This is a genomic window from Bacillus infantis (genome assembly GCF_008180445.1).
Taxonomy (GTDB): Bacteria; Bacillota; Bacilli; order Bacillales; family Cytobacillaceae; genus Bacillus_AB; species Bacillus_AB infantis_B.
Genome location: NZ_VTER01000010.1, coordinates 1 through 190,248 on the forward strand (window position 1 = coordinate 1; position 190,248 = coordinate 190,248).

Below are 190,248 nucleotides of genomic sequence, written 5' to 3' on the forward strand. Positions count from 1 at the left end.
TAGGGTTGTCAGGAGATGTCAAGACCTGGTAAGGTTCTTCGCGTTGCTTCGAATTAAACCACATGCTCCACCGCTTGTGCGGGCCCCGTCAATTCCTTTGAGTTTCAGCCTTGCGGCCGTACTCCCCAGGCGGAGTGCTTAATGCGTTTGCTGCAGCACTAAAGGGCGGAAACCCTCTAACACTTAGCACTCATCGTTTACGGCGTGGACTACCAGGGTATCTAATCCTGTTTGCTCCCCACGCTTTCGCGCCTCAGCGTCAGTTACAGACCAGAAAGTCGCCTTCGCCACTGGTGTTCCTCCACATCTCTACGCATTTCACCGCTACACGTGGAATTCCACTTTCCTCTTCTGCACTCAAGTCCCCCAGTTTCCAATGACCCTCCACGGTTGAGCCGTGGGCTTTCACATCAGACTTAAGAGACCGCCTGCGCGCGCTTTACGCCCAATAATTCCGGACAACGCTTGCCACCTACGTATTACCGCGGCTGCTGGCACGTAGTTAGCCGTGGCTTTCTGGTCAGGTACCGTCAAGGTGCCGGCAGTTACTCCGGCACTTGTTCTTCCCTGACAACAGAGTTTTACGATCCGAAAACCTTCATCACTCACGCGGCGTTGCTCCGTCAGACTTTCGTCCATTGCGGAAGATTCCCTACTGCTGCCTCCCGTAGGAGTCTGGGCCGTGTCTCAGTCCCAGTGTGGCCGATCACCCTCTCAGGTCGGCTACGCATCGTTGCCTTGGTGAGCCGTTACCTCACCAACTAGCTAATGCGCCGCGGGCCCATCTGTAAGTGATAGCCGAAACCATCTTTCAGCATATCCCCATGAGGGGATATGCATTATCCGGTATTAGCTCCGGTTTCCCGAAGTTATCCCAGTCTTACAGGCAGGTTGCCCACGTGTTACTCACCCGTCCGCCGCTGACTTCAGGGAGCAAGCTCCCATCCGTCCGCTCGACTTGCATGTATTAGGCACGCCGCCAGCGTTCGTCCTGAGCCAGGATCAAACTCTCCATATAAGAGTAAGATTTAGCTCTGATAAAAAATTAAGATTAACGTTGACGTTTTTGTTCGTTCAGTTTTCAAAGAACAATCTCTGCCGCCCTGAAGCGACTTAACTATAATAACATTTTATTCGATCACCGTCAACACTTTTTTTGAAGTGTATTTTCAGGCTGTCATCAAATGTGATTTGCTGACTTGATTGATTATAGCAGGATATCAGGTGCTTTACAAGGACTTTTTTATATTCCTATCAATCTTTATTTTTCTCAGTTCCATTCATTCAATCCCCAGGTCAGTCATCCATCTTCACCTAAAAACAAAGCCGGCATCTGCCGGCTGCTATAAAACTTCCTCGATATATAGATGTCTGCTGCTTTCCAGGCGGAGGATTTCATCTGTTGCGATGATTTTAATCATCGGCCGCGTCGGATGCTGTTCTTCAATAAAGAGTATTTCAGCTCTTCTTCCGTCTGATAGAATGACCCTGCTTCCGATAGAGAAGGTGATGAGTCCTGACCCCAGTGCCTGGATGGCCTGGAGATCATATTTCCCGAAATCATCCTGCATCATCATCTCAAGCACTTTAAATGGGGAACGCTTGAGGCGGTACTGCCTTTCTGAGGTCATGGCATGGAAGGTGTCTGCAACTGCTATAATTTTGGCGATATGATGGATCTTATCTGATTCCCCGAATGGATATCCGCTGCCATCCAGCCTTTCATGATGCTGGAACACGGCAACCTTGGTGCTTTCCCTTAAGAGCGGCAGGTTTTGGATCATTTTATAGCTGTAGGCGCAGTGGTTTTTGATTTCATTGAATTCACTTTGGGTCAATGAAGTCTTTTTATTGATGATAGCTGGGCTTATTTTTGCCATCCCGCAGTCAGCAAGACAGCCGGCCAATGCAATCTGGACAATGTCCCCCTTGCTGTAGTTGAGTTTTTTCCCGATAAAGGCACTCAAAAGCCCTACTGCAATCGGATGCTGATAAAGGTAGTCGGCTTTTGTGGAAAAGTGATAGAGCGAAAACAGTTCTGCCGGATTGGCTTCCGTAGCTTCGATCAGCGGAATCAGGATGCTTCTGATTTTCGAGATATCTATCTGCATGCCTGACTGCCAGGCAGTGAATTCCTTCTTAAAGCCCTGAACAGACCTCAGGAACAAGTCAGCACCCTTGAGGGAGGTATTCACCTGGCTGGATGGGCTGCTGTCCTTTTCTTCATCTGCCCCCATTCCATACGGATAAAACGGCATGCCATCAGAGAGAGTCTTCTCCACTGCGGCATCATCGATGAAGAATGCCTTCATCACTTCAAGCAATTCTGCTGTCAGGACTGTTTTCTTTTTGATGATTGGACGGTTTGTCAGGCTGAAGATATCTTCAGCCAGTATGCATCCTTCTTGCAGGTCATTTAGATTTACACGCACAAGCTGCACCCCAATTAAGTCTTTTTTACTATTTTACTTTATTTTGCCAAAAAAGAGGAACACAAAATTTGTGTTCCCCTCAATTCTTGCTTATTCAGTTTCATCTTCGGATGGAGCCTCTGCAGTTTCTTCTGCAGTTTCTTCAGGAGTTTCAGCGTCCATAATTTCTTCTTCTTCAGCCAGGGCCTCTTCAAGCTTTTCTTCTTCTTTTTCGACCTTGGCTACGGTTGCGACATATTCACCTTCACTGTCGTTTATGCGGATCAGCCTGACACCTTGTGTGTTCCGGCCCATCGTAGATATATCTCCGACTGCCATGCGGATAAGCACTCCGCCTGTTGTGATCAGCATGATGTCTTCTTCTCCTGTGACCACTTTGACAGCCACAATTGTTCCGTTCTTATCCGTGATATTGCCTGTCTTGATTCCTTTTCCGCCTCTGCCCTGGACGCGGTATTCCATCTCAGGGGTCCTTTTTCCATAGCCTTTCTTTGTGACCATGAGGATCTCTGAGTTTTCCTCGAGCACTTCCATTCCGACCACTTCGTCATCGCTGTCCAGGGTGATCCCTTTGACGCCGGTGGCTGTACGGCCCATGGATCTGACATCTGTTTCAGGGAAACGGATCAGCTGCCCGTTTTTCGTGCCGATGATGATTTCCTTGCTGCCGTCTGTGAGACGGACGGAAATCAGTTCATCGCCTTCGCGCAGGTTCAATGCGATCAGGCCGTTGTTGCGGATATTTCCGAATGAAGTAAGCGGGGAACGCTTTGAGATCCCTTCTTTCGTTGTGAAGAACAGGAACCATTCGTCCACAAACTCTTCGACCGGAATGACGGCATTTACCCACTCATCTTTATTGATGCCAAGCAGGTTGATGATCGGGATCCCTTTGGCCGTACGGCTGAATTCAGGGATCTCGTATCCTTTGGCACGGTACACCTTCCCTTTGTTCGTGAAGAAAAGGAGGGTATTATGGGTGGATGTTGTGATCAGGTGCTCAACAAAATCGTCCTCATTGGTTCCCATGCCCTGGATTCCGCGGCCTCCGCGCTTCTGGGCCCGGTAGGTCGATACAGGAAGGCGCTTGACATACCCGTTATGCGTGAGTGTGATGACGATGTTTTCACGCGGGATCAGGTCTTCATCCTCTATCTGTTCAATGCCGCCTGATACGATTTCGGTGCGGCGCTCATCATTGAAGCGCTCTTTGATTTCTGTAAGCTCTTCTCGGATGATTTCAAGCACCTTTTCCTCGTCTGCAAGGATCGCCTCCAGCTCGGCAATCAATTTCATAAGGCTTTGATACTCATCTTCGATCTTCTCGCGTTCCAGGCCTGTCAGGCGCTGCAGCCGCATATCGAGGATGGCCTGTGCCTGCTTATCGGATAATTCAAATTGAGTCATGAGCCCTTCTCTGGCAATCTCAGTTGTCTGAGAGCTGCGGATCAGGCTGATGACTTCATCCAGATGGTCAAGCGCGATGCGAAGGCCTTCAAGGATATGAGCCCTTGCCTGGGCTTTCCTCAGCTCGAATTCCGTCCTGCGGCGGATGACTACCTGCTGATGGTCCAGATAATATTTCAGGCATTGCTTCAGGTTCAGAACCTTCGGCTGGCCGTCGACAAGTGCGAGCATATTGATGCCGAAGCTTGTCTGGAGGGCCGTCTGCTTATATAAATTGTTAAGGATGACACTTGCGTTGGCATCCTTCCGGACCTCGATGACAATCCTCATCCCGTTCCGGTCGGACTCATCCCTTAAGTCAGTGATGCCGTCGACCTTTTTGTCGCGGACAAGCTCGGCGATTTTTTCGATGAGCCTTGCTTTATTGACCTGGTAAGGGAGTTCATGGACGATGATCGTCTCTTTGCCGTTTGATTTTGTCTCGATATCCACCCTTGCCCGAAGCGTGATGGAGCCGCGCCCTGTTTCGTAAGCCTTGCGGATTCCGCTGCGGCCAAGGATCATGCCGGCTGTCGGGAAGTCGGGGCCAGGGATGATTTCCATCAGCTCCTGGATGGTGATATCAGGCTCCTGGCTTATTGCAAGTACGCCGTCAATGATTTCCCCAAGCTGGTGCGGAGGGATATTGGTTGCCATCCCTACGGCAATCCCGGTGGTTCCGTTCACAAGCAGGTTAGGAAACCTGGCAGGCAGGACAACCGGCTCTCTTTCTTCGCCGTCATAGTTATCCTGATAATCTATCGTATCTTTATTAATGTCACGGAGAAGCTCCATGGATATTTTGGACATACGGGATTCTGTATAACGCATGGCTGCTGCAGCGTCGCCATCGACAGAACCGAAGTTGCCGTGTCCATCGACGAGCATATAGCGGTAGTTAAAATCCTGCGCCATCCGGACCATTGTTTCATAAACGGCAGAGTCGCCATGCGGATGGTATTTACCTATAACATCGCCGACAATCCTGGCAGATTTTTTATAAGGCTTGTCTGAGTGCATGCCAAGGTCATGCATCGCGTATAAAATACGGCGGTGCACCGGCTTTAATCCATCACGGACATCCGGCAGCGCCCTTGAGACGATTACACTCATGGCATAGTCAAGAAACGAAGACCTCATTTCCTGGCTTATATTTATTTCTGTTACACGGGAACTAGGCGTTTCAGCCATAGAAGGTACCTCCTTATAGGAACATCGCAGGGGCGTTTCAGCTCGATAGAGCCGCTGGCGCCTGGTGCCATAACATTTATCGAAGTTCATATGCCGCCGCAGATCCCTAAGGAGGACTGGGCTGCATTTTTGGAAAAAGGGACTCCCCGGCAGATATCATAATCTGCAGGAAAAAGAGCCATGATATAAAAAGCAGGATAGAGGGCGTCATTCTATCCTGTCCTGAAAATTAGATGTCGAGGTTTTTAACGTATACCGCGTTATCCTCGATGAACTGCCTGCGCGGCTCAACTTTGTCGCCCATAAGGATTTCGAATGTTTCATCGGCTTCGATCGCATCTTCAAGGCTGACCTGAAGGAGCGTCCTGGTGGCTGGGTCCATCGTTGTTTCCCACAGCTGCTCAGGATTCATTTCCCCAAGACCTTTGTATCGCTGGATATTCGGTTTCGGAGCCTTCGGAAGCTCTTCGAAGATCTTATCAAGCTGCTTGTCATTATAGGCATATTCCACACGCTTGCCCTGCTGGACCTTATAGAGCGGCGGCTGAGCGATATAAATATAGCCAGCTTCGATGATCTGCCTCATATAGCGGTAGAAGAACGTCAAGAGCAGTGTTCGGATATGGGCACCATCGACGTCTGCATCGGTCATGATGACAATTTTATGATAGCGTGCCTTGGAAATTTCGAAGTCATCGCCAATACCTGTACCGGCAGCCGTTATGATGGCCCGGACCTCGTTATTGGAGAGGATCTTATCCAGGCGGGCTTTTTCAACATTGAGGATTTTACCCCTTAAAGGAAGGATCGCCTGGAAATGGCGGTCACGGCCCTGCTTGGCGGATCCGCCGGCAGAGTCACCCTCAACGATATACAGTTCGCTGATGGAAGGATCTTTGGAAGAGCAGTCTGCCAATTTACCCGGCAGGCTCGATACCTCAAGGGCACTCTTTCTCCTTGTCAGCTCGCGGGCTTTTTTCGCAGCAAGCCTCGCCCTTGCAGCCATCAGTCCCTTTTCTACAACCTTCCGGGCAACCTGGGGGTTTTCCATCAGGAATTTTTCGAAATGGTCTGAGAAGAACGTGTCAGTGACTGTCCTTACTTCAGAGTTGCCAAGCTTCGTTTTTGTCTGCCCCTCGAACTGGGGGTCCGGATGCTTGATCGAGACAATAGCGGTAAGTCCTTCGCGGACATCCTCGCCTGACAGATTAGCATCGCTGTCTTTGAAAACGCCATTTTTTCTGGCATAGTCATTGATCACCCTGGTCAGGGCTGTTTTGAAGCCGGACTCGTGGGTACCGCCTTCGTATGTGTGGATGTTGTTGGCGTAAGAATAGATATTGCCGGTAAAGCCGTCATTATACTGGATGGCAACCTCGACGGTGATGCCTTCCTTTTCACCTTCGATATAGATCGGCTCTTCATGGAGGACTTCCTTTGTCCTGTTGAGATGCTCAACATAGGACTTGATGCCGCCCTCATAGAAATACTCGCCCTTTTTATTCTCAACGCGCTTGTCTTCAATTGTGATCTTCAGGCCGCGGTTCAGGAAAGCAAGCTCCCGGATCCGGTTTGCCAGTATCTCATATTCATATTCAAGCGTTTCGGTGAAGATTTCAGGATCCGGCTTGAAGTGGATGGTCGTACCCGTTTCCTCCGCTTCTCCGATTACCTTCAGATCCGCGGCGGGAACGCCCCGTTCAAACTTCTGGTAATGGAGTTTCCCGTCACGGCGGACAAATACTTCAAGCTCTGTCGACAGGGCATTCACGACAGAGGCGCCAACGCCGTGCAGACCGCCGGAAACTTTGTATCCGCCGCCGCCGAATTTCCCGCCGGCGTGAAGGACGGTCATGATGACCTCGACTGCCGGACGGCCCATCTTCTCATGGATGCCGACCGGGATTCCGCGTCCGTCATCCACTACCGTGATGCTGTTATCTTTTTCAATGATGACATTGATTTCTGAACAATATCCGGCCAGGGCTTCATCTATACTGTTATCAACGATTTCCCAGACTAGATGGTGCAACCCTTTGCCGCTTGTTGAACCGATATACATCCCCGGACGCTTCCGGACTGCTTCGAGCCCTTCCAGAACCTGTATCTGATTCTCATCATACGATTGCTCCTGAATAGCCTTTTCATCCATTGACACATCGATCACCTACACTTTCCATTTGCATTACTCGCTTTATTGCACAGTGAAAATCTATAAGAAAACCTGAAATAGCTGCCAGGCACAGTGCCCCGCTTCCAAGTTGATATTTTTAAAATTCCTGAACAGTCAATTTATAAGAGCGTTTCTTCAATGTTCCGGAGGCTAGGGGGGAATAATAGACTTTATCGCCAGTGACTACGATAGACTTGAAGGATCCTTTGGAGAGGTTGACGACCTGGTCGTGCTGCTGAAGGAACTCTTCAATGTATTTGGATGAGCTGACGCTTTGTTTGTCAATGATGGCGATAATATCCCTTGTTCTGACAAGAATGTCTTCTCCTATGTGGACGTACACACGATCACCTCACTGGATTTTTTTCAGCGTACCTGCCTCCACCTCGAATGCTGCTGCCTCTTTCAGGGTCTGATGGTCGATCCCATCGACGCTTGTTGTCGTCACAAAGGTCTGCACCTTGCCCTGGATCGTGTTCAGCAGATGGGACTGCCTGTAATCATCCAGCTCTGACAGTACATCATCAAGCAGAAGAATAGGGTATTCGCCGATTTCAGAGTGGATCAGCTCGATTTCCGCCAATTTCAGAGAAAGGGCGGTTGTCCGCTGCTGGCCCTGGGAGCCGAATGTCTGAACATCCCTGCCATTTACATAAAAAGCTAGATCATCCCGGTGGGGGCCAAACATGGTGACTCCCCGATCGATTTCCCGGCCTCTGACTTTTTCAAATTTTTCCTGGTATACCTCTATCATTTTCGACAATTCCTGGCCATCTGATACATCGGCAGACGGCTTATACTCAATCTTCAGGGTCTCAAGGCCCCTGGAGATGCCTTCATGGATCGGCGTTGCCCATTTTTGGAGGAGCTTAAGGAAATCGAAGCGCTTGGCCACAATCCTTGCCGCCATCTCAATGAACTGCTCCGTCAGGATTTCCAGCATCGCCTGATCAGTCTGCTTCCTTGTCTGCAGAAGCTTCAGATAGTGGTTCCGCTGCTGGAGGATTTTATTGTATTGGCCGACATCGTGCAAATAAACCGGCGATACCTGGCCGATTTCCATATCAATAAAGCGGCGTCTGACCTGGGGGCTCCCTTTGACAAGGTGGAGATCCTCAGGGGCAAACATCACTACATTCATATTCCCGACATATTGGCTCAATCTCTGCTGCTCAATATGGTTGCACTTCGCCTTTTTTCCCTTTTTGGAAATGACGAGCTGCATCGGCAAAGGCCCATGATTTTTGCGGACCCTTCCTTCTATTTTAGCATAATCCTCATCCCACCGTATAAGTTCTTTATCATTTGACGTCCGGTGGGACTTCGCCATTGCCAGCACATAGATGGATTCCATGACATTCGTCTTGCCCTGGGCATTCTGGCCGATTATGACATTCACTTTATCTTCAAACTGAACCTCAAGCGATTCATAGTTCCGGTAATTCCTTAAGAGCAACTGCTCAATAAACATAGGCCATACATCCTTTTAGCATCTGCTACTCTGTCACCCGGAAGGCGCCGATGCCCGGTATTTCCACCTTGTCGCCGGAACGGAGCTTCCTTCCCCGCCTTTGATCCTGTTCATCATTAACAAACACTTCGTATTCACCCAGGAACCATTTCGCCATTCCGCCGGTCTGGATAAGATCGGCCACCTGGAGGAACTGGCCCAGTGTGATATATTCCGTTGAGATTTGGATATCCGTCATTTGATCCACTCTTTCATTTTCCAGCCATGCTCTGATTGAGGGCCGGAAATTATTTTAAAGCGTGATCCCGGACATATAGTTCCGGAGAATTCTGAAGGGAAGAATTCCAGTCTGTCCGATTCTTTCCCAATACTTTATTTTACTAAAAAATCGCACCATTTACAAAGAAAAGAGGAAATTTTTATGTGCCAGTTACTGGTGCCCGATTCTCCGTTAAAGCAAAAAAACCGCCGTCAGGCAGTTTTTTCGCAATAGTATGCAGGAAGCGACGGATTAATAGGTCCTTACCGGCAGAATCAGCTGGAGGATTGATTCATCATTCATCGGGCGGATGACGAACGGTCTCATCGCTCCTGTGAAGCTGACTTTGATTTCAGTTCCTTCGAGGGCCTTCAAGGCATCCATCATATATTTTGCACTGAAGGAAATTTTCAAGTCTTCTCCCTCTATGAACTGGCTTTGCACTTCCTCCACTACTTTTCCGATTTCCGGTGTATTGGAGGAGATTTCAACCACACCATCCTCGATGGTAGAGAATTTCACGACATTGTTTCTCCCTTCCCTTGCCAGCAGGGAAGCACGGTCGATCGCCTGCAGGAATTCCTTCGTCTGCACGCCAATCTCCGTTTTGCTTTCACTCGGGATCAGTCTTGTGGTATCAGGATAGTTCCCTTCCAGCAGCCTTGAGAAGAATAAAAGATTTTCAGCTTTGAAAAGCACCTGATTTTCTGTAATGACGATATCGATCAGGTCATTATTGTCATCGAGGATTTTGCTCAGTTCGCTCAGGCTTTTTCCTGGGATGACTACATTATAGGATTCGTTTGCTTCTGTTTCGACCTTTGCTTTCCTTAGCGCAAGCCTGTGGCTGTCTGTTGCAATACAGGTCAGCTCGGCATCTTCCACCTTCCAGTTTACACCTGTCAAGATAGGGCGTGTTTCTGAGGTGGACACTGCAAAGACTGTCTGGCGGACCATTGCCTTCAAGAGGTCGGTCGGGATGCGGAAGATCTTTTCTTCTGACAGCTGCGGCAGATGCGGATATTCTTCAGCATCCAGGCCGTTCAGGTTAAATTCGGATTTGCCCGAGCGGATTACGGTCTGCAGGTGGTTTTGCACATCGATCTCGACTTTGTCTGTAGGCAGCTTTTTTACGATTTCACTGAAAAACTTTGCCTGCAGTACGATGGAGCCGGTTCTTGAGATTTCAACAATTTCATTGCCATCGGATTCTTTCGGGATGAAAGATTCAATGGAAATATCGGAGTCGCTGCCTGTTAAGGTAACCCCTTCCTCTGATGCGACAATTTTTATTCCTGTTAGGATCGGGATCGTCGTTCTGCTTGTCACGGCTTTCATGACATCCTGGACACTTTGGACTAATGAATCGCGCTGAATTTGAAATTTCATTTTTATCCTCCGGATTGGCATATTTTTTTACTGGCTGAATATATATATATTTTGTTTTAAAAGATAGTAATAGTACTAGTAGGGCCTGTTAGTATGTGGATAACTCCATTTTTGAAAGGAAACACAGCCTATCCACATGTGGACAGACTGTGTGCAAAGTATAAAAAGTTATTCACATTTCTTCTAAACTTTCAACAGCTCATTCAATTCCTTCAGCTGCTTCTGGAGCTGCGGATCTGTCTGGAGCAGCTTTGAAATCTTCTCATGGGCATGAATCACGGTTGTATGGTCGCGCCCGCCGAATTCCTCGCCAATTTTAGGCAGGGAGAAATCAGTCAGTTCTCTGGAGAGATACATCGCAATCTGCCGCGGGAAAGCAACAGACTTTGTCCTCTTCTTTGCCTTGAAATCCTCGAGCTTTACACTGTAATGCTCCCCGACCGTTTTCTGGATCTCATGGATCGTGATGACCTTCGGTTTGGAGCTTGGGATGATGTCCCTTAATGCTTCTGCTGCCAGATCGGCATTAATATCCTTATTGATTAAAGAAGAATAAGCTACTACGCGTATAAGTGCACCTTCGAGTTCCCGGATATTCGAATCGATCTGATTGGCAATATAAAGCATAACTTCGTTCGGGATATCAAGCCCTTCAGCTTTTGCTTTCTTTCGCAGGATGGCAATCCTTGTTTCCAGATCCGGCGGTGTGATATCGGTGATGAGCCCCCACTCAAACCGGGAGCGGAGACGGTCTTCCAGCGTCGGGATCTCTTTTGGAGGCCGGTCGCTGGAAATGACAATCTGCTTGCTTTCTTCATGAAGTGTATTGAATGTATGGAAAAATTCTTCCTGGGTCTGTTCTTTTCCGGCCAGGAACTGAATATCGTCAATTAAGAGAACATCGACATTTCGATATTTATTGCGGAAATCGACAGCTTTATTGTCGCGGATGCTGTTGATGAACTCATTCGTGAATTTCTCGGAAGACAAATAAACCACTTTAGCAGCTGGATTATGATCTTGTACATAATGGCCGATTGCATGCATAAGGTGGGTTTTTCCCAGTCCGACTCCCCCGTAGATGAACAGCGGATTATAAGCTTTGGCGGGCGCTTCTGCTACTGCCAGTGAAGCGGCGTGGGCAAAGCGGTTGCCGGAGCCGATGACAAAGGTATCAAAGGTGTATTTGGGATTGAGCATATTCAAGGGAAGTTCAGGCTGGTCATCATCCTTTTTCCCTTTTTTCGGCGGGACCGGAAGATCAACCTCTTCTTCGCCCTGGTTCTGCGGAATAATGAATTTAACCCCCAGTTCCTCTCCTGTTATATCGTAGAGGATTCCGGAAATCAGCTGCGAATAGCGTTCTTCCAGCCAATCGCGCGCAAACTCATTCGGTGCCGTGATGATGAGCAGGTCTCCCTGGAGAGAATGTGCCTTGGTCGATTTCAGCCATGTGTCAAAGCTTGGCTTGCTGATTTTTTTTTCGATATTGGCCAGAGCATTATTCCAAAGATCCGCAATGTTTTCCAACATGTATCCCTCCTTTTCTGTTAGTTTCGTCCAGCAGAACGATGGGTTATACACGTTGTACAACCCTTATGTGATCTATATACGAAACTGTTTGTGTGGATAAATATATAATAAGGAAACAATTCGGGATTTCGACATTTTCCCCGGTTTGTGGACAAAGTTCATCAAAGCCCCTGAATAACCTGTCCACATGTTATCCACAATCTGTGGATAAGGAAGTTATGCACAATAATTATTAAGTGTGAAAACACAACTATAATATCAAATAATAGTAAGCCATGCAATGGTTTTTAATGCTTTATCCACAAAGCCGGATTCCTGTGCATATTAATTGTCCACAAGCAGTTAGTCTGTTAAAAACTTGTCAGATCCCCTGTGGATAGTGAAAATCTTGTCGAAAATTTATCCACAAAAGCCGTTTGAGCAGGAAGCAGGAAAATTTAACAGCAGCTAATTTAAAAAAGGGTCGTGACATTCAGGCGGAAAAAAGGTAAAATTTCAAAGGTAGCAAAAAGGACGTCCGGATCTTCTGGACGGACAATCAAACAGACGATATGCAGACTTAATGATATAAATGATGCCGGAAGGCTTTTTCGATCATGGAAAACGGAATGAAGAGTTGACAATTATTCGGGTATCTTTGTATAATCAATAAGACTGTCTTTTACTGTTATCCTCAGGGAGGTGTAATATAATGAAAAGAACGTTCCAACCGAACAAAAGAAAAAGAAGCAAAGTTCATGGTTTCCGCTCTCGTATGAGCAGTGCAAACGGACGCAAGGTTTTAGCGCGCCGCCGTCAAAAGGGAAGAAAAGTATTATCTGCTTAGGCCACTGAAACGTCAGTGGTCTTTTTTCCTTTTTGAAAAGATAATAGAGCCGGTTTCTTATAGAAGGGGCCGGTTCTGGTTATAAAGGTAAAGGGATCCTTTTTTGGATTGCGGCAGGCCGCCGGCGGCTGCCTGCCCGCTCCTTTCCCTGAAGGATGAATGACAGAGCTTTCTAAGATTGAGGAGTAAATGGCATGAAAAAAGAGTTCAGAGTCAAAAAGAATAAAGAATTTCAGGAAGCCTTTAAAAAAGGAAAGTCATTTGCTAACCGTCAATTTGTTATATATGCATTGAAGAAAACGGGGCAGGAGCACTTCCGCATCGGCCTTTCCGTCAGCAAAAAGATCGGCAATGCAGTGGTCCGGAACCAAATCAAAAGATATGTCCGCCAGGCATTCCATGAGCTGGATGCTACCATACATAATGAGTATGACTATGTCATCATCGCCAGGAAGCCAGTGGCCGATATGGGATTCCATGAAATCAAGAACAGTCTCACCCACGTCCTGAAAGTCGGCAAGGTCCTTCGGGGGCCAGGGCACCATCGGGACCGGCAAAAGCCTGAATAAAGTTCATGAATTTTAAAGCGCTTGCGCCTGAAAAATGGTAGAATATCACCGTAGCGCCTATATTGTCCTGCAGCCGGGACGGACAGGCCTATGAAAAGAAGCATACAGGCAGCCAGGGTTTGGATCTGCCGACTAAGGCCGGGAGTTGCACCTGGTTTTTCTTATAATAAATATGAAAAGCAGCAAGGGAGGATAAACGTTGAAGAAGCGAATATTTCTTGTATTCGGATTGATTTTCCTAATGGCTCTTTTGACGGGATGTACTGAAGTCAATAAGCCGATTACCTCTGAAAGTGAAGGCTTTTGGAATGAGTATATTGTTTACCCGCTTTCTATGTTCATCGTAAAAGTAGCTGAAACGCTCGGCGGCAGCTATGGGCTTGCCATCATCGTGGTGACCCTGATCATCCGCCTTTTGATTCTGCCTCTGATGATCAAACAGACAAAAAGCTCGAAGGCCATGCAGGCCCTCCAGCCTGAAATGCAGAAGCTGAGAGAGAAATACAGCAGTAAAGACCAGAAGACACAGCAAAAGCTGCAGCAGGAAACCATGGCGCTTTTCCAGCAGCATGGCGTCAATCCGCTGGCAGGCTGTTTCCCGCTCATCGTTCAGATGCCGATCCTGATAGGTTTCTATCATGCCATTTCCCGTACGCGCGAAATTGCGAACCATGACTTCCTTTGGTTTGATCTCGGTTCTCCGGATCCGATTTACCTTCTGCCGCTGATTGCCGGCGCAACGACTTTCATCCAGCAGAAGATCATGATGGCGGGGACTGCCAACCAGAATCCGCAGATGGCCATGATGCTCTGGATCATGCCTGTCATGATCATCGTGTTTGCGATCAATTTCCCTGCAGCCCTGTCATTATACTGGGTTGTCGGTAACATCTTTATGATTGTCCAGACGTATTTCATCAAAGGTCCGGATCTGAAAAAAGCAGCTGCCGGAAATGCGGGAGGAGCAAAGAAGTGAAAGAAGTGACTGCTACAGGACAATCCGTCGAAGCAGCAGTAGAATCCGCTTTAGCTCAATTGCAGACAACAAGAGACCGCACGGAAATCAGTATTCTTGAAGAAGGGAAGAAAGGCTTTTTCGGGATTTTTGGTTCAAAGCCTGCCGTTGTAAAGGCAGTCCTGAAGCCGGATCCGATTGAAGAAGCCGTCCAGTTTCTAAAAGATATCGGAGACAAAATGGAAGCGCCCGTTGAAGTGGAAGTACGCAGGGACGGGAAAGAGATAGAGCTTGTCCTGTCCGGCGAAAAAATTGCCCTTTTCATCGGAAAAAGGGGCCAGACCCTGAATTCGCTCCAGTATTTGACCCAGCTTGTGGTCAATAAGTCTTCAGATTCTTTTCTGAATGTGGTCCTTGATGCTGAGGACTACCGGAAGCGCCGGAATGATACGCTCATCCAGCTTGCCCGGCGGCTTGCCCAAAAGGCAGTCAAAACCGGCAAGGATGTGGCGCTTGAACCGATGCCTTCCTATGAAAGAAAAATCATTCATGCGGCACTGGCCGGTACGCGGAAAGTTAAAACGTACTCAAGCGGAGCTGATCCCAACCGCCATATTGTCATATCACCGGTGAAATAGCCGAAAGAGCCTTATCCGAATGGATAGGGCTCTTTTTTATGGAAATAAACGATGGGCAAAGTAATGTGATCGATGATTCCGGTGGAGAAATCAGCCCTGAATATTTTGTGCGGGCGAGAGGTTCTTTAATAGGAACGGCTTCTTCAGCTTTTCTGTCCAGCGGCCGGAATACCGATTCATAACTCATTCCTGGATGACAGCCAATGATCGGGCAGCCCTCTTCAGCCTTTCATGCTGTGGATAACATATACGGCGATATTTGCGTCTGGTTTTATTGTTATTCACATGTGGATAAGTTAGAATAGAGCATAATAATGTATAGAGAATCGGGGAGCTTGTGGATAAGCGGGACAGGCTTGAGCAAATAATCTTTTTAATCAAAGGCTCTTGTGCTATTCTAGTTATTTGGGGCTTAAAATATACCGTTTAAATTATATAGATAGAAAACAGGAAATGAGGTGGCAGCAGGGTGGAGCTAGATACAATTGCAGCGATATCCACTCCGATGGGGGAAGGCGCAATCGCCATTGTCCGGCTGAGCGGCGATGAGGCATTCTCCATTGCAGACAAGCTATACAGGGGAGTTGGAGGAAAACGCATAAGTGATGCCGCTTCCCATACGATCCATTACGGCCATATCATCGATCCGAAAACCGGCCAGGTGGCAGAGGAAGTGATGGTATCGGTGATGAAGGGGCCAAAAACCTTCACAAAGGAAGATGTGGTAGAGATCAACTGCCATGGCGGGATTGTGTCAGTCAACCGGGTGCTGCAGCTCGTGCTGAATCATGGCGCCCGCCTCGCCGAGCCTGGTGAATTCACAAAGAGGGCGTTCCTGAACGGACGGATCGACCTTTCCCAGGCTGAAGCGGTGATGGATTTGATCCGGGCCAAAACAGACCGGGCGATGAATGTGGCATTGGGCCAGATGGAAGGGCGACTTTCCAAGCTCGTAAAAAGGCTGCGTCAGGAGATCCTCGAAACATTGGCCCATATCGAGGTCAATATCGACTATCCGGAGTATGATGATGTCGAAGAAATGACCCATCAGCTTCTGCTTGAGAAGGCCGGCTTCGTCAAAGGAGAGATTGAGAAGCTCTTGAAGACTTCCGAGCAGGGGAAAATTCTCCGTGAAGGACTGTCGACAGTGATTGTCGGGAGGCCGAATGTCGGGAAATCGTCCCTGCTCAACAGCCTTGTGCATGAAAACAAGGCAATCGTAACGGATATACCAGGTACGACCCGTGATGTAATAGAAGAGTATGTAAACGTCAGGGGAGTTCCTTTGAGGCTCCTTGATACAGCCGGCATCCGGGAGACAGAGGATATTGTCGAGCGGATCGGTGTGGAAAGGTCGCGACAGGTGCTGAAGGAGGCCGATTTGATTCTGCTTGTCGTCAACTATTCAGATGAGCTGACACAGGAAGATGAAAATCTCTTCAAAGTGGTGGAGGACATGGATGTTATCGTCATCGTCAATAAGACCGATCTTCCGCAAAAAATCGATATGGAGCGGGTGAGGGAGCTTTCGGCCGGGCATAGGCTTGTAACGACATCCCTCCTTGAGGATCAGGGTGTCGATGAACTGGAGGAAAGCATTTCTTCGCTGTTCTTCGCCGGAGGCATTGAAGCGGGCGATATGACTTATGTGTCCAACACACGCCATATCGCTTTGCTCAACCAGTCCCTGAACAGCATTGAGGAAGCGCTGAACGGAGTAGATTTTGGAACGCCAATTGATATTATTCAGATAGATTTGACCAGAACTTGGGAGCTTTTGGGCGAGATTATCGGAGAAAGCGTCCATGAAAGCTTGATTGACCAGCTTTTCTCCCAGTTTTGCCTTGGGAAATAATCCGGCAGGCGGGAAAACAGCCTGGAAAGAAGGAGGCAGCAGGAAACATGCAGTATGATGCAGGCAATTATGATGTCATTGTTATCGGGGCAGGACATGCAGGAGTCGAGGCCGGCCTGGCTGCGGGGCGGCTCGGCGCCAAGACACTTATGGTGACCATCAATCTTGATATGGTTGCTTTTATGCCGTGCAACCCTTCAGTCGGAGGTCCGGCAAAAGGGATCGTCGTCAGGGAAATAGATGCCCTCGGCGGTGAAATGGGCAAAAATATCGATAAAACCCATATCCAGATGAGGATGCTGAATACAGGAAAAGGGCCGGCTGTACGTGCGCTCAGGGCGCAGGCCGATAAATTCACCTATCAGCATGAAATGAAGAAAACGATTGAAAACGAACCGAATATCACACTGCTGCAGGGCATGGTTGAAAAACTGATCGTGGAAGACGGCGTCTGCAAGGGTGTCGTAACGATGACCGGCGCGGCATACAGCGCGAAGACGGTCGTCATTACCACCGGGACATTCCTGCGCGGGGAAATCATTCTCGGCGAATTGAAATATTCCAGCGGCCCGAATAATCAGCAGCCTTCCATTAAGCTTTCTGAGCATCTGCAGGAGCTTGGCTTCGATATGGTCCGGTTCAAGACCGGTACGCCTCCGCGCGTGAACAGCCATACGATCGATTACAGCAAGACAGAGATCCAGCCAGGCGATGATGTGCCGCGGGCGTTCTCATATGAAACGACTAAATATATCACAGACCAGCTGCCATGCTGGCTTACCTATACAAATGAAACAACGCATAAGCTGATCGACGATAATCTGCACCGTTCGCCGATGTATTCAGGCATGATAAAAGGGACAGGGCCCCGCTATTGCCCATCCATTGAAGATAAGGTGGTCCGCTTCAATGATAAGCCGCGCCATCAGATCTTCCTTGAGCCTGAAGGCCGGAATACACAGGAAGTGTATGTGCAGGGGCTTTCCACAAGCCTTCCGGAGGATGTGCAGCAGAAGATCCTCCGCACAATCCCAGGCCTTGAAAATGTCCAGATGATGCGTGCCGGCTATGCGATTGAGTATGACAGCATCGTTCCGACCCAGCTATGGCCGACATTGGAAACGAAGAAGGTCAAGAATCTTTATACCGCCGGACAGATTAATGGAACCTCCGGATATGAGGAAGCAGCGGGACAGGGGCTTATGGCAGGAATCAATGCCGGCCTGAACGCGCTTGGCAAGGAAGAGCTTATCCTCAGCCGCTCTGATGCCTATATCGGTGTGCTGATCGATGATCTTGTCACAAAAGGGACGAATGAGCCTTACCGCCTCCTTACTTCCCGTGCGGAATACAGGCTGCTTCTCCGCCATGATAATGCCGATCTGCGCCTGACGGATGTGGGCCATAAGATCGGCCTGATCAGCGGCGAAAGATACGGACGCTTCACAGAGAAAAAACAGGCGATCGAAGCGGAAAAAGAAAGGCTCCGCTCCATCATCATCAAGCCATCTGCCGAAGTGCAGGAAATGATCAAAAACCAGGGCGGAAGCGAGCTGAAGGACGGAATCCGTGCGTCAGACCTGCTCAAGCGCCCGGAAATGTCGTATGAGCATATCAAGCTTGCGGCGCCTGCCGACGCAGATTTGGACTTTGATGTGACAGAACAGGTCGAAATCCAGCTGAAGTATGAAGGTTATATCGAAAAATCCCTGCAGCAGGTCGAGCGCCTGAAGAAGATGGAAAACAAAAAGGTGCCGGAAAATATCGATTATGATGCGATCAATGGACTCGCTTCAGAGGCCCGCCAAAAGCTGAAGGAAGTACGCCCGCTGTCCATTGCACAGGCTTCCCGGATTTCCGGCGTCAATCCTGCCGATATCTCCATCCTGCTTGTATATCTTGAGCAAGGAAGGGTCGCCAGGGTTTCCAACAACTAATTACAGCTGCAGGAAAGGAATGGGCAATGAATACTGAACAATTCATCAAGATGCTGGAGGAGAAAGGGATTTCCCTTTCTCCAAGGCAGATTGATCAATACAATATCTATTATGAAACATTGGTTGAGTGGAATGAAAAAATGAACCTGACAGCCATAACAGACAAGCCGGAAGTCTATCTGAAGCACTTCTATGACTCTGTTTCCGCTGCCTTTTATTTTGATTTCTCCAAGCCCTTACATATTTGCGATGTAGGTGCAGGAGCGGGTTTCCCGAGCCTTCCGATCAAAATTGCATTCCCGGAAATCAGCGTGACGATCGTTGATTCATTGAATAAACGGATCAATTTCCTGGAGCATCTTGCAGGAAAGCTTGGCCTTGAAAACGTCCGTTTCATCCATGACCGGGCGGAAACCTTTGGACAGAACAAGGAATACAGGGAAGCATTTGATGTTGTGACAGCCAGGGCTGTCGCCAGAATGTCGGTGTTGACTGAGTTTTGCCTTCCCCTTGCCAAGGTTGGCGGCCATTTTGTGGCCATGAAAGGGGCCAGCGCCCAGGATGAACTGGCTGCAGGCAAGAAAGCGATTACGATGCTTGGCGGCAAATTGGAGGATTCCTACTCCTTCCTTTTACCGGAAGAAGAAAGCGAACGGAATATCTTTGTGATCCGGAAAGAAAAGCCGGCACCAAAGAAATTTCCAAGAAAACCGGGCACCCCTAATAAGAGCCCAATTGAATAATTAGTTACTTTTGTCCCGGATTTATGGCATAATTTTTAATAGCAGCTGTTGTTATATATCCATATTCTCATGGATGAAAACGCGTCTTCTGTCGGAAGATTGTTTATCTGAGGTGCAGGAGTTCCCGTTTTTCAGGAGAATATGTAATAGGGAGTTTCGTAAAGGTGGTGCAGGGTGATGAAGCATTCTTTCTCACGCTTTTTTGGCCTAGGCGAAAAGGAAGAACAAGAAATCGAAAAAGCTGATGAACAGTTAAATATAGAAGAAGAAGAACCAACCAACAGGGAAGAAGTCAGGAAAATTCCGATCGGACAGATTGTGCCGAACCGTTTTCAGCCGAGAACGGTATTTGATGACGAGAAAATCGAAGAATTGTCCCGTACGATCCATACGCACGGGATCATCCAGCCGATTGTTGTCAGGGAATTCGATGATGGCAAATTCGAGATCATTGCCGGCGAACGCAGATGGCGGGCAATGAATAAACTGGGCTGGGACGAGGTGCCTGCGATTGTCAAGAATCTCAGCGACACTGAGACCGCCTCTGTTGCCCTGATTGAAAATCTCCAGCGCGAGGAGCTTTCGCCGATCGAGGAAGCGGTTGCTTACGGAAAGCTGCTTGAGCTCCATAATCTGACCCAGGAGGCCCTGGCGCAGCGTCTTGGCAAAGGACAGTCCACTGTAGCGAACAAGCTCAGGCTCCTCAAGCTTCCGGAACAGGTCCAGGAAGCATTATTGGGCAAGCAGATCACAGAGCGCCATGCCCGCTCCCTCATTCCGCTGAAGAATCCGGAAAAGCAGGTCAAGCTTCTGGAAGAAATCATTGAGAAAAGCCTCAATGTCAAACAGACGGAAGAACGTGTCGTCAAACTGCTCGAGCAGAGCGAAAACAAGCCTAAGCCGAAACGGAAGGCTTTCAGCAAGGACATGCGGATAGCGGTCAATACCATCCGCCAGTCCCTCAATATGGTTTCAGACAGCGGCATCAATCTTGATTCCGAAGAAGAAGAATTTGAGGAATTCTACCAGTTCACGATCAAGATTCCTAAAAAGAAATGATAGATTGTGAGACACACTAAATATGTAGACAAAACGCACTGTATTTCACACCGGAATCCGCAGTGCGTTTTTCATTATTATCACAACACTATGTTGAGGAGGAAAAAAGCATGAACAAGGACCTGTCTTCAGAAAAAAGGGAAGAACTGCTGGGCACATTGAAGGATCGTTTTGAGAAAAATATGGAGCGCCATCATAATCTTGATTGGACTCAAGTGGAGGCAAAACTGGCTGATCATACTGATAAGCTCTGGGCGCTCAATGAAATGGAATTGACCGGCGGGGAGCCGGATGTTGTTGCTTATGATGAAAAAAATGGTGAATACATATTCTGTGATTGTTCAGCAGAAAGCCCTAAAGGCCGCCGCAGCGTCTGCTACGACCGTGAGGCGCTGGAGTCCAGGAAAAAGCATAAGCCTGAAACCAGTGCAATGGACCTGGCTGCCGATATGGGCATTGAGCTTTTATCAGAAGAGCAGTACCGGGAGCTTCAGAAGCTCGGAAGCTTTGATTTGAAAACATCCTCCTGGGTGCAGACTCCTGCTGAAGTCAGGGAGCTTGGCGGCGCCCTTTTCTGCGACCGGCGATATAACCAGGTATTCGTCTATCATAATGGCGCCGATTCTTACTATGCTGCGAGAGGCTTCCGGGGCAGGCTGAAAGTCTGAGCCTGCAGCAGGCAAAATATTCATTTCTCTTCAATCTGTGGGAATTTTAAGAAAAAACCTAACATCATATTCCATTCATGATAAAATAGAAGTCGTGACTCTAGTAAGTTTTTTTCTGATTGAATAGAAGATGAATAGAATAGATATCATTGTTTAGAGGAATAAGGTAGGTGGCACCGTGGGGAAAATTATTGCGATTGCGAATCAAAAAGGAGGAGTCGGAAAGACGACGACCTCTGTGAATTTGGGAGCCTGCTTGGCATACATAGGCAAGAAAGTGCTGCTGGTCGATATTGATCCGCAGGGCAATGCGACAAGCGGGATCGGTATAGAAAAAGCGGATGTGGATCAGTGCATTTACGATGTTCTCGTCGATGATGTTGAAGCGCTGAAAGTGATCAAGCCGACGGCCGTCGAGAATTTATATGCCATTCCTGCGACCATTCAGCTTGCGGGGGCGGAAATTGAGCTGGTTCCGACTATTTCCCGGGAAGTGAGACTCAAAAGGGCCCTTGAAGAAGTGAAAAAGGACTTCGATTATATCATCATTGACTGCCCTCCTTCCCTCGGCCTTCTGACGATCAATTCCCTGACGGCTTCCGATGCCGTCCTGATACCGGTCCAGTGTGAGTATTATGCACTCGAAGGGCTCAGCCAGCTTTTGAATACGGTCCGCCTTGTCCAGAAGCATCTGAACCATGACCTGAAAATCGAAGGTGTGCTTCTCACGATGCTTGATGCCAGGACCAATCTGGGTATACAGGTGATTGAAGAGGTAAAGAAATACTTCCAGGATAAAGTCTATAAAACGATCATTCCGCGCAATGTCCGTTTAAGTGAAGCACCGAGCCACGGGGAACCGATCATCATCTATGATGCGAAATCCCGGGGAGCTGAAGTGTATCTAGATTTGGCAAAGGAAGTGATTTCGAATGGCTAAAGGTCTGGGAAAAGGGCTGAATGCTTTCTTCTCGAACGCCGAGGCAGATTCTGAAGAAACAATCCAGGAGATCAGGCTCTCGGAAATCCGTCCGAATCCTTATCAGCCCAGAAAAATATTTGACGAAGCAGCAATTGAAGAGCTGAAGCAGTCGATCCGGGAGCATGGCATCCTTCAGCCGGTCATCCTGAGAAAAAGCATCAAAGGCTTTGAAATCGTTGCAGGTGAACGCCGCTGCCGGGCTGCCAGGGAAGCCGGCCTGGAAAAAGTGCCATCGGTCATCAGGGAATTGACCGAAAAGCAGATGATGGAGCTGGCCATACTTGAGAACCTGCAGCGCGAGGACCTCACTCCGATGGAAGAAGCGGCTGCCTATCAGCAGCTGATCGAGAAGCTGAAGATGACACAGGAAGAGCTTGCGAAAAGATTGGGGAAAAGCAGGCCTCATATTGCCAATCATATCAGGCTATTGTCCCTCCCTCCGAAAATCCAGGAGCTGATTTCAAGCGGCAAGATCACGATGGGCCATGGCCGTGCACTTCTGGGCCTCAGACAGAAGGAAAAAGTTCAGGCAACAGCTGACCGCGCGATAAAGGAAGGGCTCAATGTCCGCCAGCTTGAACAGCTGATCCATCACCTGAATGAGCTTGTTCCACGTGAAACAAAAAAAGTGAAGCAGCCGAAGGATATCTTCATTAAAGCTCAGGAAACATCATTGCGGGAGCGGTTCGGAACCCCGGTCAGCATCAAGCAGAATAAGAACCAGAACAAAGGCAAAATTGAGATCGAATTTTTTTCAAAAGATGATTTGGACCGGATTTTACAAATATTGGACCAGGAACGTTCGTAAGCCATCATGGATGGCTTTTTCTTCTTTTTTCATAAACTACTATACAGATAAAGGTGAAATGCAATGTTTTTATTAGGCACTTTAGTGAATGGGCTGCTGATTGTCATCGGCACGCTTCTCGGCAAGCTGCTCCACCGCATCCCGGAAAGCATGAAAGGCACTGTCATGTATGCGATTGGGCTGGCAGTCATCGTCCTTGGACTGCAGATGGGCTTCAAAAGTGAAAATTTCCTGATTGTCATCCTGAGTCTTGTGCTTGGGGCTGTGCTCGGCGAGTGGCTTGGGCTTGAGGATAAACTCAATGCAGTCGGCAATTGGCTGGAGAGAAAGATTGGGTCAAATGGACAGGGCAGCATTTCGCAGGGCTTTGTGACAGCAACCCTCATTTTTGTGATCGGAGCGATGGCCATCATCGGGGCATTGGACAGCGGCATCCGCGGCGACCATGATGTTCTGTATACCAAATCGATCATCGACGGCTTTACGGCGCTGATTTTGACCACTACCCTTGGGATCGGCGTCATCTTTTCAGCTATCCCAGTCGTCCTTTATGAAGGGCTGATTGCCCTCTTTGCGACCCAGATCGACCGGTTTGTCCCTCAGGCACTGATGGACCAGTTCATTCTTGAAATGACAGCGGCAGGCGGGGTGATGATCTTTGCAATCGGGCTTAACCTGACAGGGTTGACGAAGATCAGGGTGGCCAATCTCCTGCCCGGCATCCTTGTGACGGCCGTTATCGTCACATCGATCTATTTTTACCAGCAGCTTGTTTGACAGAGGGTGGATGGCATTTGTCGGTCCATCCCTTCCCTACTGATTCAGCTTTGCCTGTTCAGCTGTTCCCAGATCCCAGCTGATGCGCGGCCATGCATGCTTAAATCTTGCATTCAGGCTCGCTTCGTGGATTCCGGCAGCAATCGTCTTTGCCATCCTCAGCACAAGATTCAGCCTCGTATTCTGCAGAACGAAGAATTCCATAAATCCGCTCACATTTACAATTCCGGTGATATGCATATCGCCTACCTCAGGCAGCTCTTTGTTCACGCCCGCTCCCGGCTTGACCGGACCGGATCCGACCTGGATGACACCCACGCTCTTCAGGCGGCCAAGGCATGCGTCAATTCCGATGATATAGGGGCGCACATGCGATTCTTTGATTTCCTTCAGTTTTTCTTCGAGATTAACGGCATGGATGGGATCATCCAGCGTTCCGTATACATGAAAGGGAGCCACGGCCTTTTCTTCCAGAAGTGTGCCGACGAGCGGGCCCAATGAATCTCCGGTTGAGCGGTCAGTGCCGATGCAGACAAAAACGACAGGGCGTACACCGATGCCTGGGGGCATGAAATTTAAGAGTTCTGCGGCCAGCTTATTTGCAGCATCCTGTTCATCATGGGCAACGCGTGCACTGCCGGCCTTTTTTTCAAATAAATTCGTTCTTAAGTTCATTGGTTCCACTCCCTCATTATGGTAGTAACAGTATACGGAAAAATTTTGTAATCTATACATACCTGCATCAGTAAAAAGATAAACAGAGAATCATATCTTGGTATGCTTGCTGACTGTCCGTTCGATCCTTTAATGGGTTAAAGGCACTTGTGCAGGCGGGGAAGGTTTTATAGGAAAAGAATTTCAGGGAAGGCAATCATATGTCAGACTGTAAAAAATTCTTGCAAATTGTTAAAATGGATTTAATTTTATAAGATAAGAAAGTATTATTTTGAATTTCGGCTGCTCGCTTGCAGCTTCGCCTATGGCCTTGAGGTACAGGCTTGAGGCGGAATCCTGCAGACGTTTTTGCACGCCGCGGCATACTTATTCCGAGTCCTTTATTAAGGCGCTGGCGATTTTCTTATATAATTCACTAAAAGTAAGCGGGTGAAACCATGACTTCTACAGAAAAAATGCTTCAGGGAATCAAGGATCAGCTGTCCGATGAAAATATGTGGAGTGCCATTGGCCTTGGATTTTTGAAGATCATTGCCATTCTGATTGTATCTAGCCTCATCATCAGGATCGGCCGGGCGGCCATCCGCCAGGTCTTTGCCGTGCGGAGCCATTCGCCGCTCCGGATCAGCCACCGCCGGGAGGCAACGCTGGTCAAACTGCTTGAGAATGTCCTGACATATGTGGTGTCGTTCATCATGATCATGATGATTCTCTCGACCTTGACGATTGATGTGGGAGCTCTCCTTGCCGGTGCCGGGATTGTGGGGCTTGCAGTCGGCTTCGGCGCCCAGAACCTTGTGAAGGATATCATCACCGGCTTTTTCATCATTTTTGAAGACCAATTTTCGGTCGGAGATTATATCAGGGTGGACCAATTCGAAGGAACCGTAGAGGAAATCGGCCTCCGGACAACTAAAATTAAGAGCTGGACAGGTGAGCTTCACATCCTGCCGAACGGGAGCATCGTCCAGGTGACCAATTTCTCCCTTCATAACAGTGTCGCGTTTGTGGATGTGAGCATTGCGTATGAAGGAGATATCCAGAAGGCTGAGCAGGTGCTTAAGGACCTCCTGGAAACACTGCCTGAAAAATATGAAGATATGGTCAAGACGCCTGAAATATTGGGCATCCAGAACCTGGCCGCATCAGATGTGGTTATCCGGGTGACGGCAGAGACAATGCCGATGAAGCATTTCTTTATCGCCCGGCAGCTGAGGAAGGAAATCAAGATGGCCCTCGATGCACATGGCATCGAAATTCCTTTCCCCCGCCTGGTCATGTATTCGCGCCAGGAAGAAAAGCCTGAAAAAAGCACGGGAAAAGCATAGGAGGAAAATAGCATGGAACCTAAAGAATATGGCCTGAATGATGTAGTAGAGATGAAAAAAGCCCATCCGTGCGGGGCCAACCGCTGGAAAATCATCCGCCTCGGCATGGATATCCGCATCAAATGCGAGGGCTGCTCGCACAGCGTCATGATCCCGCGAAAAGAATTCAGCCGGAAATTGAAAAAAATCCTTGTGAAGCATGAAGAATAGTCATGCTTCTTTTTTCTGGAAAGTGATGGACTTGTCTTTTGCCCGGCAAATCTCTATAATTGTGGGAGGCTTGTCCAATTTTATGAAAACGAGAAACAGCCTTATAAAAATAGATTTCACCGTTTTTGAAATAGATGCTGAAATAAAAGTTGAGGAGTGACTGGCATGGCATTAACAGCTGGGATTGTAGGCTTGCCGAACGTTGGTAAATCTACATTATTTAATGCAATAACACAGGCAGGTGCGGAGTCTGCCAACTATCCGTTTTGTACGATTGACCCGAATGTGGGAATTGTTGAGGTTCCTGACCACCGGCTGAACAAGCTGACAGAGCTTGTTCAGCCGAAGAAAACTGTACCGACAACATTCGAATTCACCGATATCGCCGGAATCGTAAAAGGCGCCAGCAAAGGGGAAGGCCTCGGGAATAAATTCCTTTCACATATCCGTGAAGTGGATGCAATCTGCCAGGTTGTCCGCTGCTTTGCTGATGATAATATCACGCACGTATCCGGGAAGGTCGATCCGATTTCCGATATCGAAACCATCAATCTTGAGCTGATCCTTGCTGACCTGGAATCTGTTGAGAAGCGCATTGCCCGCGTCGGCAAAATGGCGAAGCAGAAGGACAAGGAAGCTGTCGCAGAACTTGAAGTCCTTGAATTGCTGAAGGATGCGTTCGAATCAGACAAGCCTGCCCGCACTGTGGAGTTCACAGAAGAGCAGCATAAAATCGCCAAGAACCTCCACCTCCTGACAATCAAGCCTGTCCTGTATGTAGCCAATGTCGGGGAAGATGATGTAGCAGATCCATCTTCAAATGAATACGTCCAGAGCGTCAGGGATTTTGCAGAGAAAGACAATGCAGAAGTGATTGTCGTCTGTGCGAAAATCGAATCTGAAATCGCCGAGCTTGAAGGCGAAGAAAAGCAAATGTTCCTTGAAGAGCTTGGCATCGAGGAATCAGGCCTTGACCAGCTGATCCGCTCAGCTTACCATCTGCTTGACCTTGCCACTTATTTCACGGCAGGTGTGCAGGAAGTCCGTGCCTGGACGTTCCGCAAGGGCATGAAGGCGCCTCAGTGTGCCGGCATCATCCATACAGACTTTGAAAGAGGCTTCATCAGGGCAGAAACCGTCCACTATGATGACCTGCTGGAAGCCAAGACCATGGCCGCTGCGAAAGAAGCAGGAAAGGTCCGTCTTGAAGGTAAGGACTATATTGTTAAAGACGGAGATATCATCCATTTCCGCTTTAATGTTTAATAAGTATGATGAGAGGCTCCCGCTTTTGGGGGCTTTTTTTGTTGGGCTGGGGGGTGCAGGGGGGCGTTGGATTTTGAGGCGCTCTGTGAGGGGTGGAGGTGTGCCAGAGTGCTTCATGCTGAAGTTTTGAGGAACTCTGCGAGGGGTGGAGGGGTGTCAGAGTGCTTCATGTTGGGATTATGAGGAACTCTGTGAGGGGTTAAGGAGTATCAGAGTGCTTCATGTTGGGATTATGAGGCACTCTGTAGGGGGTGAAGGAGTGTCAGAATACCCCATGAGAGAATCTTGAGATACTCTGACACACTCAAATGTGAAATAGAGTGTCTCACACCATGCCGTGGCTGAACACCCCATCCGCCTTTCAATGGTTCAGCTCCGTGGGGCTAGCCCCTCGAGTGTCGGGGCTGAGCAAGCGCCCTCCGCCTTTCAATTGGTCCAGCTCCGGGCGCTAGCCCCTCGAGTCATAAGCCACTTTGGACCTGAAGGCAAAGAACGCCTTCAATTCCAAAGCGTCTTATGCTTGTCGGGGCTGAGCAAGCGCCCTCCGCCTTTCAAGGCTGATTAACAATAAATTTACATGAGATTCAAACGGCTGTTACACATTCTTTTTACAATGAAAAAGAAGAACGTGCTAAAGGAGGATTTGTGATGAGCCGTGCAAGAGCCTGGATCCGAAGGCAGGATGAACTGTGGTTTCATTATTGCAACAGCAGATCAGAGGCAGCTTTTGTCCGTTTTTTTCAAATGCTGACCCATTTGGGCGGTGCGCGGTTTACGGTCGTCCTGCAGCTGGTTCTTATGCTGGCGGGCCCCCCTTCCCTTTTCCGGCCGGCAGCAGCTGCATCGCTTTCCCTTGGAGCAAGCCATCTTGCCGCAGTCCTGATCAAGCGGGCCGTTAAGCGGATCCGCCCCTTTCAGGTGCTTACCGGCGTCCGTGTGCATGGATTTCGTTTCAAAGATCATTCTTTTCCGTCAGGGCATTCAACAGCCGCCTTTTCCCTGGCAGTTCCCTACAGCATTCTTTTCCCTCCATTCGCTCCCGCTTTATTGGCAGCTGCCGGTCTTGTCGCCCTTTCAAGGGTTGTGCTTGGCGTCCATTATCCTACCGATATTGCAGCAGGATCTCTGCTTGGCACAGGTGCAGGCATCTTTTTCGCAGCCATAGCCCAGTCATTTTAATATTGAGGAGGAATGAGAGTGAAGGTGGCGATTTTTTCTGATACCTTTTATCCCCAGATCAATGGGGTGGCTAACACGCTGAAGCGGCTCACAGACCATCTTGAGAAGCGGAATATAGAGTATATGCTTTTTATACCGGGACCCGCTGAGGGAATATCCTATCCGAACGCAGCTGAGTTTCTGAGTATTCCTTTCTTTTTCTATCCTGAGTGCAGAACAGCTGTGGCCAATCCCCGCAAAATAACGGAAAGGCTGCAGAAGTTTTCTCCCGACATCGTTCATATAGCCACTCCGCTGACCATGGGGCTTTATGGGATCCATGCGGCCAAAAAGCTGGGCATCCCGATCACCGGCTCCTATCACACCCATTTTGACCAATACTTAAAGCTTTATAAATGCCAATGGCTCTCCCCCCTATTCTGGAAATATATGAAATGGTTCCACCGTTCCTTCCAGCGCATATTCGTGCCGTCAAAAGATACGAAAACGATCCTTGAAGCTCAGGGGCTGCATCCTGTATCCCTTTGGACGCGCGGTGTTGACAGCCGGCTGTTTCATCCTGATAGGGATAAGGAAGCAGCCAGGATGAAATTTGGGATAAAGGAGCCCCATATCCTCCTTTATGCAGGCAGGCTTGCACCGGAAAAGGATCTTGGAACCCTGCTGAAGACAATGGGAAGCCTCCCGGAAGAAATCCGGGAGCGGGTGCATTGGCTGATCGTCGGCGACGGACCTGAGTTCCATCCATTCGCAAAGGAATCTGCCGGCAGGGGCAATGTGACAATGACCGGATATGTCACAGGCGAAGAGCTGGCCGGCCTATACGCAGCAGCCGATTTGCTCGTCTTTCCCTCCCCTACTGAAACATTCGGAAACGTGGTCCTTGAAGCCCTCTCATCTGGCACTCCTGCCATTGTGGCAGACAAAGGCGGCCCGGCGGAAATCATCTCGGATGGAAGGACCGGCCGGATCTGCCCGGCAGGCAGCAGCGGGGCATTTGCGGATGCGATACAAGAGCTGCTTGGAGACCCCGCCAAGCTCGCCAGCATGTCCCGGAAAGCGAGGAAATATGCCGAACGGCAGTCATGGGATAAAATCATGGACCAGCTGCTGGCAGAATATAAAGAGATTGCATTTGAGGGCGAATACGGCTTCCGGAATTTGGGATAAAAGAATGGAAATTGTCCAATAAAATATGATATGATGAATATACCTCGGAATGAGGTTTTTTCTTTTTGGAAGGGATAATTGCTTTCCTTCCGGATATATGCTATAATTTCAACTTGTGAGTAATGAATAGTTACTCCTTGCCCGAATGGGCCGCTTAGACCAAAAGGAGGTGTAATGAGATGAGAAAGTACGAAATCATGTACGTCATCCGTCCAAACATTGAAGATGAGGCTAAAAAGGCTCTTGTTGAGCGTTTTAACTCTATCCTGACTGATAATGGTGCGGAACTGACTGAATCAAAAGACTGGGGCAAACGCCGCCTGGCTTACGAAATCAACGATTTCCGTGATGGCTACTACCAGTTGATCCACCTGAATGCGGAAGCTGCTGCAGTGGACGAGTTCACTCGCCTTGCAAAAATCAGCGAAGATATCATCCGCCACATGGTTGTTAAAGACGAAAAGTAAGACTTGAAATAGACTAGTTTTAAATAAGGAAGGAGTTGATTCTGATGATGAACCGTGTTGTTCTTGTCGGACGTTTAACGAAAGATCCTGAGTTAAGGTACACGCCAAATGGAGTGCCCGTTGCTTCCTTCACACTTGCTGTTAACCGTACTTTTACGAATCAGCAGGGAGAAAGGGAAGCTGACTTCATCAACTGTGTGATCTGGCGCCGTCCAGCTGAAAACGTAGCAAACTTCCTCAAAAAAGGAAGCCTTGCCGGCGTTGATGGACGCCTTCAGACCCGCAGCTATGAGGGACAGGACGGCAAGCGCGTCTACGTTACAGAAGTAATGGCAGACAGCGTTCAGTTCCTGGAGCCGAGAAATGCTTCAGGCGGTGCCCCCAGCGGCGGCCGTAATGACGGAAACTATGGCGGTCCTTCAAGAGAACAGGATTTCCCATATGGAAATAATGATCAGAATCAGCGACAAAACAATAACCGCAATCAAGGGTATACGCGCGTGGATGAAGATCCATTCGCTAATGATGGCCAAATCGACATCTCTGATGACGATCTGCCATTCTGATCTCTTTGATTGGACGGGTACACGATACTAAAACCAAAAGGAGGGAAATGACATGGCATTTGGAGGAGGACGCAGAGGCGGACGTGCAAAACGCCGTAAAGTTTGCTACTTCACAGCAAACGGAATCACTCACATCGACTACAAAGATGTAGATCTTCTGAAAAAATTCATCTCTGAGCGCGGTAAAATTTTACCTCGCCGTGTAACTGGTACAAACGCTAAATACCAACGTAAATTGACTGTTGCTATCAAGCGTGCGCGTATCATGGCATTACTGCCTTACGTTTCAGGTGAATAATATATAATAAAAGAAGGGCGCCTTATGGGTGTCCTTCTTTTTTCATACATAGATGATTGTTTTGGATCTTTGAGGCCCGCAGGATGCGGGTTATGCAGACGCTGCCGCAGGACGCGGCGTTTTTAGTCTGCGTTCAAAGTACCCCCCGCATTTCGATTGTCCAGCTGCAAAGCCTAGCCCCTCGAGTCATAAGCCACTTAGGAATTAAAGGCAAAGAACGCCTTTTATTCCTAAGCGTCTTATGCTTGTCTGGGCTGAGCAAGCACCCTCCGCATTTCAGAAGGTTGAACCAAGCCTTCATACCCGATAAAATAGTAATAGGAATATGTCTTTTACCTGCTGCAGGATGCAGCTTAGTATAAAGAGAATTTGAGAGGTGAAGCAGTGAAGAATGTCCATAAGTTGACTTCGGGTGCCGTCATGCTGGCAGTGTTTGCTGTCCTGATGCTGCTGACCCTTTACGTCCCTGTTCTCGGGGTCGTCACGAATCTGTTTTTGGCAGCGCCGTTTATCTTATTTGCTGCAACGAATGACCGCAAAAGCTCGCTGGTTTTTTTGACAGGGGGCATCCTCATTTCGCTGATTGTCGGGACGATACTGGCGATTCCGCTTGCGCTGCTCTATGGTATAACGGGAACTGTAATGGGGGATTTTATCCGGGAGAAAAAGTCGCGGTTCAGCACGTATATGGCAAGTTCACTTGCCTTCCTGATCCTGCTGGTTGCCCAATACGGGATCGCGGTCCAGTTTTTTGAGCTGAATGTGATAAAAGAATCGTTTGATATTTTAAAGCAGTCTGTCGATAAGGTTGTGTCTTTGATGGAAAATCTCGGCCAGCCGCTCAATGAAAAGATGAAGGATCAGCTGTACAGCGGCATTGAATTGACCGAGACACTCATTCCGAGCTTGCTGATCATGGCATCATTTATCAATGTCCTGATCCTCCAGGCAGTATCCCTTCCAATCGTGAAGCGGTTTGGCGTGAATATGGAAAAATGGGGCCAGTTTCGGAGTCTGTCCCTCCCGAAGAGCGTACTCTGGTATTATCTGATCACCATCATTGCGGCTCTCCTTCTGAAGCCGGAGGAAGGAACAGTCCTTTTTGATGCGTTTATAAATCTGAGTTTTATCCTGCAGCTGCTTATGATTGTGCAGGGGCTCTCGCTCGTCTTTTATTTCTGCCACATGAAAGGCTATCCAAAGGCCGTGCCGGTCATAGCCGCCGTCCTGAGCTTCATCCTGCCTTTTCTCCTTTATATTATCAGGATATTAGGTATAATTGACTTAGGATTCAATTTGAAAAAATGGTTAAAAGAAAAAGTCTGACACTACTGTAGGAGCTGAAAACATGCCATCGTATTTAGAAAAGCGATCCATCCGCTATCCGCTTTATTGGCTGATGGGAATAACAGTGGTGGTCCTTGGGATATTGGCATATTACAACTGGATCCTTGGCCTGGCAGGCGTGCTGCTGATTGTGCTGCCATTCTATTTCATTTTTATGATAGACTACCGCCAGCGCCGGGAAACAGAAGAGTATATATCAACACTCTCATACCGTGTCAAAAAAGTAGGCGAAGAAGCCCTGATGGAAATGCCGATCGGGATCATGCTCTTCAATGAAGAGCTGTATATCGAATGGACCAATCCATTCCTTGCTTCCTGCTTTGATGAAGATACACTGGTCGGCAGATCGCTTTATGATGCAGCAGAAACACTCGTCCCTTTGATCAAGCAAGAGGTGGAGTCTGAGGTCATCACCCTCCACGAACGGAAATTCAGGGTCATACATAAGCCGGATGAACGGCTCCTGTATTTCTTTGACGTGACCGAGCAGACGGAAATTGAAAAGCTGTATGAAGATGAAAGGACCGTACTGGCCATCATCTTCTTAGATAACTATGATGAGCTGACACAGGGGATGGACGACCAGACAAGAAGCAGCCTTAACAATCTTGTCACCTCCCTCCTGAATAAGTGGGCGACGGACAATGGCGTCTTCCTGAAAAGGATTTCGTCTGAGCGCTTCATCGCGGTGTTCAATGAAAACATCCTCCAGCTGCTTGAAAGAGGAAAGTTCACGATCCTCGACGACGTACGGGAAACAAGCTCGACCCAAAATGTCCCGCTCACCTTAAGCATTGGCGTCGGCTCCGGTGTCTCTTCCCTGCCAGAGCTCGGTTCGCTGGCACAGTCAAGCCTTGACCTTGCCCTCGGCAGGGGCGGTGACCAGGTGGCCATCAAGCAGCCGAATGGGAAAGTCAAATTCTTCGGCGGCAAGACCAATCCTGTTGAAAAAAGGACGAGGGTCCGCGCAAGGGTGATTTCCCACGCACTGAAGGAATTGATCACTGAAAGCGATAAGGTCATCATCATGGGCCATAAAAGCCCGGATATGGACGCTGTAGGCGCATCCATCGGCATCCTGAAGGTAGCTGAGATGAACCAGTGCGAGGGCTATGTGGTCATGAACTTCCAGGATATCGATACAGGCGTCCAGCGGATGATGAAGGAAATCCGCAAGAATGAGTCCCTCTTCTCCCGCTTTATCAGCCCTGAGGAGGCGCTTGAGATTGCGACGGATGATACCTTGCTTGTTGTGGTGGATACCCATAAGCCGTCCCTTGTCATCGAGGAGCGGCTGCTCAGCAAGATTGATCATGTAGTGGTCATCGACCACCACAGGCGCGGCGAGGAATTCATCAAGAACCCGCTGCTCGTCTATATGGAGCCGTATGCATCCTCAACAGCAGAGCTTGTCACCGAGCTGCTTGAATACCAGCCAAAGAAAGGCCGGATCGAAATGCTTGAAGCCACCGCCCTGCTTGCCGGGATCATTGTCGATACGAAAAGCTTTACGCTCAGGACCGGTGCCCGAACCTTTGATGCCGCCTCCTATCTGCGCGGCCAGGGAGCGGATACCGTCCTTGTCCAGAAGTTCCTCAAGGAGGATGTCGACACCTATGTGAAGCGGGCCAAGCTGATTGAGACGGTCTCCCTATACCGGGAAGGCCTCGCAATTGCGAAGGGAAGCCCTGACCAGTCGTTCGATCAGGTGCTTATTGCCCAGACTGCCGACACACTCCTGACAATGGACGGGATCGATGCTTCTTTTGTCATCTCCAAGCGGGCAGATAATCTGGTCGGCATCAGCGCCCGCTCGCTCGGCGATGTGAATGTCCAGATCATCATGGAAAGTCTTGAGGGCGGAGGGCATCTCACGAATGCAGCAACACAGCTGACAGACATAACAGTCGATGAGGCGGAAGAGCGCCTTCATCAGGCTATAGATGATTACTTTGAAGGGAGACGGAAAGAATGAAAGTCATTTTCTTAAAAGATGTTAAAGGAAAAGGAAAAAAAGGGGAAGTCAAAAACGTGGCTGACGGCTATGCCCACAACTTCCTGCTGAAGCAGGGGCTTGCCATTGAAGCGAATCAGGCAAATATCAGCACATTGAGCGCACAGAAAAAGAAAGAAGAAAAAGTGGCTGCCAATGAACTGGAAGAAGCGAAAGAGCTTAAAGAAAAACTGGAAAAGATTACAGTAGAATTTTCAGCGAAATCAGGTGAAGGCGGAAGATTGTTCGGCTCCATCACAAGCAAGCAGATTGCTGAAGAGCTCAATAAAAAGAACGGCATCAAGATTGACAAGCGCAAGATTGAGCTTAGCGATGCAATCCGCACGCTCGGCTATACAAAGGTTCCAGTAAAGCTTCATACTGAAGTAACTGCTACCTTGAATGTCCATGTAAAAGAAGTAAACTAATTTTGGAAGTTCCATTTACAGATAAACATGTTAAAATATAAGAGTTGAGAGAAATGTGGTCGGTGCCAAGCTGATCACATTTTTCCTGCTTAATCGGCCTTTTTTGTGAATTCAGTGGATTTTTGCATAGATTTTTAATAGATATAAAGATAGATAGGCATTAAGAGGGAGTTGGAATAGATGAGTGATCTGTTTGCAGACAGGCTGCCCCCGCAAAATATAGAAGCGGAGCAGGCTGTGCTCGGTGCCATTTTCCTGGAGCCGGCATCTTTGACGCTGGCATCTGAGATGCTGATCCCGGAAGACTTCTACCGGGCAGCCCACCAGAAAATTTACAACATGATGCTTAAGCTGAATGACGAAGGAAAGGCTGTTGACCTTGTCACTGTGACCGAGGAGCTGGCAGCTGCCAAGCTGCTGGAGGATACAGGAGGCGTCAGCTACCTGAGTGAATTGGCAGGCTCTGTGCCGACAGCGGCCAATATTGAATATTATGCGCGGATCGTCGAGGAGAAATCGCTTCTCAGAAGGTTGATCCGGACGGCGACTGGCATCGCCCAGGATGGCTACTCCCGTGAGGATGAAGTTGAAGTCCTGCTCGGCGAGGCGGAAAAGAACATCCTTGAGGTGGCTCAGCGCAAAAATGCCGGCGCCTTTCATAATATTAAAGATGTGCTTGTGCGCACCTACGATAATATTGAAGTCATGCACAACCGCAAAGGGGATATCACGGGGATTCCGACGGGATTCGCCGAACTGGATAAAATGACAGCCGGCTTCCAGCGGAATGACCTGATCATTGTGGGCGCCCGTCCATCGGTTGGTAAAACAGCCTTTGCCCTGAATATTGCGCAGAATGTAGCTACCAAAACGAATGAAAACATCGCGATTTTCAGTCTTGAGATGGGTGCAGAGCAGCTTGTTATGCGTATGCTCTGCGCTGAAGGCAATATTGACGCCCAAAGGCTCAGGACCGGCTCCCTGACAGATGATGACTGGGGCAAGCTGACGATGGCGATGGGAAGCCTCTCAAACGCAGGAATCTTCATCGATGACACGCCGGGTGTAAGGATCACCGAAATCCGTTCCAAATGCCGCCGCCTGAAGCAGGAGCACGGCCTTGGCATGATCCTGATCGACTATCTCCAGCTGATCCTGGGAAGCGGCCGTTCCGGCGAGAACCGCCAGCAGGAAGTTTCGGAAATTTCCCGTTCCCTGAAGGCGCTCGCTCGTGAGCTCCAGGTTCCCGTCATCGCCCTGTCCCAGCTCTCCCGTGGAGTGGAGCAGCGCCAGGACAAGCGCCCGATGATGTCCGATATCCGTGAATCGGGAAGCATCGAGCAGGATGCCGATATTGTGGCATTCCTGTACCGTGACGATTATTATGACAAAGAATCAGAAGACAAGAACATCATTGAAATCATTATTGCCAAGCAGCGTAACGGCCCGGTCGGTACCGTCCAGCTGGCGTTCGTGAAGGAGTATAATAAATTCGTCAATCTCGAGAAGAGGTTTGATGACTCAGGCATGCCGCCTGGTGCGTAAAGCCGCAGTTCTGTACTGCGGCTTTTTTCTGTGGAAAAAAGAATAGGACCTTCCTCATAAGCAAAAACTAAAGAACAGACAGTTTGAATTTTATACGAACATATTTTTATGATTTCTTTAAAAATGTTCGTGTTTCATTGACTTTTATCGCTTTCCCTTGGTAAAATTAGAGTTGTTTGAAGAACGGATACATATTTAACACTCTTTGGAGGTGCTTTATAAATGTCATCAGTCGTTGTAGTTGGAACTCAATGGGGAGATGAAGGAAAAGGAAAGATTACAGACTTCCTTTCAGAAAATGCTGAAGTGATTGCCCGCTACCAGGGAGGAAATAATGCCGGCCATACCATCAAGTTTGGCGGTGAGACATACAAGCTTCATTTGATTCCATCCGGAATTTTTTATAAAGAAAAAGATTGTGTCATTGGAAACGGCATGGTTGTGGATCCGAAGGCTCTGCTCAAGGAGCTTGCCTATCTGCATGAAAGAAATGTCACAACTGATAATCTGCGCATCTCAAACCGCGCGCATGTGATTCTGCCTTACCACCTGAAGCTCGATGAAGTGGAAGAGGAAAGAAAAGGCGCCAACAAGATCGGCACCACCAAGAAGGGCATCGGGCCTGCGTACATGGATAAAGCTGCCCGCAACGGCATCCGCATCGCCGACCTTCTTGACCGTGAAGTGTTCGAAGAGAAGCTGCAGCGCAATCTTGAAGAAAAGAACCGCCTGCTGGAGCGCTTCTACGAAACAGAAGGCTTCAAGCTTGAAGATATTCTTGAAGAGTATTATGAGTATGGCCAGCAGATCAAGCAGTATGTGTGCGACACGTCTGTCGTGCTGAACGATGCCCTTGATGAAGGCCGCCGTGTCCTGTTTGAAGGAGCACAGGGCGTTATGCTCGACATCGACCAGGGGACATACCCGTTTGTTACTTCTTCCAACCCGGTTGCGGGCGGCGTAACGATCGGTTCAGGCGTCGGCCCTACGAAAATCAAGCATGTTGTCGGCGTATCCAAAGCCTATACAACACGTGTCGGCGACGGACCATTCCCGACTGAGCTTGATAATGAGATCGGCAATAGGATCCGCGAGGTTGGCCGCGAGTATGGTACAACTACGGGCCGTGCACGCCGTGTCGGCTGGTTCGACAGTGTTGTTGTCCGCCACGCCCGCAGGGTCAGCGGCATCACTGATCTGTCCCTGAACTCTATTGATGTTCTGACAGGCATCGAAACGCTGAAAATCTGTGTTGCTTACCGCTATAAAGGCGAAGTGATCGAAGAGTTCCCGGCGAGCCTGAAGGTGCTTGCTGAATGTGAGCCTGTGTGTGAAGAGCTCCCAGGCTGGACTGAGGATATCACTGGCTGCAAGTCGCTGGATGAGCTTCCGGCCAATGCCCGCCACTATCTCGAAAGAGTTGCCCAGCTGACAGGCATCCCATTGTCCATCTTCTCTGTCGGCCCGGACCGCTCACAGACGAATGTTGTCATGAGCCCTTGGCGCCAGAATTAATAGTTGAAGCCCTCGTTATGGGGGCTTTTTTTATTTGAAAAATTTCATAAGGGTTGGGCGGCATGATGGGGCTGTTAATTTCCGTTCCAGGCACTTCGCTTTCCGCGGGGCGACGCTGAGCCTCCTCAGAGCAAGCTCTTGCGGGGTCTCAGCATTGCCGCTATTTCCCGCAGGAGTCTGCGTGCCTTGCACTCCAATTAACAGGGTTCTTAAACTATGTGTGAGTTTAATATTGGTTAGAGAACTCTTCCACAGCCCCATCCTAGCCATATCCCTTTTGACGAACCAATCCATTTTCCCCTATGATTAGCATACATAAGAAGATTTTGTCAGGGGGGATAGTATGAACATTCTGGTTGTGGAGGATGATCGGACGATAGCGGCGGGGCTGGAGTATTCTTTGCAGAATGAGAAGTACGGTACATTTGTATGCCATGATGCCGCCGGGGCGCGGGAATTGATCCGGACGAAGCTGGATGATATTGATCTTTGCCTGTTTGATTTGGGTCTGCCGGATGGAAGCGGGTATGATTTGTGCTCACTTGTGAAAAAGCAGAGCGATCTGCCTGTCATTTTTCTCACGGCAATGGATGAAGAAGTGAATGTCGTGATGGGACTGGACATGGGGGCGGATGATTATATCACGAAGCCATTCCGGGTCCGCGAGCTGCTGTCGCGCATCAGGTCGGTGCTGCGCCGCTATGATAAGCAGGACAGGCAGACTGTCACCCTCCAGGCAATCACGGTGCATACCGGCGAAGGGAAGGTCTATAAGCATGGAGAAGAGATCCAGCTGACGGCTTTGGAGTACCGTCTCCTCCTGATTTTTGCGAACCATAAAGGACAGGTGCTGACGAGGAGCCAGCTGCTCGATAAAATCTGGGACGTTGCAGGAGATTTTGTGAACGATAATACACTGACAGTCTACATAAAAAGATTGCGGGAAAAGCTCGAGGACGATCCGCAGAAGCCTTCCATCATCAAGACCGTCCGCGGACTCGGCTATAAGGCAGGGGACTAAAGATGCTGCGGAATAAAGAATTCAGGAACTTTTTGTTCATAGCCGTTGGCCTAGCCGTTTTATGCGTGCTTCTCTCCTCCCTTTTATCCTGGCAGGCAGCCCTGGCAGCGGGGATAACCTCTCTCCTCCTTTTAGCTGCCTTTTTAATTTTTACCTCCTGGCGCTATCGTGAGATTGAAAAGCTCTCGCGCTACCTAAGAAGGATCAGCAGCGGAGATTATATGCTCGATGTCCGGGATAACCATGAGGGCGAACTCAGCATCCTGAAATCGGAGATCTATAAGGTGACTATCAGGCTCTCTGAGCAGAGCGCCCTCCTCCAGGAAGATAAAACGAAGCTGACAGACGCCATTTCAGATATTTCCCACCAATTGAAGACTCCACTTACTTCAATGATGGTCATGTCAGACCTGCTGAGTGATATGTCGCTGGAGGATGGAAGACGGAAAGAATTTACCCGCCGTATCCAGGTTCAGCTGGAAAGAATCGAATGGCTGGTTTCCTCCCTTTTGAAGCTTTCAAAAATTGACGCTGGCACTGCCCTTTTTAAAACAGAAAGGGTGGATGTCCCGCAGCTGGTTAAGGAGGCTGTGGAGCCTCTCCTGATCCCTATTGAGCTCAAAGAGCAGGAGCTTCAGATTAGCGGGGCAGAGGGTGTTTTTTTCACCGGGGACCATAATTGGACGAAGGAAGCATTGATCAATATCATTAAAAACAGCATCGAACATTCCAATGAAAAAGGGCGTATCAGCATCAGCTGCAGCCAAAATCCGCTCCTCACCGAAATTATCATCGAGGATGATGGCAAGGGGATCCCTAAAGAAGATCTCCCCTATATTTTCAAGCGATTTTACCGGGGGAAAAATGCCTCGGAAGACAGCGTTGGAATCGGACTGGCCATGGCATACGGGATCATGAAAAGGCAGGGCGGAGATATTGAAGTGGCCAGTAAACAAGGTGTCGGAACAAGATTTACGCTGAAGTTTTATCACCAGGTTATTTAGCAGATGACTAAACTGTCACTTTAGAGTCACGCTAGAGTCATTTTCGCCAGATATACTGAACCTATCAAATCATTGGAGGCTCTAGCATGGAAATCTTGAGAATCGAGAATCTGTCTAAAGTGTACGGAAGCGGGGATACTGCTGTAAAAGCATTGGATGACGTATCTTTTACTGTCAATAAAGGCGAATTTGTCGCCATCATCGGCCCATCGGGATCCGGGAAATCGACCCTCCTGCATATGCTCGGCGGGGTGGACCGCCCTAGCGGGGGCCGTGTGCTGGTCGATAACACTGATATTTACAAACTGAATGAAACACAGCTGGCCATCTTCAGGAGAAGGCAGATCGGCCTGATCTACCAATTTTACAATCTGATCCCGATCTTGAGTGTTGAGGAAAATATCACGCTCCCAATGCTGCTTGACGGCCAAAAGGTCGACAAGGGGCAGCTTGAAGAAATTGTCGGGATCCTTGGACTGCAGAACCGCCTGTCCCATCTTCCAAACCAGCTGTCCGGCGGGCAGCAGCAGCGCGTGTCCATCGGCCGCGCCCTTATCAGCCGTCCGGCCATCATGCTTGCTGACGAGCCGACCGGGAACCTGGACAGCCGCAACAGCGGTGAAATCATGGAGCTTTTAAAAATGTTCAATAAAACTTATAAGCAGACACTGATTGTTATCACCCATGATGAGCGGATCGCGATGCAGGCTGACCGGGTCATTTCCATTGAAGACGGTAAGGTTGCGAAAAATGAGGTCATCCGGCCATGAATATCATAAACAAGCTGACATTGCGGCATTTGAAAAAGAACAGGAGAAGGACACTTGTCACGATCATCGGCGTCATCATCTCAGTCGCCATGGTTTCGGCGGTTTCCACCCTGTTTGTCTCATTCCTTGGGATGATGAAGCAGGAAGCCATCCAGAATTCCGGGGATTGGCATGTCATCTACCGTGATGTGTCAGAAAGCCAGATGGAATCCATCCGAAAAGACAAGCAGACGGAAAAGCTGTTTATCACTAAGGACAGGGGATATGCACCGCTCGAAAGTTCCTCCAATAAAAGCAGGCCATACTTATTCATCAAGGAATTCGATGCGCAGGGGTTGAAGCATTTCCCTGTTGAATTGAGCGAAGGTCGCCTTCCGGAAAAGGAGAACGAAGTCCTTTTTCCAAAAGAAATTATGGAAAAGCAGCATTACCAAATAGGCGATGAGATTACTCTAAATATAGGGGAACGCAGCTCGCCTTATATAGATCGCCCTTTAGGACAGGGAGATTTCCTACAGTATGATGAAACAGAAGTCATGGAGACGTTAAGCAAAGAAGAGGAAGATACATTTACGATTGTCGGTACAATTGAACGGCCGGAATGGGAGCCTTACTCCGCTCCAGGCTACACGATTGTGGGACTTGTGGAGCAGAGTGTCTTTAAAGGCGGAAAGGCTGATATAGGCGTAACGGTAAAGAAAGTGAACCGGTCGCTCTACGAGCATGCTAATGAGCTTGCTGAAAAGAACGGGATTACAGGAGTCAGCTTTAATAGTGAGCTGCTGCGGTATTATGGGGTAACTGATAAAGACAATCTGGCCATCACGCTTTATTCTCTTGCAGCCATCATTATATTAATCATTATCATTGGCTCGGTATCACTGATTTATAATTCATTTGCCATCAGCGTATCCGAAAGGGCCCGCCATCTCGGCATGCTCTCAAGTGTGGGCGCTACAAAAACACAGAAGCGGAATTCTGTCTTTTTTGAAGGGGCGGTTATCGGGGTGATATCCATTCCGCTCGGACTGCTGGCCGGTATCGGCGGCATCCTGGGAACTTTTCTGGTGATGAATCGGACCTTTGATGATACCCTGGGGATAGACGGTGGGCTGATCTTAACCGTGACACCTATGTCCATCCTGCTTTCTTGCCTGATTTCAATTCTGACGATTTTCATCTCCACCTATATGCCGGCGAGGAAAGCTTCAAAGGTATCTGCCATCGACGCCATCAGGCAAAGCCAGGATGTGAAGCTGACCGGCAAAGCAGTAAAAACGTCCAAATTGGTCAGGAAGATCTTCGGCCTTGAAGCAGAAATCGGCTTGAAGAATCTGAAACGGAATAAAAGGAGATACCAGGTGACGGTGTTCTCGCTGGTTATCACGATTGTTCTTTTCCTGGCGGTTTCCTATTTTACTGCAAACCTGAAGCAATCGATTACGATGACACAGGTAAACTATAATTATGATGTTCAGATATACAGTTCTGGAGATGATCAGGCAGTCCTTGAGCCTTATATGAACCTAAATTATGTGAGTGAAGCTTCCTTAATGGAGGATTCCTATTTTTCAACATGGATCAATGAATCAAAGCTGCCTGATGAAGTGAAGGCACAGGAATATTATGAGGATATGCTCCAGGATGGGAAATATCCTTATTCTCTAGTGCTGCATGGAATAGATGAGAAAAGCTTTAAAACATATGCAGATAAGATCGGAGCGGATGTGAATGAGCTCCAGGATAAAGTGATCATCCTTAATAAATTTGTGTATGAAGACGTGCAGACGGGGAAAAAGATTGAAACTGACGGAATCAACGGAAAGCCTGGAGACAAGCTGGATCTGTATCTTCCAGAGGAGGATAGTCCTTTTCAATCCCTTGAAATCGGCTTTGCTGCCTCAGAGGCACCGATGGGGGTCCTGCCGCTAGGCAACTATGAAGTGCATCTCCTGATGCCCCAGAAGCAGTTCGGACAGCTGAATCAGAATGGTACAGAGACATCTTATTCCCTTTTCCTGGACAGCTCGAAGCCTGAAGAAATGCAGGACCAGCTTGATCAGATAGAGTCAGAAAATCTGATGATCCAGAATGTCCATCAAAACCGTGAACGGGATGAACAGATGGTAATGTTCATGTCAGTTTTCACCTACGGATTCATCACGCTGATATCCGCCATTTCAATCGCCAATATCTTTAACACCATATCAACCAGCATCGCACTCAGGGGGCGGGAGTTCGCTATGCTGAGATCTATCGGGATGACACCGAAGGGCTTTAATAAAATGATTAACTATGAAAGCATCTTTTATGGACTCAAGGCCCTTCTGTACGGGCTTCCGATCTCACTTGGTGTTATGCTGCTCATGTACTGGTCATTGCAGAATACATTCCAATATCCATTTGCCGTACCATGGATCAGTGTTCTGATCGCTATCGCTGCGATATTTATCATCGTGAGCGCCGCCATGCTTTACTCGATTCAAAAGGTGAAAAAGCAGAACATTATTGATGGCCTGAAGCAGGAAAATATCTAAAAAACATATGCCTCTCCAGTGCAAAAAGGAGAGGCATATGTTTGCTTTCAGCTGAGGATGGTATACAGATAGAGACAGCATTCTAGCTTGTAAAATATTTTTTAAAAAATAAGTTGCAATAGTTTTAGATTCTGTGATATTATAAAAAGCGTCGTCACAAGAGACAACATATTGAGAGCCATTAGCTCAGTCGGTAGAGCATCTGACTTTTAATCAGAGGGTCGAAGGTTCGAGTCCTTCATGGCTCACCATTTTACTCCAATGGCCCCTTGGTCAAGCGGTTAAGACACCGCCCTTTCACGGCGGTAACACGGGTTCGAATCCCGTAGGGGTCATCGGCATTTGGCTGGTCGGCAAATAGCTGGCAAGGACGGCTTCCTTGCTGACTGCCATATACATAATTTCGTAGTTTCCTTTTTAAGAGTGGTCCCGTGGTGTAGCGACGAGCGAAGCTTCTGTGAAAAATCAGCGAGTTGTCTCGACGCATCAGCTTCCCTGGTTAAGCTTTCAGAGGAAGAGACAGGACAACGCAAACAACGAGCATAGATAATTTCTTTTTTAGAGTGGTCCCGTGGTGTAGCGGTTAACATGCCTGCCTGTCACGCAGGAGATCGCGGGTTCGATTCCCGTCGGGACCGCCATTTATATAGATTCTTTTTAAAGCGTTTTGGAAGAATAACTTAATATGGCTCAGTAGCTCAGTCGGTAGAGCAAAGGACTGAAAATCCTTGTGTCGGCGGTTCGATTCCGTCCTGAGCCATCCCGTGAAGAGAGAGTATACCTTGTATGCTCTCTCTTCTTTTTTTGTTACGGTTTTGTAATATACCCCGCCCCCTTTTATGGCAGAAGTAAGACAAATAGCGGGCAGAAGCTTGAAAGTATAGGGATTTCTGCCTATCTGCGAACAAAAGATGTTTTTGTAATAAAATGTAAGATTTTATACAGTTTTATTACAATGCTGAGACAAGTCCAGGCCCCAGCTTGTTTTATGGTACATTATAGTGGCGTCAAAATAGTACAAAACGAACAATGGTAGATACATAGAACTATGAATATAGATTTGTTTGTTTCCGAAGTCTAGGGGGATCCATTTTACAATGAAGAACTGGGGAAATAGGTTAACAGCATTATCAGGTGCTATGAAAGCCAAAGTGAATAAGAGCAGGAAGTCGGCGATTGCATTGACAGCAGCAGCGGTTTTGGCCGCAGGAGGCACACATCCTGCCGCTGCAGACAGTGAGCAGCTGACAACGGTCTATTATGTATATATTGATGGGAACTACGCCGGTACGGTCCTTGATAAGGAGAGTATTCAATCCGAGGTCGCTCAGCAGGTGGAGAAAGCCCAGGAATCTTATGACTATGAATTGTCTGCAGGGGCTGATATCAGTTACATCCCTGAGCAGGTGTTCAATACAAATATCAAGACAGAAGAAAGCCAGGTGCTGAAGGAAGTGGCGGAAGTCGGCGTCAGCACAGAGGCAGCAGGCATTGTGATTGATGGAGAGACAGCTGTTTATCTGGAAACGATGGAAGAAGCAGAAGCTGTTCTTGAGAAATTCAAACTTCAATATGCCAGCGAGAAAGAGCTGGATGGATTAGAAGCTTATAAACAAGCTGAAGAAAGCGAAGAAACCCTTCCGCCGCTTGAGAAAAATGAAGAGCGGCTGACAAAGGCCGGCATGGCTGAAGAAGTGAAGGCAGAGGAAATGAAGGCTGACCCGAAGCTGATCCTGTCAGAGGAAGAGGCATTTAAGCTTTTAAATAAAGGAACATTGGCAGAAAAGAAGTATAAGGTCCAGGAAGGCGATGTGCTCGGCAAGATTGCCGCTAAGCATGATTTGGATCTTAATAAGCTCCTTGCTCTCAATCCGGGGATGAAGGAAGACAGCATCGTGAAGGTGGGCCAGGAAGTCAATGTGACAGTCCTGGAGCCGATGATCCACGCGGTTATTGAGAAAGAGATATATAAGAAGGAAAAAATCGCATTTGAAAAAGAGGTCATTGAAGATAGCAGCATGTTCAAGGGCGATACGAAGGTGAAGCAGGAAGGCAAGGATGGTGTTAAAGGCATCACCTACAAAATCACTGAACAAAATGGCGTGCCTGTCCAAAAGGCGGCTATTTCAGAAAAAGTGCTTGAAGAGCCTGTGAAAGAGATTGTCATCAAGGGTACGAAGGTCATTCCATCCCGCGGCGACGGCAGTTTTGCCTGGCCTGCGGACGGCGGTTATATTTCCAGCAAGCTTGGCTACCGCTGGGGCAAAATGCATAAAGGAATTGATATCGCACGGCCGAGCAGCCGGACGATCAGCGCAGCAGACAACGGTAAGGTCGTGTCAGCCGGAATGACTGGTGACGGTTATGGTAAAAAAGTCATCATCGACCACCAGAATGGCTACAGGACGCTATATGCCCACCTTGATTCAATCGATGTGAAAGTTGGGCAGACTGTCCCTAAAGGAACAAAGATTGGCATGATGGGGTCAACTGGCGATTCTACCGGCGTGCATCTTCATTTTGAAGTGTATAAGAACGGAAGCTTGAAGGATCCATTGAAGTATGTGAACCGATAGGAGGAAGTCTCTAGTGTGGATGCTAGAGACTTTTTCTATAGGATGGGATGCAGCAGGGGCAGGCACTTGACAGGGACACGGATTTTCATCTTCCAAAAATTGCATAACCTAGGAACAACCCGTCCATCGCTATTAGATGAATTCCGGCGCATAACATGGTAAAGTAAAATAGAGAACTTATGTTTTGATGAACAGAGATAAATAATTGATATATGATAGATAAACTGCTTTTTAAAGGAGAATGGGTATGGATAAGAAGATATTGGTTGTAGACGATGAAAAGCCGATTGCGGATATACTGCAGTTCAATTTGAAAAAGGAAGGCTATGAGGTGCATTGCGCTTATGACGGCAATGAGGCGCTCGAGAAGGTGGAAGAGGTCAAGCCTGATTTGATCCTGCTTGATATCATGCTGCCGCAGCGCGATGGGATGGAGGTATGCCGCGAGGTGCGGAAGAAGTATGAAATGCCGATCATCATGCTGACGGCCAAGGATTCAGAAATCGATAAGGTGCTCGGCCTTGAGCTTGGCGCTGACGATTATGTGACAAAGCCGTTCTCGAACCGGGAGCTTATCGCCCGTGTGAAGGCGAACTTGAGAAGGCACCAGCAGATTGCTGCAAAAGCCGGGGAAGAGGAAGAGACGAATGAGATTGCGATCGGTTCCCTTGTCATCCACCCTGATGCCTATGTGGTTTCCAAACGCGGAGAGACAATCGAGCTGACACACCGGGAGTTTGAACTGCTGCACTACCTGGCCAAGCATATCGGACAGGTCATGACACGTGAACATCTGCTCCAGACCGTATGGGGCTACGATTATTATGGGGATGTCCGTACCGTCGACGTTACGGTAAGGCGCCTGCGCGAAAAGATTGAAGACAACCCGAGCCACCCGACCTGGATTGTGACCAGAAGGGGAGTAGGCTATTATTTGAGGAATCCGGAACAGGAGTAAAGAGCCATCATGAAAAAAGTCGGTTTTTTCCGTTCGATCCATCTGAAGTTTGTTTTAATTTATGTGCTGCTGATCATCATTGCTATGCAGATCATCGGAGTGTATTTTGTCGGCCAGCTTGAGAAGACGCTGCGAAGCAATTTCCAGACAGCGATCGAGGAAAGAGTCGACCTGCTATCAGTCTATTTAGAAGAAATCATTACCAAGGACCGTCCTGCCGGCGAGGACCTGCCGACAAAGGAAGAAGAGGTCCAGCGCATTCTGCGTGACTATACTTCCAAGGATATCATCGAGCTCCGGGTCATTGACGGTGAAACGCAGAAAGTCCTTGGTTCCAATAAAGATGGGTATGTAAATCAGAAGGCTGTAGATGCACTCACGACTTCTGCCCTGGCCACAAGGGCCCCAAAAAGTGATGAGTATACAGATCAGAGCCTTGGGAACCGCAGGGTCTGGGTCCTTGCTTCGCCGGTGAAATCGGCCAATGAAGAAGTCGTCGGTGTGGTATATGTAAAGGCAGACATTGAAAATGTCTTTGAACAGAAGAACCAGATCAACAGCATTTTTGCATCAGGCATCATCATTGCTCTTGCCATCACTGCGTTGCTCGGCATCCTGCTCGCACAGACAATCACGCGGCCGCTGTCTGATATGAGGCGGCAGGCATTGGCAATGGCGAAGGGGAACTTCTCCCGCAAAGTAAAAGTGTATGGCTATGATGAGATCGGGCAGCTGGCCATCACATTCAACAGCCTGACGAAGAAGCTGCAGGAAGCCCAGGCTACGACAGAGGGGGAGCGCCGCAAGCTGTCTTCAGTCCTTTCCTATATGACCGACGGCGTGATTGCGACCGACAGGCGGGGACGGGTTATTCTGATCAATGAACCGGCTGCAAAGATGCTGAATGTTCCACGTGAAACAGTACTGTCGAGCCCGATTGTGAATCTGCTCGGCCTTGAGGAAGACTATACGTTTGAAGAGCTCCTTGCTGAAAGGGAGTCCGTCATCCTGGATTATAGTACAGAGACAACTCCATATGTGCTCCGTGCCAATTTTTCTGTTATTCAAAAAGAGACAGGCTTTGTTAATGGACTCATTACTGTATTGCATGATATTACCGAACAGGAAAAAATTGATTTGGAGCGCAGGGAGTTTGTGGCGAATGTATCCCATGAATTGCGGACACCGCTGACGACGATGAGAAGCTATCTTGAAGCGCTGGCGGAAGGGGCTATGCATGATGAAGATATTGCCCCTCAATTCCTTAATGTGACAAGGACAGAAACAGAGCGGATGATCCGGATGGTCAATGACCTTCTTCAGCTTTCAAAGCTGGACAGCAAGGATTACCGCATGAAGAAGGAATGGGTCAATTTTGTCGACTTCTTTAACCGGATCATCGACCGGTTCGATTTTTCAAAAGAGCAGAATGTGACCTTCCAGCGCAATCTGCCGGAGCATGCGGCATTTGTGGAAATTGATGAGGACAAGCTTACACAGGTTGTTGATAATATCATTTCGAATGCGCTGAAATACTCACCTGAAGGCGGACAGGTCTCTTTTAACATCGTCGAGCAGGAGGAGCAGCTGCTTATCAGGATTTCCGACCAGGGCGTCGGGATTCCGAAGGACAATCTGGATAAAGTGTTCGAACGGTTTTACAGAGTGGATAAAGCTAGAACGAGAAAGCTTGGCGGCACCGGCCTCGGGCTTGCCATTGCCAAAGAGGTTGTGGAAGCCCATGACGGCAAGATATGGGCAGAAAGTACAGAAGGAAAAGGCACGACCATTTCCTTTACGCTTCCTTTCGTTCGTTCTGATGAGGATGATTGGGAATGACCTATGAAGATATTAAATCAATAATATTGGCAGTTCTTGTGTCAGGGAGCATTCTGCTGACATGGAGCCTCTGGACCTATCAGCCTACCTCCGAGCAGCTTGGCGAGGAAAATACCGTTCAGGAAGTCGAGCTGGAGGCAAAGAAAGATGTCGGGGACCTCATCGAGCCAAATATGGCCCTGTTCCATTATGAAGACAGCCAGCATCTTGGCACCCTTTCCGCCGAGGAAACAGAAAAGCTTCTTACTGATATTAAAAAATGGAACTTTGATGATTTTTCGGATATAACAGACGAAGTCGGGAATATTGACCTCTTTGTGCAGGAAGCAGGCCATGCTGAAATCATATACCCGGGAATCACGCCGATGAATCTTTATAAAGAGATCCTTCAGATTAAGGACAGACGGCTGGAGAATATTTACTTCAATAAGATGGTCATAGACATGCAAACTGGACAAAAAAGCGGAATCGTCTACTTTGTCGACACGGAAAGAGGAAGGGTGTACAAAACGGGTGTTGGGCTTTCGAATATCCAGAATTTCAACACCAGGTTCTACCGGCTGGCGAGTGCTTCAACCAATCCTGCTTTTGCCCGCTATGCTCCTTTTGATACCGGGAAGAAATTGATTTTCATACCGGAAAACAAAGTGGAGATGCCGAGATACAGCTTTTTATCGGAAGAGTATGAATCTGAAAGATTTAAGGAAGCATTATTCGATGATCTGGATTCGGTTCAGAAAAGCTATCTTGGGACCGGGGAGGAATTCACGAATGAATCCAGCCTGCTGAGGATCGACCAGAATAAGGTTGAATTCAAGAATCCTACCCCTGAGGATAATGAAAGCCTCAGCCCTGACAATCTGCTGAAGAAAAGCATCAATTATGTGAATGCCCATGGCGGCTGGACTGATAATTACCGCTATGTCCGGATGGATGAGAATAAACACCAGGTGTTTTTCCGGATCTACCGCAATAATTACCCGGTTTTCAGCGAGGATCTGAATCTGTCGGAAATCCAGCTCCGCTGGGGCGGCAGTGAAATCCTTGCCTATTTCCGGAACAATTTCAAACTGGCAAACCTGATAAGTTCTGCTGATGTTACGCTGAGATCCGGCCCGGAAATCCTCGACTATCTGCAGAAGAAAGAGGATTTTGAAGCCGGGAAGCTTGAGGATATCACGCTCGGCTATCAGCTTGATAAGAAATCAAAAACGGAGCTGATTCAGCTTGAGCCTTCCTGGTACTATAAATACGAAGGCAAGTGGCAGCAGATCAGCACATTTGAACCGGGAGGGGACGATTATGGATTGGAGCAGAATTAAAACGATCTTTATCCTGACCTTCCTTATCCTGGATATCTACCTGGTCTATGAATACTCCCAGCTTCGCATGAACGGCAGCCAGACGCTTCCGCAGGACAAGATGGAGAACAGCTTTAAGAGTGCCAACATCAAGTTTGAAGCTGACATACCAAAAGGTGAAGTGCGGGACGGCAACCTGACCGCGGTTTCTAAAAATTTTGCAGAGGTGAACCTGGATGAGCTGAAGGAAACGACCCTGAAGGACCAGGATATCTCCACCCTTGAAGAAAATGCCCTGAACTCGACCTTAAACAAGCCCTTTAAGGTCGGCAAGGACTTTAATCAGGCCGAGCTTGATAAGTTCGTCCGGCAAAACATCTATGAAGGTGACAAGTACGGCTTCTGGGAAAAAAGCGATGACAGCAATAAGATTACTTATTATCAAAAATTCGAGGGGAAATTCCTCTACAAGAATGTGAATGGGGAGCTCACCTTCTTCTTGAATGCTGATCAGGAAATCGTTACCTACAGACAGACGCTGTTTGAAAAAGTACAGTATCTAAAGGGCGATAAAAAGAAGCTGATCGATCCGACAGAGGCAATTGAAAACCTTTATAGAAATCAAAGTTTAAAAGAAGGCAGCAAGATTACAGACGTGGAACAAGGATATTATTCCAATATCCAGGATGACTCTTCCACCTGGGTGCTGAGCCCTGCCTGGAGAGTTGTCGTGGACGGCAAGGAGAACTTGTTCGTCAATGCCTTTAAAGGCCAGGTCCTCAGTCTCGACAGCGAGAAGAAAGACCTGGGAGAAGATCCGGAAGAAAAAACTGAAATAGTGGAGTGATAATATGTCTTTGCATTTTAGTGTTCTCGCCAGTGGGAGTACGGGAAATGCGATTTATGTCGAAGCGGACGGGCAGTCCTTTATCGTGGATGCAGGCCTGAGCGGCAAGCAGATGGAGGCGCTGATCAAGCAGATCGACCGCAGCCTCGGCAATCTGTCCGGAATATTGGTCACCCATGAACACAGCGACCATATCAAGGGCGTTGGCATCGTCGCCCGCAAATACGGCCTTCCCATCTATGCGAACGAAAAGACGTGGCAGGCAATGAACGGCCTGATCGGGGAAGTGCCGCTCGATCAGAAATTCACCTTTGATATGGAAACCGTGAAAAGCTTCGGCTCGCTTGATATCGAATCATTCGGCGTATCCCATGATGCGGCTGAGCCGATGTTCTATATTTTCCATCATGAAGGCAAGAAGCTTGCCCTCATCACGGACACAGGTTATGTGAGCGACCGGATGAAGGGGATCATCAAGAATGCCGACGCGTTTGTATTTGAAAGCAATCATGATGTCCAGATGCTCCGCATGGGGCGCTACCCATGGAACATTAAACGAAGGATCCTCGGCGACTTTGGGCACGTATCCAATGAAGATGCGGCGCTTGCGATGAGCGAGGTGGCCGGCGACAATACAAAGAGCATTTACCTGGCCCACTTAAGCCAGGATAACAATATAAAAGATCTGGCGCGCATGTCTGTCAGCCAGACGCTGGAATCGCGCGGAATCCTTGTCGGGGAACAGTTCAGCCTGTATGACACTGACCCGAAGGCTCCGACCCCGCTGACAGCGGTTTAAGGTTTACCGGCGGAATAAATAGGAAAAAAGAATGGTACGAGCATGCTGCCATTCTTTTTTTTATGCTTTTTTAAAGCCTGCAATATCACCACAGCCTCACTTTTGATCAGCATCTGACGAAATTATGAACAAAATCGTAAGATTCCTTCAGGCAGTTTGTTTTTCTTAGATTTTCCCGGTCCGGCGAGTATAATATTGGATAGAAGGAAGAATAATTCTTAGCAGCTTTGTGAGAAAGGATTGGTCGAACTTGGGTTACTATGATCAGGATTATCAAAACCGCTATAAAAAGCAAAAAGGAAACAAGGGCGGCTATTTCTTGGCCAGCCTGATCGGCATCATCCTTGGCGCCATACTGGTCATTGTCGCTGTCCCTAAGCTGATTGACTATGATGTGCTCCCATACTCAGCGAACGAGGATGCAGGACAGGCTAATACAGGCGGCAGCAATAATAATGTCGCCACCCGCAATGTTTCGCTCAATGTCGAATCAGATATAACGAAAGCAGTCGATAAAGCCGGCGATGCGGTTGTCGGCATCGATAACATCCAGAATGCGAGCATGTGGTCAGGCGCGGAAGAAGGGGACGGCCAGACAGCCGGAACCGGCTCAGGCGTCATTTATAAAAAAGAAGGCGGCAAAGCCTATGTCGTGACGAACCATCACGTGGTAGAGGGAGCTTCAAGGATTGAAGTGACACTTGCAGATGGAACGAAAATTCCGGCCAAGCTGCGCGGCAGCGATATTTGGACCGACCTTGCCGTTTTGGAGGTCGAAGGGGAAAAAATCGATAAAGTTGCTGAATTCGGCGATTCAGATGCTCTGAAAATCGGCGAACCGGTCATTGCCATCGGAAATCCGCTTGGACCGACCTTCTCAGGGTCTGTTACCCAGGGAATCGTTTCAGGCCTTGAGCGTGCCATTCCGGTTGACATCAACCAGGACGGGACAGTAGACTGGCAGGCAGAAGTCCTGCAGACTGATGCGGCCATCAATCCGGGGAACAGCGGCGGTGCCCTCATCAATATCAATGGTCAAGTGATCGGCATCAACTCGATGAAGATTGCCCAGGATACGGTTGAAGGAATCGGCTTATCGATCCCGATCAACTCGGCCCAGCCGGTCATCAGCGACCTTGAACAGTTCGGGGAAGTGAAAAGGCCGTATATGGGCGTTGAGCTGCGCTCTGTTAATGAAATACCTGCCTACTATCAGCAGGAAGCCCTAAAGCTGCCTGAGGATGTGACAAACGGTGTTGCAGTCATCCGTGTGTCTCCTAACTCACCGGCCGACCAGGCAGGATTGCAGGAATTTGACGTTATCGTCGAAATGGACGGCGAACAGATCAATGATGTCATCGATCTCAGGAAGCATCTGTACAATAATAAACAGGTCGGAGATCAGATGAAAGTGAAATTCTACCGCGGCGGAAAGGCACAGGAAACAACCTTGAAGCTGTCTGGCGAAACTATCTAAACAGAAGAAACTAACAGGAAGGCCAAGAGGCTTTCCTGTTTTTTCTTTTGGTGTTACGATGGAATGTGGATAAGTATTTCGACAAATAGAAGAATGAAATTTATCCACAATTCTTATAATAAAAAGAAAAACTGTTAGGAGTGCCAAAATGATTTACTGCTGCGAAGAACACATTGATATAGCCATTGATACCGTGGTGGACGAGTATGAAACGTTCCCTGTGATGAATAAAATTGAAGACAGCCAGTTATCAACAACCTGTGAATATTGTCGAAATAAGGCAGTATATATGGTGGCGAACAAGTGATTCCATACAAGATGTGGATATAAAATGTGGATATGTGGATAACTTTTGTGGATATCTTGTTTGTAAGCTGTTTGTAATTAAATTGTAAAGGGGTGTGGATAGTGAATATCTCAATCATCACCGTCGGAAAGCTAAAAGAAAAATACCTGAAACAGGGCATCGACGAATACCTCAAGCGCCTGTCCGCCTATGCCAAAATGGACATCATCGAAGTCCCGGACGAAAAAGCCCCCGAAGAACTGAGCGACATTGAAATGATCCAGGTCAAGCAAAAAGAAGGCGAAAGAATCCTCGCCAAAATTCATCCTGATGCCCATGTCATCGCCCTGGCGATTGAAGGCAAGATGAAATCATCAGAGGAACTGGCAGATACGATTGATAAACTGGCTACGTACGGAAAAAGCAAAATTGCCTTTGTTATTGGGGGATCACTTGGCTTGAGCCAGGAGGTTTTGCAGCGGGCGGATGAGAAGCTGTCGTTTTCGAAGATGACTTTTCCGCATCAGTTGATGAAATTGGTTTTGCTGGAGCAGGTTTATCGGGCTTTTCGGATTAATCGGGGGGAGCCTTATCATAAGTAAACTACTATCTGATAGGAAACGTCTATTAGCTGAAAAAATTCTTTTATTGATTTTTTTTCAATAAAAGAGGACTTATCCATGTAAGGTTAAGTCCTCTTTAACTTATTCAAGATAAGAAGTATACCAAGAAGGTCTTTTGTCAGTAGATTTACTACCGTTATAAGCAAATGTGAAAACGATATTATCCTTTCTCAACTCTTCTATCAGAGGAGATAACTCTTGTCCTCCTAGAACCCAGAGTGCTCCACCTTTATTCCGCTTATCTATCACTTCGAGACCCTTACTTTCCAAAAATTCCTTTATTCCGTTTTTCGGAGAAGTAAGTTTTTGTGTTATATCTAGTTTATTCTCTGTCTCGATGCTGGATAGGATTTTATGAACATTTTCCTGCTCAAAATCTGGCTTTGGCATTAAGAGGACAGGCTCAAATCCCTGCTCGTTCCTCTCGGGAGTTTTAGGATCAACCAATTCATCAAAAGTAAATTGGATTTTGTTAGTCACGGACATTTGGTTATTGGTTTCCGTATCTTCCATATGATTCGAAACTAATTGTGGTTTAGAATCCATATTTTTTGCCTGGGTTCCTATTGGTTCTATTTCATAATACTTCAAGGTGTCCCATAAAGGTGAGATTGCCTTTTCTGGATTGTAATAATAATCACTTCCGCGCACTCTCCAGAATTTCCAACCACATCGCTCAAGGATTCTTTGACGGTTCATATCATAATCATATCTATCTGGACCATGCCACTCATCCCCGTCACATTCAACAGCTATTCTTCCTTTTTCACCTTCAATAACCATGTCTATTCTATAACCTGCGACTTCATGCTGAGGTATAACTTTGTATCCTTTTGCTGTTATTTGATCGAAGACTGAACGCTCAAAATCACTTTCGCAAAGAGCACGATTGGATTCTAGAATTTTCTTATCTGGATTTTCACAGTAAGAGATAAGTTGATAACGCAAGCAGTCTTTATTACGGAAATCATTTAATGTTGGTGTATGGAAAAGCCATAGCTGATCTTTTGCACGGCTCACTGCAACATTAAATCTACGTTTATCTTTTTCTGTTGTCACTGCTCTCATAGCGGTTTGTCCAGGTGCAGCGACCATGCTTAAAAACATAATATCGCGCTCATCTCCCTGGAATGCGTAAGCATCGCCACAAATGATATTCCTTTTTTCAATTTCTTCTGTCCCAATTTCCTCTACTAGTAGCCTCTCAATCAGTTGCCCTTGTCCTTCATTTTGCAAAGAGATAACACCCATTGATTTACCCTTATACAATGGATTTTCAATACATGCCTTAACTTGAGCAACTAGAGCTTCTGCTTCTGGTCGATTCATCACCTTAGACCCAGATCCCTCTCTAAAGCCCTTTGGCACGTGTACATTTTTAATCGGTTCTAATCTGTTTGGTGGGTATTGCCTTAAAGGCATTAGAGGTGTATTTGAATAACTTACTCTATTTGAGAATTCAATGATTTCCGGCATACACCTAAAATGTTCCCTAAGGGTAATTCGCCCTCCGAACAATACATTTGCGAGATCGAAGAAGGAATTTTCAATATCCAGCATATCCGCAAGTTTGAAGTCACTTAAATACTGTTTCCTCAAATATTGAACATCTTCACGTTTCATGCCAACATACTCAGGGCTTATTTGTTTGTCATCCCCAACAACAATTAATTTCTTAGCTATATATTGTAAAATTACTGCATCAGGACCTGATTGGCTAGCTTCATCAATAATTACTACATCAAAAAGGTTTGGTTCCATATCGAATGTATCGAAAACACGATATAACGGCATAATCCAGGCAGGGATTGCATCCCTACACTCTGACATATGTTTTTGGGCATCTTTTAAGTGGATGTGTGCGTTCTTTCCGGTACCTTTTCCAACTTTTCGCATTGAGGTAGTCCAAGCAAGCAAATGCTGACGCTGTCCTTCTGTCATAGTACTTAAAGTAGAGAACCAGGCTTTAATAGCTCCTAAATTAGTAATCGTTTCTTTTATCCGATTATCTAAATCATCTAACTGACCTGAGAGTTCTTTGTCGCTGGTCTGAGAAAATTGCGTTAGCCATGTATTTACCTTAGCCCAGTCCACAGCATTTTCCAGATGATTAAATCTCTCTGTCCATGTATGCACTTTAAATGTTTCAACTAGGTCTGAGTATAGTTTAGGCAACACCGCTCTTAAACGATGTAATAAATCTTCACATCTTCGGCTTTTTCTTCCATAGTCATCGAGTTCTATCAACTTTGTATGATACTCTGAATATCTTTCTGTATTTCTTAATATAGCTGCTTCAACTAAATCATCTACTAAAGTGTGTTTTTCACTCACATCGACTGATTTTTCGATTCTCTCAATAAACTGCTGGAAGTGTTTTTTAATTTGCTTAAGTTCTTCGTTTAGGCTTATAGATTCTAAAAAATCCAATAGAGTGGAAACATGTTGTTCATTCAATGGACTTTCGATGATAAACGGTACTTCATTATATTCCTCTTGAATTGTGTCTGTTTTTCGCTTAATAGATAATAGAAGATTAAAAGGTGCCATAATATCTTCTATCCTGGCCAAACTTAAAGAGCGAGACTGAATAGGATTCAATTCAACCTTTAACTGATCCTGAATGACTTGTTCTATTTTCCTGAGGGTTTGATCAGTTTTTACTGTCTCTTCTAACAAGCTAATTGACTCTAAAGAATCACACTTTTGCCCATCAATCCGTACATCCTTTACTATATACCATGCATCTTTTACCACTTTAGGACGTAATAAGGGCATCCCTAATCCTTTTCCTTCTTTAAAATGAGCATGGAGTTGGGTTGCATCAGATAATAACTGAGAAGGGGGGATATCCTCAGCTCCAGTAATCTCCTTTAAGTTATGATTTATAGCCAATGGCCTTATCATTTCTATCGAACCAATGATTTGACTGTGAAAATCTTCCCATGGCCTAAATCTTGCTTGGTGTAAATCTAGCAATGCAGATTGAAGCCAGTCTTCATCTTTTCGATTAACTTCTTTCAAAACTTTTGCCAAATCTCTAAGTAAATTATTTAAGTCTTTCCGCTTTTCCACACTTATGTGTTTAAATTGATCTGTTCTTTCTTTTTCAGGCTTTTTAAACTTCTCTAATTCTCTTAGAATAGTCTCTTCGCGAATGGAGTTCTGCTTAAATAAGTCTGGAGCATCCAGAACATCCAAAGATGGAATAGAATATTGTATTTGTTCTTGTACCTGATCATTCAGCAATTCTAGTAAATCTATTAGTTCAAAACATTCCTGTTTTGATAGTGGACACACTGTATCCATTTCAAGGTTGTCTTTAAACCAATTATACTTTCCTGAATCAGCATTAATAGATTTAGCAATCGTTTGTGCGGTTCCCTTATAAGCACCATTTAAAAAATTGTGATTATAAGTGTCTTTTTCACGAATTGATCTAAGTTGCTGCTGAATTGATGCTCTACTCTCTTTCATATTTTTAAGGTTATTAGAAAGCTGAGTAATTTCATTAATAGCACGCTCTTGATCCCAAGTATCTCTTTTATTAGAAATAATTTGGACAACCTTCTCTAAATCCTTGAATGACTTTGAATCTGCTCCGAGGAGACTCACACATAGATCTTGAAGTGCGTCAGGGATTTTATCCTTTAATACTCCTAAGGCTCTTGCAGTTTCACTCGTAATCAGAACCCTTTTTCCCGAAGAGAGTAAATGAGAAATTAAATTTGCAATTGTATGGCTCTTACCGGTTCCTGGTGGGCCTTGAACCAGTACACCATTCCGAGTTTCTAAGTTCGCAATGATTTTTCTTTGTTCATCATTGGCTTCTAGTGGGAAATATATAGTAGAATCTGCTTTAATACTGTTTTTGGCAGCATCCTTAGAAAGATTTTCTAATTCTTGATAGTCATCGATTTCTTCAAATATGCGTTTTATTCCTTCAGGGATATGATTTTCTAAACCTTTTACACTCTCAATAATTTTTGTACAGGCTTGCTGAAAACCCTTTTCATTCCTTTTACGAAGTATAAGTGCGGGGCTAAATAAAATATCAGGTTCAGTTGTTGTGTCCCTTTTATTGCTCAATTCATTCTCTTTATATGTGCCATTTGCTGATAATGAAAATGCAAATGACCTACATATTGAATCTAAGAGTTCTTTGTCCCAAAAACTCGTGTCTAAATCTTCTATTTTCTCTTTAATAGAGACTAGAGCCTTATTATCTAGACGCATCTCTAATTCAAGCATATCCTGTTCTAACTCAGTTTTGGTTCCTACTGGTGGTGGCGAAACCCTAATAATTCCATCATTAGCGTTAAATTGAAAGGAGCAAGGGATAGTCAAAACATGTCGATGAGCAAGCTGGTTATCAGGAGTTTTCCAATTTAACAATCCTACTCCTATCATTAACTCATATTGCTCACCCAGTTTCTTTTGCTTTTGGTACAAGGAAAATAGTTTAGTATATATGCTCTGAACCTTTTCAAATCGAATAAATTCTTCTCTCCAGGGCTCCCATTTTCCTGTCTTATAATATTTAAATGTATTTAATATTTGTGGGAAATCTTTTAAATATAAGTATGGAGACTCTTTCTCAGGCTCAGAAGCTTCACCAGCATCATTCTCTATATATTCAGGATTGGTAATTCTCTCTACCAAACTTGGTTCTTTTTTTATATCATTATTCTGAAAGTATGGTGACAACCAATTCTCAATTGAGTTTGGGGGTAATGGAAAATTTGGCTTCAATGGCTTTTTAATTTCAATCCAAATATCAGTTACATCAGTTGATAGCGGAGAAATACAACTTAGTTCATCTGGAATTTCATTAAGAAAAATATAGTCTTCATAGTTTTGTATATCACGAATTAATGGCGCTTTTAATAAAGACAATTCCTTCAAGTAGGTAAAAAGCCTTGATGTTTTATCCCTCTCTAAAGTAGAAGAACTCATTTTCTTACATCCTTCCTTAAAAATCTACATATAATTCCAATTATCGAATTTACGTCTATATATTATATCATGGTATAATGGAAATAGTTGGTGGAATATTGTTCTAATTTCCTATTTTTATGGATTGGAACTGTTATAAATGAATCATATCTTGATATTTTTTTTCACTGGTTTTATTTGGCCAATGATTAGTTTATTTGAATTTACCAACATGTTAAAGGTTTATTTTTGAATATCTATAGAGGTGGGATAAACATGGAAGAGTTAGTTAGTATATTGGAAGAGATAAGAGATGGGATTCAAGATATGAATTCCTCTATCAAGGATTTAGGTCACTCAATTGATGAAGTAAAAGGAAATGGACTGTATAATTCCTTGACAGATATTAATGATAAGTTAGAGGATATAAAAGGATTAGGATTGTATAATTCGGTTTCAGATGTCTGCGATAAGTTAGACGAAGTAACATCTGCGCTTCGTTCTATTGAATTAAATATGCCTTTGTAGAATAAAAAAACACTTTGAATAAATGTCTGATTTCACACACCCTTAAATAAAGATATAATGTTAATGAGTATGAAAGTGCTTTGGATAGACTTATTAAAATTTTTTGTTAGGGTCAGGCCTCATTCTTGACGATTTCATGAGAAGTATTATAAATATTGCCAAAAATAATAAAATATAAGGAGGTTAAAAAAGTGCCTAGTTTTTTTGAAAATGAAGTTATCAGCATTAACAGAGAATTAAGTGATGAAGTAAGGGAAATAGACCATGATGAAATTAATGAAAAGTACACTAAAGGCGATGTAAGAATAGTAACAGAACAAGGGAGGTTTCAACTTACTACCGTACCCTCTATAGTTGAGAGCAGTGATTATATCTTGGACCCTGAGTTTCAAAGAAGGCATAGGTGGAGTGAAGAAAAAAAGTCAAGATTAATTGAATCTTTTATTATGAATGTCCCTATCCCACCGATCTTTTTATATGAGATAGACTTTTCGGTTTATGAAGTAATGGATGGCCTTCAAAGGCTAACAGCTTTAACGGAGTTTTATAATGATAAATTTGAGCTAGACGGATTAGAGGAGTGGCGTGAGTTAAACGGGCTTAGATATTCACAACTACCCACCCAAATCAAGAGAGGGATAGACCGTAGATATCTTTCATCAATGATACTATTAAAAGAAACAGCTAAATCAGAAGAGGAAGCACAACGATTAAAGCAACTTGTTTTTGAAAGAATAAATAGTGGTGGGGAACAATTAGAAGAACAAGAGAAAAGAAATGCTCTTTATAATGGTAAATTAAATAAATTATGTATTAGACTTTCAAGAAATAGCTTTTTTTGTAAGATGTGGGGAATCCCCACACAGACTCAGGAAGAATTAGAAGGAAACCTTCCCAAAGAGCTTACAGAGAATACTCTTTTTAGAAAAATGTATGATGTTGAACTTGTATTACGCTTTTTTGCATTCAGACACATTGAACAGTGGGATAGACTTATCCTTAAAAGATTCTTAGATCTATTTTTACAAGAAGGTAACCTATTAGGTGACGAGGTACTAGAAAATTATCGTGAACTATTTGAGGAAACTAGTGAGTTTGTATATAACTTGTTGGATGAAGAGGCTTTTTGTCTCTACAGAGTGAGGAATGGTAAATGGGCAGTATATAATAGACCGACTAAAGTCGTTTTCGACCCACTAATGTATGTATTAAGTAACTATTTAGAGCATAAGGAAACACTTTTAGATAAATCAGAAGAAATAAGAGTAGATATACTAGAGTTTTATAAAGAAAACTATGAACAGTTTGGTGGACGGAATACAGGAAAACAGGAAGTCCTTTCTAGAATAGAACTATTCGATGCCTTCTTTAAGAAGTACTTATAACGGGTGTTCTATGAGATATTCATATAATCAATTTGAAGTAGAAATAAAAAGACTAAGGGATTACATCCAAGAAATAAACAACCATGGTACCTTACTTACAAAAATAATTAAATTCGAAAAAGAGGGCAAAGACTCCAGTGTTGAGGAGTTAGTCTTGGAAACCAAACAGTTGCTTATTGATTATTATAAGAAAGAAAATAAAGTTTTTACCTATAATAGTATTATTGTCTCGCTTTATGGTTTGTTAGAAAGTTTTATAGAAAATTTAATAAAAGAGTATATTGATTATTTATCTCAGAGTATACCAAATTATAATGACTTACCAGAGCCTATTAAAAATAACCATTATCTGTTTTCAGCTGATTTAATAAATAATTTAAGTTTACCAAAATATAAAGACAAGATAACGAAGGAATTAATTGTTTCTAATTTGTATAGCTGCAGTAATTGCAAGGGACTTAAAAATTATACTCTAAATATAGAAGCGTTTACTCAACATAATTATAATTTTAGAGACCAAACTATAAATGCTTTTTTCAGTGCAGTTGGAGTATCGAATATAACCTCATTATTATTGTCATTCCAGCAATTTAAAGATTACTTAGATAATGAAGATATACGCCCAGAAGAAGCTTTCAAATTATTGAACGATTTAGCTGAACGCCGAAATAGAGTTGCTCATGGAACAGAAGAAAACGACATTCTCGATTTAGAACAGTTATCAAGATATGTAGATTATATTGAGAAATTAGCTAATTGTTTAAATGAGGTAATAGCTATTCAAGCAATACCTCATTTAGTTCAAAGTGGAGATAATATAACTTTACTTGGTCAACCATTAAGAATATTTTCCGATAAAACTTTAGGTATAGAACTGGAAGGGGTTATAATTAGTAAAGGGAGTACACTTTTCTTAATGAGAGAAGATGGTAAATATAGTTCTACAGTTATAAATTCAATACAGATAAACAATGACGAATTTACTGATATAGATGCAACTAAAGAAAAATTTCAAGTAGCAATTAATATCAGCAAGAAAATAAAAGAAACTGATATAGTGTATCTAGTTAATAAATGCTAATTTGGATGTAGATATACCTTTCCTCTTTATCAAATCCCAAGTTATATGAAACATAACACAAGTAGAGAAGGTTTTGTTTTAATTATATTTTAAAAAACACAAAGCCCAAAAATAGCTTTGTGTTTTTTCTTCCCCTAAAATAGCATTATCCTCATCTTTCCAGCCAATAATGATAAGAATACAAAATACCCCATCTATTTCATGAATTTATTTATAAGTACTTTTGCACCAAGGAGGCCACACACCATTATGTACGCTTCATCTGAGTTAGAAATGCTCATTCGGTTAATCGAGCGGGCTGCACTTTTGCTGATTACTTTATTTTTTATGGCGAGGGTGCCGAAGTTTAAGGAGATTTTGCAGAGGGACCATCATTCCCCGGTAGAGCTGTCGCTGCTGACGGGGATTTTTTGTGTGTTTGCCCTTTTTGGGACCTATTCTGGGATTGAAGTGGAAGGGTCAATTATTAATATCCGGACGATTGCTATTGTCTCCGGAGGAATCCTGTTTGGGCCGTGGGTCGGCATTGTTACGGGGATTGTCTCCGGGGTGCACCGCTATTTGATTGATATTGGCGGGGTGACCTCTGTTCCGTGCCTGATCACCAGTATTCTGGCAGGGTTCACTGCTGGCTATATCCATGTCTATATGAAAAAAAGCAGGAGATGGATTTATGGAATTATCGCCGGGATGTTCTGCGAGATCCTGACGATGATTCTTATTTTAGCAATGGCTGATTCCTTTGAATTGGGTGTCGCCATTGTATCGAAGATCGGGATTCCGATGATTTTGGGGCAGGTCAGCATCGGACTGATCATCCTGATGATTGCGAGTGTGGAAGGGGAGAAAGAGCGGATTGCCGCCCAGCAGTCCCAGCTGGCCCTTAATATCGCTAATAAGACCCTGCCGTATTTCCGCTCGATAAACGGAGAATCGCTGCGGACAATTTGCAGGATCATTAAAGAGGATATCAAGGCAGATGCCGTTGCGATTACAGATACAAAGGATGTTCTTGCCTATGTCGGTTATGGGGAAGAGAAGTATAAGATTGGACAGGAAATCATCAGTGATCTGACGAAAGAAACGATACGCAATGGGCAGATTACGATCAGGAACAATATTGCCGATCATCATACACCGCAGATTCACTGCCTGCTGATTATTCCTCTATCAGAGCAGGGCATTATAACAGGGACCTTGAAAATTTATTACAGCAAAGCTTATACCATCACAAATACGCTGCAGACGATGGCGATTGGACTGGCGCAGATCATCTCTACCTTGATGGAAGTTTCAAGAGTGGAGCAGATTAAAGAAGAAGCCAATAAAGCCGAGATAAGGGCATTGCAGTCAAAAATTAATCCTCACTTTTTATTCAATGCTCTTAATGCAATTGCCTCAACAACAAGGCGTGACCCTGAGAAAGCAAGGGAGCTGATCATCAGTCTGTCCGGCTATATGAGATATAATTTAGAAGTCGGGGAAGAACTGATTGACGTTCAAACGGCGCTAGGGCAGGTAGAGAATTATATTAAAATAGAAAAAGCGCGGTTTGGTGAACGCCTTCAGGTTGTTTATGATATAGACGATCTCCATTTGAAATTGCCGAGTCTTCTGATTCAGCCTCTAGTGGAAAATGCCGTAGTCCATGGCATTTTAAAACAAAAAGGGCCTGGCAGCGTGACGATTTCCATTAAGGAATTTGAGGATAAAATTAGGGTGAGTGTGCGGGATACAGGAAAAGGAATCGACCAGGAAGTGATTGACCGATTGCACAAAGGGGAGGTTTCCTCCAAGCAGATTGGCCTTTTCAATGTGCATCAGCGGGTGAAGCTGATTTACGGGACGGATCTGGTAATTCACAGGCTGAATCCAGGCACGGAAGTTTATTTTGACATAAGTAAGGAGCCATCATGAGAGCGATCATAGTAGAAGATGAAATTCCGGCTAAGGAAGAGCTGGAATATTTAGTGGATACGCATAGCAATATTGAGATTGTGGCTGCTTTTGAGGATGGGCTGGATGTACTGAAGTTCCTTCAGGAGGAAGAAGTGGATGCCATCTTCCTGGATATCAATATCCCCTCATTGGATGGGATGCTGCTGGCGGGAAGCATCAGCAAGTTTGCGAAGAAGCCGTATATCATTTTCACGACAGCTTATAAGGAGCATGCGGCTCAGGCATTTGAGCTGGAGGCTTTTGATTATATTTTAAAGCCTTATGAGGAAAAAAGGATTGCGGCTATGCTGTCAAAGCTTGAAGCAGCCTTTCAAAAGGGCAGACAAACGCAGGAAGAGGTTCCCCAGGACCGAAATCGCCGGATTAATCTGAGGAAAAATGAAAATATCATCGTGACGGATGTAAATGATATTTATTATGCAGAAGCAAGTGAAAAAATCACCCTGGTTTACACAGAATCGGAAGAGTATACGATGCCAATGTCGATTACCGAATTCCATGACAGCCTCCCTCAGGATATGTTCTTTAGATGCCACCGCTCCTATAGTGTGAATCTATCCAAAATCCATGAGATTGTCCCTTGGTTCAATAATACATATGTGCTGAAACTGAAGGGTGTAAAGGCAGAAATTCCGGTCAGCAGAAGCAAGTCGAAAGCGTTCCGGCAGATTATGCATTTGTAAATACCACTCATTCCGAATATCAGGCATTTCGTTCTGAAAGCGATTTAATTTCCTTTTTCAGCGGTAGAATTCAAGTATAAATACAACTGCTTGAGATTATGAAACCGCTTAGAAAGAGGAGATTCGACATGAACGAACGAAATGCAAATCGACTTCTTATCATCATTGGCACCATTATCGTCCAGATGGGGCTGGGCACCATTTACACGTGGAGCCTTTTCAATCAGCCTCTAGTCGATAAATTCGGCTGGGAATTAAGCGCAACCAGCATTACTTTTTCCATTACCAGCTTTGCTTTAGCATTTGCGACCCTGTTTTCAGGGAAGCTGCAGGATAGATGGGGCCTTCGCCGTTTAGTGGCTGCGGCCGGAATATTGCTTGGGGCCGGGTTAATCCTCAGCTCACAGGTATCCTCTTTATGGATGCTGTACGCCGTTGCAGGAGTGATCGTAGGCTTCGCAGATGGTACAGCTTATATCACAACACTAAGCAATCTGATCAAATGGTTCCCGGAGAAAAAAGGCTTGATCTCAGGGATTTCCGTCGGCGCATTTGGGACAGGCAGCCTGATCTTCAAATATGTGAACGCCAGCTTTATTTCATCATTCGGTGTTTCAACTGCCTTCCTCTTATGGGGAGTTATCGTCCTGGTCATGGTCGTTGGCGGCTCATTTTTACTAAAAGAAGCAAAAGAAACAGCCGCCAGTTTTGTGAAAGCGGAATCAAAGCAAAAGGATTATACAGTTAAAGAAATGCTGAAGACGAAGCAGGCGTACATGCTGTTTGTGATCTTCTTCACAGCATGTATGAGCGGGCTATACCTGGTCGGCATTGTCAAAGACATTGGTGTCAGCTTAGCCGGGCTGGATGCAGCTACAGCGGCAAACGCAGTCGCATTGGTGGCCATCTTTAATACAACAGGCCGAATCGTCCTGGGGGCACTGTCAGATAAAATCGGCCGGATGGAAGTCATTTGCGGAACGCTGCTGGTCACGGCCATTGCAGTCGCAGTCTTAAGCTTTGTTCCATTAAGCTTCCCGATCTTCTTCGCCTGTGTAGCAGCAATCGCCTTCTGCTTTGGCGGAAACATCACCGTATTCCCAGCCATCGTGGCAGACTTCTTCGGACTGAAGAACCAAAGCAAGAACTATGGCGTGATATACCAGGGCTTCGGAATCGGGGCATTAGCAGGCTCTCTTGTAGCCGCTGTACTTGGAGGATTTCAGGCAACCTTTACTGTTATTGCAGCATTGTGTATCGTCTCGCTGGTGATTGCGCTGACCATTAAACCGCCTGGTGAGGGCAAGAAGCGTAAGGAACGTAAGGGGAAGATGAAGCTGGAGCCTCATACGAGAGTTGGATAATATGAATATTGGCACCTGTTCCTGCATTAATCGCTGGTAAAGGTACTCAGTTCAGCAAAAATCCCCCTTAGCTTTTAAGGGGGATTTAGTTTATTCTGAATTCCAAGGGAACATTAAATGCAGATAATTTATGTTGACTGCTTGAGAGAAGGTGAAGTTAAAATAAAGGTGATTTCCATTCAGAGTTAACCTAGCAGTTTCCACTGTTCTAATTCTCGGACTTTTTAGTAAGGTTAGACCTTAAGATAATCAGGTGCCTGACCCTCAGTACGGTACATACTGCCTTTCATTAAACCGCAATACGGGGCCGTTTACTAGCCTCCCAGGCGCTTTTTAAAACTGTCCGTCAACCGGGCACTGTTCATTGGTGGCTGCTGTCTTTTTCATTCGTGAATATTTATTAACGGTTCTAAATCCACCTTGTATTTAACCTTAATCTGCAGAGTTCTCCATTTTTCCCTCCACTCTTTTTTCTCTATCGGCCTTGAGAAAGGGGTTAATGTTCTGGCTCCAATGTCTAACGGGTCGGTTTGCCACTCCTGGTTTTTTTGCAGAAATGCTTTGGTTTGGGCTTCAAGATGGGATTTAATTTCGCTCGTAATCACTGCTAAATCATCCAAATCATTAAGATTCTTTTCACCTTGATACTCATCTATTCTGCCTTTCAGCTCTACTTTTAAATTCATTTCTGTTAAGTCCTGGTTGAAGGTGACATCTACATTTGTGCGAACATGGCCTAATACAACAGATAGTTTTGGTATGGGAAGGTATTTTAAATAATAATCATTCGCTATAAGCTGGTAGATTTCATCATCTGAATCAGTAACCACAGAGAGTAGCTTGTCATTTTGAAAAATAGCTGTACCTTTATAATTGAAATTTCCATTCTCTGCCTTGAACACTGGCAGGATTGGATCAGAATAGGGGGAATACAGCTTTTGCATGAATTGATGCAGATTTACAATCGACAGCTGGCCTTGCCGCTTTTTCTCGTAGTGCTTTAACATGCGATAAAGGAAGTAATCCAGGTTTTTCTGGCTTTTTATTTCTTCCTTAATATATTCTTTAAAATCTCCCTGAATGATAACGAGATAGAGTCGCTGAGAAATGTCAGGGTCTGTAAATATGGTGTTAATAATTGGCCGCAATCCTTTTTTTGCAAGCTCTTCATTAACTAACATTATCCGAAGCTGTCCAACCTTCAATTCTCTGTAATACCTTAGGTTAAAGCCTTTTTCGCTTTGCTTCAGCAGGTCTACCTGCATGGTCAGGATGCGTTTTTTTTCCTGAACTAAAGGAGGTACAACAGTGGTTGCTTCAAGCTTTCCCTCTGCCGCGCCATCCAGTGACCAAAAAATCACTGGTGCAATTTCTTCAATTTCGTTATTTTCCACATAAGGAGAACACCCAGTGATCAAGTTTACGCAGCATATAATAGTCATCCCTAAAGATTTTTTAAAATATGCCATATTCTATAAGCCCCTCTTTATTCTGCTGAAAATAAGAAGGAATAAGGGGACCAGAAGGTACGTAAGGGAACTGCACCCTATTTCAAGGTTAAGCAATATGCTTTGATATTCTTCTCTCCAGATCCATTTGTTTGCGGCAATCAGCCATACTGACGCGATGATGCAGATGATTGGAATACCCCATTTGGAATGATTGGTTTGCAGCTTTTTCCCTAAAATGCGGAGAGCCCCATAGAAACAAAGCAACAAGAATGAAATCCCAAACACTAAATTGAAGATATTTAAACATATCAAAATGATATCAACTCTTTCAAATATTGGCGTTTGAAGATATCTAGCCATCGTAACAATTGGAAATTTGCTTAAGCTTAAGAATTTGGATCCAAAAAAGAATAGAGAAGCAATAAATAAAACCAGGTATTCTAGCACTGATAATGTATTGGCAAATGTAAAATATTTTAGAAAGCTGCCTCGTGGGTTCAATAAGTGAGCGATACAAACGATATATTCCGGACCGGACAAAGATGACCATATGAGCAGCAAGCCCTTCCAGGAAATATTTGACCAATCTTCAGGAATTAAAGGATATAGGTCGGGAAGTGAGGCAATGGGCGACGTTATAAAAGTATGATAAAACAAGATCATCCATATGGAACAGAGAAAGGAGATTACGGAAAAACGAATGGCATTATTCATTCCCAGTGATGCTGTATAGCAGCAAACGGCCATGACAAATACAATCAGCCAATTTGGACTCATGGAGGGAAACACAAATTGATGAATAATCTCAACGTATCCTAAAATGAAAACCGTTACTTTAATTCCAATCACAACAATCCCAACAGCTGCCAAAATACGTATCATCCATTGTCCGAATAGATGTACAAAACCTGCATATCCTTTTGAAGCATGCTCTGATGATAACCATTTTGATAACAAGATTAAATTTAATTGAGATAATATGCCCACCAAAATAATACCCCATATCATATAGGGGTGGGTTAAAACAGTTGGCATGACATATAAAAAATAAATCAGCTGAAACCGATTCGCGATAAAAAACACATAAATGCCACTAAATGAAGATGCGTTATTTTCTATAGAAACAGATGTCATAAGATCATCTCCTTTTGCTGTAACGCCATTTCTGGAAAGTGTGCAAATGGTCGGGCCTGGTTTTTATTTTTGTTAAAGGGCCACGGATAAATAGGTCATTCCAATCTTTCCAGTATAAAGGAGCTACTGGGGCTAAATAAGGCTGCCTAAGTGATGTTAGACTGTTCAGATGTGCCAAAATGACAATCATCCCCAAGGCTATTCCAAATACTCCGAGAAATGAAGAAAGGAGTAAAAATACAAATTGAATCATCGTGTTCGCTTTTGTCACGAGATAATTAGGAACTAGGAAGGAAGCAATTGCTGATACACCCAGCAGCACAATCAGTACTTTGCTGACAAAGCCAGCCTCTACCGCAGCCTGTCCAACGACAATTCCTCCGATTACACCAAGTGTCTGACTGGATTTAGTCGGCATCCGCAAGCTGGCTTCTTTGATAATTTCGAGAATGATCAGCATGAGCAATGCTTCCCAAAATGGAGTAAACGGCAATTTACTTCTCGATTCTACTAAAACAAATAGGATCTGCAGGGGAAGCATTTGATAGTGATGGGTAGTCAGCGCTACATAAAGCGGGATAAGTGTAATTGATAAAATAAAGCTGATATAACGGATTGTGCGTAAGAAACTGGCGACTGGCCAGCGGTTAATATAGTCCTCTGGTGATTGGAAGAGATGAAAGAATGTAACTGGCCCAATCAGTACGAAAGGCGTATTATCGACAAGAATAATCAGTTTGCCAATTCCTAAAGAATAAGCACAGACATCCGGCCGGTCTGTTTGCTGGAACTGTGGAAATACACTGTTCTGATGATCCTCCATAAAAGCAGCAATCTGTGAAGAATCTAAAAAAAGATCGAAATCGATTTTATTAATTTTCTCTTTGGCAATCGATACAAACTCGGGATTTGTTATGCCCTCCATATACATGAGGACAACCGTCGTTTCACTTAATGTACCTACTTTTAACTTTTCGGACTTTAATTCTGTAACCGGAAGCCTTCTGCGAATAAGGGTTATATTTGTATCCAGCTGTTCGCTAAAGCTGTCTTTTGCCCCATATAATATTGTTTCTGTCTCAGAAGTTTCAATTGACCGTCCCACATTATTTGTAAGAAGGACACTCCACCATTGTTTCTTAAGTGAATCAATAATAATAACGGACCCAGCCAGTAATTGTTCTTCAGCTTCCCCCAAAGTGAAAATTTCTTCTGCTTTAACAGTTGAAATACAATCTTGGATTGACTCATCTTTACAATGGAGTATTGGTTCGAATAAAGCTTCATTCATTCTTTCCTGATTTATCAAAGTTCTTATGTAAATGAAGGTGAAACAGTGACCTTCTTTTTTTTTCCTCTCGACAATTTCAGCGTCCTCCAGATTGGCTAAAATCTCCTTTAAAAGTCCAAGTGAGAGGTTTTGCTGTCCTTTTTGAAGTGTCTGCTTTTTTTCCTTTTTCCCAAACATGAAAATCCCTCACATAAGTAAATTAAAGTCTAAGTCTCTAGAAGAAGTAAATAATAGGTTGAGCTATACCTAGTATGCCGACTAATAGTAAAACTATGCCAGAGTATGGGCGAGCAGGACGATGATTCCATCACAGGATAGTAACTGGAATGTAATTTCACCTTGTGCTGGGGGTCAGGCACCTTTTATTTGAAAAGAAGAGCCAAGGGACCTGACCCCTTGGCTTTATTTCACCTTGTGCTGGACGGCAGGCACCTCTCTTTGTTTCACCAAAAGCATTTTAGGGCAAAAACAAAAAAAGCACCAAAGAAAGGGGGAGGGGATTGTTTAAGCAGTTCTTATTTAAAGTTAAGAATGGTACATGGTTCATTCCGGCTGTGTATACGATCGTGGCGTTGATTCTTGCGATCGGTGTGGTATATGTTGATTATTATTTGAACGAATTTTATCCAGAGATCTTTCTGGTGGGGCTGGATCTGGGGAAAACGATTCTCGGAACAATAGCCGGCTCGTTATTGACGATGACGACCATTACCTTTTCTACCACCATGGTTGTGTTAACTACATATTCTTCTCAATTTTCGCCGAGGACGCTGGAGAATTTCATTCAGGATCCGGTGACGATGAGGGTGCTGGGAGTCTTTATTGGCGGATTTGTTTATTGTATATTTACACTGCTGTTTATAAGAGAATCCTTTGGTAATACGGTGGCATCTGCTTCTATTGGCATAATCATTGCGTTCATATGCCTCGCATTCTTTGCCTATTTCATCTACCATGTCGCCACATCCATTCAGGTCGGCAAGCTGATTAAGAGGCTTGCGGACGATGCACTGGATATGATTAAGAAGGAAAAAGAAAGGTATGAGGAGGATGACTGTGTATCCCTGCTGCAGGTCCGGCCATCGGTTGTCATTGAAGCAAAAGCTTTAAAGGCCAAACGGTTTGGCTATATTCAGTATATTGATGAAGACAAACTGCTGCAGCATGCTGCTGAACAGGGAAGCATCATTGAGGTCCTCAAGCCAATCGGCCATTTTGTCACGGAAAAACATGATCTTCTTTGTGTCCACAATCAGGAAGAAATTCCGGAAGGCCTTGAGGATGCTGTTATCGTAGGGACAGAGCGGACCACTTATAGTGATGTGGAATTTGGCATGCAAAAAATTGCTGAGGTGGCCTTGAGGGCGGTATCACCGGGAATCAATGATCCCAATACAGCCATCCAGTGCATCAATTATTTAAGTGTCTGCCTGTCTGCAGCCAGCCATTTAAATGGGGAGGTTAAAGCCATCTCTGATGATGAAGGAAGAATGAGGGTTATCATTCCGCATCGGCCATTTGAAGATCTTTTGAATACCTCCTTCAGGCAGATCAGCCACTACGGGAAAGATGATTTTTCAGTCATGCAGGCGATTTTCAAAGCGCTTGAAGAAATCGGCTCAGGATGCGGCCCGGCAATACGCAAAAGCCTTGATAAGTTCGCAGATTATCTGAAAGAACAAGTAGAAACGGCTGCACTCACCAAAACCGAGAAGGATGAATTGTTTAAAGTCTGCCTGGTTGAAGAATGATGGGGGAAGGCAGGTTTCTCAACTGCCTGTTTCGAAACTTGGAAAGAATACGTTAAATAATAAAGTTTACGGGGACACAATCCGCAAATGGATTGGTGTCCCTGTTTTTGTTGCAGCAAGACCTCTTGGTTGGCATGACGTGAATTTTTCTGAAAAAAAAGAATTTATTTGCTAGAATAGATGAAGAGCTTTTGCAAATCAGAGGAAGAATTTAACAGAAAGATTATGATACATATTCTTCTAAAATAGGATGGAGGTATAATCAATGTGGTTTATACTAGGAGTTGCTGCCATAGCAGCAGCCTTTATAAATCTTTATATGTATATGACAGGCAAAGATTACAAACTTGCAATGGCAATGGGATTATCACTTACTGCTTTGACACTCTGTGCAGAATACAGCGCTGTATCTAATTGGGTGAACGGTGAAGATTGGCCGGCTTTAATGGATGTTGTACCTACTATGGAAAAGGCGTTGTGGGTTTTGACTATTATTTCTATTTTGCTGAATATAGCACCTATACTTCTAGAGCTGAAAAAGAAAAAATAATAACCTAATGCTGTGATTACCAGATTACTAGTCCACAAGTTTGCTTGATTTCGACTTTCAAAAACATAATCAATGCATTTATGAGAAGGGTTGGTTTATATGAATTCATTGCTTCAGATGGGAGCAAATGCAGTTTTGAGTTCTCCAAAAGGAACTGTTACTGTCAGCTACGAAATGTCCAATATGATAGATATTTCCTTAACCGCTTTCCTGCTGACTGATTCAGGCAAGGTACAGGGAGACAGCGGGATCATTTTTTATAATCAGCCGAAAAGTCTGTCTGGAGCGGCTGCTCTTATTCCGTCTGTGAATATGGGCCAGACAAAGGTACATAAACTTGAGTTTGATATGAGCAGACTGCCTGCAGATATTGCTAAAATAGCCATCACGCTAACTGAAGATAATCATTCCGGTTTTTCAAATGTGAGGAATTTAAAGGCAGAGATCAGTGCAGGCGCTGATTTGATTCAATTTGTCCCATCTGTTTTTAAAAATGAAAATGGAATAGTAGTACTGGAGTTGTATGTAAGAAACGGCCAGACAAAGGCAAAATCAGTATGGAGGGGATTCGATTCAGGTCTTGAAGGTTTATGTAAACTTTACGGTGTTGAGGTTGAAGCAGAGGAGCAAAAACAGACTCCTGTACCTCAAGCTGTTGAAAAACAAGCCTTCAAAGAACCTGCTAATACGCAAGCAGTCCCTGAAAAGAAAAGCAGCTTAAATACTCTGCCGCCGATTAGCCTTGAAAAAGCAAAAGGGAAAATAAATCTCGATAAAGGCCAAAAGCCGGTGTTAATTGAGAAAACACCTGAAATTACGGCGACAGTCTCCTGGAAGACAGGGACGGACTATGATATCTATGCTCTAGTTTATACAAAGAATGGCAGGCAGATAGATGTGGCCATGTTCGGGGCCCAGGGGACACCGCCACTAAAGAGGTTTGGCAATGGAGCTGTAGAGCATATGGGGGATGTAGGAAGATTCAGCGGATCCACAAAGAAAGAAGTCATTAAATTGAGGCTGACCAATGATATTCTGGCAGTGGTTCCTGTCGTATATTCTGCTCAGTCAAATGGAACGGGGTCATTCTACAGATACAAGGTATCCATGAGTATTGATAACCACAGCGGAACATCCGTTACCATTTCCTCCAAGAATGCGAATAATAATGACACGATCTATACCTGTGTGCCCGGAATACTCCATAATACCGACGATGGAGTGATTATAAGTCCATTGGAGCTATATAGTGCACCCAACTCTGAGTATAGGCCTAAACTAGTGATGGGAGCTTCAAATATGGTAGAGGTATTGATGGATCAGGGGCCGATTAATGATTATAAGTAGGGGAAAAAAGAGCCAAGGGGTCTGTCCCCTTGGCTCTTACTTAATCGCCTTACTAACCTTCAACTTCTTCCCCTTAACCGTCGCATTCTCCATAGCCTGCAAAACCAGTGATCCTTTCCCATTCAGAATGTCAACATATGACATTTGATCATGGATGGTGATGATGCCGATATCTTCTGCTGTGACTCCAGGGATTTTGGCGATGGTTCCGACAAAATCAACGGCGCGGATTTTTTTCTTTTTGCCGCCGGTAAAGTGAAGCTTCATGATATCCTGATTGATTCGGGCTGTCTTATTATTTCTGACGACCCGCCTGCCGCTGATTTTTTCTTCGAAGGCAGCTTTTCCGGCAGCCACATCCTGCTGGCTTGGCGCTTCAATGACAGGGATCTCAAAGCCGATGTACCGTTCAATCGCTCTAAGGAATTTCTCTTCAAAAGGAGTAGCAAATGTAATGGCCTTCCCTTTGTTTCCGGCACGGCCGGTTCTTCCTGTGCGGTGGACATAGCTTTCTTTTTCCATCGGGACATCATAGTTAATGACAAGGCTTACGTTATCAATATCAATCCCTCTGGCGGCTACATCGGTGGCCACAAGATAGCGGTAGTTCCCCATTTTGAAGCCTTCCATAACCGCAAACCGGTCTTCCTGCTCCAGTCCGCCATGGAGCCTCTCACATGAATAGCCAGCACCATCCAGTTCAGTGTACACGGTATCAACATGTTCTTTGGTCCGGCAGAAAATGAGGCAGCTGTCCGGATTTTCTGTAACTGTGATGTCTTTAAGGAGCGAAACCTTATCTTCCTGCTTCACTTCCATTAGGAAGTGTTCGATCGTCTCAGCGGTTACCCCGGTTGATTCAATCTCAACATGAACAGGGTCTTTCATATATTTATGGCAAAGCGCTTCAACATCTTTAGGAAGGGTAGCAGAAAAAACCATGGTCACCCGGTCTGAAGGGAGCTCTTTAATGATGGCTTCCACTTCATCGATGAATCCTCTATTCAGCATCTCATCCGCTTCGTCAATGATCAGATACTTAATCTGGTCCAAAACAAGCGTTTCCCGGTCGATATGGTCCATGACCCGTCCAGGCGTCCCAACGACCACATGCGTTTTTTGCTTCAATTCTTCCTTTTGCTTTGTAAAAGGTTCTTTTCCGTAGACGGCCGCTGCTTTGATGCGTTTGAACCTGCCGATATTCGTAATATCTTCACGAACCTGAACGGCGAGCTCCCTTGTTGGGGTAAGAATCAAGGCCTGCGGGCTTTTTTCCTCCCATTCCAGCATATCGCAGACCGGGATGCCGAAGGAGGCAGTCTTCCCGCTTCCGGTTTGAGCCTTCACCACAAGATCCTGCTTTTCCATTGCCAATGGAATGACCTTGCTTTGTACCTCTGTTGGAGTTTCGTATTTTAACACACCCAGTGATCTTAGTATTTCTTCGCTTAAATGATAATCCGCAAAACTTTTACTCATTATTTAACCCCGTTTTTTTGTTTTTTCTTCATATGGATAGAATTCTCTTTAAGAAATATTGTATGCATGTTCAGATATGGTTCATTATACTTGAAAATTGCTGGACAAGATATAAGAGTCCAGCCCCCTCACCTTTTCATCTGTATCTGCTGTGCAGATCATCATTGGTTAAAGACTATAAAATTAGGATCTTATGCATTATTAACTTCTTGGATTACTCCTTTAAGGTTAAAACCGAAAATTACATTAAAAAACCGCTGATGGTTGGAGCGGAAGACATGCAGACTCCTGCGGGATTGCAGCGGAAATGTTGAGACCCCGCAGCGCGTAAGCGCGAGGAGGCTCAACTCCGCCCCGCGGAAAGCGAAGTGTCTGGAGCGGAAACCATCAGCCCTCATTAGGAACACAACAACGAATAGAGGAACCAGCAGAGTCATCGTTTACCTAAAGATACTTTAAAGACAGTATCCCCTGTAAAAAAGTTCAAGAACTATTCGCAAATCGAAGAATCTATGATAAACTTAAAAAGTTATAGAGGATGAAAAGTTCATTGATGTTAGTTAATTAACATTGACTGTACATCCTGTTCTTTCATTTCGTATGAAGCGGGAAGGTTTGCTGGTATTACATAATGCTGAGCTTTCAGCCCACTGTAAAAATGGTACATGCAAAAGCATGGGGCCTTTTTATAGTGGGCTTTTTTTGTGTTCTCGTTCATATGCCTTTAATACGGCAGGCTGGTTCTAGAGAGATGGTCCTAAGAGGCAGCCTTATGCCTTATGTATTGTGGACCATAAAGACAATAATTGGGGGAAGAAATATGGCATTTCATAGTTCACAGCAGATTGCCGAAATGGCGGTTGAAGCTGGGGTGAAGAAGGCTGCCATGCGGCCGGCGCACACACTCATTTTAGGATTTTTAGGTGGAGCTTTTATTTCTTTAGGTTTCTTATTATATATCCGGGTTGTTGCTGATCTGCCGCATGAATGGGGCACTTTCAGCTCGCTTATTGGCGGAGCCGTGTTCCCGGTAGGGCTGATGCTGATCATTATTGCCGGCGGAGAATTGCTGACAGGCAATATGATGGCACTGCCGCTGGCTGTGATGGCAAAGCGAGCGACGTTTAAGCAGCTGGGCAGGAATTGGCTGCTGGTTCTGGTTAGTAATTTTATTGGTTCAATCTTTGTCGCTTATTTCTTTGGACATGTTGTTGGAATGACGGAAACAGGTGCATTCCTGACTAAAACGATTGCAGTTGCAGGAGCGAAAATAGACCAGGCATTCTGGCCGACTTTAATTTCCGCTGTTGGCTGTAACTGGCTCGTTTGTTTAGGCATCTGGCTTGCTTTTGGAGCAGATGATATCGGCGGCAAGATTCTTGCGATCTGGTTCCCGATCATGGCGTTTGTTGCCATCGGCTTCCAGCACGTTGTAGCCAATATGTTTATCATTCCTGCAGCCATCTTTGCAGGGAGCTTCACATGGGCTGATTATGCAGCAAACTTTGTACCGGTTGCCATTGGAAATGGCATTGGCGGAGGAGTCTTCGTAGCATTGGCTTATTGGATGGTTCATAAAGATTCTCTTCAATCGTCTATGAGAGCAAAATCAAGTATTAAGAAAGTCAGCTGATAATTACTCTTGTTTTTTGGATAGATTTGTTTTTTTACTAAGGAGGCTTTACCGTGGGGGAAAAAGTGAATGTTCTGATCAACGGAACAGCACACCAGGTTGAAGAAGGAACTCGTATTTTAGATTATTTGATGCAGCAGGAAATTGAACATCCGCATATATGCTATTCGGAGGTTCTTGGACCGGTACAGAGCTGTGATACATGTATGTGTGAAGTGAATGGGAATCTGATGCGTGCATGCTCTACGGTTGTGGAAGACGGGATGGACATTGCCACATCTTCTGAAATCGCCAAAGGCGCTCAGGAAGAAGCAATGGACCGCATTCTGGAAAACCATCTGCTGTACTGTACTGTATGTGACAACAACAATGGTAACTGCCGTGTACATAATACGGCAGAAATGATGGGGATTGAACACCAGACACGTCCGCATCGCTCCAAGGGCTATGAAGTCGATATGTCTCACCCGTTTTACCGCTATGACCCTGACCAATGTATTCTTTGCGGGCGCTGTGTTGAAACCTGCCAGGATCTTCAGGTAAACGAAACACTGACAATTGATTGGGAAACAGGGCAGCCGCGCGTATTATGGGACGGAGGAAAAAGCATCAACGAATCCTCTTGTGTATCCTGCGGCCAATGTGTATCTGTCTGTCCTTGTAACGCATTGATGGAAAAATCAATGCTTGGAAACGCAGGCTTCATGACAAGCATGTCTGATGACCTGCTTACACCAATGATCGACCTTGTTAAAGCAGTTGAACCGGATTATCAAACCATCATGGCCGTTTCAGAAGTAGAAGCAGCGATGCGTGAAACGAAAATCGAGAAAACAAAAACCGTTTGTACTTTCTGCGGTGTCGGCTGTTCATTCGAAGTTTGGACAAAAGACCGTGAAATCCTTAAAATTGAACCATCTGAGAATGCACCGGTCAACAGCGTTTCCACTTGTGTGAAAGGCAAGTTCGGGTGGGACTTTGTCAATTCCCAGGAACGAATCACTTCACCATTGATCCGTAAAGGCGATGTCTTTGTTGAAGCGAGCTGGGATGAAGCTCTTTCTGTTGTGGCCAAAAACCTCGGAGAAATTAAAGATACTTACGGAAGCGATGCATTAGGTTTCATTTCTTCATCTAAGATCACGAATGAAGAAAACTATCTGATCCAGAAGATGGCACGCCAGGTGTTCGGCACACATAATGTCGACAACTGCTCCCGCTACTGCCAATCTCCTGCGTCATGGGGACTGCAGCAGACAGGAGGCATCGGCGGCGACTCCGGAACGATCCAGGATATTGCTGGTGCAGGGCTTGTCATCTTAGTAGGCTGTGCTCCGGCAGAAGGACATCCGGTCCTTGCGACACGCATCAAGCGCGCGCAGAAGCTCCATGGCCAGAAGTTGATCACAGTGGATGTGCGCAGGCATGAAATGGGTGACCGTGCCGACTTGTTTGTCCGTCCAAAGCAGGGTACAGACTTTGTATGGCTTTCCGCTGTCACAAAGTATATGATTGACCAGGGATGGCATGATGCGAAATTCATTACAGAACATGTGAATCAGTATGATGAATTCTTGAGCATGATCGAGTCTTATACGCTTGAAGAAGCTGAAAGCATTACAGGCATTTCTGTTGCCACCTTAAAAGAAATGGCTGAGATGATCCGTGACGCTGATGGAACAGTCGTCTGCTGGGGAATGGGCGTTACACAGAATATCGCCGGCTCCCACACTTCAGTTGCCATTGCGAACATGCTTCTGGCCACTGGAAACATGATGCGTCCGAACGCCGGCGCTTACCCGCTGCGCGGACATAATAATGTTCAGGGTGCTGCCGATATGGGAACAATGCCTAATATCTTCCCTGGCTATCAGCCTGTGACAAATAAAGAATTACGCGAAAAATTCGAGAAAGCCTGGGGCGTAGAACTGCCTGAAAACCCAGGCCTTGATAATATTGAAATGCTTGGTGAAGTGGACAAAGGCAATCTAAAGGCAATGTTCGTTGCCGGTGAAGACATGGCATGGGTTGATGCAGACTCTAACCATACACAGGCAATGCTCGCGAAGCTGGATTTCCTCGTGGTGCAGGAAATCTTCCTGACTACTACAGCCCAATTCGCTGATGTGATTCTGCCGGGTGCTCCTTCTCTTGAAAAAGATGGGACATTCACAAATACTGAACGCCGCGTTCAGCGTCTATACAAGGCATTAGAGCCTATGGGCGACAGCAAACCGGACTGGTGGATCCTGACTCAGCTGGCTAAAAAGATGGGCTATGACTGGAACTACTCTCACCCAAGCGAGATTTTTGACGAAATGGCGAGTCTGACTCCATTCTTCAGCCAGTGCAGCTATGAAGTTCTTGAAGGCTGGAACAGCTTCCACTGGGGATCTCAGGATGGATCGAACACACCGCTTCTTTTCCAGGACGGCTTTAACTTCCCTGATAAAAAAGCACGCTTCGGATTGTTCGATTATGTACCGCCAATGGTGTTCCCGGATGAATTCGATCTATCACTTGATAATGGACGATTGCTTGAACATTTCCATGAAGGAAACATGACTCATAAATCAGAGGGGCTGAACTATAAATTCCCTAAAGTGTTCGTGGAGGTATCTCCGGAGCTTGCAAAAGAACGCGGCGTAGAGGATGGTTCACTTGTCCGCCTGATCTCGCCATATGGTGCGATCAAGCTGCCGGTCCTTGTAACCGATCGCGTTGTTGGAAAAACGGTCTATGTGCCGATGCACTCCTCAAGCCATGAAAGTGCGGTCAACCTCCTGACCGGCGGTGCGGTTGACGTTGTCACACATACACCTGCCTACAAGCAAGTGAAGGTGCGGATGGAGATCCTCCAGCTGAATGGAGAGAATCCTCTTCCGAAGTACAATCCCCGCTATGCGGAACGCACACCGCAAATGGGTCTTGAAATTTACCGCAAGTGGGAACGCGGAGATTATGTTCCGATTGCGAGTGTCAACGAACATATCAGTCCTGGTACCTATGACAGGAGGAATGCCCGATGGCAAAACCGATAAGCGTCATTCAAAAGACAGAACTGACAGAAGAACAATTGAAGCAGCAATCCCTGGAGAATCTTCTCTCCGGGATTGCGGAAAATAAAGATTCACTGCTTGAGACATTGGCTCTCTTGCAGGAATTGCATGACAGCGGGATACTGGATGCTGCCGGAAGCCTCCTGAAGGCAAAAGAGCATGCTGCACATGCTGCAATCGGCCAGCTCACACGCGAGCCTGTCACGAACATGATCAATAATGCGATGGCAGCAGGAGGCATCCTTACCCAGCTTGATCCAGAGACAACAGCCAAGCTGTCAAAAAGCTTGATAGCAGGAATGAAAAAGGCTGAGCAGGGATTAAAAGAAGACAGCAAAATCGGAGTCTTTGACTTAATGAAGGCCTTAAAAGATCCTGACATCAACCGTGTGCTCGGATTTGGATTCAATCTATTAAAAGGTATGGGGGAAGGCTTAAAAGACTAAGCCTGAATCCCGGCCCATTCATTTTAAAATGAATGGGTTTCCTTTTTTAAAACAAACTAATGTGTATCAGGAGGGGCAGATCATGGCGAAGAATCTGGAACATCAATTCAGTATGCTTGTCCGTGAAATCCGAAAAGAATACGTTGGAAATGGACCCAAGGAAATTACCACCAAGTTCATTGGTTCCTGGGCCGTCAGTGAAATGAGAGGGAATCTGACCAATGTGGAAAAGTTCATGATCACTTCGGCACAAGGGGAAGATATGGTCCATGAAACAAGAACAAGATTTGTAAAAGAAATCTACAAAAAGCCGGAAGTCCAATTAAAATTTGAAAACCTGATGGACGCCAGAGTGATCAGGCTGTTTTCCGATATCAATATTAAAGAAGATATCGCCATGACTGTCTTTGTGTTTGACCGGCCGATTGAGGGGAAGCAGCTGAAGTGAAAAAGCTGCATTAGTGGCATCTCAGCTCCGAATAGGTGATTGAGGGGTTCACAGATACAAGGGAGAAACATTTGAGATTATTTACAGAGGTTTTTGGATGAGATTAAAAAGAAGATACAACGCTTAGAGGCTTTCCAATCGTTGAGCAGACGCTGGTGAAGCCTCTTTTTATTTTGAGCCTATTCAGAAAGGAAACCTTTGAAGCGAATCAGAGAATGATAGGAAAGGAAGCAGTTTTTTAATGACAGCAGTGCAAAAGAGAACCTGCCGCAGTTTTCTTTTTTTGATAGGCTTTTTTCAATATAGTCAGTAAAATGGAACAGAGGGCTTAGTGCTAATAAAGCCTCCATATGAATATAAGGTATATAGGGCAATGGATTTACAAATTAGATATCAACGGATTATATTTACTGCACATTAAAGCCAGTACAAGGGAGATCATTATGAAGATATTTCTGATAAATCAGCCAGCTCATTTATGTTATTTGCCTTATTCCCTGGTTCCCTATCTGGGGGCTGTCATTTATGAGTTTTGACAATGGGATAGCCCTTGGGAACAGTATGTTTGTTATAGGCATCAGCCTGTATCCTGTTGCTGTTATTGTGTGCTCCATCCTGGGCTGGGTGCTTCGCGGGCGCAATAAAACGCTTGCCATCATCTTTAATTCAGTACCGATGATCTGGATTGTCGGTTTTGGGCTGCTGATGATCATAGTTTGAAGGGCATTGTCATTGAAAACCGGGATAAAGGCCATTTACGCAGGCTGCTGCCCCGATTAACAAGGTCAAAGGTTTAATAAATAGGAACGAGGTAAAGCCTGCCAATATGGGAGAGGTTTTGCCTCGTATTTTTTATTTTTACCCGGATTATAAGCTATGCAGGAATGCTAAAATAGAGCTATAAATGATTAGAACATGGAAGGATGTGTAATAGATGGATTTCAAAACAGTCATGCAGGAGCTTGAAGCCCTGGGCAAGGAACGGACAAAGAAAATATACCTGTCCAACGGCGCCCATGAGCCTCTCTTTGGCGTCGCGACAGGTGCCATGAAGCCGATGGCGAAGAAAATAAAGATCGATCAGAATTTAGCCGAAGAACTCTATGCGACAGGAAACTATGATGCCATGTATTTTGCCGGCATCATTGCAGATCCGAATGGTATGACGGAGGCTGATTATGACCGCTGGATCGAATCTGCGTATTTCTATATGCTTTCCGACTATGTGGTGGCAGTCACGCTGTCAGAGTCAGATATCGCACAGGAAGTTGCGGACAAATGGATTGCCAGCGGCGATGAGCTGAAGATGTCGGCAGGCTGGAGCTGTTACTGCTGGCTGCTGGGGAACCGGAAGGACCATGAATTTGAGGAAGAGAAGATTTCCAGTATGCTTGATCTTGCGAAAAAGTCGATCCATGACGCGCCGGAAAGAACAAAATCATCTATGAGCAACTTCATATACACTGTCGGGCTTTCCTATTTGCCGCAGCATGAAAAGGCGCTCGGGACCGCACAGGAAGTTGGTGTAATAGAAATGAAGCAGGAAAAGAAAAAGCCCAGTCTGCTGAATCCATACGAAAATCTGCAGAAAGAAGTAGATAGAGGACGGCTTGGTTTTAAGAGGAGATATGTCAGGTGTTAGGCTATTGCTAAATCCTGCCGAAACCCGCAGAATGTACCTAACAGACTTCTACTAACATAAACTGGATGTGATCTATTGTTTACTGGCATAATCCCGGCTATTCGGAATATGAAAGATTTTGAGCATGTGTTGAAGAGGGATCATGAGCATATCATTCTTCTGGAGACGCGCCTGTCGCAGATCGAAAGTGTGGTCAAGTATGCGAAACAGAGCGGGAAGAAGGTGTTTGTGCATGCCGATCTCGTGCAAGGGCTTAAGGTGGACGAGTATGGGATTGAGTATCTCATCAATAATGTGAAGGTGGATGGCATCGTTTCTACAAGGGTCAATGTGATTTCCCTGGCGAAAAAGCATCATGTGGTTGCGATTCAAAGGCTTTTTGCACTGGACAGCCATGTACTGGAGCATAATGTCAGGATCAGCCGCAAGGTCAAACCGGATTATATTGAGGTCCTGCCCGGCATCATCCCGGGCATCATGGAAGAAATTCATGAGAAAACAGATATTCCGCTGATTGCAGGGGGACTCATCCGTACCGAAGAGGATATTCAAAGTGCTTTGAATAACGGGGCATCTGCCGTCACGACCTCCAATCGGGATTTATGGTGAAAGCAACTCCTTTTTGGAATATAATACTCTTCAGAAAATTGTCGAATTATGTTGACAACGTTTTCATTTGAATTTACACTAGGGATAAGTTAATAACCCGTGACGAGATGAGGAGACACATTAAATGCCTTGAATTCAGGATTCAGGGGTGTTTAATGTGTCTTTTTTGTCTTTCCGATCTGGTTATTTAGGCAATATATCTTGAATATCAATAGGTTAAAAGGGGGATATGAGATGAATAGAGTAAAGAAGCCGGTCGTCTTATTAGTGATTTCTTTGCTGTTAATTCTGGCTGGAAGCTTTGGTGCTTCCCGGTTTAATAGTTCAAGCGGGGATGTGGATGTCTCACGCATTTATTTTGATACACCTAGAGGAGAGCTTTCGGGGCTGCTGTATAAGCCGGATGGCGCTGATCAGGAAGCAAGACCCGCCATCGTGGCCACACACGGCTACCTGAACTCTGCAGAAATGCAGGATGCCCAGGCGATTGAAATGTCAAAGAGAGGATATGTTGTGCTTGCCTTGGATCAGTATGACCATGGCCATTCAACAGGCACAATGGAAAAGCCGGTTCCATTCTTCTCCTTCTGGCCGCATGCGATCTATGATGCTGTCCAGTATATGTATGATCAGGATTATGTCCTGAAAGATGAAAACGGCAATGGCATCATTGCGGTTTCCGGCCACAGTATGGGCGGTTTCTCTTCCACTCATGCCGTCATGCTGGATGAAGTGGATTTCCAGGAAAGCGGCATCAGGAAAATCTACAGCTCCCTTACAATGGGATCTGACTATCAATGGCTGAAGTCTCTCGGCTATACTATAGAAGATATCAACAACTCTTACGGGCCAAGGCCTTCCGGAAAAATTGCCGGACAATATGATGAATTCTTTTTTGATGCAGAAGCAGCAGCTGCAGGTACGCCTGTAGTGAAGAAAAACTATGCTGCAACAGAAGAAGGCATGAGCTTCCTGGGCAACCCGGAAAAGCCTGAGGCTGGGAAAGTGTATGAGGTTAATGGCGGAGAAAGAATCATTTATCAGCCAAATGAGACACATCCTTGGAATCATTTCTCGAAAACGTCTACAGGATATGCCATCGATTTTTATGATAGGGCATTTGCCGGCTATAATGGTTCATTAACAGTGGACAGTGATGGGCAGACATGGATGTTTAAAGAGTGGTTCTCCTTTGTCGCCATGATCGGATTCTTCCTGCTCTTTGTGCCAGTTGTGGCCTTATTATCAAGGCTGCCGTTCCTTAACAGCATCTATACCGGCAGGCCAGAGCCGCTTCCTGCTCCAAAGACAAACGGTGCGAAGCTGGCAGGCTTGATCCTGATCGTAGTCGGGGGTCTTTTCCCTGCCTTGTTCTTCTCCGCATTATATGGAGGAGATGTCTACGGAATGAGATTATTAAGGCAGATCAGCATGATCTTCATTGCCCTGTCTGCCATTGTCCTGATTTCTTCTTTTGTGAAAAAATCAGAGCGCAGCATCAAGACAGTTTCTGCTATCATGCTCGTTCTAAGTGTGGTTCAATATATCTATCTGAGGCTGCAGGATAAAATGCTTGCCACAACAGAGCTTTTTGGCGCCCCGACTGTGAATCCAGTTCTGTATTGGGCGATCAATGTGGCAATCATCACACTGATGATGATGGTCGGCTACCATTATGTTGCGAAAAAGCCTGAAGGTGCTACGATTAAGAATTATGGCGTGAAAGCAAGCGTCAAGTCAGTCATCGCTTCGCTTGTCACTGCCATTGCAGCTGTTGCAATCGGCTATGGAGTCCTTTATCTGGTGGATAGCCTGTTCCAGGTCGACTTCCGCATCTGGACTTTCGCTGTAAAAACATTCGAAGGACAGCATCTGGCAGCACTGCTGAAATATGCACCATTATTCCTGATCTACTACTTTGTTGTCGGCCTGTCCGTCAACATGAATACAGCGACTGTGAAGTATAATGGATGGAAAGGCTATCTCATTTCTGTCTTCCATTTCATCGGCGGGCTTGTTCTTTACCTGGCCTACCATTACGGACTGTTGTTTACGACTGGAACTGCCGGCTATCCGGGAGAATCGCTTTCCTCCATCATCGTGATCGGCCTGGTGCCAGCCCTTCTCGTAGCGGCGCTGTTTAACCGCTACTTCTATAGGAAAACAGGAAATGTCTATGTGGGCGCATTCATCAATACTTTGCTGATGACACTGATCACACTGGCAAACACAGCGCTTTATACAATCTTTTAATAGTCTGCAAAAAATATAGAGAGCAAGGGGCCATTTTGGCCTCCAGCTCTTTTTTATCAAGAGAGGGGAGGAATAATGATGGGAAAATACATCTTGGCACTTGATCAGGGCACAACCAGCTCCCGTGCCATATTATTCGATAAAAACGGTGAGATTGTGGAAACAGCTCAGCAGGAATTTGAGCAGTTTTTTCCAAAGCCAGGGTGGGTAGAGCATGATGCCAGCGAAATCTGGACCTCGATCCTTGCCTGTATGGCATCCGTCCTGCGGAAGGCTGATGTGGGACCGGAGGAAATAGCGGGCATCGGCATCACGAATCAGCGTGAAACCGCGGTTGTCTGGGATAAGAACACGGGGAAGCCCGTTTACCATGCCATCGTCTGGCAGTCCCGCCAGACAGAGCCTATTTGCCGCGACCTGCGGGAACAGGGATATAATGATCTGTTCAACAGTAAAACCGGCCTTCTGCTGGACCCTTATTTTTCAGGCACGAAAGTAAAGTGGATTCTTGATCATGTGGAAGGTGCAAGAGAGAAGGCAGAAAACGGCGATCTGCTGTTTGGCACCATTGATACTTGGCTGGTGTATAAGCTTTCCGGGGGGAAGGTCCATGTGACCGATTATTCCAATGCCTCCCGGACCTTGATGTACAATATTTATGATTTGAAGTGGGATGAAGAGCTTCTTGACATCCTGACTGTACCAAAAAGCATGCTTCCTGAAGTCCGCCCATCTTCTGAAGTGTATGCCCATACAGTGGACTATCACTTCTTCGGGCATAATGTCCCGATTGCGGGAATCGCCGGCGATCAGCAGGCCGCTCTGTTCGGCCAGGCCTGCTTTGAAAAAGGGATGGCGAAGAACACTTACGGAACCGGCTGCTTTATGCTGATGAATACCGGTGAAGACCCTGTTAAATCGAGCCATGGGCTGCTTACGACGCTTGCATGGGGCGTGGATGGGAAAGTTGAGTACGCACTTGAAGGCAGCATCTTTGTAGCCGGGTCGGCCATCCAATGGCTGCGCGACGGCATGAGGATGATTGACAGTGCTTCGGCCAGCGAGCAGTATGCATTGAGGGTCGATTCGACAGAAGGCGTCTATGTGGTCCCTGCCTTTGTCGGACTGGGCACGCCGTATTGGGACAGCGATGCCCGCGGTGCGGTCTTCGGCCTGACCAGGGGGACGACAAAAGAGCATTTTATCCGGGCGACCCTGGAATCGCTCGCCTATCAGACAAGAGATGTGCTGGACAGCATGGCTGCAGATTCCGGTACAGAGGTGAAATCCCTGCGGGTAGACGGCGGTGTGGTCAAGAATAACTTCCTGATGCAATTCCAGAGCGATATCCTCGGCGCCCCTGTAGACCGCCCGGTTGTCAATGAAACGACTGCACTGGGAGCTGCTTTCCTCGCCGGCCTGGCTGTAGGCTACTGGTCCAAAAAAGAGGAGATCACAGCACACTGGAAAAAGGACCGCACTTTCTCGGCAGAAATGGCCGAAGAGACGCGCGAAGAACTTTATAAGGGCTGGAAAAAAGCTGTGGCGGCCACCCGCGAGTATAAGTAAAGATACACTGCAGCATATTTTAATAAGCAAGCGAAACGCTTTTATCAGCAGCTTTATCATGTTATACTAAACACAAGTTAATATATTTGGATGGAGAACTCGAGAGACCACATCGCTCTATTTTTCGGCAACGAAAAGCAGGGCTGATTTGTGGTCTCTTTTTTTGTTTTTCGGGTATGGGACTTATAGAGCTTAAAAAACAAGACAGCTCCTCATAAGCTGGAGCCGGGCTGATACATGAATATGATGATCCTGAAGGGACTGATTTGATGAAATTCACCAACTTACAAAGACATGATATAAAGGGAAAAATACAGAAGGGGCCATTGGACCTTCTTGTCATCGGCGGCGGTATCACAGGCGCCGGAATCGCGCTGGATGCTGCCCTGAGAGGGATGAAGGTGGCAGTCGTTGAAATGCAGGACTTTGCTGCCGGCACATCCAGCAGAAGCACAAAGCTTGTCCACGGCGGACTGCGCTACTTGAAGCAATTTGAAATCGGGGTCGTCGCAGAAGTCGGCAAAGAGCGGGCCATCGTGTATGAGAACGGACCGCATGTCACCACACCGGAATGGATGCTGCTTCCGTTCTATAAGGGAGGCACGTTCGGACCATTCACAACGAATATCGGACTGAGGGTATATGACTTCCTTGCCGGTGTCAAAAAGGACGAAAGAAGAAAAATGATGAAGCCGGAAGAAGCCCTGAAGCGGGAACCGCTGTTAAAGCGCGAGGGGATGAACGGCGCCGGTTACTATGTTGAATATAAAACAGATGATGCCCGCCTGACTCTTGAAGTCATGAAAAAAGCGGTTGAAAAAGGGGCGCTCGCACTCAATTATACGAAAGTCACTGATCTTGTTTATGAAAACAGCCAGATCGCAGGTGTGAAAGCGGAAGATCTGACCGATGGAACGGTACAGGAAATCCGGGCAAAGAAAATCGTCAATGCAGCAGGCCCATGGGTCGACACACTGCGGGAAATCGACCATAGCAAAAAAGGCAAATCGCTGCAGCTGACGAAGGGGATCCATCTTGTATTCGACGGCAAAAGATTTCCGCTGAAACAGGCCGTGTACTTTGACACGCCTGACGGCCGCATGGTCTTTGCCATCCCGCGTGAAGGCAAGACTTATGTAGGTACAACAGATACGGTCTACAAAGGGAATATCGCCCACCCAAGAATGACGGTGGCAGACCGGGATTATGTCCTTGGTGCGATTGACTTCATGTTCCCGGATATTAAAATCGCCGCTGAAGATGTTGAGTCAAGCTGGTCCGGATTAAGGCCGCTGATTCATGAAGACGGGAAATCACCTTCTGAAATCTCGCGCAAGGACGAAATCTTTGTGTCGCATTCCGGATTCATTTCCATCGCCGGCGGCAAGCTGACAGGCTACCGGAAAATGGCGGAAAGCATCGTCGATCTAGTGGCAAAGCAGCTGGGTGAAGAAGATGGAGCAGACTATCCTAAAACAGCCACCATGCACCTGCCAATATCCGGCGGCGATGTGGGCGGTTCTCAAGGATTCAAGACATTTATGACTAACAAAGTGGACGAAGGAAAAGAGCTGGGCTTGACCGAAGAAGCAGCAAGGAAGCTTGTTCAGCGCTACGGCTCCAACGCAGACATCGTCTTTGATATCTATAAAAACGGCAAAGAAAAGGCCTTGGCAGAAAATCTTGATCCAGTCGTTTACGCGGGCTTAAGATACAGCATTGACTATGAAATGGCCTACAAGCCTGTCGACTTCTTCATCAGAAGGACAGGGGCCCTCTTCTTTGACATCGGGTGGGTCCGGGAACATAAGGATGCTGTGATCATGTTCATGAAAAAAGAATTCAGCTGGTCAGAGGAACAGGCAGCAGCTTACACAGAAGAGCTGGATGTACTGATTTATGAGGCCTCACATCCGATTGAAAAGGAAGAATTTTAAATAGAAAATAAAAAGGGCCAGACCCATCTTATCCAAAGATGGGTCTGGCCCTTTTTGATTAAGTGCTTATATCACGGCAGAACGGCTTACTTCAATTCTTCGACTGTTTCCCCTTCAATCAGCACAGGCTGATAATAGGTTTCGTTGGGCAAATCTTTTTTCCCCTGTAATTTCTTGATCACCCAATCCGCTGCATCCCGCCCCATCTGTTCTTGTGGATGCGTCAAGGTTGTCAGTTTAATATTCGCATTTTGGGCGATATAGGAATTATCCTGGCCGATGATGGACAGCTCATCTGGAATGGAAATGGAAAGTTGTCTGCACACATTTGCCACTTCTAATCCTACTTCATCGTTATAGCATACAACTGCTGATAAAATATCTCTATTTTCGTCCAGGAAGGTTTTTAAATTTGAGTATAAATCCAGCTTTGTCTCTGTTGTAAACGTAAGCACATGCTCCGGCCGGAATCGTATCTTTGCTTCTTGAAGCGCCTTTATATACCCCTTCATCCGATATTTCCCCTGCAGATCATCCATTTTTGATATGATCCCGATTTGTGTATGGCCCTTTGATATCAATTCTTTTGCCGCTAGATAGCTGGATTCTACATCATTAAGGGAAAGAAAGGGGACTTCTAATTCCTCGTAATAAGCATTGATCATGATAAAAGGGACGTCCTGTTCCTTGAACAACAGATAGTAGGCAATATTGGGGTTATATTGATTGCTTTTTGTAGGTTCAATGATGAGGCCATCCACCCCGTATGAAAGCATCATTTCCAACGCTTTTTTCTCTTGCTCGACATCATTGTTGGTACTGGCCAGCAAAAGTGAATAATTATCCTCTTTCAATCTTTTCTCGATCCCGCGGATGATGGAGGGAAAAATATAGTCGGAAATATAAGTAGTAATGACGCCGATTGTTTTATTATGATTGCGGTTCGATTTTGACTGGAATTGGCTGCTGACATAGGTGCCGGAGCCTTTTTCACTCCGCAGGTACCCCTCGTTTGACAGCTCCAATATGGCCTTTCGTATCGTATGCCTGCTGACGGTGTATTTTTCCTGGAGAGCTGATTCTGTAGGAATCTGTTCTCCTACACGATACTCTCCGGAGAGAATTTTATCTTTAATATCATCAAGGATGATCTGATATTTTGGTTTCATTAGTTTCACTTCTTTCCTGGCTGATCACGTACAAATTCACTGCCCAAGAGTTATTTATGGACATATCTTAGCATGCTTTCGCAGGAATGGAAATAAGTACTGTACTTCTGTTATTAAGACTCCGGATAATTTGTATGTATTAATTAACTTTATAATTGACAAATGTACGTACAAAAATTTATACTGTGTTTGTAGATGCAATAAAGCGCTTCCTTGCTGATTTTCATTTTTGAAATCGCTGTCAAAGAAGTGGGGCATGAAGAATAAAGCACTTCCTTATATATATACTGCTGCCCGGGAAGGGGAATATGACCATGAATCATTCAAAGATCGTACAAGCGATTGCTGAGGGGACCACTTCACTCGGAATTGAATTAGGATCCACACGCATTAAAGCTGTGCTTATTGATGGCAGCTTCGAGACCATTGCTTCAGGAAGTTATGAATGGGAAAACTGCCTGGAGGATGGATATTGGACATACAACCTAGTCGATATCATCACTGGCCTGCAAGCAGCTTACAGTGAAATGAAGCTGGATGTTGAACGAAATTACGGAATCACCATCCGCAAAATCGGTTCAATAGGATTTTCGGCTATGATGCACGGATATATGGCTTTTGATAAAACAGGAGAGCTGCTCGTCCCATTCCGGACCTGGCGCAACTCGACTACCGGTGCTGCAGCAAAAGAATTGACCGATATTTTTCAGTTCAATATCCCTGAGCGGTGGAGTATTGCCCATCTTTATCAGGCCATATTGAATGACGAGAAACATTTGAACCGCATCGATTATATGACCACTCTGGCTGGATATATCCATTGGCTGCTTACTGGTGAAAAAGCTATCGGCATCGGGGATGCTTCTGGCATCTTCCCAATTGATGAATCCAGGCAGGATTACAATGAACCCATGGTAAAGCAGTTTGACGATCTAATAGCTGACAAGGGGCTTTGGAAACTGAAGGACATACTTCCCAAAGTATTGGGTGCAGGCGAACAGGCTGGCCAGCTGACTGAAATTGGAGCAAGAATTCTGGACCGGTCACAAAATCTGCAGCCGGGCATTCCGGTTTGTCCCCCTGAAGGCGATGCCGGAACAGGGATGGTCGCGACCAATAGTGTGAGGAAGCGCACCGGGAATGTTTCGGTGGGGACTTCCGTGTTCGCCATGATTGTATTAGAAAAAGAACTTTCAAAGGTATATCCGGAGATCGATCTTGTCACAACTCCAAGCGGCAGCCCTGTTGGAATGGTGCATGCGAATAATTGCTCCAGCGACCTTAATGCCTGGATGGGGCTGTTCAGTGAATTCTCCGAGGCAATGGGGCACAAAGCAGATAAAGATAAATTGTTTGAAGTGATGCTGAACAAAGCATTAGAGGCAGATGCGGATGGCGGCGGCCTGCTGAGCTATGGCTATTATTCAGGTGAAAATATCACTGGTCTGGAACAAGGAAGGCCATTATTTGTCCGCTCTCCGGAGAGCACTTTCAATTTGGCAAACTTCATGAGGACGCATCTGTTTTCCGCTTTTTGCGCGCTGAAAATGGGGATGGATATCCTGACCCGGAAAGAACATATCGCAATTGATAGTATTCTGGCTCATGGCGGTCTGTTCAAGACACCTCTTGTCGGGCAAAAAATAGCAGCCGCTGCCATGAACACGCCGGTATCTGTCACAGCCACAGCCGGAGAAGGCGGTGCATGGGGGATGGCGATCCTGGCTTCTTACATGATAAATAGGAACGGTGAAGAAAGTTTAGAAGAGTTTCTTGATAATAGAGTTTTTGAAGAGGTCGAGAGACATGAAATCTATCCTGACCAATTAGATGTAAAAGGGTTTGAAGAATTCCTCGAACGATATAAAAAAGGGCTGATGATTGAACAGGCTGCTGTTGATCATCTGATTCTTTAAGGGAGGCATAGCCATGCTGGAGCAACTGAAAGAAGAGGTATATCAAGCAAATCTGGATCTGCCTAAATATGGGCTTGTGAAGCATACCTGGGGAAATGCCAGTGCTATAGACCGCGAAACGGGCTTATTTGCCATCAAGCCCAGCGGCGTCGATTATGAAACGATGAAGCCCAGTGACATGGTGATCCTTGATTTAGACGGCAATGTTATTGAAGGAGAGCTGCGGCCTTCATCAGACACAGCCACCCATGCCGTATTATATAAACATTACGGGGAGATTGGCGGCATTGTGCACACCCATTCCACCTGGGCGACAATCTGGGCCCAGGCCGGCCTTGATGTGCCCGCGATGGGCACCACTCATGCCGATACATTCTATGGTTCCGTGCCATGTGCCCGCCATTTGACGCAAGAGGAGATCGACCGGGGCTATGAAGCTGAAACAGGCAAAGTGATCATTGAAACATTCCAAGAGCGCGGTTTGGATATTTTAGCAGTCCCTGGCGTCCTGCTTCATGGGCACGGCCCGTTTACATGGGGCAAGGATGCAAAAGCAGCCGTATTGAATAGTGTAGTGCTCGACGAAGTAGCGAAAATGAATTTATTTACCCGGGAATTAAATCACTTTGCAGAGGCATTGCCGCAGAGGATATTAGATAAGCATTATCTCCGCAAGCACGGCAAGAATGCATATTATGGCCAAAAATAGAACTCTATCAATCTATTAAAAGAAGAAAAGAGGATGATTATGCTAACAGCAGGGAAAAAAGAATTTTGGTTTGTTGTAGGTTCACAGCATTTATATGGAGAAGAAGCGCTGGCAGAAGTCAGGGCTAACGCACAGAAAATGGCCGATGCACTGAATGAAAGCGGTGTCCTTCCTTATCCGCTTGTACTGCAGGATTTGGCTGTCAGCGCAGATACAATCACAAGCATCATGAAAGAAGTAAATTACCGCGACGAAGTAGCCGGTGTCATTACCTGGATGCATACATTCTCACCAGCAAAGTTGTGGATCCGCGGCACGAAATTACTGCAAAAGCCATTGCTTCATCTGGCGACGCAATTCAATGAAAGCATACCTTGGGATACAATTGATATGGATTTCATGAACCTGAATCAATCTGCACACGGTGATCGGGAATATGGTTTTATCAATGCCCGGCTGAAGAAGCAGAACAAAATTGTCACAGGCTACTGGGAGCACCCTGAAGTGCAGCAGCAGATTGCCGACTGGATGGATGTGGCGGCTGCTTATAACGAAAGCTTCCATATCAAGGTTGCCCGCTTTGGCGATAATATGCGCAATGTTGCTGTAACCGAGGGGGATAAGGTTGAAGCCCAAATCCAGTTTGGATGGACTGTTGATTATTTTGGCATCGGAGACCTGGTCCAATATATAGGCGATGTTAAGGACGAAGAGGTTCAGGCTTTAATGGCAGAATATAAGGACCTATACGAGTTTGATTATGCTAGCTATAGTAAGGAAGATTGGGAGAAAAGCGTAAAAGTGCAAGCAAGCTATGAAATTGCGATTAAGCGCTTCCTTGATGAAGGCGGCTATACTGCCTTTACCTCTAACTTCGAAGATTTACACGGGATGAAACAGCTCCCCGGCCTCGCCGTTCAGCGTTTGATGGCGCAGGGATATGGCTTTGCGGGTGAAGGGGACTGGAAGACGGCTGCACTTGACCGCCTGCTGAAAGTTATGAGCCGCAACCAGTCCACAGGTTTTATGGAAGATTACACCTATGAGCTGGCAGCCGGCCGGGAATCGATCCTTCAATCGCACATGCTTGAAGTAGATCCTTCCCTCGCCAGCAGCAAGCCGAAGATCGTCGTATCACCGCTGGGCATCGGTGATCGTGAAGATCCTGCACGTTTGGTGTTTGACGGAAAAGCCGGGGACGGCGTGGTCGTTTCAATGGCAGATTTCGGTACTCATTTCAAGCTCCTGATTAACGAAGTTACTGCATTCGAGCCGGAAGTGCCTGCACCGAATCTTCCTGTTGCCCGTGTCCTTTGGGAAGTGAAGCCAAATTTCCAGGATGGGGTAAAAGCATGGCTTGAAAATGGCGGAGGCCACCATACGGTTGTTTCGTTGAATCTGACAGCAGACCAAATTGTCTCTTATGCCAAACTTGTTGATTTAGACTATGTTGTGATTAAGTAATATCTTTAATTTCCTGGGGAGCCATGCTTCCCGGGAGCTGCAATCAAGCATATAAGAACAAGAAGGACCAAATGCCAATCAGGCTTGAGTCTCTTGATTTTAATGTAAGCGCACCCATGCATTCGGACAAGCATTTAATAAGTAGGCCGGTGCAATATGCATGGGGAATTTTCTGCGGCTTGCACTTGGTCTAATGGCCTTTCGTATTTTCAACAGTGAGAGACAACCTTGAGGAGGAACTGGTATGGGGAATGAAAAGAAAATCTCAAGCGGATTCATTTACTTTTTTGGAGCATTTGCCGGCATTCTCTTTGGTTATGATATCGGCGTCATGACGGGGGCACTGCCTTTTCTGCAGAGTGATTGGAACCTTCAGGATGAGGCTGGGGCTATAGGCTGGATTACTTCTTCAGTCATGTTAGGAGCTATTTTTGGGGGTGCCTTGGCCGGACAGCTTTCCGACCGCTTAGGACGGCGCAAAATGATCCTGATATCAGCTATGATTTTTGTGGCTGGCTCTATTTTGTCAGGAATCGCCCCGCATGATGGGATTCTCTTTTTGATTGTAGCCAGGGTATTATTGGGCCTGGCAGTTGGTGCTGCTTCCGCGCTGGTCCCGGCCTATATGTCAGAAATGGCCCCGGCACGCCTGCGCGGACGCTTGTCAGGAATCAATCAAACGATGATCGTGTCTGGAATGCTGCTTTCATATATAGTAGATTACCTGCTGAAGGATCTGCCGGAAACAATGGCCTGGCGGTTAATGCTTGGCTTAGCTGCCATCCCGGCTGTCATCCTATTTTTCGGAATGTTAAAGCTTCCTGAATCACCGCGTTTTTTAATTAAGAATAATAAGCTGGATGAAGCACGCAAGGTGCTGAGCTATATCCGGGTTAACAAACAGGAAATTGATGCTGAAATCAAGTCTATCCAGGATGCGGCACAAGAAGAAAGAAAGGCCAGTCAAAAAGCATCATGGGGCACACTTTTCAGCAATAAATACCGGTATTTATTAATTGCCGGTGTGGGCGTCGCTGCTTTTCAGCAATTCCAGGGTGCGAATGCCATTTTTTATTACATACCTTTAATTGTAGAAAATGCTACAGGGCACGCAGCCAGCTCCGCATTGATGTGGCCGATTATCCAAGGGGTCATCCTTGTACTTGGTTCACTGGTGTTCCTGCTGATAGCCGACAAATTCAACCGCCGCACCTTACTGACAGCAGGCGGAACCATCATGGGGCTCTCATTTATTTTGCCGGCTGTTTTGAATGTCCTGCTTCCTAATGCAGATCCAATGATGATGGTTGTTTTCTTGAGTATCTATGTAGCGTTATATTCATTCACATGGGCCCCTTTGACCTGGGTCATTGTTGGGGAAATCTTCCCGCTTGCCATCCGCGGACGTGCTTCCGGACTGGCATCGTCGTTTAACTGGATCGGTTCTTTCATGGTTGGGCTTCTATTCCCGATCATGACCGCAAATATGGCCCAGGAAGCCGTGTTTGCCATCTTCGGCATCATTTGTATCCTCGGGGTAGTCTTTATCCGGACATGTGTCCCTGAAACCCGCGGGCGCAGCCTGGAAGAAATCGAGAAAATCGGGGAAAATAAACTGAATGCTGAAAAAAGTGCGTAAATGAAAGAGTGATAGAGTGGTTCCTGAACCCATTCAAAAAGGAAAGAGGCAAGCCGCATTGGGCTTGCCTCTTTCCTTTTTCTGCTTGAACAAAGCCGTATTTAAGCCAGGGAAAATTCCCTTTTTACATGATGGCGCCCTATAGGCACTACAGAGGGGCATCCTGCAACAGGGTCTTCCACTACCGTACAGTGGAGGCCGAAGATATCTTCGATCAATTTGCTTGTAATAACCTCTGATGGCGCTCCCTCTGCCACAAGCTTTCCTTTATCAAGAGCAAAAATATGGTCTGCATACCGGGCAGACAGGTTGATATCATGAAGGACCATGACGATTGTCGTTCCATGCTTCCGGTTAAGGTCTGTCAGCAAATCGAGGATCTCGACCTGGTAGGTGATATCCAAATAGGTTGTCGGCTCATCCAGGAACAGTATGTCTGTCTGCTGTGCCAGCGCCATGGCAATCCAGACACGCTGTCTTTGGCCGCCGGAGAGTTCATCGATATGGCGGTCGGCAAATTCAGTGATTTTCATCAGCTCCATGGCTTCAGCAACAGCTTCATAATCCTTCTTAGTCCAGCCTTTCAGAAAAGACTGGTGCGGGAATCTTCCGCGTCCAACCAGGTCTGCAACCGTTATCCCCTCAGGTACGATCGGGGTCTGGGGAAGAAGCCCGAGGACCCGGGCCAGCTGTTTTGGCGGAATTTTATGAATGGGCTTACCGCCCAGGGTGACCTGTCCGGATTCAGGTTTGATCAGCCTTGCCATTGTTTTGAGCAGGGTCGATTTGCCGCAGCCGTTGGCACCGATGATGATGCTTATTTGGCTGCTGGGAATGCTGATGCTTATATCATGCAGGATGGTTTTCTGATCATATCCGGCAGTGACTCCTTCAGCCCGGAAATCATGTGTCGGTTTCATTATAAATCACCCTTTCGATTCATTCGGATCAGCAGGTAGATCAAATATGGGGCACCGATAATGCCTGTGATCACACCTACAGGATATCTGGCATCGAATGCGAACTGTCCGATAAGATCTCCTGCCAGTACTAAAATGATGCCGACAAGGCCTGCCGGGACGATGCTCGAGAATCCGACTCCCACCAGCCTCTTGGCGATGGGCCCGGAAAGGAACGCGATGAATGCGATCGGTCCTGTGGCTGCGGTAGCTAAGGCAATGATCAGCACTGAACTGATGATGAGCATCAATCGCGTCTTATTGGTATCTACCCCGAGTGAGGTGGCTGCCTGTTCCCCAAGCTCCAGCATATCCAGTCTTTTCCCGAGCACCATGATGATGGGGGCAAAGATCAGGACAGTAATCATGAGCGGATAAAGATCTTCCATTTTCGCTCCGTTCAGGCTCCCGGTCAGCCATCTCATGGCAGCAGGGAGGTCATTCTGCTGGCCAATCAGCAATAAGTAGGATACAGCAGCATCAAGCATGGCCTGGATGCCGATCCCGATCAGGATTAATCTGCCGATTGAGAAAGAAGAACCTTTTGATAATAGAAAAATAACAGCCACTGCAGTAAGCCCGCCGATAATGGATGCGATGGAAACAAAGGTATCGCTCGCGTGGAGGACGGTGATGCAAAAAACCGCAGCGGCGCTGGATCCGGCTGTTATGCCGATTACATTCGGGTTTGCCAGGGGATTGCGGAGCATCGTTTGGAACACATGTCCCGCAGCGCCAAAAGCAAACCCTGTAAAAACACCTGCAATCATTCTCGGGAAGCGTATGGTGCCCACTGCAAATGAAGCGCCTTTTACTTTTTCGCCCATCAGCACGCTGATGACATCTGAAACAGGATAAATCGTGTTTCCCAGCATAAGCATGGTCCCGCAGAGGGAGAAGGCGATCATGGCAAGAAGAGAAGTGACAAGGACAAACCGGCGTCGTCTCTTTAGTCTGCCCATCATAATAAGATTCATGGATTCATTCATCATAACGCACGCATTTTCGCTTTCATAGTAATTAAGATCAATATAGGAGCCCCGATAAAGGCTGTCACAACACCGACTTCAAGCTCTCCCGGACTTCCCAGTACCCGGCCGCACACATCTGCTATGGTTAAGATGGCTGCGCCTGAAAGAGCAGACATCGGGATGACAAACCGCAGATCCGGGCCGATGACGAGCCGGATCAGGTGTGTGGCCAGCAGGCCGATAAAGCCGATGGGGCCTGCCAATGCTGTCGCCGCACCGCATAAAAGGACACCGCCAAAGGCAGCGGATAGCCTGAGGGTCCCTGTCCGGACTCCCAGCCCCTTGGCGGCTTCATCACCTAGTGCCAGTGCATTCAGTCCTGGAGCTGTAAAGACGGCAATCAGCAGTCCAATGATAAGAAAGGGGATGAAAATGGAGACAGAGTTCCAATTTCCTGCCCCGACACTGCCCACCTGCCAGAATCTGAACTGATCCATCACGTTGGAGCGGGGAATCATAACCGCCATCACAAGGGATGATAACGCAGCACTTGTGGCAGCACCCGCTAAAACGAGCTTAAGGGGCGTGGCACCGCCACTCCCCATTGAACCAATTCCGAATACAAAAATGGCAGTTATGAATGCCCCAGCCAATGCAAGCCAGATATATTGGCCCGCACTGCCTATATCCAAAAAGGAAATTCCGCAGACAACGAATAATGCTGCCCCTGTGTTGACTCCCAATATGCTTGGATCTGCAATAGGATTGCGGGTGACTGACTGCATGAGGGCACCGGAAACTCCTAATGCCGCTCCGCACATCAAGCTGAATACAGTCCTGGCGATTCTTTGGCGCACCACATTTGCTCCATGGCTCTCTGCTTCCGGATGGAACAAGCCGTCCATCAGATCATTCCATCCCACAATGCGGGATCCGAAAGCAAGTGAAGCCAATACGCATAAGCCGAGCAGGACCATAGAAAGGACCAGCACCATGATGAAATGTTTCGGCAGATGCAGCTGCTTATTTTCTGAAACGGAAGAATGATTCATTTTACTGAACTTTGCCTGCAGCTTCTGAAAGCAATGTCAGATACTCGTCAATGGAATATTCAATTGAGAGCGGGCTCGGTGTTCCTGCTGCTGCAAGCGGAGTGTTATCTCCGATGATGACGACAGAGCCTCTTTCTACTGCAGGGATTTTTCCAAGGATAGGATCAGCCTGCAGGGCTGCAAGTGTTTCATCATTTCCATAAGATACGATAATTTCAGCATCGTTCAGCATATCTGCATTTTCAGCACTTACTTCTATATAGAAGCTGTTTGGATCAGTCATTTGGCTTGTAAGACTTTCCGGATATTCCATCTCAAGCTCAGAAAGGAATGCACCGCGCGGATCGGCCGGAGAGTAGATATAGAACTTCGATAAATCAGAGGCATCTATGCTTACGAATGCAGCTTTTTTCCCTTTGAGCTCTGGATGTTCGCTCACTTTGTCTGCAATCAGCTTCTCTGTATCGGCAATCAGCTGCTTGCCTTCTTCTTCCATGCCCATTCCCATTGAATTATAGGTTACTTGCTCGCGCCATGAGGCCACCCAAGGGCTTGTCTGATAGGCAACAACTGGAGCAATTTCGCTTAGTGTATCATATTCTTCCTGAGTGATGCCTGAGTAAGCGGCAAGGATCACATCAGGGCTTACATCAGCAATGGCTTCGAAATCAAGGCCGTCAGTATCCTGGAAAATGACAGGGGTTTCGGCATCAAGTTCTTTCAGTGCATCCGCCGTCCAAGGCAGCATCCCGCTGTCATCCTGAACACCATAGTTTGCGGCTGAGAAGCCTACAGGCACAACGCCTAGAGCAAGAGCGACATCATGGTTCGACCATGCAATCGTAGCAACGCGCTCAGGTTTTTCTTCTATAGTAGTTTCGCCAAAGGCATGTTTGATTACGATTGGATACTCAGCAGAAGCTTCTTCGGACTCAGCCTTATCTGTGTTGGAATTCCCGGCAGGTTCTGAGTTTCCATTTGATTGATCATCTGAACAGCCAGCCAATGCAAAAGTCAGCAAAGCGATCAGGAATGTTGTAAAAATAGAAAATCTTCGTTTGGCATTCATCTTGTTTTTCCTTCCTTCTCTGAACGTAATTGATAATAATTATCACTATCATTAATGTATATGGTATAGATGATGATGTCAATAGAATATTTAGAATTCAGAAAACTGGGAGAAAAATTGTATAGCAGAAACAGCTGATTCAGGATCCTGTGACTTTGTTGTCCTTTTAGGATTTTTCAAAAGGCAGCTTGCACCCATAGCATGCGCTGTTGGGCTTCTTGTTATGAAGAAGGGATGCATAAAGCGGCAGCCGGCGGGTTATGCTTATTTTTTTCTATTGAAATGATGAGGTTTTTGCCGATATTATGAAGCAGGATGAAAATAGAAATAGGCTGATTTTCTAGGCTGGCATGCCTTCTTACAAAGGGACTGGCTGGAGTGAAGCTGACGGGAGTGAAACAGTATTGAATAAGTGGATTGCCGGGCTGGTGCTGATCCTGATTTTTTTGGCCATCGGAATGTTCATCGTTGAAACGGAGGCAGGGACTTCCCCGAAAAAAGTTCTATATGTGTCGCCGGACGGCAGCAACAAAAATTCGGGAAGCAAGCAAAGGCCTTTAAAAACCATACAAAAGGCAGCTGATTCAGCAGAGCCGGGAACTGTCGTATATGTTAGGAAAGGTATTTATAAGGAGCAGGTTGTTATCAGGGAATCCGGTTCCAAGAATGCGCCTATTATGATTAAGTCATATAAGAAAGAGAAAGCAGTATTGGACGGAACAAACCTTCAGGCAAACTGGGACCACCAAGGTCTGATATCCATCCATGATAAAAGTTATATTACGGTTGACGGGTTTGAAGTCAGAAACTATAAAACAGCTGAAGAAGATGTGGTGCCGATCGGCATCTCTGTCAGCGGCAGCGGAAAGGGTATCCGGATTTTGCGGAATCATGTTCACCATATTGAGACGCTACATGATAACGGCAATGCCCACGGGATTGCAGTATATGGAACAAAGGCGCCGGAAGCGATTGAAGATATAGAGATTTCGGAGAACCTCGTAGAGGATTTAAAGCTTGGCTGGAGTGAAGCAGTGGTATTAAACGGGAACGTGAGCCATTTTATAGTGACCAAAAATATCGTCAGGCAGAGCAATAACATCGGAATTGATATGATCGGATTTGAAGGGACATCGCCCCGGGAGGCTTATGACCAGGCCAGGAATGGACTTGTCAGCCATAATACCGTCAGCGGGATATCGAGCTATGGAAATCCTGCATATGGCCCCCATTATACAGCCGGCGGCATTTATGTGGATGGAGGAAAGGAAATAAAGATTGAGGAGAACCGGGTCTATCAGAATGATATCGGCATCGAAGCAGCCAGTGAACATAAAGGGAAGTCGACAAGCGGGATAAATATCCGCAACAATATAATCTTTGAAAATAGAAGTGCCGGCATTGCCATAGGCGGGTATGACGAAGAAAGAGGCAATACGGTTAAATCCAGCATTACTGATAATGTAATGTATAAGAATGACAAGGAATATCAGGACGGCGGGCAAGTGCTCATTCAATACAATACTAAACATAATACAATCGAGAATAATATCATGGTTGCGGGTGAATCGGGCCTCTTGATCAGCAGCCCTTTCAGGAAAAGTGAAGGCAACAGCATCAACCATAATATGTATTATGTTAGCGGCGGGGAAAAGAAAACTCGTTGGATCTGGGAAGAAGAAGAAATCTCCGGTTTCAGTGAATATCAAAAGAAAAGCCGGCAGGACGGCAATAGTGTGTTTCAAAAACCGGAATTTATAGAAGAAAAAAAGAGAGACTTCCGTCTGGAAAAATAGGCCTGCACTGCAGGTTTTTTATTTTGCTTCCAGGCACGCAGCATCTATGCAATGACCAATCATCAAATGCGGCCCGGAAAAATGGCGGCGGGCACCTGGCAATGTGGCTCCAGCCTGGGCGAGGGAACTTGTATGCCAGGACCCGAAGTTAGGGTGTGGCGCGTACGTATGCTAAAATGCTGGTAGAGGGTTATTTTATACAGATCAATTATTGTTTGCAGCAGAAATAAGGGGGGATTTGAAATGAGCCAGAATCAATTCTTGCTTTTTGATCATAAAAAACAGATCAGTCTAAAAGCGGAGCGGGCAGCATTTTATCTGCAAGGTCAGATAATTGAAGCGTTCAGTGAAAAAAATGAAGTTTATTATCTTATCTTTTATAAATATCATTTCCTGACAGCGGTGAAAACCACGAAACTCCGCCGCCATTCTTACATTGAGCTCGCCTTTAAAAAAGGCATGATCTTTGAAAGTCCCCACCCGCTTATCAAAATATTGCTTTCTTCTAATCACCCTTGCCAATGCATCAGCTTCAATCAGCTGCTAAAAAAGCTGGAAAGGCAATATACCCCCCTGGAAAAGTCATTTATTCTTACCTTTTTCGAATCACTGATACCCAAAAGGGATCTGTTCAACGAAATTAAATCCGTCTATTATGAATACCGCCGCAATGGAGACTATTTTTCAGGCTACCAGATGATCCGCCTGATCATGGAATTTGCCCCAAAAACGAGTCTGGCTGTTTCGCATAGCAATGATATGATCTTCAGTAAATATGCATGGAGGTACAGTGAAAAGCCTGAGGAGCTGTTTGCCAAAGATCCCATCTTTGCAGAAAAAACACTCTATTCCCAGAGGGCGGACGACGTATGCTTCCAGCAGCTTATTGACCGGCTGGAAAAAGAGTCCCGCTGGATGGACCTCATCGCCTTATCCATACAAAAACTCATAGCGTCACCTTCACCTGACTGCTATGCCCATCTTTTAAAATTGCTTGCTCACCATACAGAAATAGATTCCCTCCACATTCAAGAGTCCTTATCTTTTCAATTGTCTGCCTTCCTTCCATTGCAAAAGGATCTATTAGAAAAATATATACAAAACCATGCTGCTGATAAAGTTTTCAAACTGATGAAAACCAGCGCTTTTCAGCTGGATGATTCTCAGATATATGCCGTTGGGGAAATGCTGGAAAAGTGGGAGCCGGATAACCAGCCTGTCCAGCCTGAACTGCTGTATCCCCTCATCAAGCGATATACTAGCACATTCCCTGAAAAAGCTGATAAACTCCTTGAAAAGTTTGTCATTTCGATGCTGAATACTCATGAGCTGCCATATATCCAAAATTGGCTGAAGCCATTAAAAGACAAGCATAAGAAGCTGCTGATAGTTGAAAAAATTGATAAGATGCAAAAGCTTTATGAAGATCCCGACGATATGCAGCAGCTTGGGGAGCTGTATTTTGAACTGAGCCAGCTGGATAAAGCGGTTGAATGCTTCAGCTGGGAAATGGAGCTGAAGCCGGCTGACCCGAGACCTCTGCAATGGCTGGCGAAAACCTACCATGAAAAGGGGATGGACTGCGAATCAGACGCCTATCGCCAGCTGTGTATCCAGCTCCAGAAAAGGGCTTGAACCGGCCGGTGCCTGCCCCTGATCCCCTAATACAAAAAAGGTGCCTGCCCCCTGATGGGGCAGGCACCTTTTTGGAGAGCATCTACTCTTCCTTTTTTTCATCTTCAGACTTTGTCAGTTCAAAGATCTCCCTTGATTCAAAAAGATCGATGACTTTGTCGAGCCAGGTATAGTATTCGATGGCGTAGGTGATCTTTTGAAGATGGTTTTCGGCTTTTTTTACCGTTTCATCATCTTCTGTATGTGAGAGGACTTCTTCCAGGTCCTTGAGTGATCTAAGCGAGGCATCCAGGTTCATCTGTGTTCCTTTTCTCCATTGCGTACAAAAGCGATCGATGAAATTCTGGTACCAATCCCCTTTAACCTGGTATAAATCTTTTCTTTCTCCTTTTCGCCAGACCTTTTCAACCATATTTAATTCCAGCAGGGTCCTGACACCAGTGGACATACTGGTTTTGCTCATTTCGAGCTCTTCCTTCAATTCATCCAATGTCATGGGTTTATTTTCAAAATAGAGGGTTCCATAGATACGCCCGATAGAGGCGGGAACTCCGTATAAATGCATGTTTCTCGCGACAGATTCAATGACTCTCTCCCGTGCCTGTGCGACCAATTCTTCGTTATGCATGATACACCACCATTCTAGTCACAAATGAGAGGATAATTATGCTAATCCTTTCATCTTGATTCATTTTAAAGTTTGCATTCACTAAAGTAAAGCAAATGCAAGCAGCGAGAAAGAGAGCATATTAGAAGAAATCTAAGAATAAGATAATTTAGAACGTACAGTTTAAACTGTACGAACTTTATTGATGGAATATGATGGATTAACGGGTTTGTTTCATCAGACTAAAGTCCCTTATACTTTTTAAGTACGCTGGAAAAACAGTTCGATTCGACAGAAATCGTCATGTATAAACAAAGTTTAGAGGTGGATTTATGGCTGAAAAGAAAATAAGCGTCCAAAATGTTACGAAAGTCTTTGGTAAATCGCCAAGCCAGGGAGTCAGACTCCTGAATGAGGGGAAATCAAAGCGGGAGATCCTTGAAAAGACCGGAATGACCGTCGGAGTCAATAAAGCGAGCTTTGATGTGTATGCCGGGGAAATATTCGTCATCATGGGATTATCCGGGAGCGGAAAATCCACATTGGTCAGGATGCTGAATCGGCTGATCGATCCGACCGATGGAGAAGTACATATTGATGGAAAGAACATCGTTAAGCTCAACCCCCAAGAGCTGCGGGAAGTAAGACGGAAGAAACTGAGCATGGTATTCCAGCGCTTCGCATTATTCCCTCACCGAACTGTTCTCGAAAATACTGAATACGGCCTTGAAATCCAAGGAGCAGAAAAGTCCGCATGCAGACAGAAGGCAATGGAGTCATTAGAGCTTGTCGGCCTTAAAGGATATGAAAACAGCTATCCGAGCGAACTGAGCGGCGGTATGCAGCAGCGTGTCGGCCTGGCCCGCGCCCTTGCGAACGACCCTGACATCCTGCTGATGGATGAAGCGTTCAGTGCACTCGATCCATTGATCCGCAAAGATATGCAGAACGAATTGCTTGAACTGCAGGAAAAGATGGAAAAAACGATTGTCTTCATCACCCATGATCTTGATGAAGCCCTCCGCATCGGCGACCGAATTGCTCTGATGAAGGATGGGAACATCGTCCAGATCGGGACGCCTGAAGAAATCATGACAAACCCTGCCAATGAATATGTGGAGCGGTTTGTTGAGGATGTTGACCTCTCTAAGGTCCTCACGGCAGAGCATGTCATGAAACGCCCTGAAATGGTGCGCATTGACCGCGGCCCGCGTGTGGCTGTAAAGGTCATGAAGAATGAAGGGATATCCCATCTGTTCGTTGTTGACAGCAAGCAGAAGCTCCTCGGCACCGTCACAATCGAAGCTGCTTCAGCTGCCGTCAAGAACCAGCAGACCCTTGAAGAAATCCTCATTACTGATCTCAGTCCCATTAAACCGGAGACCCTTCTCGTAGACTTGTTCGAGCAGGTGGCTACGGCTGTACTGCCGCTGCCTGTCATCAATGAGGAAGGACGGCTCAAGGGAGTCATTGTAAGGGGCGCTGTCCTTGGTGCACTTGCAGGGCTGGAGTCTGATCTGAATGCAGAGCAGGGAAATGAGGTGGAAAGCATATGACATTTTTGCCGAAGCTTCCGTTAGCCAGCTGGGTAGATAGTGCGGTCAGCTGGATCAAAGACATTCTGGGCCCGTTCTTTGACATCCTGACAGATGGAATCGGAGCAGTTGTTGAATTCTTTGTCATGGTATTGGAATCGATCCCGGCACTGCTGCTGATTTTGATTTTTGCAGGCTTGGCCTGGTGGGTAAGCCGCTGGACGATAGCATTATTTACCGCTATAGGTTTATTGCTGATAGATAATCTCGGCTATTGGGATGGAACGATCGATACGCTTGCCCTTGTCCTGGCATCGGTCATTATATCGATCATCATAGGAATTCCTATTGGAATCTGGATTTCACAAAGCGATCGTGCGCAAAGCTTCCTTACACCGATCCTTGACTTTATGCAGACGATGCCGGCCTTTGTTTATTTGATCCCTGCCATCATTTTCTTCGGGATCGGGGTCGTACCGGGTATCATTGCTTCCGTCATCTTCTCGATGCCGCCGACGATCCGGTTGACCAATCTCGGGATCCGCCAGGTGCCGGAGGATCTTGTAGAAGCATCTAACGCATTTGGATCAACGCCAAGCCAGAAATTATTCAAGGTTCAGCTGCCATTGGCAATGAACACCATCATGGCCGGAATCAACCAAAGCATCATGCTTGCTTTATCCATGGTTGTAATCGCATCACTTGTAGGTGCGCCGGGACTGGGGGCAGATGTGTACCGTGCCGTGACCCAGCTGAAAGTCGGTACAGGTTTTGAAGCTGGCCTTGCCATCGTCATCCTGGCGATCGTGCTTGACCGGATTTCTCAAAATATAAGAATCACTAAAAACTAAGGGGGAAGAAACACTATGAAAAAATTGCGTATGGCCGGATTGGCTTCAATCCTTGCATTGTCTGTCGGATTGGCTGCCTGCGGAAATGATTCTGAAGATACAAAGGAAGGCAGCACGATCGGTGATGGAGTGGATTACAAAATCACTGGCATCGAGCCTGGTGCCGGAATCATGTCGGCAACCAATAAAGCATTGGAAGAGTATGATAATCTGGAAGACTATACACTGGTTGAGTCATCTTCGGCTGCCATGGCTGCTGAGCTGGACAACGCCATCAAAGATGAAGAGCCTATCATCGTTACTGGCTGGACGCCGCACTGGATGTTCGCTAAGTATGATCTGAAATATCTGGAAGACCCTAAAGGGATCTATGGTGAAGCAGAGAAAATCGAAACCTTCACACGCAAAGGCCTGGAAGAAGACCAGCCAAGTGCCTACAAAGTGCTTGACCAATTCTTCTGGACAAATGACGACATCGGTGAAGTCATGGTTGCGATCCAGGAAGGGACAGACCCTGCCGAAGCTGCTGACACATGGGTGAAAGACAACAGCGATAAAGTAGCCGAGTGGACAAACGGTGCAGAGGAAGTAAGCGGGGAAGACATCTCCCTCTCTTATGTAGCCTGGGATTCAGAGATTGCAAGTACTAATGTCGTAGCGAAAGTGTTGGAGAGCATTGGCTATAATGTGGAAATGGTTCAATTGGATGCAGGCCCAATGTTTACAGCTGTTGCTAATGGTGACGCAGATGCAACTGTATCCGCGTGGCTTCCGCTGACTCATAAAGATTATCTGGATCAGTATGGCGACGATATGGAACGCCTTGGTGAAAACCTTGAAGGCGCCAAAACAGGACTTGTCGTTCCTTCTTATGTGGAAGCTGATTCAATCGAAGACTTGGATTAATAATGAAAGAGCCGGGGGATGCCTCCGGCTCTTTTTCTGGCTGTATAGGAATTTATAGATTGTAAGTCTTGTGGATGTATGTCGATTCTTTGTTCCTGATCACTTTAGAAGCTTGAGGGCTTCAGCTGCTTTGCGGGCAAAAATGCAAAAGAGTTTCCAATAGATTGAAAGTGAATGTACTTAATAGAGGCATATCCCTGGATGTGTCTCTGTTTCTAGCAATAGCAGCCGGACCAGACCCGTTTTTGCAGTAAAACCGTGCTCGCACTCTTTATCAGACAAGCAATCAATAGTGCCTTGTCCAAGCACTCCCTCTCTCCTTGCATATTTTATAAGGAAGGAGGATAAACATTATGACTGAATTCATCGTGAATCCAGGCCAGCGCATTCAGGATTTTATTGATGAAGCTGAGCCTGGAGATATTATTATTGTGAACCCGGGGACCTATGATGAGCCTGATATAACAGGTCCTGCACTCATCAGGATTGATAAGCCGCTGACAGTGAGGTCCAGTGGTGGGCCTGAAGTGACGTTTTTGAATGGAAACAGTGCAGAAGAGCGTAATATTGTGGTGGAGATTTCTGCAGCCAATGTGGTTCTTGAGGGCTTTACGATCACAAATCCGCTTTACAGCGGTTCCGCGGAAGCTGTTGGAGTCAGGACCCGATTAATAGACCAGGCTGTTGCGCCGAGTGATGTAGAGATTCGCGGAAACATCATCAGGGAAATTGGAACACCGGCCCGGCAGGCAATTGAAGGGACATATGGAATCAGGACGAGTGCGATAGAAAGGCTTCGGGCAGCTGATAATGAAATCACTGAGATCAGGCATGCGAGTGCCTCTGCGCCGGCCATTGGCATTTCTATTGAGGGGACCTCTCAGCAGCAGCTTGCCAATGACGTAACACTTGCGGATAACCGGGTTTACAATATTCAAGCCCCGAGTGAAGAAAGCACTGCGGTCGCTGTAAAAAGAGAAACGGCAAATGTTTTTGTACGGGGGAATAGAATTGAGGCACCTGAGGGAGGTGCTGCCAATGTGAAGAGAGGGATCACGACAAGCCCCGAAGTAAGAGGCCGGGTGGAAATCGCGGTAAATACCGTTAAAGGGGCCACTGATGCCGGAATGAGGCTCGGAAGCCCGGCAGAACAAGTGGTGACCAGGAACAGGATTCTAGAAAACAGAATTGGCATCTTCGTCGAGGCTACTGCAGTGACACCGCCAGTGATTCAGCTTAACACATTCAGCGGCAATGAAGAGTGGGGTTTATTCAACGCCTCTGCTGTAACAGTCAATGCGGAAAACAATTACTGGGGACCCGCCGGACCGAACACACCTGGCGGGGATGACATCGGCGGGCCAGGCCCGGTTGAGTTCATCCCTTTTCTGCGGGTGCCGCCTGGAGTGCCGTTCGTTACTACCGGGCCGATTGCCAACCTGCCATCAGCATCAAGGCCAATTACCCAGCTTTATGTTGTGATCGAAAATGTCAGTGACACGCAGGAAACGGTCCGGATAGAGGGCTATTATTTGACTGACACCCAGAATCTCTATGCACTGGAGCTGAACCCGCTCGCGCCGGAAAGTTCGCCGGATTCCACCATCACAAGGACCTATTATGCCAACTTCGATTTATTTGAATTCAGGTTCTTCCCTTCCAGTGACAGAGTCCTGATTTCTGTCTGGGGACTGGATGCCGATGGCCGGCTTGCCGGCAAACGGAGCCTGGTGAATAGTGAATTGACCAGATTCAGTTAAGGAGAATGCTTTTAAGTAGGGTCCTATTTATATGGACCCCTTTTTATCTTTTTTACCTCAAATGCCCTTCACACAGAATACATTCCACTACATATATTAAATGAGATTAATATTTTCTGGCAAAGAGAATAGGCTTAAGTTTAGAAAGGAGAAAACCATTTGATCATCCATGTGTACACCTTATGCTGGAACGAAGAGAAGATGCTTCCGTTTTTCTTTAAGCATTATGATGATATAGCAGATCAATATTTTGTTTTTGATAATGGATCAACAGACCAGTCATTATCGATTTTGGATTCTCATCCAAAAGTGGCTGTCGAGCATTTCGAGACGCAGGGCGGCTCATTTATCAAGACCGCCTTGAATTTGTTCAATCACTTTTGGAAACGGAGCAGGGGGAAGGCCGACTGGGTGATTGTGTGCGAGACAGATGAACATCTGCACCATCCCAATCTCCGGAAATACTTAGAGGACTGTTCGGCAGCAGGGACTACACTGGTAATTCCGACCGGCTATAATATGGTATCTGATTTTTTTCCAAGCAGTGATAGACCATTGAGTGAACAAGTTAAAAACGGCAGGCGGGATTTTTACTTCGATAAGCCGCAGATATTCAACCCGAATGAAATCCAGGAAATCAACTTTTATCCGGGGAGGCATAATGCGAATCCTTCTGGGAATGTAGCCAGACTGAACTCCAGTGAAATCCTGCTTTTACATTACAAATGCCTGGGCTATGAATACCTGCATTCCCGCCATGCAGCTCTTAAGGAAAAACTGCAGGAAGTGGATGAAGCCAATGGATGGGGCAGCCACTACTCGCAGGACGAGCAGAAAAACTGGCGCGATTACAGCCATGCTCTAGCCAATGCCGGAAAGGTGCTGGATTAAAGAAGAGCCGGGGGGACAGGTCCTCTGGCCTGTATTGCGAAAGAAAGCAGGATGTAGTGAATGCAATCCTGAGGCCTGGAACCACTACTTCTAGGGGAAATGGAAATAGCGGTTGCGTAGGAGGGAGCTAGAACCACTATTCGTGGGAAAAATGGAAATAGTGGTATCAGAGGAGAGGGCTAGAACCACTATTTCTATAAAAAGCACAAATAGTAGTTTCAGAGAGTGGAGCTAGGACCACTATTTTTATAAATAGCGCAAATAGTGGTTTCAGAGTAGAGGGCTAGAACCACTATTTCTATAAAAAGCACAAATAACGGTTTCAGAGAGTGGAGCTAGGACCACTATTAATAGCGAAAATAGTGGTTCTTGATGTAAATGAAGACTTATACCATATTTAACAATGCCCTTGATTTTGCTAATAATGCTTGCCTGAATTGGTACCTCCAGGAAAATCATACCTGACATAATGCCCGGGACGAAGGATTGACAGATGATTTATATAGTTGTAGACTATTAGAGAAAATTGAATAAGACCTCACTTTACCAGTGAGGTAGAGGCGCGGTGTTTAACAGTCTTTAGCGGAGCTTGAGAAGCGATGATGCTAGGGAGAAGGAAATATCGCCGAAGCGGGCATATATATCTCAGTATTGCCTGCTGGGTCTGCAGTTAAGAGCTGCAGGACTGTCTCAATGGGCTTCCCGGCTTATTGAGTTGTGCTATCTCATTTAGGGAAAAAAAGAGGACTTATGGGCATATATATATAACGACCTAAGTTAATCTTAGGTCGTTTTTATTTTGTTCTCATCATACAAATATAGGGGGAGAAAACATGAAAAAAGCGTCATTATTTTTAGTAAGTATGCTTTCGGCAGTGCTTTTGCTGGCCGGCTGCGGATCGAGCACGAGTTCAGGTTCAGATTCAGGGTCATCAGAAAGTGATACGTTCAAGGTTGGCCTGGAGGCAGGCTACGCTCCATTCAACTGGACGCAGAAAGGTGATTCCAACGGCGGTGTAAAAATCAATGGCTCTGCTGAATATGCGGGCGGCTATGATGTTGAGATTGCAAAGAAGATCGCTGACGGACTTGGCAAGGATTTAGAAATCGTTAAGACAGAATGGGACGGCCTTGTGCCGGCGCTGCAGTCAGGCAAGATCGATGCCATCATTGCGGGGATGTCCCCAACGGCAGAACGAAAAGAGACAATCGATTTCTCAGACAATTACTATAACTCCCAGCTTGTTATGGTTGTGAAAAAAGGCGGGAAATACGAAAACGCGACTAGCCTCAATGACTTTGACGGAGCTAAAATCACAGCTCAATTGAATACATTCCACTACTCCGTGATCGACCAGATCGATGGTGTGTCCAAAGAAACAGCGATGGACAATTTCCCTGCGATGAGGGTTGCATTAGAATCAGGAATCATCGATGGATACGTGTCTGAGCGTCCTGAGGCAGTCAGTGCTTCCGCTGCCAATGACAACTTTGCGATGGTTGATTTTGAGGAAGGATTCGAAACTTCCGAAGATGATACAGCCATTGCTGTCGGGCTTGAAAAGGGCAGTGAACTGACAGAGAAAATCAACGAGATCTTAAAAGGCATTTCAGAAGAAGATCGTACCACTATCATGGATGAAGCGATTCAGAACCAACCAGCGGCACAATAAGACACGCATAGAACCGGCTGTAAGCTTACAGTCGGTTTTATGATGAATATAGAGGGGGAGAAAGATGAGCTTCGATTGGATCGTTAGAATCATCTCGGAAAACTGGCCGATGTTCCTTCGGGGAGCTGGGATCACGCTTCTCATTTCCTTGATCGGAACTATCATCGGTGCCGGCATCGGCTTATTGGCAGGAGTGGTCCGGACCATCCCGGCACCAGAGCGCGGACCAAAAAAAATCATGCTGAAGGTGATCAATTTCATCCTTTCGGTATATATCGAATTTTTCCGCGGAACACCGATGATCGTCCAGGCGATGGTCATTTATTATGGATCCGCTTTGGCATTCGGCGTTGACATCAATGTCCTGGCAGCGGCCATCATTGTTGTATCCATCAATACAGGTGCCTATATGGCTGAAATTGTCCGAGGCGGAATTGTCTCCATTGATAAAGGGCAGTTTGAAGCGGCCCAGGCCATCGGGATGAATCATTATCAGACGATGTGGAATGTTGTGCTCCCGCAGGTCATCCGCAATATCCTGCCGGCAACAGGCAACCACTTTGTCATCAATATCAAGGACACATCTGTCCTTAATGTTATATCAGTATCGGAATTATATTTCATGACCAAATCGGTCGCGGGGAATAATTTCAGATACTTTGAGTCATTCTTTGTGGCATGCGTGATTTATTTTGTCATGACATTCATCGTTACAAGAATCCTGCGTTATTTTGAGCGGAAGTTAGACGGCCCTGACAATTTCGATTTGCTGGGCAAAGGTGAAAATAATCTGTAAAGGAAGGGGGAGCGAGCATGGAAAAAGTCATTGAAGTTCAGCACTTAAGCAAATCCTTCGGCACAAATCTGGTATTGAAGGACATCGATTTTTCAGTCAGCAAAGGAGAGGTGGTCACGATCATCGGCTCTTCAGGTTCCGGTAAATCGACCCTCCTTCGCTGCATCAATCTTTTGGAAAAGCCCAGCGGCGGCCAGATTATTTATAATGGCGAGAACATCCTTGACGATAAGCATGATATTTTTGCTTACCGCCAGAACTTAGGGATGGTGTTCCAGCAATTCAATCTCTTCAATAATCACAATGTCCTGAACAATTGTGTGGTTGGCCAGGTGAAAGTCCTGAAACGTTCTAAGGAAGAAGCGGAAAAAGTCGCCATGAAATATTTGAAAGTGGTGGGCATGGAGCAGTATATCAATGCCAAGCCAAGGCAGCTGTCAGGCGGGCAAAAGCAGCGTGTCGCCATTGCGCGGGCCCTGTCCATGGAGCCTGATGTGATGCTGTTCGATGAGCCGACATCGGCCCTTGATCCGGAGATGGTGGGAGAAGTTCTGAAAGTCATGAAGGAACTGGCCGGTTCGGGCCAGACGATGCTGATCGTCACCCATGAAATGGAATTCGCTAAAGAAGTATCCGACCGCGTCGTCTTTATGGACAAAGGAGTCATTGCGGAAGAAGGAAGTCCTGAACAGATCTTCAACAACCCTGATCAGGAGCGGACCAGGGAGTTTTTGAAGCGGACATTGAAAGTGTAAAAGAGCCGGGGGGACAGGTCCCGTGGCCCGTTTTGGGCCATGGGACCTGTCCCCCTGGCTTCATTTCACCAGATTCTTCATCATTTCTTCGTCCATCGGCCCGATGATTTTTTTGCTGACAACCCCATTGCTGTCAATGATATAGCTGGTAGGGATTGAGAATACCTGGTACTGCACGCCGAGCTGTCCATCCTGGTCAAGAGGGATGGGGAAGGTTAGCCCGTATTCCTGGACAAAGCTTTCAATGGCCTTTGTGCCGTTATCCGCATTGGTCAAATTGACGGCAAGGATTTCAACGTCCTTGTCTTTGTTTTCTTCGTAGAATTTCTGCATATGCGGCATTTCAGCTTTACAGGGCGGGCACCAGGTTGCCCAGAAATTCAATATGACCTTTTGGCCTTTATAATCGGAAAGCCGGACAGTTTCCCCGGCAAGCGTTGTCAGTTCAAAGTCAGGAGGAACGGCCCCTTCTTCAGGGGCCGATGATGCTGGCGGGCTTTCTGCTTCTTCTGTGCTGGTTTGGGCCGGCTCTTCAGGCGGGCTGGACTTCCATACGTTCACAAGCACAATGGCAATCGCGATGGCCATGATGCTGGCGGCTATTATATTTTTTTTCAATTGCGGCAAACCTCCCTTTTATATGAAAAAAGAATAAAAAGTGCGATCCCTGCAAAGCTGTACAGGTCCACAGAGATGATGGTGCCGAAAATGCTGATGATCAGGACCTGCATCATTTGAAACAGGAGAAATACCTGTTTGAACTCTTTGTATCCTTCTGGCTTCCGGAGCTGCAGATAGATGATGAAGCTTAAGGTAAACAAAATCTGGGCTAGTAAATGGACAGGGTCGCCCTCCAAATAGCTCATGAATGCTTCATATATAAAAAAGAACAGACTGAATAAGATTGGCAAATCAGGAAACAGGCTGTTCTTTTTGAGCTGTAAAAAAAGATAGACAATCACTGTAATGATGCCTAAAGTATGTCCTTTGATTCCTCCGTTAAAGAATAGGACAGAAAGGGGATTCTGGAGGAAAAGTCCAAAATGGAAGAAGATATAGCTTCCTTTCCAGACAACGATATAAGCAAAAAAAGCGTTCCAATGCCAATCCCCGGTTTTCTTTTTCATGATCAGCCGAAAAAGCAATGATGCTGTGATAAGCGCCACAGCAACAGAAAGCCATTCCACCTGCATGCTGAAGCTGCCGATATTAACGTAAGACAAATCTCTCACCCGATTCTATAGCGTTAGTCATGTTCTCCGGCAGGAAAGGCAATCCAGAAGGTGTGATGGGTGCCGTCTGTCTCCACTCCAATCTCCCCTCCATGCGCCTCTGCAATTTTCCGGCTGATTGACAGCCCAAGCCCGGCCCCTTCGGCTTTCTTCGTGCGCGAGGACTCCAGTCTGTAGAATCTTTGAAAAATCAGCTCTTTTTCGCCGGGATCAATGAACTCGCCTTGATGTATAAACCGAATCATACAGCGGTCTTGCACCATTTCTGATTCAATCGCAAGCAAATGGCCTGTATCATAGTCAACAATATTCTGAAGCATATTGGTGAACACTTGCTTCAGCCCGTCCCTGTGGCCATCCATCGCAAAAGGGGCCAGATGTATGTGGACTTCATGGAACCGGGCATCCAATTTCAGCTTGAACGCGGAAATGGTTTCTGACAGAATCTCATCCAGCCTGACGGGTTCAAATGATTTTTCCAGGAAGACATTGCCCCGTTCCCATCTATCCAGTTCGGTGATCAGCTCGACGATCCGGGTGATGCGGAGCGATTCTTCCAGCAGGGAGCCGAATAATTCCGGATTCCCTTCGATGACCCGGCCCTGCAGTGCTTCCAGGTATCCGTTGATATTTGTCAGGGGGGTCCGGAGTTCATGGGAAATATCCCTGAGCATGGTATCACGCTGCTGCTGGGCTGATTTCAGGGATTCTGCCATCGTGTTGAAATTGCTCACAAGCTGGCCGACTTCCCCTGAAGGCCGGGGGGTAATTTTATCAGGAAACTGCCCGGCATTAATCTCGACAGCAGCCTCTGAAATAGATTGGATGGGCCGGAGGATCCTTCTGACAGACAGATAGTGGACAAAGCCTGCGAGGAGGAATGCGATGATGCTGGCAGCAAGGAGAAACCTCCCCAATGTCCGGACGAATTCCTGGCCTTCTATTTCCTTCGCATTGACCAGATAGCAGGCATAATTGTTTACAGACAGGCCGGCGATCAGGATGACGATGACGATGACAAGGCTGTTGACGGCAATCAGCTTGGACATCAGGAGCTGGGCGTATTTTTTAATATGCTTCAAATTTGTATCCCATCCCCCTGACTGTGTGGATATATTCGTTCGGTGTCTTCTCTTTGATTTTTTCGCGCAGATGCTTGATGTGGACATCGATTGTCCTTTCGGTTACCGCTTTTTCCTGATGTTCATAGATGAAGTTCAGGATCTGCTCACGGGAAAGGATTTGTTCAGGATGCTTCATGAACATATGAAGCAATTTGAATTCAAAATTGGTCAGTTCAAGCGGTACGCCGTTAAAGCGGGCTTCTCCTTTTACAGGCTTGATGGTCAGGCCGGCGAAGCTGAGCTTTCCGCACCGGCTTGCTGTCCGGCGCAGCACCGCCTCAATCCTGACCATCAGTTCTGCCGGGCTGAACGGTTTTACCACATAGTCATCCGCCCCAAGCTTGAAACCTGCTATCCGCTGATTTTCGGATGCTTTTGCCGTCAGCATGATGATCGGGACCATGCTTTTCTGGTCGGCCCTTACCCATCTGCAAAGCTCTTCCCCGCTTACCAGGGGCAGCATCAGGTCGAGAATCAGGAGACAGGGGTCATATTGCAGGATCTTGTCCTTCGCCTCTGCCCCGGTTTCCGCCTCCAGCACTTCATAGCCTTCTTTGGCCAGATAGATTTTCACCAGTTTCCGGATTTTCGGGTCATCTTCTACAACCAGTACGGTTTTGCCGATTAAATAGCTGTTATCCATGTGCTACCCCATTTCTAGAATTCAAATAAACTGTAGGCGGAAAGCCAGGCACTGATTTTTTGCATCTGCCCTGTTAAAATGAACAGCCCGAGAGCGATCATGATGCCGCCATTAATGACGGCCAGCTTTGATAAATGCTTGTTGATCTTTCTGATGCTTTTCAGTGAATAAGAAACGACGATGGAAATGAGCAGGAAAGGGACTGCCATTCCTATAGAGTACGCGGTCAGCAGGTAGACCCCCTGGATGAGCGTATCATGGGAACTTGCCAGAAGCAGGATCGATGACAGGGCGAGTCCGACACAAGGGGACCATCCGCTGGCAAAGGCCATTCCCAATAAGATAGAACTGAAGAGCCCTTTTGGCTTACGGTCTGCCTGCACTTTCTTCTCCTTCATCAGCAGCTTGATGTTTATGATTCCCGCCATCTGCAATCCAAAAATGATGATCAGAAGTCCGGCCGCCTGCATGACATAAATCCGGTAATCAGCCAGCACCTGTCCCAGCAGGCTGGCAGACGCCCCCAATGTAATAAATATCAGGCTGAAGCCCATAATAAATCCGAAAGACCGGACGAAAAGCTTGCTGCGCTCGACCTGCATTTTCGCATTCTCGATTGTCCCGCCAGTCAGATGTGTGACATAAGCGGGCAGAAGCGGAAACACACAGGGAGAAAAAAACGATAATATCCCCGCAGTCAAAGCGAACCATATTCCGATATCAGCCATACTCCTTCACTCCTTTCTTACAGTATCCATGCTCTCTGTTAAGTTTTTGTTAAAAGGGTCCTTTTGTCCTGAAAAAAAATAAGAAGTTTACTTCCGGGCAGAATAAGGGCATAGTTTAATACCCCTGCTAGTATTCTAGCATAGGCAAATACAAGCCAATATAAAGTTTTATTAAAAGAAAGGAATGAAGGCCGATGAATTTTCATTACACAGTCACCACCCAAAAATCCATACAGGATGCGATTGCAGCATTGGAGAACAATCTGAAAGAGGAGAAATTCGGTGTTCTATGGACATTTGATATCAAGGAAAAGCTCGATGAAAAAGGATGCCATCTGGATGAAGAGTTCATCGTCCTTGAGGTATGCAATCCGAAAGAAGCCGAGCGGATACTGAAAGAAACTAAACTTGCAGGATACTTTCTGCCCTGCAAAATTGTTGTGTATAAAGAAGAAGGCCAAACGAAAATCGGCCTGCCCCGGCCGACAGCCCTCATCAGCATACTGGACCAAAGGCCCCTGCAGGAAATGGCTGAAGATATTGAAGAGCGCCTGATCGGCTGCTTGAATAAAAGCGTATAAGAACGAGTAAAGGCATGAGGGAATTTTTTGCCTGGAAGGAGATTTGCATATGTCTGTAAAAACAATCTCAGTAAAAAAACTTGCTGAAAAAGTGATCAGTGGAGAAGAGCTTTTCATCGTGGATGCCAGGAGCACAGATGCTTTTGATGACTGGAAGATCGAGGGGAAGAATGTAGAAGTACTGAATGCCCCTTATAAGAAGGTGACAGAAGAGGGGGTCGAACCTATTCTGGACAAGTTTCCAAAAAATAAGGAAATCTATGTTGTTTGTGCAAAAGGAAATTCCTCTAAAAAGGAGGCCGAGGAATTCGGGAAAGCGGGATTTACGGATGTTTATTCCATTGAGGGCGGTATGAAAGCATGGAGTGAGCATCTTGAGCCGATCAAGATCGCTGATCTGAAAAGCGGAGGTTCGATCTATCAATTTGTCCGGATCGGGAAAGGCTGTCTGTCTTATCTCATTATTTCGAATGGAGAAGGGGCGATTGTAGACACAAACCGGATGAGTGAACAATACCAGAATTTTATCCGGGAACATGAAAGCAGCGTCACGCTTAAGGCTCTTATCGATACCCACCTTCATGCGGACCATATTTCAGGGGGAAGAAAGCTTGCCGAAGAGGCGGGCGCTGACTATTATCTCCCGCCGAAGGATGCGGAAGAGGTGGGGTTTTCTTACAATAAACTGCAGGATGGAGATGTTATCTCAATCGGCAATGTGTCAATCAAGGCGCTCTATTCTCCCGGCCACACGATCGGCAGCACATCCTTGCTTGTCGATGGAGACTATCTTCTGACAGGGGATATCTTGTTCATTGATTCAATCGGCCGCCCGGATCTGGCCGGAAAGGCTGGGGGCTGGGCCGAGGATTTGAGGAAAACCCTGTATTCCCGGTACAAAGAAATTCATGATGATGTCGTTGTGCTGCCGGCCCACTATATGTCGATTGAGGAAATGAACGAAGACGGCAGTGTGTCAGCGAAACTGGGGACTTTATATAAGCAAAATCACGGCCTCAACATTGAAAGCAAAGAAAGCTTCCGGAAAGCCGTGACAGAGAATCTTCCTCCGCAGCCAAACTCTTATGAGAAAATCAGGAAAACCAATATGGGGAAAATAGAGCCGGAAGCGGACGAGCAGAGCGAAATGGAAACAGGGCCGAACCGGTGCGCTGTAAGGTAAGGCGATTTACAAGTTTATGGATTGGTGATTACCTAATAGGAAAGGGCTGTAACGGCCCTCTTTTTATTGGAAAAATTCTTTTATTCTATCCGGCGTTTTGGATTTACCACGCTTGACTTTATACCTGTGGGGGTATATTATTAAACCATAACCTAAATATAGGGTGGTGGGTATGCTTATTTCAATCATGATGGTAATATTCGTCGGTTTAGCAGCTAGCCTTTATAAGCGCTATGTCCCTGTTCCCCATGTCCCTTGCACTGAATCCGGCAATGATCCTGGTCTGACCGCAGTCGATATCAGGGATTATAATAACAAAGCTGTAGATATGAACTGTGATTCTGTAGATATACCTTATGCCTATTTAGGGCGTTTTTATAATGAAATCAGTCCAGGCGAAATCCATGTGATCGCTTCTGACCGGCTGGAACTGAACCTGGGCATCCGGTTTTTGAGAAAGAAAGGATTCCAGGTTGTGAGCTATGAGATGGCAGAACAGCATTCTGGAAGAAGAGGTCTGGAACCGGGGCTAAGATAAATTTTCATACCCTAAAAAACAATGAGGAGGAAGCCTTGATGGAATATCTAAACTATCTGCTGATCGGGCTATTAGTATTCTTGCTGCTGCAGCGGATGCTGCCGGCAAAGGGGATCAGGCAGATTACAGCCGCTGAACTAAAGGGCGAGTTAAAGGATAAAAAGAAACAGTTTATCGACGTCCGGACCAGCAGGGAATTTCAAACCAATCATATCAAGGAATTTAAAAACATCCCTCTGCATGAGCTTCATGGCAAATCAAACATGCTGGACAAAGATAAAGAAGTGGTCGTCATCTGCCAGAGCGGGATGAGAAGCAATAAAGCAGGTAAACTGCTGAAAAAGGCAGGATTTAAATATATTACGAATGTAAAAGGCGGCATGAGCGCCTGGAACTGAATATATGCGCAGATGCGCCCTCAAAAGACAACTAGGTGATACCGCCCGGCTGTCTTTTTTTGTATAGCAGGATTTCCAACATATCGCGGTGAATATACAGAAGATGCCAATTAGAGGGGTGCTAAGGGATGGAATACGAAATCATCAAAGCAGGAGCGGAGCATGAGGAAGCGCTCCTGAACTTATTCCAGTTTTATATTTACGATTTTTCCGAGTTCATCGATGCGCATGTCGGGGATAATGGGAGATTTAGCGAGTATCCGCTGCAAGACTACTGGACGGAAGAGGGCCATTACCCATATGTAATCAAGCTCAATGGGCACTATGCCGGTTTTGTGCTGGTGGCAGAAGACAGCGAATCTCTCTCCATCAACGAGTTTTTTATTTTGAAAAAATACCGCCGGGAAGGCCTTGGGAAGCAGGTGGCTAAGGATATCTTTGGACTGCACAAAGGCAGGTGGGAGATTTTCCAGATTGAGAAAAACAAGCCTGCCCAAGGGTTTTGGCGGTCTGTAATAGATGAATATACAAGCGGGGAATTTACGGAGCGGAAGGATGAGCATAATCGGGTCATACAAGAGTTTGTCAGCAGAACAAAGCAAAATACATAAATGCAGGAGGATATGATGATTTTTTTAAAAGAAGTAGACAGACATAACTTTTTTGATGTGATTGATTTAAAGGTAGCGGAAGAGCAGAAGTCATTTGTCGCGACGAATCTGTTCTCGCTGGCACAGGCGAAGGCATTTCCGGAGTGCAATTGCCTGGCAATCTACCATGAGGAAGAGCTGGTAGGCTTCACAATGTACTGCATGGATTTCGACAATAAGGAATACTGGATCTACCGCCTGATGATCGACGCCAAATATCAGTCCAAAGGCTATGGGAAAGCGGCGATGGAGAAGCTGATTGAGCGGATCAAGGAAGATAAGGATCACCAGGTCATCTACTTGAGCTTCGAGCCGGAGAATGACCGGGCGAAGGAAATGTATGAAAAGCTCGGATTTGAGGCTGACGGCCGGGTAATTGATGGGGAGATTGTTTATAGGCTGGGTTATTAAGACGGAGTTGGGCCGGGGGGACAGGTCCCTTGGCCCATTTTGGGCCAGAGGACCTGTCCCCATGGCTTTGAAAGGTGGAGAATCAAGCATGGACAGGCGTAAGGGAATACTTCTTGTTATGACGGGCGCGATGTTTTGGGGGGTTGGCGGTACAGCGGCCAAGAAGCTATTTCAGGATTTTCAGATTGATGTGGATTGGCTGGTGACCGTAAGGCTGCTCATTGCAGGGGGTTTGCTTTTAGCCGTCCAATGCTTTGCCAAAGATCGTGCCCAGATTCTTGGTGTATGGAAAAAGAAAAGCTCGGCTCTGCGTTTGATTATTTTTGGTCTGCTCGGAATGCTTGCTGTCCAATACACCTATATGGCTTCGATCGAGCATGGAAATGCCGCGGTGGCAACGCTTCTGCAGTACTTGGCTCCTGTAATGATCATCTTATACCTGGTCCTCCGCAAACTAACGGTGCTGACGCGGGGAGATTTGCTGACCATTGCCTTGGCTTTGTCCGGAAGCTTCTTCTTGCTGACGAACGGCTCCATCTCGCAGTTATCTGTGCCGGTGCCAGCGATCGTATGGGGAGTTTTGTCCGGGGCGGCATTGGCCTTTTATACGCTGTATGCTGTACCGCTGCTTAAGGAATACGATTCCCTGGTCATTGTCGGGTGGGCAATGATGATCGGCGGGTCCGCGCTGAGCTTTGTCCATCCTCCCTGGCGAATGGACTTCCAGGGCATAACGGGAGAAGCTTATGTGTATCTAGTCTTTGTGGTCCTGTTTGGGACGATGATTGCATTTTGGTTTTATATAGAAAGCCTGCAAAGCCTGCTGCCGAAGGAAACCAGCCTTTTGGGCAGCGTCGAGCCGCTTGCGGCTGTTCTGACAACCGTATTTTGGCTGAAGGAGCCTTTTGGTGTTTTTCAGTGGGCGGGTACGGCCTGTATTATTGGGATGATTTTGTTTATCGCTTTGAAGAAAGAACCTGCTTCTGGAATCGGGCATCCGGGTGGAAATGAAGAGCCGCTGAGAGTAAGCTAGGGGTTTTATCTGACCCTCAAAACGGGAGAGACGCAAATATATTTTGAAAGTCGCAAATAAAACTGGGAAGTCGCAAATATATTAAAAAACTCGCAAAGATGCTTGGAAAATCGCAAATATAGGCTGAAAGGACAGGTGCCAGGGCCCGCTTGAGCTAAGGGACCTGTACCCCTCCACAAAGTTTTGAATCAATCCGGCTGATATTTAAATTAATTGAAGCGATACTTCAATTATTTCAAACCATGTTGAGGCTAATTCCTGCCATCATGGCATTTATAAAGTGTCAGCTAGCCAATGTCATAGGGTGGATCGCCGGCAGTTCTGTTCATAGGACCGATTGATTTAACTCCCAATTGGGCTGAGGGACCTGACCCCTTGGTTTTTCCAGGTATATATATCCAGGTGGAAATAAGTTGCTGGCCCCTCTATTCTTGGTCCGATTATCTATGCTGATCAATCAGGATGGGGTTTCCATCAGGATCTTCAATGGTTATATGCGCCGGGCCTTCGCCAGTTTCATCTGCTTCAGACAGAATGTGGATTCCATTTTCTTTCAGCCGCTTTTGGAGCTCGCGTACGTCTGTGAATGAATCGGTATTTTCTGCATTATGATTCCAACCTGGATTGAAGGTGAGAATATTTTTCTCGAACATGCCTTGAAATAGCCCAATCACACAGCTTTCATTTTTCATAATGATCCAATTCTGGGTGATATCGCCCCCAAGAGCATGGAATCCTAATTTTTCATAAAATGCTTTTGAGTTGTTGATGTCTTTAACGTTTAAACTAATAGAAAATGCCCCAAGTTTCATATGAAACCTCCTAGTTAAAAGAACTGTCACATAGTAGGTTCGCTTTATAAAGCCAATATCCTTCTTCAAATTCTTTAAAGGGAGAAAGGGGACAAGCTCACTTATTTTCGGCCGAGCCAAGGGACCCGACCCCCCGGCCCAAAAAACCAAAAAAACTGGTTTAACTGCTATAATATCGGGGTATAAGTAAATGTTTTTTATTCATAAGTCATAGTAGGGGGATGTAGTAATGAGTATCAAACGAATCTTGAAGGATGAGTTAGTGCAATTTATTAACAACCATGGGGAAGAGTTTGAAAACAAACTGCTGTCTGAAGCTGTGAATGTTTCGGGGAAGATCAATGAGATTTTAAATAAGGGGAATATTGACCTTCTAAAAAATGCGAGGAAATTAATTTACTTTATTGTTGACCACAATGAAAAGGACCTTATCGCATTTGCTCAGGAAGAAGGGGTTGCCTGGGCAGGGCATTCTTTAACTCTTTCTTTGAAACTGGAATGGGTCCAGGCCATAAGAAGAACCACATGGCAGGTTATCAGCAGCCTTAATGAGGCAAGAGATGAAAAGATCCCAGCTTCTGATTTTTTTGAGCTGGAAAAAGCGGTGAATGACCAGATTGACCAGTTTCTTAACAATTTCTTCTTAAGCTACTCAAAATATAAAGATACAATGCTTCTTAAACAGAGGGAAATGGTTGAACATCTTTCTGTACCTATCATACCGGTCAGTGAGACGGTTTCTGTCCTCCCTCTGATTGGCTCGATGGATACATACAGAGTTGAAATAATAGAAGAGAAGGTTCTAAATGAAATTGCAGCTACAAGGATCCAGACACTAGTTATAGACCTTTCAGGCATCGCCATGATGGAAAAAGATGTGATGGATGATTTTGAAAAGGTCCTGGCTGGAGTGGGCATGATGGGTTCCAAGGCCATTCTTACCGGGCTGAGGCCGGATCTTGTCAAAAAGATGGTTCGTGCCGGCATCCGCTTTGAGAAGGATGCTGAAACAAAGGGGACACTTCAAGAGACGTTGAAGGCATATTTAAAATAATCGAAAACAATAGTTTGGCTATCACTGCCATCATAGGTTGATAAGCATAATTCAAGCGGAAGAATTGATATATCCGGTGACAGCAGAAAAAACGCTCACAATAATCGAGCGTTTTTTTTTTGGCTAATGAATGGTAATCCTGATGGATCTAATTATTTTTATTTAAAAATTTCTTTATCAGCAATCCAATTCCAAATAGCAGAAAGGCAGCGGCTGAAACGAAAATCATTAGTTGAGAAGTGGTTAAGGAAAAAGCAGATGCTAATTGAACCGAATAGGCAAGTGAGAATGAAGTAATTATTTTGCTTTTGCTTTTCATTTCGCACTCCATATGTTTTGTTTTCGTCATAAATCTTAGATATATTATATCGTTAAAAAGGAGAAGGATGTACGTTCCGTGAAATCCTTTTATTGTCTGTATATCAGCAACCCATTTAAGGCCTGTTATCCATAAAAAGTTTCCTTCAGCCATTGCCATAAAAAATCACTTCAATAAATATGATGACTTTCTAAAAAATGGACATAATATTCGCGAGGTGATTGGATATGGATAAGGAAAAATTGAAACTGACATCTTCTGAAATCGGTTCCTTGTGGGGGGAGTACATAAACGGAACTGCGGTAGATATTATAAATAGATATATGTACTCCATTATTGAGGATGAAGAAATCAGAAGCATTTTTAATGAAGCGATCATGATATTCGAACGGCAAAAGGCGCAGATTAAGGCGTTTATTGAGAATGAGGGGTTTCCTGTTCCTGTCGGGTTTAGTGAGACCGACTTGTACCCGGGGAAACAGAGGTTGTTTACAGATACATTCTGCCTGAATTATTTAAACATCATGACTACACATGGACTGCTGGGGCACATCACATCATTTGGCGTTTCGGTAAGAAAGGACTTAAGAGTATTTTACGATGCATGTGATGAAGATGCGAAAAAAATGTATCATCAAACCGTTGAATTATTGCTCGAGAAAGGTCTTTTCCAAAGGGACCCGTTATTTTATCCAGATGAACAGCCGAAGCTTGTCACAAACAAGGATTTCAAGGACGGTTTTTTCGGCAAAGGCAGAACGCTTTCGGCGCCGGAGATTATCAGTATTTCTATGAACATCAAAAAGAGCATAATGGCCAAAACTCTTTCGATTGCTTTCAGTCAAATTGCCCAGTCAGAAGAGGTAAGAAAGTTCTTAACCAGTTCTGAGAAGACTGCCGATGACCAGATCAAATCTCTTTCCAAGATCATGCAGACAGATAATCTGCCGGTGCCAAAGTCCTGGGAAACAGAAGTTACTATATCAGCGGAATCGCCTTTTTCCGATAAATTGATCATGTATCATATGGGATTCTTATTTCAATCGGCCCAAAACTACCATGGTGCAGGCCTGGCATCATCAATGAGAACTGACCTGGTCACTACATACGAAGCAACCATTCTGCAGAACCTGGTGATCACAAAAAACTGGTTTGATATTATGGTGAAAAATAAGTGGCTTGAACAGCCTCCGCTGGCCCCGAATAGAGCAGAAGTGGCGAAAAGGAGATAGCATAGCATGCCCTACTATCAGATAGGGCATTTTGCTGTTGAAAGCAGCTTATGCAGCCTGAATTGCGATGGGGAAAAGAAGTAAGCCTGGCGATGCTGCGGTGAGATTCGGCGGGTTTGCCCTTTTGCAATATGTGCGAGTACACACTGATCTTGATGCCGGGCCTCCATTTTTTCGCAAAGCTTTAAGCGATTGGGGCCCGGCATTTCTATGTATAAACCCGAATAATAGATTCTATTGGAGAACCGGCATTAAAAAACCCTATAAGGAATCCAATGATCAAGATTGAAGCAGGACTTATCCGCATTACCACTTTAAGACTCATTTTTTCCTTATTTTACCTTTCTGCAATCTGAAGTAACGGCCATCATGTTTTTCTATATGAAATGAGTCCAAATCATTATCTGAAGCCAATCTATTTCTATAACGCCCATTAATTTGGTAAACTTTCCGGTATGTGATAAGTGAAAAATATGCCAATTGGAGAAGGTGATTGAGATTCAACCAGATTTTACTTTAATGAGCATTGTTATTGTGATTGTACTCGGTATGTTTTCGCAGTGGCTTGCGTGGCGGATTCAGTGGCCATCCATCGTAATCATGACGGTTGCCGGGCTTTTAATCGGCCCGGTGTTGGGTCTGGTCAATCCGCAGGAAGGGCTGGGGGAGCTGTACAGCCCGATTATCTCTCTTGCTGTTGCACTGATCTTATTTGAGGGCAGTACGAGCCTTGATATCCGCGAGCTGAAAGGCATTTCCAAGTCTGTTTTTCGCATTGTAACACTTGGAGCACTCATTGCCTGGATCGGCGGTTCTTTAGCAGCCCACTATATTGCCGGGCTGGATCTTGAAATTTCCTTTATCATCGGCGGATTATTTGTAGTGACCGGGCCTACAGTCATCATCCCGTTGCTCAGGCAGGCAAAATTATCAGCCCGGGTCTCTTCGGTTCTGAAGTGGGAAGGAATCATTGTAGATCCGATTGGTCCTTTACTGGCCTTATTTGCTTATGAAATTATCAAAATTACCTTGGATGGACCTTTTCAGTTTAAAGATTTCATTCCGTTTTTTATCGAGGCCCTCCTGGCGACTTTAATCGGTCTTGTAATAGGGCTGCTTGTCAGCTTCCTGGTGGGCAGAGGATTGTTCCCTGAATACTTGAAATCACCTCTGATCTTTTGCTTTGTCCTGATTTGCTTCGCGCTTGGCGAAGGAATCATGCATGAGACTGGGATGCTGGCTGTGACGGTAATGGGACTGACGCTCGCCCGGACGAAGAAGCATGTCCATTCAATCGGAAGCATCGGCCATTTTATGGAGAACATTTCGGTTATGCTGACTTCTACTGTTTTTATTTTATTGACGGCCTCTTTGACAAGAGAGACGATTATGGACGTTTTCACGTGGCCGATCATTTTATTTGTCATCACTATGCTGTTTCTTATCAGGCCGGTGTCTATCTGGCTTTCCACAATCGGAACAGAACTGACACTGCAGGAAAAAACACTCGTGAGCTGGATTGCGCCGAGGGGAATCGTTGCCTTGACGGTTTCAGGGTATTTTGCCGCTTTATTAATAGAAGATGGCTATTCAAATGCAACGATACTCACGCCGCTCACCTTGGCCCTTGTTTTTATTACGGTGTGCGCCCATGGCTTTTCCATCGGCCCGATTGCCCGGAAGCTGAAATTGGCAAATCCTGAGTCTTCAGGCGTCCTGATGGTGGGGGCGAGCAGTTTTGCGATTGCCTTCGCTAAGCATTTGAAGGAGATAAACGTTTCCGCCCTGATCACAGACACGTCCGCTGACCGGCTGTTCCTTGCAAAAAAGCTGGAAATTCCGACCTATCAGGGGGAGATTCTTTCAGAGCACAGCGATTTCGAAATAGACAAAAGCCCGTATAATTTCCTCCTGGCTATGAAAGGGGATGCAGCCTATAACGCGCTTGTTTGCCAAACCTATCTTCCTGAATTCGGATATAACCATACCTTCTCGCTGCCGACAGCAGAAAGGAAAACCGAGCATAAGGAAATCTCCACCGCGTTCAAAGCACATCTGCTGTTTGGAGAAGAAGCGACCTTTACTGAGCTGAACAGAATGGTCAATATCGGCTATAAACTGAAGACAATCGAAATTGACAGCAAGCAGACAGTGGAAAAAGAAGAAACGGAAACGGACAGAATTCCGCTATGCGTAAAAAGAAAGAACGGCAGCCTTGTTTTTTTCACCTTCAGCGAAAAGCCTGTACTAAATGAGGGAGATTTGCTAGTGGTGTTAGAGCAGGGGGAGAAAGAATAAATATAGGTGCCTGACCCATTCTGAGCTGTAAAGCAGCGTGGGCCAGGCACCTTTCCTGTTTTTTCAGCAGCAATCAGACCAGGGTTTCAGCACATTCTCTTTTGTTCAAAGTAATCTTTCCCTTTGATAGCTTGATCGTAATGTCAGATTTCTCAGCAATATTCTGGTCATGGGTTACAACAATCACACATTTCCCTTCGTTATGAGCCAAGTCCTTCAGCAGGTTCACAATTTCGTTTGCTGTGTTTTCATCCAGATTTCCTGTCGGTTCATCGGCCACAATCAGATCAGCTTCGCAGCAGAGTGCCCGGGCAATCGAGACACGCTGCTGCTGGCCGCCGCTTAGTGTCAGCACTTTCTGCTGTGCCTGCCTGCTGGAGATGCCGACACGCTCCAGCATATTCAATGCGAATTCTTTTTTATTCTTATGGCTTGCCCCTGTGATTTCCATTGCCGTCATCACGTTTTGGAGCCCTGTCATATAGGGAAGCAGATTGTAAGATTGAAAAACAATGGATACATACTTATTGCGGAATTTCGTAAGCCCGATTTTCTTTATATCCTTCCCCTCATATACTACCGCTCCCTCTTTGGGAACATCCAGGGCGCTGGCGAGCGCAAGGAACGTCGTTTTTCCTGAACCGGATGGGCCGATGATTGTGTAAAAAGCCCCGCTCTCAAAGCTGACATTGATATTGTCAAGGATCATATGCTTTTTATTCTCTTGCTTGTACCAATAACTAATGTTTTCAAATTTGAGTAAAGTCATTTTGTTTCCCCCCTCTAATCCTGTCTGCTCAATATCGTTTTAGGCTGAAGGCGCAAAACCGTTAAGGATGGCAGCAGGGCAGAAAGGACAGCAATCAGAATGCCAATCATTGCAAGCATGGCAAGATCGTCTGCTGTGACGCTTACGTCCAATTCCTGAATGGTTTCAGCCTGCTCTGATTGCAATCCGGGCATACCCGGCATTCCGCCGCCAAAGCGCATTCCCCCGCCGCGGAAGGATTCAGGCTCTGAGGTTTCCGCAGCTGACTGCAATTCCTGATTCAATAGCTGGTCGCTCACTTCTTTGGCCACGATATTGCCGCTGAAAGTAGCAATTCCGAGGGAAAGCGCCGCAACGAGAAGAATCTCAGCGATGAACTGGCCGGCCATTTTCCAGCGCCGTTCACCAATTGCCAAAAGGACGCCCATCTCATATTTGCGTTCACGGATCGACATCATGACAATCAGTCCCAAAATGATGGCACCTGCAATAGAGACAAGATAAACAATATTATTTGAAAAGCTTGCTACGTTCTCGATCGGCCCGACCATCTGCTGGTACAGCTGATCATTTGCATCAAGTTTAAAGGTTTCAAAATCAATGCTGCTCTCCTTTTTCGCCTGTGCGACAAAGCTTTCCATATCAGCGGGATCATCAATATAGTAAGTGGCACTGTCAATGGTCCCCTCATAGCCGCTGCCTTTCAGTGCAGCAGCATTAGTATAAGGCACATACAGCTTGTTATATGGAATCATGGCGGTAAAGTCCATGCCCTGGTCAGAGCCTGTGGAAGCTGTTTGATAGATACCTTTGATTTGGAGATCGAGTGTGGCCGAATCATCTCTTGGATTGGCCACTGTAATGGAGTCGCCCACCTTCAGTCCGTTTTCTTCTGCAAGAGTCTGTTCAATGAGGACAACGTTTTTTCCCAGGTCGTCTTCCGTAAGATGTTCACCCTGGATGATAGAAGCAGTCCCGTCGATGAATTCCGCAGTGGAATCAGTAAAGCTTACTCCCTGAAGGCTGACGTCTCCCTGGGCCATCCCGCCGCCCATCCTGCCGCCCGGAGCAGCTGATTCTGCGGTGCCTTCTTCTGTTGTTCCTGACTCATTATTTGTGATTGGTTCAAAGCTTGAAGCAAGGGCTGTAGTAGAAGAATAAAAATTATAGCCTTTGATTTGTTCATATGAGCTCAGTTCCTCTGCTGCTTCCGCAGGAATCGGGGCAGACTGGAATCGCATGCGCTCTCCGTTTGTCTGCTGGGACTGCATCTGCTCGCGCATCTTTTCCATATCGACCTGCAGGGTGACATTGGCGCCAAGCTTCTGCCTGGCAAGGTCTCCCGATTTTTTGGCGGCCGTCTGAATGGATAGGCCGGCCAGGACCAGGACGCAAATGACCGTAAAAACAAAAATTTGCAGCAGGCTTTTACCTTTCCTGGCTTTCACGCTTAAAAAAGATCTTTTTAAAAAGTTCATACATTCTCTCCTTTAGCCAAATTGGGTACAAGGCTAATCTTAAGAGGAAATTACGGCAAAAATGTGAACGAATTATTTCTTAAAAGGGAATAAAAATAGATGCCTGGACCCGTATTGTACAGCAGCGGGGAAGGCACCTGTTTTATTTCCGTTTCTTAAGGTAGAAAGCAATAGCGATGGCAGCTGCCAGCAATAGAAGGGTGAGGAGGACATAAGGAACCACATCCATCCAATGAGAAGGCGCCTCATGGGCAAAGACTGCTTTTTGCCATGCACTGTCTGCAATTTCAACAGCTATGCCCTCGTCAGTTGGCAGATCCTTTATCTCAAAATACTTTGTGCCGATCTGATATTCATTGGAAGCATTCCCATAGTAATCTCCCGTCATGTCATCAGGCCGGGTTTCTACTTCGCCAATATTTTCTCCGATTTGGCTCTCCGGCACGTTCTCATCTGTCACTTCATAAACATTTCCATCCCAGACGACGAAAGGGTAGGCCCAGCTTAATGCCTGGGCCGAAGCTGCGAAAATAATTAAAACGAATGGGAAAAAGAGCAGAGATCTTTTCATCATCACATCTGCGGCGCTTCCATCCCCATCATGGCCCATTCCTCTTTGGCTGGGCCATAGACACCAGGAACCGTTAACCCTGCCTGACGCATAAGGATAGTCATTTGCCCGCGATGGTGAATTTGGTGCTGGATAATGAAGAATAACAGCTGGCCGTTTGACATTCTTTGGCCGAAGAAGTCTTTTTCTTCGCGGAGAGTTTGGTCTGTCCACTGCTCCTTGACTGCATGAGCGAGAGCGCTGCTCGCTTTTTGGTAGATGTCGGAAATGAATTTGGCTGATTGGGGGACCGGATAGTCTTTGGCAGGGGCCTCAAAAGCCAGGCCGGTTTGAGAGGCGAGTACACCGATGGCTGTTGCCGTATGCCAGGCAATCCTTCCCAGTGTCCAGTTCTGGGCTGTGACCTCCTGGGACAGGGATTCATCTGTCAGCTGGTCGAGGACCTTCTGTGTTGTATGTACTTCATAGTTCCATAGCTTTAAAAAACCATCCAATGTCTGAAACATCTTCATTCCTCCTTGCTTCAATTCTTCACCAATATATTCCCTGTGTGATGTGAATTACCTCTTTTTCTGCAAAAATAAATGGGGCAAATCTCGGGCCGGCAGACCGGAATAGCGGCCAGATGATTTTTTTGATATCAGGAGGGTATGCTATGCCAAAAGCCCTGTTTCCTGCAATTTACAATCACTTAACAGAACATCACATGAAAATTAATACATCCTCATTATGCTGATAATTAGAAACTATCAATTAAAGGGGGATTTGAAATGAAGAATCAGTGGAGGAATAAGGTTGCCGGGATTTCTGTGGCTGCAGCTGTTGCGTTTTCTTCTCTAGGATTTGCTGTAAACAATCACCTGGCTGAGGCAAAGGACAACAAGAAGAAAGAGCCTGCCAATGTCATCATGATGGTCATGGACGGGACAAGCGCTGGGGCGACTAACCTGGCGAGATGGTACAAAGGCGGGAATCTGGCGATGGATGAGATCCTCATCGGGGGAGTGCGCACCCATTCCGCAGAATCGGCAATCACAGATTCTGCACCTGCTGCAACGGCTTTAGCAACAGGCAATAAAAGCAATGACAAGGTGATCGGGCTTCTGCCTGCACTGGTGAATACACCAGGCGTCGCTCCAGTCAGCAAGAAGGATGCCCACAGACCGGTGGCCAATGTGCTCGAGGGGGCAAAGCTGGCTGGAAAGTCGACAGGAATCATTTCCACATCTGAAATTCAGCATGCAACACCTGCAGGATTTTCATCCCATGCGGCGCACCGCAGCAATTACCAGGACATTGCCGAGCAGCAGGTCTACCAGGATATTGATGTAGTCCTTGGCGGAGGGAAAGAATCTCTGGCACCAGGTACAACCAAGAATGCCCGCGCAGATGGCGAGAATCTATTGAATGTGATCAGTCAAAACGGCTATCAGTTTGTCGAAACACGGGATGCCCTTCTGAAATCAAAATCAAATAAAATCTGGGGTTCATTTGCTCCTTCCGCAATGGCCTATGACTTTGACCGAAAAGCTGCAAAAAGCAGCCAGCCTTCCCTGGCGGACATGACGAAAAAAGCGATCACTACGCTGGACAAAAATAAAAACGGCTTCTTCCTGTTTGTTGAAGGAAGCAAGGTGGACTGGGCAGCACATGCCAATGACACCGTCGGAATTCTTAGTGATGTACTGGCATTTGATGATGCAGTGAAAGAAGCACTCGATTTTGCGAAAAAAGACGGCAACACAATGGTCATCGCAGTCAGTGACCACGGAAACAGCGGAATCACGATGGGGAATGTCAACACAAACAGCAACTACCCGGAAATTCCTGTATCAGCTTATATCGATCCGCTGAAAAAAGCATCCCTGACACTTGAAGGGGCTTTAAGCCAACTGAAAGCAGACCGCTCAAACATGGAAAAAGTGGCCGGGCTGTACGGATTGGATAATCTGACAAAAGAAGAGCTCGATAAGCTGAAGGCGTCGGCAAACCTGCAGTCTGACATGGCCAAGATGCTCGCAAACCGCGCGAATATCGGCTTTTCCACTGGCGGGCATACCGGTGAGGATGTATTCTTGTACGCATATGGACCATCAAGGCCTTTCGGATTGATCGATAACACTGATATTGCTAAAGCAATGGCAAAGCATATGGGCTTCAACCTGAAATCCGTGACAGACAAGCTGTTCGTCAATGCGAAAGAGTCGTTTGAGAAAAAAGGCTACAAGACCCGCGTTGATGTAACAGATGCGAACAACCCGGTCTTTATCGCAGAAAAAAGTAAAACAAAGATTGAATTGCCTGTAAACAAAAATATCGCTCATATCGTACAAAACAACAGGATTGTTACGAAAAAGCTCGATGGCGTCACGGTCTTTAACGGAAAAGATTTCTATGTTTCCGAAAAGGCTTTGAATCTGTCTAAATAATGGTGTAAGAGGTGCTTCCCCCGAAGAAGCGCCTTTTTCTTTTTGTAAGAGAAGGAAAACGGAACGGTTGACAAACGCTCCGTTCGCTACTATTATATAAAAAATATTGCTGTATAATTTCATAACAAGCTATGAATGCCATGGGTCGTGCTGTGGCAGGAGCAGCTTCTGGAGAGACCGCGGGTATCCGCGGCGCCGAAGGGTTCACCATCTCAGGCAAAAGGACAGAAGAGTATTGGATATACATTTGGCATGCCGTATGACGTGCCTTTATATTCGTTATTCTGATGATCAGGAGATTGGGGATGCCCCAGTCTCTTTTTTTATTTTACTAAAGCTTTATGTTCAGCACTTCACATCAGGGGGTCAGACCCCATTTTAAGAGGAGGAATCAGGAATGGCACAGCAGGAGTTAAAAAGAGATTTAGCCAACAGGCATGTACAGTTGATCGCGATTGGCGGCACGATCGGGACAGGGTTGTTCCTTGGGTCCGGAAAAGCGATCCAGCAGGCCGGCCCGTCCATCATCCTCGCGTATCTTCTCGTCGGTACAGCCCTGTTTTTTGTGATGAGGGCGCTCGGGGAGCTTCTGCTCTCTAAAGCGGGCTATCAGTCTTTCACAGATATCGCTGAGGACTATCTCGGACCGCGGGCGGCATTTGTGACAGGCTGGACCTATTGGTTCTGCTGGATCATGACCGCGATGGCCGATGTGATCGCAGTCGGCGTCTATGTCCAATACTGGTTCGACATCCCGCAATGGGTGCCGGCCGTTATCTCCTTGATCATTCTGCTAGGATTCAATCTGCTGACGGTCAAGCTGTTCGGGGAGCTGGAGTTCTGGTTTGCCCTAATAAAAGTAATTACGATCCTTGGGCTGATCGCAGTAGGCATCTTCCTGCTGATCACCGGATTTAAGACCGATGCGGGAACCGTTTCGCTGAGCAATCTCTGGGAACATGGCGGAGCATTCCCGAACGGGGCGGCAGGCTTCTTATTTTCCTTCCAGATGGTCGTCTTTGCCTTTGTCGGCGTGGAGCTCGTGGGCGTATCGGCAGCGGAAACGAGCAACCCGCAGAAAAATATCCCGTCTGCCATCAATAAGATCCCGCTCCGCATCCTGTTTTTCTATGTGGGCGCCCTGATCGTCCTTTTGTCGATCAATCCATGGATGGACCTGAATGCAGCAGAAAGCCCATTTGTAAAAACATTCAGCCTTATCGGAATCCCGGTTGCGGCAGGAATCATCAATTTCGTTGTTCTGACATCAGCGGCATCTGCCTGCAACAGCGGATTATTCTCAACGAGCCGGATTCTATTTAACCTAAGCAAAAACAATCAGGCACCGGCACGCCTGAACAAGCTGAACAAGCAGCATGTGCCGGCCAATGCGCTCTGGCTGTCAGCCTTGGTCGTATCCGTTGGAGCTCTTTTGAGCAAGCTTTTGCCGGGGCAGGCCTTTGCCATTGTGACCACCATCAGCGCAATCTGCTTCATCTGGGTATGGGGCGTCATCCTGATCTGCCATCTGAGGTATAAAAAGGCGCGCCCTGAGCTGCATGCGGCATCTGCATTCAAGGCGCCGTTCACTCCATTAGTGAACTATCTCGTCCTTGCATTGTTTGCGATGATTCTCGTCATCATGCTGATTGCTGAAGAAACAAGGCCGGCGCTCCTGCTGACGCCAGTTTGGTTCCTTCTGCTGTATGTGGTTTATTTTTACAGAGGGAAGAAGAAAGCAGTGCTTGCGGTTAAAGAAGTACATTAAGATGGCCATGATCATCTCCCTGAATTATGCTATAAAGAAAGTGCATAGAAATCAGCCAAAGGAGATTGAATGATGGAACAGGAATTGATTCTATGGTCAGACAGAATTTCGTATTTAACACCTGTTGGCCCGACAGACAGGCCGATTCTGATGGCTGTCTCAGGGGACAGGCATACCTTGATGATAGATGCCGGCAATTCAGCGGCACACGCAAAGCTATTTTTGGAAAAATTAAAAGAAGCGGTTAGGCCGCAGCCAACTATGGCAGCCATTACCCATTGGCATTGGGACCATATCTTCGAGCTTGAATCCCTGGATATTCCGTCGATTGCCTCTGTTGATACAAGGGTGGAGATGGAAAAACTGGTCCCATTTAAGTGGGATGACCAATCACTGGACGAGCGGGTTGAGGAGGGAATTGAGATCCAGTTCTGTGCGGACGCAATCAAGCAAGAATTCCCGCAGCAGGAACGGCCTATCCGGATCAGCCTGCCGGACATAACATTCATGGATGAAATGACGATCGACCTTGGCGGCATCACCTGCGTACTGAAGCAGGTGGGCGGAGACCACGCCCCTGATTCTGTCATTATTTATATAAAAGAAGAGCGGATGGCCTTTCTGGCAGATGCGACTGCGCCGAAGATGTATGCGCCAACCTGGCGTTTTACGGCTAAAGCAACACTCGACATGCTTGATAAAATTGAGATGTTCGATGCAGATACGTATATCATCTCCCATTGGAAGGCTATTACAAGAGAAGAATACCAGGCGGAAGCGAGCCTGCTCCGGACTCTGTCCCACTTAGTTTCGGCTTACGAAGGCGATCAGTACAAGATGAAAAAAGGGCTTGAAGCGTTTTGCGGCCGGCCGCTTACCAATGAAGAACAACAAACGCTGGTGTACTTTGTGAATGGCTATAAAGGATAGGGGGATGAAGATGGCGAAAAAGAGATGGCTGGTGATCCTGCTGCTTCTGTTAATTGCAGCAGGCGTATTGGATATTCTATTCGAAGGGCTGTTTTTTCAAATGCTGCCCGATTCAATCCAAACTAATTTAAGGGAAATGCTCTAAGCCGAAAGGATGAGAAGATGCTGAAGGAAGTGTGTGCAGAAAATCTGACACTGATTCCCGAGAAGATCAGTAAAGGCGCCCAACGCGTGGAGCTGTGCGATAATCTCTCGGTCGGAGGGACAACTGTCAGCCATGGGGTTGCGGTGAAAGCAATTGACTATTGCCGCAGGCATAACACGGGAGTCATGGCGATGGTGAGGCCGCGGGGCGGAGATTTTGTCTACAGTGCGGAAGAAATCGAGATTATGAAGGAAGATATTATTCATCTTAAGCAGCTCGGCGCAGATGGAGTGGTTTTCGGCTGCCTGACGGAGGATGGCTGGATTGATGAGGGGGCAATGAAAGTTTTATTGGAGCTTGCGGAAGGGCTGGAGACTGTCTTTCATATGGCGTTTGACCATATCCGGCAGGACAAGCAGCTGCAGGCAATCGACTGGCTCGCGGAGCATGGTGTGGCCCGGATTCTGACGCATGGCGGGCCAGCTGATTCAGGGATCCTGGAGAATCTGCCGCGTCTTCAGGAGTATATGGAATATGCTGCAGGCCGGATTACGATCATGCCGGGCGGCGGGATTACGGATGAGAATCTGCCTGAGATTGCAGCGGAGCTGGATGTTCGGGAGGTTCATGGGACTAGGATTGTTGGGTAAGTGCGAAATAGTGGGAGGGGAGGCCGTGCTGGGAGCGGTCTCTTTTTTTGTGTTCCCGCAAGGTGGGCAGGTAGCAAATATATCGTGAAAGTCGCAAATAAAAATGTAAAGTCGCAAATATACTTCAGAAGTCGCAAATATATCCCGAAACTCGCAAATAAACTCAAAAACTCGCAAATAAGCACCAGGAACCTCTTTTTACCAGCTGAAAAAACCCCCTCACGAACAGAAAATGCTCTATCCCTGCACTCCCTCACGAAGTGTGTTGACAAAACGTCAACACACTCTGTAATATTGATAGAAGTGATATAGCTAGAAAGGAAAGAGAGCATGGCAGAGAATAGCAAGGAAATTGGCGGGCTTTTGAAGGGGCTGCTGAAAGAGCAGTCACTGTCGATGAGGAAGCTGGGCCAGCTGGCAGGGATCGATCCAGCGGTGATCTCGAAGATTGTCAACGGAAAGCGCAAGGCGACCCCTGAGCATCTGCAGCGGTTTGCCGAGCATTTGAGTGTTCCGATCTCCAGATTATATGAGGCCGCAGGCTATCCGCTCGGTCCATCGTCAGAGCGCAATGACTCGATTGGCCAGATTCAGGATATCCTCGAAACGGCCCATCTGATGGACGGGGAGTTCCGTCTTGAGGATGTGAAAGAGGAACTGGCAAAATATGAAGAGCTTTCACAGACAGGCGAAGGGACCGGCAAGATTCTCAGCCAGTTTGATGACAAGGTTAAAAAAGTGGCAGGCATGGGACCCTTTATCCAGCAGCTGCAGGACATGTACGAGAAGTTTTCCCTGAAAAAAGGGACAAAGACGGAGCTTGCCCTGATGGGAGGAGCCCTCCTTTACTTCATTGCCGCTGTTGACTGCATCCCGGATTACCTCTTTCCGGTCGGATATTTAGACGATGCCGTGGTGATCCATTGGGCCATGAATGCCCTTCCGATGAAAAAAACAAAGACCATATAAAGGATTGGAGATAACATGAGCAGACTAGCACGCAATAAAAAGAAAAAACGCGGATGGAAAGCATTCACTGTTCTGCTGCTGCTGATTGTGGCAGCCGGCGGCTATTTCGTCTACCAATACCAGGCGGGTGTCGACATGGCTGACCCGGTGAAGGCGAAGCAAAAAGAAGAGGATATTGAGTTCAACGGGGTGAAAAGCCTTGATGATAAGATCAATGTCCTTTTGCTTGGAGTCGATGCACGTCCGGATGAAGAAAAGTCCCGCACAGACTCTATCATGGTCGCACAATATGACCCGAAGGAAGGAACGGCCAAGGTTATTTCCGTCATGAGGGATATCTATACAGAAATCCCGGGCTATAAAAATTATAAACTCAATACCGCCTTTTACCTGGGCGGGCCGGACCTGCTCCGCGAAACGCTGAAAAATGATTTTGACCTTGATATTGAATATTATGCCCTGATCGATTTTAAAGGATTTGAAAAAGTGGTTGACGCCCTTGCTCCCGAAGGAATAGAAATTGATGTGGAGAAGAAGATGTCCGCCAATATCGGCGTCTCCCTTGAGCCGGGGCTTCAAAGGCTGAATGGTCAGGAATTGCTCGGATATGCCCGCTTCCGTAAAGATGCAGAAGCCGACTTCGGCCGGGTGCGCCGCCAGCAGCAGGTCATCAATGCCATGAAGGACCAGCTCCTGAGCGCAAATGGCGTCCTTAAGCTGCCGAAGATGCTCGGCACCGTCCAGCCGTATATCCAGACAAACCTGAAGGGTGCAGACCTCCTGGGGCTTATGAAGAGCCTCGCTCTGAAACAGCCGGAGACAGTGGAAACCCTGACCATCCCCGTCGAGAATTCATATACAGACCAAAGATATGACGGAATCGGACTGGCGCTTGATATAGACTTTGAACAAAACACAGAAGCCATCCAGGCGTTCCTGGATGGAGAACCAGCCAGTGTTGAAACCGGCACAACCGCTGAATAAAGAAAGAGCTGCAGGCTTCCTGGGGGGAGTGCTGCAGCTTTTTCTTTATCTTAACATCCTCCCGGCAAACCCTGACCTCCAGATCCCATATCCTATCAAAGCACCAAGCATATTCAGAATATAATCATCGATATCAAAGCTTCCTCTTCTCGTAATAACCTGTATGATTTCTATCGTTATAAGCATGGCCGTCGTGGAGACTGTAAACAGGATTATGCTATTCGTTTTCCTTATAAAGAAAGGAAGATAAACACCCATTGGCATAAACAAAACAAAATTGCCTAGGAGATTTTTAATAGGTATGTCCATGTTCATCCTTCCATCCGATAAGGCTTGAAGATACATACTGATTGTTTTGAAGGGGATGAAATTTGAAGACTGCCTTATATAGTCTGTTAATGACATGCCGTCCCAGGCAAATCCCCTCGAACCTAAGAATAATATAGATGCTAACAAAAGTAAGTAAACTATGAAGCTAAAGCTAAAAACAATCTTGAGTGCCTTTTTCATTTTTTCCTCCGATAAAACTTTATTACATTCTCACACTATTAGACGAAAGAAAGTGCTGGCTGGTTTTCAACATCTTCTGAGATGACTAAATTGACATCAAATAGCCTTAGGAGGTATGAGATCTCCTAAGGCTTTTGTGTGGTACAAGCCACGTTTTCGATAACGGAAAAAGCAGGATTAACCAGCTAATTGTCCGGCAGCCACATCTTTCCGGTACGCCATCCTCCGATAAACCAGCGCCACAATCAGCGAAGGCACTGTACACACCAGCATCCCGAGGAAGGCATATCTCGGCTCAATCTCATACAGGTACCCGCCAAAGATGGTGAATACTGCTGTACTCCAGCTGAGGGCGAGCGCAGAGTAGATGCCCTGGGCGATCGGGACATCCTTCGGCGGGATGTACTGGATCATGTATTTCATGAATGCATAATGCCCCATGGCGAAGGAGAGAGCGTGCAGCAGCTGCGACACCGAGAACATCGCTACATTCGGGAAGGCGAACACAAGGATCCAGCGAACGGTGCTGCCGAGAGCCGCTAGTGCCAGCAGGGAACCTGGCGAAACATTGCGGAAGACGCGGTCGGCGACAAGGAAGAACAGGATTTCTGCGACGACCCCAATATTCAGGATCGCTCCGATCAGGTATTTCGGCGCGTCGATTTCCTGCAGGAAAATATATCCATAATTGTAATAAGAAGCATGTGCCGCCTGCAGCAGGATGACGATCACGAGCACAATCCCGAAGTGCTGGGCCTTGAATGGACTCAGCAGCGAGCCTCTGCTCCTGGCGTCCGCCTTTGGCTTCTGGGACAGCACATCAGGAGCCTGCATCATTCCCAGGCAGGTTAGCATAAATACACCGAACAGCAGCCCCCAAAGAATGAAGCCGTCCCCGAACCGGCCAGTGAACATCGTCAGGATCAGGCCGCTGATAATGAACCCCAGAGATCCCCATGAGCGGCTCTTTCCATAATTCTTCAGCTGCTTATGCTGCACAAGCACACCGGCAGCCGTGTCCATTGCAGGCATCAATGTCGGATAAAAGAAGTGCAGAAAAAGCACTGCAGCAAGCAAAGTCGAATACGAATCAGCCGGGATACAAAGCAACAGGATAACGAACGTCCCTATGCCCATTCCATTGATCAGTACCTTGCTGCTGAATTTACCTGACAGATAGGGGAAGGCAAACAGCGTCGACAAGCCGCGCACCACAAGCCCCAGGCTCATGATCAGGCTCGCCTGGCCAACCGTCATTCCCTTTGTATGGATCATCCATCCGGTCCAATAGGGAAGAAAGATTCCCCAGGTAAAAAAGAAACTGAAAAATTGTCTACTCATCCAGCGTTGTGAATTCATCGTTCATTCCTCCAATGATTGCATCATACCAAGAGGAAAAGTAAAATAATATGAGATATCTCATATTTCTGAGGTTATTTTGAGAGAAAAAGGAAGCGGGGATGTAAAATGAAAAAAGTTCAGCAGAAAGACAAGCAGCGTTACCTTGAGAAGCACAGCATTGCCCATCTTTTCTCATTTCCTATCGAAGAAGGCATCGAAGTCCACGAATACCAGCGCGACGAATGGATCATACGCGAAGGTATGCGCCCCGATTACCTCTTCTATGTTATCGAAGGAAAAGCCAAAATTTACATCACCTATCAAAACGGCAAAGTCTCTCTCATCAATTTCATTAACACTCATGACTATATCGGCGAGATGGAGCTTTTACATGAGGTCTACTACACAAAAGGCATCCAGGCCTCCACCCGCACCATCTGCTTTGCCATCCCCCTAAATCAATACCGTAATCAAATGCTCGAGGACACACTATTCCTGCGCGAACTCACCAAATTCCTCAGCCTCAAAGCCACCCAGATGTCCGCAAAATACTCCCAAAGCCTCGCCTTCCCGCTAGAAAACCGCCTTGCAGACTTCATCCTGCAAACAGCGGACGGGGATGTATATAAAGAGAAGCATGTGACCGTCTGCGACTTCCTGGGAGTTTCCTATCGGCATCTGCTGCATGTGCTCGCTCAGTTCTGCCAAGAGGGATACCTGCACAAAGAAGGAATGCGATATCTAGTTGAATCGCGGGGAAGGCTGGAGGAATTAGCTGGGGTTTTGAGGAATGGGTAGGGCCAAGGGGACAGGTCCCTTGGCTCATTTTCAGAATGGGCCAGGGGGTCTGTCCCCCTGGCTTACTAATGTTTCATGTGAAACATTCTGAATTGTAAAAAATATAATACAGCTTCCCTAATCAGGGTTAAGAAGTGGGTTCAGGAAATTGCAGTAAGATGTTAATTTTAGTCCTTTTATTGGATGCCTATCATCATTCAAAAATAATGTGGCAGTGAAGTAGATATAGTTAAGAATCGGATTGGCCAATTGGAGCGGTGAGTCTGAGGTGTGAGAAGGAGTTCGGGCAATTTTTTGAGTGGAGGAACAGGAAAATAAAGGGGTAAAGGAGAAAAATAGTTAGAGTAGTACCCTGTTCCATTGTCTCAAAAGTGTCTGCATCTACATGAAATAATACACTAAATAACGCCAAACAGGAGGGAGAAACAATGATCAATTATGATGGACGTTCTTTTGTGTCGGTTGAGAATACAGAGAATGGAGAGGTTTCCTCAAAGACTTTCTTTGTCTATAGGCAGGAGGGGCATATCATCTCGGCAGCCTATGGCGGCGGCGATATTGTACAGGGGGCGCTGATCGGGATTGTGAAAAAAGATGGCTGCCTGGAATTCCGGTATAATCACGTGAACAGCAGGGATGAAATCAGAGGCGGAAAATGTGTTTCTACTCCTGAAATATTGCCGGACGGAAGAATCAGGCTGTATGAAAAATGGCAATGGCTTGATGATGAAAGTACTGAGGGGAGTTCAATCATTGAGGAAGTTGTTGTGTGAAACTCATGATATTAGAGTGGTATGAGAGAACTTGGTTCTAATAGGGAGTCAGGTTCTTTTTTTACAAAGAAAGAGCGCATACTCATAGTGATTGTATAATTGTATAAAAAGGAGTGTGGAATGGGACTTCATACTATCAATATTAAGGAACGGATGAATTATTATCAGGTAAAGGGACTGAGCCTGGTGCTGATTGAAGATGGCCAGATCAGTGCGGAGGAGCAGTATGGCCTGAGGGAAGCGGGCACCACTAATTTAGTTCAAGATGATTCCATTTTTAATGCCTGCTCGATCAGTAAGTTTCTAACGGGGATGCTTGTTATGGTATTAGCGGATCGAGGAGTTCTTGATTTAGATGAGGATGTAAACCGCAGGCTAAAAAGCTGGAAGGTTCCTGATGGTAGATTCACTGATAAGAATAAAGTTACTTTGCGCCAGCTGCTCAGCCATCAATCAGGAGTAGTGGACCCTTATGGCAGTTTTTCAGAACTTAATTTGAACGATGAAGTGGCCTCAATAGTTGAGTTATTAGAGGGAAAGACAGCTTATTGCAAGGTCCCTATTGAGGTGGCATATGAGCCAGGGAGTGAATTTCATTATTCAGATGCCGGCTATTGCATCGTGCAGCTGCTGATTGAAGATGTGACTGGAAGATCATTTGAGGATCTCGCATATGAGTTGATTTTTGAGCCTTTAAAAATGGAGAACAGCTCTTTTCCAAGGATGATTTCGGGTAAGAATTATGCTTGCGGACATGACAAAAATGGACAGCTGATAGAGGGAAAGTACTCTGTCTATCCATATCCAGCGGCATCTGGGCTATGGACAACCCCTGCAGAATTAGCCGGGCTGGTTATTGAGTTGATGAATGCTATAAATGGTGAGAGCAAAATAGGTCTCTCTGCAGAGAAAGCAAAGGAAATGATCCAGCAGCAAGGCAAAGACTGGGCAGGTCTGGGTGTGTTTTTAGACGGATCGGAAAAAGAGCTTGAAATCTCCTCTCTTGGATGGGGAGTCGGCTTTCAATGTATGATGGCTGCTTATCCATATAAGGGGACGGGCCTTGTCATCATGATGAATACGGACTCGGGGGTTCATCAGATGAAGGGGATTATTGGGGAGATTTATCGATCTTTATTTTGATTCAGTAGGCTGCGTACGGCCTTTACATACTTGAAGTATCAGCCATAGCAAAGGTGCCTGTTCCCAATTTGGGGACAGGTCCTTTTAATACCGGCTCCAAGAAGGAAATTCACCTTTCCCTGCCGAAATAGAGCTTTAAGCGGAAAATGAAAGTGAGGATGACAATGCTTGAAGTCTATAATCGCTTAGACGTATTCACCAAAATGCATGATGAATTCATTCGCGGCTGGAGCCATGCTATGAAATCAGGGGATACATTCCTGGTGGAAAGGATGGCCGATGATTATTATGTGGCCTTTTTCAGTGGTGAAAGTAAAAAACCAGTCTTTTTCACGAAGCAAGAAGCTGTAGATGGCATGGGACAATCAGTCACACATTTTCTTGGGGCTGAGAAGAGGTTTGAAAACAGGGTCATCAGACTAAGAAATAACGAAAATGCTGTCGTGTTTTATGAACAGTTGATTGTGAAGGATGGGGAGATACTGGCAAGGTTGTTTACCATTGAAAATTGGGGCCTGATTAACGGGAGATGGATGGTTACAAGGGAGATAGAAGAAGCAGTTAATTAGCCAATATCATTTTATATTTGAGAGGGGAAATCATTTTGAAGCAGACATTATTGGTGATTGATGCCCAGCAGGCATTGATTGACGGAAGTCATGGTGAGAGCAGTCCGGTTTTTAATAAAGAGCAGCTGATCCGAAATATCAATCTGGTTATTGGCAAATCAAGGGAAAAGGATATTCCGGCTGTTTTTGTCAGAGACCTTGATATTGCAGGAGGGGAAGGAGAAGGATTTCAGGTCCATAACGGGATTCAGGTTCCTGAGGATGCGGTGATTTTCAATAAGACGGCCACTAACTCCTTTCATGGGACAGGGCTCTTAGAGCATTTGCGTTCCCAAGAGATTGAACATCTTGTGATTATGGGCTGTGCCACACAGTACTGCATTGACACTGCGGTCAGAACGGCGACAGTCAGCGGCTTTGATGTCACTTTAGTAGGTGATGGCCATTCAACAGCGGACAGTGATGTGCTGCCGGCCGAACAGATCATCAAGCATCATAACAAGACCCTGCATGGCCATTACAATGTGGAGCATTTCTCCGTTGTCAGGAATGCCGAGGAGGATCTGTTCAGTCCTATTCATGATTCACATAGGTAAGAGCCAGGGGGACAGGTCCCTTGGCTCTTTTTGAGGTTGGGCCATGGGGCCTGACCCCCTGGCACACAACAGAAGCTTCGAGCGCACAGAAGTAATTGTAGATAGATAGTGGAAGTTAAAGAATGGGTGGTGTTAGTTCTTTGCAAAAATGTAAGAAATGCCATGCGCCATTCAGCTGGCGGCAAATATATCGTATTTTATGGAGAGAGGTAAGCCAGCCAGTAATATGCGATAAATGTGGCTCTGAACACTATGTAACATTGGGGGGAAGGCTGGTAAATACTTTTTTGGCAATAGGGCCATTGACTATTTTTGCCGGTATCATAGCTCCCTTTGACAACATTTATTTAGACCTCGGCGGTGGAATTCTGCTGGCCTTTTTAGGTTCACTGCTGGTTCCTTATCTTACAATATTAAAAGTTGATGGTGAAAGTTTGTATTCAAACTAGAGAAAATTTTCTTTATAAATAAAAGCCAACGGTTCGATAAAGGAGTGGTTGTTTGGCCAAAAAGCTTAGCCTTTTGTCCATTTTACTGGTTTTCGTATTGTCTGCTTGTTCTAGCATCAAAAATGCAGTCGGCGGATGTCCGGATGCAGAGATATCCTGGGTAGATGTAGTGATGATAAATGGCATTAAATACGAAGGTGAAGATGAAGGATTATCGGAAGGAGAAGCTCCGGAAAAAGGGCAAAAAATAGGTGAAGTTAAGTATATGTTAGCAGACAACGCCTGTTCCAATCATAAGCTGAAAAATGGAGATGCTGCATTTCTGCCTGTTGGAACAGAAATTTTTGAAATCGCCGGGTATAGATCTGATTTCAGAGTGCTTGCGGGTAATAAGGTTTATCAAGTAAGTGAAAACAAGAAAGCGAAGACAATCTCAGAACTATTAGCTATAGAAGGCAAGGTGAAGAAGATGAGCCTTGAAAGCGACTATGATGGCAGCCACGTATCTGATTTTACTGAGCAGGAAACAGAGGACTTTATGGAAGGCTTTCTTGCGCTGGAGTATGCAGGTTATGATAAAGTTCACAAGAAAATTACCAGTGATAATAGGGCGTTTTTGAGGATTCACCTGATGGATGGTTCGTCTTTTAACTTTGTTTATTGGCCGGATGAAAACGTATTGAATTTGGGTGCTTTTGGGACAGAGGAAATGAAAGAAATTGTGCTTGGCAGGAAAGGGAGCCAAGGGGACAGGACCCCTGGCTCTTTTTGAGGTTATGCCACGGGACCCGACCCCTTGGCCTCATTTATAAATGATATCGTCCTTAAGCGCAGCAACCTTCTCAAGCGCCTGGCCAATATCAGCTTCTTCGACGCCATAATGGGCAAGGGCGTCATGAAGATGCGTGGCGATTGCATTAAAATGCTCAGGCTGGATATCCATCCCTTCATGGGCCTTTGCCATCGACTTGCCCGTATAGTTCTTAGGGCCGCCAAGGGCAAAGCTGATGAACTTCGTTTGATGCTGCTTCTGCTTTTTGATGTCTGTATTCACAAAGAAATGCTGAACCGTTTCATCCTTCAGGACCAATTCCTCGTAAAAATAATCCACTACCTTCGCAACAGCTTCTTCTCCGCCTACTTTTTCGTATAATGATTGTGATTGGGCCATATGTATTCCCTCCAGAGTTTATTCACTTTTAGGTTTTCCAAATGGGTAGAGGCTATTCGTATGGAGCCAAGGGGACAGGTCCCTTGGCTCTTTTTAAAGGTGGGCCATGGTACCTGACCCATTGGCTCAAACAAGGAATATCGCATCTAAATGTAGAAGAATAGAGAAGGTTAAAAAAACGGGTGGTGCCAGCTCTTTGCAAAAATGTAAGAAATGCCATGCTCCATTCAGCTGGCGTAAAATATATCGAATTTTATGGAGAGAAGCAAACCAATCAGTAATATGTGATAACTGTGGCTCTGAACACTATGTGAATTTAGGGGGAAGGCTGGTAAATACTTTTTTGGTAATAGGGCCTTTGACTATTTTTGCTGGGATCATAGCTCCCTTTGACAACATTTATTTAGATCTTAGCGGTGGAATTCTGCTGGGGTTTTTAGGTTCACTGCTGGTTCCGTATTTTACAATATTAAAAGTTGATGGTGAAAGGTTGTATTCAGATTAAAGGGGACTGTGTAGGTATTTCTTTAGAAAGAGCCAAGGGGACAGGTCCCTTGGCTCTTTTTGAGGTTGGGCCATGGGACCCGACCCCTTGGCTCTTAAGTTTATGAACAAAATGATTAAAGATGATAAATTTATCTCCGTTGCTCAATTATCTATGGGTGAGGCATCCAAGGAAGTTGAATATACAACATCTAAGACTATCATTAATCCCTTCGATATGTTGATTTCTTCCATTGTTAATCAGTTAAAACTGGATAAGAAATAGGTGCCTGAGCCAAAATATGCAAGCTTTAAAGTATGTTTGGTCAGGCACCATTCTAATTGTCAGTTAAAATTATTTCAAATACAGAGGTTGTTTAAGATCAGATAAACATATTTACAAAAATAGCAGTAATAAAGCTTGCCATTGTTCCGGCGATAATGGCTTTAAAACTCAGGGAGGCAATTAATTTTTTCTTAGAAGGTGCCAGGGATCCAAGGCCGACAATTAATTGCCCGATAGTAGACAGGTTTGCAAAATTACACAATGCCACAGATAAAATCGCAACAGTTTGCGGATTTAGCTGCTCTTGTATTTTGAGGAGGTCCTGGAAAGCAATGAGTTCATTGGCGGAAAGCTTTGTTCCGATAATAGAGGCAGCACGAAAAGCATCTTCAATAGGAATCCCGACAAGTAAAGCGAAAGGATAGAATACATAGCCAAATATAGTGGCTAAATCCGTACCGATGATGCCTAGTATGCCGTCTGCAAGTGCCAGTATACTAATAAACGCAATAAGCAAACCACCAATATTAGCGGCGAGCTTCACTCCGCTTATAGCTCCTTCTGAAAGGGCCTCAAACACATTTGAGTGTTCTGCTTGTTCCATTTTGACATCTTCAGCCGTTTCAGATGGTTCGGTTTCAGGTTCCATGATTTTCGACATGACGATAGAGACAAAGGGTACAGAGAAAACAGAAATGAGCAGATATTTAATATCAATACCCATTTGAGCATAAGACAAAAGAATGGCACCACTCGCTGAAGCTGTACCTCCAACCATAACGGTGAACAATTCCGACCGTGTCAGCTTTGCCAGATAAGGCTTAATAAGTAACGGGGATTCTGCAACTCCCAGCATCGTGTTGGCTACTGTATTAAAGGATTCAACACGGGTGGTGCCAAACACCTTGCCAACCACCCAGCCGAGTCCGCGTACAACGATAGGGATGATCCGTAAATAATATAGAACCGAGACCAAAGCAGAGATAAAGATGATAACAGATAATACCTGAATGGCAAAAACAAATCCCACATTTGTTCCTTCCGCAAAAAAGCCGCCAAATAAGAAATCAATGCCAGCCTGGCTATAGTTCATGACATTTTGCACGCCATGTGCAATTTTTTCAAGAATCCAGCGGCCAAGGGAAACATTGAGCATAAAGTAGACGAAAATCCCTTCCAGCGCCACACCCATTATAATCGTGCGCCATTTTATGGATTGTTTATTTTTACTGAGGAGCCAAGCTAAAAACAGTAATCCCACTAAGGATAATAAACCATATATGATATTCATCATTAACCTCCCTTAAAATAGCTCCATTGGCGACCCTTATTATTGTCAGATGTCTGACCTTTTATAAAAAAATAAAAAAGGTGCATTCTCTCAATCTATAAAGAAAGAAGAGAATGCACCCGGGTACATATATCCCATGCTGCGCTCTAACTTTCCTTATAGTCCGGCATTTTACGGCTGCCGGGTAGAGACTTATGGACCATATTTCCATATTTATATAAGGATCGTATGAAGTTGATTTTTGAATTCTAACAGAGGATTTTCAATTAAACAAGAAGTTCGTAAAAAGTAATATAATACTGAATTTTTTAAACATCATCTATTGAACATATCAAAATTAACGTTTGAGACTTCAAACAATCTCTAGGAATCCTTGAAAACGGATAATGGAGCCATGGGGACAGGTCCCTTGGCTCTTTTTGAGGTTGGGCCATGGGACCCGACCCCTTGGCCTTGCACCATGCCAGCGAAGAAAAAGCAGCAAACTGGCTGGACCAGCTGCAGCAAGAAGGCCGGTATGGCAAGGACGTGTGTGCAGGAATTTGAACCAGGGGGGACAGGTCCCCTGGCCCGTTTTGGTCAGGGAGCCTGTCTTTTTTTGAACCGGGGGGACAGTCCCCTTGGCCCATTACAAGAAAAACTCAGGCTGATCAATGCCTGAGTTTATTTACCGGCTTTTTTGGAGGAATGCCCTGCTGTTGGCGGCTCCAAGTACTTTGCAGCCAATGAGCCAAGGGACCTGACCCCTTGGCTCCCTGTCCTTTTTATCACACAAAAAAATTGTATCGTTTAAGGTGTAACCTTCGTCTAATCAGTATGATGCGTCTTTATTTTCAAAGCGCTTAAAACAAGGGGTGAGGGTTTGTATAAAAAATTTTGTCTTATTTCCATCATAGCGGTTCTCATATTGTCCGCTTGTTCCAGCATGGGAAGAGTGGCAAAGGATTGCCCGCCAAATGCAGTGATAGAGTGGATAGATGTATTAATGGTGAATGGAATTAAATACGAGGGGGGAGATGAAGGCTTATCAGAAGGTGAGACTCCGGAGAAGGGTAAAAAAATTGGTGAGGTTACATACACATTAGCAGATAATGCCTGCTTAGGTCATAAACTGAAAAATGGAGATGCTGCCTTTCTGCCTGTTGGAACAGAGATTTATGAAATTTCCGGATACAGGTCCGATTTCAGAGTGCTTGCGGGCAATCAAGTGTATCAAGTAAGTGAAAACAACAAAGCAAAAATACTCTCTGATCTATTGGATATAAAAGGGAAGGTAGCGAAGATGAGTCTGGAAAGTGATTATGATGGCAGCCATATCTCCGATTTTACAGAGAAGGAAACAACAGATTTTATGGAAGACTTTCTTTCGCGGGATTACGTCGGATTTGATAAAAATTTTAAGAAGATTAAAGGTGATAGGAGAGTGTTTTTGAGGATTCATCTTAAAGATGGCTCGTATTTTGGGATTGTTTATTGGTTAGATGAGAATGTATTGAATGTGGGAGCTGTTGGGACAGAGAGGATGAGGCAGATTGTGATAGATAGGAAAGAACAGTGATGAATAGATTGGATAGGTGCTGCTCCCACATGTTCTGTAGTTTTAGCATGTGGAGGCAGGCAACCATTATAGGGTGAGCCAAGGGACCTGTCCCCTTGGCTTACCGAATCAATCCCCCGCTCCTCGCCTTCTTCACCCATTCCGGATACTCCTGCATCAGTAAGTCATAAAGCTCTTCTTCCGCTATCGCCTTCGGGTCTTCGACGCTGAAGAAGTCGGCATTGTCGAGGTAGCGGCCGTCCATGTTGTCCAGTTCTTCGAGGAAGGTGAAGTCTGATTGGAACATGGCCTTGAAGAATCCGCGCCTTCCTTTCTTTTTACTTGCGTCGCGGTTGGATTTGCCGATGGCCATGAATTGCCAGAAAATCGGCTCGTAGGAAGAGTTCTGGATGTGATTCCGCGTTTCACGTTCATCAAAGGTAGCCCCATCAGTTACAAACATGACGTATACAGGCATATTACGGGCTTCCGGACTGGAGCGTTTTCCCGCAGATCCGAAATAATGCTGGCGAATTTCTTTCATTACTTTCCCGTAATAAGTACCGCCTTCTAGCGGATAAGCCTGGTTCAGCCTTTTTACAAAGCCATCAAAATTATCAATGGTCAGCTCATCGGCATGATGGGCATTTTGGCCGAACAGGAAGATATCAATCGAGCCATCGTCATCGAACCTTGTGCCAAGTGCCAAAATCCGCTCGGCAAATTCCTGGATCTTCCCTGAACGGTACAGGCCTGTCATGGAGCCGGAAATATCGAGGCATAATGCCACCTTGGCGCTATGGTCCTGAAGGCCAGCCTTTTCAAGGGACACTTTCACTTTTTTTGAGAGATCGAGAATTTTTGGTGCCTTCTGTTCCATCTTCTTTTCCAGCATCACTTTCTTGCTGTTGGCCGGCTGCTGTGCCGGAGCAGGCTGAACTGGCACTGTTTGTTGGACGTGAGGCTGGACTGGTGCTATTTCTGGAGCAGGCTGCTGCACCTGTCCGCTCTCGTCTTCTGCCACTTCACCGCCAAAATGCCGAAGCAGGGCGGCCAGTCCTCCATCAAATCCTTTTCCCACCGAGGCAATCCGCCAAATATCCTTCAAGTATACCTCGCCGATAATGATTGCTTTTTCATTTTGGAAATCGCTGCCTGAGAAGTTGTACTGCAAAATGGGCTGTCCGTCCGCTTTCACAGTGAGGGTACCGGTTGAAACCAACGACATGGTACCTTCCCCGTCGATTGCCGCCGTAAACACTAGGTTCTTTACGGACGGATGCAGCTTGTCCAGATCGATTTCATATGTACCCGCGCCGCTGCTGTGGGCCTTCATGCTGATCTCACCGGCTGGTGACTGCAGCTGATTATAAAAGATCATATATCTGTCATCCGAAAGCTTCTTATCTCCATCCAGGCCGAAACATGTAACATCAACCTCCATCCCGGACTGGACTTCCACCGCAACCTCAAATTGTTTAGAAGAACTAGAGTCATTAAGCTTTGCTCTCTCACCGCGCACTAATAGTCTCATAGAAAAACTCCTTTTAATCTCTTTTTCTGTATTTTACACATTGTGGCAATTCATTTCCAATGTGAGCCAGGGGGACAGGTCCCTTGGCTCTTTTAAAGCGTGCCAAGGGACCTGTCCCTGCGGCTGCAAAAAATTAAAGGGAATTATACCCAGCAGCGAGAATAAATTTGGTTAAGCATTATATAAAGGGGGACTGCTCATGTATCAATATTTCAATGGATTGGTCATTAGGGAAGGCACTGAGGGTGTTCCTGCTGATCAGGTTGAGGCACTTTTCGAAGATGCCGGATGGGCAAGGAATACGCCATCCTGGCAGAAAGAGAAGTTTACTTTGATATTTCAAAACTCAACCTGGGCATTTACAGTTTGGGATCAGAACAGAATGATTGCAATGGTACGAGTGATTTCTGACCAGATCATGGCTGCAAATATAATGGATTTGGTTGTTCTATCAGAATATCGCGGAAGGGGCATAGGAAAAAAACTTGTTGAACTATGTGTACAGAAGCTTCCCCATGGTGATTGGTTCGCACATACCTCAGCAAACAATTTTAAATTCTATGAGACCTGCGGTTTTGAAGTGAAAGACTTATCCCAGAATGGCACCTGTGCTTATTATGGATATATACAGGCGCGCAAAGATGGGCATAGGTAAGAACCAGAGGGGGCGGTTATTTGTGAGCAGCTTAGAGAGGTTTTTTGGCAAAAAGAATTTGGAAAAGATTAATAACAGAGTGATTTGGATAGGAATACTGATTGCTGTTGTAAATTTATCTTTTGAGCCTCTTCAAAGAAAATTAGATCTTATTGTGCTGGGTGTATTTTCTGCATTTTGCTTAATAGCTTTTTTAACTTATTTTAGAAATCACAAATTAAAAGCTGGCACTGCAATTGCATTAATGGCTGCCATGTATGCAGTGTATATTTTTTAATAATGGGGCCGCTTTTAATAAGCCGGACTTTATGCGTTTAGCGGGACAAATAAGCAAAAGACTGAGGAGAAGAGTGATTTGAGGGATTTATTGAGATGATTTCTTATAGCACAGGCAATTATTACGGGGATTATCGTGTACTCTATACAACAATTATCCGATTCAGTTAAAGCCTCTGCAGCATTTATAGTAGCTATTGGAGGAGAACTAAGCTGGGGAACTGAATTTGGAATCTCAACATTGTCTTTGTTTTTACTTATTGGAGTTGCTGGGTTAGAGATATTTTGATAGTAAATAAGAAATAATCTTCAGGATATAGCCGTCTTGATTCCGAATAGCCGTTTTTGGTCTTTTGGACAGCTGCATGCCCGGATTAGCAATGAGGTATTGGATAGGGAAAATAAGCAAGTTATAAAGGCTTCACGGGGGAGGCTGATTTATGGCAGGTAAGAATAAAATTTTTCTTTATGGTATCCTGGCAATGTTTTTAATACCGTTGATGTATTATGCCCTGAATAAAGAGTATGGCAATGATAAAGAGTCCATTTTGAAGGTGATCAGATCCATAGAGGGATATAACTCTCAGGCTATAGAAATTTTAGAAATCAAGGACATAAATAATGAGAGGATCGTTCCTTTTTTAATTCATAGTGATCCTGGTTATATTCAATTCACCAAGAATACTAGAGGGAATTATGAATGGCAACATATTGAAAAGGCGGGTAATCAAGATTTAGCTTCGTTCCTGGTCCATCTTCGAGGCGATGAGATGCCAAATTTAATGTTTCTGTTCGTGACTAATAGAGATAATGAGATTGCAAAAGTAGAGTTTGATGTGAACGGTAAAGTGTTTAATAAGGAATTTAAAGTCAACGAGGATTCAGCAGCCTGGATTGATTTGCCTATACTTAAATCTGCGGAATATAAATATAGGTACTATAGCAAAGATGGAAATTTAGTCAAGGAATAGAAGGGCAGGATCTCTAAACAGGGTATTCCAGCTACTGTTAAAGCTGGTAAGAGATGATGGAGGGATTTTTTGAAAAGCAAGTTAGGTTTGTTTTCAACGATATTTTTTTTAATTGGATTATTAACGTATACTGCTGTTTTGTTTGGCTATGATAACTTGCTCTTAGCCGGGGTGATTTTATCTGCGATTGGGCTGATCTTAGGTTTATTCGCTGAAAAAGGGCGTTACAAAAAGATTGGCTTAACCGGTAACGGATTCATCCTTGTCATTACCATTATTATTCCTTTTATTGTAACTAATTTCTTTTGGAACAGGCCTTAATGGGCCAAGGGGACAGGTACCTTTGCTCTTTTTTAGACTGGGCCAAGGTACCTGTCCCTGCGGAATTCTTAAAGCAGGTGAGAATATGACATTTGGTAAATTGATTCATTTCCTGAACAGGATGAAGCATATGGACATTTTGGGTGATAGGGATGAGGACTTGTCGGAACAAGAGAAGGATTATATTGAAAGAATTAAAGGGCAGAATCCGTATGGAATTGCTGGGCTGATAATGGGAGGCGTTGCGTTTGCTATTGGACCTCAATACGGCTTTATTCCGGTTATAAATCTTATCTTTTGTTCCATAACCTTTTTTACTTTTGACAAAGACAAAGAAGATAACCGCTGGACGTTTTATTTGGGAGTCATTCTATCTATATTTGGACTGTACATGTTTGTTACAGGGCAAACTCATGAGTTGATATTTTAAGACATTTCGGGCCAGGGGGTCGGGTCCCTCGGCTTTTTTTGAAGATTCGCCGAGGGGTCTGTCCCCCTGGCTCTTTGGAACTTATTGTGTCTCAACTCGTATAATTTAAAAGGAGAGGAGGAATTCACTATGAAGAAAGTGTTTGATTTTAATTATGAGGGACATCGTATTCAAGTGGTTAATTCCTGGTTTTTTGGCGAGAAGTTATATGTTGATGGTAAATTGCAGGATGAGAATTTAGGGGTCGCAATTAGAGCAACTCTGGAAGGTGTACTTAAAAGCAATGATAATTTAACCAAAAACATAAAGGTGACCCTTGGCGGTATCTTTACAGTAAACTGCAAGGTCTTTATTGATAATACTTTGGTTTTTAGTAATAGGTAATGGGGAATAGTGGAAAAGTCATATAGACTAAAGAATCCGTTTACTGAACTGAAGACTTGGGACTGATTATTATTATCCTAAGGGTCAGCCTTCCTGTATTAATAGAATAATTCAGATCTGCTGCCAACTTCGGTGGCTTTTCTTATAAAACAATGGGGCTGGGCACCTTAAAAATTTGTGAGAGGAAAAAATATGGATATACTTATTCGAAAATCCGTGCAAAGTGATTATGAGTCATTGCTGCCTTTATTCAGGCAGGTTCATGAATTCCATGTTTTTGTTAGGCCGGATTTGTATAAAGAGAATTCAATTCCAGTCGGACGGGAGTTTTTTGAAAGCCAAGTGATAGATAGGAAACAGCATATTTTTGTGGCTGTGATAGCTAATGATATAGTCGGCGTTGCAGTGGCAAAGGAAGAAGAAGTAATTGAAAATACTTTTGTTAAGGCGAGGAAGGTATTATATATAAAGAGTCTGTGTGTTTCTGAAACACATAGAAAGAAGGGCATAGGAAAAAAACTGACTGAATACGTGTTTGATTTTGGAAGAAGTCTTCAAGTTGATAGTATTGAATTGGGAGTATCTGAGGAAAACGCTCCTGCCATTGAATTTTACAGGTCAATCGGGATGACAACGAAAAGTAGAAAAATGGAATTTATATTGAATTAACGCAACCAGGGGGACAGGTCCCTTGGCTCTTTTTGAAACTGGGCCAAGGGGTCTGTCCCCCCGGCCTAATAACTAAAGGAGAGGACTTTAATGGAAATTATACCGCTGCTTATCGGGATAGTTTTTTATTTTATCCCAAGCATCATAGCAAAGAGGAAAAATATGTCTAACAGAGTATCAATATATTTTATAAATCTATTTCTAGGGTGGAGCTTGATTGGGTGGTTTGCCGCTTTATTTTTAGCTGTCAGGAAGGATCATCAGGGTCAGGTGTTAGGGAGAAAATAAATGAGCCAAGGGACCTGTCCCTATGGCTTGGGGACAACACCTTTTTCGAATAATGATGTATAATAATTCCTATCATAACTACCAGGGATAGGGGTGCGTGATTAGTGGAAACTAAAAAGTCAATCAAGGTAGGCGGCATAGAATTAGACTGGGATTTGGAGACAGGGAAGGTTTTGTTTGATGGCGGTGATGTTGTTTTCTTTTGGGTTTCTGCCATGAAAACATTCTTTGATACAATAAGGGAAATCTCCGGTGCAGAGGCTACACATCTTGTTTTGGAAACGACTGGTTTCCGGCAGGGGATTGTTGTTGGGGAAGGGTATAAAAAAATTGCCGGTATCGATAAGCATAATGTAATTCAATGGCTTTCAAATACGTATGCGCCAGCTGGCTGGGGGAAAGCGGTCATTAAAGATATGGATGAAGAAAGCGGTTCCTTCATTCTCCACTTACAGGACGATTGGGAGCACAAAATGAACAGGCTTGATGACAAAAAGCCTGAAGGCGTCTTTGTTCCTGCCCATTATGCCGGAGTTTTTACAGGCCTGTTCGGCCAGAATTACTGGTATAAAATCATTCAGCATCAAAATGAAGTTAATCCATATAGCATCGTCGAATACTTTGTTTCTGATATTACCGTTCAGCAGAATATTTTAGAAATGACACGCAGGCAGGAAGCCAGACAGATTAAAGAGCTTGAAGCTCTGGTTGAGGACAAAACAAGAACATTGCAGGAGCTCATTATGGAGCTTTCATCTCCTCTTATTCCAGTACTCGAAGGCATTTCTGTGGTTCCCCTGATCGGAACATATGATGAACAGCGGGGGGAAACCCTCCTTCAGAATACACTGGCTAAATTGCCTGCCCATAAAACAAGATATCTTCTTCTTGATTTGACAGGCCTTCAGGACAATATAAACACTTACACTGCAAGTTTAATAGAGAAACTTGGAGCCGCTGCCAGATTACTGGGGACTGAAGTCATCCTGGTTGGCATATCTGCTGAATTAGCCATGAAAATATCCCACAGCCTCATAAATCTGAGGAAATTCGAATGCCTGCAATCACTTCAGCATGGCATCTACTATGCATTGGGTAAAAGCGGGAAAAGAATCGTTTAAGAGCCAAGGGGACAGACCCCTTGGCTCTTTTTGAGACTGGGCCAAGGGGTCTGTCCCCCCGGCCCTTCCCCCCGGCCCTTTTAGCCAACCATGCCTACAATTAATAAGATATAAATAAATAGCAGTAAGAATGGAGCAAGGGCAAAGAACCAGACCCAAAATGCTTTCCAATTCTTCATTTTTTCCGATACCCATTCAATGAACCATATACTAAGAATAGCGATCAGAGGACCGCGGAATAGCATGATTAAAATAATGCCTGCTAGAATAATCACAATTTTGTACTTTTCCCAGTTATTAAGTATTCTCTGTCCTATCTGATACTTTTTCCAGAGAAACTGCTTAAGGGAAACTAGGACTATGTAAATTAAAACAAGGATGATATAGGCAGCCGGCAGCAGGAGGCTAAATGTTATAGCCCCTTTTTCATCTGCGTCTGTGGACATAACAGTCAAAAATAGGACCAAAAAGATGGTAAGCGGCAAAGAAATGAAAAATAGTATGCCTGTTGCTGAGATTATTCTCCCAATCAGCGATTTAATATCAGATTCCTCCCTGCTCTCAATCTATCTTTTATTTTAATCAATCGGAGCCTTGAAATCACCAATTTTTTACAGAAAAAGAGCCGAGGGGCCAGACCCCCTGGCTCTTTTTGAGATTGAGCCAGGGGGTCTGTCCCCCCGGCCCATCCCCCCGGCCCCACATCTCAAAACTTCATCTGATACTTCTTAAGCTCCCAGTCGTGCACTGTGTTGCGGTATTCACTCCATTCGGCTCTTTTTAGAGAGATGAACTTCCGGAATATGTGGTTGCCGAGAATTTTTCTTGCGAGAGGGCTGTCTGCCAGCAGATCGAGTGCTGTTTCCAGATTGTCCGGTAAATGGCTGATCCGGAGCAATTCTCTTTTGGTTTCAGGCATGCTGTATATGTCTTCATTAATGGGCTCTGCAGGTCTTTGCTTTAATCGGATTCCTTCCAGCCCTGCTTCTGCAATCACCGAGTAAGCCAGGTAAGGGTTTGCACATGGATCATGATGGCGTGCTTCCACTCTGGTTGCGGCTTCCCGTGATGAGGGAATTCTGATCAGGGTCGACCGGTTGCATGTGGACCAGGCCATATAGCAAGGCGCTTCAAACCCCGGGACAAGCCTCTTGTAGGAATTGACTGTCGGATTGGTTATGGCTGTAAGAGACGCAATGTTTTTCATCAGGCCGTTTATAAAATAATAAGTATCTTCCGAGAGTCCGTTTGGATCATTTTCGTTAAAAAATGCATTCTGCCCGTCTTTGAACAGTGAAATATTCACATGCATGCCGGAACCGTTCAATCCCTGGACCGGCTTCGGCATGAAGGAGGCGTGCAGGTTGAAGTTTTTGGCGATATTTTTCACGACCCATTTATAGGTGGTGGCATTGTCGGCTGATGCCAGGGCATCCATGAACTTAAAGTTAATTTCATGCTGGCCCATTGCGACCTCATGGTGGGAGGCCTCAATCTTGAATCCCATGGCCTTCAGGGTCCGGTAGATTTCCAGGCGGACTTTTTCACCCAGGTCATGGGCCGGTTCGAAATATCCTCCGCTATCCTGCGGTACTGTCGTAGGATTGCCACTCTCATCCATCGCAAATAAAAAGAATTCCAGTTCCGGACCGATGCTGATTGAATAACCATAGCTTGCCGCTTTCTCGACCGTCCTCTTCAGCACATTGCGGGGGTCATCCTCAAATGGGGTGCCATCAGGATTGGCCACGCTGCACAAAAGCCTGGCTTCACTATATCCTTCTTCTATCGACCATGGAATGACGGAAAAAGTGTTTATGTCCGGCTTAAGGTATAAGTCTGATTGGTTGATAGGGCTGAAACCTTGTATGGAGGAGCCATCGAACATGATTTTCCCCTCTAAGGCATCGTCCAGCTGATCAAAGGTAATGGTCACATGCTTAAGGACTCCTTCTAAATCAACGAATTGAAGATGGAGAATTTCTATTTGATATTTATTCTGGGCTTCTTTTATTTTAATATAATTTTTGTTTTGCTCTGATACCTGAGTCATCGGCACGATCCCCTTTTACTAAAATTAAAAAAGCTGCGGAGAGTATTCTCCGCAGCTTAGGCACAGGTAAACAAACGTGTGCTTATATGGCAACGATCACTCTCTTAAACAACGCTTACGGAGTTAGCTGTCGGATTAGGAAGGTAAGAGTCTCCCTGCCATTCATGGCTTCACCCCAAGACTGCAGTCTGCAGTCAAAAGTTGGTTCCCCCGCTCAATAAGATTCAGCGTTTCAGTGCTATTTAATTGTAATCAGGCTGGATGGATATCGCTCCTCTCTCCTGCAACGCTTACGAAGTTAGCTGACGGGTTCGGAAGGCAGAAGTCCCCCGGCCTTTCGGCTTCACCCCATAATTATTCTGGAATAATCAGTTGGGTCCTCCGTTCTGTATGGATTCAGCGGATCAGGTCAGAATTAGGATTTATGATACTCTCCACTAGCATAAAGGAAAAACCCGGAAAATAAGAAATTAGGATTAATTTTCTTTAGAAAAATTCACTTTTCTCGAAAATGCTCTCTTTTTTAAAGAAATACAACTTTTTTACTCAAGGCATTTTTCCAGGTTTCTATCGAGCACAAACACTTCCATGCGTTCTCCCATTTTGGTGCTGATGTCACTGTGGCTTGAAAGGACTTTGCATTTGGTATGTTTTTCGACTATCTCCTCAATGTTCGTGCTGTACATTTCTCTTAGAACCTGCCGCATCTTTTTGACAAGCTGCCTGCCGGTTTCATGTTCAACCAGGTGCTTTTCTTCCACAGTCAGGACACCTTTGAATCTGGCAATGACCATATCCTCCACAATATAAGTCCTGGTCTCCTGCGGCCCGCGGCCGATCAGCTCCCTTTGCAGCTTGATGAATGCTTCACTTAATTCAGCCTCTAATCGTCGTTTAGAAGATTGCAATTCCAGTTCCTCCCTGAGATTTTCAAAGTTATAGCGAATTTCAAGGTTTATGTTAGTGAGAGGCGCTTATAAAGTCAATAAAAATATGAGTTTCAAAAAACATCGAAAAACAGCTAATTAGTCAGCATTTAAGAGAAAAACTAAAGAAAGATCCGCAATATCAAAAAAAACAGCCAAATATGGCATTTTTTTAAGATTTACATTTTCCTTGAGCAGGAGTACGATAGCTTTCGTAAACAGCAATCAAACAACTCAATATACGGCCTAGTCTCGGAAACGAGAACGGAGGAACCAATCAACTGGGGTTAATTCTGCCATTGCAGAAGGGATGAGATTCAAACTCTTTCGCCATCCTACCCGTCAGCTAACTTCGTCGGCTAAAGCGAAGGAGGTCATAAAGACCGCCTTTTCAGGGGGCCTTTTTTGTTGTGCCAAACAGCGAACGAGGCAGCTTGAGTGATAAGAAGGTCTTTTTATTATGCCTATCTTGAAAAAGTGAACATGGAAGACAGAACACATAGAGGGCTGCTGCCAGCCGGCTGGGTGTTAAGTAGACCAATGGATGCTTTTTCTCCAAATGAACAAGAGAATTTTCTATGCAGTTTTTTGCATCTGAACAAAGATGCTGATGATCTGCGCTCTTGGATTCATATTGGGGGAGAAGTAATCATTGGTCTCTTTTTGTTTTCAATCATTGGGTTTTATTTCCAATAAAAAACTGGGAACAGACGCTTTCATGATTTCCAGGCATAATAATGCTTTTTGATCTCTGGGCACGAGTAAATGAGGGCTTTCAAAAAAAGGAGGGAGGTAACCATGTTGACTTTGCCTCAGACAGAGGATGCCATACTTGTCTGCATTCCAAATGAGGAAGTGCTTCAGCGGATTCAAAGCCATTTGAGCGATTCGCATTCATGCTGCCTTGCTTCATCTGATCCTCAAGTGATCAGGATTTTAAAAAGCGGGGGGCATCAGCGTGTAATTGAGTTCGGCCCTAAAGATGAGTACTTGATTCTCCGGGGCCGGTTCCGGAAGGTGATTGTCTTTGAAAGTGAGATTGCAGAAACTTGCACCTTGCTGAAGGTCATCAGGAACAGCACTTGTGCACCCATCATTGTCGCTGCAACTGTTCATGGCTACCCGATGCGCCTTTATTGCGCATATGGAGCAAAATATGTGGTGTATTCGAAAAGCAATAATATTTCATGTCTCTTAAGCTAGAACTCAGGAGGTTATCACAATGTTAGATATGATCATGGTCAGCCTGTTCATCATCCTGCCGGCATCAATGCTTGGACTTGCCAGCTGGTCCGCCGGTGCCGCAGAGCAAGGAAGTGAAAATGAATAATGATTCTGCTGCTTGGCATTACGGCGTTTACCATATTGTACTTATTCTATGTATTGCTTAATCCGGAGAAATTTTAACTACTTGGGGGTAAAAAAAGGTGATTACGACGATTCTTTCAATCATTGTCACTATGGCGGCGGTGATTCTGATAGCAAAGCCTGCCGGCATCTATCTGGCAAAGGCATTTGATTATAGCCAAACAGGGCTGGATAGAGTGTTCGGCCCGATCGAAAACATTCTCTTTAAAATCAGCGGCATCAAAAAGATCAATCAAAGCTGGAAGCAGTATGCAATAACTCTTGTACTAACTAACGGATTTATGATTCTCCTAGTCTATATGGTTTTCCGTTTGCAGGGCATCCTGCCTTTGAATCCGAGCGGGAATCCTGGCATGGATCCAACTTTAGCTTTTAATACAGCCATCAGCTTTATGACCAACACCAATCTGCAGCATTACAGCGGAGAGTCGGGACTATCTTATCTCGGGCAGATGATTGGGATTCTGTTCATGATGTTTGCGGCGCCGGGAACGGCTTTGGCAGCTGCCATCGCATTTGTCAGGGCACTGTCCGGAAAAGAAATCGGAAATTTCTTTGTGGATTTATTCAGAGCGATTACGCGTGTTTTGATGCCAATCGCCATTGTGTCAGGGCTGATTTTGGTTGCATTGGGAGTTCCGCAGACTTTGGAGCCTTCTGTGACTGTCACTACGATTGAGGGGACTGCCCAGGATATCGCACGCGGACCTGTCGGGACATTTTTATCCATCAAAGAACTGGGCAATAATGGCGGCGGTTTTTTTGGAGTCAATTCAGCTCATCCGTTTGAAAATCCGAATGCAATCAGCAATATCATTCAAATATTGCTGATGCTGCTATTGCCAACTGCTTTGCCGTTTGCGTATGGAAAAATGCTCGGGAATGCCAAACAGGGACGTGTCTTGTTTGTATCCATGCTGATGGTCTTCACCGTATTCCTTGGCACGGCCCTGTTCTATGAATATCAGGGCAATCCGGCATTGAATGCACTGGGAATTGATACAGATCAAGGCAGCATGGAAGGGAAGGAAGTCCGTTTCGGCACAGGCCAGTCCATCTTCTATGCGCTTGTCACAACAGCATCTGAAACAGGTGCCGTCAATACCATGCACGATACGCTGACCCCCATTGGCGGAATGCTGGCCCTTTCCAATATGCTCCTGAATACAGTATTCGGCGGGGTTGGAGCGGGATTCATCAATGTAATCATGTATGCCATGATCGCCGTATTCCTTTCAGGGCTGATGGTTGGCCGTACACCTGAATTCCTGGGCAAAAAAATAGAAGGGCGTGAAATGAAGCTCATCGCCTTGACGATGCTGATGCATCCCCTTTTGATACTGGGTGCATCTGCAATTGCCTTGTATACACCGCTTGGCGCCGGAGCCATCTCAAACAGCGGCTTCCATGGAATCTCACAGGTTGTGTATGAATATACCTCTTCTGCTGCCAATAATGGATCCGGTTTTGAAGGGCTTGGGGATGCAACGCCATTCTGGAATATTTCAACAGGCATTGTTATGTATGCAGGAAGATTCTTTGGGCTTGTCACCATGCTGGCTGTCGCTGGTTCACTATCATCCAAGAAGGTTGTTCCCGAGACCATCGGAACATTCCGTACAGATACCCCTCTTTTCGGAGTGATTCTGGTCGGGACTTTCTTTATTGTAGGTGCACTGACATTCTTCCCGGCACTTGTATTGGGGCCAGTCGCAGAATATCTGACATTGTAGGTGGGAGTGAATAATCATGGCTAATCATGTGTTAAAAGAAGCAAATCAAGCTGCAGGGCTGCAGGGCAGAGAGAACAAAAAATCTCTTCAGCCCCATATCCCCAAGCAGCCTAATCATAAAGACAATAAGGATGAAAACAAAATGATGGATAAAGCGATGATGGTTCAGGCGCTTAAGGATTCTTTTACAAAGCTTGATCCGAGAAAAATGGTGAAGAATCCAATTATGTTCGTGGTAGAGATTGGTTTCATCATTACACTGATCTTATGCTTTGCGCCTGATGCCTTTGGCAGAAGCGAGGTTGAACCATGGTTCAATATCACCGTGGCACTGATCCTGCTGTTTACTGTGTTATTTGCGAATTTTGCTGAAGCACTGGCAGAAGGACGCGGTAAAGCGCAGGCTGATTCTTTGAAAAAATCGAAACAGGAAATTACAGCAAACCTCTTGCAAGCCAATGGAAAAACAGTAAAAACGGCTTCAACATCACTCAAGAAAGGCGACGTAGTCTTGGTCTCGCAGGGAGAAATGATTCCCGGCGACGGTGAAGTCATTGAAGGCCTGGCATCTGTAGATGAATCAGCCATCACGGGTGAGTCGGCTCCTGTCATCAAGGAAGCAGACGGCGATTTCAACTCTGTTACGGGTGGAACAAGGGTGGTCAGTGACCAGATTATGGTGAAAATCACCAGCAATCCTGGCGAGTCTTTCTTAGATCGGATGATTTCATTAGTAGAAGGAGCAGAACGCCAGAAGACGCCTAACGAAATTGCTTTGAACACTGTGCTCACAAGCTTGACGTTAATTTTCATGATTGTGGTTGTCACACTTCCATTTTTCACAGATTACCTTGGGTTTTCGCTTGAAATACCTGTATTGATCTCACTTCTTGTCTGTCTGATCCCGACGACGATCGGGGGACTGCTGTCGGCAATCGGCATCGCAGGCATGGACCGTGTTACCCAGTTCAACGTCCTTGCCATGTCAGGGAAAGCAGTTGAAGCTGCAGGAGACATAAATACGATTATCCTGGATAAGACAGGTACGATTACATTTGGGAACAGGATGGCGAGCAGTTTCATCCCTGTGGGAGATGCTTCTTTAGAAGAGCTCCACTACTGGACAGGGATCAGTTCCCTGCATGATGAAACACCTGAAGGGCGCTCGACCATAGAATTGCTGAAGGAAAAGGGAAGCAAGCTTGATGCATCTGCTGCTGCAGGGGGCCAGGATATCGAGTTCAGGGCAGAGACGAGAATGAGCGGGATTGATTTGAAGGATGGGCGCCAGGTGAGGAAGGGGGCAGTCGATTCAATCAAAAGCTGGGTGAAGGCACAGGGAGGAAAGATTCCTGCCGATCTGGATGAAGAAGTGAAGGAAATCGCCAGAGAAGGCGGTACACCTTTGGCCGTTGCGGTGGAAGGGAAAATTCTTGGGCTGATTTATCTGAAGGATACCGTAAAGCCCGGAATGAAAGAACGCTTTGACCAGCTCCGCCAAATGGGCATCAAAACGATCATGGCAACAGGCGATAATCCGCTGACCGCTGCTACCATAGCGAAGGAAGCGGGCGTGGATGAGTTCATCGCTGAGTGTAAACCGGAAGATAAGATTGAAGTGATCAAGTATGAGCAATCCCAAGGGAAGCTAGTGGCCATGACAGGCGACGGCACCAATGATGCACCTGCGCTGGCCCAGGCAGATGTTGGCCTTGCGATGAACAGCGGTACAACAGCTGCCAAAGAAGCCGCCAATATGGTGGATCTGGACTCTAACCCCACTAAAATCATTGAAGTGGTTTCCATAGGAAAGCAATTGCTTATGACCCGCGGAGCACTGACGACGTTCAGTATCGCTAATGATATCGCGAAATATTTTGCGATCATCCCGGCCATGTTCATGCTGGCCATTCCGGAGATGTCAGCTTTGAACATCATGGGACTGTCAACGCCATTGTCTGCCATCCTTTCGGCCTTGATTTTCAATGCAGTCATCATTCCATTGCTGATTCCGCTTGCCATGAAAGGGGTCGCATACAAACCGATGAGCTCCAACAGCTTACTGAAACGAAATTTAACCATATATGGACTGGGCGGTGTCCTTGTACCGTTCATTGGAATCAAACTGATTGATATGCTCGTCTCACTTTTTATCTAAATTTTAATGAAAGAAGGAAACTGCTGATGGAAAACAAACAAAAGATTGCAGGTCCTATCATCAGGTCCAGCTTTACCATCATGATCCTCGCCGGCCTGATATATCCTATTGCGACAACTGGAATGGCACAGGCCATCATGCCGGAACAGGCAGATGGAAGCTTGATTTATAACGAACAAAATGAAGTGGTCGGATCTGAATTGATCGGACAAAATTTTACAGATCCGAAATACTTCCATGGAAGGGTTTCAGCCATTGAATATAATGGGGCAGGGTCAGGTTCCAATAACTATGCCCCTTCTAATGGGGATCTTCTCCAGCGGGTAGAAGAATCAATAGAAGCCTGGAAAACAGCTAACCCTGATACGCCAATCAATGAGGTCCCGGTCGATCTGGTTACAGACTCAGGCTCGGGGCTGGATCCGCATGTCTCAGTGGAGGGAGCCATGGCCCAGGTTAATAGAATCATGGATGAAACTGGGCTATCGGAAGACCAGTTAACAAAGCTGATCCAAGAAAACACCCAAGGCAAAGAGCTGGGCTTGTTTGGAGAAGAACGTGTCAATGTCCTGATGCTGAATCTGGATCTGGAAAAATTATTGCAGTAGTGAAAGAGCTCCCTAATCATATTGGTTAGGGTGCCTTTTGCGTATGCGGATTTGAATCGAGGTGACGGGAATGAAACATGATCATCCTTATTTTAGAAGAAGAACACCTGAAGAAATTCTCCAGGAAATCACTGAGTCCGGCCGCGGAAAACTGAAATTATATGTAGGAGCTGCCCCTGGAGTCGGCAAATCATATAAAATGCTGCAAGATGCTGCAGACCTAAAGAAAGAAGGAAAGGATGTAGTCATCGGGTTCATAGAGACCCATGGCCGCCTGGAGACGGAGGAGCAAATAAAAGACCTTGAACAGGTTGCTTTAAAAATCATTCCCTATAAGGGGAAGAAATTTTATGAACTCAATGTAAAGGCCATCATTGATAGAAAGCCAGATCTTGCTATTATCGACGAATTGGCTCATGCCAATATCCCGGGATCTGAAAATCCGAAAAGATATATGGATGTTTCCCTTGTTCTCGAAGCAGGAATCGATGTCTTTTCGGCCGTGAATATTCAGCACCTCGAGAGTGTCAATGATATTGTCCAGCAGATTACAGGGGTTAAGGTAAGAGAGCGGGTTCCGGATACATTTGTGCAAAAGGCCCATGAAATCCAGCTGATTGATATCCCGCCGGAAACATTGCGGAAGAGACTTTCGGACGGAAAAATTTATGCGCCAGAGAAAATTGAGCAAAGCCTGTCCCATTTTTTCACAATCAATAATTTATCAGCTCTGCGTGAATTGTCTCTAAGGGAGATTGCCAATGACGTTGATGAAAGAATCGAGCAGATCAGCGGCAGCCTTGAAAACGGCCCTATCGGTGTGAACGAGAAAATACTTGTCTGCGTCCAATACGGCCCTACTGCCGAAAAATTAATCAGGCGGGGCTGGCGTATGGCCCACAGGATGAAAGCTGAACTATACATCCTGAATGTAGCCGCAGAAAAACGCAGTGACAGCAGTCCTGTCAATGAGCAGAAAATAAAAGAATGGCAAATGCTCGCAGAACAGTTTAATGCCAAAGTAATAATAGAAGAAAGGCGCAGCAGAAAACCGGCAGCTGTTATCATTGAAGTAGCCAAAAAACTGAATGTCACCCAAATCTTATTAGGCCAGTCAGCCAGGACCAGATGGGAAGAAATCAAAAAAGGCTCCATCGTCAACATGATCATGAGAGAAACATCCAACATAGACATCCATATCGTGGCGGATGGAAGGTAGACGGTGGTGGGGGCGGGTGTCCCTTTGAGCCAAGGGGACAGACCCCTTGGCTCATTTTGAGTCTGGGCCAGGGGGTCTGACCCCCCGGCCCGCTCCCGGCCTTCCTCAGTCGGACTGCTTCACACTAAGAGTGGTGATTGTCGCCAGGATGACGATCATTCCAAGTATTTGGATAGTGGTCAAATGATCACCAAGAAGGAGAACGCCAAATAATGAAGCTGTCACAGGCTCTACCATGGCAACCATTGAAGCAGTTGCCGGGGCGGTCTTCCGAATTCCTATCATATACACTATAAATGAGATGCCAGCACCCAGGATTCCTAACAGTAAAAACCAACCGATGTCGCTTGAGGCCAACACAGCAGCAGCTTCATCTTTATCCGCAAAAAGAAAGAGGATGAGACATAGTGAAAAGAAGGCAATGGTTAATGCAGTCTGGGGCTTCCCGAGCGATGAGGCATTTTTAAAGCCGAATATGAACAAGGCGTAGGAAAGGCCGGCAGCCAGCCCCATTGCCGCTCCAAGGAAACTTACTGAGATCGTTTCTGTGTTGTAGACACCTGTAAGCAGGGCGATTCCGATAAGTACACCTGCAATGCATCCCCACTTAAACCAGGTGGAGCGCTCAATCCGGAACAAAAAAGATATTAAGAGGACGAAGACAGGTGCCGTGTACATCAAGGTCGCGGCAACCGCAATGCTCGAAGCCTGGATGCTTAGAAAATAGAAAGCAAAATTGCCGGCAACACCAATGCCCGCCAGCAAAGACCAAATGAATAAACGGGCGGAGGAGGTCCAATTTTGTCTAAAGTGAAAGAGCAGCCAGGCTAAAAAACATATAAATCCGACCGCCCCGCGGTACAGTGAAATCACAATAGGATCCCAGCCCTTGGCCATTAAAATATCGGCGATCCCTCCACTGACGCCCCAGCATACTGCGGCCAGCATAACCAGGCCAACCCCTGCAAATTTCATCAGATCCCCCCTAAGATAAAGTGTTGTATTCAGACTCCTTAATAAATATATGTTTCAATAAAGGTACTAACCGTATTTCCCTTGAATTCACGCCTGAAACCCAAAAAGAGCCAGGGGGACAGGTCCCTTGGCTCACTTTTTGAGGCGGAGCATGGGAGCTGTCTCTGCGGCACCTTAGTTAGGAGGATGCAAAGTGTACTATTATAGAGTGACAAAATACGATCCTCAAAAAAGGGATGCATATGGCAATTATCTCGATCAAAAGGAATGGACTAGTTTTGCAGAGGTTGGCACCAAGGTCGATGAAGAGGAATACTTGCGTACTGAAACAAACTACATTCAAGCCATCACTGCTTTTATGGATGAGGCGGGCGTGGACAGACTTTATGTTAATGCTCTTGAGATGTGGACGGGAGCGGCAGCGGTCCAGGAGAAACTGCTTTTCCTCTCAGAAATCTGGATAGGGAAAGCCGTTCGGAAAGAAGAGATCACGGAACTGGCGAGGTTAACCTTGAGGGAAGCTGTCTGGTGTAAATTAAGCTTCAGAAAAGAGTTTTTTGTTCATTTTGGTTATGACTATTATATGTTTATTGGTACCAATAAGGATTGCCCCCAAGCCCGGGGGAAGGTCCGGGAGGCTGGGCTGTTTGTTGAGGAGTTTCGATCTCCGTATTTGGCTTGAAGAGTAATTTTATAAAAAGAGCCAGGGGGACAGGTCCCTTGGCTCTTTTTGAGAATGAGCCAAGGGGTCTGTCCCCCTGGCTCATTCAACAATGCTCTTTTCAATGACAAGATACGTACTATCTGCTATTTGCTGATAAGTAGTGTCATTGGGATGGAAGACATCGCTGGACAGGTCGCGTTTGGCATCGATGACGAGATTGAAGGTGTCGACGATTTGAATGCCGTATTTCAAGCCTAGTGTGCGGGCTGATTCATTCCATTTTTGGATGATAGAATCGAATGATTCTCCGTCCGGTGATTGCTTGAATGGGTTATACAGCCCCGTATAGAGGATGACGGCATCCGGATTGATTTCGCGAATATTATTAAAGACTTTTTCCAAGTTGGGGATTTCGGTTTCCAGGATGCCGAGCGCGGTCTCTTCTGAATAATTGCTGAAGATTTCCCCGCTGTTAAACAGGTTGTTTCCCCCGATTGTAATAGTAATGATTTTGGCCTCTTTAAGCGCTCTCTGGACTTCCTTCTGTTCCAGCTGCACCAGCAGATCCTCGATTCTGGCGCCTCTTATGCCAAGGTTCTGATAGCGTTCAACGAGGTTATTCTCTTTGAGCTGATTCCCGGTCAGCGAGACAAAGCCTTCACCTTTTGATGAGCCTACACCTCTTGTTAATGAATCTCCGAGTGCGATATAAGTGTCCCCCGGGGTAACAGGCGCGTCTTCTGATTTTGCCAATGTCTGTTCTTGGGGAGGATTGGTAATATCCATATAGGCGCTGACAAGGCCGTAGCCAAATAAAACTGTCAGGCCAAGGGATAGTGTGATAAACAGCGGCCATTTCCATTTTTTCATCGTTTGACCTCTCCTTCTAACGTGATTGTACCAATCTTTCCTTTTGTTGAGTATTCAAAAGAGTCAATGTCCGATTTTTTCGCTAAAATAGAACTTAGGGTGATGCTATGAGCGTAAAGCCAACTGTTAGATTGGAAAATGTAACGAAAATCATAGGTAAGAAAACGATTATCGATCAAATATCATTTGAGATTTATCCGGGGGAAGTATTTGGGTTCCTGGGTCCAAATGGCGCCGGAAAAACGACTACCATCCGGATGCTTGTCGGACTCATCAAGCCAACGTCCGGGAAGGTTGAGATTTGCGGCTTTGATGTCAGAAAGCAATTTGTGAAGGCGATGCAGCGCCTCGGTTCCATCGTCGAAAATCCAGAGCTGTATAAGTATTTAAGCGGCCGCGAAAATCTGCAGATTTTTGCGCGGATGCTGCCTGGAGTCGATGAAGAACGGATACAGGAAGTCATTGACCTGGTTGATCTGACGGCAAGGGTTGATGATCAGGTGCGGACCTATTCGCTGGGTATGCGGCAGCGCCTGGGAATTGCACAAGCCCTGTTAGGCCGTCCTGATGTGCTTATACTGGATGAGCCTACAAATGGCTTGGATCCTATGGGAATAAAAGATCTTCGCACATTCATCAGGAAGCTGGTCGATGAAACAGGTCTTTCCGTTCTTGTATCGAGTCATATTTTAAGTGAGATCGAACTGCTGGCCGATCGTGTGGCGATAATGAGCCACGGGAAGATTGTAAAGACCGGCAGCGTAAGCGATCTGGTCAATTCCCTGTCATCGGGTGTGGACTGGAGAGTCAGTGATTCTTTACGTGCCCTCGCCATTTTGAATGAGTCCCCCCATGTCCAGGCTGCAGAGCTGTACGATGACCATACAATACACACGCTTATGGACGAAAGTAAAACGTCGTTCCTGAATGAAGCCTTATTGAAGGCAGGTATTGAGGTATGGACAATCGAAAGAAAAGTGCAGACACTGGAAGACTTATTTATTAGTTTGACAGGAGGCGATCATATTGTCTAATCCGAATATGGCGGGCCTGGTCCGCAATGAAGTAATGAAAATCGCCTCCAAAAAACGATTGCCGGTTGTCATACTTATTCTGGTCATTCTGGTCTCGATGTTTACATACGCACAATACCGGGAGATACAGGAGAAAATTGAAAAGCAGGGCACTCTGGACTGGAGGGTGGACCTGCAGCAGGAGATTGTCGACCGGCAAAACCGGCTTGCATCAAGCGGGATCCAGGACGAGTTCAGGCAGTTCCTGGAATTTGACCTGAAGCAAAAGCAATATTATCTCGACAATGATATCAATCCGAACTATCCCGGTGCCCCTACGTTTATCCGGATCTTCTTCTCGCAGGGACTCACACTTGTCCTGCCTTTATTCATTATTATCATCATGGCTGATATCGTGAGCGGGGAGTACAATGACGGCACCATCAAAACCTTGCTGTCCCGGCCTGTCAGACGGTGGAAAATCCTGATGGCCAAATGGCTGACCGTTTTGCTGTATACATCACTGCTTATGGCGGCAACGGTAATTGTCTGTTATGCCGTGTCAGGACTCATACTTGGCTATGACGGCTGGACCGCCCCTATTTTAACCGGATTCCAGGTTTCGGCCACTGGCGAATTTTCAACAGAATTCATCCATACCCTGCCGATGTGGGAGTACTTGCTCATGTCAGTCGGGCTTGCCTGGGTGGTAACTGCTGTGGTTGGAACCATCAGCCTCATGATCTCTGTGCTCGTGAAAAACACAGCGACTGGAATAGGTGCGATGATGGCAGTGTTAATCGCCGGCACCCTGTTGAGTTCCATCGGGTCGAGCTGGACAAGCTCCAAGTATCTGGTGAACCTGAACTTTGATCTGATCAACTACCTCGAAGGCCAGGCGCCGCCGATCGAAGGAATGACACTGCCATTTTCACTGGTCATCCTTGCCGCATGGACGTCTGCCTGCCTGGCTGTGGCATTTTGGAACTTTACTCAGAAGGATATGTATTAATGAGCCAGGGGGACAGGTCCCTTGGCTCTTTTTGAGACTGGGCCGGGGGGTCTGTCCCCATATCCATCAAGTTAAGCAAATAAATACCACATTTCTGGTAAATGGCCTATTCTTTCTATAAATCCTTAGAAAGGTGGGCTTTTTGTATGGTTAAACTTACCTTTAAAGACGAATTTAAACTCTTGTCTGATGAACTTGGTGCATCTTCTCTTCCGATTTTCTAGAAGAACTGGCTAAGGCGCATAAATTTAAGCAGAGGAAAGGCAAGCTGGAGCCATTGGATTTTGTATCATTATGTTCGTTCTTTAATGAAGGATCAGGAGTCAAATCGTTGTCACGTCTATGCGCGCTCCTTACAGCGGAGCGAAAAGTCTCTCTTAGCACCGAAGGATTGAATCAGAGATTTAATAAGAACGCTGTGGATATGATGAAAGTAATTTTCCGCCAACTCTTCACCAGGCAATTCCTCAAAAATAAGATTCCAGATCTCGATGCCATGGGATTCAGCCGCATTCGAATCCTTGACTCTTCCAGCTTTGAACTTCCCACTATGTATGAAGATGAATATCTCGGCTGTACTAAATCTAAATCGGGTGTGAAATTACAATTAGAATATGAATTGCTTACAGGAAGCTTCCTTCACCTCGAAGTCCAGAATGGCAGGAGCAGTGATCAAAAATATGGGCCTACGTTGCTTAAAACAATAAAGAAAAGGGATTTAATCATACGGGACCTTGGCTACTTCAACGTCGAGGAATTGTACCAGATCGCCCAGAAGGGCGCTTACTATCTCACTCGCCTAAAGCCACCCACTACACTATTTACGAAAAAAGATGAGGATTATATCAAATTGGATTTAGCTGAGGTAATGGATGAGATGGAGGAAGGGGAATACAGGGAGCTTGTAGATATTTACGCAACGGCGAAAAAACATTATATTCCACGGTTAATCCTTTATAAACTGACTCCCGGCCAAATCAAGAAAAGGGAAAAAAAGAGAGAGAAAACCGAAAAAAAGAAGGGTGTGAAATTATCACACCCTACAAAAAAACTCTACAAATTGAACATGTTCATCTCAAATATACCACATCAGAGTGTACCGAAGGAAGAAATCCACCTTATATACTCCCTTCGCTGGCAAATCGAAATCCTGTTTAAAACCTGGAAGTCCCTTTTCCAGATTCATAAAGTGAAAAAGATGAAATTGGAACGATTTGAATGTCATTTATACGGAACATTAATCTCTCTTTTGATTAGTTCGACGATTGCCTTTCAGGCAAGGGAGTATCTTTTAAGAAAAAAGAAAAAAGAAACGAGCGAATACAAGTCCATATCCATCACTATGGAGTTTATTCCAAAGCTGTTTGAAGCCATCATTTCCAGCAAGACTTCCATACTGAAAATCTTAAAAGGAATCTATTCCCAGATAGAGAAAAACGGGAAGAAAAGTCATCGGAAGAAGAAGCTGACCGTATTCGATATATTGAAAGTCTCCTATGAAAGGACTGTTGGAAAGGCTGCCAAGGATTCAGCAGCTTAAGCATGGTACTTTTAAAAAAATCAATTAACAATGCTTATTTAAGTATGCAGATTTTTAGATTAGCCTCAAAACATTGGCACATTTCCCTTCACTTTCAAGTTAGCTTGATGGATATGGGGTCTGTCCCCTTGGCTCAGCTTCCCTATGGCATTTGCCTGAACAGTGTTCTGAAATTTGGGAACTTTTGGTGGTGATATCCGTATTATTGAGTTAAGTGAAATGAAGGCGGGTGGTGACTATGGAAGTGATAGATGGAAAAGATTTGAAGCCGAAGTTTTTTGCTCTTGGCCTGATATTAGCCGTCAGTTGTTTGCCAATCAGTGTTTTGGGCGTTAATGCCATTCAGAAGTTTTATTTTCAGCCTGATTATCATCTGTTTTTCAGTACACCTAAGACAGCATACCTCCTGTTTATCATCGGATATTCCATCCTCTTTGTTATTCTGGCTTTACTTTTAAGCATAGCCGATTCAAAGTTTAAGCCTCTGCTGATTCTAACCAATATCCTCTTATCTGCGATCGCAGTCTTCTTCCTTTGGCAGTCCTTTCAAACCCATTCCTATCTGACCGGGGAGGGATTAAAGGTCAAGGCGCCTTTTGCCCGCGAACAGAATTTTGAATGGGACAGCATTCAAAAAGTTACGCAAATAAGCAAACACGGAGTTCCCTACAGATTAGAGTTTCATATAAAAGATGCCGGGACATATAAATTTGACCTGCAAAGTGAATTTATTGCGAAGAGAAGCGCCTTTTATTCGCTGCTTGCTGAACAAAATGTTGAAATTGAAAGCAGGCAGCCGGATTGAGAAGCAGCATTAAGGTTCATGGCTGCTGCTGGGCCAAAAGGTAAACACAATTTCATGCGTGCCGGAAATCCGAATGGGCTGTTTTATGGAATATTAAAGGGAAAAACGGAGGGGACTTCCATGGAAAAAATCTTAGTGAAAACAGGAATCTATTCATTTGTTATTCCATTTTTTATATTGGTGGCTTTTATGAAAAGGGTAGATGAAAGAACCAATTTGGAGGGATACATTTCAACTATAGAAACGCCATACGCCGAATACTTCTTTACCATATTCCGCTATTCTGTGATTGCTTCCCTTATTGCGGTGGGGGTGGCATTTGCTTACTTAATGTCAGAAAAGAAAAAAGAAAATGAAGAGGAGCAAGGGAATTGACCTGTCGCCTTGTATGCTATTTAAAACAGGGATTGGGCCAAGGGACCTGTCCCCATGGCTTCAAAAAAAGTTGTTGACTTCCATTCCCAATATATGATAAATTTATCTCGAATTAAAGATAATTTATTTCGGAATAAACATCGCAGCTTATTTTTTTGACAACATGTCTCGAATTCGAGATAAATAAAAATTATATTTTGGAGGAGATTTTAAATGGCAAAGTGGACAGTAGATCAATCGCATTCAGCAGTAGGTTTTGAAGTGAAGCACATGATGGTTTCAAAGGTAAAGGGTTCTTTTGATTCTTATACAGCAGATGTTGAAGCAGCAGATTTAACAGATCTGACAACAGCACAAATTGCATTTACATTTGATGTTGCAAGCATTAATACGCGCAGTGAGGACCGTGAAAACCACCTGAAGTCAGCGGATTTCTTTGATGTAGAAAACCACCCTACAATTGACTTCAAATCAACAAACATTGCAAAAGATGGCGATGATTATAAGGTAACAGGCGATTTAACAATCAAGGGCGTGACAAAGCCGGTCACTTTTGATGTAGAATACGGCGGCAAAGGAACAAACCCTTGGGGAGTTGAAGTATACGGATTTGAAGCTGAAGCAAAAATCAACCGTGAAGAATTCGGCCTGACTTGGAACGCAGCGCTTGAAACTGGAGGCGTCCTTGTAGGCAAGGATATAAAAATCAAAGTGGAACTAGAAGTAAATCCAGCAGCATAATTATGAGTTGAAATGGAAGGGCTGCGGTTAAAGGAGAAAACGTATGAATGATAAGTTGAAAGCTGTAACGGTCATACTTCGTGCTTCCCAAGCCATACAAGAAGCGATTCGCAAAGATGCAGCCAACTACGACTTGAATCCTACGGAATTCTCTGTCCTTGAGCTCTTATACCATAAGGGTGATCAGCCTATTCAGATGATTGGCAGGAAAGTTTTGATCTCGAGCAGCAGCATCACCTATGTGGTGGATAAATTAGAGCAGAAAAAATATGTCAGGCGCCAGGGATGCCCCGAAGACCGCCGAGTCATTTATGCAGTGCTGACAGCTGAGGGGAAGGCTTTGATGGATGAAGTCTTCCCCCAGCATGAAAGCAAAATGGGTGAAGTGTTCGATGAGTTAAATGCGAATGAAGTCAATCAAACGATTGATCTAATGAAAAAGATCGGCTGCAGGGCAGAACGCATTTAATTTTTTTTGAAAATATATCTTGAATTCGAGATATATTGAGCCGAGGTACCTGTCCCCCCGGCTCTGGAGATATGTTGGAAGGGGAGCTATTCTATGGGTTTTCTAAATAAACTTTTCGGAACAAAAAAAGAGGAGGAAGAAACGATGACGAAATTAAACATTGGTATTATCCTGGGTTCTACACGTGAAGGACGGGTAAGCCCGCAAGTTGGTGCATGGGTGAAAGAAGTGGCTGACAAGCGCGGTGACGCGAACTATACGATCATTGATATCGCTGACTACAAGCTTCCATTGCTTGGCGAAGCGGGCGCAGATGCTTCTGGGGCTGCTGCATGGTCAGAAATCGTCGTTGCCCAGGATGGATTCATTTTCATTGTGCAGGAATACAACCACTCTATCACAGGCGCGCTGAAAAATGCCTTGGATTACCTGCGTGTTGAGTGGAACAATAAAGCAGCCGGAATCGTTTCTTACGGTTCAGTAGGCGGGGCGCGTGCTGCAGAACACTTGCGCGGCATTCTTGGTGAATTATCAGTCGCTGACGTTCGCGTACATCCGGCACTGTCTTTATTCACAGACTTTGAAAATGGCAATCAATTCAAGCCAAAAGAAGTACAAGAGGATTCAGTCAATCAAATGCTGGATCAATTGATACCTTGGTCAACAGCACTATCCACCATCCGATAAGCAGTCATGGTCATGTGAATCATACATACAGGTGCAGCTTCATGCACCTGTATGTATCCTATATATTTAAAGGGTATAAAGGTTGAGCAGATCCTGATCAAGCAGATTGATCGATGTGCTCAGAAGTTATACGCCGACAGAGCCAAGGGGACAGGTTCCTTGGCCCAAGTGGGCCGAGGAACCTGTCCCCCTGGCTCAAAATGAAAGGGGAATTGATATGAAAAAAGAGACAATGGGCATTCACCATATTACGGCGATTGTAGGGCATCCGCAGGAGAATCTTGATTTTTATGCAGGGGTGCTGGGCTTGCGTCTGGTCAAACAGACAGTGAATTTTGACGATCCGGGCACATATCATCTTTATTTTGGAGATGAAGGCGGGAAACCTGGGACTATCATCACCTTCTTCCCATGGGCCGGTGCCCGCCAAGGGGTTATTGGGGATGGTCAGGTTGGTGTGACATCATATATGGTTCCAAAGGGTGCCATGAGGTTCTGGGCAGAGAGGCTTCAAAAGTTTGAAGTTCCTTTTACGAACATCGAGCGCTTTGGCGAGAATTACCTGGAATTTGATGATCCTCATGGTCTGCATCTTGAAATTGTGGAAAGAGAAGAAGGGGAAGCGAACACATGGGAATTCGGCGGCATTACTCCTGAAGTGGCGATCAAGGGCTTTGGGGGCGCGACGCTGTTAACTACGGAGCCTGCAAAAACAGCTGATCTTCTGGAAAATGTTATGGGGCTTGAAAGAGTCGGTGTGGAAGAGGATATCGCCCGCTTCCGCTCTTCCGCTGACATCGGCAATATCATTGACCTGAAATTAACCCCGGTCGGACGCGGCCAAATGGGTGTCGGCACCGTCCATCATATCGCCTGGCGGGCAAGTGATGACGAGGATCAGTTGAGCTGGAGAGATTATATCACTGAAAATGGATATGGCGTCACTCCAGTCCAAGACCGGAACTATTTTAACGCGATTTACTTCCGGGAGCATGGAGAAATTTTATTTGAAATCGCCACAGATCCTCCAGGCTTTGCACATGATGAATCACAGGCTACAATGGGAGAGAAGCTGATGCTTCCCGAGAAGTATGAGCAGTTCAGAGAGCAGTTAGAACAGAGTCTGATCCCGATCAGAGTAAGAGAATTAGATTAACTCGCAAAGGAATGATTCATATGCTTTCCATTGATCCAGTCAGCATGCCGGAAAGGGAAAATTATAAATTTCTCATCGGCAGCATCATCCCGAGGCCCATTGCATTTGTGACCACCCTCTCAAAGGATGGTGTGGTGAACGGTGCGCCATTCAGCTATTTCAATATCGTTTCAGCCAACCCGCCCATGATTTCACTATCCATCCAGCGTGCGCAGGGAAGGCAGAAGGATACAGCCCGAAACATTCTCGAATCAAAGGAATTTGTGGTTCATATCGTTGACGAGCACAATGTCGAAAAGGTTAACCAAACAGCGGCCAGCCTTCCTCCTGAACAGAGTGAAATAGAGGCGGCCGGTTTTACAACAGAGGCAAGCGAAAAAATAGCAGTTCCCGGTGTAAAGGAAGCGAAAATCCGGATGGAATGCGTGCTGGAACATGCCCTGGAATTGGGCGGGACAGATTCAGCCGGCTGTGATTTTATCATCGGGAAGGTTGTCCAATTCCATATAGAAGAAAATCTATATGAAAAGGGCCGCATCGACCAGAAGGGGCTTGCTGCCGTCAGCAGGCTGGCTGGGAATGATTATGCCAGGATTGGGGAAGTTTTTACGATTGAGCGGCCAGAATAATAAAAACAATCAGGACCCTAGCTTCCTATTAGGGTCCTTTATTTTGCTGCTAAAAATGCTATGGCCGTCAATTTGGCTGAAGCAGTTCCTCACAGAGATAGCTACAATGAAACTCCATTTAAATATTCTCATTAGTTATCTAAAGATTTCTTCTTTTCCCCAACACGAACGTGCATTCGTGTATAATTGATAAAAATGTGAGGAGGATTTTGTATGAATTCAATCGATTTAGTCATTTTAAACTTAAACGAAGTCAGAAGAAGAAGCATTAAAGTCTGGACAACTATTCCTGATGAGAAACTCTTTTGGAAGCCTGATAATGAAGCATTGAATTGTCTGGAAATGATCCGGCATGTATTAGAAAGTGAACACTACTATCATTTGGCTATTCGAAATAGAGGGAGTTTAACCGTTTATAATTCGCCGTACGAAAACCGCCCGTTCATATCTGTACAAAATGAATTGGATTTTGCAGAAACTCACAGAAGAGAATTTATAGATACTATAAAATCATTTTCTGAGGAGGACTTGGAAAATATTAAGATTGACCGCTCCGAGTCAGGGTACATAAGAGACTTAGGTGACATGCTGTTGCGGGTAGCTTATCACGAATCCGTTCATACTGGGCAGTTATTGGATTATTTAAGAACCGCAGGGGTCCCGAGAATTCGGATCTGGGACTAACCCCACTATAGGGTGCTGATGCACCTTTAATTTTTTGAGGAATAGTGGCTTACCCCGTATATTATGTGGCTTTACCATATGCGGGGTCAGGTACCTATTTCACTGCAGGTTTATATCGTAAAGGAGTTAGATTTTAAATTTGCTGACTAACTCTTTCAAATCGTCCGCAAGATTAGACAGTGCTGAGGCGGATGCAGCTATTTCTTCCATTGATGCAAGTTGTTCCTCTGCTGACGCTGCTACATTCTGTGAATGCATCGAGGTCTTTTCGGATATGTTGATAATGCCTGACACTGTTGCCGATACTTCTTGTGTACTTGCTGAGATTTGTTCAGATGTTGCTGCCATATCATTGGTTTGTTCTGTTAATCTTCCCATATAATCAAGGATTTCCTTAAAGTTTTCACTGGTTTGGTTAACAATGGCTAATCCTTCTTTTACATCAACAGAGACTTGTTCTATGGACTCGTTGGACTGCTCCATGTCTTCTTGTATTGTCTTAATGAGCGCTGAAATTTGCGAAGAAGACTGCTGGGATTGTTCAGCCAGCTTTCTTACTTCATCTGCTACAACGGCAAAGCCTTTCCCATGCTCTCCCGCCCTGGCTGCTTCTATTGCTGCGTTTAATGCCAGTAAGTTAGTTTGATTCGCAATATCTGTAATTGCTTTCGTTATTTTTTCTATTTCCTGAGATCTGTGTTCAAGTGATTTTATGATTTCTCCACTAGCTGCAACAGAACGATTAATTCTTTTTATCTGCTTAACCGTATTGCTGACAAAAACTTCGCCTTCTTTTGCCTTTTCAACTGCCCGACTGCTTACTTCGGAAACCACAGAAGCATTTTCGGCAATCGAGTGAATTCCTTTAGCGACTTCATCCAGTGCCAATGAGCTCTCTTGCACACTTGTTGTAGAATGTTCCGCGCCGTTAGCTACCTGCTGAATCGATTCTGTTATGGTCTCTGTTGCGATACTTGTTTGTTCAGAGCTTGCAGTCAGCTGTTCAGATGAAGATGCCAGCTGTTCAGTCGTAAAAGTAACCTCATGAACCATTGTTTTAAGATTTTCAGACATGTGGTTGTAGCTCGCAGATAAAGAGCCCAGTTCATCTCTAGAGCGGTCATTAATCTTCGCAGTAAACTCGCCATTGCCCGCCATTTCAAGGGCATTTGCAATATTGGCAAGTCTCTTTTTCATCTTATGGGTGAACCAATAGACAATCATAGAAGCTAAAACAGCCATAGCCAGCAAAGCAAATATGAGCTTTGACAAAACAGAAGAAAGTATTTCATTTATTTTTTCTTCAGAGGCACCAACATAGAAAATTCCGATAACTTCCCCTGAAGCGGTCTGTAAAGGCATATAAGCTGTTTGATACATATTACCGGCAACATTTGCCTGGCCGTAGTAATTTGACTTATTTTTAATGACAGTATTGACCACTTCAGTGGACGCTTTTGTGCCAATGGCACGTTCGCCATCTATCATTACATTTGTCGTTATACGGGTATCTTCGAGGAATATTGTTACGGTATCTCCCGTATCTTCCGCAATCTCGTCTACTATTTCGTAGTTATCATTCAATAAAGCAGAACCTTTATAAAGTTTATTTCCCCTAACTTCCCAATCTCCAGGGTGCATATTATTGATATACCTATAAGCTAACCTCAGATCCCCTTTTGCTTTCTCAGTTGCAAATTCTTGGACTCCTTTTGTAACTTCTTGTTTTACAACAAATCCGATAACTGCAGATAAAACAATTATAATGGATATGACAATTAGGTTTATTTTTGTCCCTAATTTAAATTCGAATTTTTTCATTCTCCCCAAATGTACCTTCCCCTTATTCAATCTCTATTTTAGAAAATAACAAATATCCTAAAGGTACTATCGGTCCATAAATATTATTTTTAATAAGAAATATCTGGATGGAAAAAATATAACTGGATTTAGTAGAGTCGGTTGACTAGCAATAAAAAGGAGTTTTGAGGAAATTGTAAAGTATTAAAATAGTTAAAGCCGGGGACTTACAAATGAAAGTTATTAATATGGCTGAATCTATTGTTTCTTTTTATAAGCGTGAAAACAAAAATGAACATGATTAGAATAATAACTGATAAACAAGTCAATCTGAACCCAAATCTTGTCCCTAAAAAATATCCATAAATAAAGTAACCAGATAACTGCTGTTGCTCCGTAAATGTTTTTTTATGTCGGGGGCCAATCTTATTAAAGGCACCGAAACTCTCTGCTGACAAATGGATATGTATATACCCAGCCAAGTGAGGCGCCCTTTTCTGGTTTTTTAAAATATGTACCTCGTACTGATTAGCCTCTATCCCCATTCTGCTCCCCCTTTAAACAGTCGGCCCGGCTCACCGGAATTGAGCTTATCTTTTCTAACAGAGATGTCCTCTCCAGGGTATCTTTGGCACCTTCTCGGTAACCACGACTCGGAGAGGACATTGATAAATGACTTCTAAAAATAAATGCTGCTCACAAAATATGTTTAAAATATGTTTACATACCTTCCCGTAATATAAGGTGTCTATGGTGAGACGGGTTCCTCTGGGCTCCCGGTTTTTATTGAAAATAAACGCTCCCGCCTAAATTATCCTTCGTATTTTTCTTTAATGCTGAAGTGTTTATACTGCGCCCTTCCCTGCTGTAGTGAAAATCAATTAATTTCCCCAAACCTAAGAAAAAGGCTCCAATTGCCAGCAATATGATCCATAAAGGCATTACGCCCACCTCCTTTTTCTATATATTAACATTTGTTGCCTGCAGATACTTCTGTTTATGTATTTTGCTGGAAAATAATGAATGGTGTTCTGATTAAGGTTTCTTTTTTGCTCCCAATTTATCAATAAGGCAGGAAGTCCGGAAATTCCAGCGAATTAGTCATTATCTTATCAAAGGAGTGGTGCGAGTTTGGCTCACGCAAAAGATGTGCTGGCCGACCAGTTATCAGCAAATGCGAATGATCCTAGCTGGTATGTGCCCTTTTCAGAGTCAGTGGCAGCATTATCAGAGAAAGATGCTTTTTGGAAGCCAAGTGAGGAGAGCAACAGCATCGCCGAATTGGTCCAGCATCTTATTTATTGGAATGAAGCCTGGCAAAAGAGGTATCAAAAGGGTCACGTCAATGCAGTTCCACCCATTGGGAGCAATGATGAGAGTTTTGTAATACCGAAAAATAAAACATTCAGCGCTTTAAAGGAGAGGCTGTTAGGGGTGCTATTGCAGTGGCAGGATCTGCTTTCCGAGACAAAGCTGGAAAGTGAAGTGGAAGGGTTTCCTGAATCGGCAGAATGGTGGGCTATCATTGGGAATCTGTCCACACACAATGCTTATCATATTGGGCAGATTGTCTATGTGCGGAAGCTCCAGGGCAGTTGGAGGCAAAGTTAATTTTCATCGCAGCCGAATGTAAAAAAGACATATATTTTTTGAAAAAAGGAGGAGGTTTTCATGCTATTCATGCTCATCGTTAAAGCCTCAAAGAATTCGGAAGGACGTAATCTTCCCAGCCCTGAACTAATGGAAGCCATGACGAAGTACAATGAGGAACTAGTTAAGGCAGGTGTAAGGGTTATGGCGAAAGGACTTCATCCCAGTTCAGATGGAATGCGCCTTTCTTTTCCGAAACCGGGAGAAGGTCCGGTGATTACAGAAGGTCCATTTGCAGAGACGAATGAATTGATCGCCGGATTTATTCTGATTGATGTGAAGTCGAAGGAAGAAGCCATCGATTGGGCTAAGCGGATGCCGGACCCGCAGGGATATGGGGAAGGACAGATTGAACTTAGGCAGGTGTATGAGTGAGGTGCGAGTGCTGGTCAAGGTGCAGGAAGCTGCTGAGGTGATTATATGAAACTTGAATTTTATCAACTGGATAAAGTGGATCATAAAATGATAGAGTTTGCAGTAATAAGCGCCATCTATAAAGGAAAATGGGTGTATGTCAGGCATAAGGATAGAACCACATGGGAAATTGCAGGGGGACATAGAGAATTTGGAGAAAACATGGAGGAAACGGCTCAAAGAGAGTTATTTGAAGAAACAGGCTGTATAGATGGCAAGTTGATCCCGATATGTGACTATTCAATAGGCGATACGGCTGTTAAAAAATACGGAAGGCTATACCTGGGAGTAATAAGGGAATTGGACCAGCTGCCAGCTTCAGAAATTGATGAAATCAAACTGTTTGATGAATTGCCCGTAAACCTTACTTATCCGGAAATCCAGCCGAAGCTTTTCGAAAAGACATTGGCATTTATAAAAAGCTGTGAAGCAGTGATATAGAATCAGGAGAGTTCCATTAAGTAAGCTGAGTTGCTTAGCTTTTTACAGCAATATTATTTGGATAAAAAAGGAATTCTCATATTCTCTCTAGAATCTATATATAAATAAACTATAGGAGCACCTGATATGCACACAATACCTAAACACATTATTGCGGTTTCGGCGTTTATTGAAAACGAAAAGAATGAAGTGCTGCTGGTTAAGGTCCAATGGAGAAAGGATACATGGGAAATGCCCGGGGGCCAGGTGGAGCTTGGGGAGCCGCTTGATCAGGCAGTCGTAAGGGAAGTTCTTGAGGAAACCGGACTGCATATCAAGCCCGTTGGCATCACAGGTGTTTATTATAATTCGACCAAGCAGATATTATCTGTTGTTTTTAAAGCATTGCACATCAAAGGGGAAATCAAATTCCCGCCTGAAGAGATAAGCGAAGCCAGGTTTGTGCTTTTACATGAGCACAATATTGGCCAATATATAACCCGGCCGCATTTGAAATCACGGACACTGGATGCGATGAATGCGAAGAATATCATTCCTTATGAAACTTGGGAAATGAATCCTTATAACTTGGCAGGCAGGCTATATTGACCCTCTTTTTTTGCGAAGACAACCTGAAAAATTAAAGGAGCACCCCTATGATTCATTGGTTCCGCCACTTGCCCCAATTACATATGAATTCCTTAGTATGGATCCCTTTCATACAGAACAGCTGGTTTCGGGAACACTTTATGAAATTTGCTTATTCACTTCAAATTGTTGTGTTTTTGGTGCCTGGCCTCATGGGAGGGCTGTTTTCTGGAATTCCCCTATATATGCTCATTCTAATTGGAATCGCTGTCTTTATTGTTCATGAAATTCTTCATATTGTCACCGTATATAAAAAAGGTGATATAAGCCTGACGTTCAGCGGAACATTTTTTTGGCTGAATACCAATGCCATACTATCAAAAAGAAGATTCCTCGTCTTTATGAGCCTGCCGTTTGTAGGATTGTCAGTGGTGCCAGCCATTGCGGCTCTTTTCGTATCAGGAGAAATGCAGACGCTTCTCTTATTTGTAAGCTGGATTAATTTCATCCTTTCAGCTGCGGATATCATCAATTCTTTCTTAATAGCAATCAAGCCGAAAGGCGCAGTGTTCAGCAGGGGGTATTACCGGATCGTTCAGCAGGGGGATCTGGTGGAAATAGGAAATGATGCCGGCGTGTAAACATTAATTAATCAACAGGAATTATATCTTTTCCATATGGGGGCCGCACTTGAAACCGTTAACGTATATCATTGGAGCATCAATATTAAGTCTATCGATGGTCATTTCTGCTTTTATTATAGGTTTTAGTCTAAATTCTGCGGATGAAAGTGAGCAGCAGCAACCTTTAACGTATTCAGCAAATGATGTAATGACCATCAGTCAGCTTTCCGGCTATCTTCAGATAAGTGAAGATTCAATAGAAAAAATCATCAGGGAAGATATGTCAGCGAAAGCTAATTTAAGTATGTATGATACGTATCAGTTTATTCCTTATCTAAAAATAGATGAAGAGAAAAGATTTATTAGATCAGAGATAGACGAATGGCTGAAGTATAAAAATGACAACCCTACTGATTAACGGAGAGAGGATCGTCATTCAATCCTTGGTGCGAGGCCTTTTTTAGCAAGAATCAGTTGTAAAATCAAAGGTTTTCTTTAGAGAAAAAGAAAACGCCAGCTGAATTACAAATTCAAGAGTTTTGAGACCATGAAAAATAGTGATTTCCTTAATGAAGAAGCAGTTGCTGCAATCTTCAAAACTAACTGCAATCCGCGACCTATAGGAGGGATAGAGTTGGGATTACTCATTACATTCATGAGCATATGGATCTTCACCTTCATATTTGCAAGGCTGTTTAGTTTGTTCGGAGGCAGCTGGAGCTTATTCGCTAAAACTTATTGGCAAAATGACATAGTCATCTGTTTTGGACAGTCTTTCCTTATTACGTTATTGCTTGAAATGATGTAATGGATGCGAATTTTGTGCCACAAATATCTGGGAAAAATAATAAGCCAAGAGAGTCATATCCCCTTGGCCAATCTATATTACTGGTAATGTTTCAGCATCATGGGAGTATAAGAATCCAAGGGCAGGGGTCTTAATGAGAGGGTGGTATCAAAGGAGTAAATATGGCTGCTTTGGGCCCGCTTAAGGCATTTATACATGGCTTTCCCGCCAACCGCATTTGCTGAATGAACGGTTATATGGTCTGCAGAGAGTTTTTCCCTGACCATAATTTTGACCAGAAGCATACCGTTTTCTCTTTTGCTTTCCAGGTCATGATCCAGTGATAAATGGCCAATTTCATAGGTGCGGAGAAGTTCTAAACATTCCACAATTGTATTCACATATACGAATCCATCCGGCGGTTTCCTATAGTCATCTAAGAATACATTGATTTTTTTCAAATTTCGCCCCCTTAATAAAGAGTGACTAAGAAAAGTCTTTGTCCTCCATTAAAACCATAACACACCTTTCATGTATAAGCTAACATTCTTTACTATGGCAGTCAGTTAAACTGCTAAGGTAAACTTGAATTTTTTTACCAAAATACTGTTACTTTGGATATGCCTCATTCGTATATTCATATATAAGAGCCAATACATACTAATCGCCATGTTAGGACGGGAGCGTTTCCGTCTGCGATTTTCATTTTTAGGGGGGATATAGTTGGAAATTAAATTTTCAAACAGGCCGAAGATATTTACTTTAGGGTTAATCTTTGCATTAGGCTGGCTTCCTCTGGGCTTTTTAGTCTTGATGTCTTATCAAAAAATAAATATATTCCCGGATACTGTTTATTTTCAGGATACGCCGAGTAAAGCCTATATGGTGAATATAGTGGGCGGTCTGCTTATAACAGCAGGTGTTCTGCTTTTCTTGCTTGAGAAGTTGTGGATAAAGGCTATTGGTGGGCTTGCCATATTGATTGCATTTATGCTTATATTTGGTGCCCTTCATACATACACCTATATTGATTCAACAGGGATTCACACTGCACCGCTGGAGGGATTTAAAGAAGAAGTAACTCTCTGGAATGATATTAATCAGGTTGTCATCGTCCTTGATAATGGCAAGCCCGAACAGCTGGAGTTTGAAAGTGAAAATGACACGTTTATCTATACATTAAAAGAATATATGCCCAGAATGAAGCTTAGAGAATGGTTAGATGGCATTGGTGTCAAATATAGCGAGAGGAATATGTGACGAATCACACTTCTTTACATACAGTCATTTTAATCCGGTCTGAATACTTGAAAGCAGAAGCAGCTGCCATCCAGGCGGCTTTTCTTGTTTCAGAAAAGGTACAGGTGTCTGGTCAATATTGGTATATTATAGTAAGGGCATCTTAAGAGGGGGAGATACGATGGAGAAAAAATTAAGGGCCATGCTCGTTTTTCCAGGGGTGTTATTAGTCTTATTCGCATTGAGCAATGATAGATACAGAGAGCTGATATACATCGCCTATATCTTACTGTCGTTAAATCTGATCATTCTGGGCATCCAGGCCTTCAAAGACAACAAAAAATCCACGTTTGCTTATGCTATTACAGCCATATCACTTTTAACCATTTTTCTTTCACTCAAAATGTTATTGTCATAACGGAATCCAAGCAGCAGCCAGGGGAGCTTTTTTTACCAAGAGTGGAGGTGCAGCTTAACTCATGAGTAATGTGCATATCAGAAAAATGGATGCTTCCCATGAATGTGAAGTCAGGAATATCAAACTAAAGCCCGGACAGGAAAAATTCATTGAAACTGTTGATGAGTGTTTGGAAGAAGCAGGTACATACAGTGAATGGCAGCCGGTGGTTATATATAGTGATGAAGAAGTGATTGGTTTTGCCATGTACGGCTCTTTTGGACCCAATAAAGATACATGGATTGACAGAATCATGATCGATGAAAGATATCAGGGCAAAGGCCTGGGGAAATTGGCGATGTTAAAACTGATTGATATCGCTTCAAGACAATATGATGTAAATGTTATCTACTTAAGTATCAAAGAAGAAAACAGGACAGCTTATCGTTTATACAAAAGTATCGGTTTTGAGGATATGAACGAAATAGATCCTCAGAATGGAGAGCTTTTATTTAAGTATACGGTTTGAGTAAAAGCTGCTACCTGCTTATAGGCATAAGGGCAGGTCTGCTGTCCCTGTTTTAAAGGAATGGGCCAAGGGACCTGTCCCCTTGGCTTTTCCCCTTGGCTTTTTTTATTTTAGAAGGGTAAGTTGTTGACAGTGAAAAATAATTTATGGTATTATTAAAAATTTGATTAAAATATACATATGTGTTAAGATTAAGGAAGTTGCGATATGGAGGGGATTATTTGTTTCAAATTGACGATAATGTTGTTTATCCGATGCATGGAGTAGGGATCATTAAAGCGATAGAAGAAAAGGAAGTTTTAGGGGAAAAACAACAGTATTATGTCATAAAAATGTTGGTCGGCAATATGGAAGTTATGATTCCTGCAGGTAAGATCGTGAGTTCAGGTATACGTCCTGTTACTGACATCATTGCATTAAAGAACCTTATGAACATTTTTCAGCATGGGGAAACAGATAGATTACTGCCCTGGAAGCAGCGGTTTAAAGTGAATACGGACAAAATAAAAACAGGTAAAATTCAGGAATGTACGGAAGTTGTACGTGATTTAATGCGTATGAAAAAAGAAAAAGCACTTAACACAAGCGAAAGACAAATGTTGAATAACGCACATGAAATTTTGATCAGTGAACTGGGATTAATGAAAGGAATCACTGAAAACCAAATAAAAAGTTTCTGCTAGAGCAGCCTTGAAATACCCTTAGTAAGGCTGCCAAGACAATCAACTTCTACAACTCGAAAATCAACCTCTTTTTTAATTCTGCCGTCATCCATTTCAATCATTCATATTTCTACGACTAAGTATCTCCATGTAAAAACAGTCACTAAATTTCTGCAAATCCTGATTCACACTGGCACGGACAAGGAGCCGTAAGGATGAAAGAGAGGCAGGGCTTTCATTGTTTTGGGTATATCATATTTTGTAAGGGACATGATGACAGACTTCCGGCCTTTAAATAGGAAAAAGGAACTGTCTTTCATTCTCTTTTTTTACTTTTCCTGCTGCCTCATGGCGGCTTTTTTTGTTTTCGATTTACCTGCTGCACTAAAGCATTATAGCTAGTATGTTTAAAATATACGGATTAAATTTGAGAAAAAAATTCTTCTTTTTACCAATAAAAAAGATGATTCAAACGTCTAGTTTGTAAGGGGGTGCATAATGGAAAAAAAGAATGTCCATCAACCAGTTGATTCTTTGCCGGAATTCAAGCAATTATTCAGCGAACATAAGAAGCATGTATTTGCCATAGCGCTATCCATACTTAGAGATTTCGAATTGGCTGAAGACGTGCTGCAGGAAGTGTATATCAAGCTTTACCGGCATATGCAGCATCAGGAGATTTTAAATGTTAAGGCCTGGCTTATTCGTGTTGCCAGAAATGCAGCGTTGGATCTGTATCGGAAGAACAAGCGGGAAATAACAGGGTTTGATGATGATTATTTTGATCGTATTCAATATATATCGGAAGATCCTTTAGACCAAATAATTTTATCGAAATACCTGCAGTTATTGAATAGTGAGGAAAGGCAGATTGTCATCATGAAGGATATCCTCGGGATGAAACACAGGGAAATTGCTCCAATAATGAGAAGGTCATTAAGTACGGTCCTTTGGAAATACAGTATGGCTCTTAAGAAACTGAGAACAGGTGTGATGAAGGAGGAGTTCTGATTGGATAAGAAAGAAATACTGAAGCATTTAGACCGAGCTATTGATCAACAAATCCCGGATGTCTGGGATGAAATCGAGCATATGATACATAAAACAGAAGAACAGGATATGCCGGAAAAGAGTGGCCCTCCTAGCCATGCTGGAAATTCTAATAAAAAGAGAACTTTTAGCAAGAGATTCCCATTGGCTGCAGCAGCATGCTTGATCCTTGCTTCCACACTCATTTTTACACCTGCATTAGCAGCTATTCAAGAGATATATGATCAAATATTTTCGAGCAAACATATTGATGATACAGGTGTCAGGACTGCCATTAACCTGGGGCAGGGCCAAGCCCTTGATCAAAAATATTATGATAAAGAACATGGCATAAAGGTTCATTTCCAAGGTGTAATGACAGATGATAAGGAGACAAAACTGTTGCTGGCCTACCAAAGTGAACAAACAAATCTGAAAAACTATTATCTGGATATTTTTGAAGGTGAAACGTCAATTAATCTGATAGCAGGTGATGAGAAGAAAGAATTAGATAACGTAGGCTGGGGAAGCAGGTATTACGATAAGGAAGAAAACAAAGTATTTGAAGCTGAATCTTTTGAATCTATTAAGAAATATGAAGGAAAAACCATCCGTCTGGAAATCAAGAATCTGACCATTTATGAGGGGGATGATACTCGCAGTATACAAACGGTTTGGCCAGTTGAATTCAAGCTCGATCCATCTGCTGTTTCTGAAAGAGAAACCATAGCAATAAACAAAGAATTCACCTTTGAGAATGAAACTTACAAGATTAAGCAGGCAGAGTTCTCTGCATTTGAAACAAGATTGGTTGTAACTGGAACTGACACAGCACTCCTTACAGATGAAAGTGGAATGCAATATAGAGTGATGAGCAAATTAGAGCAACAATTCCTTAATGCCAGGAAAATTGATAAAGAATACGGTTATATCGTTGATGATAATAAATCTGGTGTATTTTTGAAATCGGCGGGTGAAAAAGTTAATCCCGTTTTTAGTAAGGGCGAAGTAGAAGGTGCAGAGGATGAATATATTATGATATTCGGCCCGGTTGAGGATAGGGAGGATTGTATTCTTGAAATCGGTGGAGATATTAAAGTATCAATAACTGAGTAGGTTTGAAGTGAAGATCAGTAGATGGGCCCGACAGGCCGTAAATTCTTTCATTTTAATTTATTTGTATAAAGAAATAGATAACAATAGGGACTGCTGCTCAAGATAGCTCAAAGAGACTGCTTTAAACAGGCAAGGAAAGCCTGTCCAAGTTAGTATAGGAAATGAGCCAAGGGACCTGTCCCCTTGGCTCAAAAAAAACCTCTGAATCAGAGGTTTTTTTGCAAATTAGAATTTAATTCTTTGTCAATCGCTTTGATTGTTGATTCTATTGTATAAAATGTATCAACTGCCTGTGTTCGGGCATGTATGACTTCAAATAAGTTTTCTTTATAGCATACATACAATACCGGCTGCTGGTCGTCATCATTAAAAGTTAATGATATTTCACAGTTAGGATATTCCTGTATGGTGGTTAACATGGTTCTCATGTGATCTAAAGACATATAGTCTTAGCCTCCTTCCACTATGGGGGGAGGTGACTAAGCAAAGTCTCGTAGTTCCCAGCATATATTTATCATCTGCTATAAGTATAGCATACTTAGTGTTCTTTATCCTGAAAGAAGACCTTGTTGGTAAAAGAAGGAATTTTTCCGTGTGGAAGAGAAGGTATGTAAGGCAGAAAAAAGGAGGATGTTCATGAAAAGAATAGATGTAGTCTATTCACTTATTTGTGACGAAAAACAGGAGAAGGTATTGGTTGTTAAGAATTCTAAATATGATAACTGGTCTTTGCCGGGCGGTTCGGTTGAAGCAGGAGAAACTCTATCGCAAGCAGCTACTCGGGAAGCTAAAGAAGAAACAGGCCTCACGATTGAGGTTGATCACATACTTTCTGTAAACGAAGCGATGATGATGAATCATGATCATCATGCCGTTTTTATCACATTCAAAGCAAGAGTCATAAACGGCGAGATCAGTATACAAGATACTGAAACGATAGCAGAAGTAAGATGGGTAAGTTTAGAAACTGCTGATGAAATGATGCCATATCATAAAAATGGGATCAGGTATTTGCTGGGTCAGTCAGCTCCCTATGTCTTTCAAGGGGAAGTGCGGTAGTTTAAGGGATGGAGACAGAGAGAGTGTCCTATCATATAAGAGTTAGAGCAGGTGCAGTCATTATCGAGCAGGACAAAATTCTGATGACAGAATATAACGATCCAGGTAATGTCAAAAGTTCTATGAAAAATCAATTCTAAGTTAAGATTCTTTCACTTAACTGGCATAATCGCTGCCGCAATCGCTCTTGACAAACACGCCAATGGTTTGGGAAGTGTTCGTCAAGGGCGAAGGGGACAAAAGAAGGCATGCCAAATAAGCCCTTGGTTTTACCATTTTAAACCATTGGCAAGTTCGGTTTGTCAAGAGTTCGCTTCGCCGAATGCTGGTGAAGGGCTCTGCTAAACAAAAGCTAGGCCGCCTGCTCCTCGATCCAATCCTGGNGGTAATGTCAAAAGTTCTATGAAAAATCAATTCTAAGTTAAGATTCTTTCACTTAACTGGCATAATCGCTGCCGCAATCGCTCTTGACAAACACGCCAATGGTTTGGGAAGTGTTCGTCAAGGGCGAAGGGGACAAAAGAAGGCATGCCAAATAAGCCCTTGGTTTTACCATTTTAAACCATTGGCAAGTTCGGTTTGTCAAGAGTTCGCTTCGCCGAATGCTGGTGAAGGGCTCTGCTAAACAAAAGCTAGGCCGCCTGCTCCTCGATCCAATCCTGGGCTAAACCAATCAGCTTTGCCCATCTGGCAGGCATATTCGGCAGCTGAAGAAGTTCTGGCTGAAGGACCGGCACTTTTCCTTCCAGCGCTGAGTGCGGACGTAAGAAGTTAAAATACGCCACAAACAATGTCACGTAGGAAACGGAACCGTGTTCGGATCCAAAGCCGTGCGTTTGACGGTAGTTTCCTTTGAAGGTCCGGTTCAGCCGTTCGATGATCTGCTTTAATGGCCGGTATTCGGTCGATACGGGATCTTCGTTCGTCAACCCAATTACCTGCTTGATATCAAACGAAATCTTATGCTGGGCAAAGAATTGCTGGGCTAATAAGTAAATGGGGTTGCCATCAACGACGAAGGTCAAGTCTTCTGGAATCTTTTTTAACTTCATCAAGACTTCATCAATGGCCAGGATCGCTGTTTGTGTATCCCGGTTACGGGAGACCGGATAGGCCAGGATAATCTTCTTCACCGCATCGAAGAAGAAGAACAGATAGTGCCAGCGGCCACCGACCCGGATATAAGTTTCGTCGCCGCAGAATTGGTCAGAGAGCTCGTAAGGATAATGATCCACATACGGYTTGAGAAGTAACGCTACGCTGTTCTCATAATTCAGGATGCTTTGGTGGGATATATCCAGG

185 protein-coding genes, 4 tRNA genes, 1 rRNA gene and 6 riboswitches are annotated in these 190,248 nt (G+C 45.3%); of the genes, 144 read left to right on the forward strand and 46 right to left on the reverse strand.

Translation table 11 applies throughout. The annotated features are described in order from the left end of the window. From FZD51_RS18505 to dnaA, 9 genes are all read right to left on the reverse strand, one after another. Window positions 1–1,018, reverse strand: a 16S ribosomal RNA gene (locus FZD51_RS18505); the annotation flags it as partial. Between the two features lie 325 nt (window positions 1,019–1,343). Further along, the gene (locus FZD51_RS18510) at window positions 1,344–2,432 is read right to left on the reverse strand and encodes an HD-GYP domain-containing protein (RefSeq protein WP_338120395.1); all 1,089 of its coding nucleotides are present in this window, start codon (window positions 2,430–2,432) and stop codon (window positions 1,344–1,346) included. 90 nt (window positions 2,433–2,522) lie between these two features. Further along, window positions 2,523–5,069 (reverse strand): DNA gyrase subunit A, encoded by a 2,547-nt coding sequence (gene gyrA / locus FZD51_RS18515; protein ID WP_148976129.1) that lies wholly within the window; start codon window positions 5,067–5,069, stop codon window positions 2,523–2,525. Window positions 5,070–5,298: 229 nt separating this feature from the next. Next, window positions 5,299–7,221 carry a DNA topoisomerase (ATP-hydrolyzing) subunit B gene (gyrB, locus tag FZD51_RS18520; RefSeq protein WP_148976282.1) on the reverse strand — a complete coding sequence of 641 codons (1,923 nt, stop codon included), beginning with the start codon at window positions 7,219–7,221 and terminating at the stop codon, window positions 5,299–5,301. Window positions 7,222–7,339: 118 nt separating this feature from the next. Continuing rightward, on the reverse strand, window positions 7,340–7,585 hold the full coding sequence (remB, locus tag FZD51_RS18525) for an extracellular matrix regulator RemB (protein ID WP_009791668.1): 246 nt from the start codon (window positions 7,583–7,585) through the stop codon (window positions 7,340–7,342). 9 nt (window positions 7,586–7,594) lie between these two features. Further along, window positions 7,595–8,713: a DNA replication/repair protein RecF gene (gene recF, locus FZD51_RS18530; RefSeq protein WP_148976130.1), complete on the reverse strand. Its 1,119-nt coding sequence runs from the start codon at window positions 8,711–8,713 to the stop codon at window positions 7,595–7,597. 25 nt (window positions 8,714–8,738) lie between these two features. Continuing rightward, window positions 8,739–8,951, reverse strand: coding sequence for a S4 domain-containing protein YaaA (yaaA, locus tag FZD51_RS18535; RefSeq protein WP_009791670.1), 213 nt, complete (start codon window positions 8,949–8,951; stop codon window positions 8,739–8,741). 273 nt (window positions 8,952–9,224) lie between these two features. After that, window positions 9,225–10,361 (reverse strand): DNA polymerase III subunit beta, encoded by a 1,137-nt coding sequence (gene dnaN / locus FZD51_RS18540; protein WP_148976131.1) that lies wholly within the window; start codon window positions 10,359–10,361, stop codon window positions 9,225–9,227. Between the two features lie 183 nt (window positions 10,362–10,544). Continuing rightward, on the reverse strand, window positions 10,545–11,891 hold the full coding sequence (gene dnaA / locus FZD51_RS18545) for a chromosomal replication initiator protein DnaA (protein ID WP_022543190.1): 1,347 nt from the start codon (window positions 11,889–11,891) through the stop codon (window positions 10,545–10,547). Window positions 11,892–12,585: 694 nt separating this feature from the next. Here dnaA and rpmH point away from each other — a divergent pair. The 12 genes from rpmH (at window position 12,586) to FZD51_RS18605 (ending at window position 23,711) form a co-directional block, all read left to right on the forward strand. Next, on the forward strand, window positions 12,586–12,720 hold the full coding sequence (gene rpmH / locus FZD51_RS18550) for a 50S ribosomal protein L34 (protein WP_009796313.1): 135 nt from the start codon (window positions 12,586–12,588) through the stop codon (window positions 12,718–12,720). A gap of 194 nt (window positions 12,721–12,914) precedes the next feature. Next, on the forward strand, window positions 12,915–13,289 hold the full coding sequence (gene rnpA / locus FZD51_RS18555) for a ribonuclease P protein component (RefSeq protein WP_148976132.1): 375 nt from the start codon (window positions 12,915–12,917) through the stop codon (window positions 13,287–13,289). A gap of 199 nt (window positions 13,290–13,488) precedes the next feature. Next, entirely contained in the window at window positions 13,489–14,265 is a 777-nt protein-coding gene (gene spoIIIJ / locus FZD51_RS18560; protein ID WP_022544633.1) for a YidC family membrane integrase SpoIIIJ, read from the forward strand. Continuing rightward, window positions 14,262–14,882 (forward strand): RNA-binding cell elongation regulator Jag/EloR, encoded by a 621-nt coding sequence (gene jag, locus FZD51_RS18565; RefSeq protein ID WP_148976133.1) that lies wholly within the window; start codon window positions 14,262–14,264, stop codon window positions 14,880–14,882. The genes spoIIIJ and jag overlap by 4 nt, the downstream gene beginning before the upstream one ends. A gap of 469 nt (window positions 14,883–15,351) precedes the next feature. After that, window positions 15,352–16,737 carry a tRNA uridine-5-carboxymethylaminomethyl(34) synthesis GTPase MnmE gene (gene mnmE, locus FZD51_RS18570; protein WP_148976134.1) on the forward strand — a complete coding sequence of 462 codons (1,386 nt, stop codon included), beginning with the start codon at window positions 15,352–15,354 and terminating at the stop codon, window positions 16,735–16,737. 47 nt (window positions 16,738–16,784) lie between these two features. Continuing rightward, complete coding sequence (gene mnmG, locus FZD51_RS18575) at window positions 16,785–18,674, forward strand: tRNA uridine-5-carboxymethylaminomethyl(34) synthesis enzyme MnmG (protein ID WP_148976135.1); 1,890 nt, start codon at window positions 16,785–16,787, stop codon at window positions 18,672–18,674. A 26-nt stretch (window positions 18,675–18,700) separates the two neighbouring features. Next, on the forward strand, window positions 18,701–19,417 hold the full coding sequence (gene rsmG, locus FZD51_RS18580; protein ID WP_148976136.1) for a 16S rRNA (guanine(527)-N(7))-methyltransferase RsmG: 717 nt from the start codon (window positions 18,701–18,703) through the stop codon (window positions 19,415–19,417). A gap of 177 nt (window positions 19,418–19,594) precedes the next feature. Beyond that, window positions 19,595–20,476, forward strand: a complete 882-nt coding sequence (noc, locus tag FZD51_RS18585; protein ID WP_148976137.1) for a nucleoid occlusion protein — start codon at window positions 19,595–19,597, stop codon at window positions 20,474–20,476. Between the two features lie 110 nt (window positions 20,477–20,586). Further along, entirely contained in the window at window positions 20,587–21,144 is a 558-nt protein-coding gene (locus FZD51_RS18590) for a DUF4256 domain-containing protein (RefSeq protein WP_148976138.1), read from the forward strand. Between the two features lie 178 nt (window positions 21,145–21,322). Further along, on the forward strand, window positions 21,323–22,084 hold the full coding sequence (locus tag FZD51_RS18595) for a ParA family protein (RefSeq protein ID WP_009796303.1): 762 nt from the start codon (window positions 21,323–21,325) through the stop codon (window positions 22,082–22,084). Then, a complete protein-coding gene (locus tag FZD51_RS18600; protein ID WP_148976139.1) occupies window positions 22,077–22,934 on the forward strand; it encodes a ParB/RepB/Spo0J family partition protein in 858 nt (285 codons plus the stop codon). Before FZD51_RS18595 ends, FZD51_RS18600 begins: the two co-directional genes overlap by 8 nt. Before the next feature lie 63 nt (window positions 22,935–22,997). Further along, window positions 22,998–23,711, forward strand: a complete 714-nt coding sequence (locus FZD51_RS18605) for a DUF554 domain-containing protein (protein ID WP_009796301.1) — start codon at window positions 22,998–23,000, stop codon at window positions 23,709–23,711. Window positions 23,712–23,747: 36 nt separating this feature from the next. Here the strand turns inward: FZD51_RS18605 and yyaC are convergent, their stop codons facing one another. Continuing rightward, window positions 23,748–24,386: a spore protease YyaC gene (gene yyaC / locus FZD51_RS18610; RefSeq protein WP_148976140.1), complete on the reverse strand. Its 639-nt coding sequence runs from the start codon at window positions 24,384–24,386 to the stop codon at window positions 23,748–23,750. Window positions 24,387–24,823: 437 nt separating this feature from the next. Between yyaC and FZD51_RS18615 the strand changes: the two genes are divergently transcribed. The 30 genes from FZD51_RS18615 (at window position 24,824) to rlmH (ending at window position 53,715) form a co-directional block, all read left to right on the forward strand. Next, window positions 24,824–25,714 carry a mechanosensitive ion channel family protein gene (locus FZD51_RS18615; protein WP_148976141.1) on the forward strand — a complete coding sequence of 297 codons (891 nt, stop codon included), beginning with the start codon at window positions 24,824–24,826 and terminating at the stop codon, window positions 25,712–25,714. Window positions 25,715–25,726: 12 nt separating this feature from the next. Continuing rightward, complete coding sequence (locus tag FZD51_RS18620) at window positions 25,727–25,924, forward strand: DUF951 domain-containing protein (RefSeq protein ID WP_148976142.1); 198 nt, start codon at window positions 25,727–25,729, stop codon at window positions 25,922–25,924. A 165-nt stretch (window positions 25,925–26,089) separates the two neighbouring features. Further along, the gene (gene ychF / locus FZD51_RS18625; protein WP_148976143.1) at window positions 26,090–27,190 is read left to right on the forward strand and encodes a redox-regulated ATPase YchF; all 1,101 of its coding nucleotides are present in this window, start codon (window positions 26,090–26,092) and stop codon (window positions 27,188–27,190) included. A gap of 648 nt (window positions 27,191–27,838) precedes the next feature. Continuing rightward, window positions 27,839–28,369, forward strand: coding sequence for a phosphatase PAP2 family protein (locus FZD51_RS18630; protein WP_148976144.1), 531 nt, complete (start codon window positions 27,839–27,841; stop codon window positions 28,367–28,369). Between the two features lie 12 nt (window positions 28,370–28,381). Then, window positions 28,382–29,539: a glycosyltransferase family 4 protein gene (locus FZD51_RS18635; protein ID WP_148976145.1), complete on the forward strand. Its 1,158-nt coding sequence runs from the start codon at window positions 28,382–28,384 to the stop codon at window positions 29,537–29,539. A gap of 179 nt (window positions 29,540–29,718) precedes the next feature. After that, window positions 29,719–30,006 carry a 30S ribosomal protein S6 gene (gene rpsF, locus FZD51_RS18640; RefSeq protein ID WP_009796293.1) on the forward strand — a complete coding sequence of 96 codons (288 nt, stop codon included), beginning with the start codon at window positions 29,719–29,721 and terminating at the stop codon, window positions 30,004–30,006. A 44-nt stretch (window positions 30,007–30,050) separates the two neighbouring features. After that, a complete protein-coding gene (gene ssb / locus FZD51_RS18645) occupies window positions 30,051–30,572 on the forward strand; it encodes a single-stranded DNA-binding protein (protein WP_022544627.1) in 522 nt (173 codons plus the stop codon). A gap of 52 nt (window positions 30,573–30,624) precedes the next feature. Beyond that, complete coding sequence (rpsR, locus tag FZD51_RS18650; RefSeq protein ID WP_009796290.1) at window positions 30,625–30,870, forward strand: 30S ribosomal protein S18; 246 nt, start codon at window positions 30,625–30,627, stop codon at window positions 30,868–30,870. Between the two features lie 384 nt (window positions 30,871–31,254). Next, window positions 31,255–32,196, forward strand: coding sequence for a YybS family protein (locus FZD51_RS18655; protein ID WP_148976146.1), 942 nt, complete (start codon window positions 31,255–31,257; stop codon window positions 32,194–32,196). A gap of 22 nt (window positions 32,197–32,218) precedes the next feature. Next, window positions 32,219–34,192: a DHH family phosphoesterase gene (locus FZD51_RS18660; protein ID WP_148976147.1), complete on the forward strand. Its 1,974-nt coding sequence runs from the start codon at window positions 32,219–32,221 to the stop codon at window positions 34,190–34,192. Next, window positions 34,189–34,638 carry a 50S ribosomal protein L9 gene (gene rplI / locus FZD51_RS18665; protein WP_009791713.1) on the forward strand — a complete coding sequence of 150 codons (450 nt, stop codon included), beginning with the start codon at window positions 34,189–34,191 and terminating at the stop codon, window positions 34,636–34,638. Before FZD51_RS18660 ends, rplI begins: the two co-directional genes overlap by 4 nt. A 180-nt stretch (window positions 34,639–34,818) precedes the next feature. Continuing rightward, window positions 34,819–36,183 (forward strand): replicative DNA helicase, encoded by a 1,365-nt coding sequence (dnaB, locus tag FZD51_RS18670; protein ID WP_009791712.1) that lies wholly within the window; start codon window positions 34,819–34,821, stop codon window positions 36,181–36,183. 222 nt (window positions 36,184–36,405) lie between these two features. Then, window positions 36,406–37,698 carry an adenylosuccinate synthase gene (locus FZD51_RS18675; RefSeq protein ID WP_148976148.1) on the forward strand — a complete coding sequence of 431 codons (1,293 nt, stop codon included), beginning with the start codon at window positions 36,406–36,408 and terminating at the stop codon, window positions 37,696–37,698. Window positions 37,699–38,041: 343 nt separating this feature from the next. Next, on the forward strand, window positions 38,042–38,719 hold the full coding sequence (locus FZD51_RS18685) for a response regulator transcription factor (protein WP_148976150.1): 678 nt from the start codon (window positions 38,042–38,044) through the stop codon (window positions 38,717–38,719). 2 nt (window positions 38,720–38,721) lie between these two features. Further along, window positions 38,722–39,723, forward strand: a complete 1,002-nt coding sequence (locus FZD51_RS18690) for a sensor histidine kinase (RefSeq protein ID WP_148976151.1) — start codon at window positions 38,722–38,724, stop codon at window positions 39,721–39,723. 86 nt (window positions 39,724–39,809) lie between these two features. After that, window positions 39,810–40,493 (forward strand): ABC transporter ATP-binding protein, encoded by a 684-nt coding sequence (locus FZD51_RS18695; protein ID WP_148976152.1) that lies wholly within the window; start codon window positions 39,810–39,812, stop codon window positions 40,491–40,493. Continuing rightward, window positions 40,490–43,030: an ABC transporter permease gene (locus FZD51_RS18700; protein WP_148976153.1), complete on the forward strand. Its 2,541-nt coding sequence runs from the start codon at window positions 40,490–40,492 to the stop codon at window positions 43,028–43,030. Before FZD51_RS18695 ends, FZD51_RS18700 begins: the two co-directional genes overlap by 4 nt. A gap of 175 nt (window positions 43,031–43,205) precedes the next feature. Then, a tRNA-Lys gene (locus FZD51_RS18705) sits at window positions 43,206–43,281 on the forward strand. A 12-nt stretch (window positions 43,282–43,293) separates the two neighbouring features. After that, a tRNA-Glu gene (locus FZD51_RS18710) sits at window positions 43,294–43,365 on the forward strand. 230 nt (window positions 43,366–43,595) lie between these two features. Continuing rightward, a tRNA-Asp gene (locus FZD51_RS18715) sits at window positions 43,596–43,671 on the forward strand. 46 nt (window positions 43,672–43,717) lie between these two features. Next, window positions 43,718–43,790, forward strand: a tRNA-Phe gene (locus tag FZD51_RS18720). 337 nt (window positions 43,791–44,127) lie between these two features. Further along, window positions 44,128–45,606: a peptidoglycan DD-metalloendopeptidase family protein gene (locus tag FZD51_RS18725; protein ID WP_148976154.1), complete on the forward strand. Its 1,479-nt coding sequence runs from the start codon at window positions 44,128–44,130 to the stop codon at window positions 45,604–45,606. Window positions 45,607–45,853: 247 nt separating this feature from the next. After that, window positions 45,854–46,564 (forward strand): response regulator YycF, encoded by a 711-nt coding sequence (yycF, locus tag FZD51_RS18730; protein ID WP_009794703.1) that lies wholly within the window; start codon window positions 45,854–45,856, stop codon window positions 46,562–46,564. A 9-nt stretch (window positions 46,565–46,573) separates the two neighbouring features. After that, window positions 46,574–48,403, forward strand: coding sequence for a cell wall metabolism sensor histidine kinase WalK (gene walK, locus FZD51_RS18735; RefSeq protein WP_148976155.1), 1,830 nt, complete (start codon window positions 46,574–46,576; stop codon window positions 48,401–48,403). Then, on the forward strand, window positions 48,400–49,725 hold the full coding sequence (locus tag FZD51_RS18740; protein ID WP_148976156.1) for a YycH family regulatory protein: 1,326 nt from the start codon (window positions 48,400–48,402) through the stop codon (window positions 49,723–49,725). Before walK ends, FZD51_RS18740 begins: the two co-directional genes overlap by 4 nt. Continuing rightward, window positions 49,706–50,551, forward strand: a complete 846-nt coding sequence (locus FZD51_RS18745) for a two-component system regulatory protein YycI (RefSeq protein ID WP_148976157.1) — start codon at window positions 49,706–49,708, stop codon at window positions 50,549–50,551. The genes FZD51_RS18740 and FZD51_RS18745 overlap by 20 nt, the downstream gene beginning before the upstream one ends. 4 nt (window positions 50,552–50,555) lie before the next feature. Then, window positions 50,556–51,350 carry an MBL fold metallo-hydrolase gene (locus FZD51_RS18750; RefSeq protein ID WP_148976158.1) on the forward strand — a complete coding sequence of 265 codons (795 nt, stop codon included), beginning with the start codon at window positions 50,556–50,558 and terminating at the stop codon, window positions 51,348–51,350. A gap of 250 nt (window positions 51,351–51,600) precedes the next feature. Beyond that, entirely contained in the window at window positions 51,601–52,827 is a 1,227-nt protein-coding gene (locus tag FZD51_RS18755; protein WP_148976159.1) for a S1C family serine protease, read from the forward strand. A gap of 148 nt (window positions 52,828–52,975) precedes the next feature. Continuing rightward, window positions 52,976–53,134: a CxxH/CxxC protein gene (locus FZD51_RS18760; protein WP_148976160.1), complete on the forward strand. Its 159-nt coding sequence runs from the start codon at window positions 52,976–52,978 to the stop codon at window positions 53,132–53,134. A 101-nt stretch (window positions 53,135–53,235) separates the two neighbouring features. Beyond that, window positions 53,236–53,715, forward strand: a complete 480-nt coding sequence (gene rlmH / locus FZD51_RS18765) for a 23S rRNA (pseudouridine(1915)-N(3))-methyltransferase RlmH (RefSeq protein WP_129613052.1) — start codon at window positions 53,236–53,238, stop codon at window positions 53,713–53,715. 102 nt (window positions 53,716–53,817) lie between these two features. Here rlmH and FZD51_RS18770 read toward each other — a convergent pair whose 3' ends face one another. Continuing rightward, window positions 53,818–58,692 carry an AAA domain-containing protein gene (locus FZD51_RS18770; protein WP_148976161.1) on the reverse strand — a complete coding sequence of 1,625 codons (4,875 nt, stop codon included), beginning with the start codon at window positions 58,690–58,692 and terminating at the stop codon, window positions 53,818–53,820. A 255-nt stretch (window positions 58,693–58,947) separates the two neighbouring features. Between FZD51_RS18770 and FZD51_RS18775 the strand changes: the two genes are divergently transcribed. The 6 genes from FZD51_RS18775 (at window position 58,948) to FZD51_RS18800 (ending at window position 65,671) form a co-directional block, all read left to right on the forward strand. Next, window positions 58,948–59,199, forward strand: a complete 252-nt coding sequence (locus FZD51_RS18775; RefSeq protein ID WP_148976162.1) for a hypothetical protein — start codon at window positions 58,948–58,950, stop codon at window positions 59,197–59,199. Between the two features lie 191 nt (window positions 59,200–59,390). Further along, on the forward strand, window positions 59,391–60,584 hold the full coding sequence (locus FZD51_RS18780; protein WP_262380991.1) for a DUF262 domain-containing protein: 1,194 nt from the start codon (window positions 59,391–59,393) through the stop codon (window positions 60,582–60,584). Window positions 60,585–60,594: 10 nt separating this feature from the next. After that, window positions 60,595–61,665 carry an MAE_28990/MAE_18760 family HEPN-like nuclease gene (locus FZD51_RS18785; RefSeq protein ID WP_148976163.1) on the forward strand — a complete coding sequence of 357 codons (1,071 nt, stop codon included), beginning with the start codon at window positions 60,595–60,597 and terminating at the stop codon, window positions 61,663–61,665. Between the two features lie 249 nt (window positions 61,666–61,914). After that, complete coding sequence (locus tag FZD51_RS18790; protein ID WP_148976164.1) at window positions 61,915–63,582, forward strand: sensor histidine kinase; 1,668 nt, start codon at window positions 61,915–61,917, stop codon at window positions 63,580–63,582. Next, complete coding sequence (locus tag FZD51_RS18795) at window positions 63,579–64,307, forward strand: LytR/AlgR family response regulator transcription factor (protein WP_148976165.1); 729 nt, start codon at window positions 63,579–63,581, stop codon at window positions 64,305–64,307. The genes FZD51_RS18790 and FZD51_RS18795 overlap by 4 nt, the downstream gene beginning before the upstream one ends. Before the next feature lie 128 nt (window positions 64,308–64,435). Further along, the gene (locus FZD51_RS18800) at window positions 64,436–65,671 is read left to right on the forward strand and encodes an L-lactate MFS transporter (RefSeq protein ID WP_148976166.1); all 1,236 of its coding nucleotides are present in this window, start codon (window positions 64,436–64,438) and stop codon (window positions 65,669–65,671) included. Window positions 65,672–66,054: 383 nt separating this feature from the next. Here the strand turns inward: FZD51_RS18800 and FZD51_RS18805 are convergent, their stop codons facing one another. From FZD51_RS18805 to FZD51_RS18815, 3 genes are read right to left on the reverse strand one after another with little or no spacing between them, the layout of a single operon-like run. Next, complete coding sequence (locus tag FZD51_RS18805) at window positions 66,055–67,140, reverse strand: Ger(x)C family spore germination protein (protein ID WP_148976167.1); 1,086 nt, start codon at window positions 67,138–67,140, stop codon at window positions 66,055–66,057. Between the two features lie 3 nt (window positions 67,141–67,143). After that, complete coding sequence (locus FZD51_RS18810; RefSeq protein WP_148976168.1) at window positions 67,144–68,256, reverse strand: GerAB/ArcD/ProY family transporter; 1,113 nt, start codon at window positions 68,254–68,256, stop codon at window positions 67,144–67,146. A 4-nt stretch (window positions 68,257–68,260) separates the two neighbouring features. Beyond that, window positions 68,261–69,724 (reverse strand): spore germination protein, encoded by a 1,464-nt coding sequence (locus tag FZD51_RS18815; RefSeq protein ID WP_148976169.1) that lies wholly within the window; start codon window positions 69,722–69,724, stop codon window positions 68,261–68,263. Between the two features lie 323 nt (window positions 69,725–70,047). Between FZD51_RS18815 and FZD51_RS18820 the strand changes: the two genes are divergently transcribed. From FZD51_RS18820 to FZD51_RS18830, 3 genes are all read left to right on the forward strand, one after another. Beyond that, window positions 70,048–71,298 carry a DUF2254 domain-containing protein gene (locus tag FZD51_RS18820; RefSeq protein WP_148976170.1) on the forward strand — a complete coding sequence of 417 codons (1,251 nt, stop codon included), beginning with the start codon at window positions 70,048–70,050 and terminating at the stop codon, window positions 71,296–71,298. 265 nt (window positions 71,299–71,563) lie between these two features. Beyond that, window positions 71,564–71,848, forward strand: coding sequence for a hypothetical protein (locus FZD51_RS18825; RefSeq protein ID WP_148976171.1), 285 nt, complete (start codon window positions 71,564–71,566; stop codon window positions 71,846–71,848). Window positions 71,849–71,947: 99 nt separating this feature from the next. Beyond that, window positions 71,948–73,195 carry a TerD family protein gene (locus tag FZD51_RS18830; RefSeq protein WP_148976172.1) on the forward strand — a complete coding sequence of 416 codons (1,248 nt, stop codon included), beginning with the start codon at window positions 71,948–71,950 and terminating at the stop codon, window positions 73,193–73,195. Window positions 73,196–73,231: 36 nt separating this feature from the next. On the opposite strand, the gene FZD51_RS18835 is transcribed toward FZD51_RS18830, so the two are convergent. Further along, window positions 73,232–74,674 carry a DEAD/DEAH box helicase gene (locus tag FZD51_RS18835; RefSeq protein WP_187445825.1) on the reverse strand — a complete coding sequence of 481 codons (1,443 nt, stop codon included), beginning with the start codon at window positions 74,672–74,674 and terminating at the stop codon, window positions 73,232–73,234. Between the two features lie 820 nt (window positions 74,675–75,494). Between FZD51_RS18835 and FZD51_RS18845 the strand changes: the two genes are divergently transcribed. The 10 genes from FZD51_RS18845 (at window position 75,495) to FZD51_RS18890 (ending at window position 88,270) form a co-directional block, all read left to right on the forward strand. Next, window positions 75,495–76,307: a formate/nitrite transporter family protein gene (locus FZD51_RS18845; protein WP_187445826.1), complete on the forward strand. Its 813-nt coding sequence runs from the start codon at window positions 75,495–75,497 to the stop codon at window positions 76,305–76,307. 53 nt (window positions 76,308–76,360) lie between these two features. Continuing rightward, window positions 76,361–79,348 (forward strand): formate dehydrogenase subunit alpha, encoded by a 2,988-nt coding sequence (fdhF, locus tag FZD51_RS18850; RefSeq protein ID WP_148976175.1) that lies wholly within the window; start codon window positions 76,361–76,363, stop codon window positions 79,346–79,348. Then, window positions 79,333–79,812, forward strand: coding sequence for a helical membrane plugin domain-containing protein (locus tag FZD51_RS18855; RefSeq protein WP_148976176.1), 480 nt, complete (start codon window positions 79,333–79,335; stop codon window positions 79,810–79,812). The genes fdhF and FZD51_RS18855 overlap by 16 nt, the downstream gene beginning before the upstream one ends. A gap of 82 nt (window positions 79,813–79,894) precedes the next feature. After that, window positions 79,895–80,260: a Na-translocating system protein MpsC family protein gene (locus tag FZD51_RS18860; RefSeq protein ID WP_148976177.1), complete on the forward strand. Its 366-nt coding sequence runs from the start codon at window positions 79,895–79,897 to the stop codon at window positions 80,258–80,260. A 525-nt stretch (window positions 80,261–80,785) separates the two neighbouring features. Continuing rightward, window positions 80,786–80,980, forward strand: a complete 195-nt coding sequence (locus FZD51_RS26705) for a hypothetical protein (protein WP_262380992.1) — start codon at window positions 80,786–80,788, stop codon at window positions 80,978–80,980. A 214-nt stretch (window positions 80,981–81,194) separates the two neighbouring features. Continuing rightward, window positions 81,195–81,902 carry a DNA alkylation repair protein gene (locus tag FZD51_RS18870; RefSeq protein WP_148976179.1) on the forward strand — a complete coding sequence of 236 codons (708 nt, stop codon included), beginning with the start codon at window positions 81,195–81,197 and terminating at the stop codon, window positions 81,900–81,902. A gap of 75 nt (window positions 81,903–81,977) precedes the next feature. Continuing rightward, window positions 81,978–82,511, forward strand: coding sequence for a glycerol-3-phosphate responsive antiterminator (locus tag FZD51_RS18875; protein WP_148976180.1), 534 nt, complete (start codon window positions 81,978–81,980; stop codon window positions 82,509–82,511). Between the two features lie 234 nt (window positions 82,512–82,745). Then, window positions 82,746–84,764: an alpha/beta fold hydrolase gene (locus tag FZD51_RS18880; RefSeq protein ID WP_148976181.1), complete on the forward strand. Its 2,019-nt coding sequence runs from the start codon at window positions 82,746–82,748 to the stop codon at window positions 84,762–84,764. A gap of 78 nt (window positions 84,765–84,842) precedes the next feature. Further along, window positions 84,843–86,333, forward strand: coding sequence for a glycerol kinase GlpK (glpK, locus tag FZD51_RS18885; protein ID WP_148976284.1), 1,491 nt, complete (start codon window positions 84,843–84,845; stop codon window positions 86,331–86,333). A gap of 269 nt (window positions 86,334–86,602) precedes the next feature. Continuing rightward, on the forward strand, window positions 86,603–88,270 hold the full coding sequence (locus FZD51_RS18890; RefSeq protein WP_148976182.1) for a glycerol-3-phosphate dehydrogenase/oxidase: 1,668 nt from the start codon (window positions 86,603–86,605) through the stop codon (window positions 88,268–88,270). A gap of 86 nt (window positions 88,271–88,356) precedes the next feature. On the opposite strand, the gene FZD51_RS18895 is transcribed toward FZD51_RS18890, so the two are convergent. Beyond that, entirely contained in the window at window positions 88,357–89,439 is a 1,083-nt protein-coding gene (locus tag FZD51_RS18895; RefSeq protein WP_148976183.1) for a GntR family transcriptional regulator, read from the reverse strand. Window positions 89,440–89,753: 314 nt separating this feature from the next. Between FZD51_RS18895 and FZD51_RS18900 the strand changes: the two genes are divergently transcribed. The 4 genes from FZD51_RS18900 to FZD51_RS18915 all read left to right on the forward strand — a co-directional run bounded on the left by FZD51_RS18900 (window position 89,754) and on the right by FZD51_RS18915 (window position 95,167). Next, window positions 89,754–91,355, forward strand: coding sequence for a xylulokinase (locus FZD51_RS18900; RefSeq protein WP_148976184.1), 1,602 nt, complete (start codon window positions 89,754–89,756; stop codon window positions 91,353–91,355). A 13-nt stretch (window positions 91,356–91,368) separates the two neighbouring features. Then, window positions 91,369–92,064, forward strand: coding sequence for an L-ribulose-5-phosphate 4-epimerase (locus FZD51_RS18905; RefSeq protein ID WP_148976185.1), 696 nt, complete (start codon window positions 91,369–91,371; stop codon window positions 92,062–92,064). A gap of 39 nt (window positions 92,065–92,103) precedes the next feature. Further along, the gene (araA, locus tag FZD51_RS18910) at window positions 92,104–93,528 is read left to right on the forward strand and encodes an L-arabinose isomerase (protein WP_148976285.1); all 1,425 of its coding nucleotides are present in this window, start codon (window positions 92,104–92,106) and stop codon (window positions 93,526–93,528) included. A 244-nt stretch (window positions 93,529–93,772) separates the two neighbouring features. Next, window positions 93,773–95,167 (forward strand): sugar porter family MFS transporter, encoded by a 1,395-nt coding sequence (locus FZD51_RS18915; RefSeq protein WP_148976186.1) that lies wholly within the window; start codon window positions 93,773–93,775, stop codon window positions 95,165–95,167. Between the two features lie 101 nt (window positions 95,168–95,268). Here the strand turns inward: FZD51_RS18915 and FZD51_RS18920 are convergent, their stop codons facing one another. Genes FZD51_RS18920 through FZD51_RS18935 form a run of 4 tightly spaced genes read right to left on the reverse strand, consistent with a single transcriptional unit; the run spans window position 95,269 to window position 99,218 of the window. After that, window positions 95,269–96,087, reverse strand: coding sequence for an ABC transporter ATP-binding protein (locus FZD51_RS18920; RefSeq protein ID WP_148976187.1), 819 nt, complete (start codon window positions 96,085–96,087; stop codon window positions 95,269–95,271). Next, window positions 96,087–97,118, reverse strand: coding sequence for a FecCD family ABC transporter permease (locus tag FZD51_RS18925; protein ID WP_148976188.1), 1,032 nt, complete (start codon window positions 97,116–97,118; stop codon window positions 96,087–96,089). Before FZD51_RS18925 ends, FZD51_RS18920 begins: the two co-directional genes overlap by 1 nt. Next, complete coding sequence (locus FZD51_RS18930) at window positions 97,115–98,149, reverse strand: FecCD family ABC transporter permease (protein ID WP_148976189.1); 1,035 nt, start codon at window positions 98,147–98,149, stop codon at window positions 97,115–97,117. The genes FZD51_RS18925 and FZD51_RS18930 overlap by 4 nt, the downstream gene beginning before the upstream one ends. Window position 98,150: 1 nt before the next feature. After that, the gene (locus tag FZD51_RS18935; protein WP_148976190.1) at window positions 98,151–99,218 is read right to left on the reverse strand and encodes an iron-siderophore ABC transporter substrate-binding protein; all 1,068 of its coding nucleotides are present in this window, start codon (window positions 99,216–99,218) and stop codon (window positions 98,151–98,153) included. Window positions 99,219–99,622: 404 nt separating this feature from the next. Here FZD51_RS18935 and FZD51_RS18940 point away from each other — a divergent pair, with 404 nt between their 5' ends. Beyond that, window positions 99,623–101,014, forward strand: a complete 1,392-nt coding sequence (locus FZD51_RS18940; protein WP_148976191.1) for a right-handed parallel beta-helix repeat-containing protein — start codon at window positions 99,623–99,625, stop codon at window positions 101,012–101,014. A 243-nt stretch (window positions 101,015–101,257) separates the two neighbouring features. Further along, window positions 101,258–102,649, forward strand: a complete 1,392-nt coding sequence (locus FZD51_RS18945; protein WP_148976192.1) for a tetratricopeptide repeat protein — start codon at window positions 101,258–101,260, stop codon at window positions 102,647–102,649. An 82-nt stretch (window positions 102,650–102,731) separates the two neighbouring features. On the opposite strand, the gene FZD51_RS18950 is transcribed toward FZD51_RS18945, so the two are convergent. Then, window positions 102,732–103,277: a GbsR/MarR family transcriptional regulator gene (locus FZD51_RS18950; RefSeq protein ID WP_148976193.1), complete on the reverse strand. Its 546-nt coding sequence runs from the start codon at window positions 103,275–103,277 to the stop codon at window positions 102,732–102,734. 311 nt (window positions 103,278–103,588) lie between these two features. Between FZD51_RS18950 and proV the strand changes: the two genes are divergently transcribed. The 8 genes from proV (at window position 103,589) to FZD51_RS18990 (ending at window position 112,423) form a co-directional block, all read left to right on the forward strand. Further along, window positions 103,589–104,812, forward strand: coding sequence for a glycine betaine/L-proline ABC transporter ATP-binding protein ProV (gene proV / locus FZD51_RS18955; protein WP_148976194.1), 1,224 nt, complete (start codon window positions 103,589–103,591; stop codon window positions 104,810–104,812). Beyond that, window positions 104,809–105,642 carry an ABC transporter permease gene (locus tag FZD51_RS18960; protein WP_148976195.1) on the forward strand — a complete coding sequence of 278 codons (834 nt, stop codon included), beginning with the start codon at window positions 104,809–104,811 and terminating at the stop codon, window positions 105,640–105,642. Before proV ends, FZD51_RS18960 begins: the two co-directional genes overlap by 4 nt. A gap of 15 nt (window positions 105,643–105,657) precedes the next feature. Next, entirely contained in the window at window positions 105,658–106,548 is an 891-nt protein-coding gene (locus tag FZD51_RS18965; protein ID WP_148976196.1) for a glycine betaine ABC transporter substrate-binding protein, read from the forward strand. Window positions 106,549–106,901: 353 nt separating this feature from the next. After that, window positions 106,902–108,308, forward strand: a complete 1,407-nt coding sequence (locus tag FZD51_RS18970) for a right-handed parallel beta-helix repeat-containing protein (RefSeq protein WP_148976197.1) — start codon at window positions 106,902–106,904, stop codon at window positions 108,306–108,308. A gap of 159 nt (window positions 108,309–108,467) precedes the next feature. Beyond that, window positions 108,468–109,199: a glycosyltransferase family 2 protein gene (locus FZD51_RS18975; protein WP_148976198.1), complete on the forward strand. Its 732-nt coding sequence runs from the start codon at window positions 108,468–108,470 to the stop codon at window positions 109,197–109,199. A 547-nt stretch (window positions 109,200–109,746) separates the two neighbouring features. Continuing rightward, window positions 109,747–109,930: riboswitch (Lysine riboswitch) on the forward strand. Between the two features lie 102 nt (window positions 109,931–110,032). Beyond that, window positions 110,033–110,872, forward strand: coding sequence for a transporter substrate-binding domain-containing protein (locus tag FZD51_RS18980; RefSeq protein WP_148976199.1), 840 nt, complete (start codon window positions 110,033–110,035; stop codon window positions 110,870–110,872). 64 nt (window positions 110,873–110,936) lie between these two features. After that, window positions 110,937–111,668, forward strand: coding sequence for an amino acid ABC transporter permease (locus tag FZD51_RS18985; protein WP_148976200.1), 732 nt, complete (start codon window positions 110,937–110,939; stop codon window positions 111,666–111,668). 17 nt (window positions 111,669–111,685) lie between these two features. Next, complete coding sequence (locus tag FZD51_RS18990; protein ID WP_148976201.1) at window positions 111,686–112,423, forward strand: amino acid ABC transporter ATP-binding protein; 738 nt, start codon at window positions 111,686–111,688, stop codon at window positions 112,421–112,423. 60 nt (window positions 112,424–112,483) lie between these two features. Here the strand turns inward: FZD51_RS18990 and FZD51_RS18995 are convergent, their stop codons facing one another. From FZD51_RS18995 to FZD51_RS19015, 5 genes are read right to left on the reverse strand one after another with little or no spacing between them, the layout of a single operon-like run. Beyond that, the gene (locus FZD51_RS18995) at window positions 112,484–113,041 is read right to left on the reverse strand and encodes a peroxiredoxin family protein (protein WP_262380994.1); all 558 of its coding nucleotides are present in this window, start codon (window positions 113,039–113,041) and stop codon (window positions 112,484–112,486) included. Further along, window positions 113,038–113,646 (reverse strand): hypothetical protein, encoded by a 609-nt coding sequence (locus FZD51_RS19000; protein ID WP_148976202.1) that lies wholly within the window; start codon window positions 113,644–113,646, stop codon window positions 113,038–113,040. The genes FZD51_RS18995 and FZD51_RS19000 overlap by 4 nt, the downstream gene beginning before the upstream one ends. 23 nt (window positions 113,647–113,669) lie before the next feature. Further along, window positions 113,670–114,737 (reverse strand): sensor histidine kinase, encoded by a 1,068-nt coding sequence (locus tag FZD51_RS19005; protein ID WP_262380995.1) that lies wholly within the window; start codon window positions 114,735–114,737, stop codon window positions 113,670–113,672. Beyond that, the gene (locus FZD51_RS19010; RefSeq protein WP_148976203.1) at window positions 114,724–115,422 is read right to left on the reverse strand and encodes a response regulator transcription factor; all 699 of its coding nucleotides are present in this window, start codon (window positions 115,420–115,422) and stop codon (window positions 114,724–114,726) included. Before FZD51_RS19010 ends, FZD51_RS19005 begins: the two co-directional genes overlap by 14 nt. A gap of 14 nt (window positions 115,423–115,436) precedes the next feature. After that, window positions 115,437–116,150 carry a cytochrome c biogenesis CcdA family protein gene (locus tag FZD51_RS19015; RefSeq protein WP_148976204.1) on the reverse strand — a complete coding sequence of 238 codons (714 nt, stop codon included), beginning with the start codon at window positions 116,148–116,150 and terminating at the stop codon, window positions 115,437–115,439. A gap of 194 nt (window positions 116,151–116,344) precedes the next feature. On the opposite strand from FZD51_RS19015, the gene FZD51_RS19020 reads away from it, so the two are divergent. From FZD51_RS19020 to FZD51_RS19050, 7 genes are all read left to right on the forward strand, one after another. Then, on the forward strand, window positions 116,345–116,731 hold the full coding sequence (locus FZD51_RS19020; RefSeq protein ID WP_148976205.1) for a DUF302 domain-containing protein: 387 nt from the start codon (window positions 116,345–116,347) through the stop codon (window positions 116,729–116,731). Between the two features lie 49 nt (window positions 116,732–116,780). Beyond that, window positions 116,781–117,914, forward strand: a complete 1,134-nt coding sequence (locus FZD51_RS19025) for an MBL fold metallo-hydrolase (protein ID WP_148976206.1) — start codon at window positions 116,781–116,783, stop codon at window positions 117,912–117,914. Window positions 117,915–118,086: 172 nt separating this feature from the next. Further along, a complete protein-coding gene (locus FZD51_RS19030; protein WP_262380997.1) occupies window positions 118,087–118,452 on the forward strand; it encodes a sulfurtransferase in 366 nt (121 codons plus the stop codon). Between the two features lie 38 nt (window positions 118,453–118,490). Continuing rightward, entirely contained in the window at window positions 118,491–118,850 is a 360-nt protein-coding gene (locus FZD51_RS19035; RefSeq protein ID WP_148976207.1) for a rhodanese-like domain-containing protein, read from the forward strand. A 128-nt stretch (window positions 118,851–118,978) separates the two neighbouring features. After that, window positions 118,979–119,461: a GNAT family N-acetyltransferase gene (locus tag FZD51_RS19040; RefSeq protein ID WP_148976208.1), complete on the forward strand. Its 483-nt coding sequence runs from the start codon at window positions 118,979–118,981 to the stop codon at window positions 119,459–119,461. Window positions 119,462–119,473: 12 nt separating this feature from the next. Beyond that, a complete protein-coding gene (locus FZD51_RS19045; protein ID WP_262380998.1) occupies window positions 119,474–119,911 on the forward strand; it encodes a GNAT family N-acetyltransferase in 438 nt (145 codons plus the stop codon). Between the two features lie 88 nt (window positions 119,912–119,999). Beyond that, the gene (locus FZD51_RS19050; protein WP_148976209.1) at window positions 120,000–120,944 is read left to right on the forward strand and encodes a DMT family transporter; all 945 of its coding nucleotides are present in this window, start codon (window positions 120,000–120,002) and stop codon (window positions 120,942–120,944) included. Window positions 120,945–121,384: 440 nt separating this feature from the next. Here FZD51_RS19050 and FZD51_RS19055 read toward each other — a convergent pair whose 3' ends face one another. After that, window positions 121,385–121,756, reverse strand: coding sequence for a VOC family protein (locus FZD51_RS19055; protein ID WP_148976210.1), 372 nt, complete (start codon window positions 121,754–121,756; stop codon window positions 121,385–121,387). Window positions 121,757–121,985: 229 nt separating this feature from the next. Here FZD51_RS19055 and FZD51_RS19060 point away from each other — a divergent pair, with 229 nt between their 5' ends. Continuing rightward, a complete protein-coding gene (locus FZD51_RS19060) occupies window positions 121,986–122,810 on the forward strand; it encodes an STAS domain-containing protein (RefSeq protein ID WP_187445827.1) in 825 nt (274 codons plus the stop codon). 148 nt (window positions 122,811–122,958) lie between these two features. Here the strand turns inward: FZD51_RS19060 and FZD51_RS19065 are convergent, their stop codons facing one another. Continuing rightward, window positions 122,959–123,288: a hypothetical protein gene (locus tag FZD51_RS19065; protein ID WP_148976211.1), complete on the reverse strand. Its 330-nt coding sequence runs from the start codon at window positions 123,286–123,288 to the stop codon at window positions 122,959–122,961. A 68-nt stretch (window positions 123,289–123,356) separates the two neighbouring features. Here FZD51_RS19065 and FZD51_RS19070 point away from each other — a divergent pair, with 68 nt between their 5' ends. Both FZD51_RS19070 and FZD51_RS19075 read left to right on the forward strand, forming a co-directional pair. Next, window positions 123,357–124,361, forward strand: a complete 1,005-nt coding sequence (locus FZD51_RS19070; protein ID WP_148976212.1) for a DUF3231 family protein — start codon at window positions 123,357–123,359, stop codon at window positions 124,359–124,361. A gap of 549 nt (window positions 124,362–124,910) precedes the next feature. Further along, a complete protein-coding gene (locus tag FZD51_RS19075; RefSeq protein WP_420886282.1) occupies window positions 124,911–126,659 on the forward strand; it encodes a cation:proton antiporter in 1,749 nt (582 codons plus the stop codon). A 73-nt stretch (window positions 126,660–126,732) separates the two neighbouring features. Here the strand turns inward: FZD51_RS19075 and FZD51_RS19080 are convergent, their stop codons facing one another. From FZD51_RS19080 to FZD51_RS19095, 4 genes are all read right to left on the reverse strand, one after another. Continuing rightward, window positions 126,733–127,428, reverse strand: coding sequence for an ABC transporter ATP-binding protein (locus tag FZD51_RS19080; RefSeq protein WP_148976213.1), 696 nt, complete (start codon window positions 127,426–127,428; stop codon window positions 126,733–126,735). A gap of 14 nt (window positions 127,429–127,442) precedes the next feature. After that, complete coding sequence (locus FZD51_RS19085) at window positions 127,443–128,906, reverse strand: ABC transporter permease (RefSeq protein WP_148976214.1); 1,464 nt, start codon at window positions 128,904–128,906, stop codon at window positions 127,443–127,445. Window positions 128,907–129,048: 142 nt separating this feature from the next. Then, complete coding sequence (locus FZD51_RS19090) at window positions 129,049–129,480, reverse strand: hypothetical protein (RefSeq protein ID WP_148976215.1); 432 nt, start codon at window positions 129,478–129,480, stop codon at window positions 129,049–129,051. Then, the gene (locus FZD51_RS19095) at window positions 129,480–129,983 is read right to left on the reverse strand and encodes a DinB family protein (protein ID WP_148976216.1); all 504 of its coding nucleotides are present in this window, start codon (window positions 129,981–129,983) and stop codon (window positions 129,480–129,482) included. Before FZD51_RS19095 ends, FZD51_RS19090 begins: the two co-directional genes overlap by 1 nt. 264 nt (window positions 129,984–130,247) lie before the next feature. Between FZD51_RS19095 and FZD51_RS19100 the strand changes: the two genes are divergently transcribed. The 7 genes from FZD51_RS19100 to FZD51_RS19125 all read left to right on the forward strand — a co-directional run bounded on the left by FZD51_RS19100 (window position 130,248) and on the right by FZD51_RS19125 (window position 137,352). Beyond that, window positions 130,248–131,906, forward strand: coding sequence for an alkaline phosphatase (locus FZD51_RS19100; RefSeq protein WP_148976217.1), 1,659 nt, complete (start codon window positions 130,248–130,250; stop codon window positions 131,904–131,906). A gap of 158 nt (window positions 131,907–132,064) precedes the next feature. Then, window positions 132,065–132,144: riboswitch (glycine riboswitch) on the forward strand. A 159-nt stretch (window positions 132,145–132,303) separates the two neighbouring features. Next, window positions 132,304–133,674, forward strand: a complete 1,371-nt coding sequence (locus FZD51_RS19105; protein WP_148976218.1) for an amino acid permease — start codon at window positions 132,304–132,306, stop codon at window positions 133,672–133,674. 69 nt (window positions 133,675–133,743) lie between these two features. Next, window positions 133,744–134,604 (forward strand): MBL fold metallo-hydrolase, encoded by an 861-nt coding sequence (locus FZD51_RS19110; protein ID WP_148976219.1) that lies wholly within the window; start codon window positions 133,744–133,746, stop codon window positions 134,602–134,604. Window positions 134,605–134,614: 10 nt separating this feature from the next. After that, window positions 134,615–134,749, forward strand: a complete 135-nt coding sequence (locus FZD51_RS26710; protein WP_262381001.1) for a hypothetical protein — start codon at window positions 134,615–134,617, stop codon at window positions 134,747–134,749. A 17-nt stretch (window positions 134,750–134,766) separates the two neighbouring features. Next, on the forward strand, window positions 134,767–135,399 hold the full coding sequence (locus tag FZD51_RS19115) for a copper homeostasis protein CutC (RefSeq protein ID WP_148976220.1): 633 nt from the start codon (window positions 134,767–134,769) through the stop codon (window positions 135,397–135,399). A 330-nt stretch (window positions 135,400–135,729) separates the two neighbouring features. Beyond that, window positions 135,730–136,368 (forward strand): DUF1232 domain-containing protein, encoded by a 639-nt coding sequence (locus FZD51_RS19120; protein WP_148976221.1) that lies wholly within the window; start codon window positions 135,730–135,732, stop codon window positions 136,366–136,368. A gap of 15 nt (window positions 136,369–136,383) precedes the next feature. Next, window positions 136,384–137,352 (forward strand): LCP family protein, encoded by a 969-nt coding sequence (locus FZD51_RS19125; protein WP_148976222.1) that lies wholly within the window; start codon window positions 136,384–136,386, stop codon window positions 137,350–137,352. A 45-nt stretch (window positions 137,353–137,397) separates the two neighbouring features. On the opposite strand, the gene FZD51_RS19130 is transcribed toward FZD51_RS19125, so the two are convergent. Then, window positions 137,398–137,862 carry a VanZ family protein gene (locus FZD51_RS19130; RefSeq protein WP_148976223.1) on the reverse strand — a complete coding sequence of 155 codons (465 nt, stop codon included), beginning with the start codon at window positions 137,860–137,862 and terminating at the stop codon, window positions 137,398–137,400. A gap of 177 nt (window positions 137,863–138,039) precedes the next feature. Then, window positions 138,040–139,221 carry an MFS transporter gene (locus FZD51_RS19135; RefSeq protein ID WP_148976224.1) on the reverse strand — a complete coding sequence of 394 codons (1,182 nt, stop codon included), beginning with the start codon at window positions 139,219–139,221 and terminating at the stop codon, window positions 138,040–138,042. A gap of 108 nt (window positions 139,222–139,329) precedes the next feature. On the opposite strand from FZD51_RS19135, the gene yeiL reads away from it, so the two are divergent. The 7 genes from yeiL to FZD51_RS19170 all read left to right on the forward strand — a co-directional run bounded on the left by yeiL (window position 139,330) and on the right by FZD51_RS19170 (window position 144,303). Beyond that, window positions 139,330–140,001 carry a transcriptional regulator YeiL gene (yeiL, locus tag FZD51_RS19140; protein ID WP_148976225.1) on the forward strand — a complete coding sequence of 224 codons (672 nt, stop codon included), beginning with the start codon at window positions 139,330–139,332 and terminating at the stop codon, window positions 139,999–140,001. Window positions 140,002–140,429: 428 nt separating this feature from the next. Then, window positions 140,430–140,774 (forward strand): avidin-fold protein, encoded by a 345-nt coding sequence (locus FZD51_RS19145; protein WP_187445828.1) that lies wholly within the window; start codon window positions 140,430–140,432, stop codon window positions 140,772–140,774. A 120-nt stretch (window positions 140,775–140,894) separates the two neighbouring features. Further along, the gene (locus tag FZD51_RS19150) at window positions 140,895–141,917 is read left to right on the forward strand and encodes a serine hydrolase domain-containing protein (protein ID WP_148976226.1); all 1,023 of its coding nucleotides are present in this window, start codon (window positions 140,895–140,897) and stop codon (window positions 141,915–141,917) included. A 164-nt stretch (window positions 141,918–142,081) separates the two neighbouring features. Then, complete coding sequence (locus FZD51_RS19155) at window positions 142,082–142,486, forward strand: hypothetical protein (protein WP_262381002.1); 405 nt, start codon at window positions 142,082–142,084, stop codon at window positions 142,484–142,486. 35 nt (window positions 142,487–142,521) lie between these two features. Further along, complete coding sequence (locus tag FZD51_RS19160; RefSeq protein WP_148976228.1) at window positions 142,522–143,082, forward strand: cysteine hydrolase family protein; 561 nt, start codon at window positions 142,522–142,524, stop codon at window positions 143,080–143,082. A 122-nt stretch (window positions 143,083–143,204) separates the two neighbouring features. Then, window positions 143,205–143,531, forward strand: coding sequence for a TIGR04104 family putative zinc finger protein (locus tag FZD51_RS19165; protein ID WP_148976229.1), 327 nt, complete (start codon window positions 143,205–143,207; stop codon window positions 143,529–143,531). A 52-nt stretch (window positions 143,532–143,583) separates the two neighbouring features. Beyond that, window positions 143,584–144,303 carry a hypothetical protein gene (locus FZD51_RS19170; protein ID WP_148976230.1) on the forward strand — a complete coding sequence of 240 codons (720 nt, stop codon included), beginning with the start codon at window positions 143,584–143,586 and terminating at the stop codon, window positions 144,301–144,303. A 30-nt stretch (window positions 144,304–144,333) separates the two neighbouring features. Here FZD51_RS19170 and FZD51_RS19175 read toward each other — a convergent pair whose 3' ends face one another. Next, window positions 144,334–144,702, reverse strand: coding sequence for a group I truncated hemoglobin (locus FZD51_RS19175; protein ID WP_148976231.1), 369 nt, complete (start codon window positions 144,700–144,702; stop codon window positions 144,334–144,336). A gap of 106 nt (window positions 144,703–144,808) precedes the next feature. Between FZD51_RS19175 and FZD51_RS19180 the strand changes: the two genes are divergently transcribed. Next, the gene (locus FZD51_RS19180; RefSeq protein ID WP_148976232.1) at window positions 144,809–145,207 is read left to right on the forward strand and encodes a TIGR04104 family putative zinc finger protein; all 399 of its coding nucleotides are present in this window, start codon (window positions 144,809–144,811) and stop codon (window positions 145,205–145,207) included. 361 nt (window positions 145,208–145,568) lie between these two features. Here the strand turns inward: FZD51_RS19180 and FZD51_RS19190 are convergent, their stop codons facing one another. After that, complete coding sequence (locus tag FZD51_RS19190; RefSeq protein WP_262381003.1) at window positions 145,569–146,765, reverse strand: NupC/NupG family nucleoside CNT transporter; 1,197 nt, start codon at window positions 146,763–146,765, stop codon at window positions 145,569–145,571. Window positions 146,766–146,901: 136 nt separating this feature from the next. Beyond that, window positions 146,902–147,003: riboswitch (purine riboswitch) on the reverse strand. A 621-nt stretch (window positions 147,004–147,624) separates the two neighbouring features. Between FZD51_RS19190 and FZD51_RS19195 the strand changes: the two genes are divergently transcribed. Beyond that, window positions 147,625–148,320: a hypothetical protein gene (locus FZD51_RS19195; RefSeq protein WP_148976234.1), complete on the forward strand. Its 696-nt coding sequence runs from the start codon at window positions 147,625–147,627 to the stop codon at window positions 148,318–148,320. 100 nt (window positions 148,321–148,420) lie between these two features. Here FZD51_RS19195 and FZD51_RS19200 read toward each other — a convergent pair whose 3' ends face one another. Continuing rightward, window positions 148,421–149,833: a VWA domain-containing protein gene (locus FZD51_RS19200; protein ID WP_148976235.1), complete on the reverse strand. Its 1,413-nt coding sequence runs from the start codon at window positions 149,831–149,833 to the stop codon at window positions 148,421–148,423. 199 nt (window positions 149,834–150,032) lie between these two features. Here FZD51_RS19200 and FZD51_RS19205 point away from each other — a divergent pair, with 199 nt between their 5' ends. From FZD51_RS19205 to FZD51_RS19245, 9 genes are all read left to right on the forward strand, one after another. After that, window positions 150,033–150,488 carry a GNAT family N-acetyltransferase gene (locus FZD51_RS19205; protein ID WP_148976236.1) on the forward strand — a complete coding sequence of 152 codons (456 nt, stop codon included), beginning with the start codon at window positions 150,033–150,035 and terminating at the stop codon, window positions 150,486–150,488. 22 nt (window positions 150,489–150,510) lie between these two features. Further along, the gene (locus FZD51_RS19210; protein ID WP_148976237.1) at window positions 150,511–150,765 is read left to right on the forward strand and encodes a hypothetical protein; all 255 of its coding nucleotides are present in this window, start codon (window positions 150,511–150,513) and stop codon (window positions 150,763–150,765) included. 439 nt (window positions 150,766–151,204) lie between these two features. Then, on the forward strand, window positions 151,205–151,735 hold the full coding sequence (locus FZD51_RS19215) for a hypothetical protein (protein ID WP_148976238.1): 531 nt from the start codon (window positions 151,205–151,207) through the stop codon (window positions 151,733–151,735). Window positions 151,736–151,804: 69 nt separating this feature from the next. Continuing rightward, window positions 151,805–152,056 carry a hypothetical protein gene (locus FZD51_RS19220; protein ID WP_148976239.1) on the forward strand — a complete coding sequence of 84 codons (252 nt, stop codon included), beginning with the start codon at window positions 151,805–151,807 and terminating at the stop codon, window positions 152,054–152,056. An 85-nt stretch (window positions 152,057–152,141) separates the two neighbouring features. Then, window positions 152,142–152,486, forward strand: a complete 345-nt coding sequence (locus tag FZD51_RS19225) for a cell division protein FtsK (protein ID WP_148976240.1) — start codon at window positions 152,142–152,144, stop codon at window positions 152,484–152,486. Window positions 152,487–152,615: 129 nt separating this feature from the next. Then, window positions 152,616–152,870: a hypothetical protein gene (locus tag FZD51_RS19230; RefSeq protein ID WP_148976241.1), complete on the forward strand. Its 255-nt coding sequence runs from the start codon at window positions 152,616–152,618 to the stop codon at window positions 152,868–152,870. Window positions 152,871–153,062: 192 nt separating this feature from the next. Further along, the gene (locus FZD51_RS19235; protein ID WP_148976242.1) at window positions 153,063–153,539 is read left to right on the forward strand and encodes a GNAT family N-acetyltransferase; all 477 of its coding nucleotides are present in this window, start codon (window positions 153,063–153,065) and stop codon (window positions 153,537–153,539) included. Window positions 153,540–153,629: 90 nt separating this feature from the next. Continuing rightward, a complete protein-coding gene (locus tag FZD51_RS19240) occupies window positions 153,630–153,827 on the forward strand; it encodes a superinfection immunity protein (protein WP_148976243.1) in 198 nt (65 codons plus the stop codon). A 104-nt stretch (window positions 153,828–153,931) separates the two neighbouring features. After that, window positions 153,932–154,948 (forward strand): STAS domain-containing protein, encoded by a 1,017-nt coding sequence (locus FZD51_RS19245; RefSeq protein ID WP_148976244.1) that lies wholly within the window; start codon window positions 153,932–153,934, stop codon window positions 154,946–154,948. Between the two features lie 706 nt (window positions 154,949–155,654). Here FZD51_RS19245 and glnA read toward each other — a convergent pair. Next, the gene (glnA, locus tag FZD51_RS19250; protein WP_148976245.1) at window positions 155,655–157,001 is read right to left on the reverse strand and encodes a type I glutamate--ammonia ligase; all 1,347 of its coding nucleotides are present in this window, start codon (window positions 156,999–157,001) and stop codon (window positions 155,655–155,657) included. Window positions 157,002–157,097: 96 nt separating this feature from the next. Beyond that, window positions 157,098–157,241, reverse strand: a riboswitch (cyclic di-AMP (ydaO/yuaA leader). Between the two features lie 32 nt (window positions 157,242–157,273). After that, window positions 157,274–157,413, reverse strand: a riboswitch (cyclic di-AMP (ydaO/yuaA leader). A 130-nt stretch (window positions 157,414–157,543) separates the two neighbouring features. Further along, window positions 157,544–157,909 (reverse strand): Na-translocating system protein MpsC family protein, encoded by a 366-nt coding sequence (locus FZD51_RS19255; RefSeq protein ID WP_022544604.1) that lies wholly within the window; start codon window positions 157,907–157,909, stop codon window positions 157,544–157,546. A 251-nt stretch (window positions 157,910–158,160) separates the two neighbouring features. Then, a riboswitch (cyclic di-AMP (ydaO/yuaA leader) is annotated at window positions 158,161–158,303 on the forward strand. Window positions 158,304–158,725: 422 nt separating this feature from the next. Here FZD51_RS19255 and FZD51_RS19260 point away from each other — a divergent pair. From FZD51_RS19260 to kdpDN, 7 genes are all read left to right on the forward strand, one after another. Next, window positions 158,726–159,130 carry a hypothetical protein gene (locus FZD51_RS19260; protein WP_148976246.1) on the forward strand — a complete coding sequence of 135 codons (405 nt, stop codon included), beginning with the start codon at window positions 158,726–158,728 and terminating at the stop codon, window positions 159,128–159,130. Between the two features lie 19 nt (window positions 159,131–159,149). Further along, window positions 159,150–159,257 (forward strand): hypothetical protein, encoded by a 108-nt coding sequence (locus FZD51_RS19265; protein ID WP_148976247.1) that lies wholly within the window; start codon window positions 159,150–159,152, stop codon window positions 159,255–159,257. Continuing rightward, window positions 159,257–159,334, forward strand: coding sequence for a potassium-transporting ATPase subunit F (locus FZD51_RS26915; RefSeq protein ID WP_148976294.1), 78 nt, complete (start codon window positions 159,257–159,259; stop codon window positions 159,332–159,334). The genes FZD51_RS19265 and FZD51_RS26915 overlap by 1 nt, the downstream gene beginning before the upstream one ends. 32 nt (window positions 159,335–159,366) lie before the next feature. Then, window positions 159,367–161,028 (forward strand): potassium-transporting ATPase subunit KdpA, encoded by a 1,662-nt coding sequence (kdpA, locus tag FZD51_RS19275; protein WP_420886283.1) that lies wholly within the window; start codon window positions 159,367–159,369, stop codon window positions 161,026–161,028. A gap of 16 nt (window positions 161,029–161,044) precedes the next feature. Further along, entirely contained in the window at window positions 161,045–163,186 is a 2,142-nt protein-coding gene (kdpB, locus tag FZD51_RS19280; RefSeq protein WP_148976249.1) for a potassium-transporting ATPase subunit KdpB, read from the forward strand. 26 nt (window positions 163,187–163,212) lie between these two features. Beyond that, on the forward strand, window positions 163,213–163,794 hold the full coding sequence (gene kdpC, locus FZD51_RS19285; protein WP_148976250.1) for a potassium-transporting ATPase subunit KdpC: 582 nt from the start codon (window positions 163,213–163,215) through the stop codon (window positions 163,792–163,794). Between the two features lie 70 nt (window positions 163,795–163,864). Next, window positions 163,865–165,013, forward strand: coding sequence for a KdpD-like non-kinase potassium sensor (gene kdpDN / locus FZD51_RS19290; RefSeq protein WP_148976251.1), 1,149 nt, complete (start codon window positions 163,865–163,867; stop codon window positions 165,011–165,013). Between the two features lie 105 nt (window positions 165,014–165,118). Here the strand turns inward: kdpDN and FZD51_RS19295 are convergent, their stop codons facing one another. Then, window positions 165,119–165,988 carry a DMT family transporter gene (locus tag FZD51_RS19295; RefSeq protein WP_148976252.1) on the reverse strand — a complete coding sequence of 290 codons (870 nt, stop codon included), beginning with the start codon at window positions 165,986–165,988 and terminating at the stop codon, window positions 165,119–165,121. A 193-nt stretch (window positions 165,989–166,181) separates the two neighbouring features. On the opposite strand from FZD51_RS19295, the gene FZD51_RS19300 reads away from it, so the two are divergent. Continuing rightward, the gene (locus FZD51_RS19300; RefSeq protein ID WP_148976253.1) at window positions 166,182–166,670 is read left to right on the forward strand and encodes a hypothetical protein; all 489 of its coding nucleotides are present in this window, start codon (window positions 166,182–166,184) and stop codon (window positions 166,668–166,670) included. An 81-nt stretch (window positions 166,671–166,751) separates the two neighbouring features. Here FZD51_RS19300 and FZD51_RS19305 read toward each other — a convergent pair whose 3' ends face one another. After that, window positions 166,752–167,522, reverse strand: coding sequence for an SGNH/GDSL hydrolase family protein (locus FZD51_RS19305; protein WP_148976254.1), 771 nt, complete (start codon window positions 167,520–167,522; stop codon window positions 166,752–166,754). A gap of 107 nt (window positions 167,523–167,629) precedes the next feature. On the opposite strand from FZD51_RS19305, the gene FZD51_RS19310 reads away from it, so the two are divergent. The 11 genes from FZD51_RS19310 (at window position 167,630) to FZD51_RS19360 (ending at window position 176,633) form a co-directional block, all read left to right on the forward strand. Next, window positions 167,630–168,556 carry an ABC transporter ATP-binding protein gene (locus tag FZD51_RS19310; RefSeq protein WP_148976255.1) on the forward strand — a complete coding sequence of 309 codons (927 nt, stop codon included), beginning with the start codon at window positions 167,630–167,632 and terminating at the stop codon, window positions 168,554–168,556. A gap of 7 nt (window positions 168,557–168,563) precedes the next feature. Further along, window positions 168,564–169,547, forward strand: a complete 984-nt coding sequence (locus FZD51_RS19315) for an ABC transporter permease (protein WP_187445832.1) — start codon at window positions 168,564–168,566, stop codon at window positions 169,545–169,547. Window positions 169,548–169,749: 202 nt separating this feature from the next. Continuing rightward, entirely contained in the window at window positions 169,750–171,087 is a 1,338-nt protein-coding gene (locus FZD51_RS19320) for an IS4 family transposase (protein ID WP_148976257.1), read from the forward strand. Window positions 171,088–171,325: 238 nt separating this feature from the next. Further along, window positions 171,326–171,892, forward strand: a complete 567-nt coding sequence (locus FZD51_RS19325; RefSeq protein ID WP_148976258.1) for a hypothetical protein — start codon at window positions 171,326–171,328, stop codon at window positions 171,890–171,892. A 120-nt stretch (window positions 171,893–172,012) separates the two neighbouring features. Further along, complete coding sequence (locus tag FZD51_RS19330; protein WP_148976259.1) at window positions 172,013–172,267, forward strand: hypothetical protein; 255 nt, start codon at window positions 172,013–172,015, stop codon at window positions 172,265–172,267. A gap of 213 nt (window positions 172,268–172,480) precedes the next feature. Continuing rightward, window positions 172,481–173,008: a YceI family protein gene (locus FZD51_RS19335; protein WP_148976260.1), complete on the forward strand. Its 528-nt coding sequence runs from the start codon at window positions 172,481–172,483 to the stop codon at window positions 173,006–173,008. Window positions 173,009–173,051: 43 nt separating this feature from the next. Next, window positions 173,052–173,477, forward strand: a complete 426-nt coding sequence (locus tag FZD51_RS19340; RefSeq protein ID WP_148976261.1) for a MarR family winged helix-turn-helix transcriptional regulator — start codon at window positions 173,052–173,054, stop codon at window positions 173,475–173,477. A 93-nt stretch (window positions 173,478–173,570) separates the two neighbouring features. Beyond that, complete coding sequence (locus tag FZD51_RS19345) at window positions 173,571–174,164, forward strand: NADPH-dependent FMN reductase (protein WP_148976262.1); 594 nt, start codon at window positions 173,571–173,573, stop codon at window positions 174,162–174,164. 217 nt (window positions 174,165–174,381) lie between these two features. Next, the gene (locus FZD51_RS19350) at window positions 174,382–175,320 is read left to right on the forward strand and encodes a ring-cleaving dioxygenase (protein WP_148976263.1); all 939 of its coding nucleotides are present in this window, start codon (window positions 174,382–174,384) and stop codon (window positions 175,318–175,320) included. Window positions 175,321–175,340: 20 nt separating this feature from the next. Continuing rightward, window positions 175,341–175,949: a flavin reductase family protein gene (locus tag FZD51_RS19355; protein WP_148976264.1), complete on the forward strand. Its 609-nt coding sequence runs from the start codon at window positions 175,341–175,343 to the stop codon at window positions 175,947–175,949. Window positions 175,950–176,162: 213 nt separating this feature from the next. Next, a complete protein-coding gene (locus FZD51_RS19360) occupies window positions 176,163–176,633 on the forward strand; it encodes a DinB family protein (RefSeq protein ID WP_148976265.1) in 471 nt (156 codons plus the stop codon). Between the two features lie 126 nt (window positions 176,634–176,759). Here the strand turns inward: FZD51_RS19360 and FZD51_RS19365 are convergent, their stop codons facing one another. Together FZD51_RS19365 and FZD51_RS26270 are read right to left on the reverse strand one after the other, a co-directional pair. Beyond that, a complete protein-coding gene (locus FZD51_RS19365) occupies window positions 176,760–178,454 on the reverse strand; it encodes a methyl-accepting chemotaxis protein (RefSeq protein ID WP_148976266.1) in 1,695 nt (564 codons plus the stop codon). Window positions 178,455–179,216: 762 nt separating this feature from the next. After that, on the reverse strand, window positions 179,217–179,375 hold the full coding sequence (locus FZD51_RS26270; protein WP_187445829.1) for a hypothetical protein: 159 nt from the start codon (window positions 179,373–179,375) through the stop codon (window positions 179,217–179,219). 189 nt (window positions 179,376–179,564) lie between these two features. Here FZD51_RS26270 and FZD51_RS19370 point away from each other — a divergent pair, with 189 nt between their 5' ends. The 7 genes from FZD51_RS19370 to FZD51_RS26275 all read left to right on the forward strand — a co-directional run bounded on the left by FZD51_RS19370 (window position 179,565) and on the right by FZD51_RS26275 (window position 182,936). Then, window positions 179,565–180,044: a DinB family protein gene (locus FZD51_RS19370; RefSeq protein ID WP_148976267.1), complete on the forward strand. Its 480-nt coding sequence runs from the start codon at window positions 179,565–179,567 to the stop codon at window positions 180,042–180,044. Window positions 180,045–180,104: 60 nt separating this feature from the next. After that, window positions 180,105–180,458, forward strand: a complete 354-nt coding sequence (locus FZD51_RS19375) for a YciI family protein (protein ID WP_148976268.1) — start codon at window positions 180,105–180,107, stop codon at window positions 180,456–180,458. Between the two features lie 45 nt (window positions 180,459–180,503). Beyond that, window positions 180,504–180,938 carry an NUDIX hydrolase gene (locus FZD51_RS19380; protein ID WP_148976269.1) on the forward strand — a complete coding sequence of 145 codons (435 nt, stop codon included), beginning with the start codon at window positions 180,504–180,506 and terminating at the stop codon, window positions 180,936–180,938. A 126-nt stretch (window positions 180,939–181,064) separates the two neighbouring features. Further along, window positions 181,065–181,526: an NUDIX hydrolase gene (locus FZD51_RS19385; protein ID WP_148976270.1), complete on the forward strand. Its 462-nt coding sequence runs from the start codon at window positions 181,065–181,067 to the stop codon at window positions 181,524–181,526. A gap of 47 nt (window positions 181,527–181,573) precedes the next feature. Next, window positions 181,574–182,146 (forward strand): DUF3267 domain-containing protein, encoded by a 573-nt coding sequence (locus FZD51_RS19390; protein ID WP_262381005.1) that lies wholly within the window; start codon window positions 181,574–181,576, stop codon window positions 182,144–182,146. 49 nt (window positions 182,147–182,195) lie between these two features. Further along, window positions 182,196–182,546, forward strand: a complete 351-nt coding sequence (locus FZD51_RS19395; RefSeq protein ID WP_148976271.1) for a MerR family transcriptional regulator — start codon at window positions 182,196–182,198, stop codon at window positions 182,544–182,546. A 216-nt stretch (window positions 182,547–182,762) separates the two neighbouring features. Beyond that, window positions 182,763–182,936, forward strand: coding sequence for a hypothetical protein (locus FZD51_RS26275; protein ID WP_187445830.1), 174 nt, complete (start codon window positions 182,763–182,765; stop codon window positions 182,934–182,936). Window positions 182,937–183,013: 77 nt separating this feature from the next. On the opposite strand, the gene FZD51_RS19400 is transcribed toward FZD51_RS26275, so the two are convergent. Further along, window positions 183,014–183,376: a cyclic-phosphate processing receiver domain-containing protein gene (locus FZD51_RS19400; protein WP_148976272.1), complete on the reverse strand. Its 363-nt coding sequence runs from the start codon at window positions 183,374–183,376 to the stop codon at window positions 183,014–183,016. A 262-nt stretch (window positions 183,377–183,638) separates the two neighbouring features. Here FZD51_RS19400 and FZD51_RS19405 point away from each other — a divergent pair, with 262 nt between their 5' ends. The 7 genes from FZD51_RS19405 to FZD51_RS19430 all read left to right on the forward strand — a co-directional run bounded on the left by FZD51_RS19405 (window position 183,639) and on the right by FZD51_RS19430 (window position 187,887). Beyond that, window positions 183,639–184,175, forward strand: a complete 537-nt coding sequence (locus FZD51_RS19405) for an HPP family protein (protein WP_148976273.1) — start codon at window positions 183,639–183,641, stop codon at window positions 184,173–184,175. Beyond that, window positions 184,172–184,321: a hypothetical protein gene (locus FZD51_RS26280; protein WP_022544587.1), complete on the forward strand. Its 150-nt coding sequence runs from the start codon at window positions 184,172–184,174 to the stop codon at window positions 184,319–184,321. Before FZD51_RS19405 ends, FZD51_RS26280 begins: the two co-directional genes overlap by 4 nt. A 14-nt stretch (window positions 184,322–184,335) precedes the next feature. Continuing rightward, window positions 184,336–184,572 (forward strand): hypothetical protein, encoded by a 237-nt coding sequence (locus FZD51_RS19410; RefSeq protein ID WP_148976274.1) that lies wholly within the window; start codon window positions 184,336–184,338, stop codon window positions 184,570–184,572. 61 nt (window positions 184,573–184,633) lie between these two features. Beyond that, window positions 184,634–185,080 carry a GNAT family N-acetyltransferase gene (locus FZD51_RS19415; RefSeq protein ID WP_148976275.1) on the forward strand — a complete coding sequence of 149 codons (447 nt, stop codon included), beginning with the start codon at window positions 184,634–184,636 and terminating at the stop codon, window positions 185,078–185,080. A 221-nt stretch (window positions 185,081–185,301) separates the two neighbouring features. Beyond that, window positions 185,302–185,763 (forward strand): CarD family transcriptional regulator, encoded by a 462-nt coding sequence (locus FZD51_RS19420; protein ID WP_148976276.1) that lies wholly within the window; start codon window positions 185,302–185,304, stop codon window positions 185,761–185,763. Window positions 185,764–186,240: 477 nt separating this feature from the next. After that, window positions 186,241–186,753, forward strand: a complete 513-nt coding sequence (locus FZD51_RS19425; RefSeq protein ID WP_148976277.1) for an RNA polymerase sigma factor — start codon at window positions 186,241–186,243, stop codon at window positions 186,751–186,753. Next, on the forward strand, window positions 186,754–187,887 hold the full coding sequence (locus FZD51_RS19430; protein WP_148976278.1) for a DUF4179 domain-containing protein: 1,134 nt from the start codon (window positions 186,754–186,756) through the stop codon (window positions 187,885–187,887). Window positions 187,888–188,093: 206 nt separating this feature from the next. Here FZD51_RS19430 and FZD51_RS19435 read toward each other — a convergent pair whose 3' ends face one another. Beyond that, the gene (locus FZD51_RS19435) at window positions 188,094–188,330 is read right to left on the reverse strand and encodes a hypothetical protein (RefSeq protein ID WP_148976279.1); all 237 of its coding nucleotides are present in this window, start codon (window positions 188,328–188,330) and stop codon (window positions 188,094–188,096) included. 193 nt (window positions 188,331–188,523) lie between these two features. Between FZD51_RS19435 and FZD51_RS19440 the strand changes: the two genes are divergently transcribed. Continuing rightward, a complete protein-coding gene (locus tag FZD51_RS19440) occupies window positions 188,524–188,946 on the forward strand; it encodes an NUDIX hydrolase (RefSeq protein WP_187445831.1) in 423 nt (140 codons plus the stop codon). 632 nt (window positions 188,947–189,578) lie between these two features. Here the strand turns inward: FZD51_RS19440 and FZD51_RS19450 are convergent. Continuing rightward, window positions 189,579–190,248: DDE-type integrase/transposase/recombinase (locus tag FZD51_RS19450; protein WP_148976281.1), on the reverse strand; the 670-nt coding region annotated here is incomplete at its 5' end.

Coding starts and splice junctions, on each gene's coding strand:
- gyrA (WP_148976129.1), bottom strand. CDS start 5,069: ATGGCTGAAACGCCTAGTTCCCGTGTAACAGAAATAAATATAAGCCAG.
- gyrB (WP_148976282.1), bottom strand. CDS start 7,221: ATGGATGAAAAGGCTATTCAGGAGCAATCGTATGATGAGAATCAGATA.
- recF (WP_148976130.1), bottom strand. CDS start 8,713: ATGTTTATTGAGCAGTTGCTCTTAAGGAATTACCGGAACTATGAATCG.
- yaaA (WP_009791670.1), bottom strand. CDS start 8,951: ATGACGGATATCCAAATCTCAACGGAATATATCACACTGGGCCAGTTC.
- dnaN (WP_148976131.1), bottom strand. CDS start 10,361: ATGAAATTTCAAATTCAGCGCGATTCATTAGTCCAAAGTGTCCAGGAT.
- rpmH (WP_009796313.1), top strand. CDS start 12,586: ATGAAAAGAACGTTCCAACCGAACAAAAGAAAAAGAAGCAAAGTTCAT.
- rnpA (WP_148976132.1), top strand. CDS start 12,915: ATGAAAAAAGAGTTCAGAGTCAAAAAGAATAAAGAATTTCAGGAAGCC.
- mnmG (WP_148976135.1), top strand. CDS start 16,785: ATGCAGTATGATGCAGGCAATTATGATGTCATTGTTATCGGGGCAGGA.
- rsmG (WP_148976136.1), top strand. CDS start 18,701: ATGAATACTGAACAATTCATCAAGATGCTGGAGGAGAAAGGGATTTCC.
- noc (WP_148976137.1), top strand. CDS start 19,595: ATGAAGCATTCTTTCTCACGCTTTTTTGGCCTAGGCGAAAAGGAAGAA.
- FZD51_RS18590 (WP_148976138.1), top strand. CDS start 20,587: ATGAACAAGGACCTGTCTTCAGAAAAAAGGGAAGAACTGCTGGGCACA.
- FZD51_RS18600 (WP_148976139.1), top strand. CDS start 22,077: ATGGCTAAAGGTCTGGGAAAAGGGCTGAATGCTTTCTTCTCGAACGCC.
- FZD51_RS18605 (WP_009796301.1), top strand. CDS start 22,998: ATGTTTTTATTAGGCACTTTAGTGAATGGGCTGCTGATTGTCATCGGC.
- yyaC (WP_148976140.1), bottom strand. CDS start 24,386: ATGAACTTAAGAACGAATTTATTTGAAAAAAAGGCCGGCAGTGCACGC.
- FZD51_RS18615 (WP_148976141.1), top strand. CDS start 24,824: ATGACTTCTACAGAAAAAATGCTTCAGGGAATCAAGGATCAGCTGTCC.
- FZD51_RS18620 (WP_148976142.1), top strand. CDS start 25,727: ATGGAACCTAAAGAATATGGCCTGAATGATGTAGTAGAGATGAAAAAA.
- ychF (WP_148976143.1), top strand. CDS start 26,090: ATGGCATTAACAGCTGGGATTGTAGGCTTGCCGAACGTTGGTAAATCT.
- FZD51_RS18630 (WP_148976144.1), top strand. CDS start 27,839: ATGAGCCGTGCAAGAGCCTGGATCCGAAGGCAGGATGAACTGTGGTTT.
- FZD51_RS18635 (WP_148976145.1), top strand. CDS start 28,382: ATGAGAGTGAAGGTGGCGATTTTTTCTGATACCTTTTATCCCCAGATC.
- rpsF (WP_009796293.1), top strand. CDS start 29,719: ATGAGAAAGTACGAAATCATGTACGTCATCCGTCCAAACATTGAAGAT.
- ssb (WP_022544627.1), top strand. CDS start 30,051: ATGATGAACCGTGTTGTTCTTGTCGGACGTTTAACGAAAGATCCTGAG.
- rpsR (WP_009796290.1), top strand. CDS start 30,625: ATGGCATTTGGAGGAGGACGCAGAGGCGGACGTGCAAAACGCCGTAAA.
- FZD51_RS18660 (WP_148976147.1), top strand. CDS start 32,219: ATGCCATCGTATTTAGAAAAGCGATCCATCCGCTATCCGCTTTATTGG.
- rplI (WP_009791713.1), top strand. CDS start 34,189: ATGAAAGTCATTTTCTTAAAAGATGTTAAAGGAAAAGGAAAAAAAGGG.
- dnaB (WP_009791712.1), top strand. CDS start 34,819: ATGAGTGATCTGTTTGCAGACAGGCTGCCCCCGCAAAATATAGAAGCG.
- FZD51_RS18675 (WP_148976148.1), top strand. CDS start 36,406: ATGTCATCAGTCGTTGTAGTTGGAACTCAATGGGGAGATGAAGGAAAA.
- FZD51_RS18685 (WP_148976150.1), top strand. CDS start 38,042: ATGAACATTCTGGTTGTGGAGGATGATCGGACGATAGCGGCGGGGCTG.
- FZD51_RS18690 (WP_148976151.1), top strand. CDS start 38,722: ATGCTGCGGAATAAAGAATTCAGGAACTTTTTGTTCATAGCCGTTGGC.
- FZD51_RS18695 (WP_148976152.1), top strand. CDS start 39,810: ATGGAAATCTTGAGAATCGAGAATCTGTCTAAAGTGTACGGAAGCGGG.
- FZD51_RS18700 (WP_148976153.1), top strand. CDS start 40,490: ATGAATATCATAAACAAGCTGACATTGCGGCATTTGAAAAAGAACAGG.
- FZD51_RS18725 (WP_148976154.1), top strand. CDS start 44,128: ATGAAGAACTGGGGAAATAGGTTAACAGCATTATCAGGTGCTATGAAA.
- yycF (WP_009794703.1), top strand. CDS start 45,854: ATGGATAAGAAGATATTGGTTGTAGACGATGAAAAGCCGATTGCGGAT.
- walK (WP_148976155.1), top strand. CDS start 46,574: ATGAAAAAAGTCGGTTTTTTCCGTTCGATCCATCTGAAGTTTGTTTTA.
- FZD51_RS18740 (WP_148976156.1), top strand. CDS start 48,400: ATGACCTATGAAGATATTAAATCAATAATATTGGCAGTTCTTGTGTCA.
- FZD51_RS18745 (WP_148976157.1), top strand. CDS start 49,706: ATGGATTGGAGCAGAATTAAAACGATCTTTATCCTGACCTTCCTTATC.
- FZD51_RS18750 (WP_148976158.1), top strand. CDS start 50,556: ATGTCTTTGCATTTTAGTGTTCTCGCCAGTGGGAGTACGGGAAATGCG.
- FZD51_RS18760 (WP_148976160.1), top strand. CDS start 52,976: ATGATTTACTGCTGCGAAGAACACATTGATATAGCCATTGATACCGTG.
- FZD51_RS18770 (WP_148976161.1), bottom strand. CDS start 58,692: ATGAGTTCTTCTACTTTAGAGAGGGATAAAACATCAAGGCTTTTTACC.
- FZD51_RS18775 (WP_148976162.1), top strand. CDS start 58,948: ATGGAAGAGTTAGTTAGTATATTGGAAGAGATAAGAGATGGGATTCAA.
- FZD51_RS18785 (WP_148976163.1), top strand. CDS start 60,595: ATGAGATATTCATATAATCAATTTGAAGTAGAAATAAAAAGACTAAGG.
- FZD51_RS18790 (WP_148976164.1), top strand. CDS start 61,915: ATGTACGCTTCATCTGAGTTAGAAATGCTCATTCGGTTAATCGAGCGG.
- FZD51_RS18795 (WP_148976165.1), top strand. CDS start 63,579: ATGAGAGCGATCATAGTAGAAGATGAAATTCCGGCTAAGGAAGAGCTG.
- FZD51_RS18800 (WP_148976166.1), top strand. CDS start 64,436: ATGAACGAACGAAATGCAAATCGACTTCTTATCATCATTGGCACCATT.
- FZD51_RS18805 (WP_148976167.1), bottom strand. CDS start 67,140: ATGGCATATTTTAAAAAATCTTTAGGGATGACTATTATATGCTGCGTA.
- FZD51_RS18810 (WP_148976168.1), bottom strand. CDS start 68,256: ATGACATCTGTTTCTATAGAAAATAACGCATCTTCATTTAGTGGCATT.
- FZD51_RS18815 (WP_148976169.1), bottom strand. CDS start 69,724: ATGTTTGGGAAAAAGGAAAAAAAGCAGACACTTCAAAAAGGACAGCAA.
- FZD51_RS18825 (WP_148976171.1), top strand. CDS start 71,564: ATGTGGTTTATACTAGGAGTTGCTGCCATAGCAGCAGCCTTTATAAAT.
- FZD51_RS18830 (WP_148976172.1), top strand. CDS start 71,948: ATGAATTCATTGCTTCAGATGGGAGCAAATGCAGTTTTGAGTTCTCCA.
- FZD51_RS18835 (WP_187445825.1), bottom strand. CDS start 74,674: ATGAGTAAAAGTTTTGCGGATTATCATTTAAGCGAAGAAATACTAAGA.
- FZD51_RS18845 (WP_187445826.1), top strand. CDS start 75,495: ATGGCATTTCATAGTTCACAGCAGATTGCCGAAATGGCGGTTGAAGCT.
- FZD51_RS18855 (WP_148976176.1), top strand. CDS start 79,333: ATGGCAAAACCGATAAGCGTCATTCAAAAGACAGAACTGACAGAAGAA.
- FZD51_RS18860 (WP_148976177.1), top strand. CDS start 79,895: ATGGCGAAGAATCTGGAACATCAATTCAGTATGCTTGTCCGTGAAATC.
- FZD51_RS26705 (WP_262380992.1), top strand. CDS start 80,786: ATGAGTTTTGACAATGGGATAGCCCTTGGGAACAGTATGTTTGTTATA.
- FZD51_RS18870 (WP_148976179.1), top strand. CDS start 81,195: ATGGATTTCAAAACAGTCATGCAGGAGCTTGAAGCCCTGGGCAAGGAA.
- FZD51_RS18880 (WP_148976181.1), top strand. CDS start 82,746: ATGAATAGAGTAAAGAAGCCGGTCGTCTTATTAGTGATTTCTTTGCTG.
- glpK (WP_148976284.1), top strand. CDS start 84,843: ATGGGAAAATACATCTTGGCACTTGATCAGGGCACAACCAGCTCCCGT.
- FZD51_RS18890 (WP_148976182.1), top strand. CDS start 86,603: ATGAAATTCACCAACTTACAAAGACATGATATAAAGGGAAAAATACAG.
- FZD51_RS18895 (WP_148976183.1), bottom strand. CDS start 89,439: ATGAAACCAAAATATCAGATCATCCTTGATGATATTAAAGATAAAATT.
- FZD51_RS18900 (WP_148976184.1), top strand. CDS start 89,754: ATGAATCATTCAAAGATCGTACAAGCGATTGCTGAGGGGACCACTTCA.
- FZD51_RS18905 (WP_148976185.1), top strand. CDS start 91,369: ATGCTGGAGCAACTGAAAGAAGAGGTATATCAAGCAAATCTGGATCTG.
- araA (WP_148976285.1), top strand. CDS start 92,104: ATGCTAACAGCAGGGAAAAAAGAATTTTGGTTTGTTGTAGGTTCACAG.
- FZD51_RS18915 (WP_148976186.1), top strand. CDS start 93,773: ATGGGGAATGAAAAGAAAATCTCAAGCGGATTCATTTACTTTTTTGGA.
- FZD51_RS18920 (WP_148976187.1), bottom strand. CDS start 96,087: ATGAAACCGACACATGATTTCCGGGCTGAAGGAGTCACTGCCGGATAT.
- FZD51_RS18925 (WP_148976188.1), bottom strand. CDS start 97,118: ATGATGAATGAATCCATGAATCTTATTATGATGGGCAGACTAAAGAGA.
- FZD51_RS18930 (WP_148976189.1), bottom strand. CDS start 98,149: ATGAATCATTCTTCCGTTTCAGAAAATAAGCAGCTGCATCTGCCGAAA.
- FZD51_RS18935 (WP_148976190.1), bottom strand. CDS start 99,218: ATGAATGCCAAACGAAGATTTTCTATTTTTACAACATTCCTGATCGCT.
- FZD51_RS18945 (WP_148976192.1), top strand. CDS start 101,258: ATGAGCCAGAATCAATTCTTGCTTTTTGATCATAAAAAACAGATCAGT.
- FZD51_RS18950 (WP_148976193.1), bottom strand. CDS start 103,277: ATGCATAACGAAGAATTGGTCGCACAGGCACGGGAGAGAGTCATTGAA.
- proV (WP_148976194.1), top strand. CDS start 103,589: ATGGCTGAAAAGAAAATAAGCGTCCAAAATGTTACGAAAGTCTTTGGT.
- FZD51_RS18960 (WP_148976195.1), top strand. CDS start 104,809: ATGACATTTTTGCCGAAGCTTCCGTTAGCCAGCTGGGTAGATAGTGCG.
- FZD51_RS18965 (WP_148976196.1), top strand. CDS start 105,658: ATGAAAAAATTGCGTATGGCCGGATTGGCTTCAATCCTTGCATTGTCT.
- FZD51_RS18970 (WP_148976197.1), top strand. CDS start 106,902: ATGACTGAATTCATCGTGAATCCAGGCCAGCGCATTCAGGATTTTATT.
- FZD51_RS18980 (WP_148976199.1), top strand. CDS start 110,033: ATGAAAAAAGCGTCATTATTTTTAGTAAGTATGCTTTCGGCAGTGCTT.
- FZD51_RS18985 (WP_148976200.1), top strand. CDS start 110,937: ATGAGCTTCGATTGGATCGTTAGAATCATCTCGGAAAACTGGCCGATG.
- FZD51_RS18990 (WP_148976201.1), top strand. CDS start 111,686: ATGGAAAAAGTCATTGAAGTTCAGCACTTAAGCAAATCCTTCGGCACA.
- FZD51_RS19010 (WP_148976203.1), bottom strand. CDS start 115,422: ATGGATAACAGCTATTTAATCGGCAAAACCGTACTGGTTGTAGAAGAT.
- FZD51_RS19015 (WP_148976204.1), bottom strand. CDS start 116,150: ATGGCTGATATCGGAATATGGTTCGCTTTGACTGCGGGGATATTATCG.
- FZD51_RS19020 (WP_148976205.1), top strand. CDS start 116,345: ATGAATTTTCATTACACAGTCACCACCCAAAAATCCATACAGGATGCG.
- FZD51_RS19025 (WP_148976206.1), top strand. CDS start 116,781: ATGTCTGTAAAAACAATCTCAGTAAAAAAACTTGCTGAAAAAGTGATC.
- FZD51_RS19030 (WP_262380997.1), top strand. CDS start 118,087: ATGCTTATTTCAATCATGATGGTAATATTCGTCGGTTTAGCAGCTAGC.
- FZD51_RS19035 (WP_148976207.1), top strand. CDS start 118,491: ATGGAATATCTAAACTATCTGCTGATCGGGCTATTAGTATTCTTGCTG.
- FZD51_RS19040 (WP_148976208.1), top strand. CDS start 118,979: ATGGAATACGAAATCATCAAAGCAGGAGCGGAGCATGAGGAAGCGCTC.
- FZD51_RS19045 (WP_262380998.1), top strand. CDS start 119,474: ATGATGATTTTTTTAAAAGAAGTAGACAGACATAACTTTTTTGATGTG.
- FZD51_RS19050 (WP_148976209.1), top strand. CDS start 120,000: ATGGACAGGCGTAAGGGAATACTTCTTGTTATGACGGGCGCGATGTTT.
- FZD51_RS19055 (WP_148976210.1), bottom strand. CDS start 121,756: ATGAAACTTGGGGCATTTTCTATTAGTTTAAACGTTAAAGACATCAAC.
- FZD51_RS19060 (WP_187445827.1), top strand. CDS start 121,986: ATGAGTATCAAACGAATCTTGAAGGATGAGTTAGTGCAATTTATTAAC.
- FZD51_RS19065 (WP_148976211.1), bottom strand. CDS start 123,288: ATGGCAATGGCTGAAGGAAACTTTTTATGGATAACAGGCCTTAAATGG.
- FZD51_RS19070 (WP_148976212.1), top strand. CDS start 123,357: ATGGATAAGGAAAAATTGAAACTGACATCTTCTGAAATCGGTTCCTTG.
- FZD51_RS19075 (WP_420886282.1), top strand. CDS start 124,911: ATGTTTTCGCAGTGGCTTGCGTGGCGGATTCAGTGGCCATCCATCGTA.
- FZD51_RS19080 (WP_148976213.1), bottom strand. CDS start 127,428: ATGACTTTACTCAAATTTGAAAACATTAGTTATTGGTACAAGCAAGAG.
- FZD51_RS19085 (WP_148976214.1), bottom strand. CDS start 128,906: ATGAACTTTTTAAAAAGATCTTTTTTAAGCGTGAAAGCCAGGAAAGGT.
- FZD51_RS19090 (WP_148976215.1), bottom strand. CDS start 129,480: ATGATGAAAAGATCTCTGCTCTTTTTCCCATTCGTTTTAATTATTTTC.
- FZD51_RS19095 (WP_148976216.1), bottom strand. CDS start 129,983: ATGTTTCAGACATTGGATGGTTTTTTAAAGCTATGGAACTATGAAGTA.
- FZD51_RS19100 (WP_148976217.1), top strand. CDS start 130,248: ATGAAGAATCAGTGGAGGAATAAGGTTGCCGGGATTTCTGTGGCTGCA.
- FZD51_RS19105 (WP_148976218.1), top strand. CDS start 132,304: ATGGCACAGCAGGAGTTAAAAAGAGATTTAGCCAACAGGCATGTACAG.
- FZD51_RS19110 (WP_148976219.1), top strand. CDS start 133,744: ATGATGGAACAGGAATTGATTCTATGGTCAGACAGAATTTCGTATTTA.
- FZD51_RS26710 (WP_262381001.1), top strand. CDS start 134,615: ATGGCGAAAAAGAGATGGCTGGTGATCCTGCTGCTTCTGTTAATTGCA.
- FZD51_RS19115 (WP_148976220.1), top strand. CDS start 134,767: ATGCTGAAGGAAGTGTGTGCAGAAAATCTGACACTGATTCCCGAGAAG.
- FZD51_RS19120 (WP_148976221.1), top strand. CDS start 135,730: ATGGCAGAGAATAGCAAGGAAATTGGCGGGCTTTTGAAGGGGCTGCTG.
- FZD51_RS19125 (WP_148976222.1), top strand. CDS start 136,384: ATGAGCAGACTAGCACGCAATAAAAAGAAAAAACGCGGATGGAAAGCA.
- FZD51_RS19130 (WP_148976223.1), bottom strand. CDS start 137,862: ATGAAAAAGGCACTCAAGATTGTTTTTAGCTTTAGCTTCATAGTTTAC.
- FZD51_RS19135 (WP_148976224.1), bottom strand. CDS start 139,221: ATGAATTCACAACGCTGGATGAGTAGACAATTTTTCAGTTTCTTTTTT.
- yeiL (WP_148976225.1), top strand. CDS start 139,330: ATGAAAAAAGTTCAGCAGAAAGACAAGCAGCGTTACCTTGAGAAGCAC.
- FZD51_RS19145 (WP_187445828.1), top strand. CDS start 140,430: ATGATCAATTATGATGGACGTTCTTTTGTGTCGGTTGAGAATACAGAG.
- FZD51_RS19150 (WP_148976226.1), top strand. CDS start 140,895: ATGGGACTTCATACTATCAATATTAAGGAACGGATGAATTATTATCAG.
- FZD51_RS19155 (WP_262381002.1), top strand. CDS start 142,082: ATGCTTGAAGTCTATAATCGCTTAGACGTATTCACCAAAATGCATGAT.
- FZD51_RS19165 (WP_148976229.1), top strand. CDS start 143,205: ATGGGTGGTGTTAGTTCTTTGCAAAAATGTAAGAAATGCCATGCGCCA.
- FZD51_RS19175 (WP_148976231.1), bottom strand. CDS start 144,702: ATGGCCCAATCACAATCATTATACGAAAAAGTAGGCGGAGAAGAAGCT.
- FZD51_RS19180 (WP_148976232.1), top strand. CDS start 144,809: ATGGTACCTGACCCATTGGCTCAAACAAGGAATATCGCATCTAAATGT.
- FZD51_RS19190 (WP_262381003.1), bottom strand. CDS start 146,765: ATGATGAATATCATATATGGTTTATTATCCTTAGTGGGATTACTGTTT.
- FZD51_RS19200 (WP_148976235.1), bottom strand. CDS start 149,833: ATGAGACTATTAGTGCGCGGTGAGAGAGCAAAGCTTAATGACTCTAGT.
- FZD51_RS19205 (WP_148976236.1), top strand. CDS start 150,033: ATGTATCAATATTTCAATGGATTGGTCATTAGGGAAGGCACTGAGGGT.
- FZD51_RS19215 (WP_148976238.1), top strand. CDS start 151,205: ATGGCAGGTAAGAATAAAATTTTTCTTTATGGTATCCTGGCAATGTTT.
- FZD51_RS19225 (WP_148976240.1), top strand. CDS start 152,142: ATGACATTTGGTAAATTGATTCATTTCCTGAACAGGATGAAGCATATG.
- FZD51_RS19230 (WP_148976241.1), top strand. CDS start 152,616: ATGAAGAAAGTGTTTGATTTTAATTATGAGGGACATCGTATTCAAGTG.
- FZD51_RS19235 (WP_148976242.1), top strand. CDS start 153,063: ATGGATATACTTATTCGAAAATCCGTGCAAAGTGATTATGAGTCATTG.
- FZD51_RS19240 (WP_148976243.1), top strand. CDS start 153,630: ATGGAAATTATACCGCTGCTTATCGGGATAGTTTTTTATTTTATCCCA.
- glnA (WP_148976245.1), bottom strand. CDS start 157,001: ATGACTCAGGTATCAGAGCAAAACAAAAATTATATTAAAATAAAAGAA.
- FZD51_RS19260 (WP_148976246.1), top strand. CDS start 158,726: ATGTTGACTTTGCCTCAGACAGAGGATGCCATACTTGTCTGCATTCCA.
- FZD51_RS19265 (WP_148976247.1), top strand. CDS start 159,150: ATGTTAGATATGATCATGGTCAGCCTGTTCATCATCCTGCCGGCATCA.
- FZD51_RS26915 (WP_148976294.1), top strand. CDS start 159,257: ATGATTCTGCTGCTTGGCATTACGGCGTTTACCATATTGTACTTATTC.
- kdpB (WP_148976249.1), top strand. CDS start 161,045: ATGGCTAATCATGTGTTAAAAGAAGCAAATCAAGCTGCAGGGCTGCAG.
- kdpC (WP_148976250.1), top strand. CDS start 163,213: ATGGAAAACAAACAAAAGATTGCAGGTCCTATCATCAGGTCCAGCTTT.
- kdpDN (WP_148976251.1), top strand. CDS start 163,865: ATGAAACATGATCATCCTTATTTTAGAAGAAGAACACCTGAAGAAATT.
- FZD51_RS19295 (WP_148976252.1), bottom strand. CDS start 165,988: ATGAAATTTGCAGGGGTTGGCCTGGTTATGCTGGCCGCAGTATGCTGG.
- FZD51_RS19305 (WP_148976254.1), bottom strand. CDS start 167,522: ATGAAAAAATGGAAATGGCCGCTGTTTATCACACTATCCCTTGGCCTG.
- FZD51_RS19310 (WP_148976255.1), top strand. CDS start 167,630: ATGAGCGTAAAGCCAACTGTTAGATTGGAAAATGTAACGAAAATCATA.
- FZD51_RS19315 (WP_187445832.1), top strand. CDS start 168,564: ATGGCGGGCCTGGTCCGCAATGAAGTAATGAAAATCGCCTCCAAAAAA.
- FZD51_RS19325 (WP_148976258.1), top strand. CDS start 171,326: ATGGAAGTGATAGATGGAAAAGATTTGAAGCCGAAGTTTTTTGCTCTT.
- FZD51_RS19330 (WP_148976259.1), top strand. CDS start 172,013: ATGGAAAAAATCTTAGTGAAAACAGGAATCTATTCATTTGTTATTCCA.
- FZD51_RS19335 (WP_148976260.1), top strand. CDS start 172,481: ATGGCAAAGTGGACAGTAGATCAATCGCATTCAGCAGTAGGTTTTGAA.
- FZD51_RS19340 (WP_148976261.1), top strand. CDS start 173,052: ATGAATGATAAGTTGAAAGCTGTAACGGTCATACTTCGTGCTTCCCAA.
- FZD51_RS19345 (WP_148976262.1), top strand. CDS start 173,571: ATGGGTTTTCTAAATAAACTTTTCGGAACAAAAAAAGAGGAGGAAGAA.
- FZD51_RS19350 (WP_148976263.1), top strand. CDS start 174,382: ATGAAAAAAGAGACAATGGGCATTCACCATATTACGGCGATTGTAGGG.
- FZD51_RS19355 (WP_148976264.1), top strand. CDS start 175,341: ATGCTTTCCATTGATCCAGTCAGCATGCCGGAAAGGGAAAATTATAAA.
- FZD51_RS19360 (WP_148976265.1), top strand. CDS start 176,163: ATGAATTCAATCGATTTAGTCATTTTAAACTTAAACGAAGTCAGAAGA.
- FZD51_RS19365 (WP_148976266.1), bottom strand. CDS start 178,454: ATGAAAAAATTCGAATTTAAATTAGGGACAAAAATAAACCTAATTGTC.
- FZD51_RS26270 (WP_187445829.1), bottom strand. CDS start 179,375: ATGCCTTTATGGATCATATTGCTGGCAATTGGAGCCTTTTTCTTAGGT.
- FZD51_RS19375 (WP_148976268.1), top strand. CDS start 180,105: ATGCTATTCATGCTCATCGTTAAAGCCTCAAAGAATTCGGAAGGACGT.
- FZD51_RS19380 (WP_148976269.1), top strand. CDS start 180,504: ATGAAACTTGAATTTTATCAACTGGATAAAGTGGATCATAAAATGATA.
- FZD51_RS19385 (WP_148976270.1), top strand. CDS start 181,065: ATGCACACAATACCTAAACACATTATTGCGGTTTCGGCGTTTATTGAA.
- FZD51_RS19390 (WP_262381005.1), top strand. CDS start 181,574: ATGATTCATTGGTTCCGCCACTTGCCCCAATTACATATGAATTCCTTA.
- FZD51_RS19410 (WP_148976274.1), top strand. CDS start 184,336: ATGGAGAAAAAATTAAGGGCCATGCTCGTTTTTCCAGGGGTGTTATTA.
- FZD51_RS19415 (WP_148976275.1), top strand. CDS start 184,634: ATGAGTAATGTGCATATCAGAAAAATGGATGCTTCCCATGAATGTGAA.
- FZD51_RS19425 (WP_148976277.1), top strand. CDS start 186,241: ATGGAAAAAAAGAATGTCCATCAACCAGTTGATTCTTTGCCGGAATTC.
- FZD51_RS19435 (WP_148976279.1), bottom strand. CDS start 188,330: ATGTCTTTAGATCACATGAGAACCATGTTAACCACCATACAGGAATAT.
- FZD51_RS19440 (WP_187445831.1), top strand. CDS start 188,524: ATGAAAAGAATAGATGTAGTCTATTCACTTATTTGTGACGAAAAACAG.